Here is a 175,046-nt window from a genome sequence, read left to right on the forward strand (position 1 = left end):
TGCTGCAGGGCCAGCCCCATCGCGGTCGGGACTGGCAGCCTGTCGTTGATCCAGTAGACAATTGATTCCGGTTTGCGCATGGGGTGCGACCGGAAGATCAGATGGCGGGCATAAGGCGAAAGTCGTTTTTATCGGACTTCCATAGGTCGCCCGTCTCGATGTCGAACCACCAACCGTGCAACGAAAGCTTGCCGGCATCGTAGCGTTCCTTTACCCACGGATACGTCAGCAGGTTGTGCAGGGAGCCCGTCACGGAGGCGCGCTCGACCAGGCCGGGATTCTCTTTCAGGAGGTCTACCGATACCTTATGGCGCACCCCCGATTCATCGGGATTCAGATACAGTTCGGTCGCATCCATGGCCATCGAGACCCAGTCAGCGACAAATTCGCGCTCTATCGGCTTGCCACCGGCCGCGGCCAGCACCGCCTTGATGCCGCCGCAACTGGCATGCCCGAGCACGATGATGTGATCGACGGCGACGTCGCGCACCGCATACTCAATGGCGGCGCCGGTGCCATGCAAGCCGGCTCCCTGCTCGTACGGAGGTACAAGGTTTGCGATATTGCGTACGGTGAAGAGCTCGCCGGGCTTCGCGCCCAGCAGTACTCCGGTATCCACGCGCGAATCGCTGCAGGCAATGATGAGTGTGGCGGGAGCCTGCCCCTTGGATAGCGCCTGCATCATCTCGGGATCGCGCTCGTAGTACTGGCTGCGAAACTGGCGTACAGCCGCTTCGAAATGGGATATGTCACGAAGGCTGTTCGGGCAACATTCTGCAGTCATGGAAGCTATCTCTTGTAGGGGTCAGCGGAAACAAGCAGCCGATTATAGCGGGATGTTTCCAGATTTAACGCATCAAGAGCCAGGCAAGCACCACAAAACCCAAGGCTATGCGATACCACGCGAAGGGCCGGTAGGTTCTTTTCGACACGAAACGCAGTACCGCGCGCACGATGAACAGGGCGCTGATAAAGGCAGCCACGAACCCTACCGCAATGGCTTCCGTCTGGGTGCTGGACAACGCCCCGGCGTTGCGGTACAGGTCGTAGACCGTTGCCGCCAGCATGGTCGGCATGGCAAGGAAAAATGAAAACTCGGTCGCCGTTTTGCGCTGGATGCCGGCCATCATGCCGCTGATGATGGTGGCTCCGGACCGCGACGTGCCGGGCACCATGGCCAGGCACTGCGCGAACCCCACTATCAAGGCCTGTCGCCAGGTGATTTGCTCGAGGGTGATCGCGGTGGCGTGTTGCGACGCAACGCTATCGTCTTTGGCCAGGATATCGCCGCCCTTGCCGTGCTTGGAATATTGCGGCTTGCGCTCTACCCACAGCATGATCAGGCCACCCAATATCAGGGTGACGACGAACACTCCGGGATTATGGAACAAGGCCTTGATGTACTTGATCATGACGGCGCCGATGACGGCGGCAGGCAGAAATGCAATCAGCAGGTTGCGCATGAACAGCACCTCGCTGCGATCGCCGCTCAGGGTACCCCGTATCAGCTGCCAGACGCGGGCCCGGAATATCCATATGACTGCCAGGATCGAGCCGAACTGGATCACGACTTCGAACACCTTGTCACTACCGGATGAGAAATTGATCCATTCGCCAATAAGCAGCAGGTGTGCCGTGCTGGAAACCGGGATGAATTCGGTGAAACCTTCCATCAGCCCAAGGAAAAGTGCTTTTATCAGAAATAATGTACTGTCAGTCATGCTCGCTCATGTCGCTTGTATCGTCAGTCTGATGATAAGTGCGCTCGATCTGGACAGTCGCTATGCGGCGGCCATCCAGGCGCAATATCGTGAATGTGAATGTGGCGTGATCCTGGCGCAGTTCACAGCTGTCGCCCGTTGCCGGCAAATGGCCGAAACGCTCCAGCAGGTAACCCGCCAATGTCGAATAGCCTTCTTCCTCGTCCACCAGGTCGTCGGTGTTCAGGAGCAGTTCAAGATGATGCAAATCGGCCGCTCCATCGACACGCCACCGATCCTCACCCTCGACGACAATGTCCGGGCTCTCGTCCTCGTCGGGAAATTCGCCCGCAATGGCTTCGAACACATCAATGGGCGTGACCACGCCTTCAACGGCGCCGAACTCATCGGTGATCAGCACAAGCTGGCCTTTTGAACGCTTGAGCGTATCCATCAGCCGCAAGACACCTGTCGACTCATGCACGAAGATGGGATCACGCAGGCGTGAAAGCCGCAAATGGCCATGGGTCATCAGGTCGGCGATCATTTCCTTGGCACGGCCTATGCCTATGACCTCGTCCAGCGACCCGCGGCAGACGGGGAAAAAACTGTGCGGCGCCCTGGCGATCTGCTCGCGCTGCTCGGCTGGATCATCATCCAGGTCGATCCACGAGATGTCCGTGCGGGGCGTCATGATGGAATTGATCGATCGATCGCCCAGGGTGAGCACGCCGCTGACCATGTAGCGCTCTTCGTCACCGAAGACCGGGGCAGCTTCCTCGGTATCAGGCTGCTGAGGCTCAGGCCCCATCAAGGGACGTTTGCCCAACATCCGCATCACCCCTTCGGCCGTGCGTTCACGCAAAGGCCGTATCGTCTCGATGCGGCGCATATTGCGTCTTGCGACCTGGTTGAGCACTTCGATCGAGACCGAAAAAGTGATAGCAGCGTACAGGTAACCCTTGGGCACCGTGAAGCCAAAGCCTTCCGCAAGCAGCGAGAAGCCGATCATCATCAGGAACCCAAGACACAGGATCACAACAGTGGGATGTGCATTGACAAAACGCGTCAGGGGCTTGGACGCGACCAGCATTATGCCTATGGCGATGGTCACCGCAATCATCATTATGGACAAATGATCGACCATACCCACCGCGGTAATGACGGCATCGATGGAGAAAACGGCGTCAAGAATAACGATTTGCGTGACAATGACCCAGAAGCTTGCATGCATGCGCGCCCCCGTGGCGTGTACCGCCTTGCCTTCCACCCGCTCGTGCAGTTCGAGCGTTCCCTTGAAAAGCAGGAAAAATCCGCCGACTATCAGGATGAGATCGCGCCCCGAGAAGCTCATGGGTCCAAGCGCGACAAGAGGATCGGTAAGTTTTATCAGCCATGACATGACCGACAGCAACACCAGTCGCATGATCAAGGCCAGCGACAATCCCAGAACGCGGGCCCGATCGCGCAGTGCCGGCGGCAGCTTTTCGACAAGAATGGCGATAAAAATCAGATTGTCTATACCCAGGACAATCTCGAGAATGACCAAGGTAAGCAAGCCGACCCAAGCCGATGGGTCCACCATCCATTCCATCAACACGCTCCGTAAAACAAGCAGGGACGTAAAAAAACAAGGGCCGGCAAAAATGCACCGGCCCTTGTCATGGTGTATCAGGCCTGCACGTGGCCCAGCATCTGCGTAAAGATCTTTGGTGTGGCGGCCAGCACGCTGCCGCTTTTCATCCAGTCTTGTTCACCGTCGAAATCGGCGATCAACCCCCCCGCTTCCAGTATCAGCAAGCCGCCGGCCGCCAGATCCCAGGGCTTCAGGTTCACGCCGCAATAACCATCCAGGCGTCCGTTGGCCACGTAGGCAAGATCGAGTACAGTGGAACCAAGCCGACGCGCCGACGCGCATTCCGACAGCATGCTGGCATAGCGGGTATTGGCGCCGATGACGCCTGCCGAACCGGGCACATGGGCACCCAGCAATGCATCGTGATAACGTGTCTGGCCGGATACGCGAACCCGCCTGTCATTCATGAAAGCCCCGCCGCCCCGTGTGGCAGTGAATAACTCATTGCGGGACGGGTCATAAATGACGGCCTGGGTGACTTGCCCCCGTTGCGCCAGCGCAATCGATACGGCATAGATGGGCAGGCCATGAATGAAGTTGGTCGTTCCATCGAGCGGATCGATGATCCACTGGAATTCCGCCTGGGTGTCGACTGACTGGCCGCTGGCAAGATGGGTGCCGGTTTCTTCACCCAGGAAGCCGTGATCGGGATAAGCAGTGCGTAAAATATCGATAATGGCTTCTTCGGCGGCATGATCGACTTCCGTGACATAATCCTTGGGCCCTTTGCGTGCCACTTGCAGGCGTTCCAGGTCGAGGCTGGCGCGGTTGATAATGGCGCCAGCACGGCGAGCCGCCTTGATGGCGGTATTGAGCATCGGGTGCATAAAATTCCGTAGTAAACAAAAGACTGTCAGTGCCTGGCACAGCCGAATCAAACCGCCTGGATAGGCAAAAAATCAGGCAATAAACATTAAAAACCATCTATTTTAAATGACTCAGACGTTTTCTTCCGAAACGGCCAACGCATTCGCCCGCGTTCGCTTCATTATGGTCCATCCCAGCCATCCCGGAAATGTTGGCGCGGCCGCCCGCGCCATCAAGACGATGGGGTTCCACGATTTATGCCTGGTGGCCCCCCGCTTCCCCGATGTACTGGATCTGCCTGAAGCACAATCCCTAGCCAGCGGGGCGACCGACGTGCTTGCCGCCGTCACCATCGTTCCAACGCTGCAAGAGGCGCTGGCGCCTGTAACCATGGCTTTCGCCCTTACCGCGCGAGCCCGTATGATAGGCCCTCCGCCTTGCGATATCCGCGAGGCAGCCGATATAAGTTGCAACCACCTCCAACAAAGCAACAACAGAGTGGCCATCGTACTGGGCACCGAAAGGTCGGGCCTGACCAACGACGATATTGCCTTGTGCCAGCGTATCTGTCACATTCCGGCGAATCCGGACTATAGCTCGCTGAATGTGGCCCAGGCCCTGCAGTTGGCAGCTTGGGAGTTGCGCTATGCACTGGCGGTCGCCACATCGCTGCCACTACTGCCCGTCACAGACGGGCAGGCCGAAACAGGCAGTGAGCCGGCAACGAGCGAGAAAATTCAGGCGCTCATGGCCCACTGGGAGCAGGCCATGGTGGCAGTCGGCTTTCTCGACCCTGAACATCCCAAAAAACTGATGCCCAGGATGCGCCACATGTTAGGCCGGAATGCGTTAAGCCAGGACGAGGTCGACATGCTCCGGGGCCTGTGCACCGCCATGATAAAAACGGCAAGAAAGCAGTAATCAGCCCGCGATCAACGGCAAGCCGGTCAAGCGCGAGAGCTCTGCAATACCGGCGCCGGCCAGGTCATCGATAAGCAGCACCTGGCCATCCTTGAGTTCGAATACAGCCAGGTCGGTGTAAACGCGCGACACGCAGCCCAGGCCGGTAAGCGGGTAGGTGCAACGCTCTACCAGCTTGCTCTCGCCCTGACGCGTCAGCAATTCCATCAACACGTAGACGGATTTCGCACCAATTGCCAGGTCCATGGCGCCGCCCACTGCGGGTATATCGTCCGGTCCGCCTGTGTGCCAATTGGCCAGGTCGCCGGAACGCGATACCTGGAATGCGCCGAGCACGCAGATATCCAGGTGGCCGCCGCGCATCATGGCAAACGAATCAGCATGATGGAAAAAAGCGCCGCCAGGCAGCAAGGTGACCGGTTGCTTGCCCGCGTTGATCATGTCCGGATCTTCCTCGCCAGCCTCTGGAGCCGGACCCATGCCGATAACACCATTTTCACTGTGCAAGATGATTTCGCGGTCGGCCGGCAGATAATTGCCGACCTTGGTGGGCAGACCGATGCCCAGGTTTACGACACTGCCCTCTGGAATGTCTTGCGCCACGCGGGCTGCCATTTGTTCGCGATTGAAAGGCTTCATTTTGCGGCTCCTGCAGCTACCACACGTTGAACGAAAAGACCCGGCGTCACTACCGCTTCGGGGTCCAGCGTGCCGAGTTCGACGATCTCATCGACCTGGGCGACGGCAATGCGCGAGGCGGTCGCCATGATGGGACCAAAGTTGCGCGCTGTCTTGCGATACACCAGATTTCCCCACCTGTCGCCGCGCAAGGCCTTGATCAACGCATAGTCGGCATGCAAGGGATACTCGAGCACGTAATTCCGGCCATCGATGGTGCGTTGCTCTTTTCCCTCGGCCAGCAGCGTGCCGGCGCCAGTGGGCGTATAAAAGCCGCCGATACCGGCGCCGCCGGCGCGTATACGCTCGGCCAGGTTTCCTTGCGGCACGAGTTCAAGCTCGACTTTGCCGGCACGATACAGGGCATCGAACACATGCGAATCGGCTTGCCGGGGAAAGGAGCAGATGACTTTTCGTACGCGCCCTGCGGCAAGCAAGGCTGCCAGTCCGGTATCGCCGTTGCCCGCGTTATTGTTGATGATGACGAGGTCTTTTGCACCTTGGTCCAGCAGTGCATCGATCAGTTCCTTGGGCTGGCCGGCCAGGCCGAAGCCGCCCACCATAATGGAAGCACCATCGGGAACGTCGGAAAGTGCCTCACGCAAGCTGTCAATAATTTTGGAAATCATTCTGCACTCACTTTCTGCGTAATAAAGAACTTCTCATGAAAAATGGCCGACCATCGGTCGGCCATTGCGCCCGTCTATATATCGTATTAGTCGACGGTGGCGCCGGAGGCCTTGACGACCTTGGCCCAGCTGTCTACTTCAGACTTGATGAACGCGCCGAACTCGGCAGGCGTCGTCTTGGCCGGGACTGCGCCCAGGCCCGCCAGGCGAGCTTGTACATCGGGCTTGGCCAAGGCCGTTTGCACGGCGGCGTTAAGCTTGTTCACGATATCGTCAGGCGTACCCTTGGGGGCAATTACGCCGAACCATGACGACACATCGTACGAAGGAAAGCCCGATTCCTGCATGGTGGGCAAGTCAGGAGCGGTCTGGGTACGATCTTCAGTTGTCACGGCCAGGGCGCGAAGCTTACCGGATTCAACATGCGGCCATGCCGAAGGCATGTTGTCGAACATATATTGCACTTGGCCGCCGATAAGGTCGGTAAGTGCCGGAGAGCTGCCCTTATAAGGGATATGGGCGGCATCGATGTCGGCCAATTGCTTGAACAGTTCGCCAGCCATGTGAATGGACGTGCCGCTACCCGACGACGCGAAGTTCAGCTTGCCGGGGTTGGCCTTGGCGTATTCCACCAGCTCTTTTACCGACTTGACGGGGACTTCGGGGTTCACGACCAATACATTGGGAACCCGTACGCCCAAAGCCACTGGCGTAAAGTCATCAACGAGGTTGAAACGCAGGTTTTTATATAGCGTCTGGTTGATTGCGGCCGTTACGGCCACCATGTAAAGGGTATAACCGTCAGGCTTCGCACGCGAGACCATTTCAGTGGCGATATTGCTACCGGCACCCGGGCGATTCTCGACCACGACCGGCTGGCCAAGCGCATCGCTCATTTCCTTGCCCAGGATACGTGCAACGACGTCGGTGGTGCCGCCTGCGGAAAAACCGACGATCATGCGTATTGGGTTTTCAGGATAGGCCGCCGATGCGCTGCCTGCAAAACCGACTGTACCGGCAAACAACATACTGGCTGCAATAGTTTTGGCGCCCAGCTTGAATTTTTTTTGAATATTCACAGTGTCCTCGCGTATTAGTGTCCATGTTACGGACAGTTCTATAATGGGGAGCGCATTTTCCCTCAATTTCGGTTTTTCTCCAACCTACTCGTACATTCAGTGGACACATTACCCGACACCGATAGCCCAAATTCCGGACCTCGCACTTTGCGGCGGGGCCTGCACGTCCTGCGGGCATTGCAACAAAGCCCGGATAGCGGCGTGAGCGTAACCGGGCTGGCACGCATGACCGGTTTGCAGCGTCCCACCATTTATCGATTGCTTGCCGCACTCGTGGAAGGCGGTTTCGCAAAAAATGTAGGCGGTAGCAAACGCTATGTGGCTAATCACAACATTGCCATGACCGAGCCCGGACAAGACCCCCGCATCGAGCTCGCCCTTCCCATACTGAAAAATCTGGCTTCGATTACCGGAGACGCCGTTTTCCTGGTGGTACGCGACGGCTACGAATCGGTCAGCCTATGGCGTGAAATCGGCGCGTATCCAGTCCAGATTCTTGCGACCTTTGCCGGAAAGCGCCAGCCGCTGGGCGTAGGTTCAGGAGGCATGGCATTATTGGCCGGACTTGACGATGAAACGATAGAAAAGATTATTGCGCACAATAGCGACCGTCTTGAGCAGTACGGCGGAATGACCGGACGTGAAATGCGGCAGCTCGTACAAAATACCCGGACGCGGGGCTACTCGGTGGTCGGCAACTATGCCGTGCGCGGCGCCTTGGGCGTCGGGTGCGCGCTATACGATTCGAATCACCAACCTTATCTTGCCATCAGCGCCACGGCCATTACTGAACGTATGCCGGCACCCCGACAGCGAGAAATAGCAAAGCTGATCCAGAATGAACTAAAGACCCTTGCCACGAAAATATGACGACATGACTTATCCACGGTAATTGTGGATAAGCGCGAGGACAACGTGGGCAATACCCACATAAGTCCTTGTAAATCGGCAGCTATTTGACCATGGGTGAATTTACGCCAAACGTCGGATTTCCGGGGCGACTTATCCACGCGCGCTGTGGATAAACCCGAGGACAAGCTAGGGTTTAAGCAAAACCTGCCATATAAAACAATAACTTGCGAGGCATGAACCCATAATGCCCAAATAGGCGCCCGTCTGAAAAACGGACGCCCACCGCAACGGTGACTACCTTATATTGCCCAGCTAGGGAGCTCTGCCGCTTATCAGGCGTACCAGCACCATCACAATGGCGACCACGATAAGAATGTGAATGAAGCCGCCTATCGTGTACGACGTGACCAGGCCTAACAGCCATAGGACTAGCAAAATTACTGCAATGGTATAGAGCATGGGCTTTCCCTTAATAAGTTTCTCGTAGGCACGCCGACTTCGATGATGAAGTTGACGGCATCTTCTCCACAGCAACTGCCATGCCCGGATAAGTATTGCGGCAGCGGCATGCTATTTGCTGTGAGCGAATACCTGTACAACTTCAAAGGAAATACTATGAAACGCTTATTCGCCATTGCAGCATGTTCGGTGCCATTTCTTATGCTTCCCGCAGTGCATGCGCAAACGACTCCCGCGGCCGACAGCGGCAGCTCGACCACCGGTGGCCCCGCTGCTCCGGCCCCGAGCACGCCTCCCGCCAGTTCCACTCCCTCGGGCGTCACCCCAACCGCACCGGAATCCAGTACTGCTCCGGCAACGGGGATGGGCGCGACGGGCGCACCTGATACTGCGGAAACGACGCAGGCAATCTCTGGCTGGAGCGTGAAACAGAAGATCATGGGCAAGGACGTGCATAACGAGAACGACGAGAAGGTGGGAGAAATCACTGATGTCATCCTCGCGGACGACGGCAAGGCCGTCTATTACGTGATCGGTGCCGGCGGGTTTCTTGGCATGGGCGCACACGATGTAGCCATCCCGTTTGAGAAAGTCACTCAAGGCGATGACAAACTGACCCTGACCGGCTATACGAAGGACCAGCTGAAGGCGCTTCCGAAGGTGGAAGTCGCCAAATAAGAGGCGGTAAGCGGCAGGCGGACCACTTTCGCCTGCCTGTTCTTTCTTATCGCAAGGAGTAGTCATGACCCATCAAACCCAATCTTCGTTTCCGACTGTAGACCCGGCGGGTATCACTCCGGGACATGACGAAGCCGTTACGAATCCCCCCGAACCGCGCACCCTCTACAAGGATGAATCCGAAGGAGGCCCCGCAGGATCGAAGAAACAAGGCGTGTGCGACACCTCGCAGGAAGGTACGCCGGACACTGACCTGGTTTCGATAGGAACCAATTCTTCGAACCAACCGGTGTGAGCATATGGGTCCACGTCATGATTTACCCGACGCAAAGGGCGGAGCTGTACTGGTTTATGCGGCACGCGACCATGAGCCACAGCATGATAGGGCAGTCCATTTTGAACTCGGCAAACGCATTGCGCGTTTGCTGGGGCTTGAATTTGAAGGGCAGTACGATTCCACAAAAGCCTACTCGGGTCGGCGGTACTTTCTTCCAAGCGACACACTCATTGGCATCGCGGCAGCTCGCGACTTGGGCATAGCGGCCGAGACGGATATTTTTGGCGGCGTCGCGCCCCACGCATTCATCCCGACCAAGGCCATCACTCATCCTTTGCTGGCAGACAATGCCTATGCCCCACAAGGATGGTCGCGCGATTTCGGTCGACGCGTCAGGGATGTGGTCCTGCAGGGATACACCAGTTTTACACTGGAAGACGCACGACAGGCCGGCCTGGAATTGCTGAACCATGGCGTGCTGCGCGTAAAACCCGTGCACGCGACCGCCGGACGCGGGCAAGTGCTGGTTTCGAATGCCAGCGAGCTGGACCAAGCATTGCATGAGCTCAACACGGTCCGCCTGTCCGACTGCGGTGTGGTGCTTGAAGAGCATCTCGATGACGTAAAAACATACAGCGTCGGCCAGGTCCGCGTGGCTAACATGGTTGCCAGCTATGTGGGCACCCAGCGGTTGACGACCGACAACCATGGTGTATCGGTGTACGGTGGATCGGATCTTATTATCCGGCGGGGCGATTTTGGCGCCCTGCAGAGCCTGGATATACCCGACGATTTTCGTAGTGCCATCGCCAAGGCCGAAATGTACGATCGGGCGGCGTCGGATTGCTTTGCCGGTTTAATCGCTTCCCGGCGCAATTACGATATTGCGGGAGGCATGGATGCGCAAGGCAAGCTGCGTATCGGGGTGCTGGAACAATCGTGGCGTTCCGGCGGGGCCAGCAGCGCCGAGATCGCGGCTCTCGAGGCTTTCCAGGCAGACCCGGACCTCCAGCAAGTCCGTGCGAGCACGATCGAAATTTTTGGCGAAAAAGCCGAGCCGCCTCCCACTGCAATCGAAGTGTATCGAGGCGAGGACAAGGACCTCGGCCTGATAAGAAAATACGTAACGGTGGAACCCTATGGGAACTAGCAGCGCTTCTGTAGAGATAGTGGTCGACGACGAGCACGTTGCCGGTACATTCCTGGCCCCCCAATCCAAGGTGCCGGGCGTGCTGTTCGTGCACGGCTGGGGCGGTAGCCAGGAACGCGACTTGGACCGCGCGCGCGGCATAGCAGGACTGGGCTGCGTGTGCCTGACGTTCGACTTGCGCGGCCATGAAAAAGGTTCGGAACGCCAACAGACCGTCACCCGCGAAGATAACCTGCGTGACATCATTGCGGCCTACGATAGGCTGGCGCAGCATCCCGCCATCGACACGTCGTCGATCGCCGTAGTGAGCACGAGCTACGGCGGCTATCTGTCCACCATCCTGACAACAATGCGGCCGGTGAAGTGGTTATCGCTACGCGTTCCTTCTTTGTACCGCGATGCCGAATGGTCTTTGCCCAAGCGTCAATTGAATCGTGAAGATCTCGCCGTGTACAGGGGCGCGCCGGTTACTCCTGAAGAAAACCGGGCCCTTGCAGCGTGCGCGGGCTTCAAGGGTGACGTCCTGCTGGTGGAATCCGAACATGACCACCTTGTGCCGCATGCCACCATCATGAGTTACCGCGCCGCGTTTCGCAATTCCCACTCGCTAACGCACCGGGTGGTCGACGGAGCGGATCACGCCTTGTCGGAAAAAGCATGCCAGCAAGCCTACACGTCCATCCTGATCAGCTGGATCACGGAAATGGTAGTCGGCGCCCGGGTCGGCGCGCGATCCGGACGATTTTGAACAGCAGGCATTGATTTCCTGCGGGGCAGCCCCATCTGTTCAAAATGACTCCATTTTCCATACTCGACCTTTCGCCGATCACCGAAGGCAGCAATGCCGCCGAATCTTTCCGCCATACCTTGGACATCGCCCAGCATGGCGAGCGATGGGGCTATAACCGCTACTGGATGGCGGAACATCACGGAATGCCCGGCATAGCCAGCGCGGCAACCGCTGTACTCATCGGCCACGTAGCGGCCGGCACATCCACCATACGTGTAGGCGCAGGCGGCATCATGCTGCCGAACCACTCGCCGCTGGTGATTGCGGAACAGTTTGGCACGCTCGAATCACTCTTTCCAGGGCGTATCGATCTTGGATTGGGCCGTGCTCCCGGCTCGGACCAGACCACCGCCCGCGCCTTGCGCCGCAACCTCGCTTCCGACGCGGACGAATTCCCGCGCGACGTGGTCGAGCTGATGGACTACTTTTCAGATGAGCCACGGCAAGCCGTGCACGCGGTGCCGGGTAAAGGCTTGAACGTTCCTCTCTGGATACTCGGTTCCAGCCTTTTTGGCGCGCAACTGGCCGCTGCACTGGGCCTGCCCTACGCCTTCGCTTCGCATTTCGCGCCACAGCAGATGATGCAGGCCATTCAGTTGTATCGCAGCACGTTCAAGCCATCGGAACACTTGCAGAAGCCTTACGTGATGCTGGGGTTCAACGTGTTCGCCGCCGATACCGACGAGCAGGCCCAGTTTCTCGCGACATCGTGGCAGCAGTCGTTTGTCAATCTGCGCAGTGGCCGCCCTTCCCGGCTTCCTCCTCCTGAAAAGGGATACCTGGACAAGATCGGGCCGCAAGCGCAGGAACTGTTGCAGCACGTGCTTTCGTGTTCTGCGATCGGCGCGCCCGACACCGTCGCGGTCCAGCTCAAGGCCTTCCTGGACAAAACCGGCGCCGATGAGTTGATGATTACATCGAACATGTTTGATCACGCGGCGCGGCTACGTTCCTACGAGATCACTGCACAGGTACACCAGTCGCTCATGTCTCCCCGCTAGCGGTCTACAATGGCATGACCGCTTATTCGCCGCCCTGGCCGACAGGGCGGCAATCATTTCAGGGTATGCCAACATGACCGACGAAAGCTCTATTGCCGACCGCCTTGCTCACGTCACAGACCGCATCCGTGCGGCCGCGCTTCGCGCCGGCCGTCCCCCTGATTCCGTTGCGCTGCTGCCGGTCAGCAAGACCTTTGGCGAAGAAGCAATACGTGAAGCCGTGCGTCTGGGAGTGCACCGATTTGGTGAGAACAAGGTGCAGGAGATCCGGACGAAATACGAAGGCCTGGCCGATTGCAATATCGACTGGATCATGATCGGCCACCTGCAAACCAACAAGGCGAAAGACGTGGCGCGCCTGGCTGCAGAAGTACAGTCGCTGGACCGTATGGAGCTGGCCGTCGCGCTGGACAAGCGCCTGCAACAAGAAGGACGCGCCATAGACGTACTGGTGCAAGTCAAGACATCGAGCGAGCCCAGCAAATACGGATTACCGCCAGACGAGCTGCCCGCATTCCTGCGCAGCATTGCCCGTGACACCCCTACCCTGCGCGTGCGCGGCCTGATGACCATGGCCATCAATGTCGAGAGCCAGGATGCGGTTCGCGCGTGCTTCCGTACCCTGCGCGAATTGCGCGACCGTACGCAGCACGAAGGTATTGATGGCGTGGAACTGGGACGGCTGTCCATGGGCATGAGTGGCGACTTCGAGATTGCCATTGAAGAAGGCTCGACCGAGGTGCGTATCGGCACGGCCATCTTCGGCGGACGCATCTACGGTGATGACTATTATTGGCCCGAAAACACGCCGGCGGCAGGATTAATTCCTTCGCCCAGAATCAACTAATCTTGACTATATAAATTCAATTTCGAGATTCTCCACTTATTTCTGAAAATAGGCTGCAAAAGCCTGAATGGTACATGCTGGACGCCTGAGAAATGACGATAAGGGAGAAAGAAAACGGCGCCCGTCTATGCCTCGTCACTCAAACAGAATGGCTTCGATTCTGGCCAGGGCCTCATCGACGATAGACTGCGGTACGGTTTCCTTGAGGCGCACTTTGCGTGCACGCCAATCCAGCGACTTCAACTGATGACAGTGCACAGCACCCTGAGTATCCGTACCCACTCCCATCAGCGTGACCACCGTTCCGTAAGTTCGGGCGGCCGCAGCAGCCCCCTGCGAAATCGGACAAATCATCGCCAACCCTTGTTGGTTAAAGACCTTGCCACTCAGCACAAGACCGAAGTGCGGCCCTTGCATCTCTCGACCTGAGGAAGGGTCGAAATCGAGATGTACGATGTCGCCACGGCTGGGCACATACGCCATCAGCCGTTCTCCAGCCCAACTGTGGGCATTTCCTCCCAGCCCTCGACACGAGGCAGCCCTTCAGACATTTCTGCCATCAGGTCGACCAACTTATAGTGCGGACGGATTGGCGCCTCGACAGTCATCTTCTTTCCCTGAAGATGAAGTTCGACCTGAGAACCTTCGCCGAGACCGTTCTGCTCAACAAACGCCTTGGGGACGGTCATCACGAGCGAGCCGCCCGCTTTGCGTAAAGTTTGAAGCATATACCCTCCTGTTTTACTTAGGGCCCAAGAAGTCCTATTTTAATAGAACTAAATATCCTATTCAAGTAGGACATGTTTCACATCAGCTCATGCTTAAGACACATAGGTCTCATGATGCGTACCCAAAGCCCTTCTGACTAGCGTGCTAGGTTTCCAGGAAGGGCCCGTCATAGGAAGGGCATAGCGTAATATGTCGTCTAGCGTTTTGAACCTGTAGGAACCCATAGTTTTGGTCTCGAGGATAAAACCGATACGCTAAGGCACCCACAAATTGAGTTTTTATATGAAAATCCGACAACTCACGGAATTTTTGGCTGAAAAATGAGCAATTCCGGAAAGGCAGAAAACCACACCCCCATGATGCAGCAATTCCACCGTCTGAAAGCCGAGGCGGGTTCGCATCTGTTGTTCTACCGCATGGGCGATTTCTACGAGATGTTCTACGGTGACGCAGAGCGCGGCGCCCGGCTGCTTAACCTCACGTTGACCAAGCGCGGAACCTCCAATGGTGCGCCCATACCCATGGCAGGAGTTCCCTTTCATGCCATGGAGGGCTACCTTGCAAGGCTCGTGGCGCAGGGCGTATCGGTTGCCATCTGCGAGCAGATCGGCGATCCGGCGGCCAGTAAGGGGCCGGTCGAGCGCAAGATCGTGCGTATCGTCACGCCGGGCACCCTGACCGATGAGGCCCTGCTGCCGGCAAAAGCCGATCGCATGATCGCCGCCGTCTGGATTGCAAAGGCGAATAAAGTCGAGCGCGCAGGACTGGCCTGGATGAATCTTGCCAATGGCGAGTTCAAGGTCGGCGAATGTACGCGCGACATGCTCGACACCGAGTTGCACCGCATCGCCCCTGCCGAACTGGTCTGTGCCGAAAGCGCGCGAATAGACGCGGGCAATGGCATTGCCATCAGCGCCATCCCCGACTGGCACTTTGAAGCAGACGGCGCGCGCGATGTACTGCAGCGACACTTTGCGGTCGACTCATTGGCCAGCTTCGGGCTGTCCGATCTGCCGACGGCCAGTTGCGCCGCCGGCGCCCTGCTGCGCTATGTCAGTCGCACCCAGTCGCAATCGCTGTCACACATACAAGCCATACAGGTGGACCATGGCGGGGAATATGTCGTGCTGGACCCCGTCACCCGCAAGAACCTCGAGATTACCGAGACAATCAGCGGCGAAAGCAGTCCCACGCTTTTCTCGACACTGGACCATTGCGAGACCCCCATGGGCAGCCGACTGCTGCGCCGGTGGCTGCACAACCCGCTGCGCGACAATGACGCCGCCCTGGCGCGCCAGCACGTCATCTCCGTGTTCCTGTCGGCACCCAGGCAGGACAGGCTTGATGCGGAAGCGCCTCTTTCCTCGCTGCGCCAGATGCTGGACCGCTACCCCGACCTGGAACGTATTGCCACGCGTATCGCATTGCGCTCGGTACGGCCGCGAGAGCTTGCCAGTCTTCGGGAAGCGCTGGCATTGCTGCCGGCCGTTGCGGAACACCTGAGGCTTTGCTTCAACGCCGAATCGACATTGCTTCCGTATAGCCAACGTATAAACATCGATGCGGCGATCGCAGCACTATTGCACCACGCCGTTGCACCGGAACCGGCCTTGATGATACGTGAAGGCGGCGTTATCGCACCGGGCTACGATGAAGAGCTCGATACCTTGCGCCGCCTTGCCAGCGACAGCGGCGAATTCCTGCTCGAACTGGAGGCACGCGAGCGCGAACGCACGGGCATCAGCAATTTGCGTGTTGAGTTCAATCGGGTTCACGGCTTCTATATAGAGGTCTCCCGCGGTCAATCCGACAAGGTGCCTGCGGACTATCGCCGCCGCCAGACCCTGAAAAGCGCCGAACGCTACATCACTCCAGAGCTGAAAACCTGGGAAGACAAAGTGCTTTCGGCGAAGGACCGAAGCCTGTCGCGCGAAAAATGGCTGTTCGAGAACCTGCTGGATGAGCTCATGGTGCATGCACCGGCTTTATCTGGATGTGCGTCCGCCTTGGCGGAAATCGATGCCCTCGCGGCATTGGCCGAACATGCCGCGCTGAACGGCTGGGTAGCGCCCGACCTGACACAAGGCAATGAAATCGTGATCGAAGCCGGCCGCCATCCAGTGGTCGAGCACTCCATAGAACGCTTTACGCCCAACGATTGCGAGCTGGGCCCCCAAAGGCGGATGTTACTGATCACCGGCCCCAACATGGGTGGCAAGTCAACCTATATGCGTCAAATCGCCCTGATTGCCTTGCTCGCCAGGACAGGCAGCTTCGTGCCGGCCACGACAGCCCGCATCGGCCAGATAGACCGGATATTCACGCGCATCGGGGCCGCGGACGACCTCGCGGGCGGCCGTTCCACCTTTATGATGGAAATGACCGAAGCCGCCGCCATCCTGGCGGGTAGCACGCCACAAAGCCTGGTATTGATGGACGAGATAGGCCGCGGCACCTCGACCTATGACGGCCTGGCCCTGGCCTGGTCCATTGCCCATCGACTGCTCACCCACAACCAGGCTCTCACGCTGTTTGCCACCCATTATTTCGAGATCACGCGGCTGCCCGGCGAAGCGCCGGCGGCCGCCAATGTACACCTGGCCGCGGCGGAATCGTCGTCAGGCATCGTGTTCCTGCACGAGGTCCAGGCCGGTCCGGCCAGCCGCAGTTATGGAATTCAGGTTGCCCAGCGCGCCGGTATCCCGGCTGCCGTAATCCGCCATGCAAGCCGCGAGCTTTCCCGCCTGGAAGCGCAAGGGGCGCCCACGCCGCAACTGGATTTATTTTCCGCAGCGGCCGACCACGACGACCAACCGCAAGAGGACTTGTCGCTAGAAAACGCCGGCACCACCATACAGGAACACTCGGCACTACAATCGGAACTGGCCGCGATCGATCCCGATCAACTCACTCCACGTGAAGCCCTGGACATCCTCTACCGCTTGCGCAAAGACTACTCTTAATGAATCCCCAACAGCCACTCACTCTCCTGGGCGGACTTACGCCCGCCGATTTCATGAAGTATTATTGGCAGCGCAAGCCTCTGCTGATCCGCCAGGCCATCCCTGGCTTCAAGCCTTCCCTGTCCATTGCCAATATCAAACAATTGGTCAAGCGGGAAGAAGTTGAATCGCGGCTGATATGGCAGGACGAGAATGGCTGGAACATGAAGACAGGCCCCTTCCAGCGCCTGCCGGCGGCCCGCAAGCCGAACTGGTCACTGCTCGCGCAAAGCGTTGATTTGCACGACGATGCAACAGCGGCGCTGATGCGGCAATTTCGCTTCATTTCCGATGCGCGTCTGGACGACGCCATGATAAGCATAGCCACCGACGGCGGCGGCGTTGGACCGCATTTCGACAGCTATGACGTCTTCCTGCTGCAGGCGCACGGCCAGCGCCGCTGGCGCATCAGCCAGCAAAAAGACCTCACGCTGCAGCCCGGCCTGCCATTGAAGATTCTGCAAAACTTTGTCGCTGAAGAAGAGTTCGTTCTTGAGCCGGGCGATATGCTTTACCTGCCCCCGCATGCCGCACATGACGGCGTGGCCCTGGGCGATTGCATGACTATTTCCGTCGGCTTTCGCGCCCCCACCGAAGCGACCCTGGCCTGCGGCATGCTGGAAGCCGCCAACGACCAGATCCTGGCAAATCTAGGCGACCGGGGCGGCCTGTACGCCAATCCCACCATTCCGGGTCCAACGCTATCGAGTACATTCAAAGACAAAGGCGTCGCGGCAAGCGCGACACCGGCGGCGCTCCCCGATACGTTGCTAAAGGCCGCAATCAAGGCGATCGAGAAAGTGCGTTTCGATGAAGCACTTGCCGCGCGTTTCCTGGGACAGTGGCTGACCGACATACCGGCCAACGCCTATTTCGAACCCGGCAGCGAGACCGTTGATTTATCGGCTGGCCTTCCGTCTTCGGGAAAACTGGTCCTTGATCGCTGCAGCCGTGTGATGTACCGCGGCAAGGAACTTTTCATCAATGGCGAAGTGGCCGCCGTTCCCGCGTCATCCCGCTTGCGGCGACTGGCCGATGAGCGCGAGCTCCCGTGCTCCAGCGACGATGCCGTCAAGCTGAAACGAAAGGAAAGACGCATCCTTACCGAATGGCTCGAGGAAGGCTGGCTGCATCTGGTAGACGACTGATGGCAAGGCCGCGACCTGCATCATATGCTTCAAAGACCTTTGGAATACGTTCTTATTAGCTTATAAGTAATTTAGAAATAAGAACCGAATCGTTTGGCGTTCAAGCCCGGCTAACTAGAATGGGGGCACATGCATTCTCCGAGTACGCCATGCTGGCCCCTTCTTATATACCCGAAGCAAAACATAAGCTCCTTGTCGAACTGTCCGATGGTCTTGAATCCAATGCCCTAAGCTGGCTTTCCGGCTATTTCGCCGGTGTCGCACAAGGCAGGCAACAGTCAGGCCGCAGCGCCCCGCCGTCTATCGTGGCGGTCGCCGACACACAATCGGCAAGACAGCTCACCATCGTGTACGGAAGCCAGACGGGCAATGCCAAGCGCATTGCCGAATCCATCGCCGAGCGAACCGGTGCATTGGGTCTCAGTACACGCCTGCTGCGCGCCGATCGTTACCCCACCCGCGAACTGAAAGACGAGCACCTGCTGTACATCGTCATGAGCACGCAGGGTGAAGGCGAACCGCCTGATGATTCCCTGGCGTTCGTCGAATTTTTAAGCAGCCGGCGCGCCCCCAAGCTGCCTCAATTGAAATACGCGGTTCTTGGCCTAGGCGATTCCAGCTATCCCCTCTTCTGCGGCATTGCACAGAATCTCGACGCCCGGCTGGCCGAATTGGGTGCTCAGCGCCTGCACGATCTGGGTACCGCCGACCTCGATATCGAGACCGTGGCGTCACCCTGGCAAGAAGCCACCATCGCGCTGGCACAGAAAGCCCTTAAACAGTCCGAACCGGCTGGCGCCAGTGTCATCCCCCTGCACCCCAAGGCAACGCCTGTTTCGCGCGATCAGCCCTTTCTTGCCGAGCTGCTGCTCAACCAGCCCATAACGGGACGCGACAGCAATAAGGATGTGCGCCATCTGGAGATATCGCTCGAAGGGTCGCAGCTGAACTATCAACCTGGCGACGCGCTTGGCGTCTGGCCAACGCAATCCCAGGTACTGGTCGATGCGATTCTTGCCACCTTGAATCTCGATCCCGATGAGCCCGTCGAGTTCAATAAAGTGTCGCGCAGTTTGAATGAATGGCTGAAACACCATCGCGAGCTGACGCAATTGACCAAGCCCTTTCTTGTGGCCCAAGCCGAATTGGCGCAGAGCGATGATTTGCAGGCGCTGCTCCAGGCGGATTCTGTTGAGGCATTAAGGGACTTCCTTGGCACACGGCAAGTCATCGATGTATTGAAGACATACCCCGCCAAATGGACGGCACCCGGCCTGGTCAAGGCACTACGACCGCTGACGCCGCGCATGTACTCCATCGCCTCCAGCCAGACAGCCGTTGACGAAGAAGTTCATCTCACACTGGCTAATGTCGAGTATGAACACCAGGGCGAGAGCCGCTGGGGTGTGGCGTCCCGCTACCTGTGCGAGCTTGACGAAGGCGACAAGCTTCCGATCTTTATTGAAGAAAACCCGCGTTTCCGGTTGCCCGCAGACGCCTCCCGCGATGTCATCATGATCGGACCGGGTACCGGCATCGCGCCATTTCGCGCTTTCGTGCAGGAACGTAGCGCCAATGGCGCCAGCGGCCGCAATTGGCTGTTTTTCGGCAACCCGAATTTCGCGTCCGACTTCCTCTATCAAACAGAGTGGCAGCGCGCGCTGCAGGACGGCGACCTGGACCGCCTGGATCTGGCGTTCTCGCGCGACCAAACCGAAAAGATCTATGTCCAGCACAAACTGCTGGAACGCGCCACGGACTTGTATGAGTGGATACAGGGTGGCGCACACCTTTACGTATGCGGCGATGCGACCCAAATGGCCCGGGACGTTCACCAGGCCCTGCTGCGCATTGCCCAGGACGAAGGCGGACTGGACGAAGTGCAGGCCAAGCAGTGGCTGGATGATCTGGCGGCGCAAGGCTGTTACGCCCGCGACGTTTACTAAACAGGATTTTCATGAGCAACACCCTTTCGCACCTGGAACAGGTCAAAGCCGATAGTCGCCATCTGCGCGGCACGATCGAAGAAGGATTGAATGACCCCGTCACCGGCGCCATCAGCGACGATGACACCAAACTGCTGAAGTTTCATGGCAGCTATCAGCAGGATGATCGCGATATCCGGGACGAGCGGCGCAAACAGAAGCTCGAGCCGGCCTATTCCTTCATGATTCGCGCACGCCTGCCGGGCGGCGTGATCAGCCCGGGCCAATGGCTGGCATTCGATGATCTGGCGCGCAACTATTGCAGCCGCGGCTTGCGCATCACCACCCGGCAGACCTTCCAGTGGCATGGCGTCATCAAGCGTAATCTGAAGCCGACCATGCAGGCCATCCATGACGCCATGGCGACCACGATCGCCGCCTGTGGCGACGTAAACCGGCAGGTCGTAAGCTCAGTCAATCCTCAACTGTCCAGCCAGCATAAACTGGTGCAGGAATGGACGCAGAAGCTGTCCGACCACTTCATACCCCGAACCCGCGCCTATCACGAGATATGGCTGGACGGCGAGAAGATCACCGGCGAGCCGGAGGAAGAACCCATCTATGGCGACACCTACCTGCCGCGCAAGTTCAAGATGGGCATTGCCATACCGCCCACCAACGACATCGATGTCTTTGCCCAGGACTTGGGACTTATTGCCATTATCGAAGGCGGCACGCTGCTCGGCTTCAACGTGGCCATAGGCGGCGGCATGGGCGCCAGCCACGGTGACGATACCACTTATGCACGCCTGGGCAGCCTGATCGGCTTCGTACCGCCGGAACAATTGATTGCCGTCGCGGAAGGGGTAGTCACTCTGCAGCGCGACTACGGAAATCGTGCCGAGCGCCAGTATGCACGGCTTAAATACACCATCGACCACCGAGGCCTGGACTGGTTCAAATCCCAGCTGGAAGAGCGTATCGGATTCGCGTTGCAGCCGGTTCGTCCCTACCATTTCGATCAGAATGGCGATCGCTACGGCTGGTCCAAAGGCGAAGATGGAAAATGGCATCTTGGCCTGTACATCGAGTCCGGGCGCCTGTGGGACAGCGGCGGCAGCCAATTGCAGACCGGCGTGCGCGAGATCGCGAAGGTACACAAGGGCCAGTTCCGCCTTACCTGTAATCAAAACCTGGTCATCGCCGATGTCGCCCAAAAAGACCGTAACGCCATCGACAAGCTGGTAGCCCAGTACGGATTGGATGGCTATGTACGCCAAAGCGGCATCCGCCGCCATCACCTCTCGTGCGTTGCCTTGCCCACCTGCGGCCTGGCAATGGCCGAAAGCGAACGCTATGCGCCTGAATTGCTGACTAAGCTGGAAACGCTATTGGCCGCCCATGGGCTGGACGACGCCCCTATTCTGCTTCGCATTACAGGCTGTCCCAATGGTTGCGCCCGTCCCTACCTTGGAGAGATCGCCTTGATCGGTCGGGCATTGGGCCGCTACGACTTGCGACTGGGCGCCGACTTCATCGGCGAACGGCTGAACATCGTGTATCGTGAGAACATCGCCGAGCCCGAGATACTGAGCACGCTTGACACCTTGTTCGCGGCATACGCGAAAGACCGCAAAACCGATGAGAAATTCGGCGACTTTCTCGTACGCAGCAAGGTAATACCGGCTCCCACGCAACGGCTCACCCCTATAGTCCTGGATGCCGTAACCTGAGCCTGATGAGATTATTTCCTTTGTTTGCCGACCTTAAAGGCCGGCGTGTGCTGGTAGTGGGCGGCGGCAACGTCGCAGAACGAAAAGTAAGAAGCCTGCTGGCCTCCGGTGCGCAGGTCACCGTTGGCTCGCCTGCGATCACGCCGGAACTCCAGCAACTGCATGAGCATGGCACGATCAACCACCTGGCCCTGCCCTTCCAGCCTGAATGGCTGGAAGACATCTGGCTGCTTATTGCGGCCACCGATAACCGCGACACCAACCGGCACATCGCGGCGCTGGCCCACGAAAAGCGGCTGTTCATCAACGTCGTCGACGATCCGGTGCTCTCTACCTTCCAGGTCCCCTCCATTGTCGACCGGTCGCCAATGATGATTGCCATCTCGTCGGCAGGACATGCGCCGGTGCTGGCGCGGCGGGTGCGCGAACGCATAGAGACTCTCTTCGATCATTCCCTCGGTACGCTGGTTGCGTTGGCCGCCCGCCATCGTCCGGCCATACGCCTGGCGCTCCCCGACATGCGCCGCCGGCGCGAGTTCTATGACTGGCTGCTGGACGGGCCTGTGGCAGCGGCCCTGCGCAAGCAACAACCGCAAGCCGCCGAGCAGGCGCTGGTCGACGAACTGCAGCACGAACACGGCGCTGCCAAGGGCAAGGTCGTTCTGGTGGGTGCGGGTCCCGGCGACCCGGGCCTGCTTACATTGAACGCGTTGCGCGCATTGAACGAAGCCGACGTCATTCTCTACGACCGATTGGTAAGCGAAGAAATCCGCGAGCTGGCACGCCGTGATGCGACGCAGATCTGCGTCGGGAAAATCCCGGGCGAAGATCACAATGCCACGCAAGGCCGAATCCACCAGCTTATGCGGGAACACGCCAATGCGGGCCAGTATGTGGTCAGGCTGAAAGGCGGCGACGCTTTCGTATTCGGACGTGGCGGCGAAGAACTTGAATACCTGCGCAGTCACGACATTGCCTACGAAGTCGTACCCGGCATCACCGCCGCGATGGCGTGCGCCGCGTATGCAGGCATACCCTTGACGCACCGCGACCATGCACAGTCCTTGCGGCTGACCACCGCGCAGTTCAGCAGGGATACGACAGAGGAAGATTGGGCATCATTGGCCCAGGCCAACCAGACGCTGGCGTTCTACATGGGCGTCAGTCAGCTGGACTGGCTTCCCGGGCAGTTGATGGCCCATGGGCGTTCGCCTGACACCCCGTTTGCGCTGATCGAAAACGGCACGCGCAGCGATCAGCGCGTGCTGCATGGAAAACTGGAAGAATTGACAGTGCAGGCCGGGCGACATGGATTCAAGTCGCCGTCACTGCTACTGATAGGCGAGGTCACCGCACTGGCGCCAAAACTTCAGTGGTTTGGCGCCAGCCTTAGTGCCCAGAGCCCTATTGGGACGTCATGTGGGACGACAACACCCCGATAATGCGCTTGGCTGTGTCCGTGTCCTGGACTTGGCCATTCTGATCGAGCACGGTAACGACAGACGTTGAACCTTGCTCGGCCACATGGATGCGGTAGGGTGTCGCCGCAGCCGTATTCTTGCCGCCGAACAGGCGACCAATAATGTTGGGCTGCTCGATCTTTTCACCCGTATCGCTATCCAGGTAACGGATGAAATAGTCGCCGGCCGAGCGGTCACGGTCGTCGACGGCGAATCCGGCCGAATCAATGGCCACGCCAACGCGGCGCCATGCCCGGTCAAAGGGTTCGCCCAGCGTCAGCGCCGCCTGCCCTTCCGTCGCTTGGATGACCTGCGCCTGGCCGGTGCCTTTCTCGGCCTGGGCGACCATGTTCTGTGCACTCTGGACATCGGTTCCGAGGAACACCATGAGGCGCGCCAGCATGGCGGCATTCAGGCCTGGATCTTCCTTGCCAAACACCCATTTGAAGGCTGCGCCGTCAGGGGTGGGGGTTTCGACCATTTGCTGGTGGCTGATATAGACTTCCGTCTTACCGTTGACGCGTTCGACCCGGGTGCGGAAACGCTCGCGCTCGCCGCTGTCAAAGACTTGGTCGATGATGGAACCCAGTGCGCTCCGGATCCAGCCCTCTGGAATCTTGGCGCGGTTCTCAGCCCAATCAGTTTCCATCAAGCCTGCGCGGGGATCCTGCGAGTGAATCGTGAAACCCTGTTCGCCCCAAAAATCGATAATCTTGGGATAAATTTCTTCTGCCGGCTTGTCAATTGTCAGCCAGCGCAGATCGCCGTCGCGCATGACGCTTACGCCGCTGGTGGTCGGCAGGATGCGGTCCGCCGCGCCACTGCTTTGCTGAGCCCGCTGGCTTTGCTGGTACTCGCTTAGCGTAGCCGAGCCTTCGGGGGCGCGGAAATGCGCATCGCGATTTGCCTGTGTGAGATCGGGCGGAATACTTAGCGGGTCGCCGGCGACTGTGCTTTTGTAATCGACAGATTCTTCGCTGCCCGTCATCTGGTTCCAGGTAGAGCAACCCGATAACAACAGTACGCCCAGCCCCAGCGTCAAGCCGGCGCAGCGTTTGTTCATACTCATATTTATCATTTAGATCAAGCCCACTTCTTTCAACGAGTTGCGCACCACATTGTGATATTGCTCATGCAGTGAGGTTAAGGGTAAGCGATAGCCAAGTTCGGTCAGGCCCATTTGGGCGACGGCCCATTTGACCGGGATTGGGTTGGCTTCGACAAACAGAATTTTGTTCAGGGTTCCCAACTGGGCATTGAGCTGCCTGGTCAGGGCGACATTGCCCTGGACAGCGGCCATGCACAACTGATGCATGAGCTTGGGCGCCACATTGGCAGTCACGGAAATATTGCCGCGTCCACCCAGCAACATCAGCGCTGCAGCCGTCGCGTCGTCACCGCTGACAATGGTGAAATTGGCGGGTGCGTCGCGCACCAGCAAGGCCCCGCGGGCGATATCGCCCGTGGCATCCTTGACGCCGATAATGCCCGGCACCTGCGCCAGGCGCAAGATGGTGTCGTTCGACATATCGGCCACCGTGCGGCCCGGCACGTTATACAGCACCGAGGGCAGATCGACCGCTTCCGCAATGGTGCGAAAGTGCTGATAGAGGCCTTCCTGGCTGGGCTTGTTGTAGTACGGCACCACCGACAAACCGGCATCGGCGCCCACCGCCTTGGCATGCCGCGAAAGCTCGATGGCTTCGGCGGTGGAGTTGCCGCCCACACCGGCAATGACGGGCAGGCGTCCCGCCGAATACTCGACGGCCACCTTGATGAGTTCGGCGTGCTCATCGACGCTGACGGTCGGCGATTCGCCCGACGTGCCAACGACGACCAAGCCGTCGGTTCCCTGGTCGGCATGCCAGTCGATCAACTTGCGGTAGGCATCGAAATCGAGGCTGCCATCGGGATGCATGGGTGTAACCAGGGCCACCATGCTGCCCTGAAGGATCGCTATCGCGGAATCCGTGCTTGCCATAATACGAAGAGTCTCCTGGAACTCACCAAAACGGTGAACTTGCCGAATTAACTCGCAAGTTTACCGGATAAGCAACGCAAATCATAAGAACCAATTAACAATTCCCTGACCAAGTGCTAACAAAGGTTGCAGCACGATCCACAACACCCCGGTGAACATCAGCACGATCAGGATGAGCAAGCCGTAGGGTTCGACTTTAGAGTACTGCCACGCCATGCGGCTGGGAAGCAGGCTGAAGACAATACGGCCGCCGTCCAGCGGAGGCAATGGAAGCAGGTTCAAGGCCATGAGAACCAGATTTACCTGTATGCCGGCGATGGTCATCTTTACCCAGAAATCATCCGCCGTGGCCCCGGTTTCCGCCAGGATGCGCAGGCTGATTGCCCAGATAATGGCCATTACCAGGTTGGACGCCGGACCGGCCAGGGCCACCCACAGCATGTCGCGCTTGGGACGGCGCAAGCGGCTCCAGTCTACCGGCACCGGCTTGGCCCAGCCAAACAACAGGCCCGCCCCGCCCATCAGCTTGCTGCTGAACAAGAGCACCAGCGGCACGATAATAGTGCCGACAAGATCAATATGGCGCACCGGGTTCAAGCTGATGCGGCCCGCCTGCCAAGCCGTGGGATCGCCAAACATGCGCGCAACATAGCCGTGCGAGGCTTCGTGCAATGTGATCCCGAACAGGACAGGCAAGGCGTAAACAGTAATAGTCTGTATCAGGGATTCCATAGATTTCCGCTGGTTGGCGCGCCGTTCAGTGCAGGCGCGCCGGGTGATACTGGGGCGTCAGCGACCAATATGGTGTTCAGTCCAGCCCCAGCGCGGACAGGTCGCCCTGGCCACGCCTGACGACTTCGGGAACTGCCGCCGTCAGGTCGATGACCGTCGTCGGCTGCAACGGACATGATCCGCCGTCAATCACGGCCGAAAGCTGGTTCCCATAACGATCGAAAATGGTCTGCGCATCGTTCAAGGGCTCATCCTCGTCCTGCGGTATGAGCGTCGTGGACATCAGCGGAGACCCTGCCGCTTCGATAAGCGCTAGGGTCACCGGGTGATTCGGAACCCGTATGCCTATCGTCTTGCGCGATGGGTGGGAAACCCGGCGGGGAACTTCACGCGTGGCTTCCAGAATGAACGTCCAGGGGCCTGGCGTTGCCATCTTCAGCAGCCGATATTGCTGGTTGTCGACACGCGCAAAATGGCCGATTTCGGCAAGGTCGCGGCACAGCAAGGTAAGGTGATGCCGATCATCAAGCCCGCGCAGGCGACGCAAGGCATCGGCCGCGGCCTTGTCATCGAGCCGCGCCACGACGGCGTAGCTGGAATCGGTCGGTACGGCCACCAGGCCACCGTCGGCCAGCAGTTGAGCCGCCTGTTTCAGCAAGCGAACTTGGGGATTCTCGGGGTGTACAACGAATAATTGAGCCATTTAACGTATCCTAACATTCTTGAAGAGTGAGTTTACGGTTCGGTATCGCCATAGGCAATAGAATTGACCGGATGCCCGGCGCCCGGAAGCCCGGCGCCTTAAAAAGCGACTTGTCTTCGTTATAACCGATACACACAAAGGAACCATCATGCGCCTGGACAATTCCCGCGAGAGCCGAAACGTTGAAGACCGCAGGGGCCGTCGGCGGATGTCTGTCGGTGGGCGAGGAAAGATCGGCATCGGCACTATTGTGCTGGCGCTCGTGGCCATCTATTTCGGTGTCGATCCCAACGTTGTCTTGCAAACGGTCGGCGGACCGGAAACGGAAAGCACAACCGCTGGCGAACCTGCCGTTCCCACTGCAGAGACGCGTTTCGTATCCAAAGTACTGGCCGATACGGAAGACGTCTGGGGAGCCGTGTTTCAGCAAAAAGGCTGGGGAAGCTACCAACAACCAAAGCTTGTATTGTTCAATGGCGCAACGGCAACCGCATGCGGCACCGGCCAGTCGGCCATGGGCCCTTTCTATTGCCCCGGCGACAGCAAGGTATACCTGGACCTTTCTTTCTTTCAGCAAATGGCACAAGAACTGCAGTCTCCAGGCGATTTCGCACAAGCCTATGTGATTGCTCATGAGGTCGCCCATCACGTACAGCACATGCTGGGGGTTACGGATCAGGTCGCCCCAGTGCGCCAGCGCAGCACCACGGCGGCGGCAAACCAGCTGTCAGTAAGAGTGGAATTGCAGGCGGATTGTTTCGCCGGTGTTTGGGCGAATCACTCTGATACCCAGCGCAACACGCTTGAAGCAGGTGACATCCAGGAAGCCCTGGACGCTGCCAGCGCCATTGGCGACGATCGCCTGCAACAGAAATCGCAAGGACATGTCGTGCCTGACTCCTTCACCCACGGCACGTCGGCACAACGCATGCGCTGGTTCACCCGTGGCTTTAAAAGCGGTGACACCGCGCAGTGCGACACGTTCAGCGCGGCGTCCCTGTAATGCTTACTGGCGCTGCACGCCCGCCCCGGAATTAACCCCCGGGGTGATGTAGCCGGGCGTCCGATCCTGCGAAGGCATCGTCGACGGGGATGGAGATGCCGGCGCGTAGCCGCCCGATGACGATGGCGACGTCGTCGAAGGCATGGATGGCTGATACGTGGACGGCGCCTGCGTGCCTGTCGTACCGGGCATGGTGGTCGACGGGCTTGGAGAGCTTGCAGAGGAATCGGCAGGGATCTCGGTCTCGGTAATCTTGAGCGTTGGCTGTATGTCTATTTTCTGTGCCCGAAGCCAGGCTTCGTCGGCGGCATGCACCGCAGTAAACGGAACAGCGATAAGGGCCGCGAGCAGTAATGTCTTGCTTGATGTTTTCATGGCAGTCAAATCCTTTTTTGAAGATTACTGAGTACCTATCGTAGAGGAATGCCATGTCACCGCAAGGGCGAAACGTTTCAGACTGTCACGGCCACCCGCCTTGGTTACCTGTAGTTGCTCTTTTATAGCAGCGCCCGCCCGTCCTAAAACATTTTCTTTACTTCATGCTAGAATCTCGTTCTCTCCAAGGCGTAGCCATGAATTCAAAAGTGTTATACTTTTTGTTGATGGCAGCTTTACGGTGGTGGCCGTAGCTCAGTTGGTAGAGTCCCGGATTGTGATTCCGGTTGTCGTGGGTTCGAGCCCCATCGGTCACCCCAACCAATACGCGGTTTTCGAGGCATACGCGAAAGCCCAAAATGGTGACAACAGGCATTCCTGATGTCACCGCACAACCAGCCCGCCCTAATCGGTGGGCTTTTTTGCATCCACCCCTTTCCTTTGACCGCGTATCATTACGCCATGCCCATACCTTCGCAAACTCTCGATTGGTCACTCGCGCCGCCAGGCTGGAACTGGGCGGCACAGGACGAAGATGGACGCTGGTTCTGGTATAGCGTGCAGCCTCAGCTGGGCATAGGCGGCGGCGTCTGGCGAGCACCCTCGCGCGCGCAGCAATACGCCCTGCAAGAATCGCCCAATCCCCATTGGCACGAAAGCCTGCGCCAACGACCTGATTCGCCGGATTCCTGAGCGGTCTTCTATATACTGGCGGCTGAATAGGGGGTTGAATATGGCTACACTGCAGTCCGCGTTTCAGGAGTATTGGCCGCATCTTGCATTCGTTTTAAGCCTCGCCGTGGGCGGCACGGCTGCCGTGCACGCCGCCATGACAAAAAACGATGTCCGGGCCGCAATCGGCTGGGTCGGCGTGATTCTGATGTCGCCACTGCTGGGGCCTTTGGTCTACCTGATTGCGGGAATTAATCGAATCCGCCACGATCATATGTCGGAACAGCGCTACAAGGCCGAGAATGACTATTCCCGCGTGCTTGGCGCGCCGGCGGCCGATATAAGCGCCATTGACGCACCGCAGTTCCGCTCACTCAAGGTGCTTGGCGACCGGGTCAGCCACTTCTCGCTTCTGGACGGCAACCATGTCCGCACATTGCTGGGCGGCGACCAGACCTATCCTGCCATGCTGGAGGCCATCCAGGGAGCGCAAAGAACCATCGCGCTCCAGAGCTATATCTTTGATGACGACAGCGAAGGCCGCAAGATAGTGGATGCGTTGGTAGAAGCGCGGGATCGCGGCGTTGAAATACGAGTTTTGATCGACGCCATCGGTTCGAAGTATTCCCACCCGCCCATCATTCGGCGCTTGCGCAAGCAAGGCATACCTTGCGCCTTGTTCATGACTAATCCCCTGGGCTTTCTGCGCATGCCCTATGCCAACCTGCGAAGTCACCGGAAAATCCTGGTCGTGGACGGGCGTATCGGCTTTACTGGCGGCATGAATATCCGTGCCGGTTTCGTCACCGAGGTGGCAGGCGCCGAGACGACCGGCGATACGCATTTCCAGGTCGAAGGCCCTGTTGTCGTGCAGCTGATGGGTGTTTTTGCCCACGACTGGAAATTCACCACCCGGGAAGCATTGCCGTACGACACGTGGTGCAGCGATACGCGGCCAGCAGGCGCACCGGGCGTACCGGCACGCTGCATCCGTTCCGGTCCTGACCGCTATATCGTCGGCACCCACAACATGCTTCTGGGCGCATTTGCCGTGGCCCAGCATCACATACGCATACAGTCGCCCTACTTCCTGCCCGACCAGATACTGCTTGGCGCCATCAATACGGCGGCGCGCCGGGGCATCGTGGTGGATATCGTGATTCCAGGCCGCAATAACCTGCGACTGGTCAACTACGCCATGTTCGCGCAGCTCGACCAGGTAGTGCGAAATGGCTGCCGCGTATGGCGTACGACGGGAAACTTCAATCACTCCAAGCTCATCACCATCGATGGATGCTGGTCTTATGTGGGCTCGTCCAACATGGATCCACGCAGCCTGCGATTGAATTTCGAGCTGGACATGGAGGTCTACAGCCGCGACACGGCGCGCGACATTGAAATGATGATAGACAAGGAAATCGTACAGGCCGAGGCGGTGACCCTGGAAGGATTGGCCGCCATTCCGTTTCGCAAGCGCTTGCGAAACAGGGTTATCTGGCTGGCCAGCCCGTATCTTTAATAGAACTGGGGCCGCTATGCGGCCCCCATCCACGCCTGCTTGCTGCGACTGCTTTTATTGTTTCTGCACACCAGATTCTTTGACCACACCGGCCCAGCGGACAATTTCGCTATCCACGAATTTCCCGAAGTCGGCGCCGGTAAGATTCGGCGTGGCGCTGCCGTTGCTTAGCCAGAGCTCCTTGACCTTAGGCGCATTCAGCGCCTTGGTGATTTCCGAAGCCATTTTGTTGACAACATCCTGCGGCGTACCCTTGGGTGCCCACATGGCATACCACGTCGATACTTCATAATCCGGAATGCCGGCCTCGGCTACCGTGGGGACGTCGGGCAGTGACGGCGAGCGCTTGGCCGCCGCGACAGCCAGCGGACGTATGGTCCCGGCCCGGATATGCGAAGCCGATGAACCCAGGCCGTCGAAAGCAAGGTCTACCTGTCCGGTAATCAGGCCCGTCAGCATCGGTCCCGCGCCCTGGTAAGGAACATGCGTGAGTTCGACACCGCTCTTCAGGGCAAACAGCTCGCCGGCCAGGTGGTGTGTGCTGCCCACACCCGCCGAGCCGAAATTCACGCTGCCCGGATTGGATTTGGCGTGTTCCACGAGTTCCTTGACCGTCTTGACGGGAAGTTTGGTGGGATTGACCACGATCACCTGAGGAGGTTGCGCAAGCATGGCCACAGGCTCGAAATCCTTCTGGATGTCGTAGCTGAGCTTCTTGTAGATGGACGGCGCGACCACGTGATGGGCGCCGCCCATAAAGAAGGTATAGCCGTCAGGCGCGGCGCGTGATGCAACGCCGGCGCCCAGCGTACCGCCTGCGCCACCCCTGTTATCGACTACCACGCTTTGCCCCAGCTGCTCGCCCAGTTGTTGTGCCAGCGGCCGTGCAAACGTGTCGGTTCCCCCGCCTGCGGGAAACGGCACGACGATGGTGATGGCACGGTCAGGCCATGCCGCCTGGGCAGTACCTGTAATGGCCAGCGCTGATAAGGCAGCGACTGCTGCATAAGTAATTTTCTTCTTCATCATGTCTCCTCTTCCGATTTTTTATCGGTAAGCTTGTTTTGTGTTTGAATAAATAAACCCCGGCACTCGGTACACGGGGAGCCCAGCTCCTGAAAAAGCTTCCATGGCGTCGAGCCAGGAAAATTATACGTACTGATCGCGCAGCACGTTTTTCTGCACTTTGCCCATCGTGTTGCGGGGCAGTTGATCGGTGAAATAAATACGTTTGGGCACCTTGAAATTGGCCAGTCGCGATTTCAGGTCGGCCATCATGGCATCGGCATCCAGCTTGGCGCCGGCTTTGGGCACTACGACAGCCACCACGGCCTCGCCAAAATCCGGATGAGCAACGCCAATGACCGCCGACTCGTCAACGCCGGGTATATCGTCGATGAGCAATTCGATTTCCTTGGGATAGACATTAAAGCCGCCGGATATGATCAGGTCTTTGCTGCGGCCCACTATCGACAAATAATTTGCCGGCACAGAGTCGCCTCCCCAGCGTCCGACGTCGCCTGTGCGAAACCAGCCATCAGACGTGAATTCTTCGCGGGTCTTTTCCGGCATGCGCCAGTAACCCGAAAAAACATTGGAGCCGCGTACCTGCACGCTTCCAATTTCGCCGACCCCGAGTTCGTGTTCGGCATCGTCGACCACGCGGACCATTACGCCTGGCAATGGCTGTCCCACGGTCCCTCCGATTCGTTCGCCCAGCGAAGAATCATAGGGATTGGACGTGAGCATGATGGTTTCGCTCATACCGTAGCGTTCAAGTATGGGCTGTCCGATACGGGCCTTGAACTCGTCGAAGGTTTCCTTGAGCAAGGGCGCAGAGCCGGAAATAAACAAGCGCATGTTGGCGCAAAGCTGCCGTGTGAACCGGGCATCGTTGAGCAGGCGTACATAGTAAGTGGGCACCCCCATCATGACGGTGCTGCGGGGAAGGTAATGCAATGCTTGCTCAATATCGAGCCTGGGCAGCCAGATCATGCGCGCTCCGGCCAACAGGGCGCCATGCGAAGCGACGAACAAGCCATGGACATGAAAAATGGGAAGCATGTGCAAAAGCACATCATCAGGGCGCCAGCCCCAATACTTGTGCAGAACTTCAGCGTTTGACGAGAGGTTGCGATGCGATAGCATGGCGCCCTTGCTGCGTCCCGTGGTGCCCGATGTATAAAGAATGGCGGCAAGATCATCCGGAAGGCTGCGCACCGTGACAAATTCGCCGGGCTGGCTGGCGGCGGCCACGGCCAAGCTGCCGGTTCCGTCGCTATCCAGGGTGTAGACGTTCGCGGTGCCGGTTTTTTCGGCCAGGCGATCCACCCATTCCTGGTTGGCGCTGTCACAAACGACCACGGCCGGCTCGGCGTCGGCCAGGAAGTATTCCACCTCCGATTCCCGATACGCCGTATTCAAAGGCAGATACACGAGCCCCGCGCGCACACTGGCCAGATACAGCATCAGCGCTTCAGGCGATTTCTCGACTTGAACCGCAATACGCGCACCGGCAGGCAGCTCGAGTGCTTGCAACAAATTGCCGTACCGCGCACTGATTTCCTCTATATCGTTCCAACTATAGGAACGGGTGGGCGTTTCAATGGCCACAGCGGCGCGGTCGGCTGGAAAGCCCGCAGCCAGCAAAGCATATAAATTGGCATTGCCTTCCAAATCAATCTCCTGAGAATACCGGCTGCTGGCCGGCCAGAAATGCCCTTACACCTTCCCGGTGGTCGCGGCTTTCAGCGTACTTGAAAAATGACAGCAGCTCAGCCTCGGTCAGTGGTGGAACCTGAGGGCTCAGCCGCGTTACGGTTTGCTTGTTGATACGGGCCGCCATGGGCGCTCCGGCGGCCAGGCGCCGTGCAAGCTGCATGACATCGGTGGCGACATCGGCGTCGGGCAGCACCCGCGTGAGCAGACCCTTGGACATTGCTTCCGCAGCGCCAAACACCCGCCCTTCCAGCAGTATCTCCAGCGTCGTGGCCCGGCCGACCAGCCCCAGCAAGCCGCGCATCTCATCGGGCGCCATGGGAAAGCCCAGGCGATTGATGGGAACACCGAAGCGTGACGAGACGCCGGCGATACGCATGTCGCACTGGCTGGCAATTTCGAGGCCGCCCCCCACGCACACGCCTTCAATCTGGGCGATGACCGGATGCGGGCATGCCCCGATGGATTCAAGCGCAGGTGCAAGGACGTGCCGATGGTAATTCATGACACCGGACAGGTCGCCGCGTTCACGCGGGAATTCGCCGATATCGGCGCCCGCTGCAAAGTTTGCGTCCTCGCCGCGCAGCACGACGGAGCGCAGTGCGTCGTTGGCGGAGAGCGTCGCAAACACGTCGGCCAGGGATTGCCACATCGATACGCTGATGGCGTTCAAGCGCCCCGGGTGGCTGAGCGTCACCAGGGCTATAGGACCTTCGTAGTCAAGAATGATCCTGCCTGCGCCCTTACCGACTCCGGTCTCGACTATAGCCATCGCAGATTAAGTCCCATTTTCGGTTTACCCGCCGCGAGCAGCGCAAGGTTATCGTCAAGCTGGTCCAGATCGTAGAGGTAATTGACCATGATTCCGCTGGACTGCGCCATGCCTTTCGGGGAGCAGTCGGCGGCCCAGTTGACCCGCTCGATACGAGCACCGTTACCCAGGTGAAAGCGCGCCACCGCATCGATGGGCTGGCCGTTTTTCATGCTTTTCAAGTAAAGAACCGCAAGGCGCAATCCGGTGCGTTGCACCGCTTCGGAGACCTTTCCGCCAGCCGCCGCCTGCAGCCGCTCAACCCATTTTTGTCCCGCCGACGCGTCGTCCTGCGCCTGCTGCTTGTCGGCCTTGTCGTGCAACAGCTCCTGCATGGCCTTGCCATCCTGCTTGCCCAGCCAGTCGACGAAGCCTGGGATGGGCGACAGCGTGGCAAAGGACTTCAGCTTGGGGAGCTCGGTGAGCAATTGATCCACGACGCGCTTGAGCAGGAAGTTGCCGAAGCTAATGCCGCGAAGGCCGGGCTGCGTATTGGAGATGGAATAAAAGATCGCCCATTTCGCCTTATTAAGATCGGAGGCCGGAACCTTGGGGTCGAGCAAGACTTGCACGTTATCGGCCATCTGCGTGGCAAAGGCGACTTCGACAAAAATCAAGGGTACGTCGTTCATGCGCGGATGGAAGAACGCATAGCAACGGCGATGATCGGCCACCCGGTGACGCAGCTCTTCCCATGACCGGATTTCATGTACGGCTTCGTACTGAATGAGTTTTTCCAGGAGCGAGGCGGGCGAATCCCAGGTAATGGGACGCAGCTCGAGCATGCCGACGTCGAACCAGCTGTTGAGCAAACCTTCAAGTTCGCGCTCGAGCACCGTAAGGCCCGCTACCTGGTTGCGCCAGCGCAGCATATCGGCACGCAGCTCCACCAGCAAATGCAGGCTGTCGGCCTGGGCATACAGACGGCGGAACAGCCGCAAACCCTGGTCGCCACGCGGCTCGAGGCCGGCACTGGCCTGAGCCAGCGTCGCCAGCAACACACGGCGCTCTTTGCCGTCGGCTGCGGCGTAGCGCAGGCTCCATTGCTTGGCGAGCCGATTAGCCGCGACGTCGGTCATGCGAGCCGTAAACAACGTTGCCGTCTCGGCCGCCAACGAACCGCGATCGCGGTCCAGCCAGCGTCCCAGGCGAGCCACGAGCCCTTCCGCTTCCTTGCTGGCGACCGCCACTTCCACTCCTTTGCTTACTACCACCGCTTTTTCAGTATCCGTAGTCGTCATGGGCTAGCCTCCTGAGTATTGGGTTGAACCGCAAGGTCTGGGTCTGACGAGAGCCGGGCCTGTTCATCCAGGGCATGAAGCGCGTGCAGCTGGTTCATGAGATGCTTGCGGGTATGAGCCTCGGCGCCGTCGGGATCGCGGGCCTTGAGCGCCTCGAAGATGGCCAGGTGCTCGGCACAGGAAGCCTGCACGCGCCCGGGCCAGGCCAGGCTTTTGTGCCGGGACAGGCTCAGTACATGGCGAAGATTATCAACCAGGTCTGATAGCCAATGGTTGTCCGCGAGCGCCTGGATGGCCTCGTGGATCAAGGCATTCGTCGCGTAATACTGATCGGTATCCCCGGCGGCGGCGTGTGCCCGCAATTGCCGATGTAAAGGCTCCAGGCGCTTGAGATCGGAGTCGCTTACCTTGCGTGCCGCTTCGTAGGCGCAGCGCCCTTCAAGCATTGCCATCAGGGGAAATATGTCGTCCAGGTCGCGGGCCGAGAGTTCATTGACGAAACAGCCCCGGCGCGGCTCCAGCCGGATGAGCCCTTCATTGACCAGCACTTTGAGCGCTTCACGCAGCGGAGTGCGTGAAATACCCAGCTCTTTGCTTAAGCGCATTTCGTCGATCCAGGCTCCTGAAGTCAGTTCACGCGACTGGATCATGGCACGCAGACGGTCTGCGACTTCGAGATACAGCACCTGCTGGACAATGCGTCGGGTCAATGTCTGGGCTCCAAATCGTGATGCAATAATTCATAATTATGGCGAATTAACGCAAATAAACAAGCCCATCTAACCTATAGTATTCCCTAGGAGCGCGGACGCCCCTGGGCAACATTACGCGTCGAAATTATGGACAATGGTCTTGGTAAGGCTCATTTCCTCCAGCGCCATGAACCCTTTTTCGCGGCCATGGCCGCTCTTGCCAAAGCCTCCGAATGGAAGCTCCACCCCGCCGCCGGCACCGTAGCAGTTAATGAAGACCTGCCCGCTATTGATTCCTTGCGCGACGCGTTCCTGGCGTCCGCCGTTTTCCGTCCATACGCCGGCCGCCAAGCCGTATTCCGTGTCGTTGGCCAGGGCGATGGCATCCGACTCGTCACTGAAGGGCATGGCGGCCAGCACCGGGCCGAAGACTTCTTCTTTGGCAAGAATGTGGTCGCGCGGCACATCGGCAAAGAAAGTCGGCGCCACATAGAACCCGTTCGCAGGCAGATTGGCCGCGAGTTCGCCCCGCGCGGCGATGCGCGCACCGCTTTTTTCCGCATCGTCGATGAATCGCTGCACCCGGTCCCGTTGCCGGGCGTTGATGATAGGGCCGCAGTCCAGTTCCTGGTCTTGCGTGCCGGTACGAAGCTTGCTGAACCGGTCGGCAACCCGGGAGACCACCTCGTCGTAGATCTCGCGCTGTATCAATAAACGCGATCCCGCCGAGCAGGTCTGGCCGGCGTTCTGGATAATGCCGTTGATGATTGCCGGGATGGCGCGATCCAGGTTCGCATCGCCAAACACCAGTTGGGGCGACTTTCCGCCCAGCTCAAGCACGCACTTCACATGGTTGCGCGCGGTTTCCTGCTGAACGATGGTGCCCACCTGGGGCGAACCGGTAAACGACACGAAATTCACGCCAGGATGCGAAATAAGCGCAGCGCCCGCGGTCGTACCGTAGCCGGGAACGACATTGAAGGCGCCGTCGGGAAACCCGGCCTCGGCGGCCAGGTCGGCCAGCCGCAAGATCGACAAGCTGGCGTCTTCAGCCGGCTTGATGACGGCGGCATTGCCCATGGCCAGGGCTGCGCCGACAGAACGGCCCATGATCTGCACGGGATAGTTCCAGGGAATGATATGTCCGGAAACACCAAAGGGTTGGCGCACTACCCGGACCGCATGGTTGTTCTGGTAAGGAATGACTTGGCCATGCACCTTGTCGGCGGCACCGCCATAGAATTCGAAATAACGGGCCAGCAGTTTGACATCGTTGCGAGCGGTCGCGAGGATCTTGCCGCAATCGCGTGACTCGAGCTCCGCCAGTTCATCAAAATGATCCAGAACCTTCTGGCCCAACCGCGTAAGAACACGTCCGCGTTCGACAGCAGTGAAACGTCCCCATTCGCCGGTGAGCGCGCGACGTGCGGCCTGCACAGCCAGGTCGATATCGGCCGCTCCACCGTCGGCGATCTCATCGAACTGCTCTCCCGTTCCGGGATCGATGACCGCGATGGTCTTGCCCGAATGAGGTGCCAGCCATTTCCCACCAATGAACAACTTGCCTTTCATGCTTTCTTCTCCGCTACATCCTGAGTTGAATCGTGGACCAATACTGGTCCCACCCGATAATTTGCGCTATCTTGTGACTGTCTTTGTGGTCTCTCCATATGGCGCGCCCACGTTATACCTTTCCGGCAACGATTCTGTCCCGACACCACCCTGCAATAAAGGAGTCAAATGAAAAAAATCCTGGTTACCGGGGGATCCGGCTTTTTGGGCCAGATGCTGATACAACGACTGCTCGCGCCCGAGACCCGAACGGATGCCGATGCCCTTGCGGGCCATTTCGATGAAGTCATCGCCATGGACCAGGCCGTCGGCGCGTTCAGCCATCCTCGCTTGCACTACCATTGCGCCGACCTATCCGAACCTGCGCAATGGCGGTCAATCATAAACGATGAAGTTTGCGGCATTATTCACCTGGCCGCTGTCGTCAGCGGCACTGCCGAGAGCGACTTCGATCTCGGCATGCGCGTCAACCTTGACGGCACACGCGCGCTTCTCGATGCCGCGCGCACACTAAGCCGGCCACCCCGCTTCCTGTTTTCCAGTTCGCTGGCTGTCTACGGTGGGGCGATGCCCGAAGTAGTGGACGACAGCACGCCGCCTGCGCCGCAGTCTTCCTACGGCATACAGAAACTGATCGGCGAGCTGCTGGTTGCGGACTACACGCGCAAGGGCTTTGTCGACGGTCGATGCGTGCGCATTCCCACCGTATCGGTGCGGCCCGGCAAGCCCAATGGTGCCGCCTCAAGCTTCGCCAGCGGCATCATCCGCGAGCCGATGGCCGGCAAGCGCGCCATATGCCCCATCGATCCGGACACACCCTTATGGCTGGCATCGCCCAAGCACGTCATACAGTCCCTGATCCACGCCTACCTTCTGTCGTCGGCGCAACTCTGCGATCGGCGGGACGGACAGCTGGCCGAGCGGCGTTCCATCAATTTGCCGGGCGTGACCATCACGCCACGGGAAATGGCCGACACCTTGCGGGAATTGGCGGGTGCAGAGATCGCGGATCTTATCGATTGGCAGCCCGACCCGGCCATCAAGGCCATTGTCGACACCTGGCCCGCCCGGATCGACACTCAGCACGCGCGATCGCTGGGCTTCGCTTCAGCCGGCACAGGCGCGGAGCTGGTCGCCGCTTACGTGCAACGACAATAAGCAGTCCTTTGGGCAGGCTGCCGCCTTGCCTCACCACTGAATGAGACCTCGATATGCCAAAATTTTCTGCCAACCTGGGGTTCCTGTGGCCTGAGCGCCCCTTGCTGGAGCGTATTGACGCCGCCGCAAGGGCCGGATTCAAGGCGATCGAACTGCATTGGCCCTACGACACCGATGCCACCGAGGTTCGCACTCTGTGTGCGGCGCGCGGCCTGACCTTGCTGGGCATCAACACCTATGCGGGCGATACTGAAAAAGGTGAATTCGGCCTGGGCGCCCTGCCCGGCCGGGAAACCGATTTTCAACAGGCGGTCGAGCAGTCCATAGACTGGTGTCGTGCCAGCGGCGCACAAGCCATACATGCCGTCGCAGGGCTCATACCCTTCGAATCCCAAGCGCGCGACACCTTTACACGAAACATCAAGGCCGCCGCCGACAAGGCCGCCGCGCACGGGCTAACCCTTCTACTCGAGCCTATCAACCAGCGCGACAAGCCTGGCTATTTCTATTCCACGCTGGCTCAAGCCAACACCATCCTCGAACACGTCGACAAGCCCAATGTGCGCATCATGTTCGATGCTTACCATGTCGGCGTCACCGAAGGCGACGTGCTCATGAAACTGGAACAGTATCTACCTCTCATCGGCCATGTGCAGATCGCCGCCGTTCCCAGTCGCGCTGAACCCGACGAGGGCGAACTGCGCTATGAGGCAATATTCGAAAAGCTCGATACGCTAGGCTACAAGGGCTGGGTTGGATGCGAATACAAGCCGCGGGCCGATACGGACAGCGGACTGATATGGTTCGATAAGCTGGGTGCCTCGCTGGACACGGCATCGGCCTAGTCTGGTGTGGTGCCGGTCAGTCGCGCTTTTCGAGCCGTTTCATGATTGCTTGCGCAGTGCTCACCAATATATCGTCGGCATGCAAGGTACCGTCAAGAAAGAGCAGCGAACCGGCTTCATGGCTGACCTTGCCGCGGGCCACCAGAAGCTGACCCGCGCGAGATGTTCCAAGGAAATTGACGTTCAACTGCACAGTGACGCACGGCACCCTGCCCGCCCTGTCCCAGGCTATCGTGCTAAGGGCATGGTCCATCAGGGCCGTGATCGTGCCGCCATGCACGACTTGCGCCTGATTCAGGTGTTCATCGCGCACTCGGATCGCGTATGCCCACTGATCACCGTCACGCCGTGTAAGCAGTGGTCCGAGCACACCCAGGAGACCCGGCAGGTCATGGGCCCGCCACCCGCTTTCCATCAAGGACTTGGATAAGGGGTTAGTGATTTCCGTCACGTCTTTACTCCAGGGAAAATAGCTGGCGGGAGAGCTGTCCGGCGTGTCGCTTCAATTCCTGAATAAGGGTCTGGGACTCGTCCGGAGACAGTTGGTTAACGATGCTGGCGGCCACCATCGTATGGGTGATATGGTCCTGCGCGTCCAGGACAGGCACCGCGATCAGGGTGATGCCGGCAATATAGTTGCCCTGATCGAAACTGTAGCCATTGTTTCTTGCGGTCTCGACTTCCTGCCACCAGTCCTCGAAGCTTAACGGCTGCTGCCAGCGCAATGAAGCAAACTGGACTTTGATTTCTTGCTGCGAATACTGGCTGAAAGCCGCCACCAGGCGTCCTGTGGCGCTGATCAGGCCGGGAAAGCGGCTGCCGACATCCACATGCAGTCGAAACGGCAGGTCCGAGCGCGAAAGCGCCGTGACGACCATTTGGTTCAGGTCAACGACCTCCACCCCAATGGCCGTTACCGACCAGGTCTTGGCCAGCTTGTCGAGGACGGGTTGTACCGAATGGGCGAAATGATCGTTTTCCAGCACGCCACGCGCGAGCGCAAGCATCCCGGCGCCCAGCCGGTATCGCTTTGAAGCGGGATCGAAGCCGAGCAGCTTATCGGCGGTCAATGCCCGCAGGATGTGCAGGCAGGTGCTGGGCACCAGATCGAGCTCATCGGAGATGGACTTGACGTTCATTGGTTCTTTGCTGCGCCCCAGCAGCCTGAGAATGGCAACGGCCCTTGTAACCGCTGGCACCGGACGGATGCGCGGACCGGCTTTAGGCGTTTTGAGGGTGTCTTGTATGCTGGGCATGCTTGAACCTATGACGATAGTCGGCACAATGTGCGATGCAGAATTCTATCAGGCGGATCCTTCCTGCTTGCCCGGCGGAACTACTGAATCTGTATTCCCGCTTTCTTGATGACAGGACTCCATTTTTCCTGCTCGGCCGCCACGAACTGGGCCAAATTGCCGGGCGTGCCTCCACCAACATCAAGTCCCATCGAGAGCAACTTCTGCTGCGTCTCCGGCAAAGAAAGGAACTTTTGCAGTTCGAGGTTGAGCTTGGCCACGACGTCGGGCGGTGTGCCCTTCGGAGCAAATAACGCATTCCATGCGATAACCTCGAACCCCGGCAAGCCTTGGCTTGCCACCGTAGGCACTCCGGGCAGCAGTTTGGTTTCGCTCTTGCTGGTCACGGCAATGGCCCGCAGCTTGTTGCCGTCTATCTGTGGACGCGCCGCCGTAATAGTGTCGATCGACAAGGTTATCTGGCCTCCGATCAAGTTGGTCATTGCCATGGACGAGCCCTTGTAGGGAACGCCGAACAGGGGCGCCCCGCTTTGCTCTTTCAGAAGCTCGTAGACCAGCCTGGCCGTCGTGCTGGGCATGCCGATGTCGGCGGACCGGCTCGACACCTTTACCTTGTCGATGATGTCTGTCGTTGTTTTGAATTCCGAATCGGATTTGGCCACCAATACCATCGGGAACGAGCCGACAAGTATGACCGGCTCGAAATCTTTCACGGGATCGAAACTCAGTGATGAATAAAGAAAAGAATTGAGATTGTGGGTGGCATTCGTGCCCATGGTCAGGGTGTAGCCGTCGGGCTCTGCACGGGCGGCTGCCTGGGTGCCGATATTGCCGCCCGCCCCGCCTTTGTTTTCGACAAAGAACGTCTGCCCCATGGCCTTGCTCAGGTAGTCGGCGATGTAGCGCGCCGTGGTATCGGTGCCCTGGCCCGCCTGATAGGCGACGATAATCTTGACCGGTTTATCGGGATAGCCCGCTGCAAATGCCGACGTAGCGCCCAGCAAGGTAAAGGCGGCTACGGTTGCCATTGATTTTAGTTTACGCATCATTTATGTCTCCTCGGTTGTTATAAGTCTTTGGTGGTTTGCATCTCTGTGCCTAGGGCTCTGGCGAGCACGACGCGGGCGTGGAGACGAAAATACTATCCCTTATGGAGCTATGTTCATCAAAAGCAGGAGGCCGGAGTCCGGGTGTTCCGGGCGTTTCCGTCAGCCGGATCGGTATGCCAAGCCCTTGATAGCCCGAGTCGTTGATCATCATGCCGCGGTGCAAAGTGTGGGCGTGGGCAAGGGCTTCTGGAACCGTGTTGACGGGTCCGGCTGGAATGCCGTGCTTCATCAACATGTCGCACAGTGGCGCCTTTTCCCAATCTTCCAGAATGACTTCAATCTCTTTGCGCAATTGCTCACGATGCGCGAGCCTGGCGGCGTTGGAGGCGAAATCGGGGTCATCAGCCAAGCCGGGCTTGTCGATGCACCGACAAAATCTCTGGAACTGCGGATCGTTCAAAATGCTCAGGAACACCATGCCATCGCGGGTCTTGAATCTGTCGTAGGGCGCAATGTTCGGATGGGCGCTGCCAAGCAACTTGGGCGTTTCGCCTGACTGCAACCAATTCATGGCATGCGGCACCAGCAGGCTTAGCGCGGTATCAAACAGCGTGGTCTCCACACGCTGGGCCTTGCCCGTGCGCTCCCTGGCAAACAGCGCCATCAGTATGCCCGACAGGGCCGTGTAACCGGTCAGGTGATCCACAACGGGAATGCCGATGCGGGTCGGTCCGGTTTCCGGCGATCCGTTGATACTCATTAACCCGCACATCGCTTGCAGGATGGCATCGTAGCCGGGCAGCCCGCCCAGGGGACCGGTTGCGCCAAACCCGCTGATGCTGCAGTAGATAAGGCGGGGGTAGCGTTCGGCCAGATGTTGTTCGTAACCCAGGCCCCACTTTTCCATGGTTGAGGGCAGGAAGTTCTCGACCAGGACATCCGCCTCTTCCAGCAGCGCAAAAAGCACCTCTTGCTCTTCGGGTTTGGACAAGTCCAGCGCAAACGCGCTTTTCCCGCGGTTCAGCCCGGCAAAGTAAGCCGCATTACCGTGCTCGTCGAACGGAGGCCCCAGCTTGCGCGTTTCGTCGCCAAACGGGGGCTCGATCTTGATGACGCTCGCCCCGTGGTCAGCGAGCATCTGCGTGCATAGCGGCCCGGCCAGAACGCGGGAAAGGTCGACGACACGCACGCCTCGCAGGGCGCCCGTGCTGGCCGGTGCTTCTGGCCAGACCGTCTTGCGGGCGTGGTGGCAGTCCATGTCAGCCGCGGGAAGGAAGCTGAACGACACCGGTCCCGATGACCGAGAGCTCGCCGTCCTGGTTGCGTCCTTCCTGCTCGATCTCTATCAAGTGCTGGCCATCGCTTTCGTATTTTTTCGTGACCTTGCCCTTGATGAACAGCATGTCGCCCTCGGGATTATGCCGGCGTACCTGGCATAGGGACTTACGCAGGAAGCCGTCGTCGCCCATCCAGTTCGTCAGGTGGTGGGTCAACCATGAATTGCGCTCCGGACCATAGTCGTAGGCACCGGGAGCCCCCACTTCAAGGGCGAAATCTTCTTCCCAGTGGACGCGTTCGGGAACATCGGGAATGCCAAAACGGTTCTTGATCCCGACTCCGGGATGCGCATCAATGAGCTGCCAGGCCAGCTTATTGGCGCGGATGTAGAGCCCACCCCAACCCTGTGCGTAGGCAATGAAGCCGGTAACGGTCATGGGGCCTTTGAACAGGACAGGAAGCTCGTCGCCGACGTTGACGTCTTCCCAGTATCGGGGGATTGCGCCGCGGATCTCTTCCTGTGCGTAGAGCTTGTACGCTTCTTGCAGTTCCTCCTCGGTATAGCGCCTGGGCGCGCGTTCACGCACTTCCTTGTACTTGGTACCGGCTTCCCGTGCGTGGTCGCGCTCGGTACGGAAACACCAGCTGTCGGCTTCCGCGACTTTGTCGCCATCCTGATTGTAAAACTGGACGTTGTAGATCTGCTGGATGGCTCGGCCGGCGAAACGGGTCTCATGCGGAATAAGGGCTTTCAGCGATGCTTCCGTATGGATTTCATCGTTGCGCTTTACTGCTTTATGCCAGGTCCAGTCTGCGCCCGACCACATCGCATGAACGCCGGGCAGACCGCCCACATAGCCCGACACTATGCGGTTCGTCGCGAACAGGAAGCTGGGCAGCGCAATGATGCCGCCATGCTTGGTGTTGGACGCATACGCGGGATTGCACCAGAGCGGGTTGTCATCGCCAATGCCGTGTGCGTAATGACGGATATTGTCGCGGGTCGCCTCATAGCACCACGGCTCCGCTGTTTCGGTAATCTTGACGCCTATCCGGCGGCTGAGCGCCTCCAGGTCCTGATCCATGATTTTCGGGAAGGTGCGTGTTGGCATATCCATGTCTTGTCTCCTGATTGCTGTCATTGCTGACTGATGGGTTCAATTTCTCGCTGGACTTTTCCAGCTTCTTGTTCGCGCAGTTTTTTGCGGTGTACTTTTCCTGCCGGCGTCTTGGGCAGCTCTGACACAAAGGCAATCTGCCTGGGGTACTCGTGCTGGCTGAGCTGCGATCGGACGGAGTCCTGGATGTCCTGCTTCAACTGCTCGTCCCCGGGGCGTTTGGCGACGACAAACGCTTTGACGACTTGCCCCCGCAGTTCGTCGGGTACGCCAATGGCGGCCGCCTCGAGAACGTCCGGGTGCTTCAGGATGGCATCTTCGATTTCCACGGCGCTCATGGTCCAGCCCGCCGAAATAATGACATCGTCGGCGCGACCTGCATGATAGAAATAGCCGTCTTCATCCGTGCGGCCAAGATCCTTCGTGGGGATCCACGCCCCGCGCCGCAAGACTTTCATTTCGCCGACGGTGCCGGGCAGGCAGACGTTTCCGTCCGCATCGTGCACCTCAACCACGCCGCCGGGAATGGGTTTGCCTAGCGAGCCGTTCTTGACGGGGAAGTCGTCGGCGCCCGGATAGGACACAAGAATGACTCCGATCTCGGTGGTGCCGTACATGCTGCACACAGAGGCGCCGAACAGGTCCTCGATGAACGATTCCGTAGCGCTGTCTATGGGTTCGCCGGTGAACGACAGTTTCTTGATGCTGTATGAATAGGTATTGACGTCGGGGCTGTTGCGGATCATGCGGTAGTGGGTGGCGGCCGCCGACATATTGGTGAATTTGTGTTCGCTCAGTGCCTGGAGCAGCCGGCTTGCGTTGTACCGGCCGGAAAAAGCGCCGATAGTAAGCCCGAGCGCCAGGGGAGCCAGCGTGCCGTGCCAAAGCCCATGGCCCCATGCGGGCGACGATGGGCAGAAGAACCTGTCGCCCGGGCGCAGGCCCGTGCCGTAAAGAGCGGCAACCATCAAGGTGACCAGCGCCTTATGACTGTGCTTGATGGCATCGGGCTGTTCCCGGGTCGTGCCTGATGTGTATTGGAAAATGGCGAGGTCATCGCTGCCGGTTCGCACTGTGTAGCGCTCGTCGTATCGCGACAAGTCCGTCAGGAAGGCATTGTTGACCACGACGGAGACGAGGCTGGGCGTGTCTTCGACCATCGAGATCTTTTCATCGTTGGTGAACAACATTTTGGGTGCGCAGTCGCCCACACGCAGCCGGATGCCGTCGGGCCCGAACAGGGTGAACAACGGTACCGCAATAGCGCCCGTCTTCATGACGCCAAACAACGTTGTATAGAAAGCCCGCGATGGTTCCAGCATTACGGCGACACGGTCTCCCGGCCCTATTCCTTGCTCGGCCAGATAGTGAGCGAAGCGAGACGAGTCTTGCGCGATTTCGCGATAGGTAAGGATTTCGTCGTGGCCATCGGCATGTACCACGATGATTGCAACCCGTTCCGGATCAGTGGCATGGCGGTCGATGCATTCATGCGCAATGTTCAATTGTTCGCGTGAGCCATCAAAGATATCCCACAGCTTTTCCACACTCCAGTGATGCTGGGCATCGGCATATGACGTGTAGTCGGTAAGTTTGTTCATTATTTTGCGCTCATTGGTTTTCGTCGTTGGAACCACTTTATGCGCATCCTTTTTAATTGTCAAATAGATTATTGAATTGTCTATGTACAATTAAAGGCAGACGGATGTACGCGGCGATGCGGCAATGCGACGCGCAGAAGGCTCGGGATGGATTAGCGGGCGCAGGCAGCCTGGCGGCGAGCGTTTATATTGGAGGGGGGTAGATTGCGCAAAAGCGGCGGCCGCGGCATCTCGCGGCGAAACGCTGTGGCACTGGGCCATGCCAGCAGCGTGCTGAACGACTGAGGCAGTCGTTCAGCAATAACGATTATTTGGCCTCGATATTCCCCGCTTTGGCCACCTCGGTCCATTTCTTTTTCTCATCTTTCAGGAACGTATTGAACTCGGCCGGTGTATCCAGCGTGACGATAGCTCCCTGATCCGCCAACTGTTTGGCAATGACCGGATCTTGCGTTGCCTTGAGCAGGCTTTCGTTTATTTTGCTGACGACGCTGTCGGGCATTCCTTTCGGCCCGAACAAGCCATACCAGCTCAATGACTGGACGCCAGGAAAGCCGGCCTGGGAGAATGTCGTCGCCTCGGGGAAGGCATCCACCGGCTTGTCACCGGCAATACCAATTACTTTGAGCTTGCCGGATTTCACATGAGGCAGCGCGGTAAGTACGCTGGTAACGCCCGACTCGACATGCCCTCCAATAATGTCCACCATCAGGGGCGAACCGCCTTTATATGGCACCGGAATGACTTTGACCCCGGCTTTCTGGCGAATGAGTTCACCGGTCAGCTGTGTCTGGCCTTCCGAGTAGCCAATGCTGACGTCGTTCTTTTTGCCGAGGTCGATAAAGCTCTTCAGATCCGCGTACTTTCCCTCTTTTGGAACAACCAATACCAGAGGCGAAACGGCCAGACGTGTAATCGGGGTGAAGTCTGTATCGGTATTGTAAGGAACACTCTTGGTCAGCACTGGATTGATAATGTGCGAGCCGACAACGAGCATGATCTTATAGCCGTCGGGTTGCGATCTGGCAATGTCGGCGGAGCCGATCACTCCATTGGCCCCGGGCTTGTTTTCCACAATGACCGATTGCCCCCATATCTCGGAGAGCTTATTACCCACCAGCCTGGCGACGATGTCGGTGCCGCCGCCTGGAGAGTAAGGCACCATGAGCGTTACGGATCTCGAAGGCCAATTCCGGGCCTCTTCGGCGTGCGATGCAGGGGAAATGGCCATGACGGCAGCCACAAAAGTCAGACAAGCTTTTAAACGAACCATTTTTGTCTCCTCGTATTCTTGAATGAAGGTTGCACCAGCCGCTATTTCGCTTCCAGATTTTTGTACTTCTCGTCGAAGTCCCAAATTCTCTGAAAGCCGATCATCTTGCTGAACTCCTGGAAGTCCGCGATTTCGTCATAGTGCAGCGAGTCACCGGTCGCTTTCAGATGCGAATACGCTTGCTGGAGCGCATGTCCCATGGCAAGAAAGCCAAGGCCGGGATGAATGGCTAGCGCAAAACCCATGTCCTGCAGTTCCTCGGCGGTGGGTTGCGGCGTGCGCCCCCCTTCTACAATATTTGCGACTAGCGGAACATCGAAGGTTCTTCCGATGATGGCAAGTTCATCCATCGATTCAGGCGACTCGACGAACAACACATCGGCGCCGGCATTCAGATAGTGCTCCGCGCGCTTCAGCGCTTCGTCCAGGCCGAGCGTCGTACGGGCGTCCGTGCGCGCAATAATCAAGAAATCTTTATCGTTCCCTCGTGCATCGCGAGCCACCTTGATTTTATTGGCCATGTCCTGCGCAGGAATAACGCGGCGTCCTTTGGTATGTCCGCATTTTTTTGGAAATTCCTGATCTTCAAGCTGGATTCCGGCCGCTCCCGCGCGCAGGTAACCGGTAACCGTATGCTCCACATTCAATAGCCCACCATAGCCGGTGTCGCCATCGCAAATTATCGGTGTCGACGTCGCGCCGCAGAAAGTTGCGACCCGGCTGACCATATCGGTATAGGTGGCGAGTCCTGCGTCGGGCAAGCCCAGATAGGAGGCGACCGTGCCGTACCCCGTCATGTATAGGCAGTCGAACCCAAGCTGGTCCGCGACCTTTAAAGAGATCATGTCAAATATACCGGGTGCCACGATCAGCTTCTTCTGCGAAAAAAGTTGGCTCAGGGTTTTAGTGTTTCCAGCCATGCCAATACATCCTTGTCAGTTGATTATCACGTTCAAAAAACCGCGGCCATGTATACCCATGGCCGCGCCAATCTATCTTCCTGCTGGAAGTCATCAATCTGAGACACCAAGGTCAGCGTCTGAGCGATATCGTCCTGGCCCAGGAGCAACGCCTCCCGCTGGGCATCGAGCAGATCGAAATGGATTTCGCCGGCCTGATCCGTGCCCACGGTCCGAGAGCGCAGGTCTACGCTGAGCACAGCGCCCGACGAAGCGGCGGCCGCCAGGCGCTGGATATCGCCGCGCTCCAGGACGACGGGCAGCAAACCGTTCTGCAGGCAGTTGCTGAAAAAAATGTCGCCAAAGCTGGGGGCAATAATGCAGCGGATGCCGAACTCTTCCAATGCCCATACCGCCATCTCGCGGGAGCTTCCGCAGCCGAAGTTGTCGCCTGCAATCAGAATCGCAGCATGCCGAAAGGGTTCCGCATTCAATACGAACGCCGAGTCCTCGGAACCATCCGGCAAATAACGCCGCCCCTCGAAGACCCAGGGAGCAAACTCGCCCCTGCGCAGTTGCGCAATACGTTCGATGCGGATGATCTGGTCAGTATCGATGTTGTCATGCATCATGACGGCTGCAACGCCTCGACATATCGTGAACGCTTTCATGATTGACGCTCCATCATTTCCGGCGACGCGATGGTTCCCACGATGGCGGTGGCGGCTGCGACGACGGGGCTGGCCAAATGGGTCATGGATCCCGGGCCTTGTCGCCCAACAAAGTTACGGTTCGATGTCGACAGGCAGCGATGTCCGGGGGGCACCATATCGCCATTGGCGCCCACGCACATCGAGCAACCTGGCTCTCGCCATTGGAAGCCGGCCTCCATGAAGATTCGATGCAAGCCTTCGCGTTCAGCCTGGCTTTTGACTTGCGATGATCCGGGTACGACCCATGCGGTAAGGCCCGCTGCAATGCGGCGCCCCTTGACCACGGATGCCGCTGCCCGCAAGTCCGAGATCCGACTGTTCGTGCAGGAACCTATGAAGACATGATCTATCTTGATTTCATCGATCCGCTGGCCAGGCTGCAGCTTCATATAGTCGAGCGCATTCGACACGCCCAGGCGCTTCTTGGCATCGGCCATCCTGGCAGGATCGGGAACAGCGCCGTCGATAGCCACCACCTGCTCAGGACTCGTCCCCCACGTCACCTGCGGCCTGATTTGACTGACGTCGACGTCCTCTTCCCTGTCGAACGATGCCGAGGTTCCAGACGGCAAGCTGCGCCAATATGTCACCGCACGGTCAAATTGGTCGCCGGACGGTGCAAACTCACGGCCCTGCACATAACGGAACGTGGTCTCATCGGGAGCGATCATGCCGATCTTGGCGCCCAATTCAATGGAAAGGTTGCAAAGCGTCATGCGTGCTTCCATATCGAGTGCGGTGATGGCCGGTCCGGCGTACTCGACGGCGTAGCCTGTGCCCGCCGATGCCCCAAGGACACCGATCACATGAAGAATCATGTCCTTGGCAGTGATCGACGGTCCGGGCATTCCCGTGAAGTTGATGCGCATGGTCCTGGGCCGAATCTGGCGAATGGTCTGTGTAGCCAGCACATGTACCAGCTCGGACGATCCGATGCCCCATGAAATAGCCCCGAAAGCGCCATGCGTGCACGTGTGGCTATCCCCGCACACAATCGAGAGCCCAGGAAGCGTCAGCCCCAGCTCCGGACCGATAACGTGCACGATGCCTTGGCTCCGATCTATATCGAACATCCGGATGCCTTTCTCTTCCGCCTGCTCCCGCAATGTATTGACCATCGCGGTGCTCCACGGCGCATCGCCGGCCTGTCGCCCGGGGCGGGTCGAAATGACGTGATCGACTGTCGCGAAAGTGAGGTCGGGATTGCGTATGGGCACCCGGCGGCGTTCAAGCGTCTTGATGGCTTCGACCCCGGTAAGTTCGTGCATCAAGTGACGATCCACATGCAGCAGGCTGGCGCCTCCCGGAAGCACCGCAATCTCATGGGCACCCCACACTTTATCGAATAGCGTATTGGCCATTTCGGTTTTCCAATATATTAATTCCCACGCCGCAAGCGGCGATCCCATTGCAGCAATGCGATACTGACCGCCGTCGCGAACAGAAAAAGCATCAGGGCAAGGGCCATGATGGTAGGAGGATTATTCCGGTCGATGGCCAGCATCAGCAGATGCCCAATGCCGCGCTGAGACGCAAACATCTCACCCAGCAGCGTCCCTAACAAGGTCAAGGAAAAGCCTATCCGCAGACCGGCAACGATTTCGGGCACGGCGGCCGGTATCAGCACGTGCCACGCACCTTGCCACGGAGTGAGGCGGTGCACACGGATGCAACGCATATAAACGGGTCGAATATTGCGCACCGCCGTCATCGTGAAGATGACTATGGGAATAATGCCGTGAATGACGCCAAAGGCTATCTTTGCCGAAATGCCCAGACCGAATATCAAGAGAATGATGGGATACAGGGATATCTTCGGTATGGAGTACAGGGCAATCAATACCGGTTCCATCACATCGCCGGCGAGCCTGCGCGCGCCCAGAACCAAACCCAATGCAATCCCGCCCACCACAGCGAGCAGCAAAGCGGAAAAGAACGCCTTGCTTGTCTCCGCCAGATGGGCACCGAAATCGGGACTGGTGAATTCATGACGTAGCTGGACGAGGGTACGCCAGGGACTTGGCAAGACCTCAATGCCCAGCACCGTGCTGGCAAGCTCCCACGACAGCAAAAGTCCGCCAACCAGCAACACACTATCAATAAGGGGTGCCCGCCCGGAATTGCCCGGGCCTGCCAGTTGCCTCGCCGCGCGCTCGTTCATGCCAGCTCCTTGAGCACCCGTCGTTGATATAAGCGCTGTTCGACCGCGTGCAGCACAAGGTTTATGACGCCGATGAACGTAAGCAGCAGGAACATAAGCCCATACATCGTCTGGTTATCAAAGTTGTTATAGGCGAACGCGATCTGATACCCGAATCCCGCACCCGAAAGCAGGAACTCGCCGCCTATGATCGCTATGAACGAGTAGACGATGGCCAGCTTGATACCCGTAAAGACAAAGGGAAGACTGGCAGGAAGGGTGATAAGAAGAACTTCCTGTGTTCGGCCCATGTGCAACATCCTCGCCGTTCGCATCAAGACCTGAGGCACACGTTGCAGCCCATTGAGCGTGTTCACCGCCATGGCCACGATGGCGAATAAAAATCCCAGTACGATCAATGGCCACCTGTTCAGTCCGAACAGCACAATAAGCATGGGATAGAAAACAAAAATTGGCACCGCGTAATACGACATCAGGAGTGGATCCAGGACGCGTCGCAAACGTGGCAGCTTGAATAGCACAAGGCCGAAAAGGAAACCCACCGATGTCGCAAGCATGATAGACACGGCTGCGGACGACAAGGTCAACAGCATATCCGACTGGTAGGTTCCATCCCGAAGCAGTCGCCATGCACTTAGTGCCATTTCCGACGGGGGAATGAAAGAGACCGGATCTATCCACCCCAGCCTGCTGGCGACTTCAAGCAAAACAATGCTGAAGACGATGACAAGGCTCCGCAGCAGCACCACGCGGTACCTGAACGACATGCCGGCACCCGGCGACCCCGATATAGAACCAGGAATAGTTGCGCTGGCCATTTGTTAAACCCCCATCGCCTTGAGCGACTCGGTTCTCAACAAGCCCCACACCTTCGACTGGAGCGCGCCGTAATGCGGGTCCATCGCCGTTTCGCTCCCACGCTCGCGGCTCCAGCCGGTTTCCACGATATCGATAAAGGTGCCCGGACGCGCCGACATGATCCCGACACGGTCCGACAGCAAGACGGCCTCGTCAATGGAGTGGGTGATCAGCATGACGGTCGAGCCGGTCTCGCGCCATAGCTTCAACATCTCCTCTCCCATTAACAGGCGCGTCTGTTGATCAAGAGCGCCAAAAGGCTCGTCGAGCAACATAAGGCGTGGCCGCAGGACCATTGCGCGAGCTATGCAGACCCGCTGCCGCATGCCGCCTGACAGCTGCGCCGGATAGCTCTTGGCAAAGTCCGTGAGCCCCATGAAAGCAAGGGCATGATCGACACGCTCCCGGACTTCGCTCTCGGGTAAACCGTTGCGACGGGTTCCGAACGCCGCATTGTCGAAAACAGTCAGCCAAGGGAAGCTGGCATCCTCCTGGAATACGACGGCGACGCCGTCCGGCACCTCACCCTTGACCTCCTTGTCTTCGAAGACGACCCTGCCTTCAGTGGCCGGGCTCAAACCGGCCACGAGGTCCAGCAATGTGGACTTCCCGCAGCCGGAGGGTCCAACGACGGAAAAGAATTCGCCTTGCCGCAAGTCGAAAGACACCGGCCCCAAGGCATGCAGCGGCGATCTTCCATCTCGCGCGGCAAACACCCTTGTCGCCGCGTTGATTGCAACATGCGCCTTGCGGTCGACTGCGATTTCGGGAAACTCCCCGATCATAGTGAGTGGGCTGGCCATTCCAACCCTACCCTATTTACTGCGTTGATCTGCGGGCAACAAGCTTTCGTCGACAATTGCACTCCAATCGAAAGGCCCCTCTTCGATTGCCTTCACAAGGACCAGCCCCTTTAGCATGGCATTCATGCCCTCGTAGTCTAGGCGGCCGGGACTCCAGTAAACGCCCTTTGCCGCCATAATGTCGTTGATGGCGAGCTTGGCAATCTTAGGATCAATTTTGTAATGCTTGGCCAGAATATCTCCGGACTCCTCCGGATTCTTAAGCAGATAATCGACACCCTTTCGGCGCCCTTCAATAATGGCTTTAATGGTATCTGGATTCTTCTTGAGATAATCGCTGCGCACAATACCCACGGTTTGGGTCAACTTTGGAATCTCGTCCCCGGACTTGAAAACGACTTTAATGTTTTCTGCTTCACGGCTCAGTACAGGTTCTGTCATGTAGATGACATCGACGGCGCCTTCACGCAAGGCGGTATACGCCGAGCTGAGGCTGCCCACCGCCTTGCGGTCTACATCAGCCAGGATGCCCCGATTGCTCAGCGCTATGGTCGATACCATATCAGTGACCGACTTCGGACTGCTGTAACCGAGCTTCTTGCCTTTTAAGTCCATGATCGAGTTCAATGGCGAGTCCTTCTTGGCCACCCAGACGTTATCGGCCAGACTCAGGACTCCGCCATGCACGATCGTGAGCTTGACGCCTTGCTTGATAGCCGCAATTGCCGCGGAAAGCGCCACCTCACCATAAGGGATATCAGAAGCAAGCGCATTGCGGACTGTCGTCCCGCCACCTTGCGAGGTGATGAATCCCGTAACATCGATACCGGCCTCCTTGAAAAATCCTTTTTCCTGGGCGACCGCAAATGGCGTTCCATACATCCCATCGGCCCAGTGTGTCACGGTCAGGTTGGTAGCGGATGCCGATGAACAGGCGAAAATGACAGGTAGAACAAGGCCGGACGCTACTTTGGCCAATGCAGGCTTAAGATTCATTTTTCGTCTCCTGAATAGGTATAGTAATTTTGTCCTACACTTTTAGATTAAAGTATATCCCTACATTTGTCACGGAAATTTCTCATCGATGAACACCGCCAAAAGAAGTAAAGAATCATCCGCAGATGACGGTGTATTGCGCAGCGGCGATATGGTCGAACGAATTGCGGCGACCCTCAAGGAGCAAATTCTCGAGGGCACGCTGGCGCCAGGACAACGTCTTATTTCCCGCGACCTTATCGAAGAACTGGGGGTTAGCCGCGGGCCGTTGCGCGAAGCGTTCCGCCGGCTCGCGGAAGATCGGCTCGTCCAGATCATCCCTAATCGCGGCGCACTCGTGCGCCGCCTATCGCATGACGAAATTATTAATCTGTTCCAGATTCGTGAAGCATTGGAAGGACAGGCAGCACGCCTGGCCGCCCAACGCATCGACGAAGGCGGCAATCGGCAATTCTTCCAGGCAATCGTGGATATGGGTGCGTTGCATAAAGAAAAGCAGGAAATCCACCCTTTCATAGTCCATAACCGGGAATTCCACCAAGCCATCGTGAAGCTTAGCGGGAACCCCGAATTGGGCGAGCTGATTGACCGGTATCAGCTGGCGGTGTTCATGTCATTGTTACGTCAAGTCATCGGCGCAGACCAGTTGATTGTCGACTCTATTTCGCAGCATGAGGCAATAGCGAGCGCGATTCTTGAAGGCGATTCTGACGCGGCGTACACGGCCATGCAAAAACATCTCTGGCATTCGGCCCACACTATGCTCAAACGTGCCGAACTGAAAAATGATCGGCGCCTCACGCCAGCGCTTGTAGAATAAAAGCGATCTGTCTAAAAATTTGAGGGGAAATTTGCCGATGCGCCGCTTAATGCTTCTTCGCCACGCCAAAGCCGACAGGCCGGACGGCGTCATCGATCACGAACGCCCTCTTGCAGCACGCGGGCTGCGGCAAAGCAAAGAGATGGGCAGATACATGGCCAAGCAAGGGCTGGTCCCCGACCTTGCCATCGTGTCCACCGCAAAACGCACGCAAGACACATGGCTGCTGGCGGGCGAAGCCTTTGGCGCAGAAGTGGCCCGGCACGACGAACCGCGCATATACGAAGCCGCCTTGGGCGACATCCTTCAGGTCATTTCCGAGACCGACCCTTCCGTACAGACTTTGCTGCTGGTGGGACACAACCCCGGATTCGAACGCCTGGCGACAACGCTGGCCGGCGCAGGCCGCGCCGCAGCATTATCCCGACTTGAACGCGAGTATCCGACGGCAGCGCTTGCCGTCATTGATTTTTCCGTGGACAACTGGACGGAAGCGACTGTGGGCAGCGGTTATCTCGACCGTTTCGAGACCGTCGCGTCCATCAGCAACTGATAATCGCTACACAGCATGCTGAATAGCCGCAGGATCCGGGGCGGCACCCTGCGGCATTCGATTCCGCTGCGATGAGGTGCACTCAACCGTACTGAAGAAGCTGGCTTGACGCCAAAGTGTCGACCTCTTCCTGCTCGGGTTCGACAACCCGGTCTCCTTGGGCGTCGCGAATGCGGGTCACCAGTCCCATCCGGTTCATCAGCGCGATGAAAGGCACCGGGTCGAGTTCCTCGACATTGGCCATCTCGCCGATGTCCCAGGTCCCGTCGGCGATCAGCATGGCCGCCGCCACGACAGGCACGCCGGCGGTATAGGAAATAGCCTGGCTACCGACCTCTTCAAAACATGTCTTGTGATCGCAAACGTTATAGATCAGAACTTCCTGCGGTTGGCCGTTTTTGTGGCCCTTGATCAGGTCGCCAATGCAGGTCTTGCCGGTGTAGTCGGGCGCTAGCGACGCGGGATCCGGCAACACGGCCTTGATGACTTCCAGCGGCACGATTTCCTGGCCCCTGGCTGTGCGCACCGGCTGCTCGGATAAAAGGCCCAGGTTCTTCAAGACAGTGAACACATTGATGTAGTGGTCGCTGAACCCCATCCAGAAACGGATGTTCGGTACGCCGAGGTTTTTCGACATGGAGTGAAGCTCGTCGTGTCCCGTCAGGTAGGTCGTGCTCAGGCCCGTCACCGGCATGTCCCAATCCTTGCGGTGCTCGAACATTGCGTTGGCCTTCCAGGCGTTGTCTTCCCAGGACCAGGCGGTAGAGACAAACTCCCGGAAGTTGATTTCGGGATCAAAGTTGGTCGCAAAGTATCGTCCGTGGCTGCCGGCGTTGATGTCGATGATATCGATGGATTCCACGCTGTCGAAATGCGTATCCATCGCATAACGCGCGTAGGCATTGACCACGCCTGGATCAAAGCCCACGCCCAGCACGGCCGTTACCCGGGCATCCTTGCACGCTTGGCGCCGCTTCCACTCGTAATTGCCGTACCAGGGCGGAGCCTCGCACACTTTATCCGGATCTTCGTGAATGGCGGTATCCAGGTAGGCCGCGCCCGTTTCAATGCATGCAGCCAGCACCGACATGTTGAGGAACGGCGAACCAACATTGATGACGATTTGGCTGCGAGTAGCGCGAATCAGGAACTTGGTCGCTTCGATGTCCATGGCGTCAAGCGCATGCGCTTGCAGGGTTCCGGCTCGCTGCAAGCTGCCTTTTTCATGGACGGATTCGATGATTGCCTGGCACTTGGCCAGCGTGCGCGACGCAATATGAATGTCGCCGAGCACGGCATTGTTCTGGGCGCATTTATGTGCAACCACCCGAGCCACCCCGCCCCCGCCAATAATTAATATGTTGCGCTTCATTTGCTTATCTCTCAAGATTGAACATCCGCTGTCAGGACAGGCTGCTGACAAAGTCATCAAAGGAAAACTGGCGTACCACCCGCACACTGCCATCGATTTCCTTGATGGCAATGGCCGGCATGTGAATTCCGTTAAACCAGTTCTTCTTCACCATGGTGTAGCCGCCCGCGTCACCGATCGAGATGCGATCACCTACTTGCAGCGGCTGCTCAAAATTTGCTTCCCCGAAAATATCTCCGGCCAGGCAGGTTTTCCCGCAAACCTGGTAAGTGTGATCACCCTGGCCGGTTCCGATGGGTGCGGTCTCGCGATAAATCAACAGATCCAGCATATGTGCTTCGGTGGAACTATCGACCACCGCCAGGTTCTTGCCCTTGAAGCCGATATCGAGCACGCTGACTTCCAGCGTTGTGGTGTGGCGCACGGCTGCTTCGCCGGGCTCGAGGTACACCTGCACGCCGTAGGTCTGTGCAAAGCGGCGCAAGCGCTCGCAGAACGCATCCAGGGAATAGCCAGGCGATGTAAAGCTGATACCGCCGCCCAGGCTGACCCAGTTCAGTTTATGCAATATCGCGCCATAGCGGCGCTCGACCTCGGTCAACAGCTCATCGAAACGCTCGAAATCCCGGTTCTCGCAATTATTGTGGATCATCACGCCATCAAGGTCTTCGATGATAGCCAGGATACGGGCTGGGTCGGACTCACCCAGGCGGCTGAAGGTGCGAGCCGGATCGGCCAGATCGAAGCTGGCGCAACTGACGCCCGGATTTAAGCGCAGGCCTTTGGGCTTGTCGCCAGCGAACGACGCGAATCGTTCGAACTGGCTAATCGAATTGAAAATGATTTTGTCGCTGTGTGCCACGACCTCTTCAATTTCATGATCGGCAAACGCCACGCTGTAGGCATGGGTTTCACCGCCGAATTTTTGATGGCCCAGCTTGACTTCGTACAGGGACGACGAGGTGGTCCCATCCATGTGCTGCTGCATCAGGTCGAATACAGACCAGGTGGCAAAGCACTTGAGCGCCAGCAAGACCTTGGCGCCAGAACGTTCTCGAACCTGGTCGATAATGCGTAGGTTGCGCAGCAAGGCTGCCTTGTCGATCAGATAGTAGGGTGTGGAAATCATGTGGATCGTTCAACCGGTTTGCGGCCGCGCTTCTTGTGCGCGCCCGATTTATCGCCGTGATGATCGATGATCACGGGAGGATGATTGGGAAAGGTCGCCACCAGTTCAAGCTGGCCGCCTATGCATTCGACATAGTGGCGCAAGGTCGACAGCAGCATGTCGCTACGCTTTTCAAGCCGCGAGATCGTGTCCTGGCCAACACCCAGGGCGGCCGCCATCTCTTCCTGGGTCTGCCCGGTACGCTTGCGCAGTTCTTTCAAAGTGGTTGGCGCCATGGCATTTGCCGTGATCGGCAGGCCGCAATCAGCAGCCAATGCAGGTACCTCGTCGTGTTTTTTTGCCATGCCGACAGCTCGTTCCGCTGGAAGTCAAGGCGGAATTATGGCTTAAAGATCATATGTCGTCAAATCCATATGTTCGGCTTGTGTACGACCAGGTTTTCTTAAATAGCCTACGGCGGATACGTATGTCCTTCGAAGAACGCCGTAAACCCGTTGCAATGAAAAGCACCTCATAGGGTTGGAGACTCCCAACCTTATGAGGTGCATGATCGCGCAACAACGGCTTTATGCCCAGAGCCAGAGACACCTGGCTGCTCTCTGGGAAGTACGGATTCCTACACGTTATTTGACAGCGCCGGACGCGGCCGCGCCGCGGTCATCGATCCGGTTAATCTTGGTGCCCTCCAGAGATACCCCTGCCATCAAGCCCGCATTTGTCATGACAAAGCCGACGACGGGTTCGCGCATGGTTCTTGTGTCAAAGGATCCAGTAGCGCTCAAGTTGGCGACGGCCACCGTCGCGTCAACGCCTGCGGTCCATCCTTTGCTGCGTTGAAAGTGATCGAGCGCTTCTTGTGTTTTGAATACCAGGATGATGGCCTTGGATTGGGCGCCAGCCTGCAGACCGAATGATCCGCTTGATGTGCTGTAGTAGCCTTGATTCTGGCCGCCCACTCTCAGTACCCCATCACCATGCTCGGCGCCGACCACCAAACTGGCGCCGAGGACTTTCGGAAATATGAGCACGCCCTTGGCTTGCGACACCAGTTCTCTGGAATGTGGCGCAACTTCGTAGAGGCGTTCCAGGGCAGCGTCGGCCCGCGAGTTGATATCATCGCGCCGTTCAACACCGGTCTGTTGCTCGCGGGGAAGCGTGGTCGTGCAAGCCGTCATGGCTAATGCAGCCGTAGCCACGGAGATGGCAATTAACATGCGGCGGGGCTTGGCGGTCATTTTTATACTCATTTTATTCTCCTGGTATGAATCTAAAGTACATCCTTCGCGAGCTGCCAGCAAGAAGCATTCCCGGCCTTCGACATAACTCATGAACTGCTACCGGCAGGCTGCAGGGCAATGACGGCCATACCTACGAGCGCGATACCGGCCCCCGCTATATCCCACCGCGTCAGCTCAACGCCATCGACGATGCGCAGCCATAACAGGGCAACGGCAATATACATGCCGCCGTACGCGGCATAGGTGCGGCCGGCCGCAGTGGGATGCAGCGTCAGCAGCCACGCAAAAAGAGCCAGGGAAATGGCTGCCGGCAGCAAGAGCAGAATACTTTTACCTTGTTTCAGGACAAGCCACGGCAGATAGCAGCCGATAATTTCCGCCAAGGCCGTTACGGCGAATAATAGACTCAAGCGCAGAATATCCAAGACAACTTCCTATGCAATGGTTTGTCCGTTCCCCCTGAACCATAAAGGCCGATAAGGCCCCACGCCAGCAAACCCGAAGCGTGCCTCGCCCACACGACAAATAAGGGTTCGACGATGATAGCATCGGGGCGCCCTCCCCAGGCGCTGCGGCGGTTCGCTGCCAGGCAATCCCGGCAGCGCACGGGAGCATCTAATCTTCCACTTCACCATACGGATATCTACCAATATCGGACAAATTCAACAGTTGCCGAAGACAGCTCGAAAACTGTTATTGTGAGTATGGTTAACTGCATATTTCAATACAACCGAATCTCGTGATCGAACTGAAAAAAATATTGTGTAGAGCACGTAAAGATCAATCATGCAAAAAGACCAAAAAGAGCAAGACGGCAAAGCCAACGTCCTTAATACCGATGCATTAGTAAATAGCGGACGATTCGAGCTGCTGGTCCACGCCATCAAAGACTATGCCATCTACCTTCTCGATCTGAAGGGATACATTATTAGCTGGAACACCGGCGCGGAGCGGTTCAAGGGCTATACGGCACAGGAGATTATTGGCCGGCATTTTTCGTGCTTATACACTGAAGAAGACCAAAACGCTGGCGTCCCGGCGCGCGCGCTGGCCATCGCGGCGGAACAAGGACAGTACGAAGTCGAAGGCTTGCGCGTGCGTAAAGACGGAAGCCGATTCTGGGCCAGCATTGTGATCGACCCGGTTCGCGATGAGAACGGAACATTGATCGGCTATGCCAAGGTGGCGCGAGACCTCACCGACAAGAAGGCGGCCGACCAAGCCCTCTTCGAAAGTGAACAACGGTTTCGGCTATTGGTGCAGGGGGGGTCCGCGACTATGCAATCTATATGCTTGATCCGAACGGTTACGTCATCGACTGGAATTCCGGCGCTGTGCTTATTAAAGGCTATTCTTCCGACGAAATCATCGGCCGCCACTTTTCCTGCTTTTACACGCAGGAAGATCGCGAACTGGGCGAGCCCGAACGGGGTCTTGCGATTGCGTTGCAGCACAATACATTCCAGAACGAAGGTTGGCGCGTCCGCAAGGACGGTTCGCATTTCTGGGCCAGTATCGTTATTGACCCCATTTACAACGAAACCGGAAAACTAATAGGCTTTGCCAAGGTTACCCGTGACATCACCGAGCGCAAGCGGACGCAAGACGAAGTCGACAGGCAGAGGGATATCCTGAGCCACGCCCAAAAACTGGAGGCCATCGGCCGAATAACTGGCGGCGTGGCCCATGACTTCAATAATTTCCTTACGATCATTCGTTCCGCCGCTGACTTGCTCGGCATGCACAGCCTACCGGCGGAAAAGCGATCACGATATGTTGAAATCATCATTGAAACAGCCGGACGGGCGGCCCTCTTGACGCAGCAACTGCTTGCCTTCGCGCGAGAGCAGCCGCTACATCCCAAAGTGTTCGACATAGCCTCTCGTATCCATGGATTGAAGCATGTTATCGAAATGACCCTCGGAGCCAGCGTCAACATAAACATTGGGCTTCCAGCAGATTTATGGGCTGTCCACGCCGATGCCAGCCAGTTTGACACTGCCATCCTCAACTTAGTCATTAATGCACGCGATGCAATGCCAGCTGGCGGCACTCTGCAAGTTGGTGCTCGCAATGCTACCAGCCTGCCCCCGTTACGCGGACATACCGACGTTGTCGGCACGCTTGGGCGTTTTATTGCGGTTACGATCGGCGATACCGGGAGCGGCATCGAACCTTCGCTTATCGAACAAATATTCGAGCCTTTTTTCACAACGAAAGAAATCAATAAAGGTACCGGCTTGGGTCTTAGCCAAGTATATGGGTTTGCAAAACAGTCGGGCGGCGAAGTCATTGTGGAAAGTCAGCTGGGCAGTGGCACGACCTTTACCTTATTCCTTCCATGTGCCACGGCGCAGCATCCGCCATCCGTTTCCAATACTACTGTCGATGAGCGAAGAAACGTTCAGCCGAGCAATGTACTACTTGTCGAGGACAACGAGCTTGTAGGAGCATTTGCACAGAGTATGCTCACCGATGTGGGCCATAACGTGACCTGGGTAGTAAATGGCGAAGCCGCACTGGCCATGCTTGCTGCCCGACGCGCCAACTTTAATCTCGTCTTGTCGGACATTCTGATGCCTGGCATCAACGGGATTGAATTGGGAAAAGAGATTCGGCGTCGCTGGCCAGATTTACGGGTAGTGCTCAGCAGCGGCTATAGCCCCGCCCTGGCCCAGGAGGGTGACCATGGGTTTGAGTTCCTGCAAAAGCCCTACACCCTCGATCACTTGCTTGCGATTATTCGATGAACGCGGCAATGAACGCAATGTTGAAACGATAATAACCCACGCGTATCGAATCATTTTCGGCGTACTTCCGTACCGGCTGCGTCGTCGGCGTCCCTGCCATCCGATGCGGCGCCATGCTTCAAGCGTTCCGTCTGTGGGTCATCGGCAGTACCTTCCGCTTGCGTGGCAGCAAAGTCGTCAGGTCCGGGAACCTGCCCTGTTCGGGCTTCATTGTCAGCCGCCGCCGTCGCACGATCAAATCCGGTTGACGTGGTACTGGGAGGCGGATGATCCATGTCGGGGCGCCGCTCGTCCTCCGAGGATATGTGGGCAGGGCGAGGCGCTTTGGCGTTTGGATCGGGAGTCTTCATTTCATTCTCCTGGATGTTGCGTGATCATGCCCCTCCTGCAGCATGTTCCATGCCACCTGTTGGGGACATAGGAATAGCACTTGCTGGATTCCGATCGCACCCATACAGGAGCTTGATCATGCCAGCAAAATCCAAATCACAGCAACAGGCGGCCGGCATCGCACTGGCGGCCAAAGAAGGCGAAAAAAAAGTCAGTGACTTAAAGGGGCCATCCAAATCAATGTACAAATCCATGAGCGAAAAGGAACTGCACGACTTGGCGGCCACGAAAACCAAAAATAAGCCCGATCACAAATCCGACAAGGATTAGCACACTGATGCCTTGTCACGAGGAGAGCCCATGGACCCACTACTGTTGAATTTTTCCGTAAATGGCCAATCGCGATCGATCTCGGTGGATGCCAGCGCGACACTGTTGGATGTATTGCGCGAGCAGCTGGCACTTTCGGGCACCAAGAAGGGCTGTGACCATGGGCAATGCGGGGCCTGTACCGTACTGGTGGATGGACGCCGCATCAATGCGTGCCTGACGCTTGCCGCCATGCAGGAGGGTCGGTCAATTACGACAATCGAAGGCTTGGCTGACGGCGATGTCTTGCATGACCTGCAAAAAGCCTTCATTGAACATGACGCCTTCCAGTGCGGCTACTGTACGCCCGGACAGATTTGCTCGGCCGTGGGGTTCATCAATGAAGGCCATGCTGATGCGGTAAAAAGCCGTGATGCCGGGTCCGACGACACGCTGCGCGATGTGATCCGCGAGTTCATGAGCGGTAATCTGTGCCGTTGCGGCGCGTACACCAATATCGTGGACGCCATCATGCACGTAGTGCAGGAACGGGAGCGCATATGAACCCATTCTCGTACACGCGCGCCCGGGACGTTGCGCACGCGGCGCGCGAAGGCGCCGCAGGGGACGTGAAATTCATTGCCGGTGGCACGAATTTGCTGGACCTCATGAAAGAAAACGTCGAACGTCCCCAGCGGCTGATCGACATCAACGGCTTGCCCCTGCATCACATCGAAGATACGGCTGAAGGCGGCCTGCGTATTGGAGCGCTGGTGCGCAACGCCGATCTTGCCGCTGACGCACGGGTGCGCGAGCGCTACCCGCTACTCTCCAGCGCGCTGCTCGCAGGAGCCAGCCCGCAGCTTCGCAATATGGCCACAACGGGCGGCAACCTGATGCAGCGCACGCGTTGCTACTATTTCTACGATGTTGCGACGCCCTGCAACAAGCGGCAACCCGGTTCCGGCTGCAGTGCCATCGGAGGCGTCACACGCATCCACGCCATACTGGGCGCGAACGAGCGATGCATCGCCACCCACCCATCGGACATGTGTGTCGCCATGGCAGCGCTCGAGGCCAAGGTTAACGTCGTCGGCCCGGACGGCGCGCGCAGCGTGGCGTTTGCCGATTTTCACCGCTTGCCCGGCGAAACGCCCAATCTTGACAACAACCTTGCACACGGCGAACTAATCACCAGCGTCGAACTTCCTCCGGAAGGGTTCAGCCAGCACTACAGTTACCTGAAAATTCGCGATCGTCTGGCTTACGCCTTTGCCCTGGTTTCCGTCGCAGCGGCGTTGCGGATCGAAGACGGCCGTATCACGGCAGCACGCGTTGCATTGGGCGGGGTGGCCCACAAACCCTGGCGCAGGCCCGATGCCGAGCAGAGCCTGATTGGCGCACAGGCAAACGCGAAGACGTTCACCGACTTTGCCAACAGCCTGCTGAACGAGGCAAAAGGCCAGGGCGACAACAACTTCAAGATCGCGTTGGCGCAACGCAGCATCGTGCGCGCGCTTGTACAAGCCGCCGACGGCACCCCTCAATCCCAAACCGACAAGCGAATTGTCTAAGGAGACGGCCATGGCGGCTCAGCCCGATATCGGCATCGCAGTGAATCGTGTCGATGGCGCCAAGAAGGTCACCGGACAGGCCACCTATGCGGGTGAGCACCCAGCGCAGGATCTTCTATATGGCGTCATCGTAAGCGCCGGGATCACCCGTGGGCGCATCACCTCCATCGACACATCGCATGCACGACAGGTCGAAGGCGTGGTTGAAGTCCTTACCCACGAGAACCGCCCTCATGTGCCCTGGTTCGATATGGATGATGGCGGCTCCGCCGCGACGTCCAAGCCACCGTTCCGTACGCTGTGTGATGACTCCATTGCCTTTGCCGGACAACCCATCGCCCTGGTCGTAGGCATAAACTTCGAAGCGGCGCGCCGGGGCGCCATGCTGGTCACGGCTAGCTACCAGGAGGCAAGCCACAACACCAGCCTCGAGACGGCGCTACCGCAGCGGTTCACACCCGAGGAAAAGAAAAAGGGCAATACGACCAAGGGCGATGTCGACGCCGCCTGTGCACAGGCCGTGGCGAAAGTCGAAAGACGCTATCACCTGGCGATGGAACAACACCATCCCATGGAAATGCACGCGACGACCGTCGAATGGCACGGGAATGGTACTGTCACCCTCTACGACAAGAATCAGGGCTCGCAAAACGCGCAAGAGCAGCTGACGCGAGCATTCGGCTATACCGCGGAGACCCTCAAGGTTATCAATCCTTACGTGGGCGGCGCATTTGGTTCCGGCCTGCGGCCGGCTTACCAGGCTTATCTGGCCATGCTGGCCGCCATCATGCTGGAGCGTTCCGTACGCGTCACGCTGACCCGCCAGCAAATGTTCACCCATGTGCATCGTCCCGCCTGCATTGAAGACGTGACCCTGGCGTGCGATGCGCAGTCAAAATTGACCGCCATTGCCTTGAAGGCAACCACCAGCACCTCGCAGTTCGAGACCTATACCGAAAACATCGTCGGCTGGGGTCCCACGGCCTATCCCTGCGAAAATATTCGGCTGGACTACGCCGTCGCTGCCATCGATACACCCACGCCAGGCAATATGCGCGCGCCCGGCGCGGCCACCGGCATGAATCTGTTTGAAATCGCGATGGACGAACTGGCCTACGCGAATGGGATCGATCCGCTTGCGCTTCGCCTGGCGAATTATTCCGATACGCACGGACTCAAGGACCTGCCCTATACAAGCAAGGCCTTGATGGCCGCCTATCAAGAAGGAGCCGCACGCTTCGGCTGGCACGACCGCAGCCCGCAACCGCGCTCCATGCACGAAGGCAAGGAACTCATAGGCTGGGGCATGGCCACTGGCATCTGGGACGCATTGATGTTGAAAGCAAGCGCCCGCGCCACCCTTGATGAACGCGGCATATTGACCATCGCCTCCGCCGCATCGGACATAGGCACCGGCACTTACACCATCATGGCCCAGATTGTCGCTGGCGCCCTGGGCTTGCCTCTGGACCGTGTAAAAGTGTCCCTCGGCGATTCCAGCCTACCGCCTGCCGGACTCGCAGGCGGGTCGAGCATGGCGACCTCGGTGGGCGCAGCCGTAAGTCGGGTCTGCGGCGAGCTGGCACAACAGCTTTTCAAGACGGTGGCGCAATCAAAAGATAATCCGTTTGGCACCGTGCGATTCGAAGAGGTGGAGTTTTGCGAGGGCTGCATGCGACTTGTCAAAGATCCTTCGCGTTTCATCGACTACCCGAACATCGTGGCACTTTCTGGTGCGTCCTCACTGCATTGCGAAGCATCGATAGATCCTTCCAAGGACAGTACAGACGCCAAGGCCAAGAACACGCACGCCGCGGTATTCGCCGAAGTCAGGGTAGACCAGGAACTGGGTGTTGTAAGGGTCACCCGGCTAACACTCGCCGTTGCGGCCGGCCGCATCATCAACCCCAAAACCGCCCGCAGCCAGATATTAGGCGGAGCCGTCATGGGCATCGGCATGGCGCTGCAGGAAGAAAGCATGTTCGACCACCGCCTTGGCCGAATCATGAACCACAACCTCGCCGAATACCACATACCATGCCACGCCGACGTCTACGATATCGACGTCATCTTCGTGGAGGAACCGGATAGCGAAATGAGCCCGCTCGGGGCCAAGGGCGTGGGTGAAATCGGCACCGTGGGAACCGCCGCCGCCATTGCGAACGCGATCTATCATGCAACGGGAAAACGTGTCCGCGACCTGCCGATTACGCTGGATAAGCTTTTGTAGGGGTTTGGGGCGGACGCTCCACTCGCTTCAGTTGCTTGAATTCGGACTGATCCAGCTCATAGGTATCCGGATCGGCGTCGATGCCGGCATTGATGGCCACGTCTTCCGCCTCGGTGGGCATGATGAGTTTACGTTCGCTCGACATAGTGCTGCACCTCCCCTGCTGTTGGCCTCGGGTAGCTAATGATAGGCACATGGCTTCCGTTTCAATCCGCTGGAACCATAGCGGATGATCAACGTTGTGGAACCCCGATGTCACGACGACAAGAGAGACTCTAAGCGCATGCTAACTGTTTTCCACTCAAGAAGTGGGATACATTAGTGGCGCCCATGCGCACACAGACAAGTCAAGTAAAGCGATCCGCACAATGAAAAAAGGCAGTCAACATACGTACGAAACTCTCAGAAAGCGAATCATCGCGGGACACTACACGGCCGGCACACAACTAAAGGAAAACCAAATTGCCGAAGAAATGGGGATCAGCAGGACACCGGTGCGTACAGCGCTAAAGCAGCTAATTGACGATGGGCTGGCAGTAGCCGAAGGGGGCCGCGGCGTATTCATCGCGAGCTGGACACGGTGGGACATAGAGGACATGTTTCGATTACGTATTCGCCTTGAACCTTTTGCAGCAAGGCTTGCTTCAGAAAGAGCCGAAACACAGACCATCGAGGAGCTGAAACGCTGCAATGATCAAATGGCACGCGGCATAGAAGCACTAAGCAAAGATAAAAATGCAATCACTGAGATTCAAGCCGCAAACAGTGCTTTTCACCGAATATTACTGGAAGCGGCAGGTTCGCAGCGTTTGAAGTCGATGCTGGAAACAATGATTGATATGCCGGTCATAACTCGTTCTTTCTTTTTATACGACGTAGAAGATCTCGAGCGCAGCCTACAGCATCACCGCGATCTGGTTATGGCTGTAGAGCTGAGAAATGGCGATCTAGCTGAACAGATCATGTCCGTCCATTTGTTGATATCGAGTCAACGTTTCATGAGTCAAAGACTGGACAATTCATAGTGATGCTTGTTTGTGACGCTGGCCGTAGTGAGCTCGCATAAAGATCAATAAAGATACATTGATAATGTTTTTTGGGGTAAACACCTACAAAAACGCATATTGCCTTCACGTACTATGTACATATTGTTTTTTTATTGTACTTTTATGAACGTTGCTATTGTTGGTTGCGGCGACGTTGGGCGCTGCTACGCGAAGGCCTTAATGGATGCCGGGCATCAGGTTTCTGAATTGTGCGACAGCCGGCCAAGCGTCGCAATCGCCCGCTATGCAGAAGAAATTTCCGCTAAAGTTCACTCCGAACCAGGTGATTGGCTAGCCGAAGTTGACTTGGTGATTTCAGCCGTCTTTGGAGGCGTGGCGCTTGATGTCGCCCGCCAGTCTTTGACGTATATGCACAAAGACTCAATCTATGCTGATTTCACGACGGGACGTCCTGCCGACCTTCGCGCCGCTGCAAATATGGCATTGGAAGCGAATATCGAGTTCGTTGATGTCGCGATTACAGGCGCCATCGGTCTTGGAGGTCAAAAGACGCCTCTACTTTGCGCTGGACCAGCGACGGCCAGATTCGTTGAGCTTATGAAAGCCATTGGCGCACCAATACGAATAGTGGGTACCGAACCCGGCGATGCCGTCGCACTGAAGCTGTTACGTAGCATTTTCACCAAAGGTTTGGAAGCTTTAGCGGTAGAGTGCCTGATGGCCGCCGAGCACCAAGGCTTAAGACAGTCGCTCTACGAAGTCCTTTCCGACATTGATCAAACACCCATTCGCAACTTCATGGAAGCGACGGTGACTACGCATGTGCGGCACGCAGAACGGCGACTAGCGGAGGTTCGGGAAGCCCGTCTTCAATTAGAGAGCGAGGGCATCCAGCCTCGTGCCCTAGACGGTGTCGCCGCATTATTCGAACACACCGCTAACGCCATCCAAAACTCACCCATCGAAGGTGAAGCAACGATCGAAAACAGCCTTAGGTGGCTGCTCGATCAACAGCGCTCGGACGCTACCAAAGCGCCGACCACTGATCATTGACTCTATACATTCCAGAAAAGAAAGGAGACCTCATGTCACGTCGCTTCGTTAAAACGTTTTTGCTAGCTGGTGCACTTGCTCTTACCAGTGCTTCTGTCGCCTCCACCTTGAGCGAGAGGTCAATATCGTTCATCTCTCCATATCCCCCAGGAGGAGGTACCGATACTCTTACCCGCATGCTGGCCGATGCCATGGCCCAACAAACAGGCTGGAATATCGTTGTCGAGAACAAGCCAGGTGCTGGCGGTAACCTGGCCCTGGATACCACAGCGCGCGCCAAACCCGACGGCCATACCCTAGTCATGGCACAGACTGACAATATCGTACTGAACCCATGGTTGTACAGCAAACTGTCCTATGACACCTTCAAAAGCTTTGCTCCCGTCGGCTTGGTGGCCAGCTCGCCGAGCGTTTACGTAGTCGCTCCCAAATCTCCCTATAACACACTGGCGGATATAGTCGCCGCGGCGAAAGAAAAACCTGGGGTTGTCACGCTAGGCATACCCGGCATTGGCGGCACCGGTGATCTTCTGGGTAACCTGTTCAGCAAAGAGGCTGACATCAAGTTGAGCCACATACCGTATCGCGGTTGGTCGCAAGCCTTCCCAGACTTGAGCAGTGGCCGGATCGAGATTTATACCGGCTCTGTTGCCTCGCTGCTTCCTCAAATCCTTGCCAAAACGGTTAAGCCTATTGCTGTAATCGGAGAAGCCCGTTCGCCTAGCCTGCCCAATGTTCCGACTTTCGCAGAAGAAGGCTATCCAGAGGTGAAGCAGGCGATATGGTGGGGCCTCGCTGCTCCAGCAGGCACCCCTTCGGAAATCGTAAATGAGCTCAACGAGGCGATGAAGAAAGCGGTAACCAGCGATGAAATGACGCAAAATCTGCAAAAGGCTGGATACGATCCGATTGGAAGCAGTGCCAACGATATGGCAAGTCGTCATAGAGCCGATCATGACACATTTGGTGCTTTGGTAAAGGATTCTGGCATTGAGCCGCAATAAACCCTTTCACAACTTTCAGAGAGCAAACGAACATGATTGGTTTTCAAATTCATCAACGCGATCGAGCCGTCGACATGGCCACGGTAGAGCAATTCAAGAAGCTTCCTGTCGCCAACGTCAGTGACATGATGTCTCGAATGTATGCGGGAGGGGCGCACCTGCGTCCCATGCATGACGGCACTCCCATGGCTGGACCTGCGGTTACAGTCCGGTGTCGCCCGGGTGATAACCTTATGGTGCACAAGGCGCTCGACGTAGCCAGCACCGGCGACGTGATCGTTGTGGATGCCGGAGGCGACCTCACTAATGCCATCATTGGTGAAATCATGGTGGCATACGCAAAGAAGCGCGGATTAGCCGGTATCGTCATTCATGGAGCCATTCGCGATTCAGCCGAGATCGGTCGGGGTAGTTTCCCCGTTTTCGCTGCAGGCGTTACTCATCGCGGACCATACAAAGATGGTCCAGGCGAAATCAATTCGATAATTTGTCTTGGTGGAATGACAATCGAGCCCGGTGACTTGATTATCGGCGATGCAGATGGTCTGCTATGTGTGCCGTTTGACATCACACAAAAGGTTTATGAACAGACTGTCGAAAAACATGCTGTCGAAGAGAAGATGTTAGCTGATATTGATGCAGGCACATATGACGCGAGCTGGGTCGATGCGCGTCTAAAGGCGCTTGACTGCACGTTTTAAGTAACAGCAAACGTTCTGAACTGATCATGGTCGGAACTACTACGGCTTAAGCGCCCGCCGACACATCGGCATCATCCGATCAGTGGGCTGCAGCCGCACAATGGGCGGCTGCGCCCCGCTGCTACTCGTCATCCTCACGAGACACATACCGAAGCCTCAGTTTTGTCACCTACGTGCCTGGCTATCGCCGCCGCCATACGCCTGTCGGCTTCAGCGATCGTGCCCCTTCGTTGCTCAATATTTCTCAAGGTCGTCTCCAAGTGCCCTTTGCGCGTCAGAAGCATCGCGTCCACGCTGCGCTTGGACGGGCTGCCGAAAGCTAACAACACCCCACCGTCTCTACTTGGCCGTGAACCTGAGATTTTATGGAATGCTCCACAGATCTTGAAAGCCTCCGTCAATTGCAGGCATCCCGCTTGACAAGAAGCCTGCCGCCCGCATCGGCATCCCGACGAGGAAGCGCTCCAGCATGTCAGCGCATGACAAAGGGATTCCCAGCCACGGCGCCGCTGTTAATCCAGACGGTTTTCACTTGCAGAAACTCTCGGATGGCATCTATCCCGTTCTCCCGCCCCAAGCCGGAATCCTTGTAGCCACCGAAGGGAGCCATGAAACTTACCGCACGGTAGGTGTTTACCCAAACGGTACCAGCCTGCAGTTTCTCCGACATGCGCACCGCTCGTCCGATGTCGCTGGTCCATACTGCGGCTGCCAGCCCGAACCGCACATCGTTCGCGATGGCAACCGCTTCAGCCTCGTCCTTAAAGCGGATGATGGAAAGGACGGGACCGAAAATTTCTTCCTGGGCGATGCGCATATTGTTCGTCACATCGCCGAAGATGGTCGGCTCGACAAACCAGCCGTCGCCGCACTCTGGCTTATCGGCGGCGCGCCCTCCAAGCAGAAGCGTCGCCCCATCCTGGCGCGCGATGTCGAGGTATTCGAGCACCTTTTTGTATTGCGGCGGTGTGGTCACAGGTCCGACCTGCGTGTCGGCATCCATCGGATCGCCCATCCTGGCCGTGCGCGCAATGTCGAGCAGCTTCGCAACGACCTCGTCGTAAATGCTGTCCTGCACCAGCAACCGCGAACCCGCGATGCATGTCTGGCCGGTCGCGGCAAAAATGCCCGAGATTGCGCCGAATACCGCTTGCTCGAGGTCAGCATCGTCAAACACAATGTTCGGTGACTTGCCACCGAGCTCCATCGCGGTGTGCTTGAGGTGACGTGCAGCCTGTTCGTTGATGAGACGCCCGGTCGTATCCGAGCCTGTGAAGCTGATTTTACGTACGAGCGGATGCTCGACCAATGATGCGCCGACATCCTTGCCGAATCCCGTAACCACGTTGAAAACACCCGGCGGAAAGCCAGCCTCGTCAAAGAGCTTGGCAAACTCCAACGTTGACGCGGACGTGAATTCGGAAGGCTTGATAACCACCGTGCAACCGGCGGCCAATGCGGGCGCGATCTTCCACGTTGCCAGCATAAGCGGCGAATTCCAGGGTGTGATCGCAGCGACCACGCCGACGGGCTCGTTGCGCGTGAAGGCCAGGTATCCCTTTTTGTCCAGGGGCAGTACATTACCCTGGATTTTGTCGGCGAGTCCTCCATAGTAGTAGTACCACTGCGGCAGGTAATTCACTTGACCTAGCATCTCGGCAAAGAGCTTGCCATTGTCGCGCACTTCCGTCTCAGCCAGCTTACGCGCATCGCGCGCAATCAGGTCGCCCAAGCGGTGCAGCAATAGGCCGCGCTGCGTCGCGGTCATTTCCGCCCACGGCCCTTCGGTCAATGCCAAATGTGCCGCCTGGACAGCACGCTCGACATCACTTGCGTCGCCCTTGGGAATCTCTGCCCAGGTTTGGCCGGTGTATGGATTCTGGGTTTCGAACCATTGCCCGGCAGTCGGGTCGAGGGACGTTCCACCAATGTGGAGCTGATAGCGTTTCATGAATATACCCTGTATATACCGAGATGGTTGAATACTACCGTAGCCTGCGAGCCGGCACGGCCTAGGTTATCAGAACGTGGAAAAGCCCAGTGCGGCGCGGAAACGGTTCTTCACGAAGACTCCGTCGCGAGGCGGCAGCATGCGCTGCGGCTCATCGGAACCAATGAGCACCTGGGCGAAGGTCACCCCCTGGCGTGCATTGATCCGCTGTGCAACCTGTGCACACTCATCCAGGCGTTCGACAGTGAAAGCGTCGGCGATGCCGAATCCCTTGGCGACCGCAGTCAGGCTTGTTCCTAGGCTGGAGTGACTGCGTTGCATGCCGGTTTCCCCGAAATGGCCGTTGTCGAGCACAACAATAGTAAGGTTTTTCGGCTGCTTGACGCCGATGGTGCCCAAGCTGCCAATGCCCATGAGTTGCTCGCCGTCGCCCGTGATAACAACCACCGACTTCGAAGGCTGCGCCAGCGCAAGGCCCAACCCAAGGGATGTCGAGCCGCCCATTGCACCCCACAAATAGAAATTGTGATCGCGGTCACCAGCAGCGAAAACGTCGTAGGAAGGTGAACCCAATCCAGTTACCACCAGCGCATCGGGCGTGGCCTGTAGCAGCTTGGCGATGAATGCACGGCGATCGACCGCCACTTTTGCTGTTGCGTTCATTATTTACGCTCCCATTTTTTCCGGCCAATCAGGCTCTGTGACAACAACACGGCCACCTGCTCGCCCGCGAGAAATGCGGCGTCCAGTCCGGCACTGACGATTTCGCCCACGTCTTCCGGGTCGGAAGCTCGCATTACGGTAATACCCATCAATTCCAGCGCCGCCTGCGTGGTTTTGCCCATCGGGCCTTGCCACGGATTGAACTCGGCATATTCTCCCCGCATGGTGACAAGCGTCAAAAACGGGAAATTGCAGCTGCGCAACAAGGAAAACATATTGACGCAGTTGCCAACGCCACTACTTTGCATCAGCAAGGCGGCTCGCTGGCCGCCCAGCCACGCGCCACTCACCAACGCGACGCCTTCTTCCTCTGTGGTGAGGACGGTATCAATGATATCCGGGTCAGACTGAGCGGCCCTGATTGCGTAAGAATGCCCTGCGTCCGGGACATACGCTATTTGCTGTATTCCGCCGTCTTTTAATGCTTTGAACACTGCCTGCTGCCAAGCAGGATCCGTTGTCACTTCCATGGCGCTTCCCTGGTGAGTAAAGAAACTACCATCCTATTCCGTGATTGAAACTCACGTAAAATAGAATTTCGTGATTATTTCAATCTCAAACTTGTATGAGGCGCTACCGCGATGGACATAAAGCAGCTCCGGGCCTTGGTCACCGTGGCCGAAACCGGCAACGTCACACGGGCGGCGGCGCTGCTCAACATCGTGCAGCCGGCCGTCTCGCGGCAACTGCGACTGCTGGAAGAAGACATCGGAGCAGTGCTGTTTGACCGCGGACGTCATGGAATGAGATTGACTGAAGCGGGCCAGACACTGGTTGAATATGCGCGTCGGGTGCTGAACGAGATTGACCGGGCCCGCGCCGAGATCCAGCCTTCCCGTGGCACTGTCGGAGGAATTGTCACCATAGGCTTGCTGCCCAGCACTTGCGATCTATTGTCAAGTGCGCTTGTCAGGTCAGTTGCCGAGCGTTATCCAGGTATCCGGATTCGGATGTCGATGGGTTATGCAGGAACACTGCAAGCCTGGCTCGAGGCAGGCGAGATCGATGCCGCGTTGCTCTATGACCCCAAACAAACGCCCTCGATTCAGGTCCAGCCGCTGCTGGAGGAAGGTTTGTGGGTCGTAGGCTTGCCGGCGCATGGCCTGAAGAAGGACCAACCTGTCTCCTTGGTGCAGTTGGCCGGCCAGCCCTTGATTTTGCCGAGCGCCCCACATGGCCTGCGCAGCCTCGTCGAACATGCTGCAACCCTGATGGAACTTCAACTGACGGTGGTGGCCGAAACCAATGCCATGAGCGTGCAAAAAAGCCTTGTGCTCGGCGGGCACGGTCTCACCATTCTGCCGACAATTGCTGTCGTGGACGATCTCGCGCGGGGAATCCTCACCGCCGCGCCGCTTGCCGAACCGACACTGATGCGCAAGATCGTCCTTGCCGTTCCCGCAAACAGACATACCACCACACCGGTCCGCTGCGTCGTCGAGATCCTGGTGGAAAGCATGAAAGATACTGTTCACCGTGGCGATTGGCTTGGGGCGCGGTGGCTTGGCGATTGATCTTCTCAGTAAGCCGATCTATTCCTGCGCCGCGCCGCTAATACGGATCAACTCCTTGTACCGTCCGAACTCGGACGCCCAGAATGCCGAGAATTCCTGGGCAGTGCCGGGTTGTATGTCAGCCCCCATGTCAATCAAGCGTTTCGCAAGGCTAGGGTCCTCCAATGCCTCGTTCAACGCGGTGTTTACTTTTTTGATGATCGCATCAGGCGTCGCGGCAGGCGCGGCCAAGCCGAACCATGTACTTAGTTCAACCCCTGGCATACCCAGTTCTTTAAAAGTGGGTACTTCCGGCAGCGTTTTAATGCGATTTTCCGATGCGACGGCAAGGCCTTTAATCCGCCCCGTCTTGATGTTATCAACGGCGCCGTTGTCAAACATGAAATCAAGCCGCCCTCCTATCAAGTCCACAAGGGCCGGGTTGTTTCCCTTGTAAGGGATGTGAGTTGCCTGGGTGTCCGTGGCCGAAAGAAACAGCTCGGCAGACAGGTGCCCGGAGTTGCCGATACCTCCCGATCCGTATGAGAGTACGCCCGGATCGCGCTTGGCGCCGGCGACAATATCACGGGCGCTGCCGTACTTAGAGTCGTTGGGCACGATCAATATGCTGGGTATTAATGCAACGGCACCGATCGGCGAGAAATCCTTGATGGGATCGAAGTTGACGCTTTTATAAAGATTAGGTGCTGAGACATTGGCAGAGCTGGTTGCCAATAGCAACGTGTACCCATCTGGGGCGGCGCGAACCATTTGCTGTGTGCCTATCGTTCCGGACGCGCCCGCCACATTCTCGATAATGACAGGCGTGTCAAGCTTCTGGCCCAGCACCTCTCCCAAGGAGCGGCCAAGCGTGTCGGCAGAACCTCCGGCGGGCCAAGGCACAATCAATCGAACCGGCTTGTTAGGGTAAGACGGTGCCGCATGCGTAGCGAATATCGTGAATGCGCCTAAGAAGCCGGTCAGAAGCGTGCACATTTTCTTGTATGTCATTTGTCTCTCTACTGTGTTGGTTGGTTCCAGCAGCAAGGCAATGTCGCCGACAAGGCCCTGAATATGGACGGTCATCGCCGAGTAGATACTCACTGCTTCAGCTTTTCCGCCAAGGGCCTGAGCGCCTCGGTATCTTTCTTGAGTTGAGCAGTCCACTCACCACCTGACTTGAAGGCCAGCACGGGGCGTCGGCTGTGGCGGCGGCGATAAACTCGGGATCACTGAGAATGCCTTCGAACAACGCCTCGAGGCGCTTGGCGATTTCAGGCGGCAAATCTTTAGGCCCAGCAAAGCCACGCTCGGAGGCGATCGATACGTCGATGCCTCCCTCACCTGCGGTGGGCACGGAGGAAAAGCGCTCCGTCCGCTTCTGCGATAACTGCGTCACGGCCATGAACGGGGAATCAACGTTTGCGGCATCGGGGACTTCTCCCGTTGTCAGCAAGGCGTAGCTCATATGGCCGCCTATCAAGGTCGATCGCGCGTCGGCACCACCCTTGAAGGGAATAGCACTGGCCTCGAATCCCGCGAGCTGCTCCATCTGCATCAAGCCGATGTGTCCGACCGTGCCGTCGCCGGAATGCCCGAAGGAAAGTGATTCAGGCTTTTTCTTCAATGCTTCTACAATTGCCGGCAAGCTCTTGGGCACATCGCTGTCCCGCTTGGCGAAAATAACGATTGGATCTTCGACCACGCGCGCGATGAGGCGTAGATCCTCCGGTTTGTAATGCGTCGGTTTGTACAGAGGTAGAAAGTTGAAGCCGGGCACGTTGACCATGCCGATCGTATAACCGTCCGGAGCGGCTCTGGCTATCTCAGCAAATGCGATCGTGCCACCTGCACCGGGCTTATTGACCACGATAAACTTGGCGTCCGGCATGCGCTTTTCAGCAAAGCGGGCAATCAGGCGAGCCATCACGTCAGTGCCTCCACCCGGCGAGAAGCCCACAATTACCTCAATAGGCTTGTCGGCGGGCCATGCCGCTTGCGCGACAGATGCGCCTGCCATCAGGCTTGCGGCCAGCATGGTCTGAATCAGTAAACGCTTCATTATCGTTGTCTCCTACATTATTTATGTCCGGTCAGTTCAACCGGCGCCCGGAAAATTGGGGCGGCAGACTGATTCTGCACGCCTTCCGGACCAATCCATCGTAGGATTAGATAAGCTATACGTAAAATAAATTAAAGTGATCGTTCGATGCCGAATCGTGATGTCACTACCTCAAACTCACCAGCGCTGCATTCACCACCGCCTGCGCATCCACCTCGAAAAAGCGCCGCAACTGCGCACGCGTGTCGCTGCGCCCGAACCCGTCGGTGCCCAAGGTAATGTACTCGCGCCCAGCCGGCAAGTAGGCGCGTATCGATTCCGGAACCAAACGCACATAATCGGTGGCCGCAATAATCGGGCCGCCGCTGCCCACCAACTGCTCCGCAATAAAGGCCTGGCCTTCCAAGGGCGTGTTCTGAAGGCGAGCTGATTGATGACGCTGCCCATCACGCGCCAGCTCGCTCCAGCTGGTGATGCTTAGCACATCGCTGGTGATTCCCATTTGCCTCAATATCTCGGCAGCCTTGATGACTTCGGTCAATATTGCGCCCGAACCGAGCAGTGTGACGCGACTGGGCAGACCGGCTGCCTGCTCAGTTGCGGCCTCAAAGCGCGCATACCGATAAGCACCGCGCAGGATGCCATCGCTTGAATCTTGAACCAAGGCCGGTTGGACGTAATTCTCGTTCATCGTGGTGATGTAATAAAAGACGTCTTTTTGCTCGACCAGCATCTCCCGCATGCCCTGATCGACGATAACGGCCAGTTCGCACGCAAATGCGGGGTCGTAGGCCTTGCAGTTTGGAATGGTACTGGCAACGAGATGGCTGGTGCCATCCTGGTGCTGCAGCCCTTCGCCCGCCAGGGTCGTACGGCCGGACGTCGCACCGATCAGGAATCCACGTGGACGCTGGTCGGCGGCCGCCCAGATCAAGTCGCCTACCCGCTGGAAACCAAACATGGAGTAATAGATATAAAAGGGAAGCATGGCCGTGCCGTGCACGCTATAGCTGGTCGCGGCGGCCACCCAACTGGATATGGCGCCGGCTTCGCTGATGCCTTCTTCAAGAATTTGTCCATCGATGGCTTCGTGGTAATGCAATATCGAGCCGATGTCTTCAGGCTCATAGCGCTGTCCCACGCTGGAGTAAATTCCCACTTGCTTGAACAGATTAGCCATGCCGAAGGTGCGTGCCTCGTCAGCCACGATAGGAACGATGCGCGCACCCAACGCGTCGTCTTTAAGCAGTGCACCCAACAGGCGTACGAAGGCCATGGTGGTCGACATTTCGCGGCCGCTGTCCGTGAGGGCGAACCGCCCGTAATGCTCCAACTCAGGGACGGGAACGATCGCGGCCTGGGTGATCCGTGCAGGCAGGTAACCACCCAGCACGCTACGCTTGGCATGAAGGTAACGCATCTCGGGCTTGTCGTCCGCCGGCTTGTAGAATTCAAGCCCCACGACCTGTTCATCGGTCAAGGGCAGCTTGAACCGGTTGCGAAACTCAATCAAGTCAGTGGCATCCAGTTTTTTATGTGAATGCGTGGTCATGCGGCCTTGGCCGGAGCTGCCCATGCCGTACCCTTTCTTGGTATGCGCAAAAATAACGGTGGGCTGGCCTTTATGCTTGGCCGCCGCGGCGTAGGCGGCATAGATCTTGACGACGTCGTGGCCGCCGCGCCGCAGCTTGTCGATTTGCTCGTCGCTTAAGCCTTCCACCAATCGTTTCAACTCTTCATTCTGACCAAAAAAATGATCGCGGTTATAACGACCATCCTTGGCGGCGAACGTTTGCATCTGGCCGTCTACCGTCCGGGATAAGGCCGAGGTCAGCGCGCCATTATGATCGCGGGCGAACAGGCCATCCCAATCGCTTCCCCACAGCGTCTTGATGACATTCCAGCCGGCACCGAGAAACAGTTTTTCGAGCTCGTCAATGATTCTGCCATTACCGCGTACCGGACCGTCCAGCCTTTGCAAGTTGCAATTGACCACCCAAACCAGGTTGTCCAGACCTTCCCGGGCGGCCAACGTCAGGGCGCTCATGGATTCGGGCTCGTCCATTTCCCCATCGCCAAAGACACCCCAGACCTTGCGGCCTTCGCAATTGACCAGGCCCCGATGGGTCAGATAGCGCATGAAGCGGGCTTGATAGATGGAGCTGATGGGACCTATGCCCATGGAACCCGTGGGAAATTGCCAGAAGTCCGGCATGAGGTAGGGGTGCGGATAGCTGGACAGACCCCTGGCGCCGTGGCGCGGGCCCTCGATTTCCTGACGATAATGCTCCAGGTCGGCTTGGCTTAGCCGTCCTTCCAAAAAGGCACGGGCGTACACGCCAGGTGCGCTATGCGGCTGAAAAAACACCAGATCACCGCCATGCCCTCCTTCGGTCTGTTCGCGGGCATGGAAAAAATGATTAAAACCCACCTCGAACAAATCCGCCGCGCTGGCATAGCTGGCAATGTGGCCACCGAGCTCGCCATATGCGGCGTTCGCGCGCACCACCATGACCAGCGCATTCCAGCGCATGATCGCACCCAGTTTTTCCTCCAGTGCCAAATCGCCGGGGAACGGTGCTTGCCGATCCGCCGCAATGGTATTGACATAAGGCGTTCCCAGGGGAGCGTTCCAGGCAATTCCGGCAACGGAAGCAAGCTTCTCCAGCTCGCCCAGCATGAACCCGGCGCGTGCCGGCCCGTGCGCCGCCAATAAGGATTGGAACGCCTCCCGCCATTCTGCGGTCTCCTGGGGGTCGACGTCGACATTGGTATGGCTACGGTCGTGTGTGTAATGCGAAAGAGGGAGAGGTGCGTTCATGGGAGCTCCAGCTCGGTGTATGCGTAAGGGTGGACTGTCTATAGTGTGTACAATTTGGCGAAAAATGTGCTGTTAAAATCAACAAAAATTTGACATGAATTCAGCATAAAATGCTGCAAAACCTTGCAAACCCAAAATAATGAAGCTTGATACGATAGATTTGCGAATTCTCGATGAGCTGCAACATGACGGCTCGCTCAGCAACGTCGAACTGGCAAAGCGTGTGCATTTATCGCCATCGCCCTGTCTGGCACGGGTCAAAGCGCTGGAAGCCGCCGGAATTATTGGGCGCTATGTGGCATTGGCCAATGCCGCCGCGCTTGGCTTGGGATTAAACGTCTTCATTTCGATCAGCCTGAAGTCGCAATCAAAGCAATCCCTTTCCAATTTCGAACAGCGTATCGCGGTACACGATGAAGTCATGGAATGCTATTTGATGACTGGAGACTCCGACTATCTGATCCGCGTCGCCGTTTCGGATATTGCCGCGCTCGAGCGCTTTATCCTGAACCAGCTCACGCCCATTCCCGGCATCGACAAAATCCGCTCCAGCTTTGCGCTCAAGCAGGTCTCGTATAAAACGGCGCTACCCCTGACTAATTTGCAGCGAGCCGTGTAGGTTCGGGATGATCGCGGTGACTGATAACGCAAGTTCAATTGGGAGGATAGCTTTTTATCGCGACCGACTCCATCCTGATCCATTCCCAAATTCAACTCCGGGTGTGGAGAGGCCAGAACGCGTTGCAATGGCGGGTTTAAAGGTGTGGGTTCATCGGCTGACCCTCGCCGTCCATTTATTGTTATTCCTATGTGTCGGTCCAGCGGCCATAGCCCAAAGTCAACTCGGAAAGGACATACCATTTCGGTGGTACGAAGACACATCCGCCGGCCTCGATATTCATGATTTCATGGCTTTGCCGGCCGACGCTCTTACGGAACAGCGCAATGTACTGTCGATAGGGTATACGCAGTCGCCGGTATGGTTGAGATTCTCCTTGCCTGCCGATTTATTCAATGGACAAGATCGCTGGTTGCAACTTGGTCCCAATTTTCTTGATCACATTACGCTTTACTATCGTCCCTCTGCGAGTAGCGGGGATTGGTCGATTCATCGCGCAGGTGACATGTGGCCTCGTGCTCCTGGCGATATGGATTACCGGTTTCCTGTATTCGCACTCGCTGCGCCGTTAGGCACGCCGGGATACGATGTCGTGATCCAGATACAGAGCTCCAGCTCCATACTCTTGGATGGAACGCTCTGGGTTCCGGAAGCTTTCTTGAGCGAGGCAGCTCGCGACACTGCATTTTGGAGCTTCTATTTCGGTCTGGCGGCGCTTTCAACCGCCCTTGCCGTATTTGTCGCGTTTCTTTTTCGTCGCCCTCTTGCATGGGCACTTTGCGCGTTTTCTCTTACGTATTGGCTTGTTGCCTGCATTCAGGGCTATATCGATTGGTTCTTCGACAGCCCGTTTCATTGGCAGCACTACCTCACCAGCATACTGACGCTGCTGGGGTACACGAGCCTGCTTTGGGTAACAACAGAGGCACTCAATTTGCGCGAGCGCCGCCCGGGCCTGCATCGCTTGATAATGATTGCGATAGGCTTAAGCCTGTTGCTACCGCTTAGCATTCCCTTTGATTTCTATGGACAGGCTATCAAGATTCAAGGCGTGCTGTGCATTTCTACTGCCTTGATACTTGCTGCGGGTGCGTGGATAGTTTGGCGAGATGAGGACCGCGACGCCATGACCTTGGTGTTGGGCCTTATGCCGGCACTGTACGTGGCCGCGGGTATTGTTGCGTTGATGTCGCTCATTGGCTTGATTCCCTACAACAAACACATCTATGGTCTGTGGCAGTATGTGATCATGGTCAACATGCTGACAATACTGGGGTGGGTCGCCTATCGCATCCAACAAGAGGCACGGGAAACTCAGGAAAAGCGGCAACTGGCGCACGAGTTAAAACTGGAGCGGGAAGCCAGTTTCCATCAACGCCAATTCATCGGCATGGTGTCGCACGAGTTTCGCAACCCGTTAGCCGTCATTACCAGCGCCCTGGAGAATCTTCAACTGCTTTCAGTCTCGGACAAGCAGCAAAGAAGGCGCTATCAAAGCATTCGACGTGCTACTCATCGTCTTGTGCAACTGACCGACAATTGCCTGGCGGACTCGCGTCTTTATGCCGACGGTTTGCAGTTGCATATGGAGCTGATCAATCTGCTTGACGTGGTCCGCTCTGCTGCCGAAATCGTTGATGGCTCACAGGATCATCAGTGGCGGCTGACAGTGCAAGGGCAAAGCGTCGACAAGCTTACCCGGCAAGAGATACTGGTCCAGGCCGACGGCGCGATGCTGCGTATTGCCGTATCAAACGTTCTGGACAACGCAATCAAGTACAGCGACAAAGGCCGCGTCGATGTAGACCTGACCTTTAGAAATGAACGCATTGTGGTCAGCATTTTGGATCGCGGCCCCGGAATTCCGATCGAAGACGCCACTTTAATTTTTGAACGCCATCGTCGGCGGCAACTATCGTCAATGGCGGGGCATGATCCAGGCGGCTCCGGCCTTGGCCTTTATGTTGCGAGGCAAATCGCTCATGCGCATGGCGGCGAGCTGGAACTCGCTCGGAGCGGGCCCGAAGGTAGCTGTTTTGAGTTGTCTATTTACATATCCGCCACGGGCGCATCATCATGATACGAAAGAGCGAAATACGAATTGCCATTCTTGAGGATAACCTGGACCTTCAAGAGGAGTTGCGATTCTTTCTGGAGGCAAAGGGTTATAGCGCTTGGGGCCAGCGTAGTGCCGAAGCTTTCTGGAGACACCTACATGCAAACCCCGTGGATGTCGTGCTGATTGACATCGGCTTGCCAGGAGAGAATGGATTCAGCGTGCTGGAGTATCTTCGCGAGCTAGGCTCATACGGATTGATAGTAATGAGCGCAAGGGGAAGCCAACAAGACAGACTCCGCGGAATGGAACTAGGCGCGGATGCTTACCTGGTAAAACCGGTGAATTTCTCGGATCTGGTTCTTACTATCAATCAGTTATGGCAAAGATTGCAGTCACAGTCATCGGACTCCAAGCCGTCTAAACCGGTAGCACCGGCAAGGTGGGTGCTTCAGGATAAGTGCCTGTCCGGGCCCGACGGCCACGAAATGCTTTTGACCAGTCAGGAAGCTCGACTGATCAGCGTCTTAATGCGGTACCCAAGCGAAGTGTGCAACAAGGAGGTCCTCCATGAACACCTGTTTGGGTTTCACGACGAGCGCGACACACATCGTGTCGACGTGGTGCTGAGTCGCCTACGTAATAAAGCCCAAAAACAACGTATGCCCTTGCCCATTCGGGTGGTGTTCGGCAAAGGGGTCGTTTTTTTGGCAGACATTCCTTAATGAGAGAATTAAGATAGTTGAGACTGACAAACACCTGCATGTTTGTGGCACATTCGCACAGTTGACGGCTGATCGCACCCCGACGTTTCTGGTTTACTTATCAGACGACCAAGCCGACACCCAAGACAGCCATCATCGTCTTATTCATGGTGTCGCTACCAAGCAATTGCTACCCAACACGGCGTCCGAGGGTAAGGCTTAAGCCTCAACCTGGACCGGCGTTGGGTTCAGCTTCCGCGCCGTCAGTGCACGCAATGTACCAACTCTTATATCAAACTCCCGGGAGATTCCGATGAAACTAACCACCGCGGTTCGATTAGCCGCTTTATTTGGAAGCGTGCTGCTTGCGCAGTCTGCTTCAGGGGCCGAAATGGCCGAGCAAATCTGGTCTGGTGGCCCCATCCTGACGATCGACCAGAGTCGGCCGCGCGTTGAAGCGGTAGCAGTCAAGGACGGCAGGATTCTGGCTGTGGGTTCCAGTAGCGAAATAGAGCGTTATCGCGGCAAGCAGACCGTTATGCACGATCTGGGAGGACGGACATTGCTACCGGGCTTTGTCGATGCGCATGGCCATGCCTTCATGATCGGCTTGCAGGCGGTCTCAGCCAATTTGTTATCGCCGCCCGATGGCAAGGTGAAAGACATTAAAGGTTTGCAAAGTACGTTAACGCAATGGGCGAGCGAGCATGCCTCCACCGAGAAAAGTATCGGCATGATTCTAGGTTTCGGCTATGACGACGCACAACTGGCTGAACAACGGCATCCGACCCGTGACGATCTTGATCTAGTGTCCAAGGACATACCGGTCATGATTATTCATCAATCAGGTCATATCGGGGGGATGAACAGCAAAGCGTTGGAGCTTGCCGGGATCACTGCGGCAACGGCCGATCCTCAAGGAGGTGTTATCCGTCGCGACAAGGAGGCTTCACGGCCCAATGGTGTGTTGGAGGAAGCAGCGTTCTTCAATGCGCTGGCCAAGCAGTTCAATGGGATGAGCGCAGCGCAAGCGCAAGCGCTGTTTGTGGCTGGCACAGAGTTACTGAGCAAGTACGGCTACACCACGGGCCAGGAGGGACGCGCCACGTCGACCATCGTGCCCTTTATGCAGCAGTCGGCAGCGGCAGGAAAAATACCCATCGACGTTGTGACCTATGTGGACGTTCTGCAAGACAGGGACTTTATCGCCAAGCATGCCAGCAAAACGTATATCAATGGCTTTCGGGTCGGCGGCGCCAAGTTGACTATTGACGGTTCGCCACAGGGCTTCACCGCCTATCGCGACCGCCCTTACTACAACCCGCCCGAGGGCTACCGGGCGGACTATCGCGGCTACTCGGCGGCAACCCCTGAACAAGTGTTCGATTCCATCGACTGGGCATTCCAGAACGATATCCAAATCCTTACCCATTCCAATGGCGAAGCGGCTTCCGATATATTGTTGGCTGCAATAAAAACAGCCAGAGAAAAGCACGGCATCAAAGATCGCCGGGCCGTATTGATTCATGGCCAGTTCCTGCGCAAGGATCAAGTCGCCACCATGGACAAACTTGATGTTTTTCCTTCCTTGTTTCCCATGCACACGTTCTACTGGGGCGACTGGCACCGCGATCGCACGGTTGGTCCTATCAACGCCGACAATATTTCACCAACCGGCTGGGTACGCGAGCGTGGCATGATGTTTTCTTCGCATCACGATGCACCGGTCGCTTTTCCCGATTCGATGCGCGTGCTATCAGCCACGGTCACACGCCGTTCGCGTTCGGGCGACATCCTGGGGCCGCAACAGCGCGTCGACGTGATGACCGCACTGAAGGCCATGACGATCTGGCCGGCCTACCAGCACTTCGAAGAAAGCGACAAGGGATCGATCAAACCCGGCAAGTTGGCTGACTTTGTTGTGCTGTCTGATGACCCTACAGCGATCGATCCTGAAAAATTGAGCGGTTTGAAGGTAGAGCAAACCATCAAGAAAGGCAAGATCATCTATCAGGGTCAAGACAGTAACGCCCAGACCCACACAAACAGAGCGGCTGTCGGCGACGTCATTTCGCGCCTGCTGCATGAATGGCAGCACCATGATGAAGAATCAGGCCGGGGCGGCCACAGCCACGGACCTGAACTTCTGATGGGCGCAGTGGCTCAAGGGCTTGCTCAACGCAAGTCTCCTGAAGGTCCGGGCACCACTTCAGAACCGATACGTTAAACGGGCGCTTATGTTCTGCGAGCGGTAGCTGCTGCCGGCTTGCAGACCATATTCCGCGTTCAGATCCAGCCCGTCCTTGTTAAACATATGCACGCCCAGGTTTAAGCGACCGACGATTGACGGTGCTTCGGTGGTGACATTGAACGTGCCGGTAGAATTGATTGCCCCAATAAAGCTGTTCTGGCTGGTACGTCGGTTGTTCGGTAGAAAACTGACGCCTGTACTGGCATAGACGCGCAAGGATGTGTTCCCGCTCGGGTCATAGCGTGTGCCGAGTTCCATCATCGGCGTGATCGCCACGTTGGTATTGCTCACGGAACTCATATTCAAACCCAGCGGGCCGGCACCTGATTCGCTGAACGCTGGGCTGCGGTTGTGCATCACATCCAAGTCAAGGTAGGGACGAAGGTAGCTATCCTCGAGATTGATGTCGTAGGCCGTGCGCACGCGTGCGCCTACCATCGTCATTTTTGATTGGCTGGAATAAGTGGTATTCAGCCCCAGCGCATCGCCCACTCCACCCAGTTGGGGCCGACGGTCATTGCGAAAGGTTCCGTGAGCGGCTGCCAATGCGCCCGTGATCGACCAATTGCCAATCTGGCGCTTGAGTGACACTGAGGCATCAAAGACTTCACCCTTGCTGGTAAAGCCGTCCGAACTCAGGCGATTCAGGTTTGCCCCGAATGTGGCTCCAAACGTCCATTGATTATCCAGCTGGCGCTGTACACCCAGCCGCAACCCACCTCCCTCGGACTCATAGCCCAGGTTGTGGCCGTTGGCGGACTGGTCAGTGAGATTGCCGCTAGCCCGCGCCCACACACACCCGGTTCCATTCACGCGTACCGCAGGAGTGTGGAACATTGGGCAGCTCATGCCGTCGCTGAAACTGTTGTAGGCGCTGGCCAGCATTTGTTGCGGTTGCGCGTGCAAATGTTGACCGCCCAATTGGTCCAGTGTGTATTGATAATGGCCGCTGCCATTGACGTGGTTCAGGTAACCGAACAAACGGGCCTTGCCGCGGTCGGCACGGTTCCAGCCACGTTCGAGGTACGACACCAGACTGTCGGCCGTCTCACTGAGCCCTAGTCCGGCAGGGCGAAAGTTGGCAATGGGAGTGATGGACAAGCGGTTACCGTCCAACTGGTGCTTCCAGCTGAACAGCAGCGACTGTTTGATTGCGCCGGTGAAGTTCAGTGCGGATGCCTCGATAATGGCATGGTCAGTTGGCAGCAAGGAAATTGCGTGCGCCTCGACGATGCCACCTAAGTTGGCAACGCCCTTGATTGCCAGCGCGTCGTGCGTCGCACCCACATTGGCAGCGTCCACGGTTATGACCGTGCGCCCGCTGTCGTACTGGTTGAGCCGTCCGTCTATCGTGGTCGTGCCCACCGTGTCAATCAAGCCTACGTTGAGGACACCGTAGTTATCCAGACTGCTGCCGTCGATCCGGTAGCTCGCTCCGGCGTTCAGAATACCGGTTGCTTTGTTGGTGACATTACCCGGTGTCGACCCTAGATCAATGCTGCCGGTGATGGCGCCGCTGTTATCGACATTCGTGACCCCGTAATCGGCCTGGATGGCATACCCGCTACCGGCACCTCCGTGTGTCGTGATCGAGCCAGCCTTAGTTACGGTAATTGTGTTTTCGAAGCCCGACTTTTCGACGCCACCGCCCGATACCATCACACCGACGCCATTCACTTTCCGATTCGTGCGCGGATTGGTGGCGGTACGGCCACCAATGACTTCCCCTTCAATGGAAATGTCTATACCGTTCTTGTCATGGTTGGCATATGAGCCGCCACTCTGAGCGAGGATCGCCACGCCACCGATCGCCCGCGTCTCCACAATAGTGTTGGGCGAGGTGGCAATCGATATGCCACCACCATAACCGTCGATCATATTCGACGCTTCGAAGCGCAATGCCCGGTCGGTCATCGTTTCGTTGGCGAACTCCTGGGCCGCCACGATGCCGCCCGAAGAGCCAAGGCTTTGGGCGACGATGGCATGGGCGTTGACAATATCTTCACCTTCCTTGCCCTGACCCACGATAATCGACGAACCCGAAGTGACCGAGACCGAGATATCGCCGCCATGCGTGCCGCTTTTGCGGGAAGAGGCGACATTCACGTCAGGTACGTACAGCAGATCGGCTGACAGATCACCAACGACGCCGCCACCAGAGCCGATGGATTGGGCCAGTATGCCCCAGGAGCCATGTCCGGCGGCGGTGATGTCCATCCCCGACACACCAATGTTTATGTCGCCTCCACTGCCTCCGGGCTTAGCGCTACCCGCGATAGTCGCGTACGCAAGATTGGCCATGTCGGCGGTCATATAGCCGCCTCCGCTGCCAATGGACTGAGCCAGGATGACGGGGCTGCGATCGCCTGTCGTCGCATAGGTTCCCGCGCCGGGGTCCAGCGTTATGGCCCCGCCGTTCCCCTTGCCGTCACCCGCGAGCTCAAGGTGGAAGAGCTGCTGGCCGTTCAGGAATTTTGATGGGATATGCTCGCCAGGCGGTGTGTCACTGTCGGCTGTACCCGCATTGGTGTGGCAAGCGCTTGCCCCCAGGGAGCCGGAAGCGCGACCGCTGTTCGTGCAACCTACACTGGCCACGCCACCGCCGCCGCCGATCGACTGCGCGAATATGGCCGCTGCGTCATCGCCCGCTGTTTGAACTTGGCTTACCGTTGACACCGAAAAATTCGTAGTACCGAAATAGATGCTTCCACCATCGCCCGACGACGCCTTGGACGCATCGATGCTGCCCAGGGTCACGGCTGGAACGTCGGCCCCGGCCAGCTTGCCTCCCAGACCAAAAATGGAACCCTCGTGCGCAACACCGCCGCCCCCACCAACAGACTGCATGAATACCGCATGAGAACCATAGCCCGAGGTTGCGATGAAGTTGTCCGATGCCGTCCCGCCGAAACTGCTCGTGTCGACGCGGACATTACCGCCGTTCCCGGCTGTGCCGCCCTTGCCACCGACGTTTACCGCAAGATCAAAATCCGCGCCGGTCAATGGGCTGAGGTCGATGTCGGCATCCACCAGGGCATCACCCGCGGCGCTGCCCGCCTCGCCGCCGCCACCGCCAACTGATTGGGCGAAGATCCCATAGGAACGATGGCCTTGCGTAAGAATAGTGGTGTTCTTGCCTATCGACACATCCACCTCGCCTCCGTTGCCGCCAGCGCCGCCGGTACCGCCCACGCCGACGCCCACGGACAAAGCCTTGGGAAACTCGTGTTCCTTTTTCTCCCAGTTCACGACGCGGCTTGCCAGCCACATGATTGTGCCCTTGGCATCCATGAGCTTGTTCGCGTCATCAATGATGATTTCAGCGAGGTCCGGCAGCAGCGCCTTCGAAGGGTCAGCGTTGCCCGCCTTGCCACCACCGCCGCCGATCGATTGCGCCACGATGCCATGCGAACCGCCACCCACCGCGATCGGTGTCGTCAAGGATGTACCGCCCGACGTATTCTCGTACTGAACCTGATAGCGGCCACCCGTACTGATCTGCCCGGAATAGTTCACGGTAACCTTGCCGCCATTGTTCCCAGAGCCTCCATCGCCTCCCGCAGCAATCTGCGTCTTCAGCTTGCCACCCACGCCCTGCGTTCCGGCGTCGCCGGCGATACCACCACCGCCCCCGATGCTTTGCGCTGTGATGCCACTCGCCCCGGAGCCCAATGTGCGGATGACAGAGGCTGAGCGCGAAGCGACCGTCACATCGCCACCGCCGGCTCCCTTTCCGCCCTCGCCGCCCACGCCTAAAGCGACACTGTAGTTGGCTTCTTCAAGGGGGACCGCAACCACGGTGGCCGCGTTGCCTACTCCGCCCATACCGCCGCCGCCGCCAATCGATTGCACCAGAACGGCATTGGCATTGTGGCCGCGGGTCGTCTGCGTGCCCGACAAGCCCAGACGAACCTTGCCACCCTTGCCGCCAGCACCGCCGGTGCCACCCACGGCCACTGCTGTGTTGAGGGCAAATTCGGAGTTCGCCAGGAAGGAGCCGCTGCCCGCTGTAGCGTCCCCACCGATGCCTCCGCCGCCGCCGATAGACTGCATGACAAAGCCAGTCGAAGACGCACCTTGCGTTTGCATATCATTGACCAGGTCGAAATCGATGTTGCCGCCATCGCCGCCTATGCCTCCGGAACCGCCAAGACTCATGCTGATGGTCACGTTTGGCATTTCCGGTATGGAGAGCGCCGAGAACGCTGCAGCGGTGGAAGCGCCACCCATGCCGCCTCCGCCTCCGATGCTCTGCAGCGCCATGCCGAAAGCATCGTGACCAGTGGTCACGACATCGCCGATCGACGAGCCGCTCGCTGCGCCACCAGCGCCTCGGATGTCGCCGCCATTGGCGCCTTTGCCGCCGCTGCCGCCCACCGCCAGCGACACGGTAATTCCGGTACCGGCATCATAACTGTGCGCCGCGCCGCCTTTTCCCCCGCCCGAACCCATCGTCTGGACCACGATGCCATGTGCGTGCTGGCCCGAGGTAGTAATTGTTCCTGTCTGATCTGTGCCGGCATCGTTCAGGCCGCCCAAGAACACGTCCCCACCCGTGCCCCCGGGACCTCCTGAACCGCCCACAGTACCTGTTACCACCGTGCCCAGGGAGAACGCCTTGGCGTACCCGCCGTTGCCCCCGCCACCGCCAATGGACTGCATCAACACTCCCTGCGCGTAGTCCCCGGTAGTGATGATGGTGCCGCCGTTCTTTTGGGAAAGGCTAAGTGTGCCCGCCGTGCCGCCTGCACCGCCCTTGCCACCAACCGCAACAAAGAGTCCGGCCGCGTTGCCCCCGTTGCCGCCGCCACCCGCGATTGACTGCATGTGCAGCCCGATAGCGCCGTCTCCTGTGGCCGTAATCTTGCCGCCGTCGCCCACGTAGGAAATGTTGCCGGCCGTGCCGCCGACGTTGCCGGAACCACCGACGAAAGGAAATATGCCACCGCTGATACTGGCGCCGTCGCCAGCGATCGATTGGGCCAGGATGCCGATGGCTTGACTACCCGAAGCAGTAACCGTGCCTTGGTTGGTCACCGTGATGTTGCCGGCCTTGCCCGGGCTGGTCTGCGTGCCGGGCGTGGTGCCGCCGAAAGGGTGCTGGTTCCAGGCGACCGAGCTGTTCGCCAGGATACCGATCGTGGTGTCCGTGGCGGTGGCCTTGTCGGTGATGTTGCCCACCGTGATGCGACTGTTGGCGTCAAGCGATACTGACACGTCGCGGTAGCTGTTCGGGTCGCCATGGATAACCGGCTTGCTATCGCCCTTGCCAAGTGGATTATCCGCCGTACTCGTGGCGACCAAGCCGATCACATTGGTGCTGGCAAGATCAATGGTGCCGGCCTGAAGTTGGACATCGACATTGCTGCCGCCACCGGATACGCCCAGCCATTTCTGCGTATTGCTGGGGTCTTCGGAAGCTGCCCCGACGCTCGCCGCAACAATCCCCATGGTGTACGGCGCGTTTCCAGTCAGCGCTCCGTTGAAACTCAGATCCACCTCGCCGCCTTTGCCGTTGTCAGCCATGTGCCCGTCACCATGCCCACCCATGCCTCCCTGAGATAAGGCAAGAACGCCAACCACGGGAGAATCAGCCCTGGTCGTCAAGGGATCGCTTTCGGACCCCAGTTGTAGCGTGGCCCCCTTGCCCACGGTAACCTTGACGTTGCCGCCGAAGGCCCCAGCTCCCGACAGGTCGACCCTCTGGCCCATGGAATCCGTAGTCTGGCTGGTGTAGCCATCGCCTCCTTTGGAAACGGCGTTAAGGAGTGCTGCGCCGGCGCGCCACGGAAGACTGCTGCTGCCCTTGGCCAGCCCGCCAGACGCGATCAGGCCGGTCCCGCTCGCCGTCTGGAGATTGACAACGAGGGCCGATCCGTTGGCCGCTTGCCGCAAGTGGTCGCCCTCTGTCCAGCCGTCGGCTCCTCCGGAACGGAACTGATAAGCACTGGTAGGCCCCTGCAGCCGGCCCGCGAAAGTTACTTGGTCGAATTGCACCTTCAAGGGCGCCGAAACAGTGACGTCGAGCTTGGGGCCGACCGCGCCGGAATCGTGCTTCTTGTCTTGAGCGCCCTTACCGAAGATATATACAAGGTTGCGCCCTGGCGGTAGCGCGAGGCCATTTTGGAATGCCGCGATCCCGGCCGATGATGTTTTGACATTGGCCGTAATGGTGGCCGTTTTATCGTCTGACTTATGACTGAAGATCAAGCCATAGTGATTGACGCTGGACTTGGCATCAAGCAACAAGGAAGCATCGAATTCGGCCGTGACGTCAATCTCGGTATTCGCTTTGACTGACTTCCCGTCGATCTGCCATTGGTGGTTCGTGTCAGCCTCTGACGTTTCAAGCGTCACTGTTCCGGCCTGCACATTCAGCGACACACCCGAAATCAATAAAAAATATGACAGCAAGCGCGGAGGAAGGTTATTGATTCTTTTCATCGACAATTCCGGAGGTGATGACGGAATCGCGGAGCTATTTCACAATTGACGCGTCAACAAGATCGCCGGAGTTTTTCATGAAGCGTCGATTCTGGTCAGTCTCAAATTTCTCAATCGTCTCATTGAGAGCTTCGCGGAGCGCTGCCGAGCTCGATGAAATTGCCGTACTCTCGTCTCAGAAACCGATTAAAAGAAAGTCAACATCGGTGCTCTATGGCTTCCAATCTTTCCTCGCGCCGGATATAGTGAACGTTGCCGGTCTCCGCAGGAGTCCACTGCGGATTGCCAAAAATCGTCAACGATATCCATGGTGGCCACTATGAAAATTCCCGTCACATCAGGGGCATCGTCATCGGCGCGGCGCACGCTGTCTATCATTGTCCTCGCTACGTCGGCTGCTTTATTGCCTGCCGCCAGCTTTGCCGAAGTTCCCGGCAAGTCAGTGAAACAGGTTCCTGGCTACTACCACATGTCGCTGGGCGACTTTCAGGTGACGGCGCTGTATGACGGCGCCATTTCGCTCACAACATCGCTTCTGAAGGGCATCAGCGACAGCGAAACCCAGGCCATGTTGGCGGACATGTTCGTTCCAGTGACGAAAGATGGCGTGCAAACTGCAGTCAATGGCTACCTGGTCAATACGGGCAAAGACCTGATTCTCGTGGATGCGGGTGCAGCAACGTGTTTTGGACCGACACTGGGTGGGCTTGGCAATCACCTGAAGTCCGCAGGATATGAAACGACGCAAGTCAGCAAGGTGTTCCTGACTCATCTGCATGGTGACCATTCTTGCGGGATCACTGCCGATGGCAAGATGGTTTTCCCGAACGCAACGGTGTATGTAACCAAGGGCGAAGCCGATTATTGGCTGAACAAGGAAACGGCCGCACAAGCGCCAAAAGAAGCACAGCCTTTTTTCCAGGCAGCCCAAGAGGCCGTGGCACCCTATGAGACTGCCGGGAAGCTGAAGCAATTTGTGGCAGGCGACGCTTTGGCCGACGGCGTGACATCGGTTCCATTGGCAGGCCATACACCCGGCCATGAAGGGTATATGTTTTCGTCCAAGGGACAGCAATTGCTGGTATGGGGCGACATCGTCCATAGCCATGCAGTGCAGTTTGCAAATCCTGCCGTGTCTCTCGATTTCGATACCGATAAAAAACAGGCCGTTGCCACACGCGAGAAAGTTTTTGCCCGTGCCGCGAAAGAGAAATTCTGGATCGGGGGTGCGCATCTGCCTTTCCCCGGCATCGGGCATGTCAAGGAGCAAGAATCCGGCTATCGGTGGATTGCGGTTGAATACTCGCCGTTGCCCGCAGGAAATTAAGGGCATGCGTCCGATCCATCCGGGCGAAATTCTGCGTGAAGAATATCTCGCGCCGCTGGGGATGAGTGTCAACACTCTATCCATTATGCTCCACGTTCCCGCCACCCGCATGAACGAGATAGTTCGTGGACGCCGCAGCATCACCCCTGATACCGCATTGCGGCTGGCCGAAGAGATTCGACCGCTGCAACGCGCGTAATCTGCGTCTATCCAGATAAACACTTGGCGCGGCAGGAGGGGCTCGAACCCCCGACCCCGGGCTTAGAAGGCCCGTGCTCTATCCAGCTGAGCTACTGCCGCATTATCCAACTTGGAGCGCGCATTTTAGCGCGTCGAGCGGGAAAGAAGAAAAACGTCATATATCTGGCACTTACGCGAACGAAATGCCGATATCAATCGCACCCAAGTACCCATTTCGCCACATACTTACAATAGGTAGCGTAAAGAACGAGCCTCAATGCTACAGTTTCCGGCGTATCAATAAGAATCCAAATGAAGCATTTATGACGTATACCTGCACACCACTGAAACACTGCGTTCAAGTCATGGCCCTAGTCAGCAGCGCACTCCTCGCCTCGCCGGCCAGCGCCGGTATCAGCTACAAGCTGGACCGCCCCCAAGCCCTCCCCGGTGAAACCGTAACTATCAGCGGCCTGCTGTTCAATGATACCGCCAGCGCCATTACGTGGAACGCCCCCAAGCAACTGGTCATTCAATGGCGCGATCAGGAAGGCAAGGCGATACGCAGCCTGGCATATCTTGCCCAAGGCAGCGAACAAGCCAATATACCGGTCAATAATTTTGTAAAGTTCAGTTGGCGCGCCGTGGTGCCTACGGGCGTGCGCGGCCTGCAGGCGGTCAACATCGAAGGCGAGCCCACGCTGCTTGCGTTGGACACCAGTCCGCTCAAGAACAGCACCATTTCAGGCACCCCAGCAACCGGACCGGTGGTTGACGCCGGCGCGGCAACGGGGCTACAGCAAAACGACCCTGCACTGCCCGAGAACGTGGTGGCCGCCACGGGCGCGCCCATCTCCCAGGGGCCGGCCGTTACGTCAACGCAGCAACTGACCACGCCGCCTTCGGGCTTCGCGCGATTCAGCAGCGCCATTTCCGCCTACGAGCCCATTTATTTTGACGTGGGCAATAAAGGCGGGCGAAATGCGCGTTACCAAGTTAGTTTCAAGTATCGTCTTTTCACGCCCAACGATCCCAATAATCCCAAGTTCGAAGATCATTTCTATCTTGGCTACACGCAAACAGCGCTGTGGGATCTGCATTCCGACTCGAATCCGTTTGTCGACACATCGTTCAAGCCCAGCCTTTTCTGGCAGAAAGATGCCTTGTGGCAGTCGCCCAGTAAAGATATCTACCTGGGGCTGGCCAGCGGCGTCCAGCACGAGTCGAACGGCAAAAGCGAGGACGATTCGCGTTCATTGAACTTCGCCTACATCCAGCCCGAGTTCAGCTACCGTTTCGACGGCGGCAGCACGCTTACTTTCGCACCACGCGTCAAAACCTACTTCGCCGTCGGAGACAAAAATTCCGACTACAGTGATTATGCTGGCCACGTCGACTGGAAGTTGCGCTGGGCACAGGACAATGGCCTGGTATTGTCGGGCCTGTACCGTCAGGGGCACGAAGGCCGCAGCACGAGCCAGATCGAGGCAGCATGGCCTTTGAAGCGTACGTTCCTGAACATGAACGGCTACCTGCATGTGCAGTATTTCAAAGGCTACGGGGAAACGTTATTGGGCTATAACCATAAAAGCGAGCCGCAGGTCCGCGTCGGAATTTCGCTGGTTCCATGACGAACGGGCGCGCCGATACCGGTGCGCCAGCTCAACGGCTCCGCAGCGCAGCCCTTTGAGTCGAGCCCGCTGCGGATATTCCGTTGTCACTGTCGCACGCGTGAATCAGGAATTGCCTGAACACGTCAACAAGACCGGCAGGCTGTCGCGTACTGGGCCACAGCAGCCCGACGTCCATGGGCGCAAGCGGATCGCTGATGGGGATGGCCATGATTTTCTTTCCCTCCAGCGACCATGGCCTATACACCAGGTCGGACAATATCGAGACGCCAAAGCCATAGGCGACGAGGCCGCGCAAGGCTTCCAGCGAACTGGTACGCATCGCTACGTTGAGCGCCGGGCTTGCGGCACCCCAATGCCGCATAGCCGCGGCTTCGGCATCGTCGACAGTCAGCAATATATAAGGACAACGTTCAATATCGGCCAGGCTGACGACGGCTTGCTTGGCAAGGGGATGGCTGGCTGCCATCCATACGCGGCGGCGCGAACGAACCAGAAGATGATGCCCATAGCGCTGTGGGACGTCGATGTTCGACAACAGGCCAACGCCAAGGTCTATGGTTTCGTCGGCCAGCGCTTGTTCCAGCGTAGGCCTGTCCATATCGACCAGGTCAATCTCGACTTGCGGGTAGCTGCGCTTGAAACGGCTGAGCAAGTCCGGCAGGAAGTAGCCTAGAACAGTGTAGGTGGCTGCCAGGCGTATGGTTCCAGTCGCCGTCTGGGGAAGCAGGCTGGCATGGCGCATGGCGTCGTTGACCGAGTCCATGACATGTCGCGCGTGGTGGAAAAACACTTGCCCTTCGGCGGTCAATACCACACCATGGGGTAGTCGATCGAACAGACGCACCTTCAGTTGTTGTTCAAGGCTTTGTACGGCGCTGGTAATGGCGGACTGCGACACATGCTCGGAAACCGCAGCGGCGGAAAACTGCCCCGACGTGGCGGCGGCAATAAAGTAGCGGAACTGCCGTAGCGTGACCTCGTCCTTCATCTGTTTTTCCAATACCTGTTAGCTGAAAAATTGATTTTACGATAGCACGATAAGTCCATACACTGGGAATACAGAAAATTCCTACAGGAGACAGCCCGATGAACGCTCCCCTTGATCCGGCGGTGCTATCGGCACTGGCCGCGGTATCCCTAGACGACAAGTACACGCTGGAACATGGCCGCGCCTACATGAGCGGTACGCAGGCCCTGGTACGCCTGCCCATGCTGCAAAAGGCGCGCGACCGGCTTGCCGGCCTGAACACGGCGGGCTTCATCTCGGGCTATCGGGGGTCTCCGCTGGGCGCGCTGGATCAGGCCTTATGGAAAGCAAAGACACACCTGGCCGACAACGATGTCGTCTTCCAGCCAGGGCTGAATGAAGACCTGGCCGCCACCTCGGTATGGGGAAGCCAGCAGGTCACCCTTTATCCCGATGCCACGCGCGACGGCATATTTGGCATGTGGTACGGCAAGGGCCCGGGCGTGGATCGCTCCATGGACGTCTTCAAGCACGCGAACTCGGCGGGCACCGCGCGCCATGGCGGGGTCCTGGTTCTGGCGGGCGATGACCATGGCGCCAAATCGTCCACCGTCGCACATCAATCGGAACACGCCTTCCAGGCCGCAGGCATACCCGTCCTGTATCCCTCCAATGTCCAGGAATACCTGGATTACGGTTTGCACGGTTGGGCCATGAGCCGCTACTCCGGCCTTTGGGTGGCCATGAAGTGCGTCACCGAGGTCGTCGAATCAACAGCATCGGTCGACATTGACCCTGACCGCGCGCGCATTATCATCCCCGACGATTTCTTGCTGCCGCCGGACGGCCTGAGCATACGGTGGCCCGACCCGCCATTGGTTCAGGAAGCACGGCTGATCGACTACAAGTGGTATGCAGCCATCGCCTACACGCGCGCCAACAAGCTGAATCGTATCGTTATCGATTCGCCTCGCGCACGCTTTGGGATCATGACGGCCGGCAAGGCGTACCTGGATACGCGCCAGGCGCTGGCCGATCTCGGACTGGACGAATCAACCTGTGCCCGCATCGGCATTCGACTAATGAAAGTCGGCTGCGTCTGGCCGCTGAACGCCCAGGATGCGCGTGAATTCGCAACGGGACTGGAAGAAATACTGGTCGTTGAAGAAAAGCGCCAGATACTCGAATACGCGCTGAAAGAAGAACTCTATAACTGGCGCGACGATGTCCGGCCAAGGGTTTTCGGCAAGTTCGATGAAAAAGACAATGCAGGCGGAGAATGGTCGGTTCCACGCGGCCACTGGCTATTGCCGGCCGCCGCCGAGCTGTCTCCCGCCCTGATCGCAAGGGCCATTGCCCGCCGACTCGAGAAAGCCGACCTCCCCGCCGAGGTGCAAAGCCGGATCGCCGCCCGCATTGCCATCATCGATGCCAAGGATCGCGAGCTGCGCAAACCCGTCATCACGACCGAACGCAAGCCGTGGTTCTGTTCGGGCTGTCCGCATAATACGTCGACCAACGTGCCCGACGGTTCGCGGGCGCTCGCCGGCATAGGCTGTCATTACATGTCCATCTGGATGGACCGCAAAACCGAGACCTTCAGCCACATGGGCGGTGAAGGCGTGGCGTGGATAGGCCAGAGATCGTTCACCAAGGAAAAGCATGTATTTGCCAACCTTGGCGATGGCACCTACTTCCATTCCGGCGTGCTTGCGATTCGCGCTTCGATCGCAGCAAACTCCAATATCACCTACAAGATCTTGTACAACGATGCGGTAGCCATGACGGGCGGCCAGCCGGTCGACGGCATCCTGAAGGTCACTGACGTCATCGCGCAGGTTCACGCCGAAGGCGCAAAGAAAGTGGTGGTGGTCACCGACGAGCCCGAAAAGTATAAAGGCGTATCGCTGACCGGCAATCCGCCTGTTTATCATCGCGACGAACTCGACCGCGTACAGCGCGAATTGCGTGAAATTGAAGGCACCACCGTACTGGTCTATGACCAAACCTGTGCCACCGAGAAAAGACGTCGCCGCAAACGCGGCGCTTATCCCGACCCCGCGCGCCGCGTGTTCATCAATGATGCAGTCTGCGAAGGCTGCGGCGACTGCTCGGTGAAATCCAATTGCCTGTCGGTCGAGCCGCTGAACACGCCGGTGGGCGTGAAGCGCAAGATCAACCAGTCGTCCTGCAATAAAGACTACTCCTGCGTAAACGGTTTCTGCCCCAGCTTTATCACTGCCGAAGGCGCTCAGGTCAAAAAGCCGGCGCCGCAACAGGCATCATCCGGCGCGCAGGCCGCACTTGTTACGGGTCTACCCTTGCCCGTGCTGCCCGCCATTCAAAACAGCTACGGCATACTCGTTACCGGCATAGGCGGGACGGGCGTAGTTACCATAGGCGGCCTGCTGGGCATGGCGGCACACCTGGAAAAAAAGGGCGTCACCGTACTCGACATGGCGGGACTTGCGCAGAAAGGCGGCGCTGTATTGAGCCATGTTCAAATTGCCGCGCAACCCGCCGACCTGCATGCCACGCGCATTGCCACCGGCGAGGCCCAGCTGATCATTGGCTGCGATGCCATCGTGACAACCTCGGCGGATGTATTGTCCAGGGCCCAGAAAGATGTGACGCATGCCGCGGTGAACAGCGCTCCCATCCCAACCGCGGACATTATCCACAACGCAAAGTGGCAATACCCCGACGTGGCGGCCACCAACGACCTCACCGAAGCGATCGGCAAGGATTGCGAGTTCCTCGACGCCAACGCCCTGGCCATCAAGCTGCTGGGCGACGCGATCTATGCGAATCCGCTGCTGCTGGGCTATGCATGGCAGAAAGGCTGGATACCGTTGTCGTATGAAAGCCTGTTGGGCGCCATCAACCTCAACGGCGTAATGGTGGAAAAGAACCTGGCGGCCTTCGAGTGGGGTCGCGCCGCTGCCCATCATGGTGCCCAGGCCATTGCGCCTGAACTGGCCGACAAGAAAGTGGCGGCCACCGTCATCGCCATGCCGGAAACGCTGGACAGCATCCTGCAACGCAACACGCAGTGGCTCACGCAGTATCAGAATGCCGCCTACGCGGCTCGCTATGTCGATGCCGTCAACCGGATACGAATGAAAGAAGCCTCGCTGTCTTCAGCCAAAAGCGTGCGCCTGACGTCCGCAGTCGCCACCAACCTGGCCAAGCTCATGGCGTACAAGGATGAGTACGAAGTTGCCCGGCTCTATGTGGATCCGGCCTTCACGGATAAGCTGCGCAAACAGTTCGAAGGCGAGCCCGGGCGCGACTACCAACTGCATTTCCATTTGGCGCCGCCACTGTTTTCCAGACGCAATGACAAGGGCGAACTGGTCAAGAAAAAATTTGGGCCCTGGGTAATGTCGGTCTTCAAGGTGCTTGCAAGGCTTAAAGGCCTGCGCGGCACGGCTTTCGACGTATTCGGCAAGACGGCTGAACGTCGGCAGGAACGCCAGTTGGTGCGTGAATACCTGGAACTGGTGAATGAACTATCGGAAAGCCTGACCGAACAGAACCTGGCCGTGGCGATCGAACTTGCCCGCCTTCCCGATGACATTCGCGGGTTCGGGCACGTAAAGGAAAAGAACCTGCTGGGCGCCCAGGCCCGGCGCACTGAGCTGGTGAACAGTTATCGCACGGCGGTTCCTCTGGGGCGCGTAGCCTGAAACAGGACGTCGCTGTAACGCTATCGACAAGCGTTACAGCGACAGATAAGATCGTCGGACCTGCTCGTTTTCGGCCAGGTCCGACATCGATCCGCTGTACCGGATAGCGCCTTTTTCCAGCACATAGGCGCGGTCGGCCACAAGGCGGGCGAAGTGGATGTTCTGTTCCGACAATAAAACGCTGGCACCGCGGGCTTTCAGCGCCAGAATCATACTGACCATCTGTTCAATGATGACCGGCGCCACTCCCTCGGAAGGTTCGTCCAGAAGCAGCATGTAAGGATTGCCCATCAACGTGCGGGCCACTGTCAGCATTTGCTGCTCGCCCCCGCTGATGGCACCTGCCGGACGATCTTTCATGCCGGCCAGATTTGGAAACAGCTCATCGATTGCCTGGACCGTCCAGTTCAGGCCCGGCCGGCCGTCGGGCCAGGTCCGCTCGGCCTGGCGGCCGGTCATCAGGTTTTCCTTGATGGTCAGCTCGGTGAAAATGCGGCGATCTTCCGGCACATAGCCCAAACCCAGTCGTGCCACCTCGTAGGGCTGGCGCTTTTCAAGCGCGTGACCCATGAAGCGTATCTGTCCGTCGCGCTTGGGTCCCAGGCCCATGATGGCCTTGAGTGTCGTCGACTTGCCCGCGCCGTTGCGTCCCATCAGTGCCACCACTTCGCCCTGGCCGACATCCAGCGCGATATCGTGCAGGATGTGGGCGGCACCGTACCAGGCGTTCACCCCGGCCAAGGTCAACAAGGGCGCCGTCGCTGCGCTATTGCGTGCTTGACTCATGGGCGGCTGCCTTCAGATATCGCGGCCTCGAACGTCTTGCCGGTTCCAAAATAGACCGCCTGTACTTGGGGATGCGCGCGCACCTCTTCGGCGCTGCCCTGGGCAATCAAGCGGCCGCGCGCCAATACGATAATGCGGTCGGCGTAGGCAAAGACCACATCCATACTATGCTCGGTAAACAGCACCGCCATGTTTTTTTGGATGACCAGGTCTTTGACCAGCGCCACCAGGCCATTACGCTCGGCCGGGGCCATGCCGGCCGTGGGCTCATCCATCAACAGCAATCGTGGCCGGCCAGCCAGGCTCATGGCCAGTTCCACCCGCTTGACGTCGCCATACGCCAACTCGCTGCAGGGACGTGAAGCCTGGTCCTGCATGTTCACCTGCCGCAGCAGATCAAGCGCCTCATCGCGAAAACGATGAGCGGCCGCGCGCCAGAACGAAAAGATTTTTCGGTGATGTGACAGCAATGCCATCTGGACGTTCTCGAGCACCGTCAGCGATGCAAACGTCGCCGCAATCTGGAACGTGCGCCCTACGCCCATATGGGCAATCCTGTGTGACGGTACGCCCAGCAATTCGCGCCCGTCGAACAGGATGGAGCCGGCGCTGGCCGGCAACTGGCCCCCGACCATATTGAAGGTCGTGGACTTTCCGGCGCCGTTGGGGCCGATCAGTGCCAGCAGTTCGCCGGCCTTCAGGTCGAAGCTGATGTCATCGACGGCGGCGTTGCCGCCAAAGCGCTTGCTGAGGTTGCGAACGTTCAACAGGCTCATGCCGGTTTTTCCTTGCCTTGTATCAGTAGCGCGAAATGTCCGGCAATGCCTCGCGGAAAAGCCAGGACGATCAGGAGTATGACTGCGCCGAACAGGGCTCGCCAATATTCGGTGATGCCGATGAAGTAATCCTGCAATATCGTGAAACTGGCTGCCCCGACTACCGGGCCGAACAAGGTTTGTATGCCGCCGAGCATCACCATGACCAGTGCATCGACGGACTTGCCCACGGTGATGACTTCAGGGGACGTGCTTCCTTTGGAAAATACATACAGCCCCCCCGCCAGGCCGGCCAGCAGGCCTGCAATGATAAAGGCGGTCCATTGCACACGCTTTACATTGATGCCTGTCGCATCCGCACGCAGTGCTGAATCGCGGGATGCGCGCAAGGCATAGCCGAATGGCGCAAACGCCATGCGCCGCACGGCAACAATCGCCAGAATCACGACAGCCAGCGTAAAGTAATAGTAAGTATCGCCCGATAGCCACTCCTCGGGCCAGATACCGATAATACCGTTGGACCCGCCGGTGACCGCATCCCACTGATACACGATAGACCAGATAATTTGCGCGAATGCCAGCGTCAGCATGGCCAGGTACACGCCGGAAAGCCGGATGCAGAACCAGCCGAATACGGTTGCCGCCAAGGCCGCCGCCAGCGGCGCAAGCAGCAAGGCGCCGCCCATGCCGGCCCACTGCGACTGAAACAGCAAGGCGGTTGCATAGGCGCCAATCCCGAAATACGCGGCATGGCCGAACGATGCCATACCCCCCAGGCCCATCATGAAATGAAGACTGACGGCAAACAGGACGGCGACCAGGATGTCCTGAGCCAAAACGGTGGCATACGGCAAGGTGCCGGACAACAGCGGCAGCATGGCAAACAATGCAATAAGCGCCATCGCCAACCATTTGAACGCGGTGCCCGCGGTACGCAAGGGCGCATCGGGAATCCCCAGATGGCGCATGGTTGCCAGCGGCTTGCCGCGCAAGCCCCACGGGCGGAACACCAGCACGAAAGCCATGAAAATGAACTCGACGACCAGCGTCAGCTTGGGAAAGGCGATGCTGACGCCGCCGATTTCCATGACGCCCAAGGCGATGCATAAAGCCTTGAGCTGGGCAATGATCAAGGCGGCCAGATAAGCGCCGGGAATAGATCCCATGCCGCCCACGACCACCACGACGAAGGCATCGCCAATGACGCTCAGGTCCAGCATAAGGCTGGCGGGCTGGCGCGGAATTTGGATTGCCCCGCCCAGTCCGGCAAGAAAAGCACCCAGGGCAAATACGCCGGTAAAGAGCCATCCCTGGTTCACGCCCAGTGCCCCGAGCATTTCACGATCCTGAGTTGCGGCGCGGACCAAGGTCCCCCAGCGGGTGCGCGTCAGTAGCAGCCATAACGCCAGCAGCACCGCGGGTCCGATCACCATGAGCGCCAGGTCGTAAACCGGCATGTAGCGGCCCAGGATCGATACCGAACCGTTCAGGCCGGGAGCCAGGGGACCCAGCAAATCGTCCGGCCCCCAGATCCACAGGGCGGCATCATTGAATACCAGCACCAGCGCGAACGTGGCGAGCAGCTGGTACATTTCCGGCGCCTTGTAGATGCGCCGCAGCAATATCATTTCCACCAGTGCCCCGAGGGCGGCCACCACAAGCGCGGCGGCGATCAGGCTGGCCCAGAAGCCAAAAGGAGTTTGCCCCCACTGTTGCACGATGGAATAGGCAACGTAGATGCCCAGCATGTAGAACGAGCCATGCGCAAAGTTAACGATCCGGCTGACACCAAATATCAGTGAAAGACCAGCGGCCACCAGGAACAAGGAAGACGCCTCGGCCAGGCCGTTCAGGAACTGAACGATAAAACCAGTAAGCTGCATTGCGGATTACGGCGCCCGATGGCGCAGCGCCCTATGACAAGTTAATCGGCCGAGGCGGGCCGCCATTGCCTGACCTGTTCGTCGGTAGGTTGTACGCTCGCGCCGTCTACGTAAGTGAAGTCTGTCATGATGCCCTTGCCGTCCTTGACGGCCAGCTTGCCCACATAAGCGCCCATCGTGGACTGATGGTCGTTGGCACGGTACGTGATCTTCCCGAAGGGAGTACCGACTTCAAGACCCTTGAATGCCTGCACCAGGGCTTCGGTGTCGGTCGTGCCGGCTTTCTTGATGCCCGCTGCCAGGGAAAGAATGGCGTTGTAGCCGACCACGCTGCCCAGCCGGGGATAGTCGTTATGGCGCTTTTGATAGGCTTGCAGGAATGCATCGTGCTCGGGGGTATCAATGGCGTACCAAGGGTAGCCGGTCACCACCCAACCCACGGGCGTTTCATTGCCCAGCGCATCGAGGTATTCAGGTTCTCCGGTCAGCATGCTGACTACGGGCAAGCCCTCGAAGAAATTGCGCTGCGTTCCCGCGCGCACGAATTTCGACAGGTCTGTGGCGAACAATACGTTGAACATGGCTTCCGGCTTGGCGTCGGCCAGGGCCTGGACGACGCTGCCTGCGTCAATTTTTCCCAATGGCGCCGCTTGCTCTGCCACGAATTCGACGTCGGGCTGTGCCTGCTTGAGCAAGGTCTTGAACGTAGCGACTGCCGACTGCCCGTATTCATAATTGGGATAAACGATGGCCCACCGCTTCTTGTTCATTTTTACCGCCGCGGGAATCAGCATGGCCACCTGCATATAGGTGGAGTTGCGCAAGCGGTAGGTGTAGTGGTTTCCGTCAGCCCAGACTATCTTGTCGGTCAGCGGCTCGCTGGCAAGGAAGAATACCTTCTTGTGCTTGGCGAAATCGGTAACGGCCAGCCCGATATGCGACAGGAACGTGCCGGTCAGTACATCAACCTTGTCGCGTGCGAGCAGCTCTTGGGCCGCGCGGACCGCGTCACCCGGGTTGGAATTGTCGTCGCGTATGACCAGTTCAAGTGTTTTGCCATTCACGCCCCCTGCTGCATTGATTTGCTCAAGGGCAAGCTCCATGCCTTTCTTGTAAGGTCCCAGGAACGCGGGTTGGGTCTTGTAGCTATTGAGCTCGCCAATCTTGATGACGTCTTGTGCCCACGACAACGGGACCGCCAGGGCCAGGGCGGCGGCGCCAAACAATTTTGCATAAGGGCGGGGGAAGTGCATGTCAGGTTCCTGTGCTGGACGGGTCAGGGAGTAATCGCAATAAATTGTACGCAATATGCAGGTACGGGGTCGCACCCATTACACTACGCCCGTTAACTGATCTTTAAATATCACCGATGCGCGATTTGACCCTGACTTTTATCATATCCAGCCTATGCCTGCTGATGTTAAGCCGCGGCATGCTGGCAGCATGGCAATGGAAGCGGGTAAAACAGGCGGGCGGCATCCTGCCTATTCTGATCGGCGGCTTGCGTATTGATGCGAACCAGATAGCCATTATTGCGGGGATTCCCGCTGTACTGTCGCCCTGGATCGGGCATATTCCGCTGGCTGTCGCCATTACTGGATGGTGGTTCGTGTTTGCATGGCTGCTGCTGGTATTGCTGGAGGTCTCCACGCCGCAATTCATCCATGAATACGATACCCGTCCGAATCGCCTCTATGTGGAATACCTGAAGCATCCAAATGAAGTTTTTGGCATGCTCTGGAAAGGCTACAAAGCCGTCATATTCGGTGGCATAGCCGTGCTCGCGCTGGCGGCGTGGTTGGCCTATGTCTTATTCATCGGCGTTGCGGCCGATACGGAAATGGTGTGGTGGGCCCGTCCCCTGGTGTCGCTCGCGGCCGCCATCATAACGTTCCTGGCCATACGAGGCACCCTGGGCCATCGCCCCATCAATCCGTCGACGGTTGCCTACTGTGGCGACAGCATGCTCAATGCCCTGCCGCTCAATTCGCTGTATTCGGTCAGCTACGCCTTGTACAGCATGAAGAATGAGCGTTCGGCCGAAGACGTCTATGGCAAGATAGACGCCGACGAAATGAACGACATCGTCAGGCAGGCAGCCGGCATTGCACAGGGCAGCACCGGTATTCCGACCCTTCACGCCCAAAATCCCAGCTCCAAACGCTCGCGCCCGCTCAACGTCGTCATGATTGTCCAGGAAAGCCTGGGCGCTCAATACGTGGGCAACCTGGGCGGTGCCAAGCTCACGCCCTGCCTGGACGAACTGGCCCGCAGCGGCTGGAACTTTACGCGCGCCTATGCCACCGGTACCCGCTCAGTGCGCGGGCTTGAAGCCGTGGTGGCCAGCTTTCCTCCCACCATTTCGGACGCAATCCTGCGTCTTTCCGGCGCGCAAAGCCATTTCTTCACCTTGGCGCAAGCGCTCAAGCAGCAAGGCTATCGGTCCAGCTTCATCTATGGTGGAGAAGCCCACTTCGACAATATGAAGAGCTTCTTCCTGGGTAACGGCTTCGACGACCTTCATGACCTGCCGACGTTCAAGGATCCCGCGTTCGTCGGCACATGGGGCGCGAGCGATGAGGATATGTTCACCAAGCTGCACCACATCCTGCAGGCCACGCCAGAGCAACCGACTTTCACGCTGGCATTTTCAGTCAGCAACCATTCGCCCTGGGAATATCCCAGCGGCCGGATAGACCCGGACGGCAACCCTGCCACTGTCGAGAACACGGTACGCTATGCGGACTGGGCCATTGGCCAGTTCTTTGACCGGGCGCGAGAATCGGACTATTGGGACAATACGGTATTCCTGATCGTTGCCGACCATGATTCGCGCGTCGGCGGCGCCAACCTGGTGCCCTTGCGTCATTTTCATATTCCCGCCCTGATAGTGGGCGCCGACGTTGCGCCGCGCAGCGACGACAGGCTGATCAGCCAGATAGACCTGCCGACCACATTACTGTCCATCATGGGAGTAGAGTGCGACCATCCCATGATAGGACACGACCTGACAAAGGAAGGTGGCGGACGCGCCATGATGCAGTACGGAGAGAATTACGGCTATCTGAAAGGCGACACGCTGATGGTCCTGGAGCCCCATCGCGATCCCAGCCAGTACACCTACCAGGCGCCCGCAAGCTACATTCCTGTGGCTACCAACGCCAGCCTTGCGCGCGAAGCGCTGGCGCATGCCGTATGGCCCAGCTGGGTATACCAGAACCAGGCCTACACGCTTCCACATCTGCAGATAAAAAGATAAAGCCGGCCTATTCGTGTGTAATACGCGTACCAAGTACCGCCAGGAATTGTGCCATCCATGCGGGATGTGCAGGCCACGCGGGGGCGGTAACCAGATGGCCATCGGTATGCGCCTGGTCTATGCCTATTTCTGCGTAAGTGCCACCGGCCAGACGGACTTCGGCGGCACAAGCCGGGTAAGCCGAACAAGTACGGCCCTTCAGTATGCCCGCCGCCGCCAATATTTGTGCTCCGTGGCACACCGCGGCTATCGGCTTATGGGCTGAATCAAACTGCCGGACTATTTCCAGCACTCTGTCATTCATGCGCAGATATTCGGGAGCGCGGCCGCCCGGAATAACCAGGCCGTCGTAATCGCTGACGTCAACCTTGTCGAAATCGTAGTTCAGCGCAAAGCGGTGGCCCGGCTTCTCGCTATAGGTTTGCGCACCTTCGAAATCGTGAATGGCGGTAGCCACCGTATCGCCCGCCTTTTTGTCCGGGCAGACCGCATGCACCGTGTGACCCACGGTAAGCAGTGTCTGGAACGGCACCATTGTTTCGTAGTCTTCGGCGTAATCGCCGACCAGCATCAACAGTTTTTTGCTCATGATTTGTTTCGCCATGGTTTTACTTGGTTAATGACACGCCGCCGGGAAACCGGTACAAAGCGCCTCGCCAGCCAAAGGCCGGCGTTTCATCTTCGATCGAAACACATAAAATAACAAGCTCAATCAATGACTGACAGACAGCCGAATTCCTTTCAGCTTCTGGCAATTTCAGCCAAGCATACACAATTGCCCCCTATAATTGGTGTTTTCTATCGGAAGCCTACTAATGGAGCTGTTGCTTGACCCCGCCGCGTGGGTCGGCCTTTTAACACTTGTCGTCCTGGAAGTCGTACTGGGCATCGACAACCTGATTTTCATTGCCATACTGGCGGACAAGCTTCCGCCGGAACAGCGCGACCGCGCACGAATCATCGGCTTGTCGCTCGCCCTTGTCATGCGCCTGGCCCTGCTGGCTGGCATCTCGTGGTTATTCAAGCTTACCGAACCGCTATTCTCCGTCGGTTCTTTCGCATTCTCGGGGCGTGATCTCATTCTCATTGTGGGAGGCTTCTTCCTGGTATTCAAAGGCACCACGGAAATGCACGAAAGGGTGGAAGGCAAGGTAGCCAGTATGTCCGGCTCGCGCATGTACGCGGGTTTCTGGGTCATCGTGACGCAAATCGTGGTGCTGGACGCCGTCTTTTCCCTGGATGCGGTCATCACCGCCGTGGGCATGGTGGACAGGCTGGAAGTCATGATGGCCGCCGTGATCATTGCGATCGGTATCATGTTGATCGCCTCCAAGCCATTGACGCGTTTCGTCAATGCCCACCCCACCGTGGTCATCCTGTGCCTCGGATTCCTGCTGATGATAGGTTTCGCGCTGGTGGCCGAAGGCTTCGGTTTCAAAGTACCCAAGGGCTATCTCTATGCCGCCATTGGCTTTTCGGTGGCTATCGAAACGCTTAACCAGATTGCACGGCGCAATCTGATCAACATGGACTCCCCTCGTCCCATGCGCGAACGCACCGCCGAGGGCATCTTGCGCATGCTGGGCAAGCGTCCTGTATCGTCCGACGAAACAAGTAATCGCCCGCCTTCCGATCCCTCCAGCGCACCGTTTGCCGTCGAAGAACGCAATATGGTCAGCGGCGTGCTCAGGCTGGCCGATCGCAATGTGCACTCCATCATGACGCCCCGCACGGACATTACATGGATCGACCTCAACGATGATCCTGAGGCCATACGGGACGAAATCAATAGTACGCCGCACGGATTTTTCCCTGTATGCCGAGGATCGCTCGATGAAATCGTAGGCATAGGCCGTGCAAAAGACATGATCGCCGACTTGATCACGCGCGGCACGCTTAGCGAGAAAGGCTTCCGCCCCGCGATCATCGTTCATGAAACCGTCCGCATACTGGACCTGATCGATACGTTGAAGGCAGCGCGCGGGCAACTGGTGATCGTCATCAATGAATTCGGCACCGTCGAAGGCTTGGTCACACCCATCGATGTCTTCGAGGCCATAGCGGGTGACTTTCCCGATGAGGACGAAACGCCCGACATCATTGCCGACGGCGAGAACCGGTGGATCATTGATGGCGCGACCGACATGCATCATTTCCAGCAAACGCTCGACCTGGAAGGCCTGATCGAAGAGTCCGACGAATACAGCACCGTCGCCGGTTACCTGCTGCGCCAGTTCGAACGGCTTCCAGAGGTGGGCGAGGAGCTTACGCTGAAGCATCACAATGACGCCTTTGTCTTCCGCGTACTGGAACTGGAAGGCCGCCGTATTGCCAAGCTAAGCGTAGAAAAACGCAGCCACATCGACGAAAACGATAATATCGCGCCGACCAGCGCAACATGATTCAATTTTTATGTTATAGTAGTTGGCTGTTGTAAGCAGTGAACAAAGTCGGGGCGTAGCGCAGCCTGGTAGCGCATCTGGTTTGGGACCAGAGGGTCGAAGGTTCGAATCCTTTCGCCCCGACCACTCGAACAACAGTGAATTAAGGGTTTATGCATTTTTCGCATAAGCCCTTTTTCTTTACTTGGCATATTCTTGGCGGTTCGTTGCATTTGGATGAGACAAGCCGTCTGTGCATCGGACGCATCAGTGAACTTTCGGAAGCGTCCGCTTGGGCGCGTTTAACGCCGGATCACGCTGACGGCAAGAGCAGCACCACGCGCAAACCGCCTGCCGGTGAGCTTTCGGCATGAACGTCGCCGCCGTACAGCAGAGCCAGGTCGCGCACTATCGCCAGGCCCAACCCAGAACCCGCCGCTTGCTCATCCACACGTACCCCGCGCCTGAATACGTCTTCGCGCTTGGAAACAGACAAACCCTTGCCGTCGTCATCAACGATGAACACTAAATTCGCCCCTTCTGACGCAACATTCACTTCTACCCGGCTGGCTGCCCACTTGCAGGCATTGTCCAGCAAGTTACCCAGCATTTCCTGAAGATCCTGCTCTTCGCCACGAAAAGCCAGATCGTTGCTGATGCCACCCAATTCCACAGCCAGGCCGCGCCCGGCATATAGCCGGCTCATGACGCGCACCAAGGCTTCAAGCGGCGGGCGCACCGGAGTGCGCAAGCCCGATGCCTGCACCGCCGCAGCGGCCCGGGCACGGGCCAAATGATAGTCAACCTGGCGCTGCGCCGTGATGACCTGTTCGGTAATCAAACGCGCCAACGGCGTGTCTTCGCGTTCAGCGGCATTCGCCAATATGGCAAGCGGCGTCTTGACGGAGTGCGCCAAATTTCCGGCCTGGACACGAGCCCGATTAACAATTTCAGCATTAATCGACAGTACCCCATTGAAGTCATCCACCAATGGCTGGACCTCAGTAGGAAAATGCCCCTCTATACGCCGCGCGCTGCCATCGCGCACGGCGCCCAGTTGGTGGCGCAACTGCCCCAGGGGCCGTAGCCCTATCAGCACCTGGACAATCGCCGCCAGCATAAGACCAGCTCCAAGCACGCCCAGAGCCAGCACCAGCATGCGGGTAAAGCGCTCTATCGGCTCGGCCATTAGGCGTTGGTCAGCCGCGATCATTAATCGTAAGACGGGCGCCGACTCTTCGGCGGGATGCACTATGCGTTCAAGCACCGACAAGGGGTGCCCATCAGGCCCGTTTATGATGAAAACATGCTTGCCTTCTTCGGCCAAAACAGGCGCGGGCGCCTTGAGTACTACATCCCACAACGATCGTGACCGCAGCAAGCCGGCAATCGCGACACCGCCCCCATCGACGATCTGATCTATCTGCCAATATAAGCGGGAATAGGGCTTATCAAAACGCGGGTCGCTCAGCGGCGAAGGCACCGACGGCTTTCCAGCCGCATCAATCGTCAGCGCGGCAGTCAGTTGGTCCAGCTGGATTTTGAGCTCCCCCTGGAACTGCGTAGTGATATGGCGCTGGAACAAGCTGCCAAGGCCCCAGCCAGCAGCAATAATCGATACCATTATCCAAACCAGCGTACCGGCAAGCAAGCGTAGGCGCAACGAGTCCAGTGACGCAAAAGACGACATATGCCGTTTTTTCATCACGGGCTGACTAACCGGTATCCCAGGCCGCGCACCGTTACGATAAGTCCTTCAGGCAGTTTTTTTCGCAAACGGGCAATGAACACTTCGATGGTATTGGAATCGCGGTCGAAATCCTGGGCGTAAATATGTTCAGTAAGCGTGGCCCGGGAAATAACACTGTTTTGATGGTGCATCAGGTAAGCAAGCACCCGGAATTCGTGGCTGGTTAGGGCCAGTGCCCGCCCATTGACTGTAACCCGCGCATTCCGCGTGTCCAGCACAACACTGCCGCAACGCAGGTCAGGGCTGGCATGCCCCGCCGCCCTGCGCAACAAAGCCCGCAAGCGGGCCAACAATTCTTCCATATGAAAAGGCTTGGTCAGATAGTCGTCAGCACCGGCGTCGATGCCGGCAACCTTTTCATGCCAGTTATCCCGTGCCGTAAGAATCAGCACCGGCATCGAACGCCCCGCATTACGCCATTTCCGCAAAACAGTAATGCCGTCCATCAATGGCAAACCCAAGTCCAGCACTACGGCATCGAAGGATTCGGCCTCGCCCAGGTAATGACCGTCCTGGCCGTTAGCCGCGATATCGACCGCGTAGCCGGAGCCTGTTAGCGCCTCGGCCACTTGCTGGGCTAGCGTCGGCTCATCTTCCACAACCAGAATATGCATCAGTCCCTGCCTTTATGCTTGGAATCAGGCTCTTTGATTTTGAGTACGATCCCGTCGCGGGCGTCGATTTCTATCTTGATCAGTTTGCCGCCGCTTTGCAGCACCTTGATTTCATATATCCAGATTCCATCATCTCGCTCGAACTCGATCTTGACGATCTGGCCGGGGTAATCGCGTTCGACCAGGTCCATGACGGTACGCAAGGAAAGAATTTCCCCTGCCTCAAGTGCGCGCCTGGCCTGTTCGTGATCGCTTTCACCGCCAAAACTGGTACCAACCGGCAACAAACTTGCGCCGAGCGCTCCCGTAAACAAGACTGCCGCCAAAAGCTTATTCAACATGTGCTGCTCCAGTGTACCGGCCTTTCAAACCAGAATAGTTGGACATCTGCCGCGCCTGAAAAGCAAATAACACGCGCGCGACGCAACGTTTATAGCTTAATGAAGATGAACCGCAGATGAACAAACTCTTCAGATAAGGTTCATGGGGCAAAGCACACAATGGCAGCACGGTCGACAACACGGCCGCCTTTCTACCTAACGGAGATCACCATGTTTGCAACAAAATCTTTATCCACCCTTGCCATTTGCACCGGAATGCTGGTCACCGGCGCCAGCCTTTCCCCCGCCTTTGCTCAAACCGCCAACATTGCGGCCGTGGCACAAACCGCCTCTGCCGCCCCCGCGCTGAACATCAAGCAGGTCTACGACAAGCTGGAAGCCGCAGGCTACACCGACATCACCGAAATCGAACGCGACCGCGATGTCTATGAAGCCAAAGCGCGCAACAAAGAGGGCCAGCGAACCAAGATAGACATGCATCCGGTCACCGGCGACATCGTCAAAACCGAACTCAAAAGCAAGGACCGTTAATTCAAATAAACCGGCCAGCACTTAGCTCCTGTTTTCAACCTTTAGAACAACCGACTCATGAAAACATTAATTGCCAGTTTTCTTACCGCTATCGCCCTGACCTGGGGTTGGGACACGTATTATGTCAACGCCCCACTACAGGGAGAGTGGTTATGGCTGGCGCGCCAGCAAGGACTATTTTTGAGTGGGCTCTGGTCTATCGCCTTGATGTCAGTGGTGATGGTGCTTGCCGTGCGCCCAGCCTGGCTGGAAAAGCCGCTGGGCGGCATGGATCGCATGTATCGGCTGCACAAATGGGCCGGCATCCTGGCCATCAGCTTTGCCGCCACGCATTGGCTGCTGGATATGTCCAGCGACCTGCTCAAATCCTGGATAGGCAAAGCGGGACGTCCCCCAAAATTTGATCTTGGAGCCCTGGCCGAGGCTACCCGCCCGCTCGCCAAGGACTTGGGTGAATGGATCATTTACGCGCTGATAGCCATGCTGATCATTACGCTGTGGAAGCGGTTTCCATACAAATTCTGGCGCTACGTGCATCGCGTCATGCCGGTTGCCTACCTGGGCCTGGTCTTTCATACGGCGGTTCTGGCTCCACCCTGGTACTGGACCCAGCCTATAGGCATGCTGCTGGCAATATGCCTGGCTGCCGGCACGGTTGCCAGCGTAATGACCTTGACAGGCCATATCGGTAAAAGCCGGAAGACCCATGGCAGTGTCGTGTCGGTTGCCACGCCATCTGACACAGTTACCGAAGTCAACTGCAATCTGGGCTCGAAATGGCCGGGACATCGGGCCGGGCAATTTGCCTTTGTTACCTTCAACCGAGCAGAAGGTGCCCATCCCTATACCATAGCCAGCGCGGACCGCCACGATGGCACAGTAGCCTTTCAGATCAAGGCGCTGGGCGATCACACCTCAGGGCTGGCCGAGACGCTTACAGTGGGTCAGGCGGTTACGGTGGAAGGACCGTATGGATGTTTTGACTTCACACGCAGCGACCCGGGAGCCAGGCAGATCTGGATTGCCGGGGGCATAGGCATTACTCCGTTTCTATCATGGTTGGAATCACTGCAAGATAATGCTGCACAACAAACCAGCGCTGACTTGCACTATTTTGTGAGCGATGCGGGCGTGGACCCCTTCATTAAACGCCTGGAGTTCTTGTGCGCAAACCTATCCGGCGTAAGGCTGTACATCCATAGCACTGGCCGCAGCAGCGTCGTCGCGAACGATAGATTGTTTAACGAAATAGTACCCGGGGCCCGTTCGGAAGTATGGTTTTGTGGGCCAAACGGATTGGCCAACAAGCTGCAGAAACGTTTTAAAAGCGAATGGCAAGGAAGGTATACCTTCCACCAGGAAGCCTTTGAAATGCGATGAGGGCGCGCGCAGACCCTTTTTGTCCGGCGGACTACGTCTTGTCCTGCGACGCTCGCCACTGCGCCACGGTATCGCGCAATTCGCGCCTGATCACCTTGCCCGTCGTCGTCATGGGCAATTCATCGACGAAAAAAATCTCGCGTGGATACTCATGCGCGGCCAGCCGAACTTTCACGTGTTCCTGGATTTCCCGCTTTAGGGCTTCGCCAGGCTGATGGGTTTCATGCAGCACCACCACGGCGACGACAATCTCGGTTCGCTGAGCGTCCGGTGCACCGACGACAGCCGCCATCTTGACGGCGGGGTGCTGAAGAATACTGTCTTCGATCTCGCCCGGCCCGATACGGTATCCCGCCGAAGTGATGACGTCATCGTTGCGACCCACGAAAGATATATAGCCGTCGTCATCCATCGTTCCCACATCGCCGGTAAGCAGCCAGTCGCCGATGAACTTTTCGCCAGTCGCCCGGAGATTGTTCCAGTACTGGAGAAACATGACCGGATCCGGCCGCAAAACCGCTATATTGCCGCTCATTCCCGGCTGGACCACGGCGCCTTGTTCGTCAACGATGGCAACACGATGCCCGGGCACCGGACGCCCTATCGCGCCCGCACGGGTGGGCATGAGATCGGCACATGACGAAACCGTCATATTGCATTCCGTCTGGCCGTAGAACTCGTTGATGGTCAGCCCAAAGGTACGCCGCCCCCAATCCAGCAATTCGGAGCCCAGCGTTTCGCCGCCGCTTGCCACTGACCTTACCCGGTAGTTCCAGCGTTGCTCGGGGCTGGCAACGGCGCGCATCATCTTCAGCGCCGTGGGTGGCAAGAAGGTATTGCGTATTTCGAAATCCTGCAGCAGCTGGAAAGCAGCTTCCGGAGTGAATTTCTGAAAGCGGTGTGCAACCACCGTGATACCGTGGTGCCACGCGGGAAGCAGCACATCGAACAGGCCGCCTATCCATGCCCAATCAGCCGGCGTCCACATCCGGTCCCCTTCCTGGGGAAACAGGTTATGGGACATCTCCACGCCGGGCAGATGCCCCAGCAGCACGCGATGGGCATGCAGCGCGCCCTTCGGCTGGCCGGTGGTTCCCGATGTATAGATGATGACGGCGGGGTCGTCCGCAGCCGTATCCACCGCGGTGAAGTCATTGCTTTGCTGCGCCATCTCGCGATGCAGGTCCCGTGCACCGGGCAATTCGCCATCGATGCTGTACACGGCTTGCAAGTCCGGCAGGCGCTCGCGAATGTCCGCCAACTTTGCCGCACCGTCGCGATTCGTAATGATCACCTTCGCTCCACTATCGGCAAGCCGATATTGCAGGGCTTCGGCACCAAACAGCGAAAACAGGGGAATTGCAATGCACCCCGACTTATAAATGGCAATGTGCGCCATGGCGGTTTCGGGCGCCTGAGGCAACAAGACCGCCACCCGGTCACCAGGCGCCACGCCCACGCTGCGCAGCAGATTGGCGAAGCGATTCGAGGCTTCGTGCAACTGGCCAAAGGTATGGTTGATGGCTTTCCCATCCGGCCCCACATAGATCAAGGCCAGCCTTCCAGGATCCTGCTCGGCCCACTTGGTGCACGCGTCTGCACCGATGTTATAGCGCGGCGGTATCGACCAATTGAACTGCTCGCATATATCATCGTAGTTTGCTGGTGCTGTTGGCAACATGGCCCTTCTCCGCGCTGAACTGATAGTGTGGTTGAATGAAATGCGGTCTTCCGCTTATGGGGTTGTCAACGGTGCATGCACCACGGACACCTTCTGGCCGATAGCCGCCTGATGTTGGGCTTCCAACGCTTTCCGATATCCATCGCGATTTTTCAGCCTTTGCCAGTATTCGCGAACTGCCGCCGGGAATTTCGATTCCATATCAAGGAATTCGGCAAGCATCAGGGCATAGCCTACCGAGATATCGGCAGCGGTAAACCGGCTGGCGCACAGGTAGTCTTGTCCGGACAGTACGGCATCAATGGCCCGCAGGCGCGCCAGGAACCAGCGCCGATAGTCCTCTTCCACCTGAGGATTACGGCGTTCCGGCGTCTCGAAACGTCCGTATCGAAGCACTATGGTCTGTGGAAAGGTAAGTGTCGCCTCGCCGAAATGCACCCAGTTCAGGTAGGCGCCGAAGCTGGCTTCGTCGGGCTTCACATCCATGGCAGCCGGCCCGTATCTGGCAGCGATATATTGGCACATCGCCGCCGATTCCGTCATGCGAACCTCGCCATCAAAGAGCGCGGGAACCGTGCCCAGGGGATTGACCTGCAGATACTCGCGGGCCGCATACCGGGGCGGGAAGGGAAGCATTTTCAGTTCATAGGGAATGCCGCATTCCTCCAGCATCCACAAGGGGCGGAACGACCTGGCGCTTACGCAGTGATACAAGAGAATCATGAGTCCGCCTTGGCGTTCAAGGCGACCCACTCGGGATCGCGCCTGTCCAGGAACGCGGACATCCCTTCTTTTGCTTCAGGCTGCGAACGCAGCGTCGCAATACGTTGCGCGGTGTCTTCCAGCACGGCATCGTCAACGCCTCGCTCGGCGACACCGCGAATCAGGTCTTTTGCTGCGCTTTGTGCCATGGGTCCGCCCAGCAGCAAGGCGACCACGATCTCTTGCACCTTGGTATCGAGATGCTCTGGTGCCACGACTTCATGCACCAGTCCCAACTGGACAGCCCGTTCGGCGGATATGCGCTCTGCCGTCTGGAAATAACGGTAGGCCTGGCGCTGTCCGATCGCGCGTATGACGTATGGACTAATCGCGGCAGGGATAAGACCGAGGCGAACCTCAGATGTTGCAAAACTGGCCGCCGTCGATGCAATGCCGATATCGCATGCCGAAACCAGGCCCATGCCTCCCCCCAACGCCGCACCGTGCACCCGCGCAATGGTCGGCTTGGAGACCTCCGAAAGCGTACGCAACATGGCCGCCAGCCTGCGCGCATCGTCCTGGTTGGTCGCCGCATCCGCTACGGCAGTTTCCCGCATCCAGTTCAGGTCGCCCCCCGCGGAAAAACTTTTGCCCCGGCCGGCCAGCACAATGACCCGCACGGAAGCATCGGCATCCAGCGCCTTGCAGGCGGCGGTGAGTTCCCTAATAAAGTCAGCATTGAACGCATTATGCACGGCTGGACGATTCATCCAGACCGTTGCGACCGCAGCGTTGATTTCAATATCCAGGGTTTCGTACATACGCTCCTCTTCATCAAGACATCAGGCCGCGGTCCATCATGAATTTGTGAACACATTCCAGCCGCCATACGGGATCCTGCAAGGCAAGCAATCGTAGCTTCTCTTCGGTCCCCAGTGGTAATAATTCGCACCATCGATCCGCGACCCAGGCACTTTCATCGAGGCGGAACGGTGGCGCAAACGGCATTTCAGCGACGGGCACCCTATCCTTTTGAAGCTGCGCAATGAGTTTGCCCAAGGCGTCGGCGCTGCGCTGGAGTGACGCGGGGACGGGCACCAGCGGGTCATCAGCCAGCGGCAGGGTGTTTCCCATCCATAAGCCGTACTTCGCTTTTGCACTGGACAGCAGATGAAAACGCGAAGTTCCTACACATCGCAAGTGCAATAAGGCCGGCATGGGTGAACTCCATTCCTCGATGCGTGCCATGGTCCCGACCGTTGCCAATTCCTCACCGCCTTCGGGCCTGCGGACTTCACTGCCACTGATCAAGGTGACGACGCCGAATTCCGTGCCGTCGGCGATGCATTTCTTGATCATGTCCAGGTAACGCACTTCGAAGATACGTAGTGTCAAGGCTCCCGCCGGGAACAGTGTGGTGCTTAGGGGGAACAAGGGTATAGCGTTCATGGATGACTTATCGACCTTGACTGGAGTAATTCATGAGAAAACGCCTCAGGATCCCCGCCGAATAAAAACGGGCCACCTGGGCCAGGAAGGTATTGAAATCGATGTCGGCCGTGCTGTCGGCCCGGTCGGATATCGTCCTTAATACGCCGCAGGGCACGCCATATTCGTAGCATATCTGGGCGACTGCGGCGCCCTCCATTTCCACGCAGAGGGCATCCGGCAAGGCGCTGCGCAACAATCCGACCGCGGAAGTATCGCAGACGAAGCAATCGCCGCTGATGATGGTGCCGCTATGCACTTTCGGATCCGCGACGCCAAACGCGTCACGCGTCGCCGACACTATTTCTTCTGCATAGTCGGAACCAAGGTAGTCGTTTGCACACTGGGCCAGCAAGGTAGCCAATTGCGCATCGGCATCAAAATAGCTTCGGCCCAGCAAAGGCACCTCGTAGCGGGGAAACAAAGGCCTGGCATCGAGGTCGTGCTGCAGCAGCGTCTGCGCCACCACAACATCACCGACCCTGACATGGTCCGCAACCGCGCCCGCCAGGCCCGTAAAGACGACAACGGTGACGCCGAATTCGCGTATCAGCGTCACGGCGGTTGCCGCGGCGGCGACCTTGCCAATACGAGCCAGGACAAGTACGCAACGGCGCCCCGACAGCTGCCCTTCGTGATAAACGCGCTGGCCGATACGGCGCGTGACGACATCAGGTCCCATTGCCGTCAGCAATGTGGCGATTTCTTCCTGCAACGCCGCAAGGATTCCAATGGTGCTCATTTACCGTATTCCCGGGTCAACTCATGCATGATGTATTTAACCACGGCGGATATGGCGGCTCTCAGGCTAAAATTCGTTCTTTGCCCTGGGTGCCGCCATGAAACATCTTTTTGCCTTCATCGTCCTGGCCGCCGCCAGCATCCTGGGCAACACGGCTCACGCCGCGGAAGTCGGCTGCGTCAGCACCACCTGGCGCGTGCTGAACAACGACAAGGTCTGCATACAGTCATTCAAGGATCCCGATGTCGACGGCGTGGTCTGCCATGTTTCCTACGCGCAAACCGGCGGCATATCCGGTGCCCTGGGCTTTGCGGAAGACCCGTCCCGCTTTTCCATCGCGTGTCGCCAAGTAGGTCCCATCGTGGGAAAGAAGATCGTGCTTCAGAAGGAAGAAAATGTCTTCACCCAACGCATGAGCTTCCTGTTCAAAGGCTTGAATGTATCGCGGCTGATAGACCAGGAAAACAACTCCCTGGTTTACCTGGTCGTCAGCGAAAAGGTGATCGACGGATCCCCGTTCAACAGCATTTCGTCAGTCCCGCTCATGCCCTGGAACGACCAGGCACCCAAGCTCGACGTGAAACAGTGACCACGTTTGTCAAGCGTCCTGCATCCAGCTTTGCAGGCCGTCTACCCACGTTTCGGCCGACAAGCCCAGCGCGGTGTGAATCGAACGTGCCTGCTTGTACAGATCGCTGAAGTCGATGGACGGTGCTGTCTTGAAGCCGATGGCAACGACATTGCCGTCGTGCACTTCGGGCAGCCAGGCGACAGCGCCGAAACCGGCGTCAATGGCCTGCAGATTCTTGCCATGATCGGGCGCGTCGCAAAACAGGTTCACCGTCATGATGCCATGGGGCGCAAGACAGTCGGCACATGCCTGGTAAAAGTCCTGCGACTCGTACACCGGGCCGTGCGCCTGGGCGTCATACAAATCCACTTGCAACACATCCACCGTTCCATGATTTCGAACATCCTGGACAAACGCCATGGCGTCCATCTCGAGCACACTCAGCCGACTATCGTTGGACGGTAAACAAAAGCTTGAACGACAGGCCGCGATGACTGCGCCGTCGAGCTCGACGGCCGTCACTTTCGTCCCGGCGAAATGGCGGTGGCAGAATTTAGTCAGAGCGGCCGCGCCCAGGCCCAACTGAACGATGTGACGCGGTGCCGGATTGAACAGCGTCCACATCATCATCTGCTGCACATACTCAAGGTCAATGGCATAGGGATCTGCGACTTTCATCGAACCCTGCACCCACTGGGTGCCGAACCGGAGAAACCTTACGCCGTCTTCTTCTGTAATTGTTATGCTGTTCATGCCTGGTCACGGCCATTGCTGAATACTCCGATTGCCATCTTCCGATCCTGTTTAAAAAAATCCCCTGCGCCGCGCGTACGGAACTTAACGCCGGCCTTGCGTATCCTATTATCTCGTACCTTCTTCTTGCCCGAGACCATGTCCACCCGATTGCGCCCCCTTCTGATTGTCATCATCTGTGCCCTGATCGCCGGGGCCAGTGGCTATGTGGCGCTCGACCGATGGCAACGCGCAACCATATTTTCAGTAGAGCTCGGCGAAAGCCGTTGGTGGCGCGAACCTGCGCCCGGGACAGAAATCTTTGACATCAAACTGGCCGGCAACGGTACGGTCCGCGCCTGGTACCTCGCGCATACCGATCCCAAGGCACCCACCGTGCTTTACCTTCATGGCTCCCGCTGGAATCTCAACGGCAGTGTGTTTCGTATCGAGCGCTGGCGGGAAATGGGGTTCTCGGTGCTTGCCATCGACTACCGCGGATTCGGCGACTCCAGTCCCCTGCTGCCCTCGCAGGCCAGCGCTACGGAAGATGCCGTTGCCGCACTGCAAGAGCTGGAACGTCGCCAGCCGCATCCATCGCGCCGGTACGTCTACGGGCATAGCCTTGGCGGTGCGATCGCCGTCGCGGTAGCAGCCCGCACGGCGCAGCCCGAATTCGCGGGACTCATCCTGGAATCCACCTTCACCAACATCCAGGACATGATTCCCACCACCGGCTATTCGGCCATACCCGGCCTGAACCTGCTGATAACGCAGCCGTTCGATTCCGTCGCGTCGATAAAACAGGTGCGCAGCCCCATCCTGTTCCTGCACGGCACGAACGACCGGATCGTGCCCCACACCATGAGCGACCTTTTGTTTACCGCGGCCCAGGGCCGTAGCAATACCGTGCAACAACTGGTCAAGATAGAAGGCGCCTCGCACTCGGGTGCGAGCCGCAGTGGCTTGGCCTACGAAGAAGCCATAAAGGACTTCGTCGGCCTGACTTCTTCGCCATCACATCCTGCGGCGATATACCAAGCCCGCCACTGAGGCAGCGCGCCCGCCAGGCCACCGCTGTATTGAGACCACCCGAAACAGTTACCAAAAGCTATACTCGACGCATATTATCTTTTCAAAGGCCGTCGGCATGCAGCTTACAATGGATTTTCTGGAAAACATGGCACTACAACATGGCGACGACGTTGCCATCGCAGATGCAAGCACTCAGGTCAGCTATTCAGAACTCGTCACCGCCGTCAACGCACTGGCGGTTGCACTGCAGTCCAAAGACCCTGTACCCGGGTCACGCGTGGGGCTATGCGCGGCCAACTCGATGGAATATATCGTAAGCATGCTGGCGATACTGGCGGCGGGAAAGATTCTGGTACCCATGAACTGCCAAGGCACATCCGAACAGATGCTGCAGATCCTCATGGATACACACCCCAGCACCGTGCTGGTCGACGACATCGGCGATGCCCTCGTCAAAAGCGACGATGACCTGAAGATTCCGTTCTCGCAGTTTCCCGGCCTGGTCCTGACCTATCGCGACCAGAAGCCGGCGACTACATAGTAGTACCGGGATCCCCCACCGCTACCGCGTTCATCGTCACCACCACGGAATCCGAACATGTCCACTGCCTCTCAGGAAGACCTCGCCAAACTCATACTGCGACTCACCATCGGCATACTCATACTGCTGCATGGCATTGCCAAAATGATCAACGGCGTAGGCCCCATCGAAGGCATGATGGTCGCGCGCGGCCTGCCCGCCTTTTTTGCATGGGCCGCCTATATTGGCGAGGTCATTGCCCCGCTGCTATTGATATTCGGCCTGTATACGCGCCTAGGCGCCTTATTGATTGCGGTAAACATGGTCGTAGCGATTGCACTGGCGCATAGCGGCCAACTCATGCAGCTGGGTGGCAACGGCGGCTGGCGGCTCGAGCTCCAGGGCCTTTTCCTGTTCGGCAGCATCGCCGTTGCCCTGCTAGGCGCCGGACGTTTCAGCATTGGCGGCCGCGGTGGAAGCTGGAACTAGCTCTCTTTCTTACTGGGCGGCCTACCGGGAACGACCATGCATGAGCCCTTGCGCAAGCCCCGCATAGGTTTGGCCCTGGGCAGCGGCTCGGCCCGTGGCTGGGCCCATATCGGGGTCATTCATGCACTGGCCAGGGTCGGCATTCGCCCCGATATCGTTTGCGGCACGTCGATTGGAGCCTTGGTGGGCGCCGCCTACGCCGTCGGAGAACTCGATCGGTTCGAACAATGGGTGATAGGCCTGGGCATCAAGGACGTCGTCGCCTTCATGGATTTTCGCCTGAACGGCGGCATGCTGAAAGGCGAGCGCCTGATGGACTTCTTCCGCCGCAACTTCATTGACTATCCCATTGAAGACTTGAACCTGCCGTTTGGCGCTGTCGCAACAGCGCTGCATACCGGCAACGAGGTCTGGCTGCGCAACGGCTCCTCCATTGACGCCGTCCGCGCTTCACTGGCCTTGCCGGGCTTGTTCTCGCCGGTGTGGCACGATGGGCAACTGCTCGTCGACGGGGGGCTGGTCAACCCGGTTCCAGTGTCGCTGGCCCGCGCCATGGGGGCCGAAATCGTTATTGCCGTCGATCTGAATTCCGATATCCTGGGCCGCCATACGAACCGGACTACGGCGCCTGTACCGGCGACCACAGGCACCGTTGGCTCCGAATGGATGCGCAAGCTACAGATGAATCTGAGCTCCTTCCTGCCGGAATCCGTTCCGCCCGAGCAGCGTCTTCCGTCCATGCTGGACGTCGTGGCCGCCAGCCTCAATATCATGCAGGTACGCATCACACGCAGCCGCATGGCCGGCGAGCCGGCAGACATCGTCATTTCACCCCGACTGGCGCACCTGGGATTGCTCGACTTTCACCGGGCGAAAGTGGCGATCGACGAAGGCCGCCGGGCCGCCGAAGCCGGTATCCCGGGCCTTGAGGAGCTGGGATTGATAGCGTGAAAAAATCACGCGCGAGGTGCGCTGAACGAGACTTGAATCCAGCATTTCGGCCTGGTCAATCCTCGGAGGTGTCACCCAACAAGCCGACGTCGCGCGATGCCTCGACGTGGCGCACGCCCTGGATATGGCCCAGTGTATCTATTCGCGTAGCGTCCACCGTGCCGTAGATGACGCCTATCGATGTCATTTGACGCTGCACAGCCATGCCGACGTCTGCGCAGCGGTCGACGACTTCCGCGAATTGTCCTAGAAAAGCGTCGTCCACCAGGACGGTTACCAGGATTCGGGTCACGGTATACGCTCCTTCATGCCAGGTGCCTGGACCAGGCCTGCCCCGACATCGCGGGATGGCTGCGTCAGGCGCCTTGCTGTCTGAACCAGGATATTGAGCAGCGCGCGGCTGCGTAAGCCGGGATCGGCCTGGGCGTGCAGGGCCGCAATCCCGGCAACGAAAGGGGTCGCCATGCTGGTGCCGCTTATGGTGTTATGCAGTTGTGGTGCAGGCCATGACGATAAAACACCAACCCCTGGGGCCGCGATGTCGACCTGTCCACCGTCCGGCACCAGTCCTCCGCATGAGAACGGAGCGATCTGCAACACCTGGTCAATGGCGCCCACCGCGAAAATCGATGGGCAATTTGCCGGATGAGACACCGGCGCGATCAGCTCCGGGCGCCGACTGTCGTTGCCGGCGGCCGCAATAATGACGGTCCCCGCGGCCAATGCGCGTCGAGCCACCTCTTCGAATACTTTGGAATAACTCTCCTCCTGCTCGAGCGAGCTGCCCAGCGACATGGATATGATCTGGCATCCCTGCTCGATGGCCCAGTTGATTCCCTCGAGCACACCGCCGTCTGCACCGCCGCCCTGGTCGCCAAGAACCTTCCCGATATATAGTTCCACATTGCCCGCCACACCGTAACGTGGCCCGCTGGCGGGCTGTGATGGTCCGGCGGCAATGCCCGCGCAGTGCGTACCGTGTCCGTTACCATCCTGAACCGGCTCGCCATCCACGAAGGAACGCGACACAATCTGACGACCTGCGAAATCAGGATGAGACAGGTCCAGCCCGGTATCCAGGACGGCCAGCTTTACGCCCTCTCCCGTATAGACAGAGGTGGCGGCGCGTGTCGCGTCCACGCCCCAGGAATAAGATGTTTCGTCCGGCGGCACGGAAGGCTCGCGAGTGATGGCCGGCTGTCCCTGGCGAGCCAGCGTGCGGTCCACGAGCTCATTCACCGCGTCGCGATATCCATTCAGGTAACTGGTCAGCGAATCCGAGTCGTTCGAAGAGAAAGCCGGAATACCAATATCCCTGGGCCCGGCAATAGCCCTGACCTGCCTTTCGGGCTCTATGGCAAGAATTGCCGGATTATGTTCCTGTGCCGCCATGTTCAGCAAGCGGCGCTTGCCGTCGCTGCAACGGAGCAGCGCCACGCCAATTCGATCGAACACAATGGCGCACTGGTCGGCCAGTTGGGTACGAGACAGCTCGTCGGCCGTTGCGGCGGCAGTACTGGCCACCTCGCCGCCCGTCAGTGCTTTCAGGGCGTTGACGGCATCCAGCTTCCGATCCTGGCACAACAAGACCAGGTAGCGGTTGGTCGGGGTCGGGTCCATAGTGAAACTCCTGGATAGACCAGCCAAGAGTACTACATTTGCTGCCCTAGCCGAATCGGCCGGTTATGTAGTCTTCGGTTTCCTTGCGGCCCGGCTTGACGAAAATCTGGTCGGTCTCGCCAAACTCCATCAGTTCACCCAGGTACATATAGGCCGTGTAGTCCGAGCAACGGGCGGCCTGCTGCATATTATGGGTCACGATGACGACGGTGTAATCGGACTTGAGTTCGGCGATGAGCTCTTCGATCTTGGCCGTGGAGATCGGATCAAGCGCCGAGCATGGCTCGTCTAGCAGAAGAATTTCTGGCTTGATGGCCACGCCGCGGGCAATGCACAAACGCTGCTGCTGTCCGCCCGACAGGCTGTTGCCACTTTGGTTCAGCTTGTCTTTGACCTCGGTCCACAAAGCCGCCTTGGACAACGCCCATTCCACGCGCTCGTCCATTTCACCCTTGCTGAGCCGCTCGAACAAACGCACGCCGAACGCAATATTGTCGTAAATGCTCATGGGGAACGGCGTGGGCTTCTGGAAGACCATGCCAATCTTGGCGCGAAGCAAGGAAATATCGGTCTTGGACGACAACAGGTTTTCGCCATCAAGGTTGATCTCACCCTCGGCGCGCTGGCCCGGATAGAGTTCGAACATGCGGTTGAAGGTGCGCAATAGCGTGGACTTGCCGCAACCCGAAGGGCCAATAAAAGCCGTGACCTTGTTTTCTTTGATGGACAGGTTCACATCTTTGATCGCCTGGTATTTTCCGTAATAGAAGTTCAAGTTTTTGACTTCCAGCTTCGTGCGTTCAGGTGTCTGTATAGAGTGTGGCATAAGGATTTCCCGGTGGAAGCAAGGCTCCCAGCCATTTTGTCATTTACGGAAAAGGCTGCGCGCGGCAATATTGATGCCCAACACCAGCAAAGTGATCAGGACGGCACCCGCCCACGCCAGGCGATTCCAGTCCTCGAACGGACTGGCGGCATACTGGAAGATGACGACAGGAAGGTTGGCGATGGGCGCACTCATGTTCATGGACATGAACTGGTTGTTCAGCGCGGTAAACAGCAAAGGCGCGGTTTCGCCGGAGATACGGGCAATGGCAAGCAGGATACCTGTGATGATGCCCGAGCGCGCAGCCCGATAACAGATATTCATTATGATGCGCCACTGTGGGCACCCCAGTGCCGCGGCGGCCTCGCGCAGGCTGTTGGGAACCAGCAGCAACATATTGTCGGTGGCTCGCACGACAACCGGAATCACCAGTATGGAAAGGGCCAACGCACCTGCCCACCCTGAATAATGCCCTACCTGGGCCACATAGGTTGCGTAGATGAACAGGCCGATAACGATGGACGGCGCCGACAACAACACATCGTTAAGAAAGCGGGTAGCCGGAGCCAGCCAACCCCGCTGGCCATACTCGGCCAGATAGGTTCCGGCCAGTACGCCGATAGGCGTGCCGATAAGCGTGCCTACCGCTGCCATCATGACGCTGCCCAAAATAGCGTTGAGCAGACCGCCGTCTGCGCCTGGAGGCGGTGTCGCTTCAGTGAATAGCGTCAACGACAGCGCCGATCCGCCTTTGACGAACAAGGTAAGGATGATCCAGCAGAGCCAAAACAAGCCGAATATGACGGTAGCGGAAGACAAGCCCAGCATTATTCGATTGAAACGCTGTCGCTTCTTGTAGACCGGGTTGGACAGGGTGACGACGGAATCAGAAGTAAACATGGCTTATGGCTCGGTTAGTGCGAGGTCCCTTCGCCCTTGGAGAGGCGAAGAAGCAGGAGTTTCGAGAAAGCCAGCACGACGGTGGTGATCAGGAACAGGATCAGGCCGAGCTCCAGGAGCGCAGCCTTCTGCATACCGCCTGCCTCGTTGAATTCATTGGCCAGCGCCGATGCAATGGAATTCGATGGAGCAAATATGGATGAAGGCAGGTTGAAGGCATTGCCGATCACGAACGTGACAGCCATGGTTTCGCCCAAAGCGCGCCCCAGCCCCAGCATGATGCCGCCGATTACGCCGCTTTTGGTATACGGCAGGACGACTTTCCAGACCACTTCCCATGTCGTGCTGCCCAGGCCGTATGCCGACTCCTTGAGCAGCGGGGGAACGAGTTCGAACACGTCGCGCATGACCGCCGTAATGAACGGAATCACCATGATGGACAGGATGAGCCCCGCCGTGAACACGCCTATGCCGAAAGGCGGACCGGCGAATATGTCGCCCAACACCGGAACGCCTGCGAAGAAATCAATGACATGCGGCTGAATATACTGCTGGAATATGGGCACAAACACGAACAGTCCCCACATTCCGTAAATAATGGATGGAATGGCGGCGAGCATTTCAATGGCAGTGCCCAAAGGCCGGCGCAGCCAGACCGGAGAAAGTTCGGTCAGGAACATGGCAATGCCGAACGACACAGGCACTGCAATCACCAACGCAATCAGCGACGTAAGCAGCGTTCCCACAATGGGTACCATTGCACCATATACGTTTTGTACGGGATCCCAGTTATTGGTCCATAAAAAGGCTATACCGTGGGCTGCGATGGACTCCCGACTTCCATAGAGCAGCGACGCCATGATGGCAGCGAGCAATATGAACACCAGAAACGCAAAAGTGCGCGTCAGGTTCTTGAACAGAGCGTCCATGAGCGCGCTTCGATTATTTTTCATGTCGGCTTTTTAGCGTTTCGTGGAAAGACCATGAGTATAAAAACACACGAGCACCAGGGTAAAAGGAATGCAAGAAGAGTTACCGCCATTTTTGCACAACAAGGACGGCGCCATCTGCACAGCACCGTCCTTGCATGACTTGCGGGAAGACCGGAGATCCGATTTTACCCGTTACTTCCAGATAGCACTGCCATCAGCGGCCTTGATCTCGGTTTTCCACGCTTCGGCGATCTGGTCGGTGACGCTGGCAGGCATGGGAACATAGTCGAGTTCTTCGGCCATCTTGCCGCCCTTCTTGAACGCCCAGTCAAAGAAAGCAAGCGTTTCCTTGCCGTTTTCAGGCTTGTCCTGCTTCTTGTGGACCAAGATGAAGCTGGCCGACGTTACAGGCCAGGATTCGGCACCGGGCTCTTCGGTCAGCACTACGCCCATTCCGGGTGCGCTTTTCCAATCGGCATTGGCGGCCGCGGCGGCAAATGCGGCTTGCGTAGGCTGGACAAATTGACCGTCTTTGTTCTTGAGCTGGGTCCAGGACAGATTGTTCTGCTTGGCATAGGCATACTCGACGTAGCCGATCGAGTTCTTGAGCTGGCGAACGTAGGCGGCGACGCCTTCGTTACCCTTGCCGCCCTGGCCGGTGGGCCACTTTACTGCCTTGCCTTCGCCGACCTGTTCTTTCCAGGCGGGAGATACCTTGGACAGATAATTGGTCCAGCCGAACGTTGTGCCCGATCCGTCTGAGCGATGAACAACAATAATGGAGGCGCTGGGCAGCTTGAAATCGGGGTTCATGGCCTTGATTGCCGCGTCATCCCATTTGGTGATCTTACCCAGGAAGATATCGGCAAGCACAGGGCCCGTGAGCTTGAGCTCGCCGGGCTTGATACCGGCGACGTTGATGACAGGAACCGTTCCACCGACAATGGCGGGAAACTGGAACAAGTTGTCCTTTTCAAGGGCATCGGCCTTCATTGGATCATCGGACGCGCCGAAATCGACTGTCTTGGCAATGATCTGTTGTTGCCCACCACCCGAACCGATGGACTGATAGTTGATCCGATTACCGGTTTCTTTATGGTATTGGGCAGCCCATTTTGCATAGATAGGATACGGAAACGAAGCGCCTGCACCGGTAATGTCGGCAGCATGGGCCGTCAGAGAAGCCGCAGCAAAAGCGACGCCGACCGAAACCTGTAATAAAACGCGTTTGAACATAGAGAAATCCTCTTGACCTGTACTTGTTAAGGCAGGCTAACCCTGCACAGACGCTATATTAAGTACACAATATGACATGTTCGTGACAGTAACCAATGTTATTCACGAACCAAGCTGTGTCATAAGGTGATGATGCAGGTTGAACGGCTTGCCGCGACCTTTCACCTTCACGTAGGAACCATTGGGCAAGGCGCGCCAGGCCAACTGGTTGTCGCGCAAGGCATACGTGAACGATTCGTTGATGACTCGCCGCTTCAGTACTTTGTCGAGCACCGGAAAGCTGACTTCGACACGCCGGAAAAAATTGCGGTCCATCCAGTCGGCGGACGATAGGTAAACGTTTTCGGCGCCGTCGTTGTAAAAGTAGAACACACGCGAGTGCTCCAGGAATTGGCCGATAATGGAGCGCACCCGGATGTTTTCCGACAAGCCCGGTACCCCGGCCCGCAAGGCGCACGCGCCCCGCACGATCAAATCGATTCTTACGCCCGCCTGGCTGGCCTTGTACAGGGCCTCGATGACTATCGGTTCCAGCAAGGAGTTCATCTTTGCCATGATGCGTGCCTTTTTGCCGGATTTGGCATTGACCGCTTCGCCCCGGATAAGCGCCACCATGGTCTCGTGCATGGTAAAGGGCGACTGAAGCAGCAGCTTCAAGGGACGTCTTGCGCCCAACCCAGTCAGCAGGGAAAACACTTTATCCATGTCTTCGCACAGCTTCTGGTCGGCGGTAAGCAGGCCGAAATCGGTGTACAGCCGTGCGGTACGCGGGTGGTAGTTGCCAGTACCCAAATGCCCGTAACGCCGAATGTGCCCGTTCTCGCGCCGCAGTACCAGCGACATCTTGGCATGAGTCTTGTGCCCGACCACGCCGTAGCTGACGTGCGCCCCCACTTCCTCGAGTTTGGCCGCCCAGTTTATATTGGTCTGTTCATCAAAGCGCGCCATGAGTTCCACGACCACCGTCACCTCTTTGCCCGCCTTGGCGGCTGCCACCAGCAAACGCATGAGTTCGGAGTCTTCGCCGGTGCGATAAATAGTTTGCTTGATGGCGACCACGGACGGGTCCAGCGCCGCGGCGGTCAGGAAGTTGAGTACCGGCTGAAATGCCTGGTACGGATGATGCAGCAAGTGGTCTTTTTCGGCAATGGCACCAAATAATTCGATGGGTTTGTCCGCCACCATGTCGAAAGGCGGCGGCATCTTGGGTCGATAGTCCGCAAACAGCAGCTCGGGACGATCGACCACATTGCATAGCTGCATCAGGCGCGACAGGTTTACCGGCCCGCTGACGCGATAGGTGTCCTGGGGCGACAACTGGAATTCTTTTTCAAGGAAGGTAGCCAGCGTCGGCGGCATGACATGATCGATCTCCAGCCGTACCGCCGCCCCGAAATTGCGCTGTGAAAGCTCCCCCTGCAGGGCCAGTCGCAAATTGGTAATTTCTTCTTCGTCCACGAACAGGTCGCTGTTGCGGGTTACGCGCCACTGATAGCAGCCTTTTACATCAAGACCCGGAAACAGTTCGGCAACGAACGCGCTGATCAGCGCGGTCAGCAATATATAGCCATGAGGTATGCCGCAAACCTCGGCAGGCACCTTGATGACCCGGGGCAGAGCCCGCGGCGCCTGGACAATGGCGATAGACGCACTGCGTCCAAAGGCATCCTGGCCGTGCAGGGAGACGATAAAGTTCAGGCTCTTGTTGTAGACCCGGGGAAACGGATGGGCTGGATCCAGACCGATGGGAGTAAGCATGGGCATGACTTCGCGATGGAAGCCCGCCTGTGCCCAAGCCAGCAGTTCTTCGCTCCAGTCACAGGGATCCAGTAGCGCAATGCCTTCCTTTCTGAGCTTGGGCAGTACGTCGTTGGTGAGCAGGCTGTTTTGCCGGTCGACCAGTTCGTGGGTCGCGACGTGTACGCGTTCGAAGGCTTCACCGGGCGTGTAGCCGTCGGCGCCGACCTGACCCGGATTCTGGCGCTGTTGCTCTTTCAGGCTTGAAATCCGAATTTCAAAGAACTCGTCCAGGTTGGAACTCACAATGCAGAGATAGCGCAGTCGTTCAAGCAGCGGTGTAGCGGGATTCTCGGCCATGGCAAGAACCCGCTCGTTGAACTTAAGCAGGGACAGTTCCCGATTCAGCAATGTGGGATCAGACAACGAAGGAAGCATATAAAGGAAAGCCCGTGCGAAAAGTTGACCCAATCTTTTACTTCATTTTTCTTACCGTTATGTGACAGCCCCAAAGAAGTTCTCGTTTCTGCCCAGGAAAAGCAATTATCGCTGTTTTTTAACGAATTACGCCGCTTGCGGGCCGCAGTGCCCGGCGAGGTCCTTATAATCGCAAGGTACTCACCCAGAAACAGCCCTAATGGACCACCTTCTTGCCGCCGTTGACCTCGGATCCAACAGTTTCCGCCTTTCAATCGGACGCGTCGTACAACAGGATGGCATCGCTCAGATCTACGCCATCGACCGCCTCAAGGAGTCAGTCAGGCTGGCGGCTGGCCTCGATGATGACAACGTCATCAATGAAGAGGCCATCGAACGCGCCATCACCATACTGAAACGCTTCGGGGAACGCCTGGCCGGATTCCACCCGAACCGCGTGCGCGCCGTGGCGACGAATACCTTCCGCATCGCCCGCAACGTGGCCGAAATATTGCCGCGTGCCGAAGCGGCCCTGGGTTTTCCCATCGAAGTCATCGCGGGGCAGGAAGAAGCGCGGCTCATCTTCTCGGGCATCACCAGCGAGCTTCCGCCGTCCGCCAACCGGCGGCTCATGATAGACATCGGTGGAGGATCCACGGAGGTCATCATCGGCAAGGGCTTTCAGCCCCTGCATATGTCGTCCCTTTTCATGGGGTGTGTGAGCTATACGCGCCAGTTCTTCGTCGACGGGCGCATTACAGAATCCAGAATGCAACAGGCCCAGTTCGCCGCGCGGCGCGAATTCGAAACGATTTCGGGGCAATACCGCAGAACCGGGTGGCAAGAAGCTTATGGATCATCGGGCACCGCCAAAGGCTTGCTGGCGGTATTGATGGAAGGAGGCATGTCCAAGAAAGGCATTACCCTGGAAGGAATGGAGAAGCTGAAGGCCAAGCTCGTTAAAGACGGCAAGGTAATCATGAGCGAGCTGCCCGGCCTGAAACATGATCGTTCACTCGTCCTGCCCGGCGGCCTTGCCATCATGATGGCGGCGTTCCACGAGCTCAAGATAAAATTGATGCTTCCCGGCGAAGGCGCCCTGCGCGTCGGCGTCCTGTACGATTTGCTGGGACGCGATTCGCAGCACGATAAGCGTGATGAAACCGTGCGCCAGTTCATGAAGCGCTACCATGTGGACCTCAAGCAATCCGCTCGCGTCAAGCGTGCCGCGCTGGGTTTCTTTTCACAGCTGGGACTGCCGGACGGGCCTGACAAACAAGAACTGGAGCGCACCTTGGGATGGGTTGCCGATCTGCACGAAATCGGAATCAGCATCGCCCATGACGATTATCACAAGCATGGCGCCTACATTCTTCAACATGCCGACATGCCGGGTTTTTCGAACGACGACCAGATCATGCTGTCCTTGTTCGCGCTGGGCCATCAAGGCAAACTCGGCAAGCTTCAAGCACGCGATCCCTCCCGTGACAAATGGCTTACCTTATTCTGCCTGCGGCTGGCCGTGCTGTTGTCACGGCGGCGGGATGATCGGGAGCCCATGCCAATTTCGATACAAGCCAATGGCCACAGCATTCGTGTCAATGCCGACGAGTCATGGCTGCAGAAGCACCCTCTTACCGAGTTCTCGCTACAGGCCGAAAAACGCGAATGGAACAAGGCCGGATTCGAGTTTGAACTGAATCCGACCTGATAGCTCTCGAGCCTACCGCATGCCGAAATGCCGGCGGTAACGGGCATCCATGCGTTGCGCATCCAGCAATACAGGAAAATCCGCAGTATTGAAGTCAGGATCCCAGGCCGGTTCGCCACAAATTTTCGCGCCGGCCTTCAAATAACCCTTGATCAATGCGGGTACCCGGGCCGGCAGCACGTCATCAAGGCGTTCAACCGGATAACGATGACGTGGAACAAGGCGGGGCAGATCGGGGTTGGCCGCCAGCGTGTCCCGCGCCCTGCGCCATACCTCGGCGGCAGCCGCGCCGTCGTCGCGCAGACTGACACTGGCACAGCCCAGCACGTAGCGCAGGCCCAATTGCTGCACCACGCTGGCAATGCCGGACCAAAGAAGCATGATAACCGCGCCATTGCGATAATCAGCATGCGTACACGAGCGTCCAATTTCAACAATTTCCTGCTCCAGGTCGCCCAGTCCGGCCAGGTAAAACTCGGACTCCGCATAATAGCCGCCTGCGTTCTTCGCATTGGCTGGCGTGAGCAGGCGATACGTTCCGACCACACGGCCCGTATCGGCTTCCCGGACCATGAGGTGTTCGCACCAGGTGTCGTAGTGGTCGATGTCCAGGCCGTCGACGCTATCCGGAAACACCGCATTCATTTCCTCGGTGAACACTTGATAGCGCAGGCGCTGTATCGCCTCCAGCTCTTCATTACTGCGGGCCAGTCCCAGAACCAGGCCCCCGGCCGAAGGTGCCGGCCAAATGGCATTTCTGACTGCTTCCGGTTGGGTACGTGCAAGCTCGAACATAGTGTGGCTCCTGTAAAGATGCCACGATTATGCGTGCCGAATATTTCAGGTTTTTGATGCCTGGCTTATTTACTGGACAAATCCACGTCAACCAGTTGCTGCACGCCGTCTTCGGCCAAGGACGTTTCCTCTGCTTCCACCATAAGACGCAGCTTGGGCTCGGTACCGGATGCCCTTATCAGCACACGGCCCCTGCCATTCAATTCGCGCTCGACCTTTTCCTTGGCAGCTTGCAAACCCGCATGGGTCTGCCATTGCACGTCCGGCGCCAGTGGCACATTGACCATTTTCTGCGGATACATTTTCAAATCCGCGACAAGATCGGACAGGCTCTGGCCGCTGCGGCTCATGGCCGTAAGCACCTGCAAGGCAGCAATAATGCCATCGCCGGTAGTGTGGCAATCCAGACACAACAGGTGGCCTGAACTTTCGCCGCCGAAGAGCCAGCCACGTTTCTGCATGCTCTCGAGCACATAGCGATCACCAACCTTGGCGCGTTCAAACCCGACACCCAAGGCTTGCATTTGTTTCTCGAATCCAAAATTGGTCATGAGCGTACCCACGACGCCGTCGACCCGTCCCTGTGTCATACGATCTCGCACGATCGCGTAGAGCAGCTCGTCGCCGTTATAAATGCGACCCGAACCGTCGACCATTTGCAACCGGTCAGCATCCCCGTCGAGCGCTATTCCAAGATCCGCCCCCCGCGCCTGCACTTCCGCCGCCAGGTGTTCGGGGTGCATGGCGCCGACGCCTTCATTGATGTTGAAGCCGTCCGGCTGGCACCCGATGGCAAACACTTCGGCGCCCAATTCGCGGAATACATGCGGCGCAATGTTATAGGCGGCTCCGTGAGCGCCATCGACCACGATGGAGACCCCGGACAGGTCCAGCTCGTTGGGAAAGGTACTTTTGCAGAATTCAATGTAACGCCCAGCGGCGTCGTCGATACGACGGGCCCGCCCCAGCGCTTCCGAACCGACACAACCCAGGGGCTCGTCGATGGCCGCTTCTATCTCGGCCTCGATGTCATCGTCCAGCTTCATGCCCTGCGCCGAGAAGAACTTGATACCGTTATCCTGGTAAGGATTGTGCGAGGCACTGATTACTACACCCGCCACCAGCCGTAAGGCACGCGTCAGGTAAGCCACTGCCGGGGTCGGTATAGGGCCGGCAAGCAGCACATCGATACCCGCCGCTGACAAGCCGGCTTCAAGGGCGGACTCAAGCATATAGCCCGAAATCCGCGTGTCTTTGCCGATTACAACCGCTGGGCGTCCACGCCCCGGTTGCTGGCGGGCCAGCACGCGCCCCGCCGCGTAGCCCAGCCGCAGTGCAAACTCTGCGTTGATGGTGGGCCCGCCGACTTCGCCACGGACGCCGTCTGTACCAAAATACTTGCGATCTGTCATATGAATTTCCCTGTTTCTATTGCTTGCCATACTTTTACCGCATCCACGGTCGCAGCGACATCGTGCACACGGATGATATGCGCGCCGCGCGCCACCGCGGCCAATGCGGCGGCGACGCTGCCGCCCAGGCGATCCGCCGGCAAACGGCCTGTGACGTGGCCGATCATGGACTTGCGCGACACGCCGATCAACCACGGGTAGCCCTTGCCGTCGATATCGCCCAGGCGCTGTAACATCAAATAGTTCTGCTGCGGCGTTTTCCCGAAGCCAAAGCCAGGATCAAGAATAATGCGGCCCCGGTCAATACCCGCATCGCGCATGACCTGGACACGCTCGTGCAGGAAATCGTGCACCTCGTGCAGGACGTCGTCATAGCGCGGCGCCCGTTGCATGGTGGTCGGCTCGCCCTGCATATGCATGACGCACAGGCCGCAGCGTGAATCCGACACCGCCTCGATCGCACCCTCGCGCCGAAACCCATAAATGTCGTTGATCATGTCCACGCCGGCATCGAGCACGCGACGCATCACCTCGGGCTTGAAGGTGTCGACAGATAAAGGAACGCCCGCATCAAGCAACCCGTCGATAACCGGAAGGATGCGTTGAAGTTCGTCGGCCGCGGACACCGGCTCGGCGCCGGGACGTGTGGACTCGCCGCCAATGTCCAGGATATCGGCGCCGTCGGCAATGAGTTGCCTTGCATGCGCAATGGCGAAATCCGGGGAATGATGCGTGGAGATGTTCGAAAAGGAGTCTGGGGTGACATTGACGATCCCCATAACCAAAGGGCGCTCGAGTGTCAGCTCGAAGCGCCCACAAACCAGGTTTGAGCTCATCGGTGTGATACCGGAACCTGCTTGCCTGGATGACCAGGCAGCAGGCGCCGAACCTTATACAGGCGTAGTGGCAGCGTTGCCCCCAGCCGACGTCAGGCCGGCGGCCGGCGGCGGGCTGTCGGGCGTGTCGTTTTGCGACGCTACGACCTGTGGTGCGCGCGGGGGACGCCCTTGCATGATGTCTTCGATCTGTTCCGCATCGATGGTTTCCCATTCGAGCAAGGCAGCCGTCATGGCTTCCATCTTCTCGCGGTTGTCTTCAATGATCTTGCGGGCCACCGTGTACTGCTGGTCTATGATGGCGCGAATTTCCTGATCGACTTTCTGCATGGTGGCTTCGGATACATGCGTCGTTTTGGTGACGCTGCGGCCAAGGAAGACTTCGCCTTCGTTCTCGGCGTACACGACAGGCCCGAGTGAGTCGGTCATGCCGTAGCGCGTAACGATATCGCGAGCAATGGCGGTGGCGCGCTCGAAGTCGTTGGATGCGCCGGTGGTCATCTGGTTCATGAAGACTTCTTCAGCGATACGCCCCCCGAACAGCACGGCAATGGTGTTGAGCAGACGCTCTTTGTCCATGCTGTAGCGGTCGGTGTCGGGCAATTGCATCGTGACACCCAGTGCACGGCCGCGAGGAATGATGGTTACCTTGTGCACCGGATCGGTCTTGGGCAGGCTGCGCGCAACCAGCGCGTGGCCGGACTCGTGGTAGGCCGTATTGCGGCGCTCTTCTTCGGGCATGATGAGCGAGCGGCGCTCGGCACCCATGATGATCTTGTCTTTCGCTTTTTCGAAGTCGTTCATTTCAACCGTGCGACCACTGCGTCGCGCGGCGAACAAGGCGGCTTCGTTGACCAGGTTGGCCAGGTCGGCGCCTGAAAAGCCCGGGGTACCGCGAGCCAGGATCATGGCATCGACATTGGTGGCCAAGGGCACTTTGCGCATGTGCACTTTCAGGATCTGCTCGCGGCCACGGATATCGGGCAGCGAGACCACGACCTGGCGATCGAAGCGCCCAGGACGCAGCAAGGCGGGATCGAGCACGTCGGGACGGTTGGTCGCTGCAATAACGAGTACGCCCTGGCCGGTTTCAAAACCATCCATTTCAACCAGCAACTGGTTCAGCGTTTGCTCGCGTTCGTCGTTGCCGCCGCCCAGGCCTGCGCCGCGTTGGCGTCCAACGGCGTCGATTTCATCGATAAAGATGATGCACGGTGCCTGCTTCTTGGCGTTCTCGAACATGTCGCGCACGCGGGCAGCGCCCACACCGACGAACATTTCGACGAAATCGGAACCCGAAATACTGAAGAAAGGAACCTTGGCTTCGCCGGCTATGGCCTTGGCCAACAGCGTTTTACCAGTACCCGGCGAACCAACCATAAGAACGCCGCGCGGGATACGGCCACCCAGGCGCTGGAATTTGGTGGGGTCACGCAGGAAGTCGACGAGCTCCTGGACATCTTCCTTGGCCTCGTCACACCCGGCCACATCGGCAAACGTGATGTGATTGGTGTTTTCGTCCATCATGCGTGCGCGTGACTTTCCGAAGCTGAAGGCCCCGCCCTTGCCGCCGCCCTGCATCTGGCGCATGAAGAATATCCACACCCCAATAAGCAACAGCATGGGGAACCAGGAAATGAACAGGCTGGCCAGGAATGAGGGTTCTTCGCGAGCCTTGCCGGAGACCTCTACCCCGGACTTGACCAGTTCAGGCACCATCCACAGGTCGCCGGGCGACGTAAGACTGTACGGGCGGCCGGCATCGGGCGTTACATAAAGGGTGTCTCCCTGGATGTCGACCTTGTTGATGCGGCCCGCCTGGGCGTCGCTCATGAATTGAGTGTAAGTTACGCTCTCGGTGGTGGTTGCGCGGCCGTCAAACTGCTTGAAAACAGTAAACAGGACCAACGCGATCACCATCCAGATCGCAACCTTGGAAAACGAGTTGTTCAAAGCCAACCTCCACTTGTAACTACCACTTGCCGGACCCCCGCAACTGCGGCAGCAAAACAAGCATATCAATGACTCATTCTACTCGATAGAAAGAATCGTGTTTGTCAAACCCCTACGACTTGAGACGCCGTCCGACCAGAAAGGTTTCCGAGGACCTGACGCGCGAAGCCTTGGGTTTACGCTCGACCACGCGATGAAAACGTTGTTTGAATGATTCCACGATTTGAGAGAATCCGCTGCCATGGAAAGCCTTGACGATAAGCGCGCCATTTGGCTGCAGATGGTGGCAGGAAAAATCGAGGGCCAAATCGCATACATGCTGAATTCTAGCTGAATCGGCCGAACTCACGCCTGATAAGTTGGGGGCCATATCGGAAATCACAAGATCCACTTGCTGCCCATTGAGCATATTTTTCAATTGATCTAGTATGGAGTCTTCACGAAAGTCGCCCAGAATGAACTCGACTCCGGCTATGGGTTCCATGGGCAGCATGTCCAGCGCAATGATGCGGCCGTCTATGACACCGCCTGCGCCAACCATGCGTTCGCGCGCCACTTGCGACCAGCTTCCCGGCGCCGAGCCCAGGTCAACCACAATGTCGCCGTGCTGCATCAGCTTTTCAGTATCCAGGATTTCAGTCAGCTTGAATGCCGCCCTGGCGCGATACCCTTTCTGTTGCGCCATTTTGACGTAGGGATCATTTATATGCTGCTGAACCCATTCTTTAGAGAATTTATTTTTGGCCATTACCGTACAATCTCATTATGCCAAAACTCGACATTACTTCCCAAGAGCGCAGCGCACTTCGCGCCGCAGCCCACCCTTTGCGTCCGGTCGTACTGATTGGAGACCGGGGTTTATCCGAATCGGTGCTTAAAGAAATCGATCTTAATCTGAATGCGCACCAGCTTATCAAGGTGCGCGTTTCAGGCGACGATCGAGACGCACGCGTTGCCATGCTCGACTCCATATGCGAGACCTTGTCGTGTGCGGTAGTTCATCATCTGGGTAAAACCCTGATCATCTATCGGCCTGACACGGCGGCAATACGCGCCAAGACCGAAGCCGAGAATGCGACCCGCGCCACACGCAAGCCTTCAGAGCCACATACCCCCAAGAAGCTGGCGGCCACCGGGGGGACCCGTACGCGGCGCACTGAAAAAGCACTGCGTAAGGCCCGCAAGGCCGAAAGACTTGAATCGGCACCGCCACGTGCGAAACGCGCCGGTGCAGCAGCGCCGGCTCGTCCGGCTCACGCAATACCCCGGCGAGCCGGCAGCGCAATGTCGCTACGCGCTGGCGCCCGGCGCTCGTTGGGCCCGGCTAAACGCTGATTTGTGCGCGGACATTATAAAGCCCATCGCAAACACATGTTGCATGGGCTTTTCTTTTGCGTCGCATATTGTACCTTCAGCAGGCGGAGACGCCCGCCTGTTGAATCACAACATTACAAATAGCTGACGTTCAACACTTCGAATTCGCGGATTCCGGCAGGAGCCCTGACCGAAACGACATCACCCTCGCTTTTGCCGATCAGCGCACGCGCGACCGGGCTTGACACCGAAATGAGGTTGGCGCGGATATCGGCCTCGACATCGCCCACGATCTGATAGGTGACGCGCTCGCCCGATTCCAGATCTTCGATTTCCACCGTGGCGCCGAACACGGCTCTTCCTTCTACGTCGAGGGCTGCGGGGTCGATGATTTGCGCATTGGACAATGTGCCTTCGAGCTCCTTGATGCGTCCTTCCACGAAGGCCTGACGTTCGCGCGCAGCGTCGTACTCGGCGTTCTCGGAAAGGTCGCCCTGGGCCCGGGCCTCGGCAATGGCATTGATGACTTCAGGCCGTTCAATGGTTTTCAAACGATGTAGCTCGGCTTGCAAGCGCTCAGCGCCGCGTGCTGTCAACGGTATCGCAGACATAATGTTCCTGGATAAAAAGTAAAAAGACGCTCCTCACAAGGAGCGCCTAGTATTGAATTGGTGAGACAGTTTGGACCGTCTTGTGCGAACTAAAGGAAGCGTTGGTTTGTTATAGCTGTAAACAACGCCTGGGTCTAGCTCAAAAACAAACCCCGGCCTGTGCCCAAACCGGGGGTATAGGTGTATTGTCGGCAAACTGCGGAAAAATTGCAAGCCCCCCAGGAGCTCTAGGGGGTTGCCGCTGCCTTCGAGCCTGAGCCGATGCGAAGCAGCGCGTACAGGATGATGGCGCCGAACGTGGCAGTTCCAATGCCGTCGAGCCTGAACGCGCCGAACTGCAAGGAAAAGTTTCCAGCTCCCAGTATCAGCGTAACCGCCGCGACGATAAGATTGCGATTATCGGTGAAGTCGACCTGGTTGACGACCCATATACGCGCCCCGGCCACCGCGATCAAGCCAAATACGACCAGCGACATGCCGCCGAGCACCGGTCCGGGTATGGTCTGGATCAGGGCGCCGAACTTGGGCGAAAAGCCAAGCAATATGGCCATGAATGCAGCAAATACGAATACCAGGGTCGAATAAATGCGCGTAACAGTCATGACGCCGATATTCTCGGCATAGGTAGTGACTCCGGTGCCGCCCACGGCTCCGGACAGCATAGTGGCCACGCCGTCGCCCACGAAGGCGCGACCCAGATATACGTCAAGATTTTTCCCCGTCATGGCACTGACTGCTTTGATATGGCCCAGGTTCTCGGCCACCAGGATAATGGCGACCGGAACAATCACGCTGATGGCGTGGGCTTCGAATACCGGTGCCGAAAAATTGGGCAGGCCGAGCCATGGGGCGCTCGATACCCCGCTGAAATCAATAGCAGGTCCCAGACCCAGCCCGTTGGCCAGAACAGCATAGATGACGCAGGCCAGGAGTAATCCAACCAAAATGAGCAAACGCTGCGTCGTGCCGCGGGTATAGACCGCAATGCCGCCCACGCAGAGCACAGTCATGAGTGCCATAAGCGCGTCGAACGTGGAACCGCCCATGGCGCCCTTGGCGGCGATGGGCGCCAGGTTCAAGCCTATGACGGCAACGACGGCGCCGGTCACGACCGGAGGCATCCAGCGATTTATCCAGTTCGCAGCGCCTCCGGACCGGGCATTCATCCACCACACCAGCAAGCCAATAACGGTATAGGCCAGGCCGCAAATGATAATGGCGCCGAGCGCCACGCCTATATTGGCGTTCGGCCCTGAGCCCGCGTAGCCCGTTACCGCGATGACACCGCCGATGAAGGCAAAGCTGGAGCCGAGGTAACTTGGAACGCGTCCGCCGACAAAGAAGAAAAATATCAACGTACCAATGCCGGACATCAGGATGGCCACATTGGCATCGAACCCCATCAACAAGGGTGCAAGTATGGTTGAGCCGAACATGGCCACCACATGCTGGGCCCCCATGGCGATATTCTGGGGCAAGGAAAGACACTCGTCCGGCTGCACGACAACGCCATGGGCACCACCCTGCACTTTGCGCCAGCGTGGAAAATAAGAGTTCGACATAAAAAAGGCCTTGTTCTAAGGTTGTGGGGCTGTCCCGTGACATGCCCGGCGGTTTTACCGTGGCGAGAGTGTACGGGCGCAGGCCGTCGAGCGGCAAGAAGTACTAACGTTTTCCCTCTGAAGTGATGCCGTCGCCTATGGCTTATCGCCCACATTAAAAAATGTGATTGGACGGAAATGGCCGCATTGCCTATGTTGCGATCATCCACAAACCTTATGGAGACAAAAACATGAAAAAGAAAATCAAGCCTTTGTTGACGGCCTTGCTGCTTCTGGCGGGAGCACCGGCAATGGCCGGAACGGTTACCGTCATCACTTCGTTTCCCAAGGAACTGACCCAAGCGTACAAGTCGGCCTTCGAGAAAGCCAACCCCGACATCAAGCTGGAAATACTCAACAAGAACACGGTCTCCGGCATCGCCTATGTACGCGAGACCGACGCCGGCAAGCGTCCCGAAGTCTTCTGGGCCAGCGCTCCCGACGCATTCGAAGTGCTTGCCCAGGCGAATCTGCTGGAAAAGGCCACCGACATTGCAAATCCGGACGTACCGGCCAAGATAGGCAGCTTTCCCATCAACGACCCTGGCGGTTTCTTCCTGGGCCAGGCGCTGGCAGGCTATGGCATTATGTACAACACCCGTCTCATCAAGGCCAAGAAGCTTGCCCCACCCGGCTCATGGGTCGATCTGCTTGAGCCGGCATGGTATGGCAACGTCGGCATCACATCGCCGTCCAGGTCCGGCACCATGCACCTGACCGTCGAAACAATTCTGCAAGGCGAAGGATGGGACAAGGGATGGAACACCCTGATCCGCATGGCGGGGAACAGCGCCGCCATAACCGACCGCTCGTTCGGCGTACCCGACGGGGTCAATAACGGCCAATTCGGCGCAGGTCCGGTCATCGATTTCTTTGGACTGTCCAGCAAGTACTCCAAGTTTCCCGTCGAGTTCATCTACCCGGAAGAGACCGCAATCGTTCCGGCCAATATCGCACTGATTGCTGGCGCCCGGAATACGGCTGAAGGCAAGAAATTCATTGCATACACGCTGAGCAAGGAAGGCCAGGAGCTGCTGCTGAAGCCCGAGATATCCCGCCTGCCGGTCCTGCCCTACAGCAAACTGGGCAACATTCCGGAAGGCTATCCCGACCCGGGCGAAATCGCCAAGCGCAGCAAGGTGCAGTTCGATGTGGATCTCTCCCAAAGCCGCTACTACATCGTGCAATCGTTGTTTGATCAAACCATCACGTTCCGGCACGCCGACCTGCAGCAGGCCAGCAAAGCCATCTATGACGCTGAAGCCAAGCTGGGCAATGCCCCCAGCGAAAAAGCAAAAGAAGCTCTCGCCCAGGCAAAGAAACTGGCATGGACGCCCCTGCTGGATTCGGAGCAAGTCAAATCTCCCGACCTCCTGGCGGTTTTCGCGGGCAACAAGAAAGACGCGGACATAAGCCAGAAGCTGTCAAAGATCCAGGGCGAATGGAATAGCCAAGCCAAGGCCAACTACGAGAAAGCCCGGGCTTTGGCACAAGAAGCCGCCAACCTGTAGTCAGCGCAGGCCCGGGGCCGTGCAACGCGCGCCCCGGGCCTTGTTTTGCCCGTCAGCACTGCATGGTGCAGCAGGCGCGTTCCGGGGCCTTCATGACTCACTCCTTTACATCGCGATTCCCTTCGGGCCTCGTGCTTATCGCTATGCTCGTCCTGGCGTTTCTCGCCACCTTCCTGATCATCCCGGTCGGCAGCGTCTTCTATAGCGCTTTCGTCAATGCCGACGGCAGCTTCACGCTAGGCCACTTTGCCTCCTTCTTCCACCAGACACTACTGAGGGAATCCTTTGTCAATAGCCTGTATGTAGCCTTGGCCGCCACTTTTTTCTCCTCGCTCATTGCGGTTCCGCTGGCCTACCTGACGATACGGTTTCGGTTCCGGGGTGCGCTGATCATCCAGACACTGGGCGTATTACCGCTGATCATGCCGCCGTTCGTGGGCGCAGTCGCCATGCAGCTGATTTTTGGCCGTGCGGGCTCCATGAACCTTCTGCTGGACGAATGGTTCGGCGTTACGCTGCCGTTGATGGACGGGCTGAACGGCATCATCTTCGTCGAGTCCCTGCACTATTTCCCCTTCATCCTGATGAATCTCACGGTGGCGCTGCGCAATATCGATGGAGCCATGGAGGAAGCGGCGGTCAATCTGGGCGCCAAGGGCTGGCGCCTGTTCAGGCGGGTCATTTTCCCTTTGGCCCTGCCGGGCTACGTGGCCGGCGCGTCGCTGGTCTTTGTCAAGGTGTTCGACGACCTGGGGACACCGCTGGTGCTGGGTGTGACCAATATGCTGGCGCCGCAAGCCTATCTGCGCATCACCCAGGTCGGCATCGACGATCCGCTGGGCTATGTGATCAGCGTCATCATGATCGGTTTTTCCATCCTGGCACTCTGGCTGTCGGCCCGCATGCTCAAGGGGAAAGACTATTCCACCTTGCAGAAGGGCGGCAACTCGCTGCAGCAACGTTCACTGAACAAAGTCCAGACCGTGCTGGCCTATGGCTGGATCATCCTGGTTTTGTTGCTGGTGCTCTCCCCTCACCTCGGCGTCCTCATGCTGTCGCTGGCAACCGTGTGGAGCTACGCACCCTTGCCGGACGGCTATACCCTTGCGCATTACACGGCCGTATTCCAGGAATCGCCCGGCATGATAAGCAATACCCTGCTTTACTGCGGACTGGCCGCCGGCATCGACGTCATCCTGGGGACCGCCATTGCCTACCTCATGCTGCGCAGCAAACTTCCCGGCCGGCAGTGGCTGGACTGGATATCCTCGGCCGCGCTGGCGGTACCCGGTATTGTCCTTGCCATCGGGTTCATGCGCACCTTCCGCAACGTCGACATTCCCGGCACGGATGTCGGGATAACGACCACCTGGGTGCTAATCATGATTGCCTATTCAGTGCGCCGCCTGCCCTACGCCTTGCGGTCCTGCGTGGCTGCCCTGCAGCAGATCAACCTGTCGCTTGAAGAAGCTGCGGCATCGGTCGGGGCCAATCGGTGGAACACCATACGGCGGGTGGTGATTCCCTTGATGGCCGGCGGCATGCTGGCCGGCTTCGTCACCAGTTTCATTACCGCGGCAGTCGAACTCTCGGCTACCATCATGCTTGTCACACGCGACAGCGACGCGCCCATGAGCTACGGTATCTATCTTTACATGCAAAGCGCTTCCGGCCGCGGGCCGGGGGCCGCCCTCGGCGTCCTGGCCGTGGTAGCGGTCGCAGCAGGCACTTATGCATCCCACCTCATCGTTGAACGCGCATCGGCCCGTCAACGCCCATCGCGCGCAAGCCAGGGAGCAGAATGAAAAAAGTCAGCGTGGAGTGCCGGAATATCAGGCTGTCCTACGACAGGACCGAGGTTCTCAAGAACATCAGCCTGACCGTGGAACCGGGAGAATTCTTTGCCTTGCTGGGGCCCTCGGGCTCGGGAAAGTCCACATTGCTTCGGCTGATCGCGGGATTCAACCAGCAGAATTCCGGCGAGCTGCTGGTGGACGGACAGAATATCGGATCAGTGCCGCCGCACAAGCGCAATATCGGAATGGTATTCCAAAGCTATGCCTTGTGGCCCCACATGACAGTCTGGGATAACGTTGCCTTCGGCCTTGTCGAGCGCAAGGTACGCGGCGCCGAGCTCAAGGCAAGAGTCGCCGGCGCTCTCGAACTGGTGGGCCTGTCGCAATATGCCAAGCGGTATCCCAACGAGCTATCCGGCGGGCAACAGCAACGGGTGGCCCTGGCGCGCACCATCGTCATTGAACCGCAGGTGCTGCTGCTCGATGAACCCCTGTCCAATCTGGATCGCAATCTCCGCGTGCAAATGCGCCAGGAACTGCTGTCACTGCAACGCCGGCTTGGCATCACCACGATTTTCGTGACGCATGACCAGGAAGAAGCCATGACGACGGCAGACCGCATGGCAGTCATGGACCAGGGCGTCGTACAGCAGGTTGGAAGCCCGTCGAATCTCTTTGACTTTCCGTGCAACCGCTTCGTTGCAAATTTCGTGGGCACCATGAACGTGCTGGAAGGCGAGGTCAAGGAACGCAGCAGCAACAACATCACCCTGAGCGTAGGCGGCGTTGGCGACCTGATGCTGCCCCTGCATTCCGAAGCACCGAACAGTCCACGGCTTGCCGCCAGCTTTCGTCCTCACACCGTCCAGATGGAAAACGCGGGAGGACGCGGCGACGCGCGATTCATCTGGCTGCCGGGCATTATCGAGCGAAGCGAATTTCTGGGCGAATTCACGCGGTATGAAGTAAGGGTGGGCGATCAGCGTGTCACTGCTGATCAATCCCACTATGCGGGCCTGAGCCTGTACCGCCCCGGTGCGCCCGTGGCCATCGGACTGGAACCTGCGCAGATTCGCTTGCTTAGCGCCTGACGATACGCGGACCGATGGAAATCTATCAGATCAGGGCATTCGTTACCGTGGCGCGGGTCGGCAACCTGACACGTGCCGCCGAGGCTCTGAGCCTGACACAACCCGCTGTGACCGCGCAGGTAAAGGCGCTTGAACAAAGCCTGGGCGTGGCCCTGTTCGACCGCAGCGCCGGCAGATTCGCCCTGGCCAAGGCCGGTGAGAGCCTGCTGCCCACTGCCGAAGCCATCCTGGCGCTGGGTACGCAGCTGAAATCCGAGGCCACCGCGCTGCAAGGCGAGCTGCACGGCATGGTCGTACTGGGCATACCAAGCGAACAGGTCGACTTCCTGCGCCTGGGCGAATTGGTCAGCAGCGTTACGCGCAGCCTCCCGCTGATCGAGTTCCAGACCCAGGTGCTGCCGACCTCCCAACTGGTAGAATATGTCTGCACCGGGCGCTTGTCGGCAGCACTGACAATAGCGGCCTACCCGCCCCGCGATGTCCAATGGATGCCGCTGCGCAGCATCACTTATCGCATCGTATTACCCAACGCCATGGCCGAACAGCTTAAACTGGGCGGATGGGCCGAACTCGCCGCCCTGCCCTGGCTGGACGGGCCGCATGGCAGCCATATACACCTGCTTTTGCGCGAGCTGTTCGAACGCCACGGGCTGGCGCCGCGCATTGTCATGAACAGTGCCGACCAAGCCAATATGGATGCGCTGGTCCGTGCTGGTGCAGGCTGCGCCCTGGTGCGTGAAGAAGTGGCGCTGGTCGGCGCCAAGCGACAGGACTTTGCCATTTGGGGACGAGCCAGCATCGAGGCAAGCCTGGGGTTTATTACCTCCACCGAGAATGCGGGCCAACCGGTACTCGTCGCCCTGATCTCGATGTTGAAACAAATCTGGAATATTGACACCCTCATGGAAAAAATCATCGCATGAACATCACGCAATTCTGGCTGGTACGCCATGGTGAAACCGAGTGGAACGCCAATCGGCGCCTGCAGGGATGGCTTGACATTCCCCTGAGCCCCGTGGGCATCAGGCAAGCTGAGCAATTGGCCGATTATTTCCAATCGCCTGATTTCGATGTGCCCATCGACGCGATAGTCAGCAGCGACCTGAATCGCGCATTTGAAACCGCGCGTATCTCGGCCGGCCACTTGGGCCTGCCCCTGCACGCCAGTCCGGATCTGCGTGAACGCTGTTACGGCATCTATGAAGGACGGGATTGGGCCATGCTGGATGAACTCCGGGCCAACGGGGGCGGCGTAGACTTTCGCAATCCACAGCAAGCGGTTGAAAAAGGCGAGTCCCTGCATGACTTCAGCGCCCGTATCGGCGAGGCCTTCGAGGCGTTGGCGCAACAATACCAAGGCAAGTCATTGCTGGTTTTTTCGCATGGCGGCGTCATTGACATTGCATGGCGCAAGGCGCGCGGGATATCACTGGATGCGGCGCGTCCCGATCCCATACTCAATACCAGCATCAATCACTTCTCCATTGATGAAGACAAGAACTGGGCGATGATCGACTGGGGCCGGATCGGACATCTCGAAACATCCGCACTGGACGATGTGCTTTAACACCGACCATGAAAGAACGGCGTAATCCATCGGCGTGTCCTTGCGGCGGTATTGTGAAGGGAGCAAGCTATGCGGCCTGTTGCCAGCCATACATCGAAAGACGCGAACGCGCTCCCACCGCCGAACATCTGATGCGATCACGCTATACCGCCTACACGATGGGCGAGACCGCCTACATCCTGGCGACGTGGCATGCCGATACCCGTCCAACCGACCTGGCGCTTGATCCGCCTGGAACGCCGCATGCCCCACGCTGGCTGGACCTTGCCGTTCACAGCCACACGCAATTATCCGAAAACCAGGCTCAGGTGATGTTCACCGCACGCTACCGGGAAGGCGGACGCGCCCAGCGCCTGAAGGAACATAGCCGGTTCGTACTGGAAGACGGACAGTGGTTCTATGTGGCCGGCGATGTGGATTTCAACGCAACACTACAGTAACGAAAACCGCTCAGCCTATCCGCGGCTTGCGTTCACGGCGAACGGCGAAATAGTCATATACGCGATCGGGCACGATGCGCAACAGTTTCGCCACACATGCCATCTGCCACGGTATGACCTTGTACGAGACGTTCTTTTCGATGGCCCGCCCCGCGTGTGCTGCAAAGCGGTCCGCCGGCATAAGGAAAGGCATCTTGTAGGGGTTCTGCGCGGTCATCGGGGTCTGGATGAAGCCGGGCGCGATCGTGACCACCTTGACGCCGGACTGGCTCAGCTCGACCCGCAAGCTTTCGCAGTACGCCCTGACCGCCGCTTTTGAGGCGCTGTAGGCGCCGGCGCCTGGCAGGCCACGCACCGCCGCAACGCTGGCGATTCCTACCAGGCGGCCGCGTCCCAGCTCCTTCATGGATGCGATGAAAGGCTCGAACGTGGCGACAGTGGCATTTAAATTAGTGGCAATGATGGCTTCAAAAACCCGAAAATCATCGGGTTCTTCGGTAAGCGTGCCGGCACTGATTCCGGCGCTGGCAATCACAATATCGACCGGCCCCAGCGCCAGGAAGTCGCGCGCGGCCGCATGCAAGGCGGCACGATCCCGGACATCGAGCGTATAGACCTGGTGCGTGCCCGGCAGGCTGTTCTTCAAGGCCAGCAAGGCGTCGTGCCGACGCCCCACCAGCCCCAACTGCGCGCCCTGTTGTGCATAAAAAGAAGCGAGCGCGGCGCCTATGCCGCTACTCGCTCCGGTGATGAACACACGACTCATGAGCGGCTATTCATTACTGCTTGGGCAGGCCGGCATGCAGGTCTTGCAGCGAATAGACCTTCAGGCCTCCGCCTTGACGCAAATACTGGAGACCCTCGACGGCAGCGCAAGCACCGGCTATCGTCGTAAAGAAAGTCACTCGTGCCGCCAAAGAGTTGATTCGTATCATGCGTGAATCGGTAATGGCGTTGCGTCGTTCTTCGACCGTGTTGATGACCAGCGCGATCTCGCCATTCTTGATCATGTCGACGATGTGTGGACGGCCTTCAGTAACCTTGTTGACCACCTGAACGTCCAGGCCGGCTTCCTGAATGGCCGCTGCCGTACCGCGCGTGGCAACGATGGTGAAGCCCAGCGAGATGAGGCCGCGGGCGACTTCAACGGCTAGCGGCTTGTCCTGTTCGCGCACGCTGATGAACACGGTGCCGGTTTCAGGCAGCAGCACGCTGGCCGCCAGTTGCGACTTCACGAACGCTTCGCCGAAACTTTCGCCTACGCCCATGACCTCGCCGGTCGACTTCATTTCCGGGCCCAGAATGGTGTCCACGCCGGGGAATTTCACGAAGGGGAATACCGCTTCTTTTACCGAGTAATAACTGGGCACGATCTCTTTGTGTATGCCTTGTTCGGCAAGCGTCTTGCCGGCCATCGCCCTTGCGGCGATCTTTGCCAACTGCAAGCCAGTAGCCTTGGATACATACGGCACGGTGCGCGAAGCACGGGGATTGACTTCCAGCACATAGACGTCGCCATCCTGGATGGCAAACTGTACGTTCATCAGGCCTTTCACATTCAGTGCACGGGCCATGAGTGAAGTCTGGCGCTTGATTTCGGTGATGACTTCGCCGGACAAGGAGTACGGCGGAAGACTGCAGGCCGAATCGCCGGAATGGACGCCGGCCTGCTCGATGTGTTCCATTACGCCGCCGATGAACACTGTCTCGCCGTCGGCGATGCAATCCACGTCGACCTCGGTCGCGTTATTCAGAAAGTGATCCAGCAATACCGGCGAGTCGTTGCTGACCTTGACCGCCTCGCGCATATAGCGCTCGAGATCCTGCTGCTCGTGCACAATTTCCATGGCGCGGCCGCCCAGCACATAGCTGGGACGCACCACCAGCGGATAACCAATTTCCGCCGCATGTGAAAGCGCCTCGCCTTCGGTGCGGGCCGTACGGTTGGGCGGCTGGCGCAGGCCCAGCTTGGTGAGCAGTTTCTGGAAACGCTCGCGGTCTTCGGCCACGTCGATGGACTCGGGGCTGGTACCGATGATGGGTACGCCATTGGCTTCAAGGGCGCGCGCCAGCTTCAACGGAGTCTGGCCGCCGTATTGAACGATGACGCCTACCGGCTTCTCGTTGTGCACGATTTCGAGCACGTCTTCCAGCGTAACGGGCTCGAAATAGAGACGGTCGGAGGTGTCGTAATCGGTGGAGACGGTTTCAGGGTTGCAGTTGACCATGATGGTTTCATAGCCGTCTTCGCGCAAGGCCAGCGAGGCATGCACGCAGCAATAGTCGAACTCGATGCCCTGGCCGATACGGTTCGGTCCGCCACCCAGCACGATAATTTTCTTGCGATCGGTGGGCGCCGATTCACACTCGTCTTCGTAGGTGGAATACATGTATGCCGTGCGCGTTGCGAATTCGCCCGCGCAGGTATCCACACGCTTATAGACGGGACGCACGCCCAGCTGATGGCGCAGTTTGCGAACTTCGGTCTCGGAGGTATCCAGCAGGAAAGCCAGGCGGCGATCGGAGAAGCCCCGGCGCTTGAGTTCGCGCACCGTGTCGTGGTCGAGATCGGCCGGCGTCTTTTGTTCGAGCGCGAGCTCGATATCGACGATTTCCTTGATCTGGGCCAGGAACCAGGGATCGATGCGTGTCAGGCTGTGTACTTCTTCCAGCGAAAAGCCCTGGGCAAAGGCGTCGCCCACGTACCAGATGCGCTCGGGACCGGGCTCGCCGAGTTCGACCTGGATTTTTTCACGATCGGTGGTTTTCTGGTTGAGGCCGTCGACACCCACTTCCAGGCCACGCAAGGCTTTCTGGAAGGACTCCTGGAAGGTGCGGCCTATGGCCATGACCTCGCCCACGGATTTCATCTGCGTGGTCAGGCGTGAGTCGGCAGCGGGGAACTTCTCGAAGGCGAAACGCGGAACCTTGGTGACCACGTAGTCGATGGATGGCTCGAACGAGGCCGGCGTTGCGCCGCCCGTGATTTCGTTCTGCAGCTCGTCCAGCGTATAGCCCACGGCCAGGCGCGCTGCGATCTTGGCAATGGGAAAGCCCGTTGCCTTCGACGCCAGCGCCGATGATCGCGACACGCGTGGATTCATTTCGATGACAATCATGCGGCCCGTATCGGGATTGACCGCGAACTGTACGTTGGAACCACCGGTATCGACGCCGATTTCGCGCAATACCGCGATCGATGCATTACGCATGATCTGGTATTCCTTGTCGGTGAGCGTTTGCGCGGGCGCCACGGTAATCGAGTCGCCGGTGTGCACGCCCATGGGGTCGAGGTTTTCAATGGAGCAGACGATAATGCAATTATCGGCGCTGTCGCGCACGACTTCCATCTCGTACTCTTTCCATCCCAGCAAGGACTCTTCGATGAGCAGTTCCTTGGTCGGCGATGCTTCCAGTCCGCGTCGGCAAATGCTTTCGAACTCTTCGCTGTTGTAGGCAATGCCGCCGCCCGAACCGCCCATGGTGAAGCTGGGGCGTATCACTACCGGAAACCCGGAAACGTTGGCTTCCCTGGCGATGCGACGCTGCACTTCCCACGCCTCGTCCAGCGAGTGCGCCACGCCGGACTTGGCCGATTCCAAACCGATCTTGCTCATGGCCTGCTTGAACTTCTGGCGGTCTTCGGCTTTCTCGATGGCATGCTCGTTGGCGCCGATAAGTTCGACACCATGTTTTTCGAGTACGCCGTTGTGCACGAGATCGAGCGCGCAATTCAAGGCCGTCTGGCCGCCCATGGTAGGGAGCAAGGCATCGGGCTTTTCGCGCTCGATGATTTTCTCTACCGCTTCCCAGGTGATGGGCTCGATGTAGGTGACATCGGCCGTTTCGGGATCGGTCATGATGGTGGCCGGATTGCTATTGACCAGGATGGTGCGGTACCCCTCGGCCTTAAGGGCCTTGCACGCCTGTGCGCCGGAATAGTCGAACTCGCATGCCTGGCCGATGATGATCGGGCCGGCCCCAATGATAAGAATACTTTTTAGGTCTGAACGCTTTGGCATAGTTCTGTATTATTTTTTCTCAGCCATCAGGCTGATGAATTTGTCGAATAGCACCACGATATCGTGTGGGCCGGGGCTGGCTTCGGGGTGCCCCTGGAAGCAGAATGCAGGACTGTCGGTCAGCTCGAACCCTTGTACCGTTCCATCGAACAGCGACAAATGAGTGACTCGCGCATTGGCGGGCAAGGTATCGACATCGACATTGAAGCCATGATTCTGGCTGGTGATGAAAACCCGGCCGGTGTCCAGGTCCTGGACCGGATGGTTTGCACCATGATGGCCGGTTTTCATCTTGATGGTCTTGGCACCCAGCCCCAGGCCGAGTATCTGCTGTCCCAGGCAAATGCCGAACATGGGAATTTTTTCCGCGAGCGCGGCCTTGCAGGTATCGATGGCGTACAGGCAGGGCTCCGGATCGCCGGGACCATTCGACAGGAAGATGCCGTCGGGCTTGAGTGCCAGCACATCTTGCACCGGCGTTTGGGCCGGCACCAGTGTTACGCGGCATCCCCGGTCGGCCAGCAGGCGCAAGATATTGGTCTTGATTCCGTAGTCGTAGGCGACCACATGATAGATCGGGTTCTCGGGTTGCGAAAAGCCCTGGCCCAGTTGCCACGTACCCTCGACCCATTTTTCAGTGGTCTTGGTCGAGACAAGCTTGGCCAGATCCTGGCCGGACATGCCGGGAAAATTGCGGGCAAGCTCGAGCGCGCGATCGGCGTCGTTGCCCACCAGTATGCATGCGCCTTGGGCACCGCCCTCGCGCAGGATGCGGGTAAGCTTTCGGGTGTCGACACCCGAAATCGCCACCACTCCCTGGGACTTGAGGTAGTCCGGCAAGGATTGCGTTGAGCGGAAATTGGACACACGCAAGGAACAATCACGCACCACCAGGCCGGCGGCATGGATACGGTCCGACTCGGAATCCTCAAGATTGATACCCGTATTACCTATGTGTGGGTACGTTAAGGTAACGATTTGCCCGTTGTAGCTGGGATCGGTGAGGATCTCTTGATAGCCCGTCATGGACGTGTTGAAGACGATCTCGGCGACGCAATAACCATCGGCGCCGATAGAGACACCCTTGAAGATGGTACCGTCTGCCAAGGCAAGAATTGCAGATGGGGACCTGTTGGCCCCCTCAGGAAAGAGTGACGGCAGCACTGTAAACCCCGGTTGTAAAGTCAATAAGTAAACCTTCCGATTATACCTTGAGACCGCCCAAGCCAGAACCGGGAGGAGCAAGAAGGGCTTTCAGCCCCGTGCCGACTACGAAAATGGTCTACAGTAATAGGTTCTTTCCTGTACTTGCCTAATCGGTGCGAACACTATGCCCAATCAACTTGAAACCTTGCGACAGTTCACCACGGTGGTTGCCGATACCGGCGACTTTGAAGCCATGCGCCTTCATCGCCCCACTGACGCAACGACCAATCCCTCGCTGATCCTGAAAGCCATACAAAAAGAAGAAAACCGTTATCTGCTCGACAAGGTGGTCGCCGACAATGGCCAGGGCTCGGGCAGCGAACTGGTGGACCATTTGCTGGTTGCCTTTGGTCGCGAAATCCTGACCATTGTGCCGGGACGCGTTTCCACCGAAGTCGACGCGCGCCTGTCGTTCGACACGCAGGCCAGCATCGAGCGTGCGCACCATATCATCGGTCTGTATCAACGCGCCGGGATAGACCGCGATCGCGTCCTGATCAAGCTGGCGTCCACCTGGGAAGGCATACAGGCCGCCAAGGCTTTGCAAGCCGAAGGCATACGCTGCAACATGACGTTATTGTTTTGTCTTCCGCAAGCTATCGCGTGCGCCCAAGCCAAAGTGCAGCTCATTTCTCCCTTTGTAGGGCGCATCTACGACTGGCACAAGAAGAATGCGGGCGACAAATGGGATGAAGCAGCCAGCTCCGGCGTTGCCGACCCCGGCGTCAAGTCGGTCCGGCGCATTTACGATTACTACAAGACTTACGACATTCCCACCGAAATCATGGGCGCCAGCTTTCGCAATATTGGGCAAATCCGGGCCTTGGCCGGCTGCGACCTGCTGACGATCAGCCCCGACTTACTGGCCGAACTGACAGCGAGCACCGATCCGCTGGAACGGCAACTGGACCCGGACGCTTCCAAGCGGCAGGCGCCGGAATGGATGGCAAGCAATGAAGTCGCCTTCCGTACCGAGATGAATCAGGATGCCATGGCCACCGAGAAACTGGCCGAAGGCATACGCGCATTTGCCGCCGATGCCGTGAAACTGGACGAAATTATCGCCCAGGCGCGGTAGCATCAGGAAGCACGGCGGCTACGGGCTACAGCTTTTCGGTCTCGCCCGCCGCCGGTTTCCAGGCCAGGACCCGGTCCTCGAACAGGGTAACCAGGCCATCTAGAATCAGGGCAAATACGGTCAGCACGACGATACCTGCAAATACCGTGTTCACATCCAGCGTGCCTTCGGCCTGCAGGATAAGATAGCCCACGCCGCTGGCCGACCCCAGGTATTCGCCCACGACAGCCCCCACGAACGCCAGCCCGACCGATGTGTGCAGGCTGGAGAACACCCAGCTGGTCGCCGACGGAATGTATACGTGACGCAAAAGCTGTTTACGGTTGGCGCCCAGCATGCGGGCGTTATCCAGCAGGGTTGAGCTGACTTCGCGCACCCCTTGGTACACGTTGAAAAATACGATGAAAAACACCAGGGTGACAGCGAGGGCCACTTTGGACCAGATGCCCAGGCCAAACCACATGCCAAAAATCGGCGCAAGAATGACGCGCGGCATGGAATTGGCGGCCGTGATGTAGGGGTCGAGCAAGGCGCTGGCCCCGCGGGACAGCCCCAGCCAAAGGCCGAATGCCAATCCGGCGATGGTCCCTATGAAAAACGCCAGCACGGTTTCAGTCAGCGTAACGCCCAGGTGCCGATAGATGTCGCCATTGACCACGAACCATGTCCAGATGACTTTGGCGATTTCCACGGGCTGGCCGAAGAAGAAAGCGAAGTTCCGGTCGCGCGAGGCAATATGCCATGCGGTCAGGATAATGACCAGAAGCAATACTTGCCAAAACCGGATGGAATAGGGAGTTGATTTTTTTGACTTCGACATCTCAGGCCCGTTTTTGTTGGGCATAGCCCTTTAACACTTCTTCACGCAGGACATCCCAGATGGCCTTGTGCAGCTCGACAAAGCGGGGATTGTTGCGCACCTCGGCCACATCGCGGGGACGGGGAATATCGATGACGAATTCGCCTATTGGATGCGTCGCCGGACCCGCGGACAACACCACTACCCTGTCGCTCATGGCGATGGCTTCGTCAAGGTCGTGCGTAATGAACAGGACCGCCTTGCGCTTGGCCATCCATAGGTCGAGCACCTCGTTTTCCATAAGCTGGCGCGTCTGGATATCGAGAGCCGAAAACGGCTCGTCCATGAGAATGATGTCGGGGTCCCGGATAAGGGTCTGCGCAAGCATCGTGCGCTTGCGCATGCCCCCGGACATCTGGTGGGGATACCGGTTTTCGAATCCGCCCAGCCCCACCCGCTTCATCCATTCCCGTCCCTGCTCTTCCGCTTGCGCGGCAGGAACGCCGGCGAACTCGAGGCCGGCCGTAATATTGGACAAGGCACTGCGCCAGGGCATGAGCGCTTCGCCCTGGAACATATAGCCGGCGCGATGATTCACGCCGTCGAGGACCTTGCCAAACACCTTGATCTGGCCCGACGAAGGGGCCAGCAGGCCGGCCCCCACATTAAGCAGTGTGGATTTGCCACAGCCCGTAGGCCCGACAACTGAAACGAACTCGCCGGGCGCGATGGAGATCGAGGCTTCTTTTACCGCGGTATAACCGGCCCCGCTGCCATCGTGCGCCGGGAATGTGCAGGTGATATTGTCGAGCAGCAGTGCAGCATCAGGCATTCGGATACTTCTTATTGGCTTTAATGACGAAATCGTTGGTCCAGACTTTGGAAATATCGATCTTGTCGGTCGGGAAATCGGCGATAAAGGCGGCCAGCGCATTCAGCGCCGTCTGCGGGCCATCTTCCGGAACCATTCCGTCCGGCGACAAGGCTTCTTTATTGCCCTGGAGCGCAAGCTTGTAGAGATCGGGATCGCCCAGCAAGTACCCCTTGGGCACTACCTTGGCGATATCGTCGGGACTGGCGGCCTGTATCCATTTGTCGGCACGAACGATGGCGTTGGCCAGCGCTTGCGTGGTGTTGGGATTCTTGTCGATGAATTCCTGCGAGGTGTACAGGCAACCCGACGGCATATTCCCGCCGAAGATCTGCTTCGTGTCTTTCAGCGTGCGGGTATCGGCAATGACCTTGACCGCATCTTCCTTGACCAAAGTGCTGATTACCGGATCCAGGTTGGCCATGGCGTCGATCTGGCCAGTGCGCATGGCGGTAATGGCGCCCGCGCCGGCCCCTACCCCGATGAACGAGACGTCGGAAGGCTTCAGGCCATGTTGCGCCAGGAAAAAGCTGACCATCATGTTGGTGGAGGAACCTGGCGCGGTAACACCGATTTTCTTGCCTTTCAGGTCGGCGGGCGTCTTGTAGTCGGCCATGGTCTTGTTGGAAACCACCAGCACGATCATGGGAGCATGCCCCTGCTGGGCAAACGCGCGATAGGCCTGGCCTTTTGACTGCAGCGAAATGGTGTGTTCGAACGCGCCCGACACGACGTCGGCGCTTCCGCCAACCACGGCCTGCAACGCCTTGGAGCCGCCCGCGAAGTCGATGATTTTCGCATCCAGCCCTTCGTCCTTGAAGTAGCCGTTGATATTGGCAATGGACAAGGGGAGATAGTAAATAAGGGCCTGGCCGCCTACGGCGATGGACACGTCTTTCTTTTCGATTTCCTGGGCACGCACAATGCCCGGAGCAACCGTTACGGCGCCTGCAACGCCAGCCAGCTTAAGCAGATCACGACGAGAAATGGACATTCAGAGTCTCCTTGATATGTTGGTTTTTTTGCATCTTACTTGAGAATTGAAATATCGCTAATGGGGGATTGCACGGTGCGCAAAAGTAAGCAGTGCTATGTACTGCGCCTTTCCATGAGGGCCCATGCGATCGTTCCCGCGTCGACATATTCGAGTTCGCTTCCCGCCGGAACCCCGCGCGCGAGGCGAGTTACCTTCAGCCCCTGGGCCTGAAGCAATTCCGACAAATAGTGCGCGGTCGTTTCACCTTCAGCCGTAAAGTTGGTGGCAAGGATGACTTCCTGCACCTGGCCGTCGGTGGCGCGACCTATGACGCGGTCGAACTGCAATTCGTTGGGGCCGATTCCTTCCAGCGGTGCCAGGCGGCCCATAAGCACGTAATACAAGCCGCGATAACCATGGCTGGATTCGATCATATTCTGATCGGCCGGCGTCTCGACCACGCATAGTACCGAGGGGTCACGCTTGGCATTCGCACAGGTCGCACAGACTTCGTCTTCGGAGAAACCATTGCAACGCGCGCAATGCCGCAAGCCCTGGACCGCATTTGCCAAGGCGCGGCTAAGCTGGTCGGCGCCCGACAAATCGTGCTGCAGAAGGTGGTAGGCCATGCGGCGAGCCGAACGCACACCGACACCGGGCAAACGGCGCAGCGCATCAATAAGCGTCTTGAGCGGCTCCGGCTCGGGAAGCAGCTCGTCCATCAGAAGGGTAGTTTCATTCCTGGGGGCAAAGGCATGCCGGCCGTTACAGCGGACATTTTTTCCTGCGAGGTGGCCTCTGCCTTGCGCAGTGCGTCGTTGAACGCGGCGGCCACCAGGTCTTCCAGCATTTCCTTATCGTCGGCCAGCAGGCTGGGATCGATTGTGACACGCTTGACATCGTGGCGGCATGTCATGGAAACCTTAACCAGTCCCCCACCCGAGCCACCTTCGACAACGATATCCGCCAGCGCGTCCTGGGCTTTCTTCATGTTTTCCTGCATCTGCTGCGCCTGGCGCATCAAACCGGCAATCTGACCTTTCATCATGGCAAGCTTTCCTGAAATAAGAGAGTAAGTATAAACAAGCGCCTAGGCAGCCCGCTCAAGGGGTGCCGCGCTGATGGAACCGGGCACCACCCTGGCACCGAATTCACTGATAAGCGTTTGCACGAACGGGTCGGTGGCAACCGCCTGTTCGGCCTCTTGCTGGCGCATCGCCTTCTGTGCCTGCGCAACGGCATGTGCGGTTTCGTCGCCGGTGGCGCCATATTCGACATTCAGCTGGACGACCGTACCAAAATGCTCGGACAGGACGGTGCAAAGACGCGCCTTGCCCGGGCTCTCTGCCAGGGTAAAAACCGCCACCCGCAAATTGATCTGTTCGCCCTCCAGTCCAATCCATTCGCTTTGGCGCGCCAGTTCCGCAGCCAGGCCTGTGACCGGCAAGGAGGCCGCCAATGCCGGCCACGCCTGGGCGTTCATGGCGCGAAGGCGTGGGGACTTTGATTTCTTGCGCTCCGTCGAGAATACCGCTGCGGGGAGATCGGCAATTTGCGCCGGGATCTCTTCAAGCGACTCGAAACCGGGATCGCCCATTTCAATATGCTCGAACCGGCCCTCGTCGACATCCTCGAAGCCAGGCGGCTGGAGACTTTCGAATTCATCGGTCTGTAGCGTTTCAAACGCAGCGTCTGAATCTTGAAGGCTTTGCCGCGCCCGTTCGTCCGTCGAACGGGCGGATGTCGTCTCTGACGATGTGGTTTCTGCCGCTGCGATCTCTGGAGATTTGATCGCTGGAGTTGCGTTCTGTACCGCCGTATTCTCTACCGCCGTATTTTCTGGCGACGGAGTCTGCGGCGATGCAATCTGTGCCGACGCGGTTTGAGGCGGCAAGTCTTCCCAGGCGGGCGTATCGTTGGATGGGAAGACCGCAGGTGTCGATGTTTCGATGACTGGGGCCGCCTTCGTAGTGGCGACGACCGGCGCGACAGCCGGAGCGGCATTGCCGGCCGGCATGACCGCACTGGCAGGGGTCACAGGTGCGGCCGCGGCCGGGGCCGCTGGAGGCGCGGACGCTGCAGCCTGGGACTCTGGTCGCCTGGGTTGCGAGGCGGCAGGCCCTGCAGGCGGCAATGTACCCGCCGGCACGAGAGCCAGCATACGCAGGCATGCCATCACGAAACCGGCATACTCGTCCGGCGCCAGTGACAGCTCTTGGCGACTGTGCACGGCCACCGAATAAAACAACTGGACCACATCGGGATGCAGGCACTCGGCAAGCCCGGCGATGTCGTCGGCCTGCGGGTCATCGGCCGGAATAGTGCCCGGTATGCGCTGCTGTATGGCGATGCGCGAGAGCAATATGGCAAGATCGGCCAGCGCCCCCGCATAGGACAGGCCGCGCGACGCGAGTTCGTCGGCGACGGCCAGCACCTGGCCGGCGTCACCATTGGCCAGGGCGTGCACCAAGTTCACCAGGTGGCGGTGATCGATGGTACCCAGCATGCCTTGTACGGCATCGATGGTCAGGTTGCCGGCGCTATAGGCGATGGCCTGGTCGGTCAGGGACAGCGCATCGCGCATGGATCCCGATGCCGCCTGAGCGAGAAGCCTGAGCGCCGGGGTCTCGAATTGCATGTCCTCCTGGGCGAGCACATCTTGCAAGTGCGCAACCATGGACTCCGCCGTCATCTGCTTCAGATTGAACTGAAGGCAGCGCGACAGCACCGTAACCGGGATCTTCTGCGGATCGGTGGTGGCGAGTATGAATTTGACGTGGGGCGGAGGCTCTTCGAGCGTCTTGAGCATGGCGTTGAACGCATGCCCCGTCAACATATGGACCTCGTCGATCATGTAGACCTTGAAGCGGCCGCTGCCCGGCGCATAGACCGCCTGCTCGAGCAGTTGCGTCATTTCCTCGACGCCCCGGTTTGATGCGGCATCGAGTTCGACATAGTCGACAAAGCGGCCGGTATCGATTTCAGTGCACGCCCGGCAGGTTCCGCAAGGCGTGGCCGTAATGCCGGTCTCGCAATTGAGCGACTTGGCCAATATGCGCGACAGGGTCGTCTTGCCCACGCCGCGCGTGCCGGTGAACAGCCATGCATGGTGCAGGCGCTGGGTGGAAAGGGCGTGCGTCAGCGCTCGGACCACATGATCCTGGCCGATTAGGGTATCAAACGAACGTGGCCGCCATTTACGCGCCAGTACCAGATAAGTCATGCAAGAAGCTTAAAGCCGGGAGGCTATCAACGATAAACGAAAAGTGTACCGGATTAGAGGCTATCTTGGGGGTACTTGGGAGAAGATAAGCAAAAAAGAAGGATGGCGAGCCTGACTTCGGCACTGACTCTGAGCGACTATGGCTGCTTCGTTCCCGACCTGACCAGATTCACCGCCGAACCATGCGAAGGGGCCCGCCAAGAAGAGAGTTTAACAGGTTTGGAAACTCAATAATCGACCCATACGTCGGCACGTGGAAAATACAAGGCACCGCGGGCCGGCCGGCCGTCCAGTGCGCTTACGTGAGCGCAATACCGCTGTATTTGCTCGCGATACCGCTCGCGCATGCGGGCGGCAAAAACGTCCCGACTCTCATCCGCATGAGGCACACCCGTCTTGTAGTCAACGACCAGCCAGTCGGACTCCTGCGAAATCGCCAGATCAATGACCGATACACGTCCGCTGACGTCCAGCAGCGACCACTCCCTGTGCGCGCGCGCCGCCCACAGCAACCACTGCCCTTTCGGACTGGCCAGGGTCGCGGCCAGCGTATCGCGCAAGACCTGCGCCGCATCGGGAACGGCGGCAGCCATTAAACCCGCGCGGCTCAATTGCTTGCGAAAGACCGGCAGGCACTCGTCAACCCGGTCGACCGACCAGTTGCCGATGCCCTCTTTGCCTATGCGCTCCAGCCATGCGTGCGCGACCGTCCCTATCACGCTTTCATGACCGGCATCGGGCCGCCAGGTCCAGGGAGCCACGTGACGCGGTACGGCTGGTACAGGGTTCCCGTCGGGCAGAGACTGCTCGGCCATGCGCAGGAGAAAACGCTGGCGCGGGGACTCATCGGACGCGCCGCCCTCGCCTTCCAGGTCAGAAGCATCCGGTATGTGAGGGGGCACCATGTGGTTCCACAAGCGGCCCAGCAAGGAACTCATTTCTGGCGGCTTGATGCTCATGCCGCCATCGAGCTCCACCACGCCGATCAGGTGCAGCTGTTGCCGTGCGCGGGTCAAGGCAACGTACAGAAGACGGTCTGCCTCATAGGCCCCTCGCTGCTTGTCGCGTGCCGCCAGGTATACCGACACGGGATCGTGCTCATCCGAGACCTTATGCTTGATCGGGCCCAGCAGCAGCTCGCCTGCGCCATACTCGAAGCGCATCAAGGGAGCGGTATCGGCCTTGGGCCGGCGATGCAAGCCCGCCAGAATGACGGTGTCAAATTCCAGCCCCTTGGATTTATGTATGGTCATCACCTCAACGGCTTGGCCCGTACTGTTCGGGGCCGCATAAAGCTTCTCCAGCCTGTTGTCGAGCTCGATGGGATCCAGGTTGCCATAAGGCGCCAGCTCTTCGATAAGCCGGAAAAGCCGTTCCGAATCGGCCATGTCGCTGGCACTGCTGTATATCGCCGCGCCGCCCAGACGCTGCCAGCAGTTTTCCAGCCAGGCGGCGAACGGCACCGACCCTGAAGCATTACCGTTATCCAGCAACACGCCGGCAGCGTGGCGTGCCCGCTTCGCTTCGGATTCATCCAGGCGCTGGCCCTGTTCATTGTCACGGGCCAGCCAGCGCGCCAGCAACAAAGGTACGGCGGACTGCAGGTCGGACCCGAATAAGACATGCAGGCTGCCCAAGCCCAGGCCGCACAGCGGCGAGCGCAATACCGACAGCCATGCCAGCCGGTCAGCCGGATGCGAGAGGGCCCGCGCCAATTGGGCCAGATCGATAACGACCTGGCGCGACTTCAGGGAGACAAGCTCCACCGCGCGGCACGGAATATTCTGCTGAGCCAGGCGATGCACGATGGCATCCAGGTGCGAACGCGCACGCACCAGTATCGCGACCGGATGCTCGCTGTCTGGATGCCGGGCAAGCGCTTCCCTGGCCAGCTGGATGGCAATCGATTCCGCCGTCGCGGCGGCGTCGCCGGTCACATTCCCTTGTTTATCCTTGACCGTCCAGACGGGATGAAACTCCACGCCCAGACCCTCGACGCCATCGTTGAAGGCGGTCGAATCGGTATAGCGTATGGCACCCAGTCCCGGGTGATCTTCCTTCGGAAAGATAGGTCGGCAGATCTTGTTCACCCAGTCGACGAGATTCGCCTGGGAACGGAAATTGTCCTTCAGCTCGAGAGGCGTCAGCATGATCTCGCCCAATCCATGCTCTTTCACCATCAGGAACAGTCCGACTTCGGCCTTGCGGAAACGATAGATCGACTGCATGGGATCGCCCACCAGGAACAGGCTGCGCCCGTCGTCGGCCATCCAGCCGGAAGTCAGGCGCTCGAGCAGCTGTATCTGCGACTGGCTGGTATCCTGGAACTCATCGACCAATATGTGCCGTATGGTGGTGTCCAGCGCCAACAGCAGATCGCTGGGATCGTCCACCTGTCCGAGCGCATCCAGCGCCCGCCGCGATATCTCGGTGAAGTCCACCTCGGCCTTCTCGGTAAAGCGCAAGTTAAGCTGCGCCGCGGCAAGCCACAAGACCTGGAGGAGTACACCCAGGATCTCCTGCTGCTCTTCGCTATAGCCATCGCAGGGTGCGCGGCAAATGTCGGCAAGCGCGCCCACCCATGGCTCGGCCTCCGGCACCGTCCTGAGCCACGCCAGGAAATCTTCTTTGCAGGCCGACTTGGGCTCGAAACCCTGGCCTATATTGACGGTGCGCCGCAGCTTGCCTTCCTTGGTCAGCAGCACGCTGGCCAGGGCTTGCCACTGCGGCAGGCATGAAGCATCGGTATCAAAGCGTTCGCCCTGCCAGTCTTGAAGCAGGCACAGGCTGGCCGCGCTCCCCTTGTTCGCCAGCACACCGGCCGCCTGCGCAACCAAAGGGGCCAACGTGGTGGCCCAGCCCGGCGGCATGGCGCAGGCCAGCCGCTCAAGGTCGGACTGGACCGCTTTATCGAGGTTTTCCAGCAATTGATCGACATCGCTGCCCGACGCCAGCAAGGGCAGCCAATGGTCGCGGCTGGCCAGCATGTCGGCCAGCAGTCCTTGGGCGCTACGCCTGTTTACATCGAGATGCGAAATGAACTTCGCCACCGCTGCGTTCTCGTCCGCCATGTCCAGCGTAGCTTGGGCGGCGGCCTCGTAATGTTCCCTGGCGTTATCGACAATGGCGGGCAATCCGCCCAGCGAGCTAAGCCAGGGCATGGCCCGGACCAGATAGGTACAAAATGAATCGATGGTGCGTATGCTGAGCCTTGCGGGATACTGCAGCAAATTCCAGCCCAATTCGTCATTGCGCCGCATGGCTTTCTGCGCCAGCTCCCAGCTGCGCTTCTTGTACGCCTCGGGCGGGCATGGTCCGCAGCCTGATTCCAGCTTGCCGAGCACGCGGGCATGCATCTCGGATGCCGCTTTGCGCGTGAAGGTAATGGCAACGATCTCTTCGGGCCGGCTCACCGTGGCCAGCAAGGCCAGTATCCTGTCGGTCAGCAATTCGGTCTTGCCGGATCCCGCCGGGGCCTGGATGATGAATGAACGCGACGGGTCAATGGCCGCTGCCCGGACCGCGCTGTCGCTGGGCTGTTTAATCGACATGCGGGTATTCCTCGTTCAGCCGCAAGAAAGGCAGCACGTCGCAGTATTTGATATCGTCGGGCCGTAAGCTTTCATTGCGCGCGACCCCGGCCACGTATTCTTGCGCCAGGCTTTCGATGGTACGGCGCCATTCCGCCATTAGCGTATCCCAGCTATGGTCGGCGAAAGCGGGCCACTCGTTCACGGCTGACAGGCCCTCGAGGCCGTAATCGCCATCGACCAGCCCCTTCACGTTAACCGCCTTGGCATGCAGGCCTACCATGACAAGCGCGGCCACGGCGTGGTCTTCGCCCGCCAATACCGATGCGTAGAAAGGCAGTTGCAGGCCCACGGGGCGCTGCCGCATCCAGTCGGAGCGCGGATCGATATTGCTGTCGCCCGCCTTGTAGTCAATGACAGCGAGCCGCCCGTCGTTCAATTGATCGATGCGGTCCAGGCGCAGATTCAGTTCCAACGGTCCGTGCGACCATTGGTAGCTTTGCTCGACGTCGCGTATCGTGAATTCCGTACGCGTAAGCTCGAGCGCCAGCCAGTCGCGCAGTATCTTCATGGCGCGTTCCGTTTCCAGTGCGCGCAGCACCACGCCGTAGTCCTCCAGGCACTCATCGGCCGCCTGTTGCACGGCTTGTTGCAAAAGAGCATCCAGGCGTCCGTCAGTATTCCGTTCACGCAGGCTCTGCTGGTCCGGAACAAGCCGCCAGACAAGTTCGATAGCCTTGTGCAGGAATACACCTCGCGCATTCTGGTCGGCAACATCGGCATAGTCTGGAAGCTGGCTGGCGCCCAATCGATACTTCACAAACGCCCACAGAGGGTTGCGGGCCTGCGTATCGATAACGGCTATGCCGCCACGCGTCGCCCGCCCCGCTTGCAGCGCCGGCCCTTGTTCGTCCAGCATGCATTCAAGCACGCAACTGGCTTGCAATTCCGTGTCCATGCTCATCTCGGTCACCGGCAGTCCGGCGATGCAAGGACTCGGCCGAAGCTCGCTCTCACCCTCATGCTGTGCATGGCTCAGGCAAACCTCGGGGGCGCAGGCCAACAAGGCGTCATACATCGATGACGCCCAGTGCAATTCCCGCTCTGGTGTGGCACGCGGGGCATTGGCCTTGCGTAGCGCGGCCAATGGAATGAAAGGATTGGGCTTTGGGGCGGCGGGCAATACGTTGTCGGTCAGGCCTAGCACCCATATGCCGTCCCAGCGCCCTCCTTCCGATTCAAGAAAGCCCAACACGTCGAGCCGTGCAGAAGGGTCCCGTTGCGGCTGGAATGGCGTTTCACGCGCAAGGCGAGTCAGCATTGCCACCGCAGCGGATAATCCGGTTGATCCCACGACAGGCGCCTGCCGGCCAAACCGATCCAACAGGCCGTCGAACGCCTCCACCACCTGGTAAGCGTGACTGTCCAGTGAGCTCTGGCCCGGAAAGCCCAGCGCCTGCAGCCAGGACCGGAAGCGCCGCGTCCATGTGTCGATATCCGCGGTGGCAGTCTGTTCCAGCCAGGCGGCCACGCAGTCCTTCCAGGCAGCGCCAAGGAGCGGAGCATGGCTATCGAACAGATCCCCGAATTCGGCCAGCGACACTTTCACCTTGGCCTGCTTGCGCCAGAGTGCATCCATGGCGGCCCTTCCCGAGGCCTCGTGCAGGTCGCCCGCACACGCGCCGGCCAGCAGCGCCTGGCCCAGATCGCGAGGTTCGCAATATTTTTTTTGTACAAACTGGGCCACTATGCGCAGCCAAGCCAGCGCGGCACGGACCAGCGGCCACTCCGAAAGAGGCCGTGCAACGGCAACGTTATAGGCATGGGGCCGACCGTGCACATCCCTGCCCAGGGCATTGCGCAAGCTGCGATGCGCCAGGACGACATCGGCCTCGAGCCTGGCCGCCACGATCGCGTAGCGTCCGCCGGGATCCTGGCTTAGTTTATCGGACGCCCACCGCGCCGCCATGCGCCACTCATTGTCTGGATCCGGAGCGACCAGGCGCCGGACCATGCCAGCCGCCGGAGCGGTGGTATCCAGGACCAGCACCTCGATATCCTGCTCCCGCATAGCATCGAGCAGACTGGAAAGTCGTGGCGATAGTTCATTGAAGCCGGCCAACACCAGGGTTGAAAATGGCATGCGCAGCCAGCCACGACGAATTGCAGCATGAATTTTTTCGTAAGCCAGGTTTCCGTCTTCAAGGTCCATCGCCGCAAGCGTCTGCCGGTAGCGATCACGCCACGTCCGAAAACGCTGGAACTCCGCAGTTTCAACTTCGGGCGGAACGCTTATTTGCCACTCGTCCAGCAGTTGATCGGCCTGCGCCGCCAGGCGCGCCGCCTGGGCTACATCCAGAAGCACATGGTCCGATTCCTCGTCGGCGATCACGCGCTGCCATAGAAGCTGCGACCCAAACGCATCGACGGTGTGCGAAGCGAGGTCGGAGTCCGGTACGAACGACAACTGGTCGGCGGCGCGGGCGAGCCAGCCCGACAAGGGAACGATATCAGGCACTTCCATCACCTGGCGCGTCTCGCTCAAGCCGGCTGACAATTCGGCGACGATCCGGCGCGCATGGCGATTGTTGACCGTCAGGATCAGGATGGAACCGGTATCCTGCTGCGAGAGCTGATCCAGGGAAACTGTTGCGAATTGATCGGTCATTATTCGTGGGTCGTCAGGAAAACTGAAACAGGTTCACGGCCGCCCCCATCAAGGCTGCGCAAAACCATGCTTGGCCAGAATCGATTGGCCTTGGTCGGAAAGCACGAACGCGATGAATTCCGCGGCAAGGGGGTGCCGGTTCTCGCGCTCGACCGGAGCAATGGAATAGCGCAGGGGAATGGGCGATGGCAGGGCCTGGATCACCTTGACCTTATCTGCCACGGTGGCTGCGTCGGTCGCAAAGACGATTCCTGCGTCGACCGCGCCTCGGGCCACATAGTCGAGGACCTGCCGTGCATTCTCGCCCAGCACTTCACGTTGCTTGACGTCGTTCCAGGCACCCGCCTTTTCCAGGGCTGCTTTTGCGTAACGTCCGGCCGGCACCATGGCGGGATTACCCAATGCTATGCGCTCCACGCCCGCGAGATCGCTCAGTGACTTGATATTGCCCGGCTTGCTGGCCGGCACAATCAGTACAAGCTCGTTGCCGATGAAATCCTTGGATGTCGCGGCGTCCACTACCCCGGCCTTGACCGCCTTGTCCATGGCAACCTGGTCGGCCGACGCAAAAACGTCGGACGGCATGCCATTGGCGATATGCGTCATCAAGGTATCCGACCCGGCGAAACTTAATAGCACTTTCGTGCCGGGATGCGCCTGCTGGAACTGAACAGCCACTTCCGCGAAGCCATTGGTAAGGCTGGATGCGGCCGACACCAGCATGTCTTCGGCCGATGCCGGCGCATTCCATCCGAGCGCGACAAGCAGCGCTGCCGCGACAAATTGCTTGAATTTCATTTGTTCCTCCGAGTATCTGCAGATAGACAGGATGTTCCGCGGCGTATGGTTGGGTCCACCGACATTGCGATAGTAAAGCACACTGGGTTTGCACGTTCCGCACAGGTCGGCCACTGATAGAATATGAATCTTTCCGCGGGGCAATCGTGGCTTTGTCATCTCTCGCTTCCGTCGATTCATTTATCGATGCCATCTGGCTGGAAGACGGCCTGGCGCCCAACACGCTGTCGGCGTACCGTCGCGACCTGACTGCGTTCGCGAACTGGTTGCGGACCAAGAAGAACAAGCAACTGGATCACGGTGATGCAGCGGACATACAAGACTGGTTTGCCGCCATCCACGCCACCAGTAAGGCCACGACCGCAAACCGGCGCCTGGCTTCCCTGAGGCGCTATTACCTGTGGGCATTGCGTCACGGCCTGGTCGCCAAGGACCCTTGCCTGGCTTTGCATGCCGCCAAGCAAGCAGCCCGATTCCCCAAGACCTTGTCGGAAGATAACGTCGATGCCTTGCTGCAGGCGCCAGATGCAGGCACCACGCTGGGCCTGCGCGACCGCGCCATGCTTGAAACCCTCTATGCCACCGGCCTTCGGGCCAGCGAGCTGATCAATCTCAACGTGCTGGACGTAAGCCTTACCGAAGGCGTGCTCAGGGTCAACGTCGGCAAAGGCGGAAAGGATCGCCTGGTTCCACTGGGGCAAGAGGCGCAATACTGGATAGACCTATATATCAGGCAAGCACGCCCTCAGTTGCTCGGCGCACGGCGCGAAGACGCCTTGTTCGTGACAGCCCGGGCGGGCGCCATGACGCGCCAGGCGTTCTGGCTTATCGTCAAGAAATATGCGCTTCAGGCCGACATCCATGCACCACTGTCGCCGCATGTCGTCAGGCATGCCTTTGCCACGCACTTGTTGAACCATGGCGCCGATCTCCGAGTGGTCCAGATGCTGCTGGGCCATGCCGATATCTCCACCACACAGATTTATACTCACGTGGCGAGCGAAAGGCTCAAAGCCCTGCACGCCAAACACCATCCGCGTGCCTGAGCACCTCAGCCCCGCACAGGCCCTGTGCATTCAGAAAAGAAGACATTCCCCATGGCAAAAGACAAACATGTCTCGGAAACACCCGTGACGCAGTTCTTGAAGAAGCACCGCGTGGCGTACAGCGAACATCCCTACGACTATATCGACCACGGCGGCGCCACCGAAGCCGCCAAGCAGCTTGGCCTGGATTTGCACCAGGTGGCAAAGACATTGATCATGGAAGACGAGGATGCACAGCCACTGATGGTCATCATGCATGGCGACCGCGAAGTCTCCACCAAGAACCTGGCCCGTCAGATCGCAGCAAAAAAGGTGAGTCCCTGTGCTCCCGATACCGCGCAGAAGCATTCGGGCTATCTGGTGGGCGGGACATCGCCCTTTGCAACACGCAAAAAAATGCCGGTCTGGATAGAGGCCGCGCTTCTCGACTATCCGCTTATCTACGTAAACGGAGGGCGGCGGGGCTATTTGATAGGTGTGGACCCATCGGCGCTGGCGTCCTTGCTGGACGCGAAAGCGGTAAATGTGGCCCTGACGAAGGGCTGACCCGGCTTGAGTGCCTGGCGTCTCCAGCAGACGGCGAACTACCTCTGCAAAGCCCTACGATTACTTGTTCTGGGCTCTTATTGAATAAAAAGTACCGCCATAAGTACCGTCAAAATGTAAGCACTGGATTCGATCTGGTAAAGGCTGGACCGCGATTATTATTGTCCACGGTTCGCTATTTCTACCACCTAAGAACGTTGCGCTATCGCCTCAAAATTTATTATCGCCAAACAAGTGCCGGTAACTCGCCCCTAGCAACTGAACACGCTTTGACTCCAACGCAATGATCCGCGAATGCATACGGTTAAAGGTGACTTGATGCATTCCTTTGGGTTTTTTCCAGTATCCACTACCGCCCAGCTTCTCTTCCAATATTCGTTGCTCGCGCCATGTAGCATCCGTTTCATCCTCGGACTGGCTGGGATATCGGAACTTTTGACACGTCCGACAAGCTACTTGCCGTGATAGATACACGATGGCACACCGCCTGTCGCAGCAGGGGCAGACAAACCAGATGCGCTCGCCACCATAGTTACACGCAGTCGTAGTGGTTTGGACGCACTCGCTAACCTCATGCTCATCATTTAAACGGTAATCGAACTGAACACCGCCCCTGAGCGCTCGCACGTCAATGGCAGCCATGACGGTACCGCTGGCGTCTTTCCAATACCAACTATAGGCTGTATTGTCTTTTAGCAGGCCGTCGCGCTGTAACCGCCGCACGTCCATGTTGCGCGTGCACGATGTTTTTCGATACTGCACTGGTCGACCAGCACTCGTTCTACGCCCGCCTTTTCCCATTGTGCCTCACTTCTATGAAAACGAAAACATTAGGTAAATCCAACTTCATAGGCATATCTAAAGGCTCGCTTCGTCTTTACTCTCATGTGCCGGTGCCACGAGTAAGTCAACCACATCAACACCTAGTGCACGAGCAAAGCGCTCCAGGCCGTCGACACTGATATTAGTGACACACCGCTCCAGCTGCGAAACGTAAGTACGATGGAAATCCGCCAGCTCAGCCATTTTTTCCTGGCTTAGGCCACGGTCATTACGTAGTCTTTTCAGGTTGATAGCTATCCTTTCGCGTGCCGTCATCGGCTGCATTGTCGCTCTTGCATTCATGCACGAGAGAGTGGCGGACTACTCCTTAATGTTCTACAGTATGTAACTCTACTGGTTTTGAATCTCTCTGCTTATGAAGGTTATAAAAATAACTAACACTGCCTTAGACCTGAGGGCGGTCGAACGGATGCCGTTATATCCAAAAAGCCGGCATGCCGATATGAAATGCCAAATATGCCTGCGTCACTTCAACGCCTTACGTTTCAAAACCAAACGCATCCAGATTTGCCGCTTTTGTGTCGAAGATCTGAACGCGTACCGTACAGTTGCGCAATCCAGCTTCGTATTCTTTGAAGAGAAGTTACGGCTCGGCATGACGAAGAGCATGCTACGTGGCGAGATGCCGGACGCATCTTATGAAGAGCAGAAAAGGTCAAAACGACTTCGAAAGACCTTCGACGGCGAGTTAGCAAAGGCTTTACCAAGTTGGCTAAATAGGCGAGCAGCCGACCATGACCGTTTCGGAAGAGAACACAAGCTTTTGAGAGCGCATAGACGGAACCTACTTTTTCGGCAACGGCCAAAAAGTTGGAAACGCCCGACCAATTGGGAGACGAATGCCCAGTCTATTCGCCTCGAAGACGGACGCGAGTGCAATGTCTGTAGGGCTTGCAACACCGAACTGCACGTTCACCATATCGTATACAAGTCGAACTTCGGCACTAACAACAAAGCAAACTTGGTCACCCTTTGCAGGCGATGCCATGAAGAAGAGCATGGGCGAAAGTTCAACTTTGGCCAAGAGCTTAACCAAGACGACTGGGACGACACCGTCAAGGAAGCCGTGAAACACACGGGCTCAACAGAATACTGGGAAGAGACGCAAGTACCACCGACCCCAAATACGGACCTCGCCCATGCTGCTCGTGAAAACACGCCAGGAGACAAGCCAACATGCTTTGAAGCAAGTAAACCGACTTGCACATCACCAATGGGGGACGGCCGCAGCCCACATGAAATAGCACAGCGTACCGACCCGCCGCCCGTTGTGGTCGCGCCAGATCACAATACAGGGCGCAAGAGCGACATGGCAAAGACATCTACAAGCCATACCCTCTCGTTCCTTAACAGGCTAGGCGCTTACATAGGTACCATTCTCCTGTATGTAGTCGCCACCATAATCGTCCTTCTTCTGCTCGGTCTATATGGCAGCTTGGCCGGCGCAGTGCTAGCAGTCGGAAATCCAGCGACTATCGAAGTCCCTGAAAACTCAGCCTCTCTAAAAGATATCGTAAGAATAACCCTTGTGTCAGGCACCACAATTCTTGGCTCGTTTCTTGTCAACTTACGGATCTCCAAGAATGCAAATCCACGGTGGGTTGCAGCCGTGTTTTCGTGCGCGTTCGTTTTGTATCTAGGCCTTCAGCTCATCAGCATAATGATGGGCTTCGTTTTGGCGTAGTCGTCGCGGCACTTTCGTGCCTGGCGGCTGGCCTCATGGAGGCTTTTTCATCCGCCCGCTATGGCGCGGCGTACTTTTAAAAATAATTAAACTAACGGGGCACAAAGCTCATGGAAAAAAACGCTTTAGCGGCAACAACCTTACAAAATAGATTAGATCTGTTTGAAGACTGTGCCTCTGCTGTTGACCATTTATTCAAGCAAGCCCTGGTACATAAGCAGGACAATGCGTTTCTCGATTTCCTTAACTTCATTAGGAACTTTGACCGACTTTCGGTTTACAACGCAATGCTGGTTCAAATACAGAGGCCCGGTGCTACAGCCGTTGGTACAAGGCGGCGTTGGGCAGCAATAGACCGCAATGTGAATCCCGACGCCATCCCGATCATCGTACTGCAGCCATTCGGGCCGGTAAGCTTTCTGTACGAGCTTGGTGATACCTCGGGCCGTCCCATCCGCGGTCAGGAGCACGGCCCTCTGAAGGCAACAGGCAAGGTCACGGCAAAGCAGTTCAAGGAAACAAAACTTACGGCACAGAAACTCAACGTCGAAGTAGTCGACACAAACCAGTATGGTTTATTCTTGGCGGGAACTGCCGCCGCGATCAATCAGTTGCCCGAAAGACTGGCCCCTTCTAACCAAGCAGATGCGACGTATTACTACCGGGTAAAGCTAAACGCGATCCACGATGATCCGACGCGATTTGCAACGCTGGCACATGAGCTAGGCCATATCTATTGTGGGCATTTGGGGGCTCACCCTAAGGGACTGTGGCCCGCACGAACATCCTTGTCGATACAGCACCAAGAACTGGAAGCAGAAGCTGTTGCCTGGTTGGTTTGCCGACGCACGGGCGTACAGCCAAGATCCGAGGAGTATCTAAGTGCCCTTATGGCCGGAGTGGATATGCAAAGCGTCAGTATGTACGCAATATTTGAAGCGGCCAATCGCGTCGAAGCAAGAACAAAAATCAAAAAACAGGGTCGCTAGCATCATCAGTTTCACAAGCCATGTCCGCGCAAGCATTAAGACCAAATTGGATAACTAAAAGGACTTGGAACGAGCACAGGCCGTTGGGGGTCGTCGAGACATCCATGAGAGCCCGCCTCCGACCAATAGCAGTCCGCCATCAAATTTTTTTAGCTGACCGCTTTGGGCCGGCTACGGTCATACACTCATGTAAGCCGTACGACTGCTGCGATACCAGCACGTGCCATTGTGAATTAAATAATCGGGCTTGGCTTTGAAGCTCGCCCTGTAGGCTCTTTACCAACTTTCTTCAGTGACCTGGGTTGTGGGCAGCAAAGGTTGGAGCTTCTTCAAGACCTCGTTCAGTTCCACACCGATGTTTACGGTCAGAGGCTGGATACGGTCGTGCTCCTTACGCATGAACTTCCGAGCATTGATCTTTTCAAATAAGTGTCCGTCGTACCAGAACGACTCCAAGAAGAGTATCCAATTCTCTTCCCGGCTGCCAGTGGCATCCTCGCTCAATTGAGTGCGGACGATACTGCGGTGCTTTGACGTGTTGGTCAGGGCATCAAGGTACCTGTAGTCGTCGCCAATCGTGACCTCGCGCAACAACCTGCAGAGCTTATCGTACTCGGGATGTCCGGCATCACGTTGCTGCTCTAGGAGCTTGAGGACTTCCTTGGCAGAGACGTCCCGCTCCTTGAGGGTCTTGGGAAGCTTGTCCAGCGCCAGGGAGTAATAGAGCATGTGGGAGCAGGTGTCCGCCACGGCATGCAGGCTCTGGACGAAGGCAACGATATTCGCTCTGATCTTCAGCATCAGATAACTGAACTTATCGTAGTCCTCATAGACACCACATAAGCCAGTCTCCTTCAGATTGGATTCGATATACTCGTTCATCATGTCCATGGCTTCGTGGTAGTGGTAGCGGCAAAACTCAGGTCTGTCTGTCATGGACCTTACGCTCGGGTGCGCCTTCTTCCATTGGGCCGCACCGAATACCTCAGTGACCAGCTCCCCCGTCAATCCGTTGTCCCATTGAGGGTTCCTCTTTTCTTCAGTTCCGGAATAAACGTGCATTTCAACCCTTATTTGATATGGAGACCTTCGCGTCCTTTAAATGTCCCTGGCCGCTATGTGTCATTAGTACACGTTCGATAGCTGATAGTTAGTGACAGCAACCCAGTAACGGTCACTCGTGACCGGACGCTTTAGTTTTAGGCCAACTCAATTTGCGCGAGGCTCTCTCTGGACTCTAGCGGCATGGTCAACCTAAGGCTCTCGCGATACTGCTCGGCCGGGGCGGTATGGACCACTTCCACTACGGCATCGTAGTTCGCCCGAATAACGGCTTCGATCGCCTTGAGATCAGCACGGAAGAACTCTTTGCGTCCATTTATTTTGTTGAGTCTTCCTGCAGCAAAGTGTGAGTGCAGCTTACCTTCCAGCGACGGGGCGTTGTCAGAAAACACCATGGCGTGCATATCAAATCGGAACGGCACCGAGGCGTCACCCAACTCATCCACTCGATCCATCGGCTCAAGCCTTCGGGTCATGCCAATCTTGTAGATACCCTCCCCGAACGCGCCGATATTGGAGATCACGTAGACGTAGCCAGCGCGGGCGTTTTGCTCTCGGTAGTCGAGCAGCTTCTCCTGCTCATCCAGCTTGCTGTTTTGGCTGGAAAGCTCATCGATCCGTGTCTGCAGGTCATCACGTTCTTGCTCGGTGTTCGCCGCGCCCAGCCGCAATTGCAGCTTCTGGAGAGCGCTGGCGAAGTGCCGGCGCTCTTTATCAATCTTGGCGCGAGCCTCCCGGATTTCCTTTTCAAGTTTTTCCTGCTCCCGCTCATCTTCTCTTGCTTGGCGTGCAGCCTCTTTTTCCTCCTGGCGCTTCACATGATATTCGTGCGCCAGAGACAGCTCCTCCAGCTTTTGCTCCAAGACGAGATCTTTCCAGAAAACTTGGGTGGCATTCAGCAGCTTGTTGCAGGTATCGAATGACCTGCGAATCCGCGCCTCCATCTTCTCCACGTTGTTGAACTTGACGTTGTCAATGCAATACTCGCTTTCGCTGTTGAATGAACGCAGAGCCAGCTTCAATGCATCCTTGCGCAACTTCTTCCACTCAGTTTTGTTGAGTTCAACAGCGTAGTTGTCCCATGACTCTACCGTCTTACTTACCCCCCTTGCAGTTTCTTTTTGATTTGCGCGAATCGCATCATGGGTATTCCGGCCTATCGTGACCAGTGATTCCGGTCTATCGTGACCGGCTATTCTGGTCCATCGTGACCGCCCATTCCGGTCTATCGTGACCGATTTCCGGGGCCACCGGAATCGGCGGTCACGATGCCGGAATCACTGGTCACGATACCGGAATGACGTCGTACTGCGCCCAAATGATGTTACGCATATAGCAACCAACCGGGTACGCTGCCAGCCTTTGCTTGGAGACAGCGTGCCGGTATCAAGGATCACTATGCGTAAGATCAAAGACGTATTGCGTTTAAAGCTGGACGCCAAGCTCTCGCACCAACAGATCGCCACGGCGCTGGGCATCTCAAAGGGTGTCGTCACCAAGTATGTTGGCTTGGCCGCAGCGGCTGGCCTGGACTGGTCGACCGTGCTGGCATTGGACGAAGCCGCCCTGGAGCGGCGCCTGCTGGTCGCGCCGGAACAGCCCCGCGACCACGTGCAACCCGACTACGGTCGTCTGCACCAAGAGTTACGCCGCAAGGGCATGACGTTGATGTTGTTGTGGGAGGAACATTGCGCCGACCACGCCGATGCCCAGACCTACAGCTACTCGCAATTCTGCGAGAATTACCGTCGCTTCGCCAAGCAGCTCAAGCGCTCCATGCGTCAGATTCACCGGGCCGGCGAGAAGCTGTTCATCGACTACGCGGGCCCCACCATTGCGCTGACCGATGGAAGTCGTGCCCACATCTTCGTGGCAGCTCTTGGCGCCTCCAGCTATACCTACGCGTGCGCCACGCCGCGCGAAACGATGGTCGACTGGCTCGAATCCACGGCATGCGCGCTAGCCTTCTTCGGTGGTGTACCGCAGTTGATCGTGCCCGATAACCCGAAGGCGATGATTGCGGATGCGAACCGCTACGAACCACGCAGCAACGACACGGTGCTGGACTTCGCACGTCACTATGGCACGTCGATCCTGCCTGCGCGTCCTCGACATCCGCAGGACAAAGCCAAAGCGGAGTCGGCGGTTCAAGTGGTCGAACGCTGGATCATGGCGCGCCTGCGCCACCAGCGGTTTAACAGCATGCACGAGGTCAACACGGCGATCACGCCGTTGCTGACGCGCCTGAATGACAAGCCCTTCCAGAAGCTGCCCGGAAGCCGGGCGAGCACCTTCGCCGAGATCGATGCGCCGGCCTTGCTGGCGCTGCCGCTACAGCGCTATGAGATGGCGCACTTCAAGACCGTCAGGGTGCATATCGACTACCACGTCGAGGTCGAGCGCCATCGCTACAGCGTGCCGCATGCGCTGGTCGGACAGATGCTCGAAGCGCGCATCACCACTGCCGTGGTCGAGATCCTGCATCGCGGCCAGCGCGTCGCCAGCCACGCCCGCAACAGCCGCCACGGTGGGTTCACCACCACGGCGGCGCACATGCCGGCTGCGCACCGGGCCCACATGGAATGGACCCCGGCGCGCCTGATCCACTGGGGCAAAAGCATTGGACCCGCCACCGCCGAAGCGGTGACCCGGTTGATGGCCGAGAACCGACATCCCGAGCATGGCTATCGCGCCTGCCTGGGGCTGCTGTCGCTGGCCAAGCGCTACGGCAAGATCCGGCTTGAGGCGGCCTGCACGCTGGCCTTGCAGATCGGCGCCTGCCAGTACCGCCACGTGCGCGACATCCTGATCAATAACCGTGACAAGAGCGCGCCGGTCGTTGCCGGCGACTGGGTCAGCCCCCACCATGCCCACGTGCGTGGCCCCGGCTACTACCAATAAGAAAAGAGAGAAAACAATGATGATGCACACCACACTGGCGCAGCTGCGCACGCTGAAACTGGACGGCATGGCCGCCGGCCTGGAAGACCAGCTGGCACAGCCCAGCATGGGCGCCTTAAGCTTCGAGGAACGCGTGGCGCTGTTGATTGATCGCGAAGTCAACGCGCGTAACGACCGTAAGCTGGTGCGCCTGCTAAAGAACGCGCACCTGAAATACGGACAGGCCGCCATCGAAGATATCGATGCGCGAGCGGGTCGTGGCATTGAGCGGCGCGAGGTGATGAGCCTGGCCTTGGGCGACTGGGTAACCGCCGGCCACAGCGTCTTGATTACTGGTCCAACTGGGGCCGGTAAGTCGTGGCTGGCGTGTGCCCTGGCGCAGTACGCCTGCCGGCGGGGACACTCAGCGCTCTATCAACGTGTGCCCCGTTTGCAGGAAGAACTTCGCATCCGCCACGGCAGCGGGGTGTTCGGCAAATGGCTGTTGCAGCTGGCCAAGACCGACGTGCTTATCCTTGATGATTGGGGCATGGGCGCTATCGACAGCATGACGCGCTCGGATCTGCTGGAGATCATCGACGACCGGGCTGGCAACAAAGCCACAGTCATCACCAGCCAACTTCCCGTTGAACACTGGCATGCGTGGATAGGCGACGCCACCATCGCCGACGCCATCCTGGACCGCCTCATGCAACGAAACCACAGGTTCACACTGACTGGCGACTCTCTACGAGCTGAACCGCCTAAATTAAGCAAAAAGGAGAAAACCACCGACCTATCGTGACCGCTACCTATACAATCTGAACACGTAACATCATCGAATGCGCAGCGGTCACGATAGACCGGAATCAGCGGTCATCTTCACCGGAATACGCACCTGGGGGCTATACGATGCTTGAGTTGACCGTCATTGGGCTATTAACGGCGTTTTTCGCCGGTATCGCTTCTTTCTTGTCACCCTGTGTTTTGCCGCTTGTACCTGGCTATCTCTCCTATATTGCAGGCGATGCCGTCCAGTTAGACGCCTCTCGTATCGAAGCACGTGCTGCTCGATGGCGAGCATTGGGCCTTAGTGCGTGCTTCGTTGCAGGCTTCTCCATGGTGTTCCTGGTTTTGGGAGCCAGCATCAGGCGTTTGTTCTTATCTTATCGCTACGAACTGAATATCGCTGCAGATGGCGTTATTGTCATCGCCGGCCTGATGGTTATGGGTGTCATACGTGCCCCTTTATGGATGCAGCGGTAATCCCCCCATTTTCAGCAGTGAGCGGCAGTAGAATCAGTTAAATATTTACTGGCTAGTTTCTGTCTTGGAGTGATGCCGCCCAGTGCCATGTTGGGTCGTTCGTTGTTGTAAGTCCAGAGCCA

General features: G+C 58.0%; 156 protein-coding genes, 3 tRNA genes, 1 other RNA gene and 3 pseudogenes (1 of these 163 cut by a window edge). 67 read left to right on the forward strand and 96 right to left on the reverse strand.

Annotated features, from left to right (window positions below; genetic code table 11):
- The 5 genes from CR159_RS03490 to CR159_RS03510 form a co-directional block, all read right to left on the reverse strand.
- Window positions 1–80 carry the start of a solute carrier family 23 protein gene (locus CR159_RS03490; protein ID WP_102072620.1) on the reverse strand. 1,642 nt of this gene lie to the left of the window's left edge, so only the first 80 of its 1,722 coding nucleotides appear in the window; its start codon is at window positions 78–80; its stop codon lies beyond the left edge, outside the window.
- A 17-nt stretch (window positions 81–97) separates the two neighbouring features.
- Window positions 98–784 carry a carbonic anhydrase gene (locus tag CR159_RS03495; RefSeq protein WP_102072621.1) on the reverse strand — a complete coding sequence of 229 codons (687 nt, stop codon included), beginning with the start codon at window positions 782–784 and terminating at the stop codon, window positions 98–100.
- Window positions 785–848: 64 nt separating this feature from the next.
- Window positions 849–1,721: an undecaprenyl-diphosphate phosphatase gene (locus CR159_RS03500; RefSeq protein WP_102072622.1), complete on the reverse strand. Its 873-nt coding sequence runs from the start codon at window positions 1,719–1,721 to the stop codon at window positions 849–851.
- Window positions 1,714–3,294, reverse strand: coding sequence for a TerC family protein (locus tag CR159_RS03505; RefSeq protein WP_102072623.1), 1,581 nt, complete (start codon window positions 3,292–3,294; stop codon window positions 1,714–1,716). The genes CR159_RS03500 and CR159_RS03505 overlap by 8 nt, the downstream gene beginning before the upstream one ends.
- Window positions 3,295–3,371: 77 nt before the next feature.
- Window positions 3,372–4,163 carry an inositol monophosphatase family protein gene (locus tag CR159_RS03510; RefSeq protein WP_102072624.1) on the reverse strand — a complete coding sequence of 264 codons (792 nt, stop codon included), beginning with the start codon at window positions 4,161–4,163 and terminating at the stop codon, window positions 3,372–3,374.
- Between the two features lie 106 nt (window positions 4,164–4,269).
- Between CR159_RS03510 and CR159_RS03515 the strand changes: the two genes are divergently transcribed.
- Complete coding sequence (locus CR159_RS03515; RefSeq protein WP_102072625.1) at window positions 4,270–5,064, forward strand: RNA methyltransferase; 795 nt, start codon at window positions 4,270–4,272, stop codon at window positions 5,062–5,064.
- Here the strand turns inward: CR159_RS03515 and CR159_RS03520 are convergent, their stop codons facing one another.
- From CR159_RS03520 to CR159_RS03530, 3 genes are all read right to left on the reverse strand, one after another.
- A complete protein-coding gene (locus tag CR159_RS03520) occupies window positions 5,065–5,703 on the reverse strand; it encodes a 3-oxoacid CoA-transferase subunit B (protein WP_102072626.1) in 639 nt (212 codons plus the stop codon).
- Window positions 5,700–6,371, reverse strand: coding sequence for a 3-oxoacid CoA-transferase subunit A (locus CR159_RS03525; protein WP_102072627.1), 672 nt, complete (start codon window positions 6,369–6,371; stop codon window positions 5,700–5,702). The genes CR159_RS03520 and CR159_RS03525 overlap by 4 nt, the downstream gene beginning before the upstream one ends.
- Before the next feature lie 86 nt (window positions 6,372–6,457).
- Window positions 6,458–7,399: a Bug family tripartite tricarboxylate transporter substrate binding protein gene (locus CR159_RS03530; protein WP_102072775.1), complete on the reverse strand. Its 942-nt coding sequence runs from the start codon at window positions 7,397–7,399 to the stop codon at window positions 6,458–6,460.
- A gap of 150 nt (window positions 7,400–7,549) precedes the next feature.
- Here CR159_RS03530 and CR159_RS03535 point away from each other — a divergent pair, with 150 nt between their 5' ends.
- Complete coding sequence (locus CR159_RS03535) at window positions 7,550–8,320, forward strand: IclR family transcriptional regulator (RefSeq protein ID WP_233208157.1); 771 nt, start codon at window positions 7,550–7,552, stop codon at window positions 8,318–8,320.
- 294 nt (window positions 8,321–8,614) lie between these two features.
- On the opposite strand, the gene CR159_RS21385 is transcribed toward CR159_RS03535, so the two are convergent.
- Window positions 8,615–8,761 carry a lmo0937 family membrane protein gene (locus CR159_RS21385; RefSeq protein WP_143705172.1) on the reverse strand — a complete coding sequence of 49 codons (147 nt, stop codon included), beginning with the start codon at window positions 8,759–8,761 and terminating at the stop codon, window positions 8,615–8,617.
- 156 nt (window positions 8,762–8,917) lie between these two features.
- On the opposite strand from CR159_RS21385, the gene CR159_RS03540 reads away from it, so the two are divergent.
- From CR159_RS03540 to CR159_RS03565, 6 genes are all read left to right on the forward strand, one after another.
- Window positions 8,918–9,439, forward strand: a complete 522-nt coding sequence (locus CR159_RS03540) for a PRC-barrel domain-containing protein (RefSeq protein WP_158238497.1) — start codon at window positions 8,918–8,920, stop codon at window positions 9,437–9,439.
- Between the two features lie 64 nt (window positions 9,440–9,503).
- Complete coding sequence (locus CR159_RS03545) at window positions 9,504–9,734, forward strand: hypothetical protein (protein ID WP_102072629.1); 231 nt, start codon at window positions 9,504–9,506, stop codon at window positions 9,732–9,734.
- A gap of 4 nt (window positions 9,735–9,738) precedes the next feature.
- Window positions 9,739–10,866, forward strand: a complete 1,128-nt coding sequence (locus CR159_RS03550; protein WP_102072630.1) for a DUF3182 family protein — start codon at window positions 9,739–9,741, stop codon at window positions 10,864–10,866.
- The gene (locus CR159_RS03555; RefSeq protein WP_102072631.1) at window positions 10,856–11,614 is read left to right on the forward strand and encodes an alpha/beta hydrolase family protein; all 759 of its coding nucleotides are present in this window, start codon (window positions 10,856–10,858) and stop codon (window positions 11,612–11,614) included. The genes CR159_RS03550 and CR159_RS03555 overlap by 11 nt, the downstream gene beginning before the upstream one ends.
- 44 nt (window positions 11,615–11,658) lie before the next feature.
- A complete protein-coding gene (locus CR159_RS03560) occupies window positions 11,659–12,657 on the forward strand; it encodes an LLM class flavin-dependent oxidoreductase (RefSeq protein WP_102072632.1) in 999 nt (332 codons plus the stop codon).
- 73 nt (window positions 12,658–12,730) lie between these two features.
- The gene (locus CR159_RS03565; RefSeq protein WP_102072633.1) at window positions 12,731–13,504 is read left to right on the forward strand and encodes a YggS family pyridoxal phosphate-dependent enzyme; all 774 of its coding nucleotides are present in this window, start codon (window positions 12,731–12,733) and stop codon (window positions 13,502–13,504) included.
- Window positions 13,505–13,639: 135 nt separating this feature from the next.
- Here the strand turns inward: CR159_RS03565 and CR159_RS03570 are convergent, their stop codons facing one another.
- Both CR159_RS03570 and CR159_RS03575 read right to left on the reverse strand, forming a co-directional pair.
- Window positions 13,640–13,987: a type II toxin-antitoxin system PemK/MazF family toxin gene (locus CR159_RS03570; RefSeq protein ID WP_102072634.1), complete on the reverse strand. Its 348-nt coding sequence runs from the start codon at window positions 13,985–13,987 to the stop codon at window positions 13,640–13,642.
- Entirely contained in the window at window positions 13,987–14,232 is a 246-nt protein-coding gene (locus tag CR159_RS03575) for an AbrB/MazE/SpoVT family DNA-binding domain-containing protein (protein ID WP_102072635.1), read from the reverse strand. The genes CR159_RS03570 and CR159_RS03575 overlap by 1 nt, the downstream gene beginning before the upstream one ends.
- Before the next feature lie 321 nt (window positions 14,233–14,553).
- Between CR159_RS03575 and mutS the strand changes: the two genes are divergently transcribed.
- The 5 genes from mutS (at window position 14,554) to cysG (ending at window position 23,483) form a co-directional block, all read left to right on the forward strand.
- Window positions 14,554–17,196 (forward strand): DNA mismatch repair protein MutS, encoded by a 2,643-nt coding sequence (gene mutS, locus CR159_RS03580; protein ID WP_233208158.1) that lies wholly within the window; start codon window positions 14,554–14,556, stop codon window positions 17,194–17,196.
- Complete coding sequence (locus CR159_RS03585) at window positions 17,196–18,383, forward strand: cupin domain-containing protein (protein ID WP_102072636.1); 1,188 nt, start codon at window positions 17,196–17,198, stop codon at window positions 18,381–18,383. Before mutS ends, CR159_RS03585 begins: the two co-directional genes overlap by 1 nt.
- Before the next feature lie 119 nt (window positions 18,384–18,502).
- Window positions 18,503–20,329, forward strand: coding sequence for an assimilatory sulfite reductase (NADPH) flavoprotein subunit (locus CR159_RS03590; RefSeq protein ID WP_233208159.1), 1,827 nt, complete (start codon window positions 18,503–18,505; stop codon window positions 20,327–20,329).
- An 11-nt stretch (window positions 20,330–20,340) separates the two neighbouring features.
- The gene (gene cysI / locus CR159_RS03595; protein WP_102072637.1) at window positions 20,341–22,041 is read left to right on the forward strand and encodes an assimilatory sulfite reductase (NADPH) hemoprotein subunit; all 1,701 of its coding nucleotides are present in this window, start codon (window positions 20,341–20,343) and stop codon (window positions 22,039–22,041) included.
- Between the two features lie 5 nt (window positions 22,042–22,046).
- Complete coding sequence (gene cysG, locus CR159_RS03600; RefSeq protein WP_102072638.1) at window positions 22,047–23,483, forward strand: siroheme synthase CysG; 1,437 nt, start codon at window positions 22,047–22,049, stop codon at window positions 23,481–23,483.
- Here cysG and bamC read toward each other — a convergent pair.
- The 4 genes from bamC to CR159_RS03620 all read right to left on the reverse strand — a co-directional run bounded on the left by bamC (window position 23,446) and on the right by CR159_RS03620 (window position 26,917).
- Complete coding sequence (bamC, locus tag CR159_RS03605; RefSeq protein ID WP_233208160.1) at window positions 23,446–24,570, reverse strand: NlpB/DapX family lipoprotein; 1,125 nt, start codon at window positions 24,568–24,570, stop codon at window positions 23,446–23,448. The genes cysG and bamC overlap by 38 nt on opposite strands.
- Before the next feature lie 9 nt (window positions 24,571–24,579).
- On the reverse strand, window positions 24,580–25,482 hold the full coding sequence (gene dapA, locus CR159_RS03610; RefSeq protein ID WP_102072640.1) for a 4-hydroxy-tetrahydrodipicolinate synthase: 903 nt from the start codon (window positions 25,480–25,482) through the stop codon (window positions 24,580–24,582).
- An 81-nt stretch (window positions 25,483–25,563) separates the two neighbouring features.
- Window positions 25,564–26,214 (reverse strand): site-2 protease family protein, encoded by a 651-nt coding sequence (locus tag CR159_RS03615; protein ID WP_102072641.1) that lies wholly within the window; start codon window positions 26,212–26,214, stop codon window positions 25,564–25,566.
- A 76-nt stretch (window positions 26,215–26,290) separates the two neighbouring features.
- Complete coding sequence (locus CR159_RS03620; protein ID WP_102072642.1) at window positions 26,291–26,917, reverse strand: L-threonylcarbamoyladenylate synthase; 627 nt, start codon at window positions 26,915–26,917, stop codon at window positions 26,291–26,293.
- A gap of 148 nt (window positions 26,918–27,065) precedes the next feature.
- On the opposite strand from CR159_RS03620, the gene ypfJ reads away from it, so the two are divergent.
- The gene (gene ypfJ, locus CR159_RS03625; protein ID WP_102072643.1) at window positions 27,066–27,920 is read left to right on the forward strand and encodes a KPN_02809 family neutral zinc metallopeptidase; all 855 of its coding nucleotides are present in this window, start codon (window positions 27,066–27,068) and stop codon (window positions 27,918–27,920) included.
- Window positions 27,921–27,923: 3 nt separating this feature from the next.
- Here ypfJ and CR159_RS03630 read toward each other — a convergent pair whose 3' ends face one another.
- Window positions 27,924–28,295: a hypothetical protein gene (locus tag CR159_RS03630; protein WP_102072644.1), complete on the reverse strand. Its 372-nt coding sequence runs from the start codon at window positions 28,293–28,295 to the stop codon at window positions 27,924–27,926.
- Between the two features lie 244 nt (window positions 28,296–28,539).
- Between CR159_RS03630 and CR159_RS03635 the strand changes: the two genes are divergently transcribed.
- The 3 genes from CR159_RS03635 to CR159_RS03645 all read left to right on the forward strand — a co-directional run bounded on the left by CR159_RS03635 (window position 28,540) and on the right by CR159_RS03645 (window position 30,486).
- A tRNA-His gene (locus CR159_RS03635) sits at window positions 28,540–28,615 on the forward strand.
- Window positions 28,616–28,676: 61 nt separating this feature from the next.
- Window positions 28,677–28,988 carry a hypothetical protein gene (locus CR159_RS03640; RefSeq protein WP_233208161.1) on the forward strand — a complete coding sequence of 104 codons (312 nt, stop codon included), beginning with the start codon at window positions 28,677–28,679 and terminating at the stop codon, window positions 28,986–28,988.
- Between the two features lie 40 nt (window positions 28,989–29,028).
- A complete protein-coding gene (locus CR159_RS03645; protein ID WP_102072645.1) occupies window positions 29,029–30,486 on the forward strand; it encodes a phospholipase D-like domain-containing protein in 1,458 nt (485 codons plus the stop codon).
- Between the two features lie 54 nt (window positions 30,487–30,540).
- Here the strand turns inward: CR159_RS03645 and CR159_RS03650 are convergent, their stop codons facing one another.
- The 6 genes from CR159_RS03650 to CR159_RS03675 form a co-directional block, all read right to left on the reverse strand.
- Window positions 30,541–31,512: a Bug family tripartite tricarboxylate transporter substrate binding protein gene (locus CR159_RS03650; protein WP_102072646.1), complete on the reverse strand. Its 972-nt coding sequence runs from the start codon at window positions 31,510–31,512 to the stop codon at window positions 30,541–30,543.
- Window positions 31,513–31,635: 123 nt separating this feature from the next.
- Window positions 31,636–33,162 (reverse strand): malonate--CoA ligase, encoded by a 1,527-nt coding sequence (locus CR159_RS03655; RefSeq protein ID WP_102072647.1) that lies wholly within the window; start codon window positions 33,160–33,162, stop codon window positions 31,636–31,638.
- A gap of 1 nt (window position 33,163) precedes the next feature.
- Window positions 33,164–33,976, reverse strand: a complete 813-nt coding sequence (locus tag CR159_RS03660) for an enoyl-CoA hydratase/isomerase family protein (RefSeq protein WP_102072648.1) — start codon at window positions 33,974–33,976, stop codon at window positions 33,164–33,166.
- A complete protein-coding gene (locus tag CR159_RS03665) occupies window positions 33,967–35,256 on the reverse strand; it encodes a malonyl-CoA decarboxylase domain-containing protein (protein WP_102072649.1) in 1,290 nt (429 codons plus the stop codon). The genes CR159_RS03660 and CR159_RS03665 overlap by 10 nt, the downstream gene beginning before the upstream one ends.
- Complete coding sequence (locus tag CR159_RS03670) at window positions 35,253–35,966, reverse strand: GntR family transcriptional regulator (protein ID WP_102072650.1); 714 nt, start codon at window positions 35,964–35,966, stop codon at window positions 35,253–35,255. Before CR159_RS03670 ends, CR159_RS03665 begins: the two co-directional genes overlap by 4 nt.
- Before the next feature lie 114 nt (window positions 35,967–36,080).
- On the reverse strand, window positions 36,081–37,520 hold the full coding sequence (locus CR159_RS03675) for an aldehyde dehydrogenase family protein (protein WP_102072651.1): 1,440 nt from the start codon (window positions 37,518–37,520) through the stop codon (window positions 36,081–36,083).
- A gap of 168 nt (window positions 37,521–37,688) precedes the next feature.
- Here CR159_RS03675 and denD point away from each other — a divergent pair, with 168 nt between their 5' ends.
- Together denD and CR159_RS03685 are read left to right on the forward strand one after the other, a co-directional pair.
- Window positions 37,689–38,678, forward strand: a complete 990-nt coding sequence (gene denD, locus CR159_RS03680; RefSeq protein WP_102072652.1) for a D-erythronate dehydrogenase — start codon at window positions 37,689–37,691, stop codon at window positions 38,676–38,678.
- Between the two features lie 53 nt (window positions 38,679–38,731).
- Window positions 38,732–39,523, forward strand: a complete 792-nt coding sequence (locus CR159_RS03685) for a hydroxypyruvate isomerase family protein (RefSeq protein WP_102072653.1) — start codon at window positions 38,732–38,734, stop codon at window positions 39,521–39,523.
- A 16-nt stretch (window positions 39,524–39,539) separates the two neighbouring features.
- On the opposite strand, the gene CR159_RS03690 is transcribed toward CR159_RS03685, so the two are convergent.
- From CR159_RS03690 to CR159_RS03755, 14 genes are all read right to left on the reverse strand, one after another.
- On the reverse strand, window positions 39,540–39,974 hold the full coding sequence (locus tag CR159_RS03690) for a PaaI family thioesterase (protein ID WP_233208162.1): 435 nt from the start codon (window positions 39,972–39,974) through the stop codon (window positions 39,540–39,542).
- Window positions 39,975–39,978: 4 nt separating this feature from the next.
- Window positions 39,979–40,779 carry an IclR family transcriptional regulator gene (locus CR159_RS03695; RefSeq protein ID WP_102072654.1) on the reverse strand — a complete coding sequence of 267 codons (801 nt, stop codon included), beginning with the start codon at window positions 40,777–40,779 and terminating at the stop codon, window positions 39,979–39,981.
- An 80-nt stretch (window positions 40,780–40,859) separates the two neighbouring features.
- Window positions 40,860–41,828: a Bug family tripartite tricarboxylate transporter substrate binding protein gene (locus CR159_RS03700; protein ID WP_233208163.1), complete on the reverse strand. Its 969-nt coding sequence runs from the start codon at window positions 41,826–41,828 to the stop codon at window positions 40,860–40,862.
- Window positions 41,829–41,877: 49 nt separating this feature from the next.
- Window positions 41,878–43,086: a CaiB/BaiF CoA transferase family protein gene (locus CR159_RS03705; RefSeq protein ID WP_102072655.1), complete on the reverse strand. Its 1,209-nt coding sequence runs from the start codon at window positions 43,084–43,086 to the stop codon at window positions 41,878–41,880.
- Window position 43,087: 1 nt separating this feature from the next.
- Window positions 43,088–44,224, reverse strand: coding sequence for an FAS1-like dehydratase domain-containing protein (locus CR159_RS03710; protein WP_102072656.1), 1,137 nt, complete (start codon window positions 44,222–44,224; stop codon window positions 43,088–43,090).
- Window positions 44,225–44,244: 20 nt separating this feature from the next.
- A complete protein-coding gene (locus tag CR159_RS03715) occupies window positions 44,245–45,825 on the reverse strand; it encodes an acetate--CoA ligase (RefSeq protein WP_102072657.1) in 1,581 nt (526 codons plus the stop codon).
- 307 nt (window positions 45,826–46,132) lie between these two features.
- Window positions 46,133–47,098 carry a Bug family tripartite tricarboxylate transporter substrate binding protein gene (locus CR159_RS03720; protein ID WP_102072658.1) on the reverse strand — a complete coding sequence of 322 codons (966 nt, stop codon included), beginning with the start codon at window positions 47,096–47,098 and terminating at the stop codon, window positions 46,133–46,135.
- A gap of 41 nt (window positions 47,099–47,139) precedes the next feature.
- Window positions 47,140–48,018, reverse strand: a complete 879-nt coding sequence (locus CR159_RS03725; RefSeq protein ID WP_102072659.1) for an isocitrate lyase/PEP mutase family protein — start codon at window positions 48,016–48,018, stop codon at window positions 47,140–47,142.
- Window positions 48,019–48,050: 32 nt separating this feature from the next.
- Entirely contained in the window at window positions 48,051–48,668 is a 618-nt protein-coding gene (gene leuD / locus CR159_RS03730; RefSeq protein ID WP_102072660.1) for a 3-isopropylmalate dehydratase small subunit, read from the reverse strand.
- Window positions 48,665–50,071 carry a 3-isopropylmalate dehydratase large subunit gene (gene leuC / locus CR159_RS03735; RefSeq protein ID WP_102072661.1) on the reverse strand — a complete coding sequence of 469 codons (1,407 nt, stop codon included), beginning with the start codon at window positions 50,069–50,071 and terminating at the stop codon, window positions 48,665–48,667. Before leuC ends, leuD begins: the two co-directional genes overlap by 4 nt.
- Window positions 50,072–50,088: 17 nt before the next feature.
- Complete coding sequence (locus CR159_RS03740) at window positions 50,089–50,871, reverse strand: ABC transporter permease (RefSeq protein WP_102072662.1); 783 nt, start codon at window positions 50,869–50,871, stop codon at window positions 50,089–50,091.
- Window positions 50,868–51,638 carry an ABC transporter permease gene (locus CR159_RS03745; protein WP_102072782.1) on the reverse strand — a complete coding sequence of 257 codons (771 nt, stop codon included), beginning with the start codon at window positions 51,636–51,638 and terminating at the stop codon, window positions 50,868–50,870. The genes CR159_RS03740 and CR159_RS03745 overlap by 4 nt, the downstream gene beginning before the upstream one ends.
- A 54-nt stretch (window positions 51,639–51,692) precedes the next feature.
- On the reverse strand, window positions 51,693–52,532 hold the full coding sequence (locus tag CR159_RS03750; RefSeq protein WP_102072663.1) for an ABC transporter ATP-binding protein: 840 nt from the start codon (window positions 52,530–52,532) through the stop codon (window positions 51,693–51,695).
- A 12-nt stretch (window positions 52,533–52,544) separates the two neighbouring features.
- On the reverse strand, window positions 52,545–53,528 hold the full coding sequence (locus tag CR159_RS03755) for an ABC transporter substrate-binding protein (RefSeq protein WP_102072664.1): 984 nt from the start codon (window positions 53,526–53,528) through the stop codon (window positions 52,545–52,547).
- 88 nt (window positions 53,529–53,616) lie between these two features.
- Here CR159_RS03755 and CR159_RS03760 point away from each other — a divergent pair, with 88 nt between their 5' ends.
- Both CR159_RS03760 and CR159_RS03765 read left to right on the forward strand, forming a co-directional pair.
- Window positions 53,617–54,348, forward strand: coding sequence for a GntR family transcriptional regulator (locus CR159_RS03760; protein WP_102072665.1), 732 nt, complete (start codon window positions 53,617–53,619; stop codon window positions 54,346–54,348).
- Window positions 54,349–54,397: 49 nt separating this feature from the next.
- On the forward strand, window positions 54,398–54,901 hold the full coding sequence (locus CR159_RS03765) for a SixA phosphatase family protein (protein WP_233208164.1): 504 nt from the start codon (window positions 54,398–54,400) through the stop codon (window positions 54,899–54,901).
- Window positions 54,902–54,983: 82 nt separating this feature from the next.
- On the opposite strand, the gene CR159_RS03770 is transcribed toward CR159_RS03765, so the two are convergent.
- The 5 genes from CR159_RS03770 to CR159_RS03790 all read right to left on the reverse strand — a co-directional run bounded on the left by CR159_RS03770 (window position 54,984) and on the right by CR159_RS03790 (window position 59,065).
- A complete protein-coding gene (locus CR159_RS03770) occupies window positions 54,984–56,273 on the reverse strand; it encodes a saccharopine dehydrogenase family protein (protein ID WP_102072667.1) in 1,290 nt (429 codons plus the stop codon).
- Window positions 56,274–56,304: 31 nt separating this feature from the next.
- On the reverse strand, window positions 56,305–57,402 hold the full coding sequence (locus CR159_RS03775) for a carboxynorspermidine decarboxylase (RefSeq protein ID WP_102072668.1): 1,098 nt from the start codon (window positions 57,400–57,402) through the stop codon (window positions 56,305–56,307).
- Window positions 57,399–57,746 (reverse strand): helix-turn-helix domain-containing protein, encoded by a 348-nt coding sequence (locus CR159_RS03780; RefSeq protein WP_102072669.1) that lies wholly within the window; start codon window positions 57,744–57,746, stop codon window positions 57,399–57,401. Before CR159_RS03780 ends, CR159_RS03775 begins: the two co-directional genes overlap by 4 nt.
- A gap of 279 nt (window positions 57,747–58,025) precedes the next feature.
- Window positions 58,026–58,649, reverse strand: coding sequence for a BPSL1445 family SYLF domain-containing lipoprotein (locus CR159_RS03785; RefSeq protein ID WP_102072670.1), 624 nt, complete (start codon window positions 58,647–58,649; stop codon window positions 58,026–58,028).
- Between the two features lie 77 nt (window positions 58,650–58,726).
- The gene (locus CR159_RS03790) at window positions 58,727–59,065 is read right to left on the reverse strand and encodes a YnfA family protein (RefSeq protein WP_102072671.1); all 339 of its coding nucleotides are present in this window, start codon (window positions 59,063–59,065) and stop codon (window positions 58,727–58,729) included.
- A 361-nt stretch (window positions 59,066–59,426) separates the two neighbouring features.
- Here CR159_RS03790 and CR159_RS22180 point away from each other — a divergent pair.
- The 3 genes and pseudogenes from CR159_RS22180 to CR159_RS03795 all read left to right on the forward strand — a co-directional run.
- Window positions 59,427–59,807 (forward strand): annotated as a pseudogene (locus tag CR159_RS22180) (PAS domain-containing protein); the annotation flags it as partial.
- A 122-nt stretch (window positions 59,808–59,929) separates the two neighbouring features.
- Window positions 59,930–60,190 (forward strand): annotated as a pseudogene (locus CR159_RS22300) (PAS domain-containing protein); the annotation flags it as partial.
- A 129-nt stretch (window positions 60,191–60,319) separates the two neighbouring features.
- Window positions 60,320–61,390: an ATP-binding protein gene (locus tag CR159_RS03795; RefSeq protein ID WP_233208166.1), complete on the forward strand. Its 1,071-nt coding sequence runs from the start codon at window positions 60,320–60,322 to the stop codon at window positions 61,388–61,390.
- 50 nt (window positions 61,391–61,440) lie between these two features.
- On the opposite strand, the gene CR159_RS03800 is transcribed toward CR159_RS03795, so the two are convergent.
- Window positions 61,441–61,740 (reverse strand): hypothetical protein, encoded by a 300-nt coding sequence (locus tag CR159_RS03800; RefSeq protein WP_102072672.1) that lies wholly within the window; start codon window positions 61,738–61,740, stop codon window positions 61,441–61,443.
- A 118-nt stretch (window positions 61,741–61,858) separates the two neighbouring features.
- Here CR159_RS03800 and CR159_RS03805 point away from each other — a divergent pair, with 118 nt between their 5' ends.
- Genes CR159_RS03805 through CR159_RS03820 form a run of 4 tightly spaced genes read left to right on the forward strand, consistent with a single transcriptional unit; the run spans window position 61,859 to window position 65,833 of the window.
- A complete protein-coding gene (locus CR159_RS03805; RefSeq protein ID WP_102072673.1) occupies window positions 61,859–62,050 on the forward strand; it encodes a DUF3008 family protein in 192 nt (63 codons plus the stop codon).
- Between the two features lie 30 nt (window positions 62,051–62,080).
- A complete protein-coding gene (locus CR159_RS03810) occupies window positions 62,081–62,593 on the forward strand; it encodes a (2Fe-2S)-binding protein (protein WP_102072674.1) in 513 nt (170 codons plus the stop codon).
- Window positions 62,590–63,603, forward strand: coding sequence for an FAD binding domain-containing protein (locus CR159_RS03815; RefSeq protein ID WP_102072675.1), 1,014 nt, complete (start codon window positions 62,590–62,592; stop codon window positions 63,601–63,603). The genes CR159_RS03810 and CR159_RS03815 overlap by 4 nt, the downstream gene beginning before the upstream one ends.
- 10 nt (window positions 63,604–63,613) lie before the next feature.
- Window positions 63,614–65,833, forward strand: a complete 2,220-nt coding sequence (locus tag CR159_RS03820; RefSeq protein ID WP_102072676.1) for a xanthine dehydrogenase family protein molybdopterin-binding subunit — start codon at window positions 63,614–63,616, stop codon at window positions 65,831–65,833.
- On the opposite strand, the gene CR159_RS21520 is transcribed toward CR159_RS03820, so the two are convergent.
- Window positions 65,811–65,978, reverse strand: a complete 168-nt coding sequence (locus CR159_RS21520) for a hypothetical protein (RefSeq protein ID WP_158238498.1) — start codon at window positions 65,976–65,978, stop codon at window positions 65,811–65,813. The genes CR159_RS03820 and CR159_RS21520 overlap by 23 nt on opposite strands.
- Before the next feature lie 223 nt (window positions 65,979–66,201).
- Here CR159_RS21520 and CR159_RS03825 point away from each other — a divergent pair, with 223 nt between their 5' ends.
- The 4 genes from CR159_RS03825 to CR159_RS03840 all read left to right on the forward strand — a co-directional run bounded on the left by CR159_RS03825 (window position 66,202) and on the right by CR159_RS03840 (window position 69,598).
- The gene (locus tag CR159_RS03825; protein ID WP_102072677.1) at window positions 66,202–66,858 is read left to right on the forward strand and encodes a GntR family transcriptional regulator; all 657 of its coding nucleotides are present in this window, start codon (window positions 66,202–66,204) and stop codon (window positions 66,856–66,858) included.
- A gap of 144 nt (window positions 66,859–67,002) precedes the next feature.
- Window positions 67,003–67,893 (forward strand): NAD(P)-dependent oxidoreductase, encoded by an 891-nt coding sequence (locus tag CR159_RS03830; RefSeq protein ID WP_102072783.1) that lies wholly within the window; start codon window positions 67,003–67,005, stop codon window positions 67,891–67,893.
- A 32-nt stretch (window positions 67,894–67,925) separates the two neighbouring features.
- The gene (locus CR159_RS03835; RefSeq protein WP_102072678.1) at window positions 67,926–68,897 is read left to right on the forward strand and encodes a Bug family tripartite tricarboxylate transporter substrate binding protein; all 972 of its coding nucleotides are present in this window, start codon (window positions 67,926–67,928) and stop codon (window positions 68,895–68,897) included.
- Window positions 68,898–68,929: 32 nt separating this feature from the next.
- Window positions 68,930–69,598, forward strand: coding sequence for an RraA family protein (locus tag CR159_RS03840; RefSeq protein WP_102072679.1), 669 nt, complete (start codon window positions 68,930–68,932; stop codon window positions 69,596–69,598).
- A gap of 472 nt (window positions 69,599–70,070) precedes the next feature.
- On the opposite strand, the gene CR159_RS03845 is transcribed toward CR159_RS03840, so the two are convergent.
- The 3 genes from CR159_RS03845 to CR159_RS03855 form a co-directional block, all read right to left on the reverse strand.
- The gene (locus tag CR159_RS03845; protein WP_102072680.1) at window positions 70,071–71,549 is read right to left on the reverse strand and encodes an aldehyde dehydrogenase; all 1,479 of its coding nucleotides are present in this window, start codon (window positions 71,547–71,549) and stop codon (window positions 70,071–70,073) included.
- 69 nt (window positions 71,550–71,618) lie between these two features.
- Window positions 71,619–72,212 (reverse strand): thiamine pyrophosphate-dependent enzyme, encoded by a 594-nt coding sequence (locus CR159_RS03850; RefSeq protein ID WP_102072681.1) that lies wholly within the window; start codon window positions 72,210–72,212, stop codon window positions 71,619–71,621.
- On the reverse strand, window positions 72,212–72,742 hold the full coding sequence (locus CR159_RS03855) for a thiamine pyrophosphate-binding protein (RefSeq protein ID WP_102072682.1): 531 nt from the start codon (window positions 72,740–72,742) through the stop codon (window positions 72,212–72,214). Before CR159_RS03855 ends, CR159_RS03850 begins: the two co-directional genes overlap by 1 nt.
- Window positions 72,743–72,853: 111 nt before the next feature.
- Between CR159_RS03855 and CR159_RS03860 the strand changes: the two genes are divergently transcribed.
- A complete protein-coding gene (locus CR159_RS03860; protein ID WP_102072683.1) occupies window positions 72,854–73,786 on the forward strand; it encodes a LysR family transcriptional regulator in 933 nt (310 codons plus the stop codon).
- A gap of 18 nt (window positions 73,787–73,804) precedes the next feature.
- Here the strand turns inward: CR159_RS03860 and CR159_RS03865 are convergent, their stop codons facing one another.
- From CR159_RS03865 to mdeB, 3 genes are all read right to left on the reverse strand, one after another.
- A complete protein-coding gene (locus CR159_RS03865) occupies window positions 73,805–74,869 on the reverse strand; it encodes a Bug family tripartite tricarboxylate transporter substrate binding protein (protein WP_143705438.1) in 1,065 nt (354 codons plus the stop codon).
- A 4-nt stretch (window positions 74,870–74,873) separates the two neighbouring features.
- Window positions 74,874–75,827: a tripartite tricarboxylate transporter substrate binding protein gene (locus CR159_RS03870; protein WP_102072685.1), complete on the reverse strand. Its 954-nt coding sequence runs from the start codon at window positions 75,825–75,827 to the stop codon at window positions 74,874–74,876.
- Window positions 75,828–75,993: 166 nt separating this feature from the next.
- A complete protein-coding gene (gene mdeB / locus CR159_RS03875; RefSeq protein WP_102072686.1) occupies window positions 75,994–78,648 on the reverse strand; it encodes an alpha-ketoglutarate dehydrogenase in 2,655 nt (884 codons plus the stop codon).
- 139 nt (window positions 78,649–78,787) lie between these two features.
- On the opposite strand from mdeB, the gene CR159_RS03880 reads away from it, so the two are divergent.
- The 4 genes from CR159_RS03880 to CR159_RS03895 all read left to right on the forward strand — a co-directional run bounded on the left by CR159_RS03880 (window position 78,788) and on the right by CR159_RS03895 (window position 84,254).
- Window positions 78,788–79,267 (forward strand): Lrp/AsnC family transcriptional regulator, encoded by a 480-nt coding sequence (locus tag CR159_RS03880; RefSeq protein WP_102072687.1) that lies wholly within the window; start codon window positions 78,788–78,790, stop codon window positions 79,265–79,267.
- Between the two features lie 127 nt (window positions 79,268–79,394).
- Window positions 79,395–81,347, forward strand: a complete 1,953-nt coding sequence (locus tag CR159_RS03885; RefSeq protein ID WP_158238499.1) for a sensor histidine kinase — start codon at window positions 79,395–79,397, stop codon at window positions 81,345–81,347.
- Window positions 81,344–82,048, forward strand: coding sequence for a response regulator transcription factor (locus tag CR159_RS03890; protein ID WP_102072689.1), 705 nt, complete (start codon window positions 81,344–81,346; stop codon window positions 82,046–82,048). The genes CR159_RS03885 and CR159_RS03890 overlap by 4 nt, the downstream gene beginning before the upstream one ends.
- A gap of 292 nt (window positions 82,049–82,340) precedes the next feature.
- Window positions 82,341–84,254 (forward strand): amidohydrolase, encoded by a 1,914-nt coding sequence (locus CR159_RS03895; RefSeq protein ID WP_102072690.1) that lies wholly within the window; start codon window positions 82,341–82,343, stop codon window positions 84,252–84,254.
- Here the strand turns inward: CR159_RS03895 and CR159_RS03900 are convergent.
- Complete coding sequence (locus CR159_RS03900) at window positions 84,237–90,722, reverse strand: autotransporter outer membrane beta-barrel domain-containing protein (protein WP_102072691.1); 6,486 nt, start codon at window positions 90,720–90,722, stop codon at window positions 84,237–84,239. The genes CR159_RS03895 and CR159_RS03900 overlap by 18 nt on opposite strands.
- A 319-nt stretch (window positions 90,723–91,041) precedes the next feature.
- On the opposite strand from CR159_RS03900, the gene CR159_RS03905 reads away from it, so the two are divergent.
- Together CR159_RS03905 and CR159_RS03910 are read left to right on the forward strand one after the other, a co-directional pair.
- Window positions 91,042–92,049 (forward strand): MBL fold metallo-hydrolase, encoded by a 1,008-nt coding sequence (locus CR159_RS03905; protein WP_102072784.1) that lies wholly within the window; start codon window positions 91,042–91,044, stop codon window positions 92,047–92,049.
- Between the two features lie 4 nt (window positions 92,050–92,053).
- Window positions 92,054–92,218 (forward strand): annotated as a pseudogene (locus CR159_RS03910) (HigA family addiction module antitoxin); the annotation flags it as partial.
- 54 nt (window positions 92,219–92,272) lie between these two features.
- On the opposite strand, the gene CR159_RS03915 reads toward CR159_RS03910, so the two are convergent.
- Window positions 92,273–92,349, reverse strand: a tRNA-Arg gene (locus tag CR159_RS03915).
- Between the two features lie 203 nt (window positions 92,350–92,552).
- Between CR159_RS03915 and CR159_RS03920 the strand changes: the two genes are divergently transcribed.
- Window positions 92,553–93,860, forward strand: coding sequence for a phospholipase A (locus CR159_RS03920; protein WP_158238500.1), 1,308 nt, complete (start codon window positions 92,553–92,555; stop codon window positions 93,858–93,860).
- Window positions 93,861–93,891: 31 nt separating this feature from the next.
- Here CR159_RS03920 and CR159_RS03925 read toward each other — a convergent pair whose 3' ends face one another.
- Complete coding sequence (locus CR159_RS03925; RefSeq protein WP_102072693.1) at window positions 93,892–94,851, reverse strand: LysR family transcriptional regulator; 960 nt, start codon at window positions 94,849–94,851, stop codon at window positions 93,892–93,894.
- A 98-nt stretch (window positions 94,852–94,949) separates the two neighbouring features.
- On the opposite strand from CR159_RS03925, the gene CR159_RS03930 reads away from it, so the two are divergent.
- On the forward strand, window positions 94,950–98,519 hold the full coding sequence (locus CR159_RS03930) for an indolepyruvate ferredoxin oxidoreductase family protein (protein WP_102072694.1): 3,570 nt from the start codon (window positions 94,950–94,952) through the stop codon (window positions 98,517–98,519).
- A gap of 33 nt (window positions 98,520–98,552) precedes the next feature.
- Here CR159_RS03930 and CR159_RS03935 read toward each other — a convergent pair whose 3' ends face one another.
- Genes CR159_RS03935 through CR159_RS03950 form a run of 4 tightly spaced genes read right to left on the reverse strand, consistent with a single transcriptional unit; the run spans window position 98,553 to window position 103,217 of the window.
- Window positions 98,553–99,305: an ABC transporter ATP-binding protein gene (locus tag CR159_RS03935; protein ID WP_102072695.1), complete on the reverse strand. Its 753-nt coding sequence runs from the start codon at window positions 99,303–99,305 to the stop codon at window positions 98,553–98,555.
- Window positions 99,302–100,081, reverse strand: coding sequence for an ABC transporter ATP-binding protein (locus CR159_RS03940; protein WP_102072696.1), 780 nt, complete (start codon window positions 100,079–100,081; stop codon window positions 99,302–99,304). Before CR159_RS03940 ends, CR159_RS03935 begins: the two co-directional genes overlap by 4 nt.
- Window positions 100,078–101,964 (reverse strand): ABC transporter permease, encoded by a 1,887-nt coding sequence (locus CR159_RS03945; protein WP_102072697.1) that lies wholly within the window; start codon window positions 101,962–101,964, stop codon window positions 100,078–100,080. Before CR159_RS03945 ends, CR159_RS03940 begins: the two co-directional genes overlap by 4 nt.
- A gap of 41 nt (window positions 101,965–102,005) precedes the next feature.
- Window positions 102,006–103,217 carry an ABC transporter substrate-binding protein gene (locus tag CR159_RS03950; RefSeq protein WP_102072698.1) on the reverse strand — a complete coding sequence of 404 codons (1,212 nt, stop codon included), beginning with the start codon at window positions 103,215–103,217 and terminating at the stop codon, window positions 102,006–102,008.
- Between the two features lie 116 nt (window positions 103,218–103,333).
- On the opposite strand from CR159_RS03950, the gene CR159_RS03955 reads away from it, so the two are divergent.
- A complete protein-coding gene (locus CR159_RS03955; protein WP_102072699.1) occupies window positions 103,334–105,223 on the forward strand; it encodes an LTA synthase family protein in 1,890 nt (629 codons plus the stop codon).
- A gap of 7 nt (window positions 105,224–105,230) precedes the next feature.
- Here CR159_RS03955 and CR159_RS03960 read toward each other — a convergent pair whose 3' ends face one another.
- The gene (locus CR159_RS03960) at window positions 105,231–105,812 is read right to left on the reverse strand and encodes a DJ-1/PfpI family protein (protein ID WP_102072700.1); all 582 of its coding nucleotides are present in this window, start codon (window positions 105,810–105,812) and stop codon (window positions 105,231–105,233) included.
- A 226-nt stretch (window positions 105,813–106,038) separates the two neighbouring features.
- Between CR159_RS03960 and CR159_RS03965 the strand changes: the two genes are divergently transcribed.
- Together CR159_RS03965 and CR159_RS03970 are read left to right on the forward strand one after the other, a co-directional pair.
- Window positions 106,039–107,625, forward strand: a complete 1,587-nt coding sequence (locus CR159_RS03965) for a TerC family protein (RefSeq protein ID WP_102072701.1) — start codon at window positions 106,039–106,041, stop codon at window positions 107,623–107,625.
- Window positions 107,626–107,674: 49 nt separating this feature from the next.
- Window positions 107,675–107,751 (forward strand) — tRNA-Pro (locus CR159_RS03970).
- A gap of 166 nt (window positions 107,752–107,917) precedes the next feature.
- Here the strand turns inward: CR159_RS03970 and CR159_RS03975 are convergent.
- Genes CR159_RS03975 through CR159_RS03985 form a run of 3 tightly spaced genes read right to left on the reverse strand, consistent with a single transcriptional unit; the run spans window position 107,918 to window position 110,309 of the window.
- Entirely contained in the window at window positions 107,918–109,294 is a 1,377-nt protein-coding gene (locus CR159_RS03975) for a sensor histidine kinase (RefSeq protein WP_102072785.1), read from the reverse strand.
- Between the two features lie 14 nt (window positions 109,295–109,308).
- On the reverse strand, window positions 109,309–109,968 hold the full coding sequence (locus tag CR159_RS03980; protein ID WP_102072702.1) for a response regulator transcription factor: 660 nt from the start codon (window positions 109,966–109,968) through the stop codon (window positions 109,309–109,311).
- Window positions 109,968–110,309 (reverse strand): PepSY domain-containing protein, encoded by a 342-nt coding sequence (locus tag CR159_RS03985; RefSeq protein WP_102072703.1) that lies wholly within the window; start codon window positions 110,307–110,309, stop codon window positions 109,968–109,970. The genes CR159_RS03980 and CR159_RS03985 overlap by 1 nt, the downstream gene beginning before the upstream one ends.
- A gap of 210 nt (window positions 110,310–110,519) precedes the next feature.
- Here CR159_RS03985 and CR159_RS03990 point away from each other — a divergent pair, with 210 nt between their 5' ends.
- The gene (locus CR159_RS03990) at window positions 110,520–110,840 is read left to right on the forward strand and encodes a PepSY domain-containing protein (protein ID WP_102072704.1); all 321 of its coding nucleotides are present in this window, start codon (window positions 110,520–110,522) and stop codon (window positions 110,838–110,840) included.
- Between the two features lie 57 nt (window positions 110,841–110,897).
- Window positions 110,898–112,220, forward strand: a complete 1,323-nt coding sequence (locus tag CR159_RS03995) for a ferredoxin reductase family protein (protein ID WP_102072705.1) — start codon at window positions 110,898–110,900, stop codon at window positions 112,218–112,220.
- 31 nt (window positions 112,221–112,251) lie between these two features.
- Here CR159_RS03995 and CR159_RS04000 read toward each other — a convergent pair whose 3' ends face one another.
- From CR159_RS04000 to CR159_RS04020, 5 genes are read right to left on the reverse strand one after another with little or no spacing between them, the layout of a single operon-like run.
- Window positions 112,252–113,901, reverse strand: a complete 1,650-nt coding sequence (locus CR159_RS04000) for an acyl-CoA synthetase (protein ID WP_102072706.1) — start codon at window positions 113,899–113,901, stop codon at window positions 112,252–112,254.
- Between the two features lie 54 nt (window positions 113,902–113,955).
- Window positions 113,956–114,624 (reverse strand): glutathione S-transferase family protein, encoded by a 669-nt coding sequence (locus CR159_RS04005; RefSeq protein ID WP_102072707.1) that lies wholly within the window; start codon window positions 114,622–114,624, stop codon window positions 113,956–113,958.
- The gene (locus tag CR159_RS04010; RefSeq protein WP_102072708.1) at window positions 114,621–115,424 is read right to left on the reverse strand and encodes an enoyl-CoA hydratase/isomerase family protein; all 804 of its coding nucleotides are present in this window, start codon (window positions 115,422–115,424) and stop codon (window positions 114,621–114,623) included. The genes CR159_RS04005 and CR159_RS04010 overlap by 4 nt, the downstream gene beginning before the upstream one ends.
- A 13-nt stretch (window positions 115,425–115,437) precedes the next feature.
- Window positions 115,438–116,052, reverse strand: a complete 615-nt coding sequence (locus tag CR159_RS04015; RefSeq protein WP_102072709.1) for an LON peptidase substrate-binding domain-containing protein — start codon at window positions 116,050–116,052, stop codon at window positions 115,438–115,440.
- Between the two features lie 7 nt (window positions 116,053–116,059).
- Window positions 116,060–116,833: a 5'-methylthioadenosine/adenosylhomocysteine nucleosidase gene (locus CR159_RS04020; protein ID WP_102072710.1), complete on the reverse strand. Its 774-nt coding sequence runs from the start codon at window positions 116,831–116,833 to the stop codon at window positions 116,060–116,062.
- Window positions 116,834–116,930: 97 nt separating this feature from the next.
- Here CR159_RS04020 and CR159_RS04025 point away from each other — a divergent pair, with 97 nt between their 5' ends.
- The gene (locus CR159_RS04025; protein ID WP_102072711.1) at window positions 116,931–117,422 is read left to right on the forward strand and encodes a CreA family protein; all 492 of its coding nucleotides are present in this window, start codon (window positions 116,931–116,933) and stop codon (window positions 117,420–117,422) included.
- 9 nt (window positions 117,423–117,431) lie between these two features.
- On the opposite strand, the gene CR159_RS04030 is transcribed toward CR159_RS04025, so the two are convergent.
- On the reverse strand, window positions 117,432–118,157 hold the full coding sequence (locus CR159_RS04030; protein WP_102072712.1) for a spermine/spermidine synthase domain-containing protein: 726 nt from the start codon (window positions 118,155–118,157) through the stop codon (window positions 117,432–117,434).
- A gap of 138 nt (window positions 118,158–118,295) precedes the next feature.
- Here CR159_RS04030 and CR159_RS04035 point away from each other — a divergent pair, with 138 nt between their 5' ends.
- From CR159_RS04035 to rssA, 4 genes are all read left to right on the forward strand, one after another.
- Window positions 118,296–119,189, forward strand: coding sequence for an alpha/beta hydrolase (locus tag CR159_RS04035; protein ID WP_102072713.1), 894 nt, complete (start codon window positions 118,296–118,298; stop codon window positions 119,187–119,189).
- Between the two features lie 97 nt (window positions 119,190–119,286).
- Window positions 119,287–119,712, forward strand: coding sequence for an AMP-binding protein (locus CR159_RS04040; protein WP_102072714.1), 426 nt, complete (start codon window positions 119,287–119,289; stop codon window positions 119,710–119,712).
- 57 nt (window positions 119,713–119,769) lie between these two features.
- Window positions 119,770–120,180 (forward strand): DoxX family protein, encoded by a 411-nt coding sequence (locus CR159_RS04045; RefSeq protein ID WP_102072715.1) that lies wholly within the window; start codon window positions 119,770–119,772, stop codon window positions 120,178–120,180.
- 36 nt (window positions 120,181–120,216) lie between these two features.
- A complete protein-coding gene (gene rssA / locus CR159_RS04050; RefSeq protein WP_102072716.1) occupies window positions 120,217–121,131 on the forward strand; it encodes a patatin-like phospholipase RssA in 915 nt (304 codons plus the stop codon).
- A 55-nt stretch (window positions 121,132–121,186) separates the two neighbouring features.
- On the opposite strand, the gene CR159_RS04055 is transcribed toward rssA, so the two are convergent.
- From CR159_RS04055 to ppk1, 7 genes are all read right to left on the reverse strand, one after another.
- Window positions 121,187–121,423: a hypothetical protein gene (locus CR159_RS04055; RefSeq protein WP_102072717.1), complete on the reverse strand. Its 237-nt coding sequence runs from the start codon at window positions 121,421–121,423 to the stop codon at window positions 121,187–121,189.
- Window positions 121,420–122,751 (reverse strand): S8 family peptidase, encoded by a 1,332-nt coding sequence (locus CR159_RS04060; RefSeq protein WP_102072718.1) that lies wholly within the window; start codon window positions 122,749–122,751, stop codon window positions 121,420–121,422. The genes CR159_RS04055 and CR159_RS04060 overlap by 4 nt, the downstream gene beginning before the upstream one ends.
- Before the next feature lie 46 nt (window positions 122,752–122,797).
- On the reverse strand, window positions 122,798–123,577 hold the full coding sequence (pstB, locus tag CR159_RS04065) for a phosphate ABC transporter ATP-binding protein PstB (RefSeq protein WP_102072719.1): 780 nt from the start codon (window positions 123,575–123,577) through the stop codon (window positions 122,798–122,800).
- A 39-nt stretch (window positions 123,578–123,616) separates the two neighbouring features.
- Window positions 123,617–124,477: a phosphate ABC transporter permease PstA gene (pstA, locus tag CR159_RS04070; protein ID WP_102072720.1), complete on the reverse strand. Its 861-nt coding sequence runs from the start codon at window positions 124,475–124,477 to the stop codon at window positions 123,617–123,619.
- Between the two features lie 14 nt (window positions 124,478–124,491).
- Window positions 124,492–125,430 (reverse strand): phosphate ABC transporter permease subunit PstC, encoded by a 939-nt coding sequence (gene pstC, locus CR159_RS04075; protein ID WP_102072721.1) that lies wholly within the window; start codon window positions 125,428–125,430, stop codon window positions 124,492–124,494.
- Window positions 125,431–125,601: 171 nt separating this feature from the next.
- Window positions 125,602–126,645, reverse strand: a complete 1,044-nt coding sequence (gene pstS / locus CR159_RS04080) for a phosphate ABC transporter substrate-binding protein PstS (RefSeq protein ID WP_102072722.1) — start codon at window positions 126,643–126,645, stop codon at window positions 125,602–125,604.
- 102 nt (window positions 126,646–126,747) lie between these two features.
- The gene (ppk1, locus tag CR159_RS04085) at window positions 126,748–128,820 is read right to left on the reverse strand and encodes a polyphosphate kinase 1 (protein WP_102072723.1); all 2,073 of its coding nucleotides are present in this window, start codon (window positions 128,818–128,820) and stop codon (window positions 126,748–126,750) included.
- A gap of 199 nt (window positions 128,821–129,019) precedes the next feature.
- On the opposite strand from ppk1, the gene CR159_RS04090 reads away from it, so the two are divergent.
- The gene (locus tag CR159_RS04090) at window positions 129,020–130,510 is read left to right on the forward strand and encodes a Ppx/GppA phosphatase family protein (protein ID WP_102072724.1); all 1,491 of its coding nucleotides are present in this window, start codon (window positions 129,020–129,022) and stop codon (window positions 130,508–130,510) included.
- A 12-nt stretch (window positions 130,511–130,522) separates the two neighbouring features.
- On the opposite strand, the gene CR159_RS04095 is transcribed toward CR159_RS04090, so the two are convergent.
- The 5 genes from CR159_RS04095 to CR159_RS04115 form a co-directional block, all read right to left on the reverse strand.
- Window positions 130,523–131,305 (reverse strand): GNAT family N-acetyltransferase, encoded by a 783-nt coding sequence (locus tag CR159_RS04095; RefSeq protein WP_102072725.1) that lies wholly within the window; start codon window positions 131,303–131,305, stop codon window positions 130,523–130,525.
- Window positions 131,306–131,370: 65 nt separating this feature from the next.
- Entirely contained in the window at window positions 131,371–132,717 is a 1,347-nt protein-coding gene (gene glmM / locus CR159_RS04100; protein WP_102072726.1) for a phosphoglucosamine mutase, read from the reverse strand.
- Window positions 132,714–133,553, reverse strand: a complete 840-nt coding sequence (folP, locus tag CR159_RS04105; protein WP_102072727.1) for a dihydropteroate synthase — start codon at window positions 133,551–133,553, stop codon at window positions 132,714–132,716. Before folP ends, glmM begins: the two co-directional genes overlap by 4 nt.
- Window positions 133,554–133,607: 54 nt before the next feature.
- Window positions 133,608–135,506 carry an ATP-dependent zinc metalloprotease FtsH gene (gene ftsH / locus CR159_RS04110; protein WP_102072728.1) on the reverse strand — a complete coding sequence of 633 codons (1,899 nt, stop codon included), beginning with the start codon at window positions 135,504–135,506 and terminating at the stop codon, window positions 133,608–133,610.
- Window positions 135,507–135,618: 112 nt separating this feature from the next.
- Window positions 135,619–136,254, reverse strand: coding sequence for an RlmE family RNA methyltransferase (locus tag CR159_RS04115; protein ID WP_102072729.1), 636 nt, complete (start codon window positions 136,252–136,254; stop codon window positions 135,619–135,621).
- A gap of 17 nt (window positions 136,255–136,271) precedes the next feature.
- On the opposite strand from CR159_RS04115, the gene CR159_RS04120 reads away from it, so the two are divergent.
- On the forward strand, window positions 136,272–136,841 hold the full coding sequence (locus CR159_RS04120; RefSeq protein WP_102072730.1) for a YhbY family RNA-binding protein: 570 nt from the start codon (window positions 136,272–136,274) through the stop codon (window positions 136,839–136,841).
- A 113-nt stretch (window positions 136,842–136,954) separates the two neighbouring features.
- Here CR159_RS04120 and greA read toward each other — a convergent pair whose 3' ends face one another.
- Together greA and CR159_RS04130 are read right to left on the reverse strand one after the other, a co-directional pair.
- Window positions 136,955–137,431 carry a transcription elongation factor GreA gene (greA, locus tag CR159_RS04125; protein ID WP_102072731.1) on the reverse strand — a complete coding sequence of 159 codons (477 nt, stop codon included), beginning with the start codon at window positions 137,429–137,431 and terminating at the stop codon, window positions 136,955–136,957.
- Window positions 137,432–137,658: 227 nt separating this feature from the next.
- Window positions 137,659–138,993: a solute carrier family 23 protein gene (locus CR159_RS04130; RefSeq protein ID WP_102072732.1), complete on the reverse strand. Its 1,335-nt coding sequence runs from the start codon at window positions 138,991–138,993 to the stop codon at window positions 137,659–137,661.
- 230 nt (window positions 138,994–139,223) lie between these two features.
- Here CR159_RS04130 and CR159_RS04135 point away from each other — a divergent pair, with 230 nt between their 5' ends.
- The 6 genes from CR159_RS04135 to CR159_RS04160 all read left to right on the forward strand — a co-directional run bounded on the left by CR159_RS04135 (window position 139,224) and on the right by CR159_RS04160 (window position 145,437).
- The gene (locus tag CR159_RS04135) at window positions 139,224–140,543 is read left to right on the forward strand and encodes an ABC transporter substrate-binding protein (RefSeq protein ID WP_102072733.1); all 1,320 of its coding nucleotides are present in this window, start codon (window positions 139,224–139,226) and stop codon (window positions 140,541–140,543) included.
- Window positions 140,544–140,635: 92 nt separating this feature from the next.
- Window positions 140,636–142,348, forward strand: a complete 1,713-nt coding sequence (locus CR159_RS04140; protein WP_102072786.1) for an ABC transporter permease — start codon at window positions 140,636–140,638, stop codon at window positions 142,346–142,348.
- On the forward strand, window positions 142,345–143,430 hold the full coding sequence (locus CR159_RS04145; protein ID WP_102072734.1) for an ABC transporter ATP-binding protein: 1,086 nt from the start codon (window positions 142,345–142,347) through the stop codon (window positions 143,428–143,430). The genes CR159_RS04140 and CR159_RS04145 overlap by 4 nt, the downstream gene beginning before the upstream one ends.
- 14 nt (window positions 143,431–143,444) lie before the next feature.
- Complete coding sequence (locus CR159_RS04150; RefSeq protein ID WP_102072735.1) at window positions 143,445–144,353, forward strand: LysR family transcriptional regulator; 909 nt, start codon at window positions 143,445–143,447, stop codon at window positions 144,351–144,353.
- A complete protein-coding gene (locus CR159_RS04155; protein ID WP_102072736.1) occupies window positions 144,350–144,997 on the forward strand; it encodes a histidine phosphatase family protein in 648 nt (215 codons plus the stop codon). Before CR159_RS04150 ends, CR159_RS04155 begins: the two co-directional genes overlap by 4 nt.
- An 8-nt stretch (window positions 144,998–145,005) precedes the next feature.
- On the forward strand, window positions 145,006–145,437 hold the full coding sequence (locus CR159_RS04160) for a YchJ family protein (protein WP_102072737.1): 432 nt from the start codon (window positions 145,006–145,008) through the stop codon (window positions 145,435–145,437).
- A 10-nt stretch (window positions 145,438–145,447) separates the two neighbouring features.
- On the opposite strand, the gene CR159_RS04165 is transcribed toward CR159_RS04160, so the two are convergent.
- Genes CR159_RS04165 through carA form a run of 3 tightly spaced genes read right to left on the reverse strand, consistent with a single transcriptional unit; the run spans window position 145,448 to window position 150,623 of the window.
- Complete coding sequence (locus CR159_RS04165) at window positions 145,448–146,203, reverse strand: SDR family oxidoreductase (protein WP_102072738.1); 756 nt, start codon at window positions 146,201–146,203, stop codon at window positions 145,448–145,450.
- Between the two features lie 13 nt (window positions 146,204–146,216).
- Window positions 146,217–149,459: a carbamoyl-phosphate synthase large subunit gene (gene carB / locus CR159_RS04170; RefSeq protein WP_102072739.1), complete on the reverse strand. Its 3,243-nt coding sequence runs from the start codon at window positions 149,457–149,459 to the stop codon at window positions 146,217–146,219.
- 9 nt (window positions 149,460–149,468) lie between these two features.
- Window positions 149,469–150,623, reverse strand: coding sequence for a glutamine-hydrolyzing carbamoyl-phosphate synthase small subunit (gene carA, locus CR159_RS04175; protein WP_199173234.1), 1,155 nt, complete (start codon window positions 150,621–150,623; stop codon window positions 149,469–149,471).
- 166 nt (window positions 150,624–150,789) lie between these two features.
- Here carA and tal point away from each other — a divergent pair, with 166 nt between their 5' ends.
- Window positions 150,790–151,743, forward strand: a complete 954-nt coding sequence (tal, locus tag CR159_RS04180; RefSeq protein ID WP_102072741.1) for a transaldolase — start codon at window positions 150,790–150,792, stop codon at window positions 151,741–151,743.
- 25 nt (window positions 151,744–151,768) lie between these two features.
- On the opposite strand, the gene CR159_RS04185 is transcribed toward tal, so the two are convergent.
- From CR159_RS04185 to modA, 10 genes are all read right to left on the reverse strand, one after another.
- Window positions 151,769–152,563 carry an ABC transporter permease gene (locus CR159_RS04185; protein WP_102072742.1) on the reverse strand — a complete coding sequence of 265 codons (795 nt, stop codon included), beginning with the start codon at window positions 152,561–152,563 and terminating at the stop codon, window positions 151,769–151,771.
- Window position 152,564: 1 nt separating this feature from the next.
- Entirely contained in the window at window positions 152,565–153,374 is an 810-nt protein-coding gene (locus tag CR159_RS04190; RefSeq protein ID WP_102072743.1) for an ABC transporter ATP-binding protein, read from the reverse strand.
- The gene (locus CR159_RS04195; protein ID WP_102072744.1) at window positions 153,367–154,407 is read right to left on the reverse strand and encodes a substrate-binding domain-containing protein; all 1,041 of its coding nucleotides are present in this window, start codon (window positions 154,405–154,407) and stop codon (window positions 153,367–153,369) included. Before CR159_RS04195 ends, CR159_RS04190 begins: the two co-directional genes overlap by 8 nt.
- 95 nt (window positions 154,408–154,502) lie before the next feature.
- Window positions 154,503–155,111, reverse strand: a complete 609-nt coding sequence (recR, locus tag CR159_RS04200) for a recombination mediator RecR (RefSeq protein WP_102072745.1) — start codon at window positions 155,109–155,111, stop codon at window positions 154,503–154,505.
- Window positions 155,111–155,437 (reverse strand): YbaB/EbfC family nucleoid-associated protein, encoded by a 327-nt coding sequence (locus tag CR159_RS04205; RefSeq protein ID WP_102068697.1) that lies wholly within the window; start codon window positions 155,435–155,437, stop codon window positions 155,111–155,113. The genes recR and CR159_RS04205 overlap by 1 nt, the downstream gene beginning before the upstream one ends.
- Before the next feature lie 42 nt (window positions 155,438–155,479).
- Complete coding sequence (locus CR159_RS04210; RefSeq protein WP_102072746.1) at window positions 155,480–157,612, reverse strand: DNA polymerase III subunit gamma/tau; 2,133 nt, start codon at window positions 157,610–157,612, stop codon at window positions 155,480–155,482.
- A gap of 101 nt (window positions 157,613–157,713) precedes the next feature.
- Window positions 157,714–157,811: signal recognition particle sRNA small type (ffs, locus tag CR159_RS04215), an RNA gene on the reverse strand.
- Between the two features lie 28 nt (window positions 157,812–157,839).
- The gene (locus tag CR159_RS04220) at window positions 157,840–161,163 is read right to left on the reverse strand and encodes a UvrD-helicase domain-containing protein (protein WP_102072747.1); all 3,324 of its coding nucleotides are present in this window, start codon (window positions 161,161–161,163) and stop codon (window positions 157,840–157,842) included.
- Window positions 161,153–163,810 (reverse strand): PD-(D/E)XK nuclease family protein, encoded by a 2,658-nt coding sequence (locus tag CR159_RS04225; protein WP_102072748.1) that lies wholly within the window; start codon window positions 163,808–163,810, stop codon window positions 161,153–161,155. Before CR159_RS04225 ends, CR159_RS04220 begins: the two co-directional genes overlap by 11 nt.
- A gap of 48 nt (window positions 163,811–163,858) precedes the next feature.
- On the reverse strand, window positions 163,859–164,608 hold the full coding sequence (gene modA, locus CR159_RS04230; RefSeq protein WP_102072749.1) for a molybdate ABC transporter substrate-binding protein: 750 nt from the start codon (window positions 164,606–164,608) through the stop codon (window positions 163,859–163,861).
- A 146-nt stretch (window positions 164,609–164,754) separates the two neighbouring features.
- On the opposite strand from modA, the gene xerD reads away from it, so the two are divergent.
- Together xerD and ybaK are read left to right on the forward strand one after the other, a co-directional pair.
- A complete protein-coding gene (gene xerD, locus CR159_RS04235; protein ID WP_102072750.1) occupies window positions 164,755–165,654 on the forward strand; it encodes a site-specific tyrosine recombinase XerD in 900 nt (299 codons plus the stop codon).
- A 51-nt stretch (window positions 165,655–165,705) separates the two neighbouring features.
- Window positions 165,706–166,200 (forward strand): Cys-tRNA(Pro) deacylase, encoded by a 495-nt coding sequence (gene ybaK / locus CR159_RS04240; RefSeq protein WP_102072751.1) that lies wholly within the window; start codon window positions 165,706–165,708, stop codon window positions 166,198–166,200.
- Window positions 166,201–167,058: 858 nt separating this feature from the next.
- Here ybaK and CR159_RS04250 read toward each other — a convergent pair.
- Entirely contained in the window at window positions 167,059–167,307 is a 249-nt protein-coding gene (locus tag CR159_RS04250) for a helix-turn-helix domain-containing protein (protein WP_199173225.1), read from the reverse strand.
- Window positions 167,308–167,485: 178 nt separating this feature from the next.
- Between CR159_RS04250 and CR159_RS04255 the strand changes: the two genes are divergently transcribed.
- A complete protein-coding gene (locus tag CR159_RS04255) occupies window positions 167,486–168,727 on the forward strand; it encodes an HNH endonuclease (protein ID WP_158238501.1) in 1,242 nt (413 codons plus the stop codon).
- A 110-nt stretch (window positions 168,728–168,837) separates the two neighbouring features.
- Window positions 168,838–169,716: an ImmA/IrrE family metallo-endopeptidase gene (locus CR159_RS04260; RefSeq protein WP_102072754.1), complete on the forward strand. Its 879-nt coding sequence runs from the start codon at window positions 168,838–168,840 to the stop codon at window positions 169,714–169,716.
- A 276-nt stretch (window positions 169,717–169,992) separates the two neighbouring features.
- Here CR159_RS04260 and CR159_RS04265 read toward each other — a convergent pair whose 3' ends face one another.
- Window positions 169,993–170,778: a hypothetical protein gene (locus CR159_RS04265; protein ID WP_102072755.1), complete on the reverse strand. Its 786-nt coding sequence runs from the start codon at window positions 170,776–170,778 to the stop codon at window positions 169,993–169,995.
- A 137-nt stretch (window positions 170,779–170,915) separates the two neighbouring features.
- The gene (locus CR159_RS04270) at window positions 170,916–172,007 is read right to left on the reverse strand and encodes an SNIPE associated domain-containing protein (protein WP_102072756.1); all 1,092 of its coding nucleotides are present in this window, start codon (window positions 172,005–172,007) and stop codon (window positions 170,916–170,918) included.
- A 148-nt stretch (window positions 172,008–172,155) separates the two neighbouring features.
- On the opposite strand from CR159_RS04270, the gene istA reads away from it, so the two are divergent.
- From istA to CR159_RS04285, 3 genes are all read left to right on the forward strand, one after another.
- On the forward strand, window positions 172,156–173,679 hold the full coding sequence (gene istA / locus CR159_RS04275) for an IS21 family transposase (protein ID WP_102072757.1): 1,524 nt from the start codon (window positions 172,156–172,158) through the stop codon (window positions 173,677–173,679).
- Window positions 173,680–173,695: 16 nt separating this feature from the next.
- Complete coding sequence (istB, locus tag CR159_RS04280) at window positions 173,696–174,463, forward strand: IS21-like element helper ATPase IstB (RefSeq protein ID WP_102072758.1); 768 nt, start codon at window positions 173,696–173,698, stop codon at window positions 174,461–174,463.
- A 107-nt stretch (window positions 174,464–174,570) separates the two neighbouring features.
- Entirely contained in the window at window positions 174,571–174,924 is a 354-nt protein-coding gene (locus CR159_RS04285; protein ID WP_199173227.1) for a cytochrome c biogenesis CcdA family protein, read from the forward strand.
- The last annotated feature ends 122 nt before the right edge of the window (window positions 174,925–175,046 follow it).

Origin of the sequence: Pollutimonas subterranea, from assembly GCF_002849655.1 — a bacterium.
In the GTDB taxonomy this organism is placed as follows: Bacteria; Pseudomonadota; Gammaproteobacteria; order Burkholderiales; family Burkholderiaceae_B; genus Pollutimonas; species Pollutimonas subterranea.

Coding starts and splice junctions, on each gene's coding strand:
- CR159_RS03495 (WP_102072621.1), bottom strand. CDS start 784: ATGACTGCAGAATGTTGCCCGAACAGCCTTCGTGACATATCCCATTTC.
- CR159_RS03500 (WP_102072622.1), bottom strand. CDS start 1,721: ATGACTGACAGTACATTATTTCTGATAAAAGCACTTTTCCTTGGGCTG.
- CR159_RS03505 (WP_102072623.1), bottom strand. CDS start 3,294: ATGGAATGGATGGTGGACCCATCGGCTTGGGTCGGCTTGCTTACCTTG.
- CR159_RS03510 (WP_102072624.1), bottom strand. CDS start 4,163: ATGCACCCGATGCTCAATACCGCCATCAAGGCGGCTCGCCGTGCTGGC.
- CR159_RS03515 (WP_102072625.1), top strand. CDS start 4,270: ATGACTCAGACGTTTTCTTCCGAAACGGCCAACGCATTCGCCCGCGTT.
- CR159_RS03520 (WP_102072626.1), bottom strand. CDS start 5,703: ATGAAGCCTTTCAATCGCGAACAAATGGCAGCCCGCGTGGCGCAAGAC.
- CR159_RS03525 (WP_102072627.1), bottom strand. CDS start 6,371: ATGATTTCCAAAATTATTGACAGCTTGCGTGAGGCACTTTCCGACGTT.
- CR159_RS03530 (WP_102072775.1), bottom strand. CDS start 7,399: ATGTTGTTTGCCGGTACAGTCGGTTTTGCAGGCAGCGCATCGGCGGCC.
- CR159_RS21385 (WP_143705172.1), bottom strand. CDS start 8,761: ATGCTCTATACCATTGCAGTAATTTTGCTAGTCCTATGGCTGTTAGGC.
- CR159_RS03540 (WP_158238497.1), top strand. CDS start 8,918: ATGAAACGCTTATTCGCCATTGCAGCATGTTCGGTGCCATTTCTTATG.
- CR159_RS03545 (WP_102072629.1), top strand. CDS start 9,504: ATGACCCATCAAACCCAATCTTCGTTTCCGACTGTAGACCCGGCGGGT.
- CR159_RS03550 (WP_102072630.1), top strand. CDS start 9,739: ATGGGTCCACGTCATGATTTACCCGACGCAAAGGGCGGAGCTGTACTG.
- CR159_RS03555 (WP_102072631.1), top strand. CDS start 10,856: ATGGGAACTAGCAGCGCTTCTGTAGAGATAGTGGTCGACGACGAGCAC.
- CR159_RS03560 (WP_102072632.1), top strand. CDS start 11,659: ATGACTCCATTTTCCATACTCGACCTTTCGCCGATCACCGAAGGCAGC.
- CR159_RS03565 (WP_102072633.1), top strand. CDS start 12,731: ATGACCGACGAAAGCTCTATTGCCGACCGCCTTGCTCACGTCACAGAC.
- CR159_RS03570 (WP_102072634.1), bottom strand. CDS start 13,987: ATGGCGTATGTGCCCAGCCGTGGCGACATCGTACATCTCGATTTCGAC.
- CR159_RS03575 (WP_102072635.1), bottom strand. CDS start 14,232: ATGCTTCAAACTTTACGCAAAGCGGGCGGCTCGCTCGTGATGACCGTC.
- mutS (WP_233208158.1), top strand. CDS start 14,554: ATGAGCAATTCCGGAAAGGCAGAAAACCACACCCCCATGATGCAGCAA.
- CR159_RS03585 (WP_102072636.1), top strand. CDS start 17,196: ATGAATCCCCAACAGCCACTCACTCTCCTGGGCGGACTTACGCCCGCC.
- CR159_RS03590 (WP_233208159.1), top strand. CDS start 18,503: ATGGGGGCACATGCATTCTCCGAGTACGCCATGCTGGCCCCTTCTTAT.
- cysI (WP_102072637.1), top strand. CDS start 20,341: ATGAGCAACACCCTTTCGCACCTGGAACAGGTCAAAGCCGATAGTCGC.
- cysG (WP_102072638.1), top strand. CDS start 22,047: ATGAGATTATTTCCTTTGTTTGCCGACCTTAAAGGCCGGCGTGTGCTG.
- bamC (WP_233208160.1), bottom strand. CDS start 24,570: ATGAGTATGAACAAACGCTGCGCCGGCTTGACGCTGGGGCTGGGCGTA.
- dapA (WP_102072640.1), bottom strand. CDS start 25,482: ATGGCAAGCACGGATTCCGCGATAGCGATCCTTCAGGGCAGCATGGTG.
- CR159_RS03615 (WP_102072641.1), bottom strand. CDS start 26,214: ATGGAATCCCTGATACAGACTATTACTGTTTACGCCTTGCCTGTCCTG.
- CR159_RS03620 (WP_102072642.1), bottom strand. CDS start 26,917: ATGGCTCAATTATTCGTTGTACACCCCGAGAATCCCCAAGTTCGCTTG.
- ypfJ (WP_102072643.1), top strand. CDS start 27,066: ATGCGCCTGGACAATTCCCGCGAGAGCCGAAACGTTGAAGACCGCAGG.
- CR159_RS03630 (WP_102072644.1), bottom strand. CDS start 28,295: ATGAAAACATCAAGCAAGACATTACTGCTCGCGGCCCTTATCGCTGTT.
- CR159_RS03640 (WP_233208161.1), top strand. CDS start 28,677: ATGTCACCGCACAACCAGCCCGCCCTAATCGGTGGGCTTTTTTGCATC.
- CR159_RS03645 (WP_102072645.1), top strand. CDS start 29,029: ATGGCTACACTGCAGTCCGCGTTTCAGGAGTATTGGCCGCATCTTGCA.
- CR159_RS03650 (WP_102072646.1), bottom strand. CDS start 31,512: ATGAAGAAGAAAATTACTTATGCAGCAGTCGCTGCCTTATCAGCGCTG.
- CR159_RS03660 (WP_102072648.1), bottom strand. CDS start 33,976: ATGGCTATAGTCGAGACCGGAGTCGGTAAGGGCGCAGGCAGGATCATT.
- CR159_RS03665 (WP_102072649.1), bottom strand. CDS start 35,256: ATGACGACTACGGATACTGAAAAAGCGGTGGTAGTAAGCAAAGGAGTG.
- CR159_RS03675 (WP_102072651.1), bottom strand. CDS start 37,520: ATGAAAGGCAAGTTGTTCATTGGTGGGAAATGGCTGGCACCTCATTCG.
- denD (WP_102072652.1), top strand. CDS start 37,689: ATGAAAAAAATCCTGGTTACCGGGGGATCCGGCTTTTTGGGCCAGATG.
- CR159_RS03685 (WP_102072653.1), top strand. CDS start 38,732: ATGCCAAAATTTTCTGCCAACCTGGGGTTCCTGTGGCCTGAGCGCCCC.
- CR159_RS03695 (WP_102072654.1), bottom strand. CDS start 40,779: ATGCCCAGCATACAAGACACCCTCAAAACGCCTAAAGCCGGTCCGCGC.
- CR159_RS03700 (WP_233208163.1), bottom strand. CDS start 41,828: ATGATGCGTAAACTAAAATCAATGGCAACCGTAGCCGCCTTTACCTTG.
- CR159_RS03705 (WP_102072655.1), bottom strand. CDS start 43,086: ATGGACTGCCACCACGCCCGCAAGACGGTCTGGCCAGAAGCACCGGCC.
- CR159_RS03710 (WP_102072656.1), bottom strand. CDS start 44,224: ATGGATATGCCAACACGCACCTTCCCGAAAATCATGGATCAGGACCTG.
- CR159_RS03715 (WP_102072657.1), bottom strand. CDS start 45,825: ATGAACAAACTTACCGACTACACGTCATATGCCGATGCCCAGCATCAC.
- CR159_RS03720 (WP_102072658.1), bottom strand. CDS start 47,098: ATGGTTCGTTTAAAAGCTTGTCTGACTTTTGTGGCTGCCGTCATGGCC.
- CR159_RS03725 (WP_102072659.1), bottom strand. CDS start 48,018: ATGGCTGGAAACACTAAAACCCTGAGCCAACTTTTTTCGCAGAAGAAG.
- leuD (WP_102072660.1), bottom strand. CDS start 48,668: ATGAAAGCGTTCACGATATGTCGAGGCGTTGCAGCCGTCATGATGCAT.
- leuC (WP_102072661.1), bottom strand. CDS start 50,071: ATGGCCAATACGCTATTCGATAAAGTGTGGGGTGCCCATGAGATTGCG.
- CR159_RS03740 (WP_102072662.1), bottom strand. CDS start 50,871: ATGAACGAGCGCGCGGCGAGGCAACTGGCAGGCCCGGGCAATTCCGGG.
- CR159_RS03745 (WP_102072782.1), bottom strand. CDS start 51,638: ATGTCGTTCAGGTACCGCGTGGTGCTGCTGCGGAGCCTTGTCATCGTC.
- CR159_RS03750 (WP_102072663.1), bottom strand. CDS start 52,532: ATGGCCAGCCCACTCACTATGATCGGGGAGTTTCCCGAAATCGCAGTC.
- CR159_RS03755 (WP_102072664.1), bottom strand. CDS start 53,528: ATGAATCTTAAGCCTGCATTGGCCAAAGTAGCGTCCGGCCTTGTTCTA.
- CR159_RS03760 (WP_102072665.1), top strand. CDS start 53,617: ATGAACACCGCCAAAAGAAGTAAAGAATCATCCGCAGATGACGGTGTA.
- CR159_RS03765 (WP_233208164.1), top strand. CDS start 54,398: ATGCTTCTTCGCCACGCCAAAGCCGACAGGCCGGACGGCGTCATCGAT.
- CR159_RS03770 (WP_102072667.1), bottom strand. CDS start 56,273: ATGAAGCGCAACATATTAATTATTGGCGGGGGCGGGGTGGCTCGGGTG.
- CR159_RS03775 (WP_102072668.1), bottom strand. CDS start 57,402: ATGATTTCCACACCCTACTATCTGATCGACAAGGCAGCCTTGCTGCGC.
- CR159_RS03780 (WP_102072669.1), bottom strand. CDS start 57,746: ATGGCAAAAAAACACGACGAGGTACCTGCATTGGCTGCTGATTGCGGC.
- CR159_RS03785 (WP_102072670.1), bottom strand. CDS start 58,649: ATGAGTATAAAAATGACCGCCAAGCCCCGCCGCATGTTAATTGCCATC.
- CR159_RS03800 (WP_102072672.1), bottom strand. CDS start 61,740: ATGAAGACTCCCGATCCAAACGCCAAAGCGCCTCGCCCTGCCCACATA.
- CR159_RS03805 (WP_102072673.1), top strand. CDS start 61,859: ATGCCAGCAAAATCCAAATCACAGCAACAGGCGGCCGGCATCGCACTG.
- CR159_RS03810 (WP_102072674.1), top strand. CDS start 62,081: ATGGACCCACTACTGTTGAATTTTTCCGTAAATGGCCAATCGCGATCG.
- CR159_RS03815 (WP_102072675.1), top strand. CDS start 62,590: ATGAACCCATTCTCGTACACGCGCGCCCGGGACGTTGCGCACGCGGCG.
- CR159_RS03820 (WP_102072676.1), top strand. CDS start 63,614: ATGGCGGCTCAGCCCGATATCGGCATCGCAGTGAATCGTGTCGATGGC.
- CR159_RS21520 (WP_158238498.1), bottom strand. CDS start 65,978: ATGTCGAGCGAACGTAAACTCATCATGCCCACCGAGGCGGAAGACGTG.
- CR159_RS03825 (WP_102072677.1), top strand. CDS start 66,202: ATGAAAAAAGGCAGTCAACATACGTACGAAACTCTCAGAAAGCGAATC.
- CR159_RS03830 (WP_102072783.1), top strand. CDS start 67,003: ATGAACGTTGCTATTGTTGGTTGCGGCGACGTTGGGCGCTGCTACGCG.
- CR159_RS03835 (WP_102072678.1), top strand. CDS start 67,926: ATGTCACGTCGCTTCGTTAAAACGTTTTTGCTAGCTGGTGCACTTGCT.
- CR159_RS03840 (WP_102072679.1), top strand. CDS start 68,930: ATGATTGGTTTTCAAATTCATCAACGCGATCGAGCCGTCGACATGGCC.
- CR159_RS03845 (WP_102072680.1), bottom strand. CDS start 71,549: ATGAAACGCTATCAGCTCCACATTGGTGGAACGTCCCTCGACCCGACT.
- CR159_RS03850 (WP_102072681.1), bottom strand. CDS start 72,212: ATGAACGCAACAGCAAAAGTGGCGGTCGATCGCCGTGCATTCATCGCC.
- CR159_RS03855 (WP_102072682.1), bottom strand. CDS start 72,742: ATGGAAGTGACAACGGATCCTGCTTGGCAGCAGGCAGTGTTCAAAGCA.
- CR159_RS03860 (WP_102072683.1), top strand. CDS start 72,854: ATGGACATAAAGCAGCTCCGGGCCTTGGTCACCGTGGCCGAAACCGGC.
- CR159_RS03870 (WP_102072685.1), bottom strand. CDS start 75,827: ATGAAGCGTTTACTGATTCAGACCATGCTGGCCGCAAGCCTGATGGCA.
- mdeB (WP_102072686.1), bottom strand. CDS start 78,648: ATGAACGCACCTCTCCCTCTTTCGCATTACACACACGACCGTAGCCAT.
- CR159_RS03880 (WP_102072687.1), top strand. CDS start 78,788: ATGAAGCTTGATACGATAGATTTGCGAATTCTCGATGAGCTGCAACAT.
- CR159_RS03885 (WP_158238499.1), top strand. CDS start 79,395: ATGGCGGGTTTAAAGGTGTGGGTTCATCGGCTGACCCTCGCCGTCCAT.
- CR159_RS03890 (WP_102072689.1), top strand. CDS start 81,344: ATGATACGAAAGAGCGAAATACGAATTGCCATTCTTGAGGATAACCTG.
- CR159_RS03895 (WP_102072690.1), top strand. CDS start 82,341: ATGAAACTAACCACCGCGGTTCGATTAGCCGCTTTATTTGGAAGCGTG.
- CR159_RS03900 (WP_102072691.1), bottom strand. CDS start 90,722: ATGAAAAGAATCAATAACCTTCCTCCGCGCTTGCTGTCATATTTTTTA.
- CR159_RS03905 (WP_102072784.1), top strand. CDS start 91,042: ATGAAAATTCCCGTCACATCAGGGGCATCGTCATCGGCGCGGCGCACG.
- CR159_RS03920 (WP_158238500.1), top strand. CDS start 92,553: ATGACGTATACCTGCACACCACTGAAACACTGCGTTCAAGTCATGGCC.
- CR159_RS03925 (WP_102072693.1), bottom strand. CDS start 94,851: ATGAAGGACGAGGTCACGCTACGGCAGTTCCGCTACTTTATTGCCGCC.
- CR159_RS03930 (WP_102072694.1), top strand. CDS start 94,950: ATGAACGCTCCCCTTGATCCGGCGGTGCTATCGGCACTGGCCGCGGTA.
- CR159_RS03935 (WP_102072695.1), bottom strand. CDS start 99,305: ATGAGTCAAGCACGCAATAGCGCAGCGACGGCGCCCTTGTTGACCTTG.
- CR159_RS03940 (WP_102072696.1), bottom strand. CDS start 100,081: ATGAGCCTGTTGAACGTTCGCAACCTCAGCAAGCGCTTTGGCGGCAAC.
- CR159_RS03945 (WP_102072697.1), bottom strand. CDS start 101,964: ATGCAGCTTACTGGTTTTATCGTTCAGTTCCTGAACGGCCTGGCCGAG.
- CR159_RS03950 (WP_102072698.1), bottom strand. CDS start 103,217: ATGCACTTCCCCCGCCCTTATGCAAAATTGTTTGGCGCCGCCGCCCTG.
- CR159_RS03955 (WP_102072699.1), top strand. CDS start 103,334: ATGCGCGATTTGACCCTGACTTTTATCATATCCAGCCTATGCCTGCTG.
- CR159_RS03960 (WP_102072700.1), bottom strand. CDS start 105,812: ATGAGCAAAAAACTGTTGATGCTGGTCGGCGATTACGCCGAAGACTAC.
- CR159_RS03965 (WP_102072701.1), top strand. CDS start 106,039: ATGGAGCTGTTGCTTGACCCCGCCGCGTGGGTCGGCCTTTTAACACTT.
- CR159_RS03975 (WP_102072785.1), bottom strand. CDS start 109,294: ATGTCGTCTTTTGCGTCACTGGACTCGTTGCGCCTACGCTTGCTTGCC.
- CR159_RS03980 (WP_102072702.1), bottom strand. CDS start 109,968: ATGCATATTCTGGTTGTGGAAGATGAGCCGACGCTAGCCCAGCAAGTG.
- CR159_RS03985 (WP_102072703.1), bottom strand. CDS start 110,309: ATGTTGAATAAGCTTTTGGCGGCAGTCTTGTTTACGGGAGCGCTCGGC.
- CR159_RS03990 (WP_102072704.1), top strand. CDS start 110,520: ATGTTTGCAACAAAATCTTTATCCACCCTTGCCATTTGCACCGGAATG.
- CR159_RS03995 (WP_102072705.1), top strand. CDS start 110,898: ATGAAAACATTAATTGCCAGTTTTCTTACCGCTATCGCCCTGACCTGG.
- CR159_RS04000 (WP_102072706.1), bottom strand. CDS start 113,901: ATGTTGCCAACAGCACCAGCAAACTACGATGATATATGCGAGCAGTTC.
- CR159_RS04005 (WP_102072707.1), bottom strand. CDS start 114,624: ATGATTCTCTTGTATCACTGCGTAAGCGCCAGGTCGTTCCGCCCCTTG.
- CR159_RS04010 (WP_102072708.1), bottom strand. CDS start 115,424: ATGTACGAAACCCTGGATATTGAAATCAACGCTGCGGTCGCAACGGTC.
- CR159_RS04015 (WP_102072709.1), bottom strand. CDS start 116,052: ATGAACGCTATACCCTTGTTCCCCCTAAGCACCACACTGTTCCCGGCG.
- CR159_RS04020 (WP_102072710.1), bottom strand. CDS start 116,833: ATGAGCACCATTGGAATCCTTGCGGCGTTGCAGGAAGAAATCGCCACA.
- CR159_RS04025 (WP_102072711.1), top strand. CDS start 116,931: ATGAAACATCTTTTTGCCTTCATCGTCCTGGCCGCCGCCAGCATCCTG.
- CR159_RS04030 (WP_102072712.1), bottom strand. CDS start 118,157: ATGAACAGCATAACAATTACAGAAGAAGACGGCGTAAGGTTTCTCCGG.
- CR159_RS04035 (WP_102072713.1), top strand. CDS start 118,296: ATGTCCACCCGATTGCGCCCCCTTCTGATTGTCATCATCTGTGCCCTG.
- CR159_RS04040 (WP_102072714.1), top strand. CDS start 119,287: ATGCAGCTTACAATGGATTTTCTGGAAAACATGGCACTACAACATGGC.
- CR159_RS04045 (WP_102072715.1), top strand. CDS start 119,770: ATGTCCACTGCCTCTCAGGAAGACCTCGCCAAACTCATACTGCGACTC.
- rssA (WP_102072716.1), top strand. CDS start 120,217: ATGCATGAGCCCTTGCGCAAGCCCCGCATAGGTTTGGCCCTGGGCAGC.
- CR159_RS04060 (WP_102072718.1), bottom strand. CDS start 122,751: ATGGACCCGACCCCGACCAACCGCTACCTGGTCTTGTTGTGCCAGGAT.
- pstB (WP_102072719.1), bottom strand. CDS start 123,577: ATGCCACACTCTATACAGACACCTGAACGCACGAAGCTGGAAGTCAAA.
- pstA (WP_102072720.1), bottom strand. CDS start 124,477: ATGTTTACTTCTGATTCCGTCGTCACCCTGTCCAACCCGGTCTACAAG.
- pstC (WP_102072721.1), bottom strand. CDS start 125,430: ATGAAAAATAATCGAAGCGCGCTCATGGACGCTCTGTTCAAGAACCTG.
- pstS (WP_102072722.1), bottom strand. CDS start 126,645: ATGTTCAAACGCGTTTTATTACAGGTTTCGGTCGGCGTCGCTTTTGCT.
- ppk1 (WP_102072723.1), bottom strand. CDS start 128,820: ATGCTTCCTTCGTTGTCTGATCCCACATTGCTGAATCGGGAACTGTCC.
- CR159_RS04090 (WP_102072724.1), top strand. CDS start 129,020: ATGGACCACCTTCTTGCCGCCGTTGACCTCGGATCCAACAGTTTCCGC.
- CR159_RS04095 (WP_102072725.1), bottom strand. CDS start 131,305: ATGTTCGAGCTTGCACGTACCCAACCGGAAGCAGTCAGAAATGCCATT.
- glmM (WP_102072726.1), bottom strand. CDS start 132,717: ATGACAGATCGCAAGTATTTTGGTACAGACGGCGTCCGTGGCGAAGTC.
- folP (WP_102072727.1), bottom strand. CDS start 133,553: ATGAGCTCAAACCTGGTTTGTGGGCGCTTCGAGCTGACACTCGAGCGC.
- CR159_RS04115 (WP_102072729.1), bottom strand. CDS start 136,254: ATGGCCAAAAATAAATTCTCTAAAGAATGGGTTCAGCAGCATATAAAT.
- CR159_RS04120 (WP_102072730.1), top strand. CDS start 136,272: ATGCCAAAACTCGACATTACTTCCCAAGAGCGCAGCGCACTTCGCGCC.
- greA (WP_102072731.1), bottom strand. CDS start 137,431: ATGTCTGCGATACCGTTGACAGCACGCGGCGCTGAGCGCTTGCAAGCC.
- CR159_RS04130 (WP_102072732.1), bottom strand. CDS start 138,993: ATGTCGAACTCTTATTTTCCACGCTGGCGCAAAGTGCAGGGTGGTGCC.
- CR159_RS04135 (WP_102072733.1), top strand. CDS start 139,224: ATGAAAAAGAAAATCAAGCCTTTGTTGACGGCCTTGCTGCTTCTGGCG.
- CR159_RS04140 (WP_102072786.1), top strand. CDS start 140,636: ATGACTCACTCCTTTACATCGCGATTCCCTTCGGGCCTCGTGCTTATC.
- CR159_RS04145 (WP_102072734.1), top strand. CDS start 142,345: ATGAAAAAAGTCAGCGTGGAGTGCCGGAATATCAGGCTGTCCTACGAC.
- CR159_RS04150 (WP_102072735.1), top strand. CDS start 143,445: ATGGAAATCTATCAGATCAGGGCATTCGTTACCGTGGCGCGGGTCGGC.
- CR159_RS04155 (WP_102072736.1), top strand. CDS start 144,350: ATGAACATCACGCAATTCTGGCTGGTACGCCATGGTGAAACCGAGTGG.
- CR159_RS04160 (WP_102072737.1), top strand. CDS start 145,006: ATGAAAGAACGGCGTAATCCATCGGCGTGTCCTTGCGGCGGTATTGTG.
- CR159_RS04165 (WP_102072738.1), bottom strand. CDS start 146,203: ATGAGTCGTGTGTTCATCACCGGAGCGAGTAGCGGCATAGGCGCCGCG.
- carB (WP_102072739.1), bottom strand. CDS start 149,459: ATGCCAAAGCGTTCAGACCTAAAAAGTATTCTTATCATTGGGGCCGGC.
- tal (WP_102072741.1), top strand. CDS start 150,790: ATGCCCAATCAACTTGAAACCTTGCGACAGTTCACCACGGTGGTTGCC.
- CR159_RS04185 (WP_102072742.1), bottom strand. CDS start 152,563: ATGTCGAAGTCAAAAAAATCAACTCCCTATTCCATCCGGTTTTGGCAA.
- CR159_RS04190 (WP_102072743.1), bottom strand. CDS start 153,374: ATGCCTGATGCTGCACTGCTGCTCGACAATATCACCTGCACATTCCCG.
- CR159_RS04195 (WP_102072744.1), bottom strand. CDS start 154,407: ATGTCCATTTCTCGTCGTGATCTGCTTAAGCTGGCTGGCGTTGCAGGC.
- recR (WP_102072745.1), bottom strand. CDS start 155,111: ATGGACGAGCTGCTTCCCGAGCCGGAGCCGCTCAAGACGCTTATTGAT.
- CR159_RS04205 (WP_102068697.1), bottom strand. CDS start 155,437: ATGATGAAAGGTCAGATTGCCGGTTTGATGCGCCAGGCGCAGCAGATG.
- CR159_RS04210 (WP_102072746.1), bottom strand. CDS start 157,612: ATGACTTATCTGGTACTGGCGCGTAAATGGCGGCCACGTTCGTTTGAT.
- CR159_RS04220 (WP_102072747.1), bottom strand. CDS start 161,163: ATGTCGATTAAACAGCCCAGCGACAGCGCGGTCCGGGCAGCGGCCATT.
- CR159_RS04225 (WP_102072748.1), bottom strand. CDS start 163,810: ATGACCGATCAATTCGCAACAGTTTCCCTGGATCAGCTCTCGCAGCAG.
- modA (WP_102072749.1), bottom strand. CDS start 164,608: ATGAAATTCAAGCAATTTGTCGCGGCAGCGCTGCTTGTCGCGCTCGGA.
- ybaK (WP_102072751.1), top strand. CDS start 165,706: ATGGCAAAAGACAAACATGTCTCGGAAACACCCGTGACGCAGTTCTTG.
- CR159_RS04250 (WP_199173225.1), bottom strand. CDS start 167,307: ATGCAGCCGATGACGGCACGCGAAAGGATAGCTATCAACCTGAAAAGA.
- CR159_RS04255 (WP_158238501.1), top strand. CDS start 167,486: ATGAAATGCCAAATATGCCTGCGTCACTTCAACGCCTTACGTTTCAAA.
- CR159_RS04260 (WP_102072754.1), top strand. CDS start 168,838: ATGGAAAAAAACGCTTTAGCGGCAACAACCTTACAAAATAGATTAGAT.
- CR159_RS04265 (WP_102072755.1), bottom strand. CDS start 170,778: ATGCACGTTTATTCCGGAACTGAAGAAAAGAGGAACCCTCAATGGGAC.
- istB (WP_102072758.1), top strand. CDS start 173,696: ATGATGATGCACACCACACTGGCGCAGCTGCGCACGCTGAAACTGGAC.
- CR159_RS04285 (WP_199173227.1), top strand. CDS start 174,571: ATGCTTGAGTTGACCGTCATTGGGCTATTAACGGCGTTTTTCGCCGGT.